This window comes from Micromonospora sp. NPDC048905, assembly GCF_040649655.1.
Lineage (GTDB): Bacteria > Actinomycetota > Actinomycetes > Mycobacteriales > Micromonosporaceae > Micromonospora.
The window spans coordinates 1-227,213 of sequence record NZ_JBEZFV010000007.1; the positions used below are offsets into that span (position 1 = coordinate 1).

Consider the following 227,213-nt stretch of genomic DNA (forward strand, 5'->3'; position numbering starts at 1 on the left):
CGTGGCCCGGCCCCCCGCCCCGGGCCCCGGCCTCCCCCCCCCCCCCGGGGAGCCGGTCGGGCTGCCCGGAACCCCCACGGCCGCACTCACGAGGACACCCGCAAAGACGCCGTGCCGAGCTTCTCCACGACGGCGCGGACGTGGGCGCCGGGACGCAGCGGCACGGCAGCGGTCGCGGCACCGGCCAGGAACACCCACCCGGACTCCAGCCGCACACCGTGCCGGCCGGCAAGCCGGATGCCCTCGTCGAGCGCCCGGCGCGGATCGCCGAGGATCGCCGCCGTCGAACCGACCTGCGCCACCCGCCCGTCGATCTCCAGCAGCACGCCCAGGTTGTCCAGACCCGCCGGCACCGGCGACCAAGGCCCGATCACGAACGCGGCGGCCGAGGTGTTGTCGGCGATCACGTCCGGGAGTGCGAAGCGGAAGTCCGCGTACCGGGAGTCGATCAGCTCGATGGCCGGCGCGACCGCGCGGACGGCAGTGGCGAAGTCGCCGACCGGCTCGCCCGGCTCGGGCAGCCGGTCCAGCAGGAACGCCACCTCCGGCTCGACCCGGGGATGGATGTACGCGGACGGGTCCACGGCACCGCCGTCGGGCACCCGCATCGCGTTGGTGAGCCGTCCCCAGATCACCTCGTCCACGCCGACCTGAGCCATCTTCGCCCTGCTGGTCAGCCCCATCTTCAGCCCGACCAGCCGCTCACCGGCGTCCAGCCGGCGTTGGAGCAGCGCGGCCTGCACGCCGTACGCGGTGTCCACGTCGAGGCCGGTCTCGGCGGCGAGCTGCGGGATCGCGGTGGCCGTGGCCGCTGCCACGCCCAGCTTCTCGGCGATCCCCGTGATGTCTACGCCGATCATGCTGCGCCACCTTCCGTGCCGGCCAGGTCGAGTGCGACGTCGACGATCATGTCCTCCTGGCCGCCGACCATCCGACGCCGGCCCAGCTCGACCAGGATCGAGCGGACGTCCACGCCGTACTTGGCGGAGGCCCGTTCGGCGTGCCGCAGGAAGCTGGAATACACCCCCGCGTACCCCAGGGAGAGCGTCTCGCGGTCCACCTGGACCGGCCGGTCCTGGAGCGGGCGCACGATGTCGTCGGCGGCGTCCATCAGCGCGAACACGTCGCAGCCGTGCTTCCAGCCGTGCAGTTCGGCGACCGCCACGAACACCTCCAGCGGCGCGTTGCCGGCACCCGCGCCCATGCCGGCCAGGGAGGCGTCGACGCGGACGGTCCGGCCGTGCGGCGCGTCCGGGCCGGCCGGCCCGGAGCCGGTGACCCGGCCGTGCTCGACGGCGAGCACGCTGTTGGCCACTCCGAGCGAGAGATTGTGGTGCGCGTGGATGCCGATCTGCGTCTCCGGTGCCAGGACCTGCCGGTACGCGTCGACGCGTTGCGCCACGTCGGACATCAGCAGCCGACCGCCGGAGTCGGTGACGTAGACGCAGTGCGCCCCGTACGACTCCATGAGCTTGGCCTGCCCGGCGAGCCCGGCCGCATCGAACATGTGCGACATCATCAGGAACCCGGCGACGTCCATGCCGTTCTCCCGGGCCCAGGAGATGTGCTGGGCGGAGATGTCCGCCTCGGTGCAGTGGGTGGCGATCCGGACGCTTGTCACCCCGAGCGCCTTCGCGGCCTTCAGGTCGGCGATCGTGCCGATGCCCGGCAGCAGCAGGGTGGTCAGCTTCGCCGTGGTCAGCACCTCGGCGGCCGCGGAGATCCACTCGGCGTCGCTGGCCGCGCCGTGGCCGTAGTTGACGCTGGAGCCGGCGAGCCCGTCACCGTGTGCCACCTCGATGGCGTCCACCCCGGCGGCGTCCAGCGCGGCGGCGATGGTGCGTACCTGATCGACGGTGTACTGGTGGGCGATGGCGTGCATGCCGTCGCGCAGCGTCACGTCCTGGATGTACAGGTCGGTCATCGCGCGGCCACCTCCGACGATCGCAGGGCGACCAGCCGTTCCGCGGTACGCAGCGCGGCGGAGGTCATGATGTCCAGGTTGCCGGCGTACGCCGGTAGGTAGTGCCCGGCTCCGGAGACCTCCAGGAAGACCGACACCTGCAACGCGGTCAGCTGCCGCCCGAGCGTCGGCACGTACGCCCGCACCCGGTCGAACTGCACGTCCTGCTTGAGCCGGTAGCCGGGAACGTACTCCTGCACGGCCGTCACCATGTCCGCGACCGAGGCGGCGATGGCGGCGGTGTCGGCGTCAGCGTCCGGGCAGAGGCAGTAGACGGTGTCGCGCATCAGCAACGGCGGGTCCGCCGGGTTCAGCACGATGATCGCCTTGCCCCGCTCGGCCCCGCCCACCACCTCGATGGCCCGGGCCGTGGTCTCGGTGAACTCGTCGATGTTGGCCCGGGTGCCCGGACCGGCCGACTTCGACGCGATCGAGGCGACGATCTCCCCGTACGCCACCGGGGTGACCCGGCGCACCGCGGCGACGATCGGCACTGTCGCCTGCCCGCCGCAGGTCACCATGTTGACGTTCGACTCGTGCAGGTGCTCGTCGAGGTTGACCGGCGGCACCACGTACGGGCCGAGCGCGGCCGGGGTCAGGTCCACCACGGTGCGGCCGTGTGCGCGCAGCACCTCGTCGTGGCGTCGGTGCGCGCCGGCCGAGGTGGCGTCGAACACCAGCTCGACGTCGGCGAACTCGGGCATCGCCACGAGCCCGTCCACACCGTCGGCGGTGGTGGCCACGCCGAGCCGGCGGGCGCGCGCCAGCCCGTCGGAGGCCGGGTCGATGCCGGCCATCGCCACCATCCGCAGGCTGTCACTCAGCCGGAGAACCTTGATCATCAGGTCGGTGCCGATGTTGCCGGAACCGAGCACCGCCACACCGACGCTCACGCTGACTCCCCTCGGCTGAAACAGGTCCGCACCGAGCCGAGCCCGGAGATCCGCGCCTCGTACGCGGCTCCCGGGGTGACCGGCACCATGGGGCCGAGCGCCCCGGAGAGCACCACGTCCCCGGCGCGCAGCGGGTCACCGGCGCGAGCGAGCGTGCTGGCCAACCAGTGCAGGGCGTGCAGTGGGTTGCCCAGGCAGGCCGCGCCGGCGCCGACCGAGACCGGCTCGCCGGCGTGTTCCAGCACCATTCCGCACAGCCGCAGGTCGACGTCGGCGAGTCGGCGGGGCGTGGTGCCGAGCACGAACAGCCCGCTGGAAGCGTTGTCCGCGACGGTGTCCACGATGGAGATGTCCCAGCCGGCGATCCGCGAGTCGACGATCTCGATGGCCGGCAGCACGTGGTCCACCGCGCGGATCAGGTCGACGGTGGTGATCTGCGGGTCGGCGAGATCCTTGTCGAGCACAAACGCGATCTCCGCCTCGACCCGGGGCTGGAGCAGCCGGTCGATCGGCACCTCGACGCCGTCGCCGACCGCCATCGCGTCGGTCAGCAGGCCGAAGTCCGGCTGGAACACCCCGAAGGTCTCCTGCACCGCCCGGGAGGTCAGCCCGATCTTGGCGCCGACCCGGCGTTCGCCACGGCCCTGCCAGGCCCGCGTGTGGAGCTGCTGCACCCGGTACGCGGACTCGACGTCGCCCTCCGGCAGCAGCCGCCCGCGCAGCGGTGGGCAGGGCTTGCCGGTGCTGCGCGCCTCGGCCAGCTCCCGGTTGGCGGCCTCGATGTCAGCTTCCATGCCCGCTCCCTCGCCTTGGCTCACGACAGGTCCACGCAGACGTTCGTCAGTTCGGAGTAGAAGTTCAACGAGTGCACGCCACCCTCCCGGCCGATGCCGGAGGCCTTCACCCCGCCGAACGGGGTTCGCAGATCACGCAGGAACCAGGTGTTGACCCAGACGATGCCGGCGTCCAGCCGGGCGCCGGCCCGGTGCGCGACGCCCACGTCCCGGGTCCACACGGTCGCCGCCAGGCCGTACTCGGTGCCGTTGGCGAGCGCATACGCCTCGTCCTCGGTGTCGAACGGCGCGACGTGCACCACCGGCCCGAAGATCTCCTCCCGGTTGGTGCGGGCGTCCGGGCCGAGGCCGGCGAGCACCGTCGGTTGCACGTACGACCCGCCGTCACGGGCGTCACCGAAGGTGGGCGTACCGCCACCGGTGAGCACCTCGGCGCCCTCGGAGCGGGCCAGCTCGTACGCGCCGAGCACCTTCGCCCGGTGCTGGTGGGAGATCAGCGGCATGGTGGCGGTGGCCTCGTCGGTCGGCCACCCGTACGCCAGCTCGCCGGCCCGCTTCGCCAGCCGCGCGGTGAACTCCTCGAAGACCGGGCGCTGCACGTAGATGCGTTCGGTGCAGAGGCACACCTGCCCGCCGTTGGTGAAGCTGGACCGCACCGAGCCGGCCACGGCGGCGTCCAGGTCGGCGTCCGCGAAGACCAGGCCGGCGTTCTTGCCGCCCAGCTCGAAGCTGACCGCCTTCACGCCGTCGGCGGCGGCCCGCATGATCGCGCCGCCGGTGGCCGACTCGCCGGTGAAGGTGATGGCGTCGACGCCCGGATGCCGGGTGAGGAACTCGCCGGCCGAGTCCGGTCCGAAGCCGTGCACCAGGTTGAACACCCCGGCCGGTACGCCCGCGGCGGCCATCACCTCGGCGAGCACCGTCGCCGAGGCGGGCGTCTCCTCGCTGGGCTTGACCACCACGGCGTTGCCACAGGCCAGCGCCGGGGCGACCTTCCAGGTGAGCAGCAGCAGCGGCAGGTTCCACGGCACGATGACCGCGACCACGCCGACCGGCTTGCGCAGCGCGTAGTTGAGCGCCCGGCCACCGGTCGGGGTGACCGTGGTGAACGACTCGGTGGGCGCGGTCGCCACGATCTCCGCGAACGCCCGGAAGTTCGCCGCGCCGCGCGGAATGTCCAGCGTGCGGGCCTGGGCGATGGACTTGCCGGTGTCGGCGACCTCGGCGGTGACCAGATCGTCGAAGCGGCGCTCCAACTCGTCGGCGACCCGGCGAAGCACCTCGGCGCGTTCCCGTTCGCCCATCCGACCCCACGGCCCGCGCAGCGCCGCGCGGGCGGCGGCCACCGCGTCGTCCACCGTGGACCGCGACGCCTCGTCCACCTCGAAGACCGGCTCCCCGGTCACCGGGCTGGCCTTGGCGAACGTCGACCCGCCGTCGACGAACTCGCCGCCGACGAAGTTACGCAACCGCTGCGGCCCGGCCGGCGGGTGGCCGGCCATCAGTCGTGCATCCCAGTTGGCGGTCATCCGCGCCTCCCTCGACCGAGTGTCGCGCCGAGCAGCAGCAACGCGGCCCCGCCGACGACCGCGCCGAGCACCCGATGCTGCCGGCGCACCCGGCGGCGCACCTCCGCGTACGGGGTGGTGGAGAAGGACACCAGCTCGTACTGGGAAACGTACCGGCCGGGCAGGGCCCGTTCCAGGGCGTGCTCGATCCTGCGGCGGAGCTGGAAGACCGGGGAGGCAACCCGGTCCCGCATCTCCACGAAGTTGGTGAGCGCCATCGTGGCGATGGCCTCGGCGTTCTCCTGGCGGCGTCGCTGGAACAGCGGCAGCGCCGCCAACCAGTCGTCGGCGCACTCGTCCAGGCAGCGGTCCAACTCGACCACGTCCTCGAACGCGCAGTTGGCGCCCTGACCGTAGAACGGCACGATCGCGTGCGCCGCGTCACCGAGCAGTCCCACCTTGCCGAAGACCTGCCACGGGGCGCAGCGGACCGTGCCGAGCACGCCCACCGGGTTGTGCTGGTAGTCGTCGATGAGGTTCGGCGCCAACGGGATGACATCCGGGTAGTGCGTGGCGAAGTGCTCCTCGATCGACGCCGGACTGTCCAGCGCCGCGAAGCTCCCGTCGCCCTCGTTGGGCCAGAACAGCGTGCAGGTGAAGGAGCGGTCCGGGTTGGGCAGCGCGATCATCATCGAGGTGCCGCGCGGCCAGATGTGCAGCGCGTCCGGATCGAGCGCGAAGTCCCCGCCCAGCGGCGGGATCGTCAGCTCCTTGTAGCCGTAGTCGAGGAAGTCCACGCTCTCGTCCAGCAGCCCGTGGCTGAGCAGTTGCCCGCGTACCGCGGAGCCGGCGCCGTCGGCGCCCAGCACGACCGACGCCTTCGCGGCGACCGTGCCCTGCGGGGTGTCGAAGCTCAGGGTTCCGTCGATCGGGTCGAGCGCGACCAGCCGGTGGTCGAAGACGACCCGCACCCCGGGCAGCGCGGCGGCCTCGTCCAGCAGAGCGTTGTTCAGCGCACCCCGGCTGATCGAGTTGATCGCCCGGTCCCCGGCCGCGCTGTACGACTGGAACTGCTGCTCACCCTCGACCGGGTGGATCATCCGGCCGCGCATCGGCAGCGCGTCGGTCAGCACCTGCTCGGCCAGCCCGATCCGGCGCAACGCGTCCAGCCCACGCTCGGAGAGCGCCAGGTTGATCGAGCGACCGCGCTCGGCCGTACCGGCCCGCGGGTCGGAGCGGCGCTCGTAGAGAGCCACCGGGTAGCCGCGCCGGGCCAGGAAGCAGGCGGCCAGGCAGCCGGCCAGCCCGGCACCGATGACCGCGATCTCGTCCCGTCGTGCGGTCATGGGTTGACCTCCCCCACCGTCGCCGCCAGCGCGGCGGCGGCCCGCCAGCAGTCGTGGTACGTCGAGTAGAGCGGCACCGGGGCGAACCGGACGACGTCCGGCTCCCGGGCGTCGGCGATGACGCCGTGCTCGTACCGCAGGCGTTTGGTCAGCTCGGCGGCGCTGCCGGCGCCGATGCGGACCGAGAGTTGGCTACCTCGCCGGGCCGGGTCGCGCGGGGTGATCACGCGCAGCGGCCGGTCGGCGACGACCTCGTCCAGCAGGGTCTCCAGCCAGCCGGTGAGGCGAAGGCTGCGGGCGCGCAGCGCGGTCATCCCGACCGCGTCGAACAGCTCCAGCGAGGTGCGCACCGGACCCATCGCGAAGATCGGCGGGTTGGAGATCTGCCAGGCCTCCACAGTGGCCGGCGGCCGGGACACCGGGGTCATCTCGAACCGGGTGGCCGCCGCGGTGCTCCACCAGCCCTCGAAGCGGGGCAGGCTCTCGTCGCCGAGGTGCCGCTCGTGCACGAAGACGCCGGCCAGGGCACCCGGGCCGGAGTTCAGGTACTTGTAGGAGCACCAGGCCGCGAAGTCGACGTCCCAGTCGTGCAGGGCCAGCGGCACGTTGCCGACCGCGTGGGCCAGGTCCCAGCCGACCACCGCGCCGGCGGCCCGGCCGGCGGCCGTGATCGCCGGGATGTCCAACAACTCGCCGGTCAGGTAGTTGACGCCGCCGAGCAGCACCAGCGCCACCCGGTCGCCCTCGGCGGCCAGGTAGGCGGTCACGTCCTCGGTGCGCAGCGCGTCCTCGCCGGGGCGCGGGCGTAACCGGACCACTGCGTCGTCCGGGTCGAGGCCGTGGAAGCGGGCCTGGCTGCGCACCGCGTAGCTGTCCGAGGGGAACGCGGCGTCCTCGATGACGATGCGGGTGCGGGCGCCGGCCGGGCGGTAGAAACTCACCATCAGCAGGTGCAGGTTGACCGTGAGCGAGTTCATCACCACGGTCTCCGCGGGCCGGCCGCCGACCAGTCGGGCGGCCGGTGCGGTCAACAGCTCGTGGTACGGCAGCCAGGCGCGCTCCGCCTCCAGGTGCCCCTCCACGCCGAGCCGGCCCCAGGCGTCCAGATCGGCCAGCAGTTCGTCGCGGGTGGCCCGGGGTTGCAGGCCGAGCGAGTTGCCGGCCAGGTACGCCGACTCGGGGTGGTCGCCGCCGTCGGCCGGCGGCACGTGGAACAGGTGCCGGTGGCCCGGGTCGGCCTCGTCGAGGCGGTGCGCTTCTTGTTCAGGGGTGTGCATGTCTCGCTCTCCGGTCACATCGCGGTACGGGCCGACCACAGCTCCGGGAAGACCACCCGGGACATGCTGCGCTGCAACCACGCCAGACCGGCGGAGCCGCCGCTGCCGACCTTGGCGCCCATCGTCCGCTGCACCGCCTTGACGTGGTTCCAGCGCCAGTCGCCGAACTCCTCGGCGACGCCGCTGAGCGCCTCGCCGAGCAGGCGCAGATGGTTGTCCGGGCCGGTGTCGCCGTAGATCCGTACCCAGGCCGCCTCGACCGACGACTGCGGATCGTGCTCCACCGCCACATCGCGGTCGAGCAGGTCGGCGGGGAGGTCGAAGCCACGCCGGGCGAGCAGCGCGACCACGTCGTCCCAGAGGCTCGGGGTGGTCAGCGCGGCGCTCAGGGCGCCGTGCACCTCGGTCTGCCGACGGAAGGGCCTGATCAGCGCCGGGTCGCGCAGGCCGAGCAAAAATTCCAGGTGGCGGTACATCGCCGACTGGAAGCCGGAGCCCTCGCCGAGCAGGTTGCGGAACCTGTTGAAGTCGGCAGGCGTCATCCAGCGCAGGCCCTGCCAGGCGGCGTTGAGCCCCTCCAGGTGCAGGGTGGCGCGGCGCAGCGGGGCCAGCGCATCCCAGACCCGGTCGGCGCGCAGCAGGCGCTGGGTCTCCCGTAGCTCGTGGCAGGTCAGCCCGAAGTACAGCTCCATGATCTGGCTGACCATCAGGAAGGACATCTCGCCGGGGTCGTCGCTGAGGGGCTGCTGCAACTGGTGCAGGGCGCTGGCCCGCACGTACGCGTCGTAGGGCACCAGGTCGGCGAACTCCAGGGTCGGCTCCCCGCCGTTGCGTGCGGCACGGGCGGCCCGCTGTCGCGGGGTCACCGGCCGCACCGAGGCGGGGCGGTTCGGCGCCCGCCGCTCCGTCTGATCCACCAGTCGTCTCCCTCCCCCGGACCTGTCGACGTCATGATCTCGCGGTCGGATCGGCCTGCGGAATGCCGGATCAACGGCTCTCGCCGTGTTGTCTTGACGAACCGAAGGCAAGTAGGCGAATTCGGTTCACGAAAGTAAGGTCTGAGCGTGGACGACATGGACTGGGCGCTGCTGCGCGAGTTGCAGGCCGACGCGCGGCTCTCCTTCAGCGAGCTGTCCCGGCGGGTGCACCTGTCTCCACCGGCCGTCGCGGAGCGGGTTCGCCGGCTGGAGGAGGCCGGGGTCGTCACCGGCTACCACGCCCATGTCGACCTGACCCGGGCCGGCCGTACCGTGGTCGCGCTGATCCGGATGTCCTGCTACGGCGCGCGCTGCATCCTGCACGACCCGGCGGTGGCCGGCTGGCCGGAGATCCTGGAGATCCACCGGATCACCGGTGACGCGTGCAGCATGCTCAAGGTGGCCGCCGGCTCGATCGGCGACTTCGAGGCGGTCATCGACCGGCTCGCCCCGTACGGCCAACCGTCGAGCACGATGGTGCTTTCCTCCCCGCTCGACTGGCGACCGATCACCGCCCTCCCCTCCCCCCGCCGCGGCTGACCTGGGTTTGGCCCCGAGCCAGCGGGAAAGCAGCGCCGTGCCCAGGGGACGCCCTTCCTCCGTCCGGAGTGCCGCCTTCGGCGCGGAGGCGGAATGAGGGGCGGAGGTTCCGGCGGTCGTCGCCGGTTGGGGGGAAATCATGCAGGGAATCCGCACGATCAACCGCGCGCTCTCGTCCGCACTGACACTGGTAGCGCTGGTCGGTGCGTTCGTCCTGATGTCGGCCGTACCGGCGCGCGCCGGCGAGAACGTCTTCGTCGAGGTCATGCCGAACAGCGCCCAGGCCGGTAGCCGGGTCAACATCAAGGCGGGCTGCGACAACGCCAACAACAACCGCCAGTCCAGCGTGCACTCCGACGCGTTCGGGCACGTGACCCTCAAACCGGACAAGGGCTTCCTGACCGCGCAGGCCACCATCATCCGCGACAAGCCGGCCGGTGACTACCCGGTCGACCTGCGCTGCGAGAACGGCCAGACGGCCTCGACCACGCTCACCGTGCTGAACATGGCCTCCCCCAGCAAGGGACCGGCGACCGGTGGCGGCGGGACAGCCGGCGGCCGCGGCACCGGCTCGTTGCTGGTGCTCGGCGGCGTGGCGCTTGTCGCCACCGCGGTCGCGCTCGGGATGGCGGGCGGCCGACGTCGGACCGGAGCCGGCTCCTGAGCCGGGTGACCCATGACCCGCAGATCCGCGCGCGCGCGGCCGGACCGCCGCGCCCGCTTCCAGGCCGGGCCGCTGCTGCGCGCCTCCGGCCGGCTGGTGGCCCGCGCCTCCGGCCGGCTGGGTCGGGTCGCCGGGCAGGCCGGGTCGGCCAGTCTCGCCACCCCGGATCCGACCGTCGCTCCGCTGCCGCCGCGCGGCCCGGCCGGATCGCGGTCGTTCCGGCCCCGTTTCGGTACGGGACCGGGGCTGCCGGTGCTGGCCATCGCCGCGGTGATGGTGCTGATCGTCGCGATGCTCGGCGTCGAACAGGTGACCGGGATGAGCCTGCTACCGGACCGGCTCAGCGCTGGATTCCGGCCGCCGCCGAAGAAGTTCCCGGTGCTGACGGCCAGCCGTCCGACCAGCCTCGCCATCGAGAAGATCGACCTGCGGGCGCCCGTGCACGACGTGGGTATCGCTTCGGACGGCACCATCGCGGTGCCGGACGCGGCCCGCGCCCAGGAGGCCGGCTGGTACGACCAGGGGCCGACCCCCGGCCAGTACGGTCCGGCGGTGATCGTCGGGCACGTCGACACCACGAGCGGGCCGGCGGTCTTCCACCAACTCCGTGAACTGCGCGACGGCGACCAGATCGAGGTCACCCGCACCGACCGCAGGGTGGCGGTCTTCGAGGTGAACTCGGTGGAGAAGTTCGACAAGGGCCAACTGCCGGTGGACGAGGTGTACGGCGACTTCAGCCGCCCGAGCCTCAGATTGATCACCTGCGGTGGCCAGTGGGTCGGCGGCGAGACCGGCTATTCCGACAACGTGGTGGTATTCGCCTCGTTGGTCAAGGCGCGTTGAGGACGGGCGAATCGAAATTACCGGTCAGTTCTGGCCTGGGCTTGCCACAGGTAACCCGGCGGCCTTGGCGCAGTCGAGCAGCCGCCGGTCGTAGCTGACGAATGCGATGAGCGCGGTTCCGGACTCGTTCGTCAGGACCTGAGCCGTGGCAAGGTGTATGGCGTCGAGACTGCGTAGCGTCGGCTCCGCAAAGGCGGCGGCGGTGGCGCGGATAGTGCCATCGATCTCCAGCCGAAAGAGCCGTCCGACAGCTACCGGCACTCCGATCAACGCTTGCGGTGCTGACCGGCGCAACGCCCTGGGCACCTCAACCTCGACGAGAGCGGAGGAGACCAGCGGGACGTCGCCCTGCGCGTTGAGCCAGGAGACGAGGTCAGCGCTGCACGCCTCCTGGCGAACCAACTTCACGACGGCGGCGGAGTCGAGATAGATCACCAGCGCTCCTCGTCGCGCATCTCGGCGAGAGCGGCAGCCACGTCCACGTCCTCGGCGCCGAGCTTTGGCGGAAGCGGGACAGGGCCGCTCCCGGTTGGCGCGACGGCCCGTCCGGCCACTACCAGCTTGGCCAGCACAGATCTGTCGTCACCGACCGGGATCAGTCGGGCGATCGGATGCCCGCGATCGGTGATCTCCACCGTCTCGCCGCCACTCACCCGAGCGAGCACCTGACTCGTGTTCTGGTTCAGCTCCCGGACCCCGATACGCTCCATGGACCCAGTGTAGAACCAAATGTTCTACAGCTGCGCGAACCTGCCCGTCACGTATGGAAAGTGGCGGCCAGTGTTTCGACGGTGGCCACCTCACCGGTCTCAGGTACAGTTTTCTGTACTTACGTGGAGGTGACCATGCGCACCGTGAACTTCACCCAGCTTCGACAGAACCTGGCCGCCGAACTCGACAGCGTCATCAACGATGCGGAGGAGGTGGTGGTGACCCGATCAGGCCACGACCCGGTGGTCATCGTGCCGCTCGCAGAGTACGAGGCGATGAAGGAGACCGAGTATCTCCTGCGCAACCCGAGTAACGCCGCAGCCCTGCGCCGCTCGGTCGCCGAACTGGAGGCCGGTGACACGGCCGAGCGCGACCTGGTCGACCCGAGCACCGTCCGGGACGTCGCGTGAGGCTGGTCTTCACCGCGACGGCATGGAACCAGTACCTCAGCCACACCGACCGCAAGTTGGTCAAGCGCATCAATGACCTCATCGCCGACGTAATGCGCAACGAATACGAGGGTATCGGCAAGCCAGAGCCCCTCCGGGGCGAGCTGTCCGGCTTCTGGTCCCGCCGGATCGACCGCGAACATCGGTTGGTGTACCGGGTCAGCAAGGGCGACGTCGAGATCATCGCCTGTCGGTACCACTACGGCGACAGGTAGCTGGACCAGCGTCGAGGTAGTCGGCCAGCCGGGCGGCCCCGGTGAGCATGGCCCGGCCGCGCTCGGTGAGCCGTTCGCGCCACCGGCCCAGCGACGCGGCGAGCGGTTCGGTGCCGCCCGCGCCGCGCACCTGATCCAGCACTGCGGCGATGTGGTCGAGCCGGTATCCACCACGGCGCAACAGGTGCGCCAACTCGGCGTCGCGGACGTCGTCCGGGAGGTAGACCCGGTAGTGGGTCACCGGATCGCGCACCGGCCGCAGGACTCCGGCCCGCTCCCACTTGCGCAGCGTGGCCGGCTGTAGACCGAGCCGATGGGCCAGCACGCTGATCGGCACGGCTGTCTGGCTCCGCGGTTGCGGTCTCGTTCCGGTGAGAGCCGCCACCGCCGACTCGACCGCGTCCAGGGTCTCCCGGTCGCGTTGGAGCAGGGCATGCCCCTCGTCGACGGTGCGCAACGCCTCGTCGACCTCACCCCGGTTGACGGCCCGCATGATCTCGCCGCTGGCCGCGTAGCCGTGGCCCACGATCAGCGCGAGGTAGGCACTCAACGCCCTCGCGTGCGTCTCGGTGAACCGGCGGTAGCCGTTCGGCGTGCGCTGGGCCGGCGGCAGGACGCCGTCCCGTTCGTAGTTGCGCACGGCCTGCGCGGAGAGACCGTGGGCGCGCGCGAGGTCCACCGGGCGTACTCCGGGGTTTGAGGGTTTTGTGGGTGTCACCCGTGCTCCATCGCTCCTGAGTCTCAACCGCAGGTTCAACGATACGGTTTATGGAATGCCATCTCTTCTCGACCTGCTCGCGGTGTCCCCGGACCTGCTCGCGCTCGGTGAGCCGACGCACGGCGAGTCCGCCTTCCTCCAACTCCGCAATGACGCCTTCCTGTCGCTGGCGGAGCACGGCTACCTGTCGATCGCGGTGGAGAGCGACCGGGCGGCCGGGCTGATCGCCGACGAGTTCGTGCAGGGCGCTGCCGTACCGCTCGAACGGGCGCTCTCCGAAGGGTTCAGCCACGGGTTCGGCACCGCCCCGGCCAACCGCGACCTCCTGCTGCGGATGCGCGAGTGGAACGCGGGACGCCCGGTCGCCGAACGCCTGACGTTCTACGGCTTCGACGCCCCCCTGGAACTCGCGAACGCACCGAGCCCGCGACGCCACCTCATCCGGGTCTGTGACTTCCTGGGCCTCGACCGATCCGCCGAGATCGACGACCTGGTCGGCGACGAGGCGCGGTGGAGTGACCCGGCCGCGATCTGGGAGCCGGGCCGGTCGGTGGGGCGCTCGACCGACGCCGAAAGACTGCGGGTGCTCGCCGACGACCTCCTGACCGAGTTGTACCTGCGGGCACCCGGGAAGGCCGCGGGCTGGCCGGCGGCGTTCGTGCAGGCGACGTCCGCGGTCGCGGTGCTGCGCTACCACGCCGCGGCCGCCGCCCCACTGGCGCAGGAGGAACGCTTCGCCCGCCTGGCCGCGGTGCGGGACGCGCTGATGGCCGAGAACCTGCTCGCGATCCGATCCGCCGAGGCCCACCGCGGGCCCACGCTCGTCTTCGCGCACAACACGCACCTCCAGCGTCAGGCGGGCACGATGACGCTTGCCGGCGCGGAGGTGTCGTGGGCCGGTGCCGGCGCGATCGTCGCGTCGCTGCTGGGCGACCGCTACGCGGTGATCGTCGGCAGTCTGGGGGCGAGCCCGGCGCTCGGCATCGAGGCACCGGCCGCGTCGACCTACGAGGGCAGGCTCCAGCAGGAGACCGACATTCCCCGGTACGTGCCGGCGGCCGACATCGGGCCGGCCGAGCAGCGGACGCACGACTACCGGTACGTCCCGCTGGACCGGGCCACCATCGAACACGCCGACGCGGTCCTGCACATCCCGACCGGTGTCAACGCGGCCGTGCTGGCCGATCGGATCGTCGCGCTGCCCGGCGTCGAGCAGGTCGTGGCGAGCGAGGACAACGGATCACCCGAGGCAGCCTGGGGTGACCGGTTCTTCTTCGTCGGCCCGGACCGCCGGCAGCCGTTCGCCACAGTCGTCGAGCACGACGTGCCCGGCTTCGACGAGGCCGGACAGCTCGACCGCCCCGGTGTCTTCCGCCTCAACCTGGACCTGGGCCGGAGCGAATTCGAGCGACGCTTCGGCTTCCCGCCCAAGGCGTTCGAGGACCACCGGGACGAGTTCGACTTCGCCCGACTGGACACCCTCACACCGCACCCGGGCTACGCGCTGCACGGGTTCGCCAGCATCGTCATGCCCGGCCCGCACCTGCTACCCGAGATCGACCGGCTGTTGACGGTCGCGCACGGTCGAGCAGTCGACCGCAACGAGCGAGCCGCGCGCCGGGCAGCGGACCAGCAACCCGGAGCCTGACGGCACCGTTCGGAGTCAGGCGGCGGCTTCCGGCTCCCGCAGGTCCAGCCAGTCGGCCCAGCGGGGGTCGGGGGCGCGATGCCCGAGCACCCGCCAGGCGGTGCCCTTCGGTGCCGCGGGCAGCGCATGCAACCGCCACCCCATCTCCGCCGGCGTCTTGTCGCCCTTGGTGTGGTTGCACCGGGCACACGCGGCGACCACGTTCTCCCAGGCGTGCCGGCCACCCCGGCTGCGGGGAAAGACATGGTCGATGGTCTCGGCCGGACCCCGACAGTAGGCGCACCGCCACCCGTCCCGGGCGAAGATCGCCCGCCGGGACAACCCGACGTGCGTCCGGTACGGCACCCGGACGAAGCGGGTCAGCCGGACCACGGACGGCACCGGGAGCGCGTCGCGGGCGCTGTGCAGAATGCCATCGCCGTCGGCGACGCAGACGGCCTTGGCAGAGAGAACGAGGATCGCGGCACGGCGCACCGACACGACACACAGCGGCTCGTAGGTGGCGTTGAGGACCAACGCGCCGGAGCCCACCGTGGGTCGTATGTCAGGCATCGCGATCACCCTCCCGGTTCAGCGGCTGCTGCGTACCGCCGTCGACCGAGGTCCGGGCATGACCACCCACACGGTCGACGCCGGCCGATCACCGACGTCCGTTGCGCCAATAGTCCCTGATCGGACCCCGGATTGCACGTACTAATCCGGGGCCGGGTACGAAGCTCTCTCCCGCACCTGTCACGATGGCCGGTTCGCCCCGATCCGGCCCTGCCCTCGGCGGCAGGTCACCCGGCCGGTGGGTCGGCGGTGGCCGCGCGGGCTCCTTGCGGTACGAAGACAGGGTGAGTGCCGCAAGCGTGATGCCCCTTGCCCTGTCCACCGCCGGGTCGGTGAACTGCCAGGGCAGTTCCTCCTGCCAATTCCTGTACGAGCTGACCAGGTCGGCCTGGTTCGCCGAGGGCAGTTACTGGATCCTGCTCAAGCCGCTGCGGGTGCTGCTGATCCTGGCGCTGGCGATGGTGGCCCGCTGGGCGGTGCACCGCACGATCAACCGGTTGGTCCGTACGACGACCGACGGCGCGGTGCCGACGATGCTGCGGCCGCTGCGCGAGCGGGTGCCCAGCGCGGCGGTCGACCCGACCGAGTTCGTACCCGAGCGGCGACGGCAGCGGGCCGAGGCGATCGGCTCGGTGTTGCGCAGCCTGACCACCGCGTTCGTCTTCGGCATCGCGCTGCTGATGATCCTGCGTGAGTTCAGCTTCGACCTGGCGCCGCTGCTGGCCAGCGCGGGGATCGCCGGCGTGGCGCTGGGCTTCGGCGCACAGAGCCTGGTCAAAGACCTGATCGCCGGCCTGTTCATGCTGATCGAGGATCAGTACGGCGTGGGCGACAACGTCGACCTGGGCGAGGCGATGGGCGTGGTCGAGGCGGTCGGGCTCCGGGTGACCACTGTGCGCGACGGTCGCGGCGTGCTCTGGTACATCCGCAACGGCGAGATCATCCGGGTGGGCAACAAGAGCCAGGGCTGGGCGCTCGTGGTGGTGGACCTGCCGATCGGGTTCAACAGCACCGAGGAGGCCACCGCCGTCCTGCGGACCGCGGCCGCCTCGGTGGCGGTGGACCCGGAGCTGTCACCGGAGATCGTCGAGGCGCCGGAGGTGTTGGGTGTCGAGCAGGTGACGGTGGACGGTGCGGTCATCCGGACGGTGGTGAAGACGACAGCGGACGGGCAGTTCGCGGTGGGCCGGGAGCTGCGTCGGCGGCTGGCGGAGGCGCTGGAGAACTCGGGCATCACCGCGCAGATCGCGGCGGCCCGCATCTTTCCCGGGCTGCCCCCCCGCCCACTGCCCGACGGTGAAACAGGCCAGGGTGGTGCCACCTGACCCACCCGCCATTGTCCTCGAATTCAGGGGTCGCGAGCCGCCCGGCCCCTCAGGTATCGTCCGTTCGTTCAGTCGGGGAAGCGACGAACGATCCGTTCGACCTAGATAGTTGTCAGACGATCGGGCAGAATCCGGAGCACGCGTTCCCGCCAAAGCGTGATCACAACCTCGCTGATCCGTGATCTGACGAGCGCCTCCGGCCGGGCTGCCACGAGCGGCCGACCCGGAGGCCGATGGAGGCGACGGTGCCCGACGAGCGACCTTCCGCGGAAGGCCCAGCCACTTTTCGCGAAGTGTTCGCCCAGCACGAGTTCCGCGCCGTGTTCATGGCAAGCGCTCTCTCCTGGGTCGGCGATTACGTAGCGAAGGCCGCCGTCACCCTGCTCGTCTATCAGAAGACCGACTCGGTAGGGCTCTCCGCGGCTGCCTTCGCGGTCAGTTTCCTGCCCTGGCTGCTCGGTGGTCCGGTGCTCGCCGCACTGGCGGAGCGGTACCCGTACCGGCGGGTGATGGTGGCGTGTGACCTCATCCGGATGGCGTTGATGCTGCTCATCGCCATCCCGCAACTGCCGTACCAGGCGGTGCTGGTACTCATCTTCGCCGCGACGCTGGCCAACCCACCGAGCCAGGCGGCGAAGTCCGCGCTGATGCCGCAGATGCTCGCCGGGGACCGGCTGGTGCTGGGGCTGTCGCTGAACGCCAGCGTGGGCCAGGCGGCGCAGATCGTCGGGTACGTGATCGGCTCCGCCGCCGCGGCCTCGGTCAACCCGCAGGTCGCGTTGCTGTTCAACGCGGCCACGTTCGGCGCCTCGGCGCTGCTGGTCCGCCTCGGCGTGCGAGACCGATCGGCGGTGCCGAACCCGGCGCAGCGCAGCCACCTGCTACAGGAGACCCGCCAGGGCTTCACCATCGTGTTCGGCACACCGGTGCTGCGGGCGATCGCGCTGCTGGTGTTCAGCGCGATGCTCTTCTCGATCCTCCCCGAGGGGCTGGCCGTCGGCTGGGCCAACGAGGAGGGCGGTGGCGACCTGAACGCGAGCACGGCCCAAGCGGTGATCATGGTGGCCAGCCCGGTCGGTTTCATCCTCGGCGGGTTGCTGGTGAGCCGCCTCTTCGGGCCGGCACGCCGGCTGAAGCTGATGCGGCCGCTCGCGGTGCTCGCCCCACTGGCGTTGGTGCCGACGTTGTTCGATCCGCCCGCGCTGACGGTGGCTCTGCTCGCCGCTCTCTGCGGTTTCGCGGTCGCCGGCATGCTGCCGATGGCCAACGGGCTCTTCGTCCAGGCACTGCCCAACGGCTTCCGGGCCCGCGCCTTCGGAGTGATGGCGACCGGCGTCCAGGTCATCCAGGGCTTCGCCGTGCTGGTCACCGGTTTGATCGCGGACCGCTTCGACAACATCCCCCTTGTGGTGGGGCTGTGGAGCACGGCCGGCGTGGTGCTGATGGCGGTGGCCGCGCTGCGCTGGCCGGATCGGCAGGCGTTCAGCGACGCGATCACGGCAGCCACGGCGGCCAACGCCGAGCCGCCCGACCCGGACGACCCCGCCACCGGCGACACGGCGGCCGGCCCTGCCGAGCCGCGTGCCGGCGACGGCCACCGCCGGCACGCGGTCACCTGACCCGTCCCGCCCGCCCGGACCCGGAGCGGGCCGGACGCGGGGCATCGGCCCGGCGTGATCCGACGCACGGTGCGCGGGTCCGTCCGGCACTCGGTGCACCTGGCAGGATGGAACGGTGAACCCCGCAGGTGAATCCGAGCGTCCCGGTGCTTCGACGACCCTCTTCGAAGCGGTCGGCGGCGAGCCCACCTTCCGCAAGCTGGTCGACGAGTTCTATGCCGGCATCGCCAACGATCCGCTGCTGCGGCCCATGTACCCGGAGGGGGACCTGGGGCCGGCCGCGGATCGGATGACCCTGTTCCTGATGCAGTACTGGGGTGGACCGAACACGTACTCCGCCCAGCGTGGTCACCCGCGGCTGCGGATGCGGCACGCGCCGTTCCGGATCGGCGCGGCCGAACGGGACGCCTGGCTACGGAACATGCGCCGGGCCGTGGACCGGCTCGACCTCGAACCGGAGATCGCCACCACGCTCTGGGACTACCTGGAGCGGGCCGCGTACTTCATGGTCAACGCCGAGGAGGACCCGGCCGTCGGCGGCTGACCGCCGGGCCGAGGCAGCGTCAGAGCAGCGCGCCCTCGTCGTGGAGCCAGTCCACGAAGCTGGTGGCGACCGCCGCGCCGCAGTCGAGCATCTCGACCAGCAGCGCGTCGTGGGTCCCAGCGCCGAGCGGCACCTGAAGCTCGGCGTAGATCGGCAGCTGCCCGCGCTCCGTCGGGTCGCCGATGTACGCCTTGCAGAACCGACGGGTGTGGTTCCACTCGTTGACCACCCGATAGGCCCGGTCGGCCCAGTCCGGCGGGACCGTGGCGTGCGGGCGTGCCCGCATGACCAGGATCTCGTCCTCTGGCCCTTCGAGGGTCACCAGCACGGCGTGCCGCTCCCACATGGCCAGCAGGTTGCCGTCGCCGTCGGCCAGGTAGCGCACGTCGAGCAGGTCGAGTGCGTCGCAGACGCGGCGCAGACTCACCGGCTCGACGGTGGCCAGCATCTCCGTCAGCACTGGCCGCTCGCTGGCCGGGCAGTCGTCTCCCGGTTGGCGAGGATTGGGCGGTCCGACCCGGACCGCGCTCTCCACTGTGATCCCGCTTCGGGTTTCCGGATCGCCGCCGTCGGCGGGACCGGGGCGCCATGACCACCACGGCATCGCTCGCGCACCTCACTCCCCAGCGGATCCAGTCGCCTACGGTGCGTTGGATCCGAGGATGGACGGTACCCGGACAGCCGAGTTGAAGCACCCCCCCAACGACCGCCCCGGCCCAGAAGAATGAGCAGGGGTCATCCGTTCGGAGGAGCACCGAGGGGTTTCACCGCAAGATCCGTGGCCGTCTGCAACCATGCCGCTCCGTATGGTCCCGCCAGACCAACCCACCGTCCCGCCACCCGGACCTGAACGGCCGCCTCGTCGTGGCCCGTGGCCGGACCGTCGGCGGCACCGAGGAAGCCCATCCGGACCACCCCCTGCACCAGGCGCTGCGACACCTCGACCGGCGCGGCGGGCGGCCCGTCCGGCGTGACCAGCACCGCCACGTGGTCGAGCAGCGCGTCCCGCAGCGCCCGCTGGCCCACCGCGCGGCCGGCCACGCCCTGCTCGCTCGCCGTGCGCAGCGTGCCCGCCGCGGCGTCCGCGATCCGCCGCAGCTCGGCGACGGGCAGCGCCTCCACCGTCCGGCTGCGCGCCGGGGGCAGCGGCCACCGCCACTGCGCGTCCCGGCGGACCGGCCGGGACGTACCACCGCGTTCCAGCTCGGCGAGCAGCTCCGCGCCAGCCACCGTGACGTCCTCGACGCTGCCGTCGGCCGGCTCAGCAGCCACCGTCCGGACCACCAGAACCTGCCACGGCAGACGGGCCCAGAGGGCGACCCGACCGGGCACACCGGCCGGCCGCAACCGGACCGGCGCGGCCCGATCCAGCCGCACCAGCCGGGCCAGGAAGGCACCCGCGTCGGCCACCCCGGCCACACCGTGTGTCGGGGTGGCCGCCGCCCGGCCCGTGCCCGACCCGTTCACACCAGGCCGCCCTGCGGTGCGTAGGTGAGCAGGAAGTCCCGCTCCTCGGTGGTGATCCGGCGGGGCACCTGGCGGGTCAGGTCGAACGGCACCAGCACCGAGCGCGCCCGGCTGGCCAGCACCTCACCGTCGTACAGCTCGTAGGCGACGGTGAACCGGGAGGCCCGGATCTCCTCCACCCACAGCTCGATGCGGACGGTGGGCGCGGCCTCCGCGGTGGCCCGACCCAGCGAGTAGTCGACCGGGCGCAGGTAGTCGACCTCGTGCCGACGGATCACCACCCCGTCGGCGAACGAGCCAACCCCCCAGGCCCGGCCGCCGGCGAACATCAACGCCACCCGCGCCTCCTCGTACAGGGTGAGGAAGCGCGAGTTGTTGATGTGGCCGTACGCGTCCAGGTCGGACCAGCGCAGCGTGCAGTGGTAGACGAACCGGTCAGACACCTTCTCGGCCGGTCAGTCGCGGGTCAGCTTGCGGTAGGTCACCCGGTGTGGCCGGGCAGCCTCCGCGCCGAGGCGGTCGATCTTGTTCTTCTCGTACGCCTCGAAGTTGCCCTCGAACCAGAACCACCGCGACGGGTCCTGGTCGTCGCCCTCCCAGGCCAGGATGTGCGTGGCCACCCGGTCCAGGAACATCCGGTCGTGCGAGATGACCACGGCGCAGCCGGGGAACTCCAACAGCGCGTTCTCCAGGCTGGACAGCGTCTCCACGTCCAGGTCGTTCGTCGGCTCGTCGAGCAGGATGACGTTGCCGCCGATCTTCAGGGTCAGCGCCAGGTTGAGCCGGTTGCGCTCACCGCCGGAGAGCACCTTCGTCGGCTTCTGCTGGTCCGGTCCCTTGAAGCCGAACGCGGCGATGTACGCCCGCGACGGCATCTCGACCTTGCCCACCATCAGGTAGTCCAGCCCGTCGGAGACGACCTCCCAGACGGTCTTGTCACCGTTGAGGCCCTCGCGGTTCTGGTCGACGTACGACAGCGAGACGGTGGGGCCGACCCGGACCTGGCCGCCGGTCGGCTCCTCCAGCCCGACGATGGTCTTGAACAGCGTGGTCTTGCCGACGCCGTTGGGGCCGATGATGCCGACGATGCCGTTGCGCGGCAGCGAGAACGACAGGTTGTCGATCAACAGCCGGTCGCCGAAGCCCTTGCTGAGGTCGACCGCCTCGATCACCGTGCTGCCCAGACGCGGGCCCGGCGGGATCTGGATCTCCTCGAAGTCCAGCTTGCGGGTCTTCTCCGCCTCGTTGGCCATCTCGTCGTACCGGTCCAGGCGGGCCTTGGACTTGGTCTGCCGGGCCTTGGCGTTGGAGCGGACCCACTCCAGCTCCTCGGTGAGGCGCTTCTTCATCTTGGCGTCGCGGCGACCCTCGACGGCCAGCCGGGCGGCCTTCTTCTCCAGGTAGGTGGAGTAGTTGCCCTCGTAGCCGATGGCCCGGCCACGGTCCAGCTCCAGGATCCAGCCGGCCACGTTGTCGAGGAAGTACCGGTCGTGGGTGATCGCCATGACGGTGCCGGCGTACTTGGCCAGGTGCTGCTCCAGCCAGGAGACGCTCTCCGCGTCCAGGTGGTTGGTGGGCTCGTCGAGCAGCAGCAGGTCGGGCGCCTCCAGCAGCAGCTTGCAGAGCGCGACCCGGCGGCGCTCACCACCGGAGAGCTGGGTCACGTCGGCGTCCGGCGGCGGGCAGCGCAGGGCGTCCATGGCCAGTTCGAGCTTGGAGTCGATGTCCCAGGCGTCGAGGTGGTCCAGCTCCTCCTGGAGCTTGCCCATCTCCTCCATCAGCTCGTCGGAGTAGTCGGTCGCCATCTGCTCGGCGATCTTGTTGAATCGCTCCAGCTTGGCCTTGGTCTCGGCAACCGCCTCCTCGACGTTGCCGAGCACGGTCTTGGCGTCGTTGAGTGGAGGCTCCTGGGCGAGCATGCCGACGGTGTAGCCGGGCATGAGCCGGGCCTCGCCGTTGCTCGGCTTGTCCAGTCCTGCCATGATCTTGAGGAGGCTGGACTTACCGGCGCCGTTCGGACCGAGGACACCGATCTTGGCTCCCGGCAGGAAGCTCAACGTCACGTTGTCGAGCACGACCTTGTCGCCGTGCGCCTTGCGGGCCTTTTCCAGGACGTAGATGTACTGGGCCACGGTGCGGGCTACCTCCGTCGGTTGCTGTCGCTGATCGGCGGCGCGGCGCGGGCCGAGAGATCCGCCCGCCGCCGCCGGCCGGGAGCCGGCCACGCGCACGCCATCGTCAATCCTGACAGGTACGCCGCGCTTCGCCCACATCACCCCGCCCCAGGAGTACGCCGAGAGCCCCGCCAGCCCATGATCCACTCGACTTTATGAAAATCGGGCCGTCCCCCGCGCCTGGATACCCCGAATTCACGAAACCGGAGTCGATCACCCCCCGCCGATCATCGACCTCTGATCGACGGGCTGTCGACAAGATCACCCTGGGGATTTCGGCGCGTACGGGGCGGGTAGGAGACTCCGGCACGGGGCACAAGTAGCCGCAGCTACGCTCAGTACGCTCATCGCGGTGGACCCGTCAGTACCCGGAGGTGGCCGATCGTGACCGTCCGTAGCTCCTTTGTCGTAGTGGCGAACCGTCTGCCGGTCGACGAGGTGAGCACTCCCGAGGGCCGACAGTGGCGACGCAGCCCTGGCGGGCTGGTCACCGCGCTGCACCCCGTGCTCGCCGAACACCAGGGCACCTGGGTCGGCTGGGCCGGTGGCACCGGTGCCGCCCCCGAACCGTTCGACCTGGAGGGGATCCGGCTGCACCCGGTCCCGCTCAGCGCCGAGGAGCTGGAGCGCTACTACGAGGGCCAGTCCAACGCGACGATCTGGCCGCTCTACCACGACGCGGTCGAGACACCGGCCTACAAGCGCCGCTGGCGGGAGGCGTACCGCCTGGTCAACGCCCGGTTCGCGGAGGCCGCCGCGGAGGTGGCGGCCGAGGGCGCGACGGTCTGGGTGCAGGACTACCAGCTTCAGTTGGTCCCGGCGATGCTCCGTGAGCTGCGCCCGGACCTGCGGATCGGGTTCTTCCTGCACATCCCGTTCCCGCCGATCGAGCTGTTCATGCAGATGCCGTTCCGCACCGAGATCCTGCGCGGCCTGCTCGGCGCCGACCTGGTCGGCTTCCAGCAGCGGCTGGCCGCGCAGAACTTCGTCCGGCTGGCCCGGCACCTGCTCGGGCTGCGCTACGAGGGGCAGATGATCCAGGTCGACGGTCGGCAGGTGAAGGCGGGTGCCTTCCCCATCTCGATCGACACCCAGGAGATGGAGCGGATGGCCGCCGACCCGGCGATCCAGGCTCGGGCCAAGCAGATCCGCGCCGAGTTGGGCGATCCGAAGACGATAATCCTGGGCGTGGACCGGCTGGATTACACCAAGGGCATCGAGTTGCGACTCAAGGCCTTCCGCGAGCTACTTGCTGACGGAAAGTTGACAGTTCCCGACGCGGTTATGGTGCAGGTGGCCACGCCCAGCCGCGAGCGCGTCGAGCACTACCAGGCACTTCGGGTCAAGGTCGAGCGCGAGGTTGGCCGGATTAATGGTGAATTCGGCCGAGTCGGCGTGCCGGCCGTGCATTACCTGCATCAGTCGTACAGTCGCAGTGAACTCGCCGCGATGTACGTTGCCGCCGACGTGATGATGGTGACACCGCTACGCGACGGCATGAACCTGGTGGCCAAGGAGTACGTGGCGTCGCGCGCCGACCAGGGTGGCGCGCTCGTGCTCAGTGAGTTCGCCGGCGCCGCAACGGAGCTGCGTCAGGCATTCCTGTGTAACCCGCACGACCCGGACGCGGTCAAGGACGCCCTGCTCCGGGCAGTGCACGTGGAGAAAACCGAGGCACGCCGCCGGATGCGGACAATGCAACGTCACCTGCGTACCCACGACGTGGGCCACTGGGCCAAGTCTTTCCTCTCCGAGCTCGGAGTTCCCGAGGCGGAGGCCGAGTGAACACGACCGTCAACGATGGAGCGGCCACGGCCACCGGGGTGATGGACCCCGAGCTGCGCTCCGCCATCGGCCGGATCGCCCGGGTCCCCCAACTCCTGGTCGCCTGCGACTACGACGGCACACTGGCGCCGATCGTGGAGGACCCCAGCACCGCCGTACCACTGCCCGAGTCGGTGGCCGCGGTCCGCGCGCTCGCCGCGCTGCCGCAGACGACCGTGGCGGTCGTCTCCGGCCGGGCGCTGCGCGACCTGGCCGCGCTGTCCCGGCTGCCCAGCGAGGTGCACCTCGTCGGCAGCCACGGCTCCGAGTTCGACATCGGCTTCGTCGAGCGGCTCTCCCCCGAGCTGGTCGCGGTGCGCCAGCAGGTACGCAACGCGCTGCGCGACATCGCCTCCGCGCACCCGGGCATCCGGCTGGAGCGCAAGCCGGCAAGCGTCGCCGTGCACACCCGGGGGGTCGACCCGGAGGTCGCCGCCGCCGCCATCGAGGCGGTCCGCAACGGCCCGGCGACCTTCGACGGCGTCACCGTGACCCAGGGCAAGGAGGTCATCGAGCTCTCCGTCGTGGCCACCCACAAGGGCACCGCACTCGACCAACTGCGGACCCAGCTCGCCTCCAGCGCGGTGCTGTTCATCGGCGACGACATCACCGACGAGAACGCGTTCGGCCACCTGCACGGTCCGGACCTCGGCATCAAGATCGGCTCCGGGGACACCAAGGCCAGCTACCGGGTCGCCGACCCGCTGGAGGCCGCCCGCGCGCTGGCGCTGCTGCTGGAGACCCGTCGACACTGGCTGTTCGGCGAGCGGGCCGTGCCGATCGAGCGGCACTCCATGCTGGCCAACGGTCGTACCGTCGCTCTGCTCACCCCCGAAGCCAAGGTCAGCTGGCTCTGCCACCCCAAGCCGGACTCGGCGGCGATCTTCGCCGACCTGGTCGGTGGCAGCCCGGCCGGTCACTTCAGCGTCGCCCCGGAACGCGGCGGCATCCCGCTGGGTCAGCGCTACCGCTCCGGCACGATGACCGTGGAGACCCGCTGGTCCGGGCTCACCGTCACCGACTGGCTGGACAAGCCGGCCCGGGAGACCACTCCGAACGACAGCCCCGCGGTCATCACCGGCGACTCGACCCTGATCCGGGTGCTCACCGGCAGTGGCAAGGCCCGGGTGGAGTTCGCGCCGAGGCCGGAGTTCGGTCAGGTCGCCGTGCAGTTGCAGCCGCTCGGCGACGGCCTGCTGGTGCTCGGCTCCAACGAACCTGTCGCGCTCTACGCCCCCGGCGTGGAGTGGGAGGTCGGCAACGACGGCGGGTACGAGACCGCCAAGGCGATCGTCGACCTCTCCGCCGCCGGTGGGCAGGTCGTGCTGGAGTTGCGCTTCGGCACGCACAGCCTGGAACACCACCGGGTGCCGATCCACGAGCGGCAGGCTGCGGCCGAGCAGCCGTGGAAGGACTGGGTGGCCTCACTTCGGCTGCCGTCCACCGCCCGTGACCTGGTCGCGCGCAGCGCCCTCACCCTGCGCGGGCTCTGCCACGAGGCCACCGGCTCGATCCTGGCCGCGGCGACCACCTCGCTCCCCGAGGAGCTGGGCGGCGTCCGCAACTGGGACTACCGCTACTGCTGGCTGCGCGACGCCGCGCTGACCGCCCGCGCACTCGTCGACCTGGGCTCCGTCGAGGAGGCCGAGGCGCTGCTGCGCTGGGTGGACGGCTGCATCGAGCGCACCGGCGGCCACCCGGAGCGACTGCACCCGCTCTACACCATCGACGGGTACGAGCTGGGTGCCGAAGCGGTCATCGACACGCTGCCCGGGTACGCCGGCTCCCGGCCGGTCCGGGTCGGCAACCTCGCCAACCACCAGCTCCAACTCGACGTCTTCGGCCCGATCGCCGACCTGATCGCGGCCGTCGCCGACGCTCGCGGCTCGGTCCGCGAGGACGAGTGGCGGGTCCTGGAGAACATGGTCGAGGCGGTCCGTCGCCGTTGGCACGAGCCCGACCACGGCATCTGGGAGGCGCGGCTGCCACCACGGCACCACGTGTTCTCCAAGGTGATGTGCTGGATGACCGTCGACCGGGCGCTGCACGTGATGCGCGAGCACGGCGGCGAGGACCGGCCGGAGTGGAAGGACCTGCGCGACCGGATCGGCGCCAACGTCCTGGAGCAGGGTTGGCACTCCGACGTCGAGGCGTACAGCGTCGCGTACGGGGACGAGGACATGGACGCCTCGTCGCTCTGGATCGGGCTCTCCGGCCTGCTCCCGGGTGACGACCCGCGCTTCCTGTCCACCGTCCTGCGCATCGAGGCGGACCTGCGCAGCGGCCCGGTCGTCTACCGCTACCACTGGGACGACGGCCTGCCCGGCCGGGAGGGCGGCTTCCACATCTGCACGGCGTGGCTGATCGAGGCGTACCTGCGCACCGGCCGCCGCACCGACGCCGAGGAGCTGTTCGCACAGATGGTGCTCACCGCCGGCCCGACCGGGCTGCTCCCGGAGCAGTACGACCCGCTCGCCGAGCGTGGGCTGGGCAACCACCCGCAGGCGTACAGCCACCTCGGACTGATCCGCTGTGCCCTGCTGCTGGACAACATGCTCAAGCAGTAGTTCGACCGCACGCACGACGACGGGGCCGGAGCGCATGCTCCGGCCCCGTCGGTCACTGCGGGTACGGCAGGGCCGGTTGCCACCCGTACAGGCGGACGCCGAGGTCGGTGGGCACCGTCCAGTGCGCGTACGGCAGCACCGCGCTGCTGCCCGTGTGAATCAGGCACAGCAGTGGGGCGTCGCCGGTGTGGTCGAGCGCGAGCTTCGGTTTACGAGCCGCGCCGACGCCACCGAGGCCGAACAGGACAACCGGATCCCGCACCGGCAGCCCCAGTGCCTGCCGGCCGTCACGCCACCCTCGGTACGCCGCGTCCAGCCGCCACGGCGCGAGGTCGGCGAGACCGCGGTAGAGGTTCGCCACCCAGGTCGGGGTGAGTTCGGCGTCGGAGAGCCGGTACGGCACCCCGGCCAGCAACGAGTCGAGCTCCGGATCGGTCTCCACCCCGGCCGTGGTCAGCGCCTCGGGCAACGCGCCACGACGGACCGCCGCGACCGCGGGGGCGGCCTGCTCGACCCGATCGACCTGCCAGCGAAGCCCCACCGGGGTGGTCGCCTGTCGGCGGTCCCACAGCCAGCGGGCGCTGTCCCAGCGGTGCCGCTGGTTGGCCGGGATCAGCTCGTCGACGCCGACGACCAACTCCTCGCCCTCGACCCGTGCGGTGAGCCACCGACCCCGCAGGTGCGGCCGCTGCTCGCCGTAACCGGCCAGTGCGACCACCGCGGACCGCAGGTAGGCACCTGTGTTCCCGCGCGGGAAGTGCCAGCACAACGCGGACCTGTCGAGGGCGTCGAGGTCGGCGGCGGCCTCGTCCGACACCACACCGATCCGGACCTGCGGCGATGCCGCACCGGCTTGGCGGTTGTCGAACTGTCGACGGTCCCGGCGCTGCCGCGTCTCGGCCGGCTCGACCGACGGGCTGACCGAGTACGCCGCCTTCCTCCCGGCCCACCGCAGCACCTCCGCCCCGGCCGCCTGCGGGTCGCCGAAGAGCCGGAAGGCCAGCAGGTCGTGCTCGTCGGACCCGTCGTCCTCGGTCACCTGCAGCTCGTACACCAGGTCTCCGGGCGAGTCCAGGTCGTAGCCGGTGTGCGGGTCCCGGCCGAACTCGTTGCCGACGAGCGAGTCGCCCGGCTGTTGGCGGTAGCCACGGACCACCGTGACCAGGACGGCCCAGGAGCCGTCGGCGGCCGCGCACCGCAGCGTCCGGACCGGAGCAGCGCGCCATCGTGAGGGGAGGTCCTCGAAGGTGGTGGTCAGGCCCGGACCCGCGCACCGCAGCGCGACGGAGTTGAGCAGGTCCGTACGCCACGTCTCGTGCGGGTCCTTCACGGTGAGCATGAGCGACATTGTGTCCACCGCCACCGACAGCCCCGCCCCCGCGTCGGATCAACCAACAGCGACAACGGTCAGGGCCGCGCCGACCGCCAGATCGACCACCGCAGAACACCTTTGCTCTGCTTCAGTCCACGCACCAGAGTTGGCTTCGAAGTGTTGCGCGGGTTGAAGCAGAGCAAAGGGCGCAGAGGGACCACATGGTCCTCTGCCGTGGCACCTCACCCAGGCCCAACCCACCGTGTGCGCCTCCTCAGGCGTCGAGGGCCCCCACCACATCACCCAGCACGACGACGGCCGGCGGCCGCACATCGGCGGCGAGCGCGTCGGTGGCCACCTCGCCGAGCGTGGATCGCAGCACCCGCTGGGCACCCGTCGTGCCTTCCTGCACCACGGCGGCCGGCGTCTGCGGCAGTCGACCGTGGGCGATCAGGGTCTCGCTGATGGCCGCCAGGTTCTTCAGCCCCATCAGGATCACCAGGGTGCCGCGCAGCCCGGCCAGGGCGTCCCAGCGCACCAGCGAGGCCGGTGAGTCGGGCGCCACGTGCCCGGAGACCACTGTGAACTCGTGCGCCACCCCTCGATGGGTCACCGGAATCCCGGCCGCGGAGGGAGCGGCGATCGAGCTGGTCACCCCGGGCACCACGGTCACCGGCACGCCGGCGGCCGCGCAGGCCAGCAACTCCTCGCCGCCGCGCCCGAAGACGTACGGGTCACCGCCCTTGAGCCGCACCACGATCGCACCAGCCAGCGCGCGGTCGACCAGGATCTGGTTGATCTCCTCCTGGGCCCGGGACGGTCCGTAGGGGATCTTCGAGGCGTCCACCAGCTCGACGTCCGGGCGCAACTCGTCGAGGAGCAGCCCGGGCACCAACCGGTCGGCGACCACCACGTCGGCCTCGGTGAGCAGTCGCCAACCCTTCACGGTGATCAGCTCCGGGTCCCCCGGCCCCGCCCCGACCAGCGCCACCCGCCCGACTGGCCGCCCGTCGGCCGCTCCGGCGGCACCGGCTGCACCGGCCGCACGGGTCGCACCGGTCGCAGCGCTCGCACCGTCGGGCCGGCTCTGCGTCGGAGCGATTCCGTCCGGTGCCAGGCGGACGGCGAGGAGGTCGCGGATGGCGTCGCGGACGGTCATCGCCCGGCGCGGGTCACCGCCGCCGAGCACCGCCACGGTGACCGGGCCGTGCCGGGTCACCGCCGGGGTCCAGGCGGTGGCGGCCGTCCGGTCGTCAGCCCGGACGCAGAAGATCCGCCGCTCGGCGGCGACGGCGCTCACCGAGGCCGCCGCCATCGGGTCGTCGATCGCCACCTGGACCAGCCAGGCGCCGTCCAGGTCCTCGGGCAGGAACCGGCGCGGCACCCAGTGCAGCCGCCCCGCGTCGACGCGGGCGCGCAACGCCGGGGTCAGCTCCGGGGCCACCAGCAGGACGTCCGCACCGGCGTCCAGCAGCGCGGGCACCCGCCGGGTGGCGACCGCGCCGCCACCCACCACGACCACCCGCCGCCCGTCGAGCCGCAAACCAAGGGGGTACGGATTGGAGGTCACGCCGCACCTCCGAGGCGGACGGCTCGCTCGCTGCGCGTTGTCACTTCTCCGCCACCCCGGCGGAGTCGAAGGTGGCCACCTCGTGCAGCACCCGAACCGCGCCGGTGACCACCGGCAGCGCCAGCAACGCGCCGGTGCCCTCACCGAGGCGCAACCCCAGGTCGATCAGCGGGTCGAGGCCGAGGTGCCGCAGCGCCGCGGTCGCACCCGGCTCGGCCGAGCGGTGCCCGGCGACCATGGCGCAGACCGCGTCCGGGGCGAACGCGGCGGCAGCCAGTGCGGCCGAGACCGCGATCACGCCGTCCAGCAGCACCGGCGTACGGCGGGCGGCGGCACCCAGGATCAGCCCGGCCAGCGCGGCGTGCTCCAGGCCACCGACGGCGGCCAGCACACCCAGCGGGTCGGCCGGGTCGGGCGCGTGCCGGGCCAGCGCGGCGCGCACCACGGCAACCTTGTGCGCGTAGGTCGGGTCGTCGATGCCGGTGCCCCGCCCGGTGGCGTCGAGCGGGTCGGCGCCGGTGAACGCGGCGATCAGCGTGGCGGCCGGGGTGGTGTTGCCGATGCCCATGTCGCCGGTGAGCAGGATGTCGGCTCCGGCGTCGATCAGCTCGTCGGCGATCCGGATGCCGGTCCGCACCGCCGCCAGCGCCTCGTCCCGGGTGAGTGCGGCGGTCACCGTGAAATCGCGGGTGCCCCGGCGGACCGACGCGACAACCAGCCGAGGCACCGCCGGGTCGAGCACGGAAGCGTCGGCGGGCGGTCCGGCGGGCAGCGGGGTGGCCACCCCGACGTCGACCACGGTGACCGACGCGCCGGCCTGCCGGGCGAACGCGTTGACCACCGCCCCGCCGGCCAGGAAGTTGCCGATCATCTGGCCGGTGACCTCCTGCGGCCAGGGGCTCACCCCCTGGGCGTGCACTCCGTGGTCGCCCGCGAAGATCGCTACCGCGGCCCGCTCGGGCAGCGGTGGCGGGCAGGCCCCGGCCAGGCCGGCGAGGCGTACCGACAGCTCTTCCAGGGCGCCCAGCGAGCCCGCCGGCTTGGTCAGCCGGCCGTGCAGCTCGCGGGCGGCGGCCATGGCCGCGTCGTCCGCCGGGCGGATCGCCGCGATCGTGGTTTCCAGCATCATGCCTCCATGGTCTCGCGCAGCACGTCGACGAACGCGTCGCTGGTGTTCCGGTCCCGTACCGCCACCCGCAGCCAGTCTGGGCCGAGGCCGGGGAAGGTGTCGCCCCGGCGCACCGCCCAGCCGCGCTCACGAAGGGCGGCCCGGATCGCTGTCGCGCCCGGCAGGTGCAGCAGGACGAACGCGCTGGCCGGGCGGCCGACGACGCGTACACCGGGCAGGTCGGCGAGGCGGGCGACCAGGTGGTCGCGGTCGGCGGCGAGATCGGCGGCGATCGCGCGCTCGGCCTGAACCGCGACGTCGGTGGCGCAGGCCGCGGCGGCGGCCAGCGCGGGGGTGGAGACGGCCCAGAGCGGCTGGACGGCGGCCAGCCGGGCCAGCAGGTCCGGTGCCCCGAGCAGGTAGCCGATCCGGAGGCCGGCCAGGCCCCACGTCTTGGTGAGGCTACGCAGGACGAGTAGGCCGGGCAGGTCCCGCCGCTCGGCCAGCGACTCCGGTTCGCCGGGGTGCCCGGGGGCGGTGGTGGTGTCGGCGAACGCCTCGTCGACCACCAGCACCCGGCCGGGGCGGGCCAGCGCGGCCACCGTCCGCGCGGGGTGCAGCACCGACGTCGGGTTCGTGGGGTTGCCGATCATCACCAGGTCGGCGTCGGCGGGCACCCGGGACGGGTCGAGCCGGAAGTCGTCGGCGGCGTCCAGCAGCACCCGCTCGACCGGGTGTCCGGCGGCCCGCAGCGCCGCCTCCGGCTCGGTGAACTGGGGGTGCACCACCACCGGCCGGCGCACCCCGCGCAACGCCTGGGCGATCAGCACGAAGCCCTCGGCGGCGCCGGCGGTGAGCAGCACCTCGTTCGGGTGACGGCGGTGTCGGGCCGCGACCGCCGCCCGGGCCGGCAGCGGATCCGGATAGTGGGCCAACTCGGTCAGGGTCGCGGCGATCGGCCCGGCCAACCAGGCGGGAGCCGGTGCCTGCCGGACGTTGACGGCGAGGTCGATCAGCCCGTCGCCGACCTCCGCGTCGCCGTGGTGCGCGAGGTCCGGCTCGACCCCGGCGGTGGCGGCCACCCCGCTCGGCTGATCAGACATGCCCGCGATCCTGCCGGGAAGGTGGCCGGTGGGACAGTAAGCCGCGTCACCACTCGCCGGTTTAAGAGTTCTTCTCAGGTACGAATCGGAAATGTCATAACTTGGCCATGTGAGTAACCGACCCCTTGCTGCCGCTGGTCGACTCGTTCCTCTTCTCCGCGCCGGACTGATCGCCGGAATCGTGATCGCCGCCGCCGCGTACCCACTCGTCGCCCTCACCGGGCTCGGCGCGAAGGCCACCGCGCACGCCGTGGAGCAGAAGACCAGAGTGCTGACCACCGCCCTGCCCGCCGAGACCTCCTACGTCTACGCCCCGGACGGCAAGACCGTGCTGACCATGTTCTACGAGGAGTACCGGCAGTACACCAAGCTGTCGGACATGTCGCCGAACATCCAGCAGGCGATCATCGCCGCCGAGGACTCGCGCTTCTACCAGCACCACGGTGTCGACCCGAAGGGCGTGGCCCGCGCCTTCGTGTCCAATGCGCGCTCCGGCGGCTCCCAGGGTGCGTCGACCCTGACCATGCAGTACGTCCGGATGGCACTGCGGGACAGCGCGACCACGCCCAAGGAGGTCCAGGAAGCCACCCAGCAGACCAGCCTGCGCAAGGTCAAGGAAATGCGGATGGCGATGGACCTGGAGAAGGAGCTGAGCAAGGAACAGATCATGGAGCGCTACCTCAACTCGGCGTACTTCGGGCACCGGGCGTACGGCATCTACGCGGCCAGCGAGATCTTCTTCTCCAAGACCCCGAAGGACCTCACCCCGGTGGAGGCCGCCACCCTCGCCGGGCTGGTCAAGTCCCCGTCCGAGTACGACCCGGCCGACTCCGACCAGAAGGAGGCCACCGGGCGGCGGGACTACGTGCTGGACCGGATGAGCCAGCTCGGTTACCTCTCCCCCGACTCGGCCGCCGCCGCGAAGGCCGAGCCGATCCGGCTGAAGCTGACCACCCCGCCGCACGACTGCGCGGCGGTGGCGGAGAAGTACAACAGCTGGGGCTTCGCCTGCGACTACCTGAAGAACTGGTGGAGCGCGCAGCCCGCCTTCGGCGCCAACCCGCTGGAACGAATGGACAAGTTGCGCCGGGGCGGCTACCGGATCGTGCTCAGCCTCGACCCGAAGGTCCAGGCGGCGGCGGAGAAGAACGTCGGCAGCAAGGAGGCCACCGGTAGCCCGTTCGCCAACGGGATCGTGGTGTCCGAGCCAGGCACCGGCCGGGTGAAGGCGATGGCGGTGAACCGGACGTACTCGCTGGATCTCAGCGAGAACCCGCAGAGTTCCAACCCCGAGGCCGGGCCGAAGGTGAAGGCCAACTACCCGAACACGGTGGCGCCGCTGCTGGGCGGCGGTGACCTGGCGGGCTACCAGGCCGGGTCGACGTTCAAGATGTTCCCGATGCTGGCCGCGCTGGACTCGGGGATGACGCTCTCCACCTCGTTCAACGCCCCGCACCGCTACCGGTCGCCCGTCTACGACGGCTGGGCGCCCTCCAACGCCAGCGGCGCCATGACCGGCCAGCAGACCATGTGGTCCGGCTTCGGCAAATCGGTGAACACGTACTTCGTGTGGCTGGAGGAGAAGGTCGGCGCGGACCGGGCGGTCCGGTTGGCCGAGCAGCTCGGGCTGCGGTGGCGCACCGACGTCGACCGGGACCACGCGTCCCCGGAGAAGGCGAAGAAGTGGGGCGCGTTCACCCTGGGCGTCTCCGACGCCACCCCGCTGGAGATGGCGAACGCCTACGCCGCCATCGCCGCCGACGGCCGCTACTGCGAGGCGATCCCGGTTCAGGCGATCATGAACCGGGACGGCACACCCGCCACCTACGCCACGCCGGGTGGCCTCCACCGGGAGGTGGCCAAGCCACGCTGCCGGCAGGTGGTGAGTGCGGACGCCGCCCGGGCGGCCACCGACGCCGCCCGCTGCCCGACCGGAGACACCCCGGCGCGCGGTAGCTGCGGCGGCTGGTCCACCGCCGACAGCGTGCGAGGCACGGTCGGACGCCCGGTGGCCGGCAAGACCGGTACGACCGACAGCACCCGGTCCGCCTGGTTCGTCGGCTACACCCCGGAGCTGGCCGCGGCGAGCTTCATCTCCGACCCGGACAATCCGTTCAACGCCGTGGGTGACGGGCAGTCCCAGATCCCGATCAAGGCGGTCTCGGAAACCCTCCGCGACGGCCTGAAGGGCACACCGACCCGCCAGTTCACCCCACCGTCGGACGCGATCGTCGGCTGACCCGACGGCGGCGGCGCACCGCCACCCGAGGAGTCAAGCCGGCACCCCGCCGGACTCCACGGGCACCACCTCGGCCGTCGGGTCGGCCGCCGCGGCGGCGACCAACCGGGCGGCCGTGGCCGGATGACCGGCCCAGTGCAGGGTGAGCTGCGAGGCGTGCACGTTGCGCCAGACGAAGCCCTCCGGCGTGCCGCCCTCCCAGCTCCACGCCGGGCGCTGACCAGCACGGGGGGTGAGCACCGCCCGGTGCGCCTTGTGGCCGACAAGCACCGTGCCGTGGGCGGCGACCACGCTGTCGGTCTGGGCGGTCGCCTCCCGGTAGCCGGCCACCAGGCCGTCCCGACTGACACCGACCGCGTCGAGGACCCCACACATCGGCAGCCCGTCCAGCTCGCGGGCCAGCCAGAGCAGTCCGGCGCCCTCGGCGATCACCGGACGGCCGGTCCGCGCCAACTCGGCCACCGCGATGCAGAGCCGCCGGTTGGCCGACAACTGCTCGGCGTACGCCTCGGGCAACGCGCCGCCGACGACAAGCGCGCGGGTGCCGACCGGCAGCGCCTCGTCGCGCAGCGGGTCGACGACGACGACCTCCGCGCCGGCAGCCCGCAGCAGTTCGGTGGTCTCCGGGTGGCTGAAGCTGCCGCCCGGCCCACCGGCAACCGCCACCAGCGGCCGGTTCGCCGGGGGCGGGAACGCCCCGAGGGCCTCCTCGGGAGACCAGGCCGGTGCCGGCAGCGGCGGGGCCGAGCGGGCCAGCCCGAGAAGCCGTTCCAGATCCACCGTGGCGGCGACGGCCTCGCCCAGCCGGCTGACCGCACGGACGGCGTCGGCCGACCCGTCGACCACCGGCGCCACCCCGTGCCGCCGCGACGGCAGCACCGCCGGCAGGTCCTGGCGACGCAGCGCGCCGTAGACCGGCACCCCCACGTCGTCCAGCGCCTCGCGCAGCATTCCCTCGTGCCGCGACGACGCCACCCGGTTGAGGATCACCCCACCGAGCCACAACTGCTCGTCGTACGAACGGAAACCGTGCACCAGGGCCGCCACCGACTGACCCATCGCGGCCACATCGACAACGAGCACCACCGGGCTGCGCAGCGCGGCTGCCGCGGCGGCGGTGGACTCCTGTTCGGGGCGGCCACCGACCGAGTCGTACAGCCCCATGCTGCCCTGCACCACGGCGAGCCCGGCACCGGCCGCGCCGTGCGCCACCAGCGGTGCGAGCCGGTCGGTGCCGACCAGCCGGGGATCGATCACCCGACCTGGCCGACCGGCGGCCAGACCGAGGTACGCGGCGTCGACGTGGTCCGGCCCGAGCTTGAACCCGGCGACGTCGACCCCACGCTCAGCCAGGGCGGCGAGCAGCCCGATCGCCAGCGCGTTCTTACCGTGCCCGGAGGACGGCGCGCTGAGCACCAGGCGCGGCACGACGGTCATCATCGACTCCTCGCGAGCGGCGGCGGGTACGCGACGGGGACGACCGCGGCCGATCCGTCGGCGTGACGATACCCGCCCCGTTGTCGAGGCGAGCACCGCCAACCGGGGCCGGCGGCGCGGTCGCGGCCCGGTCCAGGTCAGTGGTGCCGGTCATACGGGTAGCCTCGTGCTGTGTACCGGTTCCTGCTGAGCCCACGCTGGCTGGGCGCTCTCGCGCTGACCCTGGTCGCCGCCGCCGTGATGGTGTTCCTCGGCAACTGGCAGCTGGACCGCTACCGGGGGCGTACCGAGGTCAACGAGCGGATCGACGCGGGTCAGCGGATGACCCCGACGCCGCTGTCCGTCGCCCTGCGTGCCCCCACCGGCGGCGCGGGGACGGTCGGCCCCGCGCCGGCCGAGGACAGGGTCTGGAGCCGGGTCACCGTCACCGGCCGTTACGACCCGACGAACACCGTGCTGGTCCGTGGCCGGACGGTGGACAGCCGGGTCGGCTTCGAGGTGCTCACCCCACTGGTGCTCGCGGACGGCACGGCGCTGCTCGTGGATCGGGGTTGGATCCCGCCGGCGCCGGGTGGGGCGACCGCCCAGCCGTCGGTACCCGCCGTGCCGACCGGCGATGTGACGGTGGTCGGTCGGGTGCACGAGACCGAGAGCGGCGCCGGCGCGGTGGCGCGGCGCGACGGGCGACTGGAGATCCGCCGGATCGGTGTGTCACGACTCGCTGGCGAGCTGCCCTACCCCGTCTACGGCGCGTACCTGCTGCTCGACGAGCAGACCCCGGCGGCCGATCCGGTGTTCAAGGCGGTGCCCGTCGGGCACGCCAACAACTGGCAGAACTTCGGCTACGTCGTGCAGTGGTGGCTCTTCGCGGTGATGTCCCTGTTCGGCTACGGCTGGGTGGCGCGCCGGGAGGCCCGCCGCGCCGCCGGGATCGGTGTCACCGCGGCCCCGGTGGACCGCGCCGCCGAGCCGACGCCGAGCGCGACCGCCTGACCGAGGCCCGAGGTCGGCGCGTCGGCGTCGGCGTCGGCGTCCCAAACAGACACTCGGGGGCATGCGGGACGACAGGGCAGCCGGTAGCCTGCGCCACGTGACGATCCCGTGTTGGAGGTCTCGGTGAGTTCGGATCCCACGGCCGCGCAGCCGGAGCCGGTGACCCAACCGCAACCGCCGATCGATCCGTGGACCGCCGCGTCGTCGACCGAGCCGCTGCCGACCACCCCGCCGACGACACCCTTCCCGAGCGTGCCGCCGCAGGCCACACCGCCGTTTTCGGCGCCGCCGTATCCGGCGCAGCCGTCATCGTTCTCGTCGCCGCCCGCGACGCCGTTCTCCGGCCCGCCCGCGCAGCACGCGACGCCGCCCGGCGGGGCGTGGCCGGCGGCCGGGCCGTACCCTCCGTCGCCGGTGTCGGCGCACCCGGCGGCGCTCGCGTTCGGCGGGCCGGAGGTGGTCGCGGTGCAGATCGCCGAGATCGCGGTCTGCCCGCCGGTCATCCGCACGCCCACCGGAGTGCTGCCGTTGGCCGGTGCCACCTGGCACGTGGCCGACTACTGGCAGCGCGAGGAGAAGGTGGCGACCTGGGCGCTGGTCTGCGCCATCGTCGGGTTCTTCTGCCTGTTCGTCTTGAGTCTGCTGTTCCTGCTGGTCAAGGAGACCCGGCACCACGGCACGGTGCAGGTGACGGTCACCAACGGCCCGCAGCAGTACGTGGCCCGGATTCCGGTCGCCGATCAGGCTCAGGTGGCGCACATCAACAACCAGGTGAACTACGCGAGGTCGTTGTCCGGAAGGTGACCCGGGCCGGTCAGCCGACGGGACGGCCGGTGTGGATGGCGCGGACCGCGTCGATGGTGTCCGCCTCGGCGGCGGACTTGTCGTCGCGGTACCGCACGACCCGGGCGAACCGCAGCGCCATCCCCCCGGGATAGCGCGAGCTGGTCTGCACCCCGTCGAAGGCGATCTCCACCACCTGCTCGGGGCGGACCCGCACCACCCAGTCGCCGCGCTCCACGGCGAGGTCGAGGAAACGCTCGGTCTGCCAGCGCAGCAACTCGTCGGTGAGCCCCTTGAACGTCTTGCCGAGCATGACGAAGCCACCCGTCTGCGGGTCGCGCGCACCCAGATGCAGGTTGGACAGCCAGCCCTTGCGCCGCCCGCTGCCCCACTCGACGGCGAGCACCACCAGGTCGAGGGTGTGCCGGGGCTTGACCTTGACCCAGGCGGCACCGCGCCGGCCGGCGTCGTAGGGGGCATCCGGCGCCTTGACCACCACGCCCTCCTGCCCGGCGTCGAGCGCGGCGGCGAACGCGGCGGCGGCCTGCTCCGGGCCGTCGACCTCCATCCGCCCGACCAGCAGCGACGAATCCACCGCACCGGCGAGGGCGGCCCACCGTTCGCGGCCGGGCAGGTCGATCAGATCTTGACCGTCGAGGTGCAGCAGGTCGAAGAAGTACGGAGTGAGCACCGTCGCGCCCGTGCTGGCGGCGGCCGCGAGCACCGCCGGGGCGACAGGTGTGCGCCCGGTGGTGCTCGGGGTGGTGCGGCGGGCGGCCCGGCTCGATGTCTGCTGGAACGGCAGTGGTCGCCCGGTCTCGTCGAGACCGATCGCCTCCCCGTCGAGCACCAACTCCCGCCCCGGCAGGGACCGGACCGCGGCGACCACCTCGGGCACCCGGGCGGTGATCTCGTCGAGGCTGCGGGTGAAGACGGCGATGTCCGCGCCGGAGCGGTGCACCTGGATGCGGATGCCGTCGAGCTTCACGTCGACCACCGCCGGCGTGCCCGTCGCGGCGAGCGCCTCGTCGACCGAGGGGGCGCTCTGCGCGAGCATCGGCGCCAACGGTCGGCCGACCCGCAGGCCGAAGCCGGCCAGCTCGGCAGCTCCTCCGGCCAGCGCGGCCACCGCCACGGCGCGCAGGTCACCGGCGAGCAGCAGCGCCCGACGGACCGCGGCCACCGGCACGTCGGCGGCCCGCGCCACCGCGTCGGCGAGAAGACCGGCCTGGGCGCCCTGCCGCAGCTCGCCACTGAACAGACCGGTGAGCAGACGCTGCTCGTCGGCCGTCGCCGCCGCGTAGAGGGCACCGAGCAGCGCCCGACGCCGAGTCTGTGAACCGGTGCCGTGCACCGCGGCGATCTGCGCGATGGCCGCGTCGACGGCGGCCACGGTCAGCGTCGGCTCGGCGGCCGGTGGCGGCAGGTCACGAAGGCTCGCATAGCCCACCCCGGTCTGCCGTTGGCGCAGCTCACCCGCGAGGTAGCCGGCACCGGGCTCGACCTCGGCCGGGTCGAGCCGGCGCAACGCGTCAGCGAGCAGCTCCACCTTGGCCCGTCGGCCGCTGGTGGCGCCGACGGCCGCGGACGTCGCTGCCAGATCGAGGAACCGCACGCCGCCCATCCTGCCAGTCACCTCCGACACCGCCCGGGCATTGCCGTGCCCGGGCGGTGTCGGCGGGGTGCCGCCCACCTGCGCGGACGACGGTTCGGGGCCTGCGGCAGGCCGTCCAGGCCTCAGGAAACAGGCGGCTAGGCGGAGACGGGCTCCTCGATGCGCAACCCCCGCGCACGGACCTCGCCAGCGACCCGGGAGAGCACCGAGTCGAGGGCGACCAGAGCGGCGGAGAGCTCACCGAGCTGTTCGTTGAGCGTGTCCTCGGACCACGCGGAGACGTCGACATCTCCCAGTGCGCTGACGGCGGCCCCCAACCGGGCCATCACCTCGTTCGTACTCATGTACGAAAGGCTATAACAGCCAGCCATCCGACACGCCGTAAAATCCCAGATCAGACCGGAAGTTGCCGTTCCGACACCTACCTCCCCGCTGCGGCCACCTTGCCCAGCAGCAGCGCCTCGGCGAGGCAGACCCGGGCGAACTCCCCCAGGTGCAGACTCTCGTTCGGGCCGTGCGCGCGGGCGTGCGGATCCTCCACACCGGTCACCAGGATCGCCGCGTTCGGGAACATCTCCTGGAACGTGGCGATGAACGGGATCGAACCGCCGATGCCGATGTCCACCGGCTCGGTGCCGTCCCAGGCGGCCCGGAACGCCGCGCGGGCGGCGTCGAACATCGGCCCGGACGCGTCGATCACACACGGGTTGCCGTCGTGCTCCAGGCTGACGGTCACCTGGGCGCCCCACGGGGCGTGCTTCTCCAGGTGGGCGCGCACCGCCGCGTACGCCCGCTTCGGGTCGTCCCCCGGCGCGAGGCGGACGTTGAGCTTCGCCTTGGCGGCCGGCACCAGGGCGTTCGGCGCCTCGCCGGTGGCCGGCGCGTCGATGCCGAGCACCGCCACGGCGGGTTTGGTCCAGAGCCGGTCGGTGAGCTGTCCGGTGCCGACGAACTGCACGCCCTCGGCCAGGCCGGCCTCGGCGCGGAACCGGTCCTCCGGGTAGTCGACGGTGGCCCCCTCCCGGCCGACCAGCCCGTCCACCACCACGTCACCGGCGTCGTCGTGCAGGCTCGCCAGCAGCCGGACCAGCGCGGTGAGCGCGTCCGGGACGGCGCCGCCGAACATGCCGCTGTGCACCGCGTGGTCCAGCGTGCGCACCTCGACGAAACAGTTGACGACGCCGCGCAGCGAGGTGGTCAACGCCGGTACGCCCACGTCCCAGTTGCTGGAGTCGGCGATCACGATGACATCCGAGGTGATCTGGTCGCGGTGCTCGGCGAGCAGCCGCTCCAGCGAGTCGGAGCCGTACTCCTCCTCACCCTCGATGAAGAGCACCACGCCGACCGGCAGCGCGTCCCCGTACGCCCGCAGTGCCGCCACGTGCGCCATGACACCGGCCTTGTCGTCGGCCGCGCCCCGGGCGTAGAGCCGGCCGTCCCGTTCCACCGGCTCGAACGGGTCGGACTCCCACAGCGACCGGTCGCCGACCGGCTGCACGTCGTGGTGGGCGTAGAGCAGAACGGTCGGCGCGCCGGGCGGGGCGGCTCGACGACCGATCACCGCCGGCTGGCCACCGGAACGCACGATGTCGACGTCCAGGCCGCAGCCGCGCAGCAACTCGGCGACCGCCTCGGCGGAGCGTTCCACGTGGGAATGGTCGAAACCCTCGAAGGCGATGCCGGGGATGCGGACGAGGCGTTCCAGGTCGGCACGGACGCCGGGCATCTCCCGCTCGACGGCGGCCCGCACCTCGGACTCGGACATGATCGGTGAGGTCATGACCGGAATCGTATGCCGGCCTTACCGGGTCGTGCCGGCGGAGCCCGTACCGTCGCCGCCGTCCGCCGGGCCGGCGCCCGGGGCGGCCCGACCGGTGCGCTGCGCGCGGCCCGCCGCCTCGGTGGCGGCATCCACCCAGGAGCGGGCCCGACCGGCGGTGCCGCCGACCCACTCGCCGACGTCGCTCGCGCCGTCGCCGAACCGGCGCAGCAGCCCGACCAGCGGGTCGGTGGAGCGGCTGAACTCCTCCCGGTACGAGTCGGCAGCCGCCTTGATCTCCTCGGAGACGCTCGTCGAGCTGTCCTCGTCGCGGCGCGGATAGTCCCCGCCCAGCACCCGCCCGTACGCCCCGGAGTCGATCCACTGGCGCAGTTGCGCCGCCCGTGCCACCGGCGCGGGATGGGTGCTCCACGCTGTCATCCGGATCTTGTGCAGGCTGTCGCGCAGGTCCCCGCCCCCGGCGTACTCGGCGGCCTGCTCCAGGAACGCGGTCGTGTCGATCTGGGACAGGTCACCGCCGCCGGCGAGCTTCATCAGCAGCCGCAGGGCGGCGGCCGGGTCCTGCCCGGCGAGCAGACCGGCTCGGTCGGCGGACAGTTCCGCCTTGCGCCACCACTCCAGCATCGCGGCGATGATCGCCCGCAGCGCGATCGCGCCCACCGGCAACCAGCTCAGGTTGGCCGCCCACCGGGTGAGGATCATGAGCATGGTCTTGTAGACCGCGTGCCCGCTGCCCACGTGCCCCAACTCGTGGCCGAGCAGGCAGCGCAGCTCGTCCTCGTCGAGTTGCTGCACGCACGCGGAGTTCAGCACGATGAACGGCCGCTCCAGCCCGACCGCCTCGGCGCCCAACCAGGGCGACTGGGTCACGTACAGCTCGGGCAGCTCGGCCACGTCGAGCGCCGCCGCGGCCTCGGTGTAGCGCTGCCACACCGCCGGGTACTGCCGGTGGTCGACCCGGATGCCGGAGGCCAGCACGGACAGCCGGAACCCGCGCTCGTTCCACATGCCGAAGAACGACCGCACCACGTCGTCGAAACCGCGCAGCTCCCGCAACGCGACAAGGGCGCCCCGGTCGGCCGGATGCTCCCAGGCCCGCGAGCTGATCCCGGTGAGCGTGATCCGGCGCCGCGCGGGCGGCTCCGTTGCCGACATGATGAGTCCCCCGTTCGCCGCGCGCCCTGAGCGCTCTCGCGTGGTGCTTCTGGCGTCGTCGTGCTCGCGTCGTGCTGCTCGCGTCGTCCTTGTTGCATCGTGCCGCTCGCGTCGTCCTTCTCGCATCGTGCCGGAGCCGGTGCCGCTCGTCCACTGCCCGCTCAACGGATGCGCGCGTAGTAGCGGTCCGCGTCGGACGGCAGCGTCGGCGCGCCGTCGACGAGCAGGTCGGCGCGGGCGGCCGTGCCGTCGGCGGCGAAGTGCGCCCGCTCCCCGGCGTGCCAGCGACGCAGCTCGGGCAGGATCTCCGACCCGTCCCGAGCGACCGCGCGGGCCAGCCGCACCGACGCGGGCGCGGTGACGAACACCGACAGGGTCGCCTCCGGCCGGACCACCGCGCGGGCAGCGGTGACCCCCTCCACCACCAGCACCGGCGCCACCGGCACCGGCACCGGCCGGGCCAGGAAGCGCTGCCGCACCCAGCTGTAGCGCCGGTAGGCACCCGGTTTCCCTTCGCGCAGCGGGGCGAGCACCTCCTCGTCGAGCCGTGGCCAGAAGGTGACCTGGTCGTCCCAACCGTCGAGCAGGTCGTCGGTGTGCACGACGGGCGGGCGAGCACCGCCCAGCCGCACCGCCAGGGCATCCGCGAGGTGCGCGGCGAACCGGCTCTTACCCGCGCCGCTCGGCCCGTCGACCGCGACGAGCCGGGTCCGCCCCAACCGCGCCGGGCCCGCGAGCGCCCGACGAGCCAGTTCGGCGTACGCCTCGACAACCACCACGCCCGGCCGGTCCCCGGCCTTGCCGGCGTCCCCCAGCTCGTCGGCGTCCCCGGCCCCGCCGGCGGCCACCCACTCGTCGGCAGGCCCGGCCTTGCCGGCGTCCCCCGGCTCGTCGGCGTCCCCAGCCCTGCCGGTCGCGGGTCCTGCCGTGTTCAGGGCTTCGCGGCCTGACACCGGCCGGCCGGTGTCGGGGCTCAGCACAGCCTCGCCTGCTGCATGACCGAAGTATGCCGCCGCAACCACGGATGATCGACTCCAGATCACGGATGTCGCGGTATCCCCGACAGCGGGACACCGCGATATCCCTGAGGTCGAGTGGATCATGCTGCAACAGCGGTCGACGTTGGCCATTCCGACTCGTCCGGCTGACCACCCTGGCCGAGTGCCGTCACGTCCGGGGGAATTGGGGCGGCGACGGGTGACGGGCGACCCGTTCGCCGTCCGGGGCGCTACCAAATCGGCATGATCGGGTGGTGCTCCGAGACGTGATGAGCCCCGGCATCGACGCCCTGCTCGAACAGGCCCGCGCCGGGCTGCACCGACTGACCCCGCAGCAGACCGTCGAGGCGGTCCGCGGCGGCGCGCTGCTGGTCGACACCCGCACCGACCTGCAACGCCGCGAACAGGGCGACTTGCCGGGTGCGGTCGTCATCGACCGGACCGTGCTGGAATGGCGGCTCGATCCGGCCAGCGCCTGGCGGATCCCCGAAGCCACCGGCTACGACCGGGAGATCGTGCTGGTGTGCCGGCAGGGCTACAGTTCCAGCCTCGCCGCCGCCAGCCTGCAGACCCTCGGTCTACGCCGGGCGACCGACATGATCGGCGGTGTGGACGCCTGGCTCGCCGCCGGTCTCCCCACGACCGACCGGCCAGCCGACATCCGCCCCTGAATCCCACCGCCTCGCCGGCCCGCTGCCGACGCCCAGATCAAGATCGTGCTCGATCCCGGAACCAGGCCCCTCCCGTCGCCCGCGAGGCCACTACAACCAGGATCGTGCACGATCATGCGGAGGCGGTGACCCGCGAGGGCACCCCACTCGCGAGGGCACCCCACTCGCGAGGGCGCCGCGAACACCCCGGGCGCGGCCCGGTCCCCCAACACTCCGCATTGGACAGGGTCAGGACGGTGGCGGGCCGGGTGGAATGAAGGGTAGGCCGGCGGGTGGGCCGGCTTCGATGAGACGCCAGAGGGCAGCGGTGTCCAGGTGCTCCTCGACCAGGTCACCGAGCAGGTCGAGTGAACGCTCCCGGGCGGCGGCGAAGCTGGTCGTCGGCGCGACCCGGAATCCACTGCGCCCGGCCAGGCGAGCCGCCTCGGTGAGGAACCACCTGCGGAACCCGTCGGACTCGAACGCCCCGTGCCAGTGCGTGCCGTGCACCGCGCCGAGCACGGCTCCCTCGCCGACACCGTCGTCGCCGGTCAGCAACGGGGCCAGGGTGGGGTCGGTGTGCGAGACGTACCCGTGGTGGATCTCGTAACCGCGCACCGCGAGGTCGCCGTGGGCGGTGCCCACCGACTGTCGGACGGTCTTGCGGGGATCGAAGGTGATCTCGATGGGCAGCAGGCCGAGCCCCGGTACGCTGCCCCGCCGGCTCTCCACCGTGTCGTGGATGGCGCGGCCGAGCATCTGAAAGCCGCCGCAGAGGCCGAGCAGTGGCTTACCGGCCGCCACGTGGGTGACCACCGCGTCGGCGAGACCCGTCTCGCGCAGCCAGGCCAGGTCGGCGACGGTGGACTTGGAGCCGGGCAGGACGACCAGGTCGGCGGCGGCCAACTCGGCCGGCTCGATGGTGAGACGTACGCGAACGCCCGGTTCGGTGGCCAGGGCCTCCACGTCGGTCGCGTTGCTGATCCGGGGTAGGCGAACGACCGCCACGTCCAACCACTCGGTGCCGTGCGGGGCCGCGGGGCGGCCGAGCACCCGGCCGTAGGCGAGGGAGTCTTCCGCGTCGAGCCACAGGTCCAGTGCCCAGGGCAGCACTCCGTACGTGGGCCGACCCGTGACGTGACGCAGCATGTCCAGCCCCGGCTGGAGCAGCCCCCGGTCACCCCGGAACTTGTTGATCACGAAGCCGGCGATCAGTGCCTGGTCCGCCGGGTCCAGGAGGGCGACGGTGCCGAACATCGAGGCGAAGACGCCGCCACGGTCGATGTCGCCCACCACGATGGTGGGCAGGTTGGCGTGCCGGGCCAGCCCCATGTTGACGTAGTCACCGGCCCGCAGGTTGATCTCCGCGGGGCTGCCGGCGCCCTCGCAGATCACCACGTCGTACGCGTCGCGCAGCTCAGCGAGTGCGGCGTACGCGGTCTCGGCGAGCCGGGGACGCAGGTGCCGGAACGTGCCGGCGGTGATCGTGTCGACCGCCTCGCCGAGCAGGACCACCTGACTGGCCAGGTCGCTGCCCGGCTTGAGCAGGACCGGGTTGAACCGCAGGTCGGGGGCGAGCCCACAGGCAGCGGCCTGCATGGCCTGGGCCCGTCCGATCTCGCCGCCGCGCCCGTCCGGCCCGACGACCACCGCCGAGTTGTTCGACATGTTCTGTGCCTTGTACGGCGCCACCTTCACGCCCTGCCGGTGCAGCCAACGACAGATACCGGCGGTGAGCACGCTCTTGCCGGCGTCGGAGGTCGTGCCGGCGACCAGCAGCCCGCCGCTCACCGCCCCCTCCCCGCTCCGACAGCTCGCAGCCCGCGCCCTCCGGTCACCGCAGAAAACCCGCGCCCTCCAGTCACGGCGGACAACCCGTGCCGACTCACGAAGCCGACCAGACGGCCGAAGGTAACCGGGTACACGGCGGCCAGCCCGACCGCGGCCAGCCCGACCGAGCCGGAGATCCGGGCGGCCCGCTTGAGGTGGCGCGCCTCCGGGCGGGGGCCGTCGCCGAGGAACGGCCGCACCTCGGAGCGCCCGAAGTAGACGTTGCGGCCACCGAGGCGGACGCCGAGCGCGCCGGCCATCGCCGCCTCGCACTGGCCGGCGTTGGGGCTCGGGTGGTCGTTGCGGTCACGCCGCCATACCCGCCAGGCCCGTTGCCGATCCCCGTGGGCGACCGGCGCGACAGCGATGGTGAGCAGCCCGGTCAGCCTCGACGGCACCAGGTTGAGGACATCGTCCAACCGCGCGGCCGGTGTGCCGAATCGGGCGTAGCGCGCCGACCGGTGCCCGACCATCGCGTCGAGGGTGTTTGCCGCCCGGTAGCCCAGCAGGCCGGGCAGGCCGGCGACCGCACCCCAGACCAGAGGGGCGACAACCGCGTCGGAGGTGTTCTCGGCGACCGACTCGACGGTGGCGCGGGCCAACTCCGACTCGCCCAACGTCGACGGGTCCCGCCCACAGAGGTGGCCGAGGCGTCGCCGGGCGGCGGGCAGATCACCGTCACGCAGCGTCCGACCCATGGTGGTGGCTTCGTGGCGAAGCGTGCGACCACCCAGCACGGTCCAGGTGCCGGCGGCCACCAGCGCCGCCCGGGTCACCGGCCGGTGGCGGGTAGCCGCGGCGGCGACCGCCCCGAGCAGCACCGGCCCGCCCACGGCCAGCGCGGTGAACGCGGTGCCCGCCGTCCGATCCGGGCGGTAGAGGCGGCGCTCCAACGCACCCGCGGCCTGCCCGAAACCGGCCACCGGGTGCCACCGGCGCGGATCACCGAGCAGCCTGTCCAGCGCGTACCCGGCCAGCAACCCCACCGCGTTCGCCACCGGCGCGGTCCGTCGCACGTGCACCACCTCCCAGGCCGGCCAGCCTAGACGAGCGTCCCGGAAACCGGCCCGACCCAGGGCGCTCCCAGGCGGCCAGCGCCTGCTGGCGGACCGCAGCCGACGATCCTCCGCTGACCCCGCCGATGCCGTCACGCGGGGTGACGACGCTGGTCGCGCCGCCACCCCGCCCCCGTCGTGCCAGGCCAGTCCTCGAACCGGTCGGTCAGGCCGGCTGCGGGATCCTTCCCCGACCACGCCGCCCGCGGCCGGCCGGCGGCGGCTCCGGCTGCCCCTCGTCCGGCACCGGCCCCAACTCGTCGTCCGGGTCATGGCCGCCGCCGTTGTCCGCCTCGGATGGGAGCCCCAACTCGCCGTCGAGACCCGCCGGGACGTTGCCCGGCCCGATCTGCCCGCTGGTCGGGGTAACACCGCCGGGCGAGGAGAAATCGTCGGTCGGAGGACCATCGGCGTCCATCGGGTCGTCGAGGTACGGACTGGTTCGCAGCGCGGCGTAGTCGGGCAGCTCGAAGTCGTCATCCAGCGGGCGGTCGTCGGGGAGCACGGGCTCGTGCCCGGCCGGCACCGGCTCGGTGGGCTCGCCGTGCACCCGGCTCTCGGCCTCGGAGTCCTCCACGGTGCTGGTGGTCATGCTCGGTCGGTTGCGCAGGAACCGGGCTCGACCGCGGGACAGGTCGTGGCCGACGGCAACCGCCTCCAACTCGTAGACGGCGCGGTGGTTGCCGGCGTCGTCGGTCCAGTCGCGGGTGTAGAGCCGCCCGCAGACCACCACCGGATCGCCGACCATCACGGACGCCGCCACGCCTTCGGCGAGCTTGCGCCAGCAGTTGACGCGTACGCGCAGCGAATTGCCGTCGACCCACCTGCCGCTGTCCCGGTCGAGTCGGCGGGCGGTGGAGGCGACCTTGAAGTTGGCCACCAGCGTGTTGCTCTGGCTGGTACGTCGCCATTCGGGAGCAGTCAGCACATTGCCGACAATTGTGACGTAGGTGTCGAACATCGTCCCTCCAGGGGGATCGGGGCCTGCGAACGCGAGTCGACTCGACACCGAGCCTGGGCGCTGCGGGCGAGCCTCACCAGCGCGCAGGCCGAACCTGTGGACGACGAACCCACCTGTGGACAAAGCCCTGATCACGCGCTGATGTGGTACGGCCGACCCGGCCACCCCGGCGTCGGCGGTTTCCGAGACCAACCACTTTGGGTAAGCACTTGATCAACGCACCACCGACAGCTCCACGTCGACGAGAGGTCAGCTTCATGATGATCACCAGAATCGGCTCCGCGATCGCTTCCGAGGCACGGCGATGAGCGCCGCGGCGAACCCGGCCACCGTCGCCGAGTGCCTGCGGGTGGGCACCGGGTTCTCGCAGGGCGACCGCAACTGGATCGCCGAGCAGTTCGCCACGCTCGACGCTCGGCTGGCCAGCTTCCACGCCGACGCCACCGAGCTGGAGGTGTCGGTGAAGGACCGGGAGGCACGTGGTCAGAAGGTCACCCTGGAGTGCTGGATCGCTGGCCGACAGAAGATCGTCACCACCTCCGCCGAAGAGGACCTGCACGCCGCGCTCAACGACGTCCGCGACGACCTGCGCCGCCGGCTCAACGACGCCAAGACCCGTCAGGAGCCCCGGCACAACAAGCACCTGCGCGACATCCCGCAGCCCCAGGGCGAGCTGGACCCCACCGACGAGCAGGACCCCGAGCGCGCCGACACGGAGACTGCCTGACCTCACCCGCTCCGCTCCGCGATCTTGCACTGTCGTATCCCCAGTCAGTGCAAGATCGCGGGAGCACGGGGCAGCCAGGCGAGGGCTACCGTTCGGTAGGTTGGCGGCGTAGCGTCGCGTTCGTGGAACCGGACGTGTTGGGGCCGCCGTACGAACGGCAGACGATCGACCTGGGCACCGACGACGAAGGACCTGTCGTCGCGACCCTGGTCCGGCGCCGGGCCGAGCGCCCCAGCGGGCGGGCCGTCCTCTACGTGCACGGGTTCGTCGACTACTTCTTCCAGACCCACCTCGCCGACTTCTTCGCCGAGCGCGGCTGGGACTTCTACGCGCTCGACCTACGCAAATACGGGCGCAGCCTGCTCCCGGGCCAGACCCCGAACTTCTGCCGCGACATCAGCGACTACTTCCCCGAGCTGGACGCCGCCGCCGAGATCATCCGCTCCGACGACGGGCACGACACCCTGCTGGCGATGGGCCACTCCACCGGTGGTCTGATCCTTCCGCTCTGGGCAGACGCCCGCCGCGACACCGGCACCGTCGACGGCCTGGTCCTGAACAGCCCCTTCTTCGACCTGAACGCCCCCTGGGCGGTGCGCCGACCCCTCGCGGCCGCCGTCTCCCGACTGGGCCGCAGGGCGCCGCACCGCATCCTGCCGCTCGGGCTGGGCACCGTGTACGGCGAGAGCCTGCACTCCGACCACCGCGGCGAGTGGACCTATGACCTGGCCTGGAAGCCGCTGGCCGGCTTTCCGGTCCGGGCCGGCTGGGTGAACGCGATCCGCACGGGCCAGCGCCGGCTGCGCGCCGGTCTGGACATCCCGGTTCCGGTGCTGCTGGCCTGCTCAACCCGCTCCTTCCGGGGCACCCGGTGGCACGACAACGCGACCCTCGCCGACGCCGTTCTGGACGTCGAGCACATGGTCCGGTATGCGCCACGCCTCGGCCGCCACGTCACAGTGGCCCGCTTCGACGGCGGGCTGCACGACCTGACGCTCTCCGGCCCGGCCGTCCGCAAGAAGGTCTTCGACGAGGTCGGCCGCTGGGCCGACGCGTTCCTCGCCGCCGGCCCCACCGCCCCCGAAGCGGCAGGCGCGGCGACAGCCGGCTGACCGGTCCGGAGGACGGCGCGGCTGGCAGCTCAGACGTCGCCGGGCGTCGCCGGGAGGACCGCACGGATCCGGTCGAAGGTCGCCACCGGATGCTCGCCGACGCCAGGCAACACCAGACCCAGGCAGTACGGCGACAGCTCCCCCGACGCGTCGGGCTGGACGACGAAGACCGGGGCGCCCACGTACCCCTCCGGTAGTTCGGTGGTGATCCGCACGGCGTCCCCGTCGCGGACCACCCGCTCGATCGCGACCTCCAGCGGACGCGACCCGTCCTCGCGTACACCGTGGGCCAGCACGAAAGCGGAACCGGCGTCGGCGGTGAGGCGGGCGACCACCTCGGGCCCGGCGGCGATCCCCGCGGGCACCGGCTGGACGCGCCAGCGCCAGCCGCCGTCCCCGGCGTACCGGTGCAGACCCGCGGTCGGCAGCACCGCGACGCCGTCGCCCGGGAAGCGGGACCAGCCGGGCACGATCTCAACCGCGGCAACGGCGGCCGGGGCGACCCCGGCCGGCTCGGTGACGCTCGCCCGCAGCCCCAGCTCCCCACCCGGCCCGCCGACCAGGTCGGCCGCCGTCAGCAGCGACTCCCCCACCGGGTCGTCGCCATCCTGGAAGAAGAACGCGGTGCCGACATCCTCGCCCGACCGGTACGGCAGGATGGCCCGGCCGACGATCTGGCACAGCTCGTAGGCGACGTCGCTCTCAACGTCGGGTTCCAGCAGCACCAGCCAAAGGTACGGTCCGGGGCCACGTCGGTCCGCGGGAACCCGGATGCCCGACACGCGATCGACGTGAGACCCTGCTCGGCAACGTGGACGCGGGCACCCTTTTCGCCACTGGGCAGGAGGGCGGCGGTACCCTCTGGGCGCGACATCCACGCCACACGCGCCCGTAGCTCAGCGGATAGAGCAGGGGACTTCTAATCCCAAGGCCGCAGGTTCGAATCCTGCCGGGCGCACCCTTTTCCGCCGCAGGTCAACGGGCCGCCGTGCCCGATCCCGTCGATCACCTCGCCCCCCGTACAGCCATTCGTACAGCCAAGTCAGCCGAGAGGTGCTTCGCGGCCTCGTCCACGGCGGTCCGTTCGATCTCCGGCAGGACGTGCGCGTAGGTGTTCATGGTCAGCCCGATCTGGCTGTGACCGAGCACCTTCATCACGGTCCGGGGCGAGGCACCGGAGACGAGCAGGAATGTGGCGCACGCGTGCCGCAGGTCGTGCAGCCGCTTGGCCTCATCCACGCCCAGGGCGCGACGCTCGATCTGCCTCATGGCCGGCGGACGGACCGACTTGGCGGCGTTGCGGTGCACCAACTCCTCCCGCTCCGCGTCACCGAGTGAGTTCCGGATCAGCCCGTGGATGTGCCGAACCGTCGTTGCCGACAGACCTACGTCTGTCTTCTCGGCCAGCAGCCGGCGGATGACGGTCGGCGTCAGCTTGTCGAGTGCCAGCCGGCCAAGCGCCGGGCGGACGTGGTTCTCAATGAGCTTCCGGTAGCCCTGCAACGTCGACGGCCGTTTCCCGTCACGCTCCTTCATCCACAACCACTCGTCCAGCCACTCCCCGACCGTCCGAGGAGCGGCGGCGAGGTTCTGCCCCTGCTCCTGGCGGCGGCGCAGGTCGGCCAGCTTGCCGAGCACTTCCCGTTCCGTCTTGCCGTAGACCCACTTCCGCGACTGCTTGCCCTCACCCCAGCCCACGTCGAGCACCGCAGTAGGACTTCAGGGCTGGTCTGGTTGGGCTACGGGGGTCTTGGCCTCATCGGGCTAGTGCCGACCGTAGTCGGCGTCGCCAGGGCGCGGAGCGGCGGTAGCGGTGACTCACCTAGTGAGTGAACGTCCGCTTCTGCCGCCGAGCGGGCGCCCCGTTCCGTGACGTCGGGGGGTGGGGCGGACGCCCGGCCGATGAGCGTATGTTGGGAGCAGCGAAGGGCGGATCGCCGTGATCCCGACACTGATCTTGTTCGGCCTTGTATTCGGACGCTGGTGGCGGTTGTCGCTCATCGCCGCCGCTCTGGGGTGGCCAGTCCTGCTCGCCGCCGACGACGCGATGAGTGTCGGGCCGGGGTTGCTCGGCGCGTCTGGGCTCGCCATAGCCAACACCGGCGTCGGCGTGTTGATTCATCAGGGCATCCTGCGAATGATGCGCGTGCTGAGAACCGAGCAGGACCGTTAATCTGCCGCGATCCGCTCGGATGTCGCAGATCAGTTGGCGGACGACCGTCGCGCATCAGTCGACGGAGGACAGGTCCGCGACGTTCGAGACTGCCGAATTCCGCTCTATTAGATCAAGGCACCGCGCGAAGCGCGGCGCGACCGCGCCGGCACGGCGCCGCGCTCTGGACCTCCGGCCCGCCGCGCACGCCGGCCGGCCGCACCGTCGGGTTGTCCGCGCCATTGACGCATGTGACACTCCCGCGGTGTCCACCTTGCTGACCGCGCTGTCCGCCATCGTGATCCTGGCCGTGGCCAGCGGCGTCTACGGCTCTTTCACGAGCAGGCGACGGATGCACGCACTACGACGCGGAACTGACTACCAGCCGCCGTGGATTGCCAACGTCCTGCTTGCCGTCGTATCGGGCCTGGCATGCGCGTGGGTCTCAATATCATGGTCGAAGCCAGAGCACCCGTGGCTGACCCTGCTGCTCTGGCTCGTGATCTGGACACCCCTGTTCTACTGGTTCGGGTTGAGGCGGATCACGGCCCGACGCGAGTAGCGAGCGGCAAGGAACGCGGCAAGAACAGCAGTTCCCGGGGCTCCGCCCCGCACCTCGGCCCTCCTCAGAGATCCGCTCTTAGCCAGGAAGCCAAACTGATCGATTCGTGGCACCCTACCGGCATGGCGAGAGCGAGTAGATCGGCGTGGTTCCGTATGACTCGGACGCAGCGAGGGATCTGCGTCGTCGCACTGTGCGTGGGGTTGGCAGGGATCGCACTGGGCTTGGCCCTGAACCCTGCACTCGGGGGAATCATCGCGTCGGTATCCATGCTCGTCGGGATCTTTACGTCGATATTCGCCCCGCCGGATCCCCCAGCTCCAAGGTGACTGGAGCAGCAGCGGCGCTGGCTGTACAGCCATCCATACAGCCAAGCGCGCCCGCTAAAGCGGACGCCACCCGACAACCACGGACGGTCTGACCAGGGACACGGCCACCCGACCAGCCATCCCTGATCTTCTTCTAGTCCCAAGGCCGCAGGTTCGAATCCTGCCGGGCGCACCCTTTTCCGCCGAAGGTCATGGGCTTTTCGGTCTCTGTCGATCGTCGCCGGCTTCGGGTTCATCCAGCCTCCGGGCGATCTGTTCGATGGCGATGAGGTCTGCTGGGACGAGCCGGTCGATGAAGTGGCGTCGTACCGACTCGACGTGGGCCGGTGCGGCGTTTTCGAGTGCGTCCAGACCTTGCGCGGTGAGGACGAGGAAGCAGCCTCTGCCGTCGGTCGGGTCAGGTGTGCGCCTCAGGAGACCGCGCGCCTCCATCCGGGTGGCGTGCCGGGACAGCCGGCTGCGTGACCAGCCCATCTTGTCGGCCTGTTCCCCCAGGGTGCTGGTGTGGCCGGGCCGCTCCGACAGGGTGCTCAGTACCTCGTAGTCGGGTTCGGAGAGCCCGATCGCGGCCAGATCGCGCGCCGTGCCGGTCTGGACGGCGACCACTACGCGCAGGAACGCCCGCCACGCCCGCTCCTCGTCAGGATTCAACCAACGCACGGTCTTGGTCGGCGGCTTCGTTGACATGTAATCAACCTAGCATCTACACTTCGTTTCCATGTCAACGAAAACGGTACGTGTCCTTGCGCTGGTGTGCAGCACCCGCCCAGGCGCCCTCGGCCCCCTGGTAGGACGGTGGCTGATCGAAACGATCACCTCTCGTGCCGCGGAACTCGGCGTCGAGCTTGTGCCGGTGACCCTCGGCGATCTGAACCTGCCGTTCCTCGACGAAGAGGAACATCCGTCGTCGGGTGTCTACCAGCATGAGCACACACGTCGGTGGAGCGCGATCGTCGACGCGGCGGACGGGTTCATCGTGGTCACGCCGGAGTACAACTACGGAATGCCAGCGACCCTGAAGAACGCGCTGGACTACCTCAGTCGTGAATGGGCCTGGAAGCCGATCGGTTTCGTCAGCTACGGCAACACGTCGGCGGGCACCCGGGCGGTTCAGCACGCCAAGCAGGTGGTGACCACGCTGCGCCTTGTTCCGCTGGGCGCCACGGTCGCGATCCGTATCGGAGACGCGACGGACAATGGGCGACTGCGGCCCGACGCAGCCCGCGACACGGCGGGTATCGGCCTGCTGGACGAACTGGTCCGGGTCGCCCACGCCCTACGTCCACTGCGCGAACGCGCACAGGCCGGGGCGCTGCCCGGCCCGCTGCCAGGGTCCTATGCGAGACGGCTGACCCCTGACGACGCGCCCCAGGTCACCGTGCTGCAGCGGTGCTGCTGGGTGGACGAGGCCGTCGTCAACGACACCATGGCCATACCGGCCCTGCACGAGTCGCTGGAGGAGGTGCGCGAGTGGCTGGCGACCTGGCACACCACGGGCATCTGGCTGGACGGCCGACTACTGGGCATGGTGCGGACCCGTCGCATCGACACCGACTGGCACGTGGGTCGCCTCGCTGTCGTGCCCGACCTGCGAGGCCAGGGGCTGGGCCGATGGCTGCTGCACACCGCCGAGGCCGCCGCCGAACCCGCCTGCCGTCGCATCCTGCTGGTCACCGGCACCAAGAGCCTGCGGAACATCGACCTCTACCACAGCGAGGGATACCAGTCGGTGCCACTCGCCAGCCCGGACGGAACCACCTGCCTTACCAAGGACATATTCCTCAGGTCACGCTGACACTCAAGGCGCTGGCCTTGGTCCGTGGTTCCCGTCGTAGTCACCCAGATTCACCGACGACAACCGTTCGTCCCAGCTGTCCCAGTACGCCTGCTTCTTCGAGCCCCAGTAGTAGTTGTGGTATCCCAACAGATCGCCGTAAGCCTCATGGTTTTCGACGCGGTCGGGTGTCCCGAACTCGTTGAGGAACTCCTCGTAGGACCGCAGCGAGCTGAAGTGGGCCAGGGGGCCGCGCTCCGCAGCGTAGAACGCGAAGCCGACCACTGTTCCGCCCGCGATCTTGTAGCTCATGTTGCCGGCGATGTGCAGCATGCCCCCAGCGTTACAGCCAAGACTGCCCGCAGCCCCCACGGTTACTGCGAAGTGAGGACTCAGTCAGGGCCGACGTCTACGTAGAGAATGAGCACATCTCGGGAGCGTTCCGGAGGCTTTGATCACCGTTCAGCAAAGGCAAGACTTGGTTGACCTGTAGATGGACCTGTCGCCTCTGCAACTTCCACGTCGTTGGACGGGCCTGGAGGAGCCGCAGGACGCGTTGGTCACAGCCTCGGACAGGAACGGCCCCTTGTTACCGCAGGGGGCCGTTCGTACGGGCATGAGGGATCAGCAGGTTCAGCGTCGCGCGTGGAGCCCGGCAGGATGCCGGGAAGCGGACGGCCTACACGCGCCCGACGATGCCGACCGGGGCAGGTGCGGCCTCTTCAGCCGTCGCACACCGTCTTGGCGTAGCGGGCAAAGCCCTCGAGCGTATGGAACGTGGCGACGTAGCCGCCGTGCTCCTCGCCCTCCCACCGCTTGGTGAGGATCACGGCGGAGCCGGTCCGGCCGCGCATCTCGCTGATCCGGAACGGGAAGTCTTCCACTGGCCCACCGCCCTCGTTCCACGAGCGCAGGTCGTAGATCTGGTCGTCGTCCAACGTGGGTGGTGCCAGCTTCGTCTGCCAGCCGGCCATCGGGTCGAGCAGCACAACTTCCTCTGCGGTACGGGCGCCGCGGCCGGGATCCCGATCGAGCTGAATCACCTTGTCGGTGACCCCGCCGTCTTCTTTGCCGAGATAGAGGGTGATCCGGTCAGTCCCCTTGCCTCGGCACCAGTCGAACACCCCAACCAGCCGTCCGTCGGCGTCCAGCCGTACCCCGACCGCGCCCTCGATGACCGGGCTGCAGCCGCTCAGCCCTGCCAGCACCAACGCGCAGATCAGTCCCAGCATCCCCGTCCGTCGCATCCCTTCAGCGTGAGCACCGACGGTCACCAGGTGGTCACGACGAGAGGACGGCTTGACGGCATCGAGGATCGGCTTCCACCGGGCGGCCCAGCACGCTGCTAGCGTCGTCGCGTGTCGATGTTCCGCACCCCTCAGGTGGTTCTCTTCAGTGCGGACGTTGCTCGCGCCGCCGGGTTCTACGCCGGACTTGGCTTCACCGAGACCTTCCGGGTGCCGACCGAAGGTGAGCCGATCCACATCGATCTCGTGCTCGACGGCTACCGGATCGGCATCGCCTCGGTGGCCTCCACCCGGGACGATCACGGGCTCGACCCCGTGTCCCACGGTCAGCGTGCGGCGGTGATCCTGTGGACCGACGACACCGCCGGGGCGTACGCCGAACTGACGGCGAACGGCGCCCCCGCGCTGGCCGCGCCGCACCGCTGGCTCGATAACCTGCTGATCGCCTGGACGGCCGACCCGGACGGCAATCCGATCCAGATCGTCCAACGGCTCTGACAGCCTCGTACGCACCCGATCGCTCTGGACGAATGGTTCTCCTACGCCGAACGCCTGCCGGGAATTCGGGAGCCTCGCCGAGGACTTTCAGGCACACCTTCAGGGCGACGACGGCGAGCGGTACACCACGAGTGGCGTCCTTCCCCGCAGTGCTTAGCGGTGCGGGCGGATCCTCTTGATGCCAACGAGGTCCAGTCCCGTGGACGACGAACGGCCCCTGCCCTGGCGGGAGGGACCGTGTGGCGCTCGGCGTCGCCTGTGCGGGAGACCGCGGCGTGGGGTGTGTTCAGCCCTGCTGGTAGCGCTCGTTGCGTCGAAGGGCCTCTTCGAGTTGGTCCTCGAGAATGATGATCCGGCAGGCCGAGGCGATGTCGGTGCCCTGGTCGCACATCTCCCGGGCTCGCGCGGCAAGGCGCAGCTGATAGCGGGAGTAGCGGCGGTGCCCGCCGCCGGAGCGCTGCGGGGCGATCAGTTTGGCGTCACCGAGCCGACGGAGGAAGTCCTGCGAGCAGCCGATGATCTCGGCGGCTCGGCCCATGGTGTAAGCGGGGTAGTCCTCGTCGTCGAGCATGTCGTCCGATTGGGTCAATGAAACCTCCATCACGAGGGCCCCGGTGCTCGAAAGCACCGGGGCCCAAGGGTTGTGGGTCAGGAACACCATCTGCCGACAGAGCGTCGGCTTGTCTTGTCCGCACCGGCCGTCAACGACGGCATCGGGTGCGAGGATCGCATATGCGTGACCGGAGACCACCTCTCGTTCGATGGAAACTGCGGTGTCCGCGCCCAGCCCACGACTGCGGCTGGCTGCGGGCGATCCAACGGTGTAGTGCCCTCCCTTGCCTCTGATTTCCTCTGCCATTCCTCGTGCTGTCCGTCGGTGTCCGAGCCCCACGCGACTTCTTGGCCCTGACACGTACGACGAACCTTGCTCACCTCGGGTGAAGCCCTGAACGAGCGTCAGCCTCACCCGCAACTTCTCGTGCGTCATACCAACTGCGACAGAACCGAGCGGACCTCAAGTTCCTGGCCCAGCTCCTTCGCCCTCGGGTGGGGCGGCACGTCAGCGTCTTTACTTGCTCCGTCTTCGACTTCAGGAACGTTAGCGCATGGCAGCAAGAATATCTAGCGCTTCGCACAGAGATTTTCTCTGCCGACGTGCGCAACCCCGTCGGCCGTGCGGCGGAGGGCGACGCCGGCGGGCCGGGCCGACGCCGCGCGGGCGACCAGAAACACCCGGCGGGTGTCTACGGGCCGGCCGGCCCACGACGTTAATAGGGCGTGACGTTCGAGGAGTACGCGTTCGCTCGCACTTCGGCGCTGATCCGGCTCGCCCGGCTGCTGACCGATGACGAGCACCGAGCCGAGGACCTCGTTCAGGAGGTCCTCGCCATGGCGTACGCCCGGTGGGGGCGCATCTCCCGGACGGACCGACCGGACGCCTACGTCCGTCGGATGCTCGTCAACGCCCACCACTCGTGGTGGCGTCGGCGCAGCAGCCGGGAGGTAGCGGTCGCCGCCGTGACGGACCGGGCGGGCACCGCCGACGAGGCCGCCGCGCTCGCCGAACGCGACGCGTTGTGGCGGCTCGTCCGCGAACTGCCGACCCGTCAGCGCACCGTGATCGTTCTGCGCTACTACGAGGATCTGGACGACGCGATGATCGCCGAGATCATGGCCTGTTCGGCAGGCACCGTCCGCACCCACGCGAAGCGTGCCCTGGCCACGCTGCGGAAGCGGCAGGAATCCACGATCCCCGCCCGGACAGGAGGGTTCTGATGTTCAGCGACCTCGATCAGCAGCTCGCCGCGACGCTCAAGCAGCGTGCGGGTGGCGACATCGACCCGACACCGATCGTGGAACAGGCCCGTCAGCGGGGTCGACGGCTCCGACGCCGTCACCGCGGGTTCGTCGCCGGGGGTGTGGCAGCGGCGTGTCTCGCTCTCACCGCGGTGGTGGCGCTGCCGATCGGCGGGGGCACCGATGACCCGATCATGCCGGCCGCAACGCTCCTGCCGCCGGAAATGCCGGGGCAGGCCGGCGCCACCGCACGCCCGGAGGACGTCGGCGCGGATCCGGACGTGGTGCACTTCTCGGTCGACTCCCTGGTCGACGGCGCCGAGTACGCGACCTGGCGCGCCGGGCGCGGCATCGAGAGCGTCGAGTTTCGGGGGCCGACAGGTCAGGCCCGGTTCGCGCTGGCGCGCACCGTGACGTCGTTGGACGAGCTACCGCAGACGTTGTCCTCCGCTGGACGGCCGCAGGCCCGCACCGACGTGCGGGTCGGCGACCGCCCGGGCGTGGCCTGGTTCGATCCGTCCGGTGATCAGAAGCTCTGGTTCGTACGCTGGCAACCCGCCGACGGGCTCTGGGCCCAACTGGACTCGTACGCCACCGGCCGCGACGAGGCGACGGCCACGGCGAGCCGGGTCCGGTTCGACGCGGCCCACCGCTGCGTCGTGCCGTTCCGCCTGGAGTCGCTGCCCCCCGGCGGACGGCTGCTCGAATGCTCGGTCACGCTCGGCCAATCGGAGCACGGCGACTTCGTCGACGGCTCACTCGTGGTCGGCGACGAAGCCGGTCGCTGGCTGACCGTCCGGGCGCAACTCGCCCCCGCTGGCGACAAGGCCCGTTCCGGGGATCTCGTCGCGGGACCGTACCGGGCGCGTCGGCAGGGCAGCGACGTCCTGGAGATGACCGTGCAGCCCTGTGCCGTCGAGGCGTTCCGCAAGGGTTGGGGCAATGGCTACACCGAATCGGAAGGCTTGGCGATCCTCGGCGGATACCGGCCGGCCCGCGACCTCGACCGCCCAGAGACCTGGTGACGCGCCTGCGGTCACGAAAATCGTGGGCTACCGGTCGTGCGGACCGGATCCAACAGGGCGCGCCCGGGCCTCGTGACGTCGGCCCGGGCGCGACGTGCGTCAGGAGGCGTACGCCTCGAGTTCCACCACCCGCGAGTAGCCGGCGGTCTCGTTGCTGGTCAGCGTGACGACCCGGAACGCGCTCGCGATCAGCGGTGTGAAGGTCGAGCTGACCTGACCGGCGACGTTGCCGCGCACCTGGGCGACGGTCTGCCAGGTCTCGCCGACCCGCACCTGGACGTCCCAGTCGCGCAGCCCGTACTTCGCGGCCGGGTACTTGGTGGAGTCGAGCGTGTAGAGGTCGACCCGGCCGACGGTCTGCGGACGGTCGAACGTCACCTGGAGCCAGTCGGGAAAGGCGCCCTTGTTCGCGTCGTTCCAGCCGGTGGTGGTTGCCCAGTGGTTCGAGTCGCGGTCGCCGTCCACCGCGCCGCAGGCCGGGTAGTTGGGCAGGTTCTCCGAGGAGGCGGTCACCGGCACGTACCTGGCGAGGTTGCCGGTGGTGTCGACCGGCCCCGGGGTCACCTCCACCGGCACCGAGAGCCGACGCTCACCGGACCGGACGTTGATCGTGTACCGGCTGCCGGGCACGGTGTCCCGGGGTGCGGTGACCGTGATCGGCACCTTGAGCGTGTAGCCGGCGGGCAGGTAGCTGGAGACGAGGGTCCTGGACAGCTGAAGCGGCGCGGTCACCTCAAGGAACGCGTCGGCGTACACGGCCGCGCGGCCGGTGTTGCCGAACTGGAGCTGGAAACCCTGGTTCGCGCAGGGTATCGGGTTGACCTGCACCAGGCTGACGTCGGAGGCGAGGCTCAGCCGGGTCGGGTCGGGTCGGCCGGCGACCGCGGGGGCCGTGCCGCCGATCGCCACCAGGGCGATGACGGCACCGGCGACGGCTGCCTTCCGGCCACGGGACAGGCCGGCGAGCCGGCGCCAGAGGGTACGTGTCATGGCTTTACCTCTCATGCCGGGTGCAGGCCGGGGTTGCCGGCCTCGACGGCGAAGGAACTGATGGTCTCGACGGGCGCGTCGTTCCGGTCGACGTACGGCACCGCCCGGTAGTCGGCCCGCAGCTCCCGCTCGGTGAGCCGGACCCGGAGATAGCCACGCCGCTCGTTGACGAGCTTCAGGTGCGGGTTGCTGTCCAGGAACTTCTGCCCGGCGGCGGAGATCTCGCTGCCGTTGCCGCCGCTGCTGATCGACGTTCCCACCAGCTCCACCCCGTACGTCTGCGAGTCGGGGTTGGTGAAGTCACGCTTCATGTCGAACGCGTAGGCGGCGTGTACGTCGCCGGTGAGGACGACCGGGTTGCGTCCCCGCAGCATGGCGAGGCCGTCGAGGGTGAGCTTCTGCTCGGCGGCATAGCCGTCCCAGGCATCCATGTTGTACAGGTCGCCGGCCGTCGGGTCCTGGTCCATCCGGCTCATGATCACCTGGTTGGCGAGCAGGTTCCAGGTCGCGTGCGAGGTGCGCACACCGTCTAACAGCCAGCGCTGCTGCTGTGCGCCGGCCAGGGCGCGCGCCGGATCGCGGCGCTGCTCCGAGTCGACCTTCCAGCCGTCCCCCGATGCCTGGTCGGCGCGGTACTGGCGGGTGTCGAGCACGTTCAGCTCGGCCAGTCGCCCGAAGGTGAACCGGCGGTAGAGCATGTAGTTCGGTCCCTGCGGGGCCGGTGAGCGCAGCGGCATGTGCTCCCAGTACGCCCGGTAGGCGCTGGCCCGCCGGACCAGGAAGTCCTCGACCGGGGCGTTGGTCTTGGAGGTGAGGCCCGCGTAGTTGTCCTGCACCTCGTGGTCGTCCCAGGTGGGGATCCAGGGCGCGGCCTGGTGCGCGGCGCGCAGGTCGGGGTCGGATTTGTAGAGCGCGTACTGGAGGCGGTAGCGGTCGAGCGTGTCGGCCTCGGTGCGGAACTGGCTCGGCACCGGCTCGGCGAGGTTACGCAGTCCCCCGGAGGCGGAGACGCCGTACTCGTAGATGTAGTCGCCGAGGAACACCACGGCGTCGACGTCCTCGGCGGCGATGTGCCGGTGAGCCGTGTAGTAGCCGTCCGGGAAGGACTGACACGAGGCGACCGCGAAGGTGAGGTGGTCGACCCGCTGCCCGGGTGCCGGGGTGGTCCGGGTACGACCGACCGGGCTGAGGTGCCGGCCGACCTTGAAGCGGTACCAGTAGCGACGGCTCGGCTGTAGGCCGCGCACGTCCACATGCACGCTGTAGCTGTACTCGGGTCGCGCGGTCGCGCGTCCGGACCGGACGATTCGCCGGAACCGCTCGTCGGTCGCCACCTGCCACTCCACCTCGACCGCGTGGTACGGCATACCGCCCAGCGGCTCGTACGGTCGCGGTGCCAACCGGGTCCAGATCACCACCGCTTCGGGTAGCGGGTCACCGGAGGCGACGCCGAGGGTGAACGGGTCGTCGCCCAGGGTGCTGGTGGCGGCGGCACTCGACTGGCCCGGCAGGTTCGTCGCGAAGGCGAGCGCCGTCGCGGCGCCGGTGACGGTCAGGAACCGCCGGCGCGCCAGACGGGCGGCCGGTCTGGGGTCTTCCACTGGGATCACTCGCAGGACTCCTCTCGAAGGGGGCACGACTTGTCCCGCAGTCGTTGATCATTAAGTGGGAGCCAGTTGGCCGCCGGGTGGCGAACTGGTGATCATGGCGTGGACCGGGTCCGACATCCGCTCGTCAGGGACGAGGCGCTGGCAGGTCAGAACGCCGCCGGGTGATTGTGGTCGCCGCCGGACAGCGGCACGGCGCCGAGACCCGGGCGGTGACAACGAGAAGCCCCGGACCTCTGCACAGGGTCCGGGGCTTTCCGAGAACTACCTACACCGCACCCTCATTCGGGGCCGAGGAGCAGGGGTGCCACCCCGGTGATCCGGAGCACCCGCAGAGTGACTCCGCTGGCATGTCGGATCGAGAAACGGGAACCGACCCGATCCGCCCGCTCATGCGCCAGCAGGAGTACGTGCACACCCGCGGCGCTGAAGAAACTGACGCCGGTCAGGTCGCAACAGACTTCCGGATGGCTGTCGACCGCGTTGAACAATGCCGTCGCCAGGCGCGGCGCGGTGTCCATGTCGACATACCCGACCGGGGCGACGACCATCCGGTCGGCGGAGATGGCCGCGGACAGGTCGAGGGGCTCGACGAAGCGGGTCCCCTGGAACGACAGCTCACTGGAATCCGCTTCCGCGGAGCCAACTGCCGGACGGATGCCGAGTGTCGCTGGTGTGGCCTGCCCGGGGCTGATTGCCGCAGGGGGACGAGCGAAATGGGTCTGCAAAAGTGAGTGACGTTCAATCATAGGCTCGCGCCTCCTGTCATGATCCGTAACAGGACGGGCGCGTGGCTTGACCCGAACTCAACGGTAATCGGAAGGACCGCCGACCGCCAGTCGACTCGTACGCCGGAGCCAAATTCAGCCGGAGCGACGACTGCCGGGCCGCCACCCCAGGCGACACCAGCAGCCGCTCACGGCAGGGAGCCCGCGTCACCGCGATCACGCTTGGGGCTCGCCGGTCGGGCGGCCCTCTCGACGAGCGCGGCGGCCACGTCGCGCAGTTTGCGGTTGGAGTCCTGGGACACCTTCGCGAGTACGGCGAACGCCTCGTCCGGGGTGCAGCGGCGTTCGCCCATGATGATGCCCTTCGCCTGCTCGATGACCGCGCGGCTCTGCATGGCCGACTGCATCTGCGCCGCCAGGGTGACGGTGGTGTCGTACAGGTGGGCGTTGGCGAGGGCGACGGCGGCGTACCCGGCGAACGTCTGCGCGAGGGTGACCGCGTCGTCGTCGAAGGCGCCCGGTGCGATGCCGTAGATGTTCAGCGCGCCGAGCACTGTCTCCTGGATGGGGAACCCGATCGACAGTGAGCTGAGCGCTCCGTCCTGCACGGCTCGGGCCGCCCACTCCGGCCAGCGAACCTCCTGGGCCATCTCCGGAACGGACACGACGGTGGCCTTTCGGGCCGCCTCCAGACACGGGCCATGGTCGAACTCGTACTGCAGCTCGTCGAGCCGGAGCGCCATCTCGCCGCTGAACGCGGCGGTGTGCGCCCCCTCCTGCTTCAACAACGTCACCGACACCTCCTCCGCGCCGGGGATCGTTCGCCGTGCGAGTTCGGAGACCTGGGTCAACACTCCGGACAGGTCGGTCTCGCCGAATTTGATCTGGCCGAGTTCGATGATCGCCGCATTGGGATCAATGCGCTGCTGTGCCATGACTTCAAAGTCCTCGTGCCCGGGGCGCGTACCGGTTGCAGGAAGGCGACGGCAGCGCGCGTGGTGATGGCGCACCGCGAGCACGGAGCGCCGCACGGGCTCGCCAACCGAGCCCGGCGCCCGCTGCTGGACGCTGGCTGGCCGACGCTGGAGCGTCGGCTGCGGCAACAACTATACGACGCCGACCGGAGCGGCTCCCAAGGTGCGGCCCGGTCGTGCCCAGCGCGGGTGCCGGGACGCCGAGTCGCGTGGACGGCGTGCGGCGTGCCGATCGGCCGACAGGCGAACGGCAGTCGTTTGACCTCTGTGGCGACTGGGCATGGTGGCACGAAAAGCGTGAGCGCGACGCCCCGGTCTGGGATGTCTCGATCGCACCAGGGCGTGCGAGCCGGGTCTCGTCCTCACCCGACAGCGGCTGCGGGAGGCACCGATGCCAGCAGGATCAAGCCCCAAGAGGGAGCGGCAGTACGAGCACATCAAGGACAGCGCGCAGGAGCGGGGCTCGTCGGCCGGTCGGGCCAAGGAGATCGCCGCCCGCACGGTGAACAAGGAACGGGCCCGCTCCGGTGAGGCGCGTACGTCGAGCCGGTCGTCCCGCAACGACGTGTCGTCCGGGCATCGTGGCGGTAAGCGCTCCCACAGCGGCGCGCAGGGTCGCACCAAGGAGCAGCTGTACAACGAGGCGAAGCAGCGTGGCGTCAAGGGGCGCTCCTCGATGTCGAAGGCGGAGCTGGAGCGCGCCCTGTCGAAGTAGTGAACCTTCCGGGTGGGCGCTGCCGGCGTACCTCGGGTGCCGGCACCCCACCGCGGTCGAGGTACGTCAGACCCCGGACGTGCCGGCCGCCCGGTCGACCAGGGCCTGGGCGACGTCGCGGACCTTGCGGTTGGAGTCCTGGGAGACCTTCGACAGGATCGCGAACGCCTCGGCCGGGCCACAGCGCCGCTCGCCCATGATGATGCCCTTGGCCTGCTCGATGACCGCCCGGTTGGCCATCGCCTCGCGCATCTGGCGGGCGAGGTTCGCGGTGCTGTCGTAGAGCTGGGCGTTGGACAGGGCAACCGCGGCGTACGCGGCGAACGTCTCCAGCACCTCCACGGTCTCCTCGTCGAAGGCCTCGGGTGTGTGCGCGTAGACGTTGAGCGCTCCGACGACAGCTTCCTGGATCGGCAGGCCGATCGACAGGGAGCTGCCCAGGCCCCGCTGTCGCGCACGGTCGGCCCACTCGGGCCACCGCTCCTCGTGGGCGAGATCGGGGACGGACAGGACGTCGCCGCTGGCCGCCGCGTCCAGGCAGGGACCCCGCCCTTGGGCGTACTGCCGCTCGTCCATCTCGCGGGCCACCTCGTTGGTGAACGCCGCCGTGTGACCGACCCCGCCGCGGATCAGGGTGACCGACGCCTCCACCGGCATGGGCAGGACGCGTTTCGCGAGCTCGGCGACCCGCTGGAGGACCTCGTCGAGATCCACCTCGGCGAGCTTGATGCTCCCGAGTTCGGCGAACGCGCTGGCAGGGTCGGACGGCAGGCGGGGCATGTGCACCAGATCCTCGGGGCCGGCGCGCCTCTGGGCAGCGGAGCCGAGGGGCGTGCGGATGGCAGCACGTCGAGCGGGCTGCTGCACAGATCCTCGGACAGACCTGGGACCAACGCCAATTTCTTGACGCCGGCTCGCCTCGCCCCATCCGGGAGCAAGGGCTACAGAATTTTCACCCTACTCCCCCGGCCGCGAGGTGGCCCGCGACAACGACCGAGGGCGGCCGGCGGGCCTACTCAGACGGGCCGCAGCAGGGCGGCCAGCGCCTCGTCGCCCTGGCCGAGCTGCCCGCCACCGGTCGACCCCACGACCAGGAAACGCCGACAGCCGTCGAGTTCCACGTACCGGTCGGGGCCGGCGGTGCCGTTCAGTGGACGCAGCACCGCGAAGCGGGACGCCGGGGTGGCGCAGTCGGCCACCGCCCGGCGGTTGGCCAGCGCCCGCAGCACAGCCGCCTGGCGCTCGGCCGGCAGCGGTCCGCCGTACACGAAATCGCCTGCCGGTTTGCCGCTGCCCCGCTCTGCCGGGGGGACCTGGTAGACGCAGAGGCGCAGCGGCCCGGCGGCCGGCGAGGTGGCCACCGCGGGTGGCCCGGGCCGACCGTTGCTGGTCTCCACCCACACCAGGTCCGTCCACCGCTGCTCGCATCCGGCGGCCTCGGCCGCCCGGCCTTCGACCTGCTGGACGACACGGCTGTCCACGGTGGTCGTCGACAGTTCGGCGAGTGCCGTCCGCACCTCCGCGCGTGGCTTGCCACAGGTGTCCGTCGGTAGGTGCGGCCGCAGCCAGCGGCCCCGGTCGTCGAGCAGGGCCAACCACGGTGGGACGATCATTTCCAGGGTGCAGTTGGTGTCCCGGTCGGATTCCTGGTCGGGCAGACGCAGTGCGGTGAGCAGCGGCGTGATCTGCGTGGCGCGCCGCTCGGTGGCGACCTGGTCCCGCCCCCCGTCCCGTCCCGGACGCAACTCCCGGCCGCAGAGCACGGCCGCGACCGGGGTGAACGCGGGGTCGATCCGCCCGATCCTCGGTTCGACCCCGGCCGGTGTGGGCGCCCCCGTGTCCGGCACGCCCATGATCGCGCCAGCCTGTGGTGCCGTTTCGGCGCAGGAGGTCCACGCTTCGAGGATCTGCGCCGGGCCGGGCTCGTCGGCCCCGCCCGGACCGATGGTCGTGCCACCGCAGCCACCCAGGGCCACGCCGAGCAGTGCCACCGCCAGTGCCGTTCGACCAGAGCGCATCCGGCTCACCACCTCTCCACCCGAGGATGGGACGGACGACGACCACACTCGGTTCCGGCAGGACTGGAACCGGCATCATCCGTCGGGCGTCACAGTGGGATGGACAGACTGCGTGCCGCGATCCTCAGCACGACCACGTTGCTCGCCCTGGTGGGGTGCTCCGGCCCGGCGCCGAGCTCCCCGATCGCAAGCCGGACCGCGCCACCAAGCCGGACCGCGCCGCTGAGTCCAGCGGCGCCCACCGTGCGTGTCGTCGAGGAGGACCGTGCCGACCTGCACCTCTGGGTGACCAACCAGTCGTTCCGGGACGACCCGGTCGCTCTCACGGTCAGCATCGACGGCATCGAGATCGTCGATCGGCACTTCGCCGTCGAGAATCAACACAACTTTGTCCTGTTTCCGGTGCAGGTCCCACCGGGCCGCCATGTGCTGCGCGTCGTCTCGGGCACGGGGGTCGAGATCCAGGAGACCTTCACGATGCCCGAGGCCGGACGCCAGTACGCGGCCATCGACTACGAGAACGCCGTGGACGATGCTGGTCGGCGGGTCAACTGGTTCATCCGGTCCACCCCGATCGCGTTCGCCTGATCGAGCGACGGCGTGACGCGGGTGACCGGCGGGGACGCCGCCGGCTGACCCCGGTGCGCCCGCCGGCATGATGACCGAATGGCACATCTGGGACTTGTCGCGCTGCTGGTCAGGGACTACGACGAGGCGATCGACTTCTACGTCGGCGACCTCGGTTTCGAGCTGGTGGAGGACACCGCCCGACCGGACGGTTCCCGCTGGGTGGTGGTCCGCCCGGCGGGCGCCCGCGAGACGGCGTTGCTGCTGGCCCGGCCGAGCACCGCCGAGCAGCGGGCGCGGGTCGGTGACCAGACCGGCGGCCGGGTCGGGCTGTTTCTCTACACCGAGGACTTCGCGCGTGACCACGCCCGGATGGTGGCAGCCGGGGTGCGTTTCCTGGAGGAGCCACGGCACGAGGCGTACGGTTCGGTGGCGGTCTTCGTCGATCTCTACGGCAATCGGTGGGACCTGCTGCAGCCGCGCAGCACGCCGTGACACATTAGCGACACCGCGCGCACATTAGGTTACGCTCGGCACCGCCCATGCTATTCTCCGATGTCGATCTCTGCCGCGCGGACCCCTACCGGGTCGTTGTCGGAAGGACACCTCCCGATGCCGGCCGTTGCCGCTCCCACCGTGCCCCCCACGCTGGACAATCCCGCCGGTGGTGCGCTCGTCCTCATCTTCACCACGATCCCGGCGATACTGCGTCTGACCTGCGGTGTGATCGGTGGGGCGGTGGCCCTGTCGGTGCCGGCCCCGTCGGTTGAGCCCGCCGTGCTGCTGCCCGGCGTGGCAGCGCTCACCGGCTGGTCGATCTGGTACGCGTACCGCGCGATGCGCCAGGGAATCACCCCGAGCCTGGTCGCCGCTGATGTCACGATCACCGCGCTGGTCTGTCTCCTCATCCCCGTGCTGGTCGCACCCGGGGTGTTGCCCGGCGAGGGCAGTTGGATCGCCGTGCTGGCCAGCACCACGGTGATCAACGCACAGGCCACCGCCCCGGCGCGCTGGTCGATTCCGGCCGGGCTGCTCGTCACCGTCACCTACGCGACGGGCGCGCAGGCCGCCGGCAACGCCACCGAGGCACGGGCACACGCGACCACCCTGCTGGTGCAGACCGCCTGCACGGCGATGATGGCGGCGGTGATGCGCCGACGCATCGGTCGCGCCGACCGCGCGTTCGTCGAGCATCAACGGCTGACCCGGCAGGCACTTGTCGCGCGGGCCGCCCGCGACGCCGAACGCCAGCAGAACCGCGACCTGCACGACACGGTGCTCGGCACCCTCACCATGGTGGGACTCGGTGCGGTGACCGGGTCCTCGGCCACGTTCCGCGACCGGTGCGACGCCGACCTGCGTACCCTCGTCGCGCTCACCGACGTCGGCCCGGTGGCCGGCGACGGCCCGGTGCCGCTCGACGGTCGGATGCGGGCGGTGGCGGGCCGACTGCCCGAGCTGTCGACGCAGCTGGACCTGACGCCGTGCGCGGTGCCCGCCGGGGTGGCCGACGCGATCGGCGAGAGCGCCTACGCGGCGCTGTCCAACGTGGTCCGTCACGCGCCGGGCGCGCGGGTCACGCTGCGGCTGAGCCGGCACGCGGTCGGCGTCGTGGTCGAGGTCGCCGACGACGGCCCCGGCTTCGACCCGGCCACCGTCCCACCCCACCGGTACGGGCTGCGCGAGTCGATCCACGGTCGGATGGCAACGGTCGGGGGGCGGGCCGACGTGCGATCGGCACCCGGGGCCGGCACCCGAATCCGACTGGAGTGGCCCGGTGTCGGCTGATCTCGGCGCCGCGGCGCCCCACACCGCCGCGACGGAGACACCGGATCGGATCGGCGTGCCCCTCCCCCCGGAGCCGGCGACCACGGCAGGGCTCGCCGCGCCGGCCGCGGTGGCGCACGCGTCCGACCGGGGCGCCCGGATCGTCGCCGTGGCCATCGCACTGGCCTGGCACGTCGCGATCGGGCTGCCGGCGGTGTTGGCCGCCCGCACGGAGTTCACCGCGCCGACGGTGGTGCTCGGCGGCTGGGCGCTGGTCGCGGTGGCCGGCGCGGTGGCCGGGGTCCAACTGCTGCGCGGCTCGCCGCTGCCGCCGGGGCTGCTGGCCGGACTGCTGCTGGCCGTCGACGTGGCCGTCTTCGCCGCGGTCGGCGAGGAGCAGTTGTTCACCGCCGCCAACTGGGTGTGGGGCACCCTCGGCTGGTTCTTCGTGCTGGCGGTGTGGGGTCGGCGGGTGGTGGGGCTGGTCGCGCTGCTGAGCACACACGCGATCATCGCGCTGCTCGCGGTGCTCGGGCACGGCCCCGACCCGACCGACGTGGCCCGCTACGTGATGTACGTCTACGGCACGTTCTCCCTCCCGGTGGCGGTGTTCGTGGGCAGCGCGACAATCGTGAGCCTGGCTCGCGAGCGGGCGGCCGTCTCCGCTGCCGCCCACGCGATGGCGGCGGAACGCGATGCCGCCGAGCGGGGCCTTCGGGAACGCCGGGACCGGCTCGCCCTGGTCAGCTCGGCAGCCGGGCGCGTGCTCGGGGAGTTGGCCGCCGGCCAGGCCGACCCGGACGACCCGGAGGTGCAGCGGCGCTGCGTACTGGCCGCCGCCCGGCTGCGCCGACTGATCGCCGAGTCCGACGACGTGCCCGACCCGCTGCTGCACGAGTTGCGAGCGGCCGCCGACCTCGCCGAACGCAACGGCCTGCCGATCGACCTGGTCACCATCGGCACCCCACCGCCGCTGCCGGTGGAGATCCGCCGTCGGCTGGCGGACCCACTCACCGGCGTCCTCGCCGACGCCCGGGGCTGGGCCCGGCTGACAGTGGTCTCCGGCCCGGACGAGGTGGTGGTCAGCCTGGTCACACCGGACCGGGAAGGTCCCGACGCCACCGGCCCACCCCCGGGGGAGCACGACGACGGGCAGGTGGAGCACCTCTACGAACGGGACGGAAGCATCAGATGGGCGCAGACCCAGTGGCGACGGTGACCGGTGACCGGCCGATCGGGGTGGCGATCGTCGACGACCACCCGGTCGTGGTCGAGGGGGTCCGTGCCTGGCTCGCCACCGAGCCGCGGCTGACCGTACTGGCCACCGGGGACGACCCGGACGAGGTGCTGCGGACGGCACCGGACGCCGACGTCGTCCTGCTCGACCTGCGGCTACACGGGCGGATGGCGCTGGACAAGCTAGCCGAGCTAAGCGCCGCCGGGAGGCGGGTGGTGGTCTACTCGGAGCACACCGACCCGTCGACCATGCTCGCCGCGCTGGACGCCGGGGCGGTGGCGTTCCTGGCCAAGCACGAGGGCCGGGAACACTGTGTGGCGACCGTGCTGGCCGCCGCGAGTGACCGCCCGTACGTGCCGCCCGCGCTGGCCGGGGCGATGGTCGGCGACCCACGACCGGACCGGCCGATGCTGTCCGACAAGGAGCGTGAGGCGCTGCTGCTCTGGTTCCAGTCGATGTCGAAGGCGTCGGTGGCCCGCCGGATGCAGATCAGCGAGCACACCGTGAAGCAGTACGTCGACCGAGCGCGCATCAAGTACACCCGGGCGGGGCGGCCAGCCGCCACAAAGGCGGCATTACTCGCCCGCGCGATCGAGGACGGCCTCGTTCGCCCGGAGGAGATCGGCATCTACCGGTCACACGCGACGCACGACCGGACGACCCCCTAACAGGCGTCATGACAGCGGCCCTCCGATCCGACAGGCTTCATTCACAAGCCAGCTGACCGGAAGGTCGTGACGATGCACGCCGACACGTCCCCCTTCTTCATCGGTCCCCACCGGTTCGACGCTCTGGACGACGACGTGGGGCCGGCCCTGGATCGCCGCTACAACCTGCGTCCCGCGCCCGGTGAACGGGTGCTCGGGCGGCACCAACTGCTGGTTGCGGGCTACCTGCTCGGGCCGAGCGAGGCACGGCGTCGCTGGCAACTACCCGCGGCGGTCTCGGTGACCGTCACCGACCAGCGGATCTGCTGGGTGGGCAGCGGCGCGCAGCTGGCGCTTGTCGTCGACGACACGCCCCGGGCACGGCCACCCGCCCGGCTCAACGGCCTGATGAGCGGGCAGATCCGCTGGCAGTGGCCGTCCCGGTTGGAGGTGCTGGCCGCCGATCGGGACGCGCCGACGCAGTTGCTGGTCGTCTGCGACGCGCTGCGCACCATTCAGCAACCGGCCCTGGCCCTGGGCGGGCCGTCCGCCGCGGTGGCGGCGCTGGCCCAGCAGGTCCGCCGGGCGGTGGCCGAGTTCCGGCTCACCCGCCCCCAACTGGTCGACCTCTCGGCCCAGGAACGCGACGTGCTGCTGCTGCGCGCCGGCCCCAGCCTGCTCGCCGGGGACACCCGGATCACGCTTCCCGGTTCGCTGCCGGTGGAGTTCCACTCCCGAGACGACTACTACCGCTCGGGGCCGGAGCCGGCGCCGTGGGGCGGGCTCGCGGGCGGGGCGGCATCCGGGCTTCGGTGACGCCGACGGCCCACGCGGCGGCTGCCCACGATGACCGGACGGCGTCCGCACCGGCAGACCTCGGCACGCCCGGGTGCGGAACGCCCCGGCCACCGTGACGTCAGACGCTCGACGCCCGTTGCTGCTCCTCGGCCGCGTCCAGGGCGGCGGCCTCCTCCGGCGTGGGGGCGCTGCCGCCCAGGTGCGCGGGCAGCCACCAGGTGTCGTCCGGGCCGGCCGGCGCGTCCGGGTATTCGCGCTGGGCCCGCTCGACGAGCGCGCTGAGCCTGGTGTTCAGCTCGGTGGCCAGCAGGTTCGGGTCCGGGAAGTCGGCCGGGTTGATCGGCTCGCCGATCAGGATGGTGATCGGCGTGTGCCGACGGGTGAGGGTGCGCGGGCGGCCCTTGGTCCAGAGCCGCTGGGTCCCCCACAGGGCGACCGGCAACACCGGGACCTTCGCCGAGCGGGCCATCCGGACCGTGCCGCTCTTCAACTCCTTGACGGTGAACGACTGGCTGATCGTCGCCTCCGGGAAGACGCCGACGATCTCGCCGCGCTTGAGGGCGGCGACGGCGGTGCGGAACGAGGCCGCGCCGGCCTCCCGGTCCACCGAGATGTGCCGCATCCCGCGCATCAACGGGCCGGAGATCCGGTGCGAGAAGACCGACTTCTTGGCCATGAACCGCACCAGCCGGCCCGACGCGTTCGCGCCCAGACCGGCGAAGATGAAGTCGAGGTAGCTGATGTGGTTGCCGGCCAGCACCGCCCCGCCGGTACGGGGCACGTGGTGGGCGCCCTCGATGGTGATCTTCAGATCGAGAAGACGGAACATCGTCTTGGCAGCGGCGATAACGGGCGGGTACACGAGCTCCGGCATCCGCAGAATCTACCCTGCCAGCCTGGGTGACGGACCGGCGGCGGCGCGGGTCGCGCGCCGCCGCCGGCTCGACGGGTTGGTCGATCAGTCGGCGAGCTTGTCCAGGTCCAGTCGGCCCCGGGCGAACGCGTCCACCCGTCCCCAGCGACCCGGGATGTCCAGCACCTCGATCCGGCCCATGCCCACGGGCAGTCGTGGCTCGACGGACAGGTGACCGTCGTGCGGCTCCAGGCCGAGCATGGTCCGCAGCAGCAGCAACGGGGTGCCGGTCGACCAGGCCTGCGGGCTGCACGCTGTCGGGTACTCCACCGGGAACTTGGTGAGGTCCCGGGGGTAGCCGCCGAACGCCTCCGGCAACCGGCCGTCGAAGTACGTGGCCGCGTCCAGGATCCCGTTGGCGATGGTGGCGGCCTCCTCGGCGAAGCCGTACCGGCGCAGGCCCCAGGCGATGAACGAGTTGTCGAACGGCCAGATCGTGCCGTTGTGGTAGCCGATGGGGTTGTACCGGGCCTCCCCCTCGGCGAGCGTCCGGACACCCCAACCGGAGAAGAGCCGCGGCCCCACCAAATGGTGGGCGATCTTCTCCGCCCGCTCGGGTTCGACGATCCCGCTCCACAGCAGGTGGCCGATGTTGGAGCTGAGGACGTCGCACTGGCGGCCGTCCGGGTCCAGGGCCAGGGCGTAGAACTCGCCGTCGGCCACCCACCAGTCCCGGTTGAACCGCTCCTTCAGCGCTGCCGCCTCCCGCTCCAACTGGTCGGCGAACTCCGGGTCATCCCAGAACTGGCGAGCCATCCGGGCCGCGCGGATCTTCGCGTCGTACGCGTACCCCTGCACCTCGCAGGTGGCCCGCGGGAACGGCGGCAGCGTGCCGTCGGAGTAGGAGATGGAGTCCCAGGAGTCCTTCCAGCACTGGTTCTCCAGGCCGGTGTCGGTGTTGCGCCGTTCGTACCAGATGTAACCGTTGCCCACCAGGTCGGCGTAGTTGTCGATCCACCGCAGCGCCGCCCGGGCCTCCTGCTCCAACTCCTTGACCAGCGCGACGTCCCCGGTCCACCGCTCGTACTCGTCGAGCAGCACGACGAACAGCGGCGTCGCGTCCACCGAGCCGTAGTACGGCGAGTGCGGCTGCTCCTCGAAGGCCGCTGTCTCGCCGTACCGCATCTCGTGCAGGATGCGCCCCGGGTCCTCGTCGCGGAAGTCGTCGAACCGGCTGCCCTGCAACGAGGCGAGGATGCGCAGCGTCGTCTTCGACAACTGCGGGGTGAACGGCAGCGTCTGCAGGCAGGTGAAGATGCTGTCCCGACCGAACATGGTCATGAACCAGGGCAGGCCGGCGGCCGGCAGGACGGCGCCGCCCAACGACAGGGGCGAGAAGCGCAGCGCGGCCAGGTCGATCAGACTGCGCCGGTAGGTGCTGGCCACCCGACCGTGCTGACTGTTGACCTTCGGAGCGTCGGCGATCCACTGCTCCAGGTCGTGCTGGAGGGCGAGCCGCTCGTTGCCGTGCACGCGCAGCCCGAACCGCAGGTCTCGACCACCAGGACCGACCGCGTGCGTCTGGACGTCGATCGAGGTTTCCCACTGCTCGTTGGGTTCCAGGTGAACCGTGTACACGAAACCCTCGCTGTCGTACCGGGCCGACATGGACGAGGAGACCACCGTCTCCCGCCGGAAGTTGCCCCGGCGATAGCCCAGCCGGAGCCGGTCGGACTCGACCTCGGTGTAGATCTCGCCCTTCTTGTTGAGGATCTCGTCCTTGACCTGGAACAGGTCGGCGAAGTCCGACGCCGCGTCCATCCGGACTTCGAGATCGACAGGCTTCTCGTCGTGGTTGAGGATGGTGAGTTGCTCGCAGAAACTGCCGCCCACCGTGCGCTCACGGATGATCGACAGCTTCGCGTCGATGTAGTGCGTGGCCATCCCCGGGACGAGGAAGAACCGGGACTCGAAGTACTGGAGATCGTCGTAGGAGAGCGAGTTGAGCCGCTCACCGTTGACGGTCAGCACCCAGGTGGACAGAAACCGGGTGTCGATGGAGAAGAGCCCGGTCGGCTCGCTCGGAGTCGCCTCGATGTCGCCGGTGTCCTGGCAGACGACGAACGTGTTGCCGTCCAGGATCCGGACCGTGTTGGACTGCCCCATCAGTACCCCTCCCCCGCGAAGCGTCGACGGGGTCCCCGGGCGTCCGGCGAACTCGGGAAGATCCGCTCCACCTGCACCACCAGCCGGGCGTCACCGGTCACCGTCATGTCCCCGCGCAACAGCGCGGCGAGGCCGTGCTCGCGGCCCGCGGCGATGTCGTCGAAGAGGATGGGGCTCGCACCGATGACGGTGTCGGCTTCCCGGTCCTCCTGGCTCACGTTGACCCGGCCGTGGTCGATTCTCAGCAGCCAGTGCCGGCTCTGCGCCCCCTCGTGCAGGTCGATACGCAGTGTCCCGGAGGTCTTCGCCAGCAGGGGTTCGTACCCCCGCCGGTCCAGGTCCTCGAAGAACCTCGTGGTCGCGTCCACCATCGAGTCCACTCCTCCCAGTTGCCCGGGCTCCCGCGCCGCGCTTGCGTCGCGCGGCCGGCCGGCGTCGCACGTCCCGGCACGGGTCCCCGAAGACCCTCCGGTCAATCTCGCCCGAATCGGGTGAGCGGCGGCGTCCCGACAGCGCAGCGCCGGCCCTCCCACGGGGGGAGAGCCGGCGCACGTCCGCGGCGGACGGTCAGTTGTTCGGGTCGTCGGCGCTGATGTCCGCGAGCACCGACTGCGGTTCGCGCTCCACCGCGAGGTCACCCATCGAGATCAGGCCGACCAGGCGCCCGTCCTCGATCACCGGAAGCCGGCGTACGGCGTACGTGCGCATCAGGTCCGCGGCGGCCACCACGTCGTCGTACTGACTCACGGTGATCACATCGCGGGTGGTGATCTGGCTCAGTTGGGTCGAGCCCGGATCCATGTTCTCCGCGACACCACGTACCGTGATGTCCCGGTCCGTGACGATGCCGACCACGTTGCCGCCGTCGGTCACCACCACGTCACCAATCGCACTGTCACGCATCTCCTGCGCGGCAGCGATGAGTGTCTCGTTGCCGTCCATCGTCACCAACCGGGTCGTCATGAACTCTCCGACCGTTGTCATGGTGCTCCCCTCTCGGTGTCGGCACGGCCCGTCTACCCGCCGCCCGGGAGGGGGTAACGCCCACCGCCGGTGGCTATCTGCGCGAGTGCGGGTGCCGCGGGTGCGAGTGCCGCAGTCGCCGGAGGCGCCGCAACTCGTACAGGCCGCTGCTGGTCAGCGAGAAGAAGATCGGTAGCAGCAGGAAGATCCCCAGTGCGAACAGCGGGTTGACCAGGTATCCGACGAGAATCGCCAGCGAGTACCCCAGCACGCCGGCCGCGGCCCGCGCCCGTTCGCTCGGGAAGAAGAAATCCGCCACGGCCTCGTCCAACAGATCACGATGTCGGGCCAGGTAGTGGTACAGCCCCAGCCAGGTCAGCGAGAGAAACGCGCCGGCCAGGCCGTAGAGGACCACGGCGGCCCGCTGGTCCGCCCGGTCCCCCTCCCGCAGGGCCTGCGAGAGCACCGAGGTGGCGAACGGCAGCAGCGCGGTGCTGAACAGCACCCCGAGGTTGTACCACTGGAGGCCCTTGCCGCTGCTGGTCACCCGGTTGAAGGTGGCCCGGTGGTTTATCCAACTGACCGCGACGATCACGTACGACGTGACGTACGCGAGGTACGCCGGCCACTGCTCGAAGAGCGCGTCCAGCAGCTGACCGCGTCCGACCCGGGGTGGCTGGAGGTCGAGCACCAGCAGCGTGATGATGATGGCGAAGACACCGTCGCTGAACGACAGCAGACGGGAGGTTTCCCGGCGCAGGGACGGGCCGCCGGGGCGAGCCTCGTCGCCTGTCGTGTCGGCGCCCATCCCACTCCCCCCGCGTTGCCTGCCGTTCCGCGTTGTCGGCACGGCAGCGCGTTATACCCGCCGGCGGGCGGCACACCCACCCGTGGGCGACAGCAGTCCTCGGGTCCGCTGCCTATCGTGGGCAGATGATGCCGGGCGAGGGGGAGCTGCGGGACCTGGTCGTCGGCAGCCGTTGGCTGACCCGGGCGCTGTGCGTGGTGCGTGACTCCGGGCTGCCAAACGCCTGGATCGGGGCGGGCGCTCTGCGCGACCTGGTCTGGGGCGACCGCTACGGCGACGGGTTCGACCCGACGACGGTCCGGGACGTGGACGTGGTCTTCTTCGACCCGACGAGGCTGACCCGCGACGACGACCACGGGGCCACCGCCCTTCTCACGCGGGCGTGGCCGCAGCCGCCATGGGAGGCACGGAACCAGGCGGCGGTGCACACCTGGTACGCGGCGAAGTTCGGCGGTGACCCGATCACCCCGTACGGCAGCGTGGCCGAGGCGATCGCCACCTGGCCGGAGTACGCGACCGCGGTGGCCGTCCGCCTGGACTCGACCGATCGGCTGGAGGTCTGCGCTCCGTACGGTCTGGCGGATCTGCTGGGCGGGATCTGGCGGCACAACCCGGCGCGGGTGGACGTGGCCGCGTCTCGGCAGCGGTTGGCCCGGCACCGCCCGGCGCAGCGCTGGCCCGGGGTGACCGTGATCGAACCAGGCTGACCAGCAGCTACGGGCGCAACAGCCCAGAACGACGGGCGTGCGTCAGCCCCGGGGCGGCATCCCGTAGACGCGCTCCACGTGCAGCCGCAACACCAGCCGCCCGTCGTCGACCATGGCCTGGCGGTACTCGTCCCAGTCCGGGTGTTCGCCGCTCAGCGCCCGGTAGAGCGCCACCAACTCCTCGACCGTCTCGTCTCCGGGCGCCGCGGCCGGCGCGGTCAGCTCGGCGCGACCCTCGACCACCGCGTACGCCCAGCCGTCCTCGCTGCCGACGTGGAAGCTGGCGCGCGGATCCCGACGCAGGTTCGCGGTCTTGGCCCGGCCGTCGGTGACCGAGACCCGGATCAGGCCGGCGTCCCGGTCGAAGGAGTAGACCACTGTGGACATCTGCGGCCGCCCGTCCCGCTTGATGGTCGCCAGCACGCCCATCGAACGGCTGGAGATCAGGTCGGTCAAGGCCTGCTGGCTGCGGTCATCCGGCACGGTTTCCTCCAGGGATCGGCTTCGTCCCATCCAAGCACGCCTGGCCCGGTGCCGCGTCGCCCGGACGCGACCGAGCCCCCGCCGGTCGTCGGCGAGGGCTCGGGGTGAGCGCGGCGGTCAGCGACGCTCGGCGGCGACCAGCTCGGCGAGCTGCACCGCGTTGAGCGCCGCGCCCTTGCGCAGGTTGTCGTTGGAGCAGAACAGGGCCAGCCCGTACTCGACGGTCTCGTCGGCGCGGATCCGGCCCACGTACGTCGGATCCTGGCCGGCGGCCTGCAACGGCGTCGGGACGTCGGTCAGCGCCACCCCGGGCGCGTCGGCCAGCAGCTCGTGGGCGCGCTGCGGGGTGAGCGGCCGGGCGAACCGGGCGTTGATCTGGAGCGAGTGCCCGGTGAAGACCGGCACCCGGACGCAGGTGCCGGACACCTTCAGGTCGGGGATCTCCAGGATCTTGCGGCTCTCGTTGCGGAGCTTCTGCTCCTCGTCGGTCTCGAACGAGCCGTCGTCGACGATCGAACCGGCCAGCGGGAGGACGTTGAAGGCGATCGGCTGGCTGAACGAGCGCGGCGCGGGGAACTCCACGGCCGACCCGTCGAAGGCCAACCCGGCGGCGTGCTCGGCCACCTTGCGGACCTGCTCGTCCAGCTCGGCGACGCCGGCCAGTCCGGCGCCGGAGACCGCCTGGTACGTGGAGACGACCAGCCCGATCAGACCAGCCTCGGCGTGCAGCGGCCGCAGGACCGGCATCGCGGCCATCGTGGTGCAGTTGGGGTTGGCGATGATGCCCTTCGGGCGGTCGAGGGCCGCGTGCGGGTTGACCTCGGCGACCACCAGCGGCACCTGCGGGTCCATCCGGAACGCCGACGAGTTGTCGATCACCACGGCGCCGGCCTCGGCGACCCGGGGTGCCAGCTCCCGTGCCGTGCCCTTACCGGCGGAGAAGAGCACGATGTCCAGTCCGGAGTAGTCCGCGGTCGCGGCGTCCTCGACGGTCACCTCGCCGTCCCGCCACGGCAGCGTCCGCCCGGCCGACCGCGCCGAGGCGAACAACCGCACCTGCTCCGCCGGGAACTTCCGTTCCGCCAGCACCTGCCGCATCACGCCACCGACCTGGCCGGTGGACCCCACAATGCCGATCCTCATGCCCGCGAGGCTACCCAGGCCACCCCCGCAACCGGGAGCCCTTTCCCACCCCCCGGGTCCCGCATCACACGAACCCACCCACCCACCACCCACCCACCCACCCCCGCCCCACCCCCACCCCGCGTGATCAAGAGATTTGCGTCAGAAATCGCTCTCGGGTTGACGCAAACCTCTTGATCAACCCCAAGGACCGGGGGGTGGGTTGGTTAGGGGAGCAGGTCGCCCAGGGATGCTGCGGTCAGGTCGTCGCGGATGACCGCCGCGTCGCCCTCGATGACCAGGGTCAGCGCGTCCGGGTGCAGGTGGGTGGCCGCCGCCGCGGAGACCTGGTCCACGTCCGCGGCGAGCAGCGCCTCACGCAGCCGGGCGTGGTAGTCGTCCGGCAGGTCGTGCACCACGAGCGTGGTCAGCGCCGACGCGATCGCCCGCGGGCTCTGCAACTCGACCGAGAGCTGCCCGGCCCGCCAGGACCGGGCCACCTCCAGCTCGTCCTCGGTCACCCCACCGGCCTGGGTACGGCTGATCTCACCCACCGCCTCGATCAGGGCCGGCACGGTGACCGCGGTCTGCACACCGGAGCTGACCCCGAACCGACCGAAGCGGCGGGACGAGGCGAAGTCACCCCGAACGCCGTAGGTGTAGCCGTGCACCTCGCGCAGCAGGTGGTTGAGGCGGGAGGTGAACGCCCCACCGAGGACCGTGCCGGCGAGGGTCATCGGCACGTGGTCGGGGTGCGCCCGCTGCGGCGACGGGTGGCCCAGCCGCAGCGTGGACTGCACCGAGCCGGGCCGGTCCACCAGGATGATCCGCCGCCCGGCGTGCAGCGGCACCTCGATCGGGCCACCCCGCTCGGCCGGGCCGCCACCGGTGCCGGCGAACGCCGCGGCGGCCAGCGCGTCCAGGTCGATCCGGTCCAGGTCGCCGGCGACGATCAGGGTGCCGGGACGCAGGAACCACTCGGAGTGGAAGACGGTGACGTCCTCCACGTCCAGGCCGGCGACCGACTCCGGGTCGCCGTACATCGGCCGGCCCCACCGGTTCTGGGCGCCGAACAGGTCACCGCGCAGCGCGGCGTCGGCGCGGGGGCCGGGGTTGGCCCAGTCCATCCGCAGCGCGGTCGCCTCGTCGTCCCGGACCCGGCGCACGTCGGCGGGGTCCAGCCTCGGCGTCCGGACCGCTTCGGCGAGCAACTCCACGGCGGCGCTGAGCCGGTCCACCGGGATCACCACGCTGGCCTGGAACGAGTCCCAGTCCAGCCCGGTCGACAACGAGGTGCCCAGCCCTTCGACGGCGAGCGCGTACGCGGCGGCGTCCCGCTGCGCCGTCCCCTCCTCCAACGCCTTGGCCAGCACACCGGACAGGCCCTCCTTGCCAACCGGCTCCTGGCCCGCGCCCACGTCGAGCAACAGCAGGGCCACGGCGAGGTTCTGCCCCGGCAGGTGCGCGGCGACGACCTGACCACCGGCCACGGTACGGCGAACCACCTGCGGAAACCGGTACGGACGGGCGGCACCCGGGCCGGGACGGTCGGCGATCAGCGTCATGAGGTCTCCTCGGGCAGGTAGGTCAGCAGCACCCGGTCGGTGGCGAGCACCTCGGCGGCGGCCTCGGCGATCTGCTCGGCGGTGACCGCGAGCAGACCCGGCAGCTGGTCGGCGACGCGGGCCGGGTCACCGAACTGCGTGGCGTACCGGCCGAGCAGGTCCGCGCGGCCGTCCACCGTGGACAGTTGACGCCACCACCCGGTGCTGAGCATCGCCTTGGCCCGATCCAGCTCGGAGGCGGTGACCGGCACGGTGGCCAACTCGTCGACGACCTCAGCCAACCCCTCGGCCAGTCGCTCGGCGCTCACCCCGGGGCGGGCGGTGGCGGTGGCGATCAGGGGTGCCGGGGCGTGCGCGAGATCCACCCCGTACGCCCCGACCAGGTCCGGCTGAGCGATCCGCTCACCGTCGGCGAGTCGCTGGTAGAGCCGGCTGCCCCGCCCGCTGCCGAGGACGGTGGCGAGCACGGTGACCACGTGGTACTCCGGGCTGCCGAACGGGTAGGTGCGGTGGGCGAGGTAGACCCGCGGCGCCGGTACGTCGGCGCGGACCGACTCGATTGCCGCCTGTCCGGTCGCCGGGACGTTGCGGCCGTCCGGGGCGGCCGGGATGTCGTCGCGTGCCGGCAGCGCCCCGAAGTACTTGTCGGCGAGCGCGAACACGTCGGACGCGGTGGCGTCGCCGACCACGGTGAGCACCGCGTTGTTGGGGGCGTAGTAGGTCTGGTGGAACGCCTGGAAGGTGGCCAGGTCGGCGGCGTTCAGGTCGGCCATCGAGCCGATCGTCGCGTGGTGGTACGGGTGCCCCGCCGGGTAGAGCAGCGGCAGCAACCGCAGCCAGGCGTCGCCGTACGGCACGTTCTCGTACCGCTGCCGGCGCTCGTTCTTGACCACGTCCCGCTGGTTGTCCAGCGTCTCCTGGGTGAGCGCGGGGACCAGGCCGCCCATCCGGTCGGCCTCCAGCCAGAGCGCCAACTCCAGGTGCTCGGCCGGGACGGTCTCGAAGTAGTTGGTCCGGTCCGGGTTGGTGGTGGCGTTGAGCGAGCCACCGGAGCCCTGGATCAGCTTCATGTGCTCGGTCTTCGCCACGTTCACCGAGCCCTCGAACATCAGGTGTTCGAAGAGGTGGGCGAAGCCGGTCTGCCCGCTCGGCTCGTGTCGGGAACCGACGTCGTACCAGAGGTTGACGGCCACGGCGGGCGCGGTGCGGTCCTCGCTCACCACCACGCGTAGGCCGTTGTCCAGTCGGGACGTCTCGATGGGCCAGGGGTAACCGCTGTCGGGCATACCCCGACGCTATCCGATCTCGCGGGCGGAAAGGTGACGTGCGGTGGGTCGGCGAGCCGGCCCCGGGCATCGAGACGGCCCTCCGGGGTACCGGAGGGCCATGACCGTCACCCCGCCCCCGTCCCGGTCCGCCGCCGTCGTCGAACGTGCCAGCGCCGCGCTCGGCCGGCTGCGCCACGGCCGGCTGCTGCATCCGGCCGGTCGCTCGTTCGCCGGCGAGGTGGTGATCTGGGGTACGCCCGGACCACCCACCGGGGTCGCCCTGCTGGACGAGCCCAACCGGTATCGGGCCACCGTCCGGCTCTCCAAGGGAACCCCCACGCCCGGCGGCTGGCCGGACGTGCTGGGCGTCGCGCTGCGCCTGCACCACGACCGCGGTCGACCGTTCGACCTGCTGGTCAGCTCCAGCGGCGCGGCCCCGCTACTGCGGAACCTGCCGCTGCCCCGACGGCGCTTCACCGGGACGTACAGCACGATCGTGGGTTACCGCGTGGGACCGCGCCGGATCTGGCTGGCCACGCTGGCCGACCCCGACTCCGTGGACCTCGGGAGCAGCCTGCGCACGGTGGCCGCCGCGACCCGGACGGACACACCGCGCCTGGTGCTCGCGGTCGCGTCCGCCGTCGGGTCGTGGCGGCCGGTGGGGCAGGTCGGGATCGGTGCCCCGCTCAGCGCCGAGGAGGACGCCGCGCTCGCGTTCGACCCGGTGCGGAACCTGCCACCCGAACTGCGGGCGGCAGGTCCGCTGGCCTGGCTGCGGGAGCACACCTACCGGGGATCCCGCCGGGCGCGTGGGGCCACCGCTCAGTCGGGCGGCTCGACCGCGACCACTGTCTGATCCGAGGTACGACGTTCCAGCACCGTGTCGGGCGCCGCGTTCTGGTCCGCCTCCCGGAGGTCCGACTCGGCGAGGATGGCCTCGGCCTGCGCCTCCGGATCGTCGCTGCCCGCGGCGATCTCCTCGGGCAGGAGGTGGTGGGCACGGGACTCCACCCGCTCCTGATCACTCTGCTCGTCAGTCATGGCTCCCCTGTTACCCCGACCCCGCTCCTGGCACGCGGTCTCCGCCCCGCATCTTGGGACGACGGGCCGGAGGTTCCCGTGCGGTCGGGTACGCTTGCCCCCGTGACGCGTTCCTATCGATGGTTTAGGCAGCCGGCTGGCACGCCGGTGACTTCACCATGAACTGACGTCACCACGGACCGAGCCGGCTGGGCAGGAGCTGTCGTTCCTGCCCTTTTGCGTACGAGCAGCCGGCTCGGCTCGGGCACCGGCCCCGGGCACGGTCGGCGGAAGGATGCCCACCGTGACGACCCCGGAGACCGATCGGGTCAGCGATCAGCGGATCGACCGTGTCGTGCCGCTGACCACGCCCGCCCTGCTGCACCACGAGTTGCCCCTGGACGCCTCGCTCGCGTCGGCCGTGCTGACCGGTCGCCGCGCGGTGGGTCGCGTGCTGGATCGCGAGGACGACCGCCTGCTGGTGGTGGTCGGCCCCTGCTCGGTGCATGACCCGGCCGCCGCCCTCGAGTACGCGGGGCGTCTGCGTGCGGTAGCCGACCGGCTCGCCGACGACCTGCTGATCGTCATGCGGGTCTACTTCGAGAAGCCGCGCTCGACCGTCGGTTGGAAGGGCCTGATCAACGACCCGGGCCTGGACGGCAGCGGCGACGTCAACACCGGCCTACGGCTGGCCCGAGCGCTGCTGCTCGACGTACTGCGGGTCGGTCTGCCGGTGGGCTGCGAGTTCCTCGACCCGATCACGCCGCAGTACATCGCGGACACGGTGGGCTGGGGCGCGATCGGCGCCCGCACCGTGGAGAGTCAGGTGCACCGCCAACTCGCCTCGGGTCTGTCCATGCCGATCGGCATGAAGAACCGCCCGGACGGCAGCATCGGCACCGCTGTGGACGCGATCCGCGCCGCCGGCGTGCCGCACGTCTTCCCCGGTATCGACTTCTCCGGCACTCCGGCGATCATGCACACCCGGGGCAACTCCGACGGTCATCTGGTGCTGCGCGGTGGGGGCGGGCGACCCAACTACGACGCGGACTCGGTCGCCGGGGCGCTCGACCTGCTCCGCGCCGCGGAACTGCCGGAGCGGCTGGTGATCGACGCCAGTCACGCCAACAGCGGCAAGGACCACCGCAACCAGCCGCGGGTCGCCTTCGACGTGGCCGCCCAGCTGGCCGCCGGCCAGCGCGGGATCACCGGCGTGATGCTGGAGTCGTTCCTGCTGCCCGGCCGGCAGGACCTCGACCCGACCCGGACGCTTGAGTACGGCCGGTCGGTCACCGACGCCTGCCTCGGCTGGGACGACACCGTCGAGGTGCTCGACCACCTGGCCTCCGCGGTGCAGGCCCGCCGGGCCACCCTGCCGGCGACGGTGTGACCGCCGACACTGCGGCGCGCGGAACACTGGTGGGGGCCGGCTCGTTGACTGGGGTGTCGGTGTGTCATGTGTCCCCGGGCCTCACCTAAATAGCCTTCGCGGAATACCGTCCGGCTGGAGCCGCGTAGTGCCACTCGCCGAGAGGCGACCTGCACACCGACACCAGCGCCGCCCCCGGCCAAACGGCCGGGGGCGGCGCTGTATGTGTGCCTGGGGCGGGGCCCGCCAGGGGACGTGGGGTCGGGCCACCGGCGTGACGTTTGACCGATTCCGCCCCGGGTAGCTGATCGACGTGACCGACGACGCATTCGTGCCCGACGAGCCGGACACCCGGGCCCTCGACGACCTGCTGAACGACGTCTACCGGGCGCAGGAGCGGGTCACCCAGGCGGAGATCTACCGCCAGGCGGTGGCCGCCGAGCTTCCGCCGGATCTGCTCGCGCGCATCGACGCGCTGCCCGAGGGCGAGTACTCGGTGGACGAGGCCAGCGACCTGCTGGGCGGTTCCATCGGCTGAGCGACCTGGCGATTTCATCGGCTGAGCGACCTGGGCGGTTCCACCGCTGGGGCCACCGCAGAAGGGACACCGACATGACGCACCACGAGGACCACGACGAGAAGGTGCCGGCGCTGGGTCAACCGCCGAAGGGCAGGGACACCACGCCCGAGCCGGACTTCGCCAACGAACACGACCGCACCGCCGTGGACCGGGACATCGTCACCGGGGCGGACGAGGACGAACGCGAGCCGGAGTCGCCGCACGGCTGGTCCGGCATGGAGCGCTGAGACAGGTACGAACAAAACGGGGGCCGGCGTCCGCCGGCCCCCCTTTTTTGCGCGTGCGTTCGGTCAGTCGTCGTCGTGGTGCCCACCCTCGGCGGCCTGCTGCGCCGTCGCGTACGCCATCTGGAGGAAGTCCGACGCGGCGACCGCCGTCAGCGCGGTGGCCACCAGCCGGGTCAGCCGGGGTGCGAGCACCAGACCCCCGGTCAGCCCGGTGGCCACCCAGACCGCCAGACAGAACGGGCAGCTCAGCAGCTCGCCGATGGCATGCCGGGTCGGGCTGCCCGAGTCGCGGACCTGCTCCATCACCTCGCCGCTGCCGATCGGACGGTCGTATTGGGTGAACGGCGCCCGCAGAGGGCTGGTCACCGCGTCCTTGGACAGCAGCCGGCTCAGCTTGTGCGTGGCGATGGAGAGCAACACCACGTCGGACGCGGCGGGGCGCTCCGGTACCGGCCGGCCGGTGGCCTTGACCAGGCCGGCGAGCGCTCCGGTCACCCCGGCGTAGGCACCCATGGCCACCAGGTAGCCGCCGAGCGGCCGGTGTTCGTGCGGCGCGTACGCCCGGCGCAGCCGCGCCGCCTTCTGTCGCAGGCCAGTGTCGCTCACCCGGTCTCCTCACTATCTCGTGGTGGTGCGGGAGCGGCGTCCCGCGGGGCCGCCTCAGCCGGCCTGGAGGTTGTCGGCGACCTCGCGTGCCAGGTTGGTGAGCGCCTCGTCGGCCAACTGGTCTGGACCCGAGCCGTCCGTACCGTCGGCCAGATCGAGCTGGATCCGGGCGCCACCGGAGTCGGCCGACTCCACCCGGATCTCGGCGGACCAGTCGGCGTCGCCACCCCACCGGGCGCGCAACTCCGCGCCGCTGATCTCCGCGGTGGGGTTACCGCCGCCGCGCAGCGGTTCCGGCAGCCACGCGGAGGCGCGGTTGGGGTCGGTGGCGGTGTTGAAGACCACCTCGGGTGGCGCGGACATCCCGCGCACGGCGCGCGCCGCCATCAGGAGTCCCGCAGACGGTTGGGGTCGACCTCCCGGCCCGGGTGACGCGCCAGGTATTCGGTCTCCAGCTCCGCGGTGCGACGCAGATGGTTGGCGAGCGCGGAGTCCGCCGCGTGCCGCAGGGTGTCCAGGCGGGTGCGGTGCAGGCTGTGCATCTCGCGGATCAGATCCTCGTCGCTCAGCTCCGTCGGGTCGACGCCGGGCAGGTCGCCGTCGAGAGCGCCCGCCGGGTCGGCGAGGTCATCGCCACTCCACTCGGGCACCCGCTGCTCCGGGCTCATGTCCGTGCTGCCGCTGGACGCAAAGCCGTCCTCACGTACCGATCCGGTCATCATCGCCCCCCTTGATCTCGTTTGGGCTGGCGTCTAGACGATTGCCCAGGCGCGGTGTCGCCAAACCATCCCGGCCACGCGACAACTACGACACCGTGTCGGAGACCGGCGGCGCCCCCGGTACTCTCGATGCCATGAGGCGGCTCTGGACCCCGGCGTGGATCGCACGTCACGTGGCCATGGTCGTGCTGGTCGTGGGCTTCCTCGGGCTGGGCTGGTGGCAGATCAGCCGGGCCGCCGCCGGCAACAGCCTGAGCTGGGGGTACGCGGTCGAATGGCCGATCTTCGCCGGCTTCGTGGTCTACGTCTGGTGGCGTGAGGTGAAGTTGGCCCGTCGCCGGGCGACCGACAGCGACGCGCCTTCGGCGGAGCCGGCCACCGAGCCCGCGCCGACGGTCGCCACCGGGTCCCGACCGGTGGTACGCCGACCGGTGCGGGTGTCCCGGGGGCCGTCCGGCGACGACGCCGTCGAGGACACGGACCTGGCCGCCTACAACCACTACCTGTCATGGTTGAGCGCCAATCCGGGCGCCCGACCCGGTGACTATCCCGGCTGAGCCGGGCTCGGAAGGACGGACGAAGGTGGGCGCTGCCCTTACCCGTTACCGCGCGATCGCCTGGATCGTGGGTGTCGTGCTGATCCTGCTGGTCGTGATCGGCATGCCGCTGAAGTACGTGTTCGACAACGCGGTCGTGGTGGAGACGGTGGGGCCCGCGCACGGGTTCCTCTACATGATCTACCTGGTGGCGGCGTTCGACCTGAGCCGTCGGGCCGACTGGCCGCTGAAGCGGATGCTGCTGGTGATGTTGGCCGGCACCGTGCCGTTCGTCTCCTTCTACGCCGAGCGCCGGGTCAGCGCCTGGGTGGCCGCACCGCAGGAGACCCGTACCCCGGAGCCGGTCGCCCGCTGAGCGGCCGGTGGGGCCGACGCGCGCTCGGCGTCCGTCGGCTCAACGGCTGGGCCGCCACGGCTCGGCCGAGGCGAGCGGGTCGACCCAGCCGCCGAGTCGGTTCATTTCCCGTGCGCGCAGCAGCGCCCGGGTGACCTGGCCGAACTGCCGCTCGTCGTCGGCGCTGAAGAGCAGCATCTCCGCTCCCCCGTACCACCCCCACAGCTCGTGCGGTGGTGGGCGCCAGCGGTCGCCGACCACGGCCAGCGCGGCCGGCAGCAGGAACACCGCACCGAGGATGAGGTACGCACCGGCGGTCAGGCGGTGCAGCCCGCCGGTGAAGCCGAGCAGTAGCCCGACGCCGCCGAGCATGCTGGCGGTGATGACGACGGCCCGGACGGCGATCCGGTCGTGCGGACCCCGGGTGGTACGCAGATGCGTCAGGTCGGCGACCCGGTAACTGGTCCGGCCGACCGTGAACCGGTCGGCGGTCACGATGATGCCGGGCCGCGCGTAGAGCAGGGTCGACCGGCCGCCTGGCACCGATCGCGGCGGTCGCACACGTGCGCCTTCACGATTCACGGTTCCTCCCGTGGGGACGGTTGACCGAGATGACCGGCGGTGACGGCTGCGGCTGTCTGCCGACGGGATTCCCGGCGTCAGCCCCATTGTGTTGGTGCGTCGCCAGCCGACCTGCGCATTTGCCGGTTGTCGACAGCCACCCCGCGAGGGACATCACCAAGAAACAGCATCCATTTCAGCTTTTGTCGGTTATGGCGACCAGTGATCCGACGGGATACGCCCGGAACGACGAAAGTCGCATATCTGTCAGCCGGTGACGAAAAGGCCTTTTCACGCCCCCACAGGTCTCAGCAGCTCCACCCCACGCAGGAACATGAGCCGCCACTCGCCCAACTTTCGCCCCTGCTTCAACTGCGAGCGACATCCGTCCCGGGTTAGGTTGGTTGCGCCGGTCCGGCCCAGTGCCGTCCGCCCGGATGGCCCCGGCCGGTGTCGCCGAGGGCGTCAGCAGCCCCGGCGGCCGTGGGAGAGGGGCCTTCCGCTCTTGTCATCCCTGAGAAACCTGCTGCGTACCGTGGCGCTCGCCGGCATGTCGGCCGCGCTGATCGCCCCGACGGCGGTGGCGCACGCCGAGCCGTCCCCCGCCGAACTGACCCGCCGGATCGAGACGTCCTCGGCCGAGTTGGAACGGGTCGTGGAGTCGTACAACAAGCTGCGTGAGGAGATCAAGACCAACGAGGCCACGGTGGGCCGATTACAGACCCGAATCGGCCCGCTGGAGCAGCAGGTCGAGCAGAGCAGGGCCGACGTGGCCGAGCTTGCCTCCACGGCGTACAAGAGCGGCGGCCTGCGGACCGCGGACGCCCTGCTGCGTCCCGGCGGCTCCGCCGCGCTGCTGGACCGGCTGGGCACGCTCGACCAGCTGACCCGCCAACGGCAGGAGCGCATCTCCGGCTTCACCGCCGACCAGCGACGGCTGCTGGACGAGAAGGCCAGCCTGGACGCCACCCTGACCCGGCAGGCAGCGCAGGCCCGTCAGCTCGCGACGGGCAGGAAGCAGATCGAGCAGGACCTGGCCAAGCTGTACGAGCTGCGTCGGCAGGCGTACGGGGCGGCCACCGAGCGTCCCGCGCCGAAGGCGGCGGCGGCCGAGGCCAAGAACGTGCCCGCGGTGGCCGGTGACGCCGGGGCCGCCGTGCGATACGCGTTCGGCGCGGTCGGCAAGCCCTACGTCTGGGCAGCCGACGGACCGAACGGCTACGACTGTTCCGGGCTGACCTCGGCGGCCTGGCGGGCGGCCGGAAAGTCCCTGCCGCACAACACCCGGATGCAGTGGAGTGCCGTCGCGCACATCGGGCGGGGCGACCTACGCCCGGGTGACCTGGTCTTCTACAGCGGGCTCGGGCACGTCGCCCTCTACGTGGGCGACGGCCAGGTGATCGACGCGCCAAGCGCCGGCCGCAACGTGCTCAAACGGGGCATGAACATGATGTCCATCCAGGGCTACGGCCGGGTCCGCTAGCTGACCCGACAACGGCGAACGGCCGGCGTCCCCCTATCGGACGCCGGCCGTTCGCCGTTGTTACTACCAGGTCAGGCTGCCTGCAGCCCCTCCGCCCGGGCCAGCTCACGCAGCCGGCCGAGGGCCTGGATCTCCAACTGCCGGATCCGCTCGCGGGACAGCGAGAACCGGGACGCGACCTCGGTGAGCGAGTGCTCCCGGCCGTCCTCCAGCCCGTAGCGGGCGCGCATGATGCCGGCGGACCGGTCGTCGAGGTGGTTGAGCAGCCCCTCGATGCGCTGCCGCTCCAGGCCGCTGAGGACGATGTCCTCCGGCGACGGCGCGTCGCTGTCGGCGACCAGGTCGCCGAGGCTCGTGTCGCCGTCGTCGCCGACCGGGGTGTCCAGCGAGACGGTGTCCTGCGACCAGCGGCGCAGCTCGTTGACCCGCTCGACGGTGACGCCGAGGGAGGCAGCGATCTGCTCCGGCTCCGGGTCGGAGCCCAGCTCACGGGTCAACTGCCGGGCCACGTTGCGCATCCGGTTGACGTCCTCCACGAGGTGCACCGGCAGACGGACGGTGCGCTCCTGCTGAGCGATCGCCCGGCTGATCGCCTGACGGATCCACCAGGTGGCGTAGGTGGAGAACTTGTAGCCGCGCTCGTAGTCGAACTTCTCGACCGCCCGGACCAGGCCGGTGTTGCCCTCCTGGATCAGGTCCAGCATGGGCATGCCCGACCGCACGTAACGGCGGGCGATCGACACGACCAGTCGGAGGTTGGCGCGGATGAAGAGATCCTTCGCCCGCTCCCCCTCGACGACCAGCCACTCCAGGTCGGCCCGGTCCACACCGGCGGGGACGGCTTCCTCACCGAGCAGGTGCTCGGCGTAGAGGCCAGCCTCGATCGCCTTGGATAGGTCGACCTCCCGGGCGGCGTCCAGCAGTGGCGTCCGGGAGATCTCGTGCAGGTAGACGCCGACCAGGTCGCGCTCCTCGGCTACCTGATCGGTGCGCATGCCGATGTTCTTGTCCACGTTGCCCACGGTCCCCTCGCTCGCGCCGGTTGCCCGGTTCCTAGCCATTCCCCACGTCCGTCAACCCCTGGTAACTTCTGCTGTGCCCATCGGTGCTGACACCTACACAACAGATGAGAAGTGCCGGGGATTCCGTGTGGTGAGTCGAAAGTGTCACGAATGCCTGAGTAGTAGCTGAGAGCACGGTCCACGTTTGCTGTCAGCATCCCGTCGGATGGCTCGCCGCTGGGCACCACGCACGGGTTACGCACCATGGCAACACCGCCCGCCGTGGGGGCACAGCGACCCGGGTCACCACCACGCTGCGATCCTGGTCACTGCCAGATACGCGTCGAAGGACCGGTCGGTTCATCCTCGGGGGTGTTATTACCCCCCGGCCAAGTGAACAATCCGAAGCCCCGTTCGCTTCCCGGGGGCGTACGGCTACGGGGCGAGCAGTGCGAGGGCTCCGCGTACCTGGTCGGCGGAGCGGGCCAGCGCGGCCCGGGCGGCGTCCACCTCGGCACCGGAGACCAGGGAGACCAGCGCCGTCTTCAGGTCACCGTCGGCCTCGGCGAGCGCCTGCCGGCAAACCTCCTCCGAGCAGCCGGTGGCCTCGACCAGAATCGAGATCATTCGGCCGCGGAGCTTCGCGTTGGTGGCCACCATATCGATCATGAGGTTCGAGTAGACCCGCCCCAGGCGCACCATGACGGCGGTCGAGAACGTGTTGAGCACCAACTTCTGCGCCGTGCCCGCCTTCATCCGGGTCGACCCGGTGACCACCTCGGGTCCGGTGTCCACCCCGATGAACACGTCCACCGACCGGCCGGCCTCCGCCTCCGGATTGGCGCAGAGCAACACCGTCGAGGCGCCCTTGGCACGGGCCGCGGCGAGCGCCCCGAGCACGTACGGGGTGCGTCCGCTCGCCGCCAGACCCACCACCAGGTCGCCGGTGCGTACACAACTGGCCGCCTCGACCGCGCCGCCCCGGTCGTCGTCCTCGGCGTCCTCCACGGCCCGCCACATGGCGTCCGGACCGCCGGCGAGGTGGGCGCAGAACCAGTGCCGGGGCGAGTTGAAGGTGGGGGCCAGCTCGGCCGCGTCGAGGACGCCGAGCCGACCGGAGGTGCCGGCGCCGAAGTAGTGCACCCGGTGGCCGCCGCGTAGCGCCTCGACCGCCAGGTCGACGGTGATGGCGATCTCGTCGAGCACCCCGGCGACCGCCGCCGGCACCCGCCGGTCCGCCTCGTTGATCACGGTGAGCACGTCCCGGGTCGACATCAGGTCGAGGTCGACGCTCAGCGGGTTACGCCGTTCGGTGGGTGCGCCCACCCGGACTGTCGGGCGGGCGGGTGGTGCGGGCAGGTCTGCGTCCGGTTCCACCGCACCGGCCGTCACGGCCGCCTCCGGTTGGCACCCACCCGGTGCGACTGGACCGCCTCGGCGGTCGACTCCAGGGCCTTGCGGGCCCGAGCCCGGTTGCGGGCGGCCACCCCGACGAAGAGGCAGTCGACGACGGTGAGCTGGGCAAGCCGGCTGGCCGTCGCGCCGGAGCGGTAGGTGGTCTCCCTGGCGGCAGTGGTCAACACGAAGTCCGCCACGTCGGTGATCGGCGAGCGCGGGAAGTTGGTGAGCGCCACGGTGACGGCACCTCGCGTACGGGCCTGCTCCAGCACCTCGATCACGTCGGAGGTCGTGCCGCTGTGCGAGATGCCGATCGCCACGTCACCCCGACCGAGGAGCGCGGCCGAGGTCAGCGCGGTGTGCACGTCCGGGAAGTAGAAGGCGATCCGGCCGATGCGGTGCAGCTTCTGCTGGAAGTCCGATGCGACGAACCCGCTGGCGCCAGCGCCGTAGATGTCGATCCGACCGGCGCTGTTGATCGCCTCGACCACCTGCTCACAGACGGCGGGGTCGAGCTGCTCGGCAGTCTCCTCGACCGCACGGGCGTCGTTGAACGCGATGGTGGCGATGATCTGGGCGAGGTCGGCACCGGGCGGGATGTCGCCGCCGACCACCCGGGCGTCCGGTGGCTCGATCCGGCGGGCGGCCTCGGCGGCGAGCCGGATCCGCAGTTGGGGGTAACCGTCCATGCCGACCGAACGGCAGAACCGGATGACTGTCGCCTCCGAGGTCTCCGCCGCGGTGGCGAGGTCGGTGATGGTCCGCCTGGCCGCAGCGGCCGGGTCGGAGACGACCAGCCGGGCAACCCGCTGCTCGGCGGGCGACAGCGACGGCAGCAGCCCACTGATGTGGACGATCAGCCCACCGGGCTCCTGACTCGCAGAAATCTTCGGACTCTTCGCCACGGATGAAACTTACTTTCACCTGGCGTGAGCGTCAACCATGACTGGCCGTTACGACGGAAACGGCCGACGGCTGAATCACCGGTCCCGCACAGCCTGCCACTCCCGCAGCACCGCCGCCTCATCCGCCGGGTCCAGTCCCCCCTGCCGGACGGCCGCGGGGTCCGCTCTCATCCAGTTGGCGGTCGCCCGAACAGTGTCGGACAGTGGACGGACCGCCAGCCCGGCGCCCAGAGCCGGACGCGCGTCCCGGTCCATCAGGCCGGCGTTCTCCGGCAGCCGCACCCACAGCGGCAGGGCCCGCTCCCCCGACCACTCACGGACTTCGTGGGCCAGCAGGAACTCCTGCTCCACCCAGGTGAGGACCGGTTCGGCGACACCCAGCCCGGCGGCGACCCCGTGCAGCAGGTCGGCGCGGGACATGGCCGGCCCGGTGCCGTCGTACGTGCCGGTGAGGCCGGTGTCGGCGGCATGCAGCAGCCAGGCCGCCAGATCGGCGACGTCCACGAACTGCACCCGGTCGGTCGGCCGACCGGGCGCGAGCACCTCTCCACCTGCCGCCAGCCGCCGCACCCAGTACGGGAAGCGGTCGCTCGGGTCCTCCGCGCCGACGATCAACCCCGCCCGGCAGATGAACGAACGGTCCACACCCATCCGCTCCCGGACCAGCCGCTCGATGCTCACCTTGCACTCGCCGTACCAGCGGTGGTCCGGACCGACCGGGCCGTCAACCTCGGGTGGGGCCGGTGCCAGCACTGGCGCGTCCGACGCGGTCTGACCCGGGGTGGTGTTGTCCGCGTACACCGAGATCGTCGACACGAAGGACCAGTGGTCGACCCGCTCGGCAAGCGCGGCCAGCGCGTACCGGGCGTGACTGATCTGGCGGGTCACGTCGACCACGGCGTCGAAACCCGCGTCGGCGAGCGGTGCCAGCGCCTCGGGGTCGTCCCGGTCCACGGGCACGAAACGGACCCCGGCCGGTACGGCGCCAGACACGCCCCGGGCCGCACAGGTCACCTCGTGCCCCTGCTCGACGGCGAGCTGGGCCGTTGCCCGGCCGAGGAATCGAGTGCCACCGAGAATGAGGATCCGCATCCGCCGATCCTGCACCCCCACGCTCCAAACAACCCCACCAATCTGCCCACCGCAGACAGCGATCATGAGGTTGTAGCCATTCACCTCGGCGTGTCGCAGCAATAACCTCATGATCGACGGGGGCAGGGGCCGGGGGGTGTGGGGGCGCGGCGGGGGGTGTGGGGGTACTAGCGTGGGTTCTATGGCGGGGCGGAGCGTTTTGGTTACTGGGGGGTTCGGGGGGCTTGGCGGGGCCGTGGTGGCCTCGTTCGTCGAGGCGGGTTGGCGGGTGGTCGTACCGGAGCGGACCGCCCGGCCCGGCTCGGGCCCGGCGGCGGACCAGGTGGTCCGGCTGGTCGCGGACCTGGCCGAACCGGAGGGGGCCGCGCGGGCGGTCGAGGCCGCCGCCGACGCGCCGGCCGCGCCGCTGCGGGCGGTGGTCAACCTGGCCGGCGGGTACGCGAGTGGCGGCCTGGTGCACGAGACGCCGGTGACGGATTTCGAGCGGATGCTCACCGTCAACCTGCGGCCCACCTACCTGGTCACCCAGGCCGCGTTGCCCCACCTGGTGGCGGCCGGCGGTGGCGCGGTGGTCTGCGTCGCGGCCCGCGCGGCGATCACGCCGTTCCCCGGCGCAGCCGGCTACGTGACGGCCAAGGCGGCGGTGCTCGCCCTCGCCAACGCGGTCGCCGTGGAGTACCGGTCCCACAACGTGCGCTGCAACACCGTGCTGCCAAGCGTCATCGACACCCCGGCCAACCGGGCCGCCCAGCCCGACGCCGACCACTCCCGCTGGGTGGCCCCGGCCGAGATCGCGTCGGTGATCCGGTTCCTCGCGTCGGCCGACTCCGCGCCGACCAGCGGCGCCACCGTGCCGGTCTACGGGCGGGCCTGAGCCACCAACGGGTCGCCATCTCCCTCCGCCGGCCCGGGGGCCGTCGGCAGCCAGGTCTCCAGGTGCGCCTGGATCTGCTCGGTCACCTCCTCGGTCGGGCGGCCCGCGTCCACCAGGACGAAGCTCGGGTACTCCGGGAGCGCCCGGTAGGCGGTGTCCGCAGCGGTCAGCCAGCCCATCGTCTCGTGGTCGGTGCCGCGCTCCTCGATGCGCCGGTACGCCTCCGCCGGGTCGACCGCGAGCAGGAAGGTCACCTGCGGGGTCGGGAACAGTCGGTAACCGGCGCGGGCCAGCCGCTCCCACCGGTGCCCACCATGCGCGCGGATGCTCGCGTACTGGCAGGCCGAGTAGCGGTCCATCACCGCCGTCCGGCCGGTGAGCAGGCAGGTGATCAGTGCTACGGCGATGGCGAGCCAGCGCAGCACGGACTCCACCGCCAGCACGCCGTCGCGCCCGACGAGCCGCTGGGCGTCCGGCCGTCCGAGCCGATGGGCCAGCCGGCCGAGCCAACGGCGTCCGCTGGCGTTGCGTCGGTAGGTGGCGGGGCGCCCGGCGGCCGTCAGTGCGTCGGCCAACCGGTGCGCCTGGGTGGTCTTGCCCGAGCCGTCGATGCCGATCAGGGCGACGGTGCGCAACCGGTCCCCGCCGCGTCGCATCCTCGATGATCTGGCCACCCTCCACAGATTATCCGACCCGCGCATCGGCTCCGCGAGGTTTGTGATGTTTCATCCCTGTTGCCACCCGACCGCGTCTCATGGAGGTGTGGCCGACCGGAATGCCGGGTACGGGAGTCTGAAACCCAAACCGCCGGTCCACCAACACGACGGGAGATCCAGATGGCTGAGCGCGGGGACGAGAGTCTGGTGCACACCCTCAAGAAGGTCGCCGCCGTGCTCAAGCAGTCCGAGATCCCGTTCGCCCTGGGCGGCAGCTTCGCCGTCTACGCCCACGGGGGCCACTCCAGCGAGCACGACGTCGACTTCCTGATCCGGGAGGCCGACGTGGAACAGGCCCTGGAGGTCCTGGTGGCCGCCGGCTTCGTCGCTCAGCGACCACCGGAGGACTGGCTGGTCAAGGTCTTCGACGACGGCCGGATGGTGGACCTCATCCACCGGCCGATCGAGACGCCGGTGACCGAGGAGACGTTCGCCGACACGGTCATCCGGCCGGTGGACGCGATCCAGATGCCGGTGCTGTCCGCCACCCAGCTGATGGTGCACAAACTGCTCAGCTTCTCCCAGCACTACTGCGACTTCGCCCGCGGCCTGCCACTGGCCCGGTCGCTGCGGGAGCAGATCGACTGGGATCGGGTACGCAAGGAGACGCAGCACTCGCCGTACGCCGAGGCGTTCCTGGTGCTGCTGGACCGGCTGGAGGTGGTGCCGGCGGTCGGCACCCAGCCAGGAGAGGGGACATCGTGACCCATCATCGCGACATCGGCGCCGGGCCACCACCCGACGAGTACGTCGAAGCGGAGATCCAGCGGCTGCTCGCCGAGGACCCCGCCGTCGCCGAACAGGGGATCACCGTGGTCCGACGGGAACGCGCCCTCGTCCTCTACGGCGAGGTGGAGAGTCCGCACCGGCGGGCGGAGATCCTGCGCCGGGTGTCCGAACGCTTTCCTGACGTACCGATCGCCAGCGACATCGGGGTGATCCGCGCCCAGGCGCCCACGGAGATCGAGCAACTGCCCTGAGGGAGGGTTCCATGGTGATCCGGATCGCCGCGGTGGGTGACGTGCATCTGGACGAGGACGTGGTCGGACGGTTCCGGCCGGCGTTGGAAGAGCTGCCGGAGTGCGCCGACGTGCTGCTGCTGGCCGGGGACCTGACCCGGCACGGCACCGAGGCCGAGGCGCGCTGCGTGGCGGAGGAGTTCGGTGGGTTGGCCGTGCCGGTGGTGACCGTGCTGGGCAACCACGACCACCAGTGTGACCAGGTGCCCCAGGTGGTCAAGGTGCTCGAGGACGCGGGCATCACCGTGCTGGAGGGCAACGGCGTGGTGTTGGACTGCGCCGGCGGCCGGCTCGGCATCGCCGGGGTCAAGGGCTTCGGCGGCGGGTTCGCCGGGCGGTGCGCGAGTGACTTCGGCGAGCCGGAGATGAAGTCCTTCGTGCGGACCACCACCGACAGCGCGGACCGCCTCGGCGCCGCGCTGCGCTCGCTGGACTGCGACATGCTTGTCGCGCTCACCCACTACGCACCGGTGCCGGACACGCTCGTCGGCGAACCGCTGGAGATCTACCCGTTCCTCGGGTCGTACCAGCTGGGTCAGGCGATCGACTCGGCACCCACGGCGCTGGCCCTGCACGGGCACGCACACGCCGGCACCGAGCGCGGCACGACCCCCGGTGGGGTACGCGTACGCAACGTCGCGCACCCGGTGATCAAGCAGGCGTACAGCGTGTTCCACGTGGGCGATCAACTTGACACCGACCAGGTTTCCACGATCAGTCAGTCGGGTATTCAGAGGTCATGGAGCTGATTCTTTGGATTCTCGCAGTCGTACTCGTGGTCGCCGGCATCCTCGCGCTGTTCCGCCGGCAGATCCTGTGGGGCATCGTCCTCATCGTTGTCGGGCTGTTGGTCGGCCCGGGTGGTGTCAGCATCTTCAATTAGCGTTCGCACGCCGTCATAACCGGGACCCGTCGGGGTCGCCGCGACCGGAGCTCCGTCCTCCCGACAGGAGCACCGGCCGGGGCGATCCCGGCGCTTTTTTGTGGGCGATCGTGCCGCCGTCGGCGGTTTGGGCGGACGCTGCTGGGAAATTATCTCGACCATGGAGATAACTCAGAGCGCCTCGAGGACCTCCGGACGGCGACGGTGGTGGGCCCTCGTCGGCTTCGCCGCGGCCGTCTTCGTCGCGGCCGCGATCGGCGGGCTGGGGGTGCAGGGCACCACCGACGAGTACGCGAGTCTGCGGCAGCCCGACTGGGCGCCGCCCTCCTGGCTGTTCGGCCCGGTCTGGTCGCTGCTCTACGCGCTGATCGCCGTGGCCGGCTGGCTGGTGTGGCGCCGGGTTGGCTTCTCCACCGCCCTCTGGGCGTGGACCGCGCAACTGGTGCTCAACGCCATCTGGACCCCGCTGTTCTTCGGCGCGGGACAGTACGGGCTGGCGTTCGCCGAGATCGTGGTGATGTGGCTGGCGATCGGGCTCACCGTGGTGCTGTTCGCCCGGGTGTCCCGGGTGGCGGCCGCGCTGCTGCTGCCCTACTGGGCCTGGGTCACCTTCGCCGCCGCGTTGAACCTGTCGATCTGGCAGCTGAACTCCTGACCGACAGGTCCCGGCGGTGCCGACCGCCGGGACCGTGGCCGTTCCCGGGTCAGCAGCGGGGCACGCCGGGGATGTAACCGTCCGAGCCGGTGTAGACGTACGCGTCGGCGATGTACCTACCGGAGCCGATGCGGTCCCAGATCGAGCTGGTGCCGTACGTGCCGGTGACCGTGGTGCCGCTGGTCTGGCAGGCGATGGTCACCCGGGCGCCGTCGGCGACGGTGCCCACCGAGGCGTACCCGGTGCCGGGGCCGGAGCGGACGGTCAGCGGGGTGCCGCTGGTGTCGACCGTGCCGTTGCCACTGCCCGAGGAGCACCCGTTGTCGCTGGTGTAGGTCTTGGTGCCCCAGTAGAGGCCGAGGCCGCCGTTGAAGCGGACCTGGATGTCGCTGCCGTTGAGGCGCTGCTCGTAGTGCAGGTGGGGGCCGGTCGAGCCGCCGGTGCTGCCGACCCAACCGAGCACCTTGCCGTAGGCGACGGTCTGCCCGACGGAGACGTTGAAGCCGGTGAGGTGGGCGTAGTAGGTGCTGTAACCGCCACCGTGGTTGATCCGGACATATTTGCCGTAGCTGGTGCCGCCGAGGTCGGTCACCCGGTCGACGGTGCCCGGGGCGCTGGCCACCACCGGGTCGCCGACGTCGTCGGTGCGGTTGAAGTCGACGGCGTACGCCGGACTGTGATCCGACCTGGTCTGGCCGGACCAGGACTGGCCGCACGGGAAAGGCACCTTGAAGGTCGGCGCGGCCAGCGCCGGGCTCGCCGGCACCAGTGCTCCCCCGACGAGCAGACCCGTCACCAGCAGGCTCATCCACCGCTTGCGCATGCAGCTCCTCCTATGTCGAAAACCTTCGATCCGGTGCGCCCAGCCTGACAGATATCGTCAATCTTCGAAAGAGTCCAGGATTCGGGATGGCAGCGCGCCCACCAGGCAGCCCGCAGGTTTCCGGATTGTTACTCGCTCGTGTCTGACAGGGGGTGGACCGGAGCGAATGCAAGCGCTTACATGTGTGCACGCCCAATCGGACCGGCGACGGGTCACCAGCACGACCGCGCCGGCTAGGAAGGAGGACGGCATGGCGGTCTTTACCAGACCACGCCAGGCCTTCGTGATCGCCGGCGTACTCGGGCTGGCGCTCAGCGCCACCGCCTGCGGTACCGGCGACGACAAGAAGAGCAACAACGCGGGCTCCGCGGAGTGCGCCGCATACGACAAGTACGAGGGCCACGACGGCAAGAAGGTCTCGATCTACGCGTCCATCCGTGACGCCGAGGCCGACCTGCTGGAGCGCTCGTGGTCGGACTTCACCAAGTGCACCGGCATCGAGATCGACTACGAGGGCAGCGGCGAGTTCGAGGCGCAGCTTCCCGTCCGGGTCGACGGCGGCAACGCCCCCGACATCGCCTTCGTGCCCCAGCCGGGCCTGGTGAAGCGCTTCGCGGACGCCGGCAAGCTGAAGAACCTGAGCGCCGACACCAAGGCCCTCGCCGAGCAGAACATGCCGGCCGACTGGCTGAAGTACGGCACCGTCAACGGGACGCTCTACGGCGTGCCGCTCGGCGCCAACGTGAAGTCCTTCGTCTGGTACTCGCCGAAGACGTTCAAGGAGAAGGGCTGGGAGGTCCCGACCACCTGGGACCAGCTCATCACCCTGAGCGACAAGATCGCCGCCAGCGGCATGAAGCCGTGGTGCGCGGGCGTCGAGTCCGGTGACGCCACCGGCTGGCCGGCCACCGACTGGATCGAGGACGTGCTGCTGCGGACGGGCGGCCCCGAGGTCTACGACCAGTGGACCACCCACGCCATCCCGTTCAACGACCCGAAGGTCGTCGACGCGGTCGACCGCGCCGGCAGCATCCTCAAGAACGACAAGTACATGAACGGCGGCTTCGGCGGCGTCAAGAGCATCACCACCACCGCCTTCCAGGAGGCGGGCCTGCCGGTGACCACCGGCAAGTGCGCGATGCACCGACAGGCGTCGTTCTACGCCAACCAGTTCCCCGAGGGCACCAAGGTGGCCGAGGACGGCGACGCGTTCGCCTTCTACCTCCCGGCCATCGACCCGGCCAAGGGCAAGCCGGTGCTGGGCGCGGGCGAGTTCGTCGTCGGCTACGCCGACCGTCCCGAGGTCCAGGCGGTGCAGACCTACCTGGTCTCCGCCGAGTACGTGAACAGCCGCGCGAAGCTCGGCAACTGGGTCACGGCGAACAACAAGCTGGACATCGCCAACGTGGCCAGCCCGATCGACAAGCTCTCCGTCCAGATCCTCCAGGACAAGACGGGCACCTTCCGCTTCGACGGATCCGACCTGATGCCGGCCGCCGTCGGCGCGGGAACGTTCTGGAAGGGCATGGTCGAGTGGCTGAACGGCAAGCCGACCGCCCCGGTGCTCCAGGGCATCGAGAGCAGCTGGCCTAAGTGATCCCGGCGGTGGCCCGGTCCGCGCTCGCGGGCCGGGCCACCGGCCGAGGTGGACCCGGAAGGGAGGGTTGATGAAGTTCGACTTCGCCGATCAGCAGCCGAAGTTCCTCATGCTGATGTACGGGCTGGTCGCCTTCGTGGTGGTCGTTGGTGGTCTGCTCCTGCTGCTCGACGTGGTGCCGGCCTGGTTCGCCCGTCGGCGGGAGGCCCAGCTCGTCGCCGCCTCCGTGGGCGGGGGTCCGCTGCCTCGCCGACGCAAGCAGCGGGAGGGGCTCTTCGCGTTCTTCTTCCTGCTGCCGACGCTGCTGCTGCTCGTCATCGGCCTGGTCGTGCCGGCCATTCGCACCACGCTGCTCTCCCTGATGGACGGAAGCAGCACCAACTGGGTGGGTCTGCGCAACTACGGCTGGATGTTCTCCGACGACTCGATCGTCCGAGTCCTGATCAACACCCTGGTCTGGGTGCTCCTGGTCCCGTTGGTGGCGACCGGGTTCGGCCTGCTCTACGCCGTACTCGTAGACAAGGCCCGGTTCGAGGCGGTGGCCAAGTCACTGATCTTCCTGCCGATGGCCATCTCCTTCGTCGGCGCCAGCATCATCTGGAAGTTCGTCTACGCCTACCGGGGTGACGGCGACCAGATCGGTCTGCTCAACCAGATCGTGGTCAGCCTCGGCGGTGGGCCGAAGCAGTGGCTGCTGGAATCACCACTGAACACGCTGCTGCTGATCGTCATCATGGTCTGGATCCAGGCCGGTTTCGCCATGGTGGTGCTCTCCGCCGCGATCAAGGCCATCCCCGGCGACATCGTGGAAGCCGCCCGGCTCGACGGCGTCAGCCCCTGGCAGATGTTCTGGCAGATCACCATGCCGAGCATCCGGCCGGCGCTGATCGTCGTGGTCGTCACGCTCACGATCGCCACGCTCAAGGTCTTCGACATCGTCCGGACCTCGACGAACGGCAACTACGACACCAGCGTGATCGCCAGCGAGATGTACAACCAGGCGTTCCGGTACGGCCAGAACGGGCAGGGCTCGGCGCTCGCCGTCTTCCTCTTCATCCTGGTCATCCCGGTCGTGATCTACCAGATCCGCAACCTCCGTCAGCAGCGGGAGGGCTGAGATGACCACCGCAACGCCCACCGTCGCCGCCGGCGCCCAGCAGACCGACGGCACCCCGACCACCACGGCCGGACGGGTCCGCAAGCGGTTGAACAGCCGCACCGCGACCCTCGTCTCGGTCATCATCGCGGTGGTCTGGACCATCCCGACCTTCGGCCTGCTCGTCTCCTCCCTCCGACCGGAGGACGAGATCAAGACCACCGGCTGGTGGACGGCCTTCACCAACCCGCAGTTCACGTTCGAGAACTACCAGCAGGTCCTGTTCGGGCGGTCGTCGTCCTCCGGACAGCTCGCCGGTTCCTTCATCAACTCGCTGGCGATCACCATCCCGTCGGTGCTCTTCCCCCTCGCCTTCGCGTGCCTGGCCGCGTACGCGCTGGCCTGGATCAACTTCCGCGGCCGGGACTGGGTCTACATCGCGATCTTCGCGTTGCAGATCGTGCCGTTGCAGATGGCCCTGGTGCCACTGCTGAAGTTCTTCTCCACCGGCGTCACCCTCGGTGGCGTCACCCTGATGCCGGCCTGGGACCTGGTCGACGAACAGAAGTTCGCCCAGGTGTGGTTCGCCCACACCTGCTTCGCGCTCCCGTTCGCCGTCTTCCTGCTGCACAACTTCATCTCGCAGCTGCCCGGAGACCTGATGGAGGCGGCCCGGGTCGACGGGGCCACCCACCCGAAGATCTTCCGCAGCATCGTGCTGCCGTTGATCACCCCGGCGCTGGCGGCGTTCGGCATCTTCCAGTTCCTCTGGGTCTGGAACGACCTGCTGGTCGCGCTGATCTTCGCTGGTGGCGGCAACGAGACCGCCCCGCTCACCGTCCGCCTCGCCGAGATGGCCGGGACCCGGGGCAACGAGTGGCAGCGGCTCACCGCCGGCGCGTTCGTCTCCATCGTCGTACCGCTCATTGTCTTCCTGTCCCTGCAGCGCTTCTTCGTGCGAGGTCTGCTCGCCGGCAGCGTCAAGGGCTGACCCGATGCGCCCGCCGCCGCCGGACCCCTCGGGCGGCGGCGGGCGCATCGGGCACCGAGCGGGGGAACCGTGACGAGGATCGATGATGTGGCCCGGCTGGCCGGTGTGTCCACGGCCACCGTCTCGCGGGCCCTGCGGGGGCTACCGACGGTCTCCGCCGCCACCCGGCACCGGGTGCTCGCCGCCGCCGAGCAACTCGACTACGCGGTCTCACCGAGCGCGTCCCGGCTCGCCGGTGGCCGGACCGGCACGGTCGCGGTGGTGGTCCCCCGGATCACCCGCTGGTTCTTCAGCACCGTCGTCGAGGCGGTCGAGGAGTACCTCCACCAGTCCGGTTACGACCTGCTGCTCTACAACCTGGGTGGACGGGAGCAGGTCCGCCAGCGGGTCCTGCGCACGGCCAACCTGCACAAGCGGGTGGACGCCATGATGCTCGTCGCCACGCCACTGCGGCCGGCCGACCTGACCGCGCTGGCCACTCTGGAACTGCCCGGGGTCACCATCAGTTCGGGCAGCCGGGTGCCCAACTGGCCCTGCGTACGGATCGACGACGTCGCGGCCGCGCGGGCCGCGACCCGGCACCTGATCGACCTCGGCCATCACCGGATCGCGCACATCTCCGGCGACCCGGACGACGAGTTGGCCTTCACCACCCACCTCGACCGACGCCGTGGCTACCGGGCGGAGCTGCGCTCCGCCGGCCTGCGGCCCGACCCGAGCCTGGACGTCGAGTCCACCTTCACCATCGACGGCGGCAACCGGGCCACCGCCGAGTTGCTGGCCAGTGGCGAACCGCCGACCGCGATCGTCGCCGCCTGCGACGAGATGGCGATGGGAGCGATGACCGCGGTACGCGACGCCGGACTGCGGGTGCCGCAGGACGTCAGCGTGATCGGCATCGACGATCACGACCTGGCCGGTGTGCTGGGACTCAGCACCATCGCCCAGCCCGCCGCCGAACAGGGACGGCTCGCCGCCCGAATGCTGCTCGACCCGCTCGGGGCGCGCCCTCCGGGCGCCATCGTGAGTCAACGGAACGCCGGCCGCGACACACCGGTGATCCTGCCCACTCGGTTGGTCGTCCGGGACTCGACCGCACCACCCCGGGCACACTGAAATCCACACACCGCGACACGGGAGAAGACCCTGAACACCGATCCGACGCAGCAGAACTCCTCCGGTCACCCGGTCACCGGCTGGTGGACCGAGGCGACCATCTACCAGATCTACCCCCGCTCGTTCGCCGACTCGGACGGCGACGGGATCGGCGACCTGCCCGGCATCACCGCCCGCCTCGATCACCTCGTCGAGCTGGGCGTGGACGCGGTGTGGCTCTCCCCCTTCTACCCGTCGCCGCAGGCCGACGCCGGCTACGACGTGGCCGACTACCGCGACATCGACCCGCTGTTCGGCACCCTCGCCGACGCCGACAAGCTGATCGCCGAGGCCCGGTCCCGCAGCCTGCGGGTGATCGTCGACCTGGTTCCCAACCACACCTCGTCCGCGCACCGCTGGTTCCAGGAGGCGCTGCCCGCCGCGCCCGGCAGCCCGGAACGATCCCGGTACATCTTCCGGGACGGCCGCGGACCGGCCGGTGACCAGCCGCCGAACGACTGGCAGAGCGTCTTCGGTGGCCCGGCCTGGACCCGGACGGTGGACGCCGACGGACAGCCCGGCCAGTGGTACCTGCACCTGTTCGACACGGGCCAGCCGGACCTCAACTGGGACAACCCGGAGGTGCACGCGGAGTTCCTGGACGTGCTGCGGTTCTGGCTGGACCGCGGCGTGGACGGCTTCCGGGTGGACGTGGCGCACGGCCTGATCAAGCGGGCCGACCTGGCCGACTGGCAGGAGCCCCAGGAGATCCTCTCCGGCAACGAGATCGACAAGCCGCGCCCGCCGATGTGGGACCAGGAGGGCGTACACGAGATCTACCGGCAGTGGCGCCAGGTTCTGGACAGCTACCCCGGTGAGCGGGTGCTGGTCGCCGAGGCGTGGGTGGAGCCGGCCGAGCGGCTGGCCCGCTACGTCCGCCCGGACGAGATGCACCAGGCGTTCAACTTCGAGTACCTGCTCGCCGCGTGGACCGCACCCGCCCAGTACGCGGTGATCACCCGCTCACTGGAGGCGACCGACTCGGTCGGCGCGCCGACCACCTGGGTGCTGTCCAACCACGACGTGGTGCGGCACGCCTCCCGGCTCGGCCTGCCGATCGGCACCGTACGGCCCAACGGCATCGGCATCGGCGACCCGCAGCCGGACGCCGCGCTCGGCCTGCGCCGGGCCCGGGCGGCCACCCTGCTGATGCTCGCCCTGCCCGGCTCGGCGTACCTGTACCAGGGCGAGGAACTGGGGCTGCCCGAGCACACCACGCTGCCCGACGAGGCCCGGCAGGACCCGACCTGGGCGCGCAGTGGGCACACCCAGCGCGGCCGGGACGGTTGCCGGGTGCCGATCCCGTGGGAGGCCGACGCCCCGTCGTACGGCTTCGGCCCCACCGACGCGAGCTGGCTGCCGCAGCCGCCGCTCTGGGCGGAGTACGCGCTGGACCGCCAGCGCGACGTGCCCGGCTCGACGTACGAGCTGTACCGCACGGCGCTGCGGCTGCGCCGCGAGCACGGGCTGGGTCGCGGCACCCTGGATTGGGTGTCCTCCGGCGACGAGGCGCTGACCTTCCGCAACGGTGAGCTGACCGTGCTGACCAACTTCGGTGCGGCGTCGGTGCCGGTGCCGGCCGGTGCCGAGGTGCTCGCCGCCAGCGCACCCCTGGACGACGACAACGCGGTCCCGACCGACGTGACGGTCTGGCTGCGCGGCTGATCTCGCGACGACCGGCCCGTCCCGCCGAGCGGTGCTCGCGGGCGGGCCGGTCAGGGTGGATCGCCGCGCGGTGGAGCTGATGTCGTAAACGATTCACGGCCGCGCCGCCCGCCCACGCCGCGCCCGCCCACGCCGCGCCCGCCCGCCCGCGCCCAGCACCCTCAAGATCGCACTACGTCCAGGATGCAGTGGCCTCGGCCCGCCGGAAGGCAACTAGAACTAAGAAGTAGCGCGATCTTGAGTACCGCGGGACGTGCGGGGACGCCTGGGCCCTCGGAACCGCACACCGAACGTGCCCCCACGCCGCCGCCGCGCCGATCTGCAGTTTCGATCGCCGATATGGGTTCAATGCCCGCCTTTGCCGAGACAGTAAGCGCAAGATCGCGCGGCCGGGGCGGTCGGCCCGTCGATCATGGAGTTGTGGTGCCTGCTTCGGTGCCTCACAGGTCATTTGTCACCCACCACAACTCCATGATCGACGGGGCGGGGGCGGGGCGGGGTGGGGGCGGGGCGGGGTGGGGTGGGGTGGGTTAGAGGCGGTTGGCGCGGGTGTGTAGCAGGTCGTGGACGTTGTCGATGTCCGCTGGCGACGTCCGCGAGGCGAGCCAGTACATGACGCCGGTGGGGATGAAGAAGAGCTGGAACGCGGCCAGCCCGACGGCGAAGTTCAACGGCGGCGGGAAGGCCACCCGCAGCCCCTGGAAGGCCACCCCGACCAACCCGTTACCGGCCGCGCGACCGACCCCGTTGACCAGGTTGCCCAGGCTGTAGACCGTGCCCCGGTGCTCCGGCGGGTTGACGTCGGCGATCAACGCGAACCAGTTCGGTGAGTTGGCCGAGGTCAACGCGAGCGCCACGATCGCGGTGAGCAGGCTCAGCCCGACCGACGGCTCGGTGAACACACTGGTCAGTACCGCGCCCACGACCGCGCCGCCGCTGGCGCCGTCCGGCACGTCGATGGTCACCGGGACGAAGAACAGCACCAGGTAGAACGGCAGCGCGGCGAGGATGCCGACCGCGGCGACCAACGCCCGACCCCGAGGGGTACGCCGCTGCACCGCGTCGCCGATCAGGCCACCCACGATGGAGAACACCCCGCCGAGCTGGAACAGCGTGGCGAAGACGCTGCCCACCACCACGGCTGTCGACGTCGAGTAGCCCTGGGCCTCGGCCCGTTCGGCGAAGAGCACCGGCAGCCAGACCAGCGAGCCGAACGCGGCCTGCGCCGTCAGCCCCTGGAGGATCAGCCACCGGTTGGTCCGTCGGGCCAGGATGCGCGGCAGGTCGGCGCGACTGATCCGGTAGTCGTACTCGGCGCCGGCGTCCAGCCGGTCGGCCAGCTCCGGCTCGCTCTGGCCGCGCCGGACGTCGTACGTGAAGAGGTAGGCCAAAGTGGCGACCAGGCCGACGCCGGTCAGGATCAGGAAGGGTCGTCGCCAGTCGGTTGCCCCGAGCAGGCCGCCGACGAGCGTGCCCGCGAGGGTGCCGATCCCCTGGGAGAGGCCCCAGAAGCTCATCACCAGCCCTCGCCGGGACGGTGAGATCAGGTCGGTGACCACGGAGAAGCCGACCGAGCCGACCGCGCCGAGGCCGACGGCCGCGACCAGCTGCGCGGCCAGGAAGGTCAGGTACCCGCCGGCGAGCGCGCTGCCGCCGGTGCCGGCCGCCCAGAGCAGCGTGCCCACCATCAGCAGCCGCTTGCGGTTGGCCCGGTCACCGACGTACGCCCAGCCGACCGCGGCCACCGCGCTGACCAGGAAGCTGACCGCGGTGACCAGACCCAGTAGCCGCCCCGACACGCCGAACGCGTCGGAGATCGGGCCGTAGAGCGGCGGTACCAGCCCGATCGCGACGTTGTCCAGGGAGGCGAGCAGCACGAACACCACGACGCTGTACAACCGGTGGGCCGGGCCGCCGCCCCGACCGGGCGGGCGTGAGCCGGGCTGCGCCCGTCCCCGCTCGGGTCCGCCACTGGTCACCGTCATGCCGGCAGCCAACCAGACTCCGCGGAGAGGGCCGTCACGCGGGTGGGTGCCGGTCGACGTGACCCGGCACCCACCTCGTCGATCCGGACGGTCAGCGCCGGTCGAGGACCAGTCCGCGAGCCGCCGCGTACTGGTCCCGCACGGCGGGGACCGGCTCGGCCGCGTACTCCTCGGTGCCCTCGACCGCCCACTGCGGTGGCGTCGGGCCGCCCAGGGCGACCCAGGCGGCCTGGCGGGCGGCGCCGTCGGCGACGTACTCCCCGGCCGGCGGGACGACGACCGGGCAGCCGAAGACCTGCGGGGCGATCCGACGGACCGCGGCTGACCGGGCTCCGCCGCCGACCAGGATGACCCGGCGGACGGTGGCACCCTGCGCGGTCAACGCGTCCAGGCCGTCGGCGAGCGCGCAGAGCATGCCCTCGACGGCAGCCCGCGCCAGGTGCGCGGGGGTCGACGTGCGCAGGGTCAGCCCGTGCACGGCGCCGGTGGCGAGCGGTCGGTTCGGCGTCCGCTCGCCCTCCAGGTAGGGCACCATGACCAGCCCGTCCGCGCCGGCCGGCGCGGAGAGTGCCAGATCGGCCAGCTCGTCCAGGCTGACGCCGAGCATCGCGGCGGCGGCGTCCAGCACCCGGGCCGCGTTGAGCGTGCAGACCAGCGGCAGGAACCGACCGGACGCGTCGGCGAAGCCGGCGACGGCACCGCTCTCGTCGGCGGCCGGCACGTCGGCGACGCTGAACACGGTGCCGGAGGTGCCGATCGAGACGACCACGTCACCGGGGCCGGCACCGACGCCGAACGCGGCGGCGGCGTTGTCCCCGGTGCCCGCGCCGAGCAGCGCGCCGCCCGACCCACCCAGCTCGTCGGCCAACTTGCCGGCCGACTCCGCCGGACCGAGCACCTCGGGCAGCACCAACTGCCGGCCGAAGCCCCGTTCCAACAGGTCCGGTCGGTAGTCGCCGGTCGCCGGCGACCAGTAGCCGGTGCCGCTGGCGTCACCGCGGTCGGTGCGCAGCGCGCCCAACCCCGGGGCGCCGGCCAGCCGCCACGTCAGCCAGTCGTGCGGCAGGCAGACGGCCGCCACGCGGGCCGCCGCCTCCGGCTCGTGGGTGGCCAGCCACCGCAGTTTGGTGATGGTGAAGCTGGCCACCGGGACACTGCCGGCGGCTTCGGCCCAGAACCGACGCCCGGCCGCGCCGCCGCCGGCCTCCTCGACGAGGTCGGCGGCGGCGTCGGCGGATCGGGTGTCGTTCCACAACAGTGCCGGGCGGACCACCCGGCCGTCCTCGTCGAGACACACCATGCCGTGCTGCTGGCCGGCGACGGAGATCGCCGCCACGTCGGCCAACCCGCCGGCCTGGTCGACGGCGCTACGCAGCGCCTGCCACCAGGCTTCCGGGTCGACCTCGGTGCCGTCCGGGTGCGGTGCGCGGCCCTGCCGAAGCAGAGCCCCGGTCTCCGCGTCCCGGATGACCACCTTGCAGGACTGGGTGGACGAGTCGACGCCTGCGACCAACGGCATGGCGGGGCCTCAGCGGGCGCCGAGCAGGTGCTCGACGGCGAGCTGGTTCAGCCGGACGAAGGCGAAGCCCCGCTCGGCGACCGCGTCGACGTCGACGTCCTCGAACGCGGACCGGTCGGCCAGGAACTCCTCGTAGCCCTCGCCGTCGTTGAGCGTCGGCGTGTTCAGGTCGCCGACCTTGCTGGCGGCGAGCGCCTCGACCACCTCGGGGTCGGCGCGGAACGCCGCGGCCCGCTCCTTGAGCAGCAGGTACGTGCTCATGTTGGCCGCCGCCGAGGCCCAGACACCGTCCATGTCCTCGGTGCGGGAGGGCTTGTAGTCGAAGTGGCGCGGCCCGTCGTAGGCCGGCCCGCCGTTGGGGCCGCCGTTCTCCAGGAGGTCCACCAGGGCGAACGCGTTCATCAGGTCACCGTGGCCGAAGACCAGGTCCTGGTCGTACTTGATGCCGCGCTGGCCGTTGAGGTCCAGGTGGAACAGCTTGCCCTGCCAGAGCGCCTGGGCGATGCCGTGGGCGTAGTTGAGCCCGGCCATCTGCTCGTGGCCGACCTCGGGGTTGAGGCCGACCAGCTCCGGGTGGGCCAGCTGGGAGATGAAGCCGAGCGCGTGCCCGATGGTCGGCAGCAGGATGTCGCCGCGCGGCTCGTTGGGCTTGGGCTCCAGGGCGAACCGCAGGTTGTAGCCCTTGTCGATGGAGTACTGGGTGAGCAGGTCCACCGCCTCGCGGTAGCGGTCCAGGGCGGCGCGGACGTCCTTGGCGAGGTCGTACTCGGAGCCCTCGCGGCCGCCCCACATGACGAACGTGCTGGCACCCAGCTCGGCGGCCAGGTCGACCTGACGCAGCACCTTGCGCAGCGCGTACCGGCGGACGTCGCGGTCGTTGCTGGTGAAGCCGCCGTCCTTGAAGATCGGGTGGGTGAAGAGGTTGGTGGTGACCATGGGCACCACGAGGCCGGTCTCGTCGAGGGCCTTGCGGAACCGGGCGATGTGCTGGTCCCGGGTGGCGGCGTCGACGCCGAACGGGATCAGGTCGTCGTCGTGGAAGGTGATGCCGTACGCGCCCAGCTCGGCGAGCCGGTGCACCGCCTCGACCGCGTCGAGCTCGGGACGGGTCGCGTCACCGAACGGGTCGCGGGCCTGCCAGCCCACGGTCCAGAGCCCGAAGGAGAACTTGTCGGCGGGGGTGGGACGGGGTGCCATGAGCGACCTCCGGGGTGGTGTTGTCCGCTATTTGTTCAGCGATTGAATTATTTGCTCAGCCTATGGCACTGTCAAGGGGTGAGCCTCACCCACGCCCCGGCCGGCGCAGTCCGTCAGGGCAGTCTGCGCGAGCTCAACCTCGCCCTGGTCCTGGGCCGGATCGCCGCGGCCGACCGACCGCCGTCCCGCGCCGACCTGGCGACCGCGACCGGCCTGACCCGAGCCACGGTGTCCGCGGTGGTCGAGGACCTGCTCGCCGGGCAGTTGGTCAGCGAGTCCGAGCCGGCCCCCCGCGCCGGCGCCGGCCGCCCGGCCCGCGGTCTCGTCCTGGCCGACCAGGGGCCGGCGGGGCTCGGCCTGGAGGTCAACGTCGACTACCTGGCGGTCTGCGTGGTGGACCTCGCCGGACAGGTCCGGCACCGCACCGTGCACCGGGCCGACCTGCGCCCGGTGGCCCCCGCGGACGCCCTCGCCCAGCTTGTCGAGATCGCCGGGACGGCCCGCGACGTCGCCGCCAGCGAGGGCCTCACCCTGGTCGGGGCCGCACTCGCGGTGCCCGGCCTGGTGGACGACGACGGGCTGGTCCGGCTCGCACCGAACCTGGGCTGGCGCGACGTGCCGGTACCCGCGCTGCTCGCCGCGCACCCGCCGCTTGTCGAGCAGGTGCCCGGCGTCCCGGCGCTGGTCGTCGACAACGAGGCCAACCTCGCCGCGCTCGGCGAGCTGCACTCCCGGCCACCCGGCCCGGCCAGCTTCCTGCACATCTCCGGAGAGGTGGGCATCGGCGCCGGCATCGTGCTCGACGGCGCCCTGTTCCGGGGCGTCCGCGGCTGGAGCGGTGAGATCGGGCATCTCCCGGTGCACCCCGAGGGCCGTCCGTGCCGCTGCGGCGGACAGGGCTGCCTGGAGCAGTACGCCGGCCAGGAGGCGATTGTGACCGCCGCCGGGCTGGCCCGGACGGAACTCCCCGCCGACACCGCGACAGCGCGGCTGGCCGAGCTGGCCGAGGCCGGTGACCCGGACGCGCTGCGGGCGCTGCACGACGCCGGGACGGCGCTCGGTGTCGCGGTGGCCGGTGTCGTCAACCTGCTCGACCTGGACACCGTGGTGCTCGGTGGCGGGTACGCGGCGCTGGCACCCTGGCTGTGCCCGCCGGTGCTCGCCGAGATCGCCAGTCGGGTGCTCACGGCCGCCTGGTCGCCGGTCACGGTCCGGCCGTCGCGGCTCGGCGCGGAGGCCGCCGCCGTGGGCGCCGCCGGCTCGGTGGCCCGCCGGATCGTCGCCCAGCCCGCCGGCTGGCTGGGCCGCTCCGGCTGATCGACGCCCCGCGCTCGGTGGTCGGGTGCCCGTCTGGCTCGGTAGCCTTTCCCCAGCCAGCGATCCGCGGCGAGGAGGCGAGAAGCAGGATGCGCACAGGTCGTCAGACGCGCGGTGGCGTCGGACGGTGACCTCGACCCGGCAACCCAGCGGCAGCACCCTGCCAGCGGACGCGAGACGCGCCCGCGAGCTGCTCGACGGGCTCGCCGAGGCCGTGCTGACCACGGACGGGACCGGTCGGGTCACCCTGGCCAACGCCAGGGCCACACACCTGCTCCCGGAGATCACCGTCGGCAGCGACCTGGCCGGCTGCCCGGTGGCCGCCCTGGCCCGAGCGTTCGCCGAGGACGCCGCCCAGTTCGACACCGAGCACCACGGCCGGCGACTACAGGGCACCCGGCGGCAGCTGGCCGACTCCCGGTACGCCTGGTACGTCCGCGACGTCACCGAGGAGCACGCCCACGCCGCCGCGCTGGAGGCCGAGCGCGCCCGCACCGCCTTCCTCGCCCAGGCCGGCGGTCGGCTCGGGCTCGCCCTGCACCGGGACCAGGTGCTCCTGGCCACCACCACCCTCGCCGTGCCGTACCTGGCCGACGTCGCCGTGGCCCTGCCGCGACCGGCCACCCCGACCGAGCCGCACGCCCGTTGGGTCCGGTACGCCGACGGGGAGCCGACCCCGGTCACCGGGCTGACCCCCGCGACCCGGACCGGCAGCGTGCCCGGCCTCGCCGAGGCGCTGAGCGGCGAGTTCGCCGAGCCGAGGCCAGGGCTGGACGCCGAGTTCGCCGAGCCGAGGGCCGAGCCGGACGCCGAGTTCGCCGACCTGGCCACCATGCTTCCGCCCGGATTCGGCCGCCCGGGCGCCGTGCTGGTCAGCCCGCTGACCAGCGGCGACGGATCGGCCGGCGCCCTGCTGCTGATCCGCCGAGTTGGGCGGGCCGGTTTCGACGAGCGTGACCGCGAACTGGCCCGCGAGTTCGCCGCCCGGGCCGGCGCCGCACTGACCAGCGCCGACCTTCATGGCGAGCAGATCCACCTGGCCCAGGTGCTGCAAACAAGCCTGCTCCCGCCCGAGCTGCCCACCGTTACCGGTGTGACCATGGCCGGCGGATACCGGGCCGCCGGGGACACCCTGCGCATCGGTGGCGACTTCTACGAGGTGTTCCCCCACTCACGCGGTGCCCTCTTCGCCCTCGGCGACGTGTGCGGCAAGGGAGTGGGCGCGGCCGTGTTGACCGGCCGGGTCCGCCAGTCGTTGCGGACGCTGCGGCTTGTCGAGCAGCGACCACTGGAGCTGATCCAGCTACTCGACCGGGCGTTGTCCGACGCCCCGGACGCGGCGCGGCGCAACCAGTTGACCACCCTGCTGCTCGGCTCGATCGAGCGCGGGTCCGCCGGGCTGGACATCCGGATCGCCGGCGGGGGCCACCCGGCGCCACTGCTGGTCACCGCCGCCGGCAGGGTCAGCACGGTCCCGGTCGGCGGGATGCCGGTCGGCGCGCTGACCGCCGCACGATTCGCCGAGACCCGGGTGCACCTCGACCCGGGTGACCTGCTGTTCGCGTACACCGATGGGGTGACCTCGGCGCGCGGGCCGGGTGACCTGACGACGTTCGGTGTGGCCCGGCTGCGCGCGGCGCTCGCCTCGGCGGCCGGGCGGACGCCGGCGGCGCTCGTCGAACGGGTGCGGCAGGCGGTCGACGACTGGCTGGCCGGGGAGTCCCACGACGACATCGCGATGCTGGCCGTGGGTGCCCCGACGCCGCAGTGATCGACGGCCCTCCCGGAGGCCGGTGGAATCGAGGTGATCAGGCGGTCCGCGCCACCGGCGGTCCGCCGGCCGACCGGTCCCGGTTGCCGCCGATCGACCGTTCCGGGTCACCCGACGGGTCCGCCCAGACCGTGCGGGTCTGCCGGTCCTGGTCGATCGACACGTCTCCCGAGCGCCCAGCGGGCCGGTCCGGGTCGTGCGGCCAGTCCCCCGGATCCGTCGGGTCACCCGGCGAATCGGTGATCTGCGGCTGCTGCTGGCGAGCGACGTTGTCGAACTCCCGCATGCCGTCGAGCAGCGCGTCGCGGCCCGCGGGGCTCATCCCGGCCAGTACGGCGGCGAGCTGCGCCTGACGGTCGGCCCGCAGTTCGGCGAGGAGCCGACGGCCCTCCGGAGTGAGGTGCAGCGAGATCTCCCGCCGGTCGAAGCGGCCCGGCTCACGCTCCAGCATGCCGGCGGCGACCAGCCGGTCGCAGAGGCGGCTGGCGGAGCTGAGCAGCATGTCGAGCCGGGTGGCCAACCGGCGCAGGTTGATCCCGTCGTGCTGCTCCACCACCATCACCGCGCGTAGCTGGGCGCCGGACACCCGGCCGGCGGTCCCCTCCCGGGCGGATTCCCAGATGCCGAGCAGGGCTGCGGCCGCCACGTCCAGCGCGGCAGCCATACTCGTCTCGGGGTCCGTCGGACGGTGCAGTTCAGCCATGGTGGCCCGAGAGTACTCCGAACCCACTGGTGGTCGAGCTTTCAGCGAGGGAGTGACGATGAGCGAACCGGTCAGTCAGGCACGACGTGCCCTGAATGAGACACCGGCGGACCGGCTCGTCGGCGGTGTCGGGGAGGTGCTCGCCCGGTCGTACGGAATCACCGACGTCGAGCTGTACCAGGTCGACTACCGACTCGCGGAGCTACTGCCACTCACCGAGGGTGACCCGATCACGAATCCCGGGCATCCCGCCTGGCGTGCCTTCGACCACCAGTCGCCGATACTGACCGACGGCACCGCCTGGTTCCCGGTGACGATGCGTGGCGAGCGTCGCGGGGTACTGTGCCTGGCGCCCGTCCCGGACGACCGGAAGGTCCTCGTCGAGCTGGCCGACATCGCCACCGCACTCGCCCACGAGGTGGCGGCGGTCTCCGCCGGCACCGACGTCTACCAGGCGGCGCGGCGGACCCAGCGCCTCACCCTGGCCGCCGAGATGCAGTGGGATTTGCTTCCCGGCCGCAGCCGGATCCGTCCCTCGTTCAGCCTGGCCGGGCAGTTGGAGCCGGCGTACGCGGTGCGCGGCGACAGCTTCGACTGGTCCGACGACGGGGAACGACTCTGGTTGTCCACGATCAACGGCACCGGTGAGGGTGTCGCCGCCTCCCTGCTCACCTCGCTGGCCACCCACGCGCTGCGCAACGCGCGTCGGGCCGGGCTGAGCCTGGCCGACCAGGCCGCCCTCGCCGACCGGGCCCTCTACGACCTGTACCGGGGCGAGCAGCACCTCTCCGCGTTGCTGATGGAGCTGGACCTGCGGTCCGGGATGATGACGGTGGTCGACGCCGGATCACCCCGGCTGGTCCTGCTGCGCGACGGGGAGGTCACCGAGCAGCCCCTGGAGGCGCAGTTCCCCCTCGGCATGTTCGAGGAGACCGACTACCACGAGCAGAAGTTCCCGCTGGAACGCGGCGACCGGCTCTTCGTGGTCAGCGACGGGGTGGTGGAGGCCACCGGGCAGCACGTGCGCTACGGCGAGACGGCACTGGACCGGTTCCTGCGGCGGACCGGGCCGATGGAGCCACTGGAAGCCGTCCGGTCCCTGATCGGTGACCTGCGCGCCTTCGTGGCCGGTGACCTGGTCGACGACGCGGTGGTCGTCTGCCTGGACTGGACCGGCCCGCAACCGTGACCGGCGGTCGTCAGTACGCTCCGCGGCCGTTCAGGACCGCACCGAAGGTCTTCCAGAGGATGGTGAGGTCGGCGGCGAGGGACCAGTTCTCCACGTAGTAGAGATCGAGCCGGATGCCGTCCTCCCAGCTCAGGTCGGAGCGACCGCTGACCTGCCACAGCCCGGTCATGCCGGGCTTGACCAGCAGCCGCCGGGCCACGTCGCCGTCGTAGCGGGCCACCTCCGAGGGCAGCGGTGGCCGGGGGCCGACCATGCTCATCTGACCCAACAACACGTTCACCAGTTGCGGCAGCTCGTCCAGCGACCACTTGCGCAGCAACCGGCCCACGCGGGTGACCCGGGGGTCCTGGCGCATCTTGAACATCAGGCCGTCGGTCTCGTTGCGCGCGGTCAGCTCGGCGAGCAGCGTGTCGGCGTTCACCACCATGGTGCGGAACTTGAACACGCCGAACTCCTGCCCGCCCCGACCGACGCGGACCTGCCGGAAGAGCACCGGGCCCCGGCTGTCCAGTTTGATGGCCAGGGCGATGACCGCGATCAGCGGCATCAGCAGCGCCAACGCCAGCGACGAGGCCGAGCGGTCGACGAGGCCCTTCACCAACTTGCGCGCACCGCGAAACTCCGGTGCCTCGACGTGGATCAGCGGCAGGCCGGCAACCGGGCGGGTGTGGATCCGCGGGCCGGCGACGTCGGTCAGCGCGGGCGCCACGACCAGGTCGATGCCGGTGCCCTCCAACTGCCAGCCGAGGCGGCGCAGCCGGGTCGCGGTCAGCTCTCCGGAGGCGGTGACCGCGACCGTGTCCGCGCCGATGGCCGTGGCGGCCTCCGGGATGCCTCGGAACGACCCCACCACCGGTACGTCGCCCAGTCGCTGTGCCACCGGCGCGAGCAGCGCGTCCGGAATGCACGCGCCGACCACCTGGTAGCCGGCGTACGGCTCGCGACGCAGCGTGTGCACCAACTCCAACACGTGGGCGGTGTCGCCGACCACCAGCACCCGGCGAGACCAGCCGGCACCCATCGAGCGGGCGCGGTGCAGGCGCTTACGGGCGGCGAACCGCGCCACCTCCAGCCCGACGGTGCCCACCCCGAAGGAGATGCCGAGGAAGCCCCGCGACACGCCGAGATCGGTGATGTAGCCGATGATGGCTATCGCGCCGGCCAGGCGCAGGCTCGCGGAGCTGACCCGCCGGTACTCGTCCGCCCCGTAGCCGATCACCCGGTCGTCGTAGCAGCCGAGCGCCTTGAGCGAGATCAGCCAGGCCAGCACCAACCCGGGGGCCACCAGTACGTACGGGACCTCGGAGCCGGTCGGCCGGCCGTCACCGAATCGGGTGACGTAACCGATGAACAGCGCGACGATGAGCACGGTGGTGTCCAGGACCACCATGACCCGGACGTAGGACCGCTCGTCGGCGCGCGCCACCAGCCCGGCGCGATTGTCGTTCGGCTCCGCCGACGTGGCGGGGGTCAACAGTGTCGCCGCGGTCACCGGCCCTCCCACTCTGCTCAGGATGGCCCCGGCCAATGGGTCGGACCGGAGGCGGACCGACCATGCCGGAACAGTCGACATCCTGCCTCGATAACTATGACTACCGATTGCTTCGGACGTATTGCCGTCACTTTTCTTCAACCTGGAAGCCAAAAAAGGCCTGCCTACCGGGGATCCGGTAGGCAGGCCTTCGACCTCGGTGCGTCAGCTCACCGCGGTGCCGGCGGACGACGCGCGATGGCGCTGAGGAAGATGCTGCCGATCTCACTCGGATCCTTGGTGACGAAGACGTCGCCACCGGTCACCTTGGTGATCGACTCGAGCTCGGCCTTGCTGACGCCCTCGCCGATGCCGATCATGATGACCTGGACCGGCCGGTCCGGATCGGCGACCTGCTTGAGCTTGGCGAGCAACTGCTGCTGGTTGAGGCCGTTGTCGTCGTCGTTCTTGCCGTCGGTGAACAGCACGATCGAGTTGACCCGGCCGGGTTGCCAGTTTTCCTGCACCGCCTGGTACGCGGCCAACATGGTGTCGTAGAGGCCGGTGTCGCCGTCGGAGGGTTTGATGCCGCCGAGCGCGCCCTCCAACTGGGCACGTTGGCCGGAGAGCGGCCCGATGCCGACCAACTCCCGGTAGTCCCGGTTGCCGACCAGCTTGGTGGAGAAGGTCCACAGGCCGATCGACCAGGAGTCGTCGAAGAGGCCGAGTCCGCGACGGGCCGCGTCGACGGTGACCTCCTCCCGGCTCCGGTTGTTGGCGGACGGCACCGGGTCCTTCATCGAGCCGGAGACGTCGATGACGGCAAGCATCCGGCCGGGCTGGGTGGCGATCGACCAGCTGGACACGACCCGCTGGATCGCGGCCGGGTCCAGACCACCCGCGGCGGTGCCGCCGTTCGCCGGCGCGGTCGGCGCGCCGCCGGACGGGCTCGGGGCACCCTGCGGGGCCTTGAAGCCGTCACCCCAGTTGCCGTCCGGCGAGCGCAGCGACTGCGCCGCGAGCCGGTTACGGAAGGAGGGGCTGGTGAGCAGCTCGAACAGCACCCGGGCCGCCGAGGCCTTGCTCGGCTCGATGCCGGGCAGCACCGCGTACGGGTAGTCCAGCGGCATCGGCGCCGGCTCCATGTAGAGCGCGGCGAGCGGCACCGGTGGCTTCTTGCTGTTGAAGGCGATCACGTCCTCTTCGGACAACGCCGCCGCGCCCAGACCGCTCGCGATGGTCGTCGCGTCGTTCGAGGTCGGGAACCGGGCCAGCAGGTCGTTGCGCAGCGAGGATCGACCGGTGGCCAGTGCGCGAAGCGCGCCGACGGTGCTGCGTTGGGCGTCCTCGCCCGCGCCGTTGGCGGCGGCGGTCAGCGAGAGCAGGCCGGACAGGCCGGCCGCGTCGCGGGTCGGCTCGACGATCCCGGTGTGCAGCGGTGTGCTGGTGTTGTTCATCTGCTTGAGCAGGTCGGTCCAGTTGAACTTCTTGTCCGGCCAGCCCAGCCGGAGGGCGATCGGCTCGGGCATCGCGACGACGATGGGGCTGCGCGCGATGGACGCGCCGTTGGTCGGAGCGAACGCGGTCGCGTCCTTCTTCAACCGCAACAGCCAGGTCGAGGAGTCCGGCACCCAGACGTCCGGGCTGACGGCGGTGCCGCTGGCCTGCCCCACACCGGCGAGGACCGCACCGTGCTTGGCCGCCACCACGGCCGCCACGTCGACCGGGTCGGACGCGGAGACGTCGACCCGGATGCAGGTGGGACCCACCGCGGCGCCGTCCTTGACCCACTGGGACGCGGCGGCGTCCACCGCGGGTGCGAGCTCGGAGGCGACCGCCACCGCGAGTCGGATCTCACCCGAGCAGTTGGACTGGATCAACTCCCGATAGCCGAACCACGCGCCGGTCGTGACGACGAGCACCGCCGCCATCGCGGCGGCGGCTGCTAGGTGGAGTTTCGAACGCATGCGATGGCGGCCTGCTGACACGGTGACCATCTTGCGTACAAGGTGCCGTCTCTGCCACATCCGTTCGGCCTAAAGTTACGGAGGAGAAACAGTTGATCACCGTTTAGCGACAGAGCGTGACGTAGCGGCCCCGAGGTGTTGCCGAATCAGCGCCGGCTTCACGTCCCTGCGTCGGGCCTCACGGCAGCACACACGTCGGGCTCGGCACCGGCACCGGCTCTCCGATCGCCTCCGGAACGCCGGTCTCGACGTCGCGCCGGAAGACCCGCACCATGTCGGCCCGTTCGTCGGCGACGTAGAGGTGCTCACCGATCAGCGCGAAGTGCCGGGGCCACTCACCACCGGTGTCCACTTCGGCCACCAGTTCGGGCAATTCCCCAGCCAGGGCGAACGCCGACAGGGTCCCCACCCCCCGGTTGGCGACGTAGAGAAACCGTCCGTCCGGGCTGACCGCGACCTCCGAGGGCTGCACGTGACCGGGCCGCTCGCTCGCCTCGACCCAACCCCGCTTGTGCAACGCGCCGTCGTCGGTCAGCTCGTACGCGGTGACGGAGGCGTCCAGCTCACCGACGACGTAGCAACGCCGTCCGTCCGGGTGGCGGGCCAGGTGCCGGGGTCCGGTGCCCGGCGTCGTGCGGGTGCGTGGCGCACGGGGCACCAGCCGCCCGCTCGCCGCGTCCAGGTCGTACCGGTAGACCGAGTCGGTGCCGAGATCCACCGCGAGCAGTGGCCCCTGGCCCGGCCCCGGCGAGACCATGTGGGCGTGCGCGTGGTCCTGCCGCTCCGGGTCGGGGCCGTGCCCCTCGTGCACCACCAGGTCGGTGCGCTCGCCGGGCACCCCCTGCGGGTCGAGGGCGAAGACCGCCACGCTGCCGCTGCCGTAGTTGGCCGCCACCAGGTGGCCGCCGTCGGGCACCACCGCCAGGTGGCAGGGCTCGGCCCCGCCTGTCGACCGGCTGCCCAGCGGATCCAGCGCGCCGTCCGGCCCGACCCGCCAGGCGCTGATCTCCCCGGCCGTCAACTCGTTCACCGCGTACAGCACCGGCTGGGTGGGGTGCCGCGCCAGGAAGGAGGGGGACGGGGTGACCGCCACCGTGCCGAGCGGGGTCAGCGCCCCGGTCGTCGGGTCGCGGCGCGCGGCGACGATGCCACTGCCCCGCCCACCGCTCTGCGCGGTGTAGCCCCCGATGTGGACGACCTCACCCTGAGCACTCACGTTCCACTCCTCCGCCGGCATCCTCCGCTGATCCAACCAGAGGCTGCCCGCATCGCCCGCCGGTTAACCGGCTTTGCCGGCCGGATCTCAGGCCGCCGGCACCGGCTCCCCGCGCTGCCGGGCGACATGTTCGACCAGAGAGATCAACACCATCTTTCCGGACTGCCGGTCGCGGGCGTCGCAGAGCACCATCGGCACGTCCGGGTCCAGGTCGAGTGCCCGACGTACGGTCTCCAGGTTGAACCGGCGGGAGTCGTCGAAGCAGTTCACGCCGACCACGAACGGGATGCCACGCTGCTCGAAGTAGTCGATCGACGGGAAACAGTCGGCCAGCCGACGGGTGTCGGCGAGCACCACCGCGCCGAGCGCGCCGAAGGCCAACTCGTCCCACAGGAACCAGAACCGATCCTGGCCCGGGGTGCCGAACAGGTAGACCTGGAGGTCGTCGTTGATGGTGATCCGGCCGAAGTCCATCGCCACCGTGGTGGTCGACTTGCCCTCCACCCCGGAGACGTCGTCGGTGCCGATCCCGGCGCCGGTCAACACCTCCTCGGTCTGCAACGGGCGCACCTCGCTCAGGGCACTGACCAGTGTCGTCTTGCCAGCTCCGAAGCCGCCCGCGATGAGGATCTTCAGTGCCAGCGGGATGGTGGTGCTGGTGCCCGTATGGTCATAGCGCACGGAGTCCACTGACCACCGCCTTGAGGATGTCGTCGTCGGGAAGTTTTCCGGCGGCCGGCGGCTCGTGCACCGCAACCAGCCCCTCGGCCAGGAGATCACCGAGTAGTACCCGGACCACACCGACCGCGAGGTCCAGTTCGGCTGCCAACTCGGCCACCGACACCGGCCGGAGGGCCAACGCGATCAGCCGTCGATGCTCCGGGAGCAGGTGTGGATGGCCGGCGTCGTCGACGTCCGATTCCGCAAGCACGATCGCGACCAGGTCGAAGCCGTCGCCGGCGGAACGGACCCGGCCTTTGGTGAGGGTGTACGGGCGCACCACCGGGCCGGCCTCGCCGTCCAGCCACTCGTGTTGCGGCCCGGGCGGCTCAGCCCGCATCACCGTCTCCCGCCGACGATCGGGCCGGCGCGGCGAGGCTCTCCCCCACCCGGATGACAAGCATCGCCATCTCGTACGCGACCAACCCGATGTCCGCGGCGGCGTCGCTCACCACCGCCAGGCACGCGCCCTGCCCGGCGGCCGTGACGAAGAGGTACGCCGACTCCATCTCCACCACCGTCTGCCGGACCGGGCCGCCGTCCACGTGCCGGCTGGCGCCCCGCGCCAGGCTGGAGAAGCCCGCGGCGAGCGCACACAGGTGCTCCGCGTCGGAGCGCTCCAACTCGGCCGAGCAGCCGAGCAGGAGACCGTCGGCGGACAGCACCACCGCCTCCCGGGCCGCCGGCACCCGTTGCACCAGCTCGTCGAGCAACCAGTCCAGGCCGGCGCTCTGCTTCGTCGAATGCCGCACTAGGCGTCCCTCTCAGTCGCGGTCGGGGGTTCGGGGGGCGTCGCCGGGCTGGCCGGGGCCGCCGGTCCGGGTGGCACTGCCGGAGCAGCCGGGGAGGTGACGGTGGCGCGTCCGCGCGCCGTGCCGGCCTGCAGGGCCGCCATCACCCGGCGCACCTCCTCGGGAGACCGGGGCGCCGGGGTGTCGGCGACTGTCGACCGGGGTTGGGCGGCCGCGGGAGTACGACGTCGCACCCGGCGGGGCAGACCGTCCAGCTCGTCGTCCGCGGCCGACCCCCCGTCGACCGGCCCGCCGCCCGAGGTCGGTACGCCGGTGGGTGGGGCGGACGGTGCGGCGACGGCGCGCGGCCCGGTGGGTGGGCGGGTGCGGGGCACGGCACCCCGACGAGCCGTCCGGGCCAGCCGCCGGGCCGGGTCGGCCGACGCGGCGGGAAGCGTCGCGGGGTCGGGGCCGGCCGGCGGCTCGGCGGTCACCAGGCCGGCGGGGATCAGCACCACCGCGGTCACCCCGCCCTGCTCGGAGGAACGCAACCGCACCCGTACGCCGTGCCGGGCCGCCAGCCGGGCCACGACGAACAGGCCGAGCCGGGCGCTCTGCGCCGGGTCGAACTCGGGCGAGCTGGCCAGCCGGGTGTTGGCGGTCTCCAGGGCCGCGGCGGACATGCCCAGCCCCTGGTCGGTGATCTCCAGGGCGTACCCGTTGGCCACCCGTTCCCCGGTGACGGTGACCCGGGTGTCCGGCGGGGAGAAGGCGGTGGCGTTCTCGACCAGCTCGGCGAGCAGGTGGATGACGTCGCCGACCGCCCGGCCGAGCACGCCGGCGGGCTGCGCGGCGGCGATGTCCACCCGGTCGTACGCCTCGACCTCGGAGATCGCGCCGCGGATCAGGTCGACCATCGCGACCGGGTTTCGCCAGCCCCGGCCGGGCGCGGAGCCGGCGAGGATGACCAGGTCCTCGGCGTGCCGGCGGAGCCGGGTCGCCAGGTGGTCGACCTGGAAGAGCTCGGCCAGCTCGTCCGGGTCCTCGGCACGGCGCTCCATGCGGTCCAGCAGGTGCAACTGACGGTGCACCAGGCTCTGGCTCCGGCGGGCGATGTTGAGGAAGACCTCGTTGAGCCCACGGCGCAGGGCGACCTCGTCCACGGCGGCCTGGACGGCGGTGCGCTGCACCTCGGTGAAGGCGCGGCCGACCTCGCCGATCTCGTCGTGGCCGTACTCCAGTGGCGGCGCCTCCCGGGCGACGTCGACCTGCTCGCCGCGCCGCAACCGGGCCACCACGTCCGGGAGACGGTGCTCGGCCAATTCCAGCGCGGCGGTGCGGACGCCGGTGAGGCGCTGGGCCAGCGTGCGGCCGAGCCGCAGCGCCACCAGCACCGAGACCACCACGGCGACGAGCCCGAGCACACCGGCGGCGGCGAGCCGTGCCAGGATGCGTACCGCCATCGGCACCGAGCGGTCGGTGAGACCGTCGGCCTCGGCCAGCTCGAAGTCGCGCAACTGCTGCTGCACCGCGTCATGGCTGGTCTGCCAGGCCGCCGCGTCGACCGGCGGCCGGCCCGACCGGTTGGCCACGACCAGCGCGTCCTGCATCGTGCGCAACCGGGTGAACGCCTCGCCCTCGGCCAACCGCTGGTACGCGGCCCGATCGGCCGCGGGCAGGTCGGCCACGGCGCTGTCGGTGAGCCACCGTTGGTTGCCGATGGCCTGCACGAGTTGGGTGTGCTCCCCCTCGGCGAACCGTCCGGCGCTCAGCGCGCCGGCCAGCAGCGCGTCGCCCTGGCCGAGCAGCTCCCGGGAGCGGCCCAACGCGGTGAGTGCCAGTGCCTGCCGGTTGAGGTCCGGGTCGTTGAGGGTCGCCATCGCGGAGAACGCCTGGAAGGCCGCGGTGACCATGCCGCTGTAGAGGCCGACCGCGCCGCTGCGGTCCAGACTGCGGTCGTCGATGAATGTCCGACCGGCCGGCAGCGCCGCCAGTGCGGTGACCAGATGGTCGATCCGGGCCTCCAGCGCGTCGTTCGCGGCGTCGCGCAGGGCTTCACCGTCGACGCGGCGGCGCAGCTCGGCGATGGCCCGGTCGGTGCGCTCCCGTTGCTCGGCCAGGACGGGCAGCCGGGTGGTGCCCGCGAGCTGCACGACCGAGAGTCGGCGTTCCCGTTGCAGCTCGGTGACCACGACCTCGCCGGGGCGACCCAGGTCGTACAGCAGGGTGCGAGCGGAGAGCAGATCCAGGGCGGGACCGAAGGTCAGCGTGGTGGCGAAGATCCACAGCGCCAGGAGCGCGGTCACCGGCACGACGACCAACGCGGTCAGCTTCGAGCGGATCGGCCAGTCGCGGGTTCTCATCAGACCTCGCCCGTGCAGGGGTGGCAGGAGGGGTGCCGGCACCGCCGGGCAAAGCGTCGGCCGGCTGCGCGCCCGGCGTGACGCCGGGCACCGGCGCGGGCGCCTTGGGCAGGATACGTAATCGGGGGCCGTTGCACTACTGCCCGTCGCGCCGACATCGACGCTCCGAGATGCCTTGCGGGCGACCGCGGATCCGCACCCGGTCGACCTGAGCAGGCGCGTTTTCTGGACCTGGTCAGGTCTGGGCCGGTCGGCGGGGCGGCAGCGCCGGACAGCGCTTCTCCCGTCCCGGAGGCAAGCCGGCCAGAAAGTACCCCGGATCGGGATTGGCGATCAGTGCGCGGAGGGAATACCAGGTGACGAAGGAGGAGCCCATGTCGCCCACGCAGGTAATCGTCATCGTGCTCGTCGTGCTCGTGGTCGTCGCGGTGCTGGCCGTGGCCGTCCGGTCGCTCGGCCGCCGTCGCGCGCTGCGCGACCGGTTCGGGCCGGAGTACGACCGGGTGGTGGAGGAGCAGGACAGCCGATCCGCCGCCGAGCGCGAACTGCGCGACCGGGAACGCCGGCACGCCGAGCTCACGCTCACCCCGCTCAGCCCGGAGTCCCGGGCCCGCTACAGCGCCGCCTGGGAGGAACTCCAGGTGCGCTTCATCGACTCGCCCGGCGATACCGTGGACGACGCTGACGAACTGGTCACCCGGCTCATCGAGGAGCGGGGCTACCCCACCGGGGACTTCTCCGACCAGATCGCCCACCTCTCCGTCGACCACGCGCGCACGCTGACCAACTATCGGGACGCGCACAACATCAACCTGCGCAACTCCGAGGGCGAGGCCAGTACCGAGGAGCTGCGGCAGGCGATCGTGCACTACCGGGCACTCTTCGCCGACCTGCTCGGCGAGGAGCCGGTCGGCCACCGTACGCCCGAACAGCGCCACCACCCGGACCACGACTCCACGAGCCGCTGAGGAGGCCACCGATGCGCCAGGAAGAGCAGCAGGTGAGCAACGACCACCCGGAGGCCGTCCGGTCCGCGCCCGTCCCGGTACCGCCCACCGGCGACCGGGCCGGCCGCTCGGACGTCCCCGAGGACGCCCTGGACGACCGGGGCACCTTCGACGACCAGACCGGCCCGAACGAGCGGAACGCCTCGAACGAGTGGACCGCCCCCGGCGAGCGAGCCGGCGACACCGACCGGGACGCCGCGTACGACCCGGTCGACGACGAACAGGCCGACGACTCCGACCCGCGCCACCGGCGGGACGACCGCTCCGCCGACGAGGGCGGTTTCCACGAGCCGGGGCCACTGCCCACGGCGTTCGGCGCCACCACGGTGGCCGACGCGGTGGCGGCCTCGGCACTCGCGAGCCCCAACCCGCAGGATCAGCCGGACGCTCGGGCCGAGCGGACGGCCCAGCCGGGCGACGGCGCCGAGGACGGCGAGCGTGAGGGCCTGCGGGCCGACCCCACGGCCGAGTTGCACCGCCGCGACGCCGCCCCGGGGACCGACCCTGACGCGGTGGCCGCCGGCTACGGCAGCGCCGCGCCGGAGATGGTCGATCCGGACGCGGACGGCGAGCCGGTCGACACCGAGGGCGACGGCACCTCGTTGGGGGCTGCCGGGACGTCCCGGCCCGCCGGGTCGACCGTCGCGGCCGAGCCGGCGACACTCCTGGACACCGACACCGCGCAGGGCTTCCGGGACCGCTGGCGCGACGTGCAGTTGCGTTTCGTCGATGATCCGCACGCGGCGGCCGGCGAGGCGCAGTCGCTGGTGGAAGAGGCCATTCAGGCTCTCTCGTCGGCGCTGGCCGCCCAGAAGAACACGTTGGGCGGGTGGCAGGACGCCGGCTCGGCCGACACCGAGCAACTGCGGATGGCGGTGCGCAACTATCGGGACTTCCTGGACCGCGTACTGGGTCGCTGAACGACGCATCACCGAGGGGCGCTCCGGCCGGTCGGCCGGGGCGCCCCTCGCCCTGTGCGGCGGGTACGCCTCGCCGTCGACGAGCCGGTCGGCAGGCGCGTGACATCCCCCAATCCGCCCGAACCTCACCCAACCAGCGTCGAGGCGTGAAAACGTCCGGACGGGGTAATAGGGCGCGCGCGCACCAACCAGCGCAGACGTCGGGACGAGGGGTGACGGGATGGACGGCGACGGTCTTCGGCTCAACATGAACGGCCTGGACTATCTGATCCTGGCGCTGTACTTCGTCACCGTCCTCGGGGTCGGCATCGCCGCGCGCCGGGCGATCCGGACCAGCGTCGACTTCTTCCTCTCCGGCCGGTCCCTGCCGGCCTGGGTGACCGGGCTCGCCTTCGTCTCGGCGAACCTGGGCGCGCTGGAGATCATCGGTATGGCCGCGAACGGCGCCCAGTACGGCGTCATGACGGTCCACTACTACTGGATCGGCGCGGTGCCGGCGATGGTCTTCCTCGGCATCGTGATGATGCCCTTCTACTACGGCTCCAAGGTCCGCAGCGTGCCCGAGTACCTGCGGCTGCGGTTCAACCGCCCCACCCACCTGCTCAACGCGCTCAGCTTCGCCGTCGCCCAGGTGCTCATCGCCGGCGTGAACCTCTACGCGCTGGCCCTGGTGATGCAGGCACTGCTCGGCTGGCCGCTCTGGACCGCGATCGTGGTCGGCGCGGCGATCGTCCTGGCGTACATCACCATCGGTGGTCTGACCGGCGCGATCTACAACGAGGTGCTTCAGTTCTTCGTCATCCTGGCGGGCCTCATCCCGGTCACCGTGATCGGCCTGGTCAAGGTCGGCGGGGTGAACGGCCTGATGGACGCGGTACGCGACTCCAAGCTCGGCGAGGCGGGCCTGCACGCCTGGCAGGACACGGGCAGCACCGCCAACCCGCTGGGCGCGCAGTGGATCGGCATCGTCTTCGGCCTCGGTTTCGTGTTGTCCTTCGGCTACTGGACGACGAACTTCGCCGAGGTGCAGCGGGCGCTGTCCGCGAAGAACATGAGCGCCGCCCGGCGTACGCCGATCATCGCCGCGTACCCAAAGCTGTTCATTCCCCTGGTCACGGTGATCCCCGGCCTGGTGGCCCTGGTGACGGTCAAGGGCCTGGGGGCGGAGACCGGCGACCTGCAGTACAACAACGCGATCCCGCTGCTGATGCGCGACCTGCTCCCCAACGGCGTCCTCGGCGTCGCGGTCACCGGCCTGCTGGCGTCGTTCATGGCCGGCATGGCGGCCAACGTGAGCGGTTTCAACACCGTCTTCACCTACGACATCTGGCAGGCGTACATCCGTCGCGACCGGCCGGACGACTACTACGTGCGGGTCGGTCGGTGGGCGACGGTCGCCGCCGTGGTGGTCGGCATCGGCACGGCGTTCATCGCGGCCGGGTTCAGCAACATCATGAACTACATCCAGGCGCTCTTCTCCGTCTTCAACGCGCCACTGTTCGCCACCTTCATCATCGGCATGTTCTGGAAGCGGATGACCGCCCTCGCCGGCTTCTGGTCGCTGCTGCTGGGCACCCTGGTGTCGCTGAGCCTCTACCTGCTCTACAAGGGCGGCGTGATCGACTTCAACTCCGACCTGGAGGAGAGCTTCTGGGGCGCCGGTCTCGCCTTCGTCACGGCGGTGGTGGTCGCCGCGATCATCACCCCGCTCACCGCGCCCAAGCGCGACGAGGAGTTGCGCGGGCTGGTCTACGGCATGGGCGGCGTCGACCTCAAGGGGGACGTGCTCGCCGGGGACGCCGTCTGGTACCGCTCCCCGATGCTGCTCGGTCTGATCGCGGTCGCGCTGGCCGCCCTCTTCTACATCCCGGTCTTCTAGGAAAGGAGTCGGCAGATGAGCAACGACGGCCAGCCGGCACAGGACCCGCTGATCGACGAGTCGCAGGAGGAGCAGCGCCGATCCGCCGCCGCCCGACTGTTCGACGTCCGCCGGGTGATCGGTGGCCTCTTCGTGGCGTACGGGGTGATCGTGACGTTGATCGGCGTCTTCGACAGCGCCGCCGAGATCGACAAGGCCCAGGGTGTCCGGATCAACCTGTGGGCCGGGTTGGTGATGCTCGTCTTCGGCCTGCTCATGCTGTTCTGGCAGTGGCGGCGCCCGGCGGAGCCGCCGGCCGCCAACGAGAAGCAACCCGGCACCTGACGGCTGCTCCTTCGGCCTGAGCGAGACCCGTCGGCCTGAGCCCGACCCGTTGGCCTGAGCCCGACCCTTCGGCCGGTGCCCGGCCCTTCGGCATGAGCCCGGCACGAGGGGGTACGCCAGGGGCAGCAGGCAACGTGTCGGACACAGGAGGCACCACCATGACCGATCGCGATCGGCAACCGCCGTTGGAGGACAGCCCGGAGGTCGCCTCGGCGGTGGACGACGACGCCACCGTCCCGCAGTTTCGGACCGGCGGCGGCCCCGACCGGGACACTCCCGGGTTCGCCGAGCCTCGCAGCCGGCCGGACGACCTCGCGCCGGACACCGACGAGCTGATCGGCGACCCGTACGGTGCCGGCACCGGGGCGACCGGGACGGGCACCGGGGCCGGCGGCGACAACATCCGCACCGGCGCGGAACAACCCTGGGAGCCGGAGGACCTGGTGATGGCCCGCGGGCAGGACCTCACCCCGGAGAACCTGGACAAGGCCCGCCGCGATCTGGCTGAGCAGGGTCGGGCGGCCATCGAGCGCACCGTGCCCTGATCGGACACGAAGGGGGGTCCCCGACCCGACCTTGACGGTCGGGCCGGGGACCCGGGGGACCTGCCGCCGGCAGTGCCTCACCTACTGCCGGCGGCGGGTGGTTACGGTCGCGATCCGGTCAGAGCGCCGGGTACGCGTTGCGCATGAGCTCCTGGAACTGCGCGGAGAACCACGCACCGGAGATCGGCGCGTCGCCCAGTGCCCCGGACGGGTTGTTGCCGTTGCGGGCGTTACCGCCGTACGTCGGGTCGCACATCCGGTCGAAGCCCTTGCCCTCGTTGTTCGGGATCTCCTTGCTGGAGCCGTCCGACTCACCCGGCGGCTTCACCCAGACGTACGCGTCGATGCCCGCCGCCGGGGTCGCCCGGGGCCGCTCACCGAGACCGGCGCCGGCCTGGTTGCACCAGTTGCCGAGGTGGGCCCGGCGGTCGATGCGACCACCGTTGACGTAGGCGTCCACGCTGGTCATCGGACCCGGCCCGGTGGGCCGCGCGGAGCCGCCCCAACCGTTGCGGGACGTGTCGATCAGCATGCCGATGTTCGAGTTGAAGCCGACCGAGACCAGCTGGTTGCGGAACGCCTGGGCGAACGACAGCTCGTCGACGTAGAAGTTCCAGTCAACCCACTTGGACTGCCGCACCGTCTGACCGTTGACGTTGTCGGTGACCTTGAAGTGCGGCTCCTGCAGCGCCGAGTAGTTCGCGGTGTTGGTGATGAACCCGTGCACGTTGTTGACAGTGCTGCCGGAGGCGACCGCGGCGGTCTTCAGGATGTTGGAGGTCGGGACGAAGTTGGAGTCCCAGCCGAGCCAGCCGTGGTGGCCGGCGTCGATGTAGTTGTAGACGTTGCCGAGCGAACCCAGCTTGGCCAGCGCGTAGCCGACACCGTTGACGTAGGCGCCGTTGGCCTTGACCGTGTCGCACATGACCGTGCCGCCGGGCTGACCCGAGGTGTTGGTCACGATGTTCGGCAGCGAGTCGATCTCGATGATGTTGATGATCCGCAGGTTGCGGTACTTCGACTCACCCTGGATCGCGGCGATCGGGTCGATGTACTCGGCCTTGTACTTGGGCAGCTCGTCCGGACCCAGCTCACCGTTGGAGGAGAGCGCGGAGCAGTCCCGGCCGGGCAGGTTGTAGATGACGAACTGAATGTAGCCAGCGCCCTGGCGCAGCGCCTCGTCCAGGTGGTCACGCACCCCGAAGGCACCGTTCGAGCTGCTGTCCGGGGTGCCGTTGATCGCGGCGATCCGGTCCAGCCAGACGGCGGTGGGGTTGTTGGAGACCCGGCTTCCGCCCGGCTCGGCGTCCGCCTTGGCCTTCCACTCCGGGTTCACGTAACCCGGCACCCCGACGTACGGGTTGTCCACCTTCTGCCCCGGCGGCGTGCTGGTCGGGGGCGCGCTGGTCGGCGGTGCGCTGGTCGGAGGCGCGCTGGTGGGCGGCGCGGACGTCGGCGGCACGCTGGTCGGCGGCGCGGAGGTCGGGGTGACACCGCCGTTGCAGACCACGCCGTTGAGGGTGAACGAGGTCGGCTTCGGGTTGCTGCCGCTCCAGGCGCCGTTGAAGCCGATGTTCGCCGACGCGCCGGCGGCCAGGGTGCCGTTGTAGGACATGCTCCGGGCGGTCACCTGGCTGCCGGACTGACTGAACTCGGCCGACCAACCCTGCTGCACCCGCTGGCTGGAGTTGGGGAAGGTCCAACCCAGCGTCCAGCCGTTGACCGGGTCGCCGAGGTTCTTGATGGTGATGCTCGCGGTGAAGCCGCCGGACCAGTCGTTCGTCGTGTAGCCGATCTCGCACTGCGTCGCGGCCTGCGCCGCCGTAACCGGAATCGTTACCAACCCACCGGCGACCAGGGCACCCGCGCCGGCGAGCGCGAGGGCCCGGCGTTGGCCGGACAGCCTTCTCCACATATTCATGCCACTGATCTCCTTGGGCGAGACCGGGCCCACGTACGGCCCGGCGAGACGGCCCGGTGGGCGTCCTGCACGGACGGCCGCCGGCGCCAACGGGATTCTTTCGGGGACGCCCGACCCGGACGGGCGATGGTGGTGGTGGTGGTGCACGACCGGCACGGTGGCCGGTCGATCGACGGCGGGATGTCGCCCCGGTGACACCGGGTGCCCTCGACTGCCTGCCTGCGCGGTGTGGCTCCCCCGAACCGCGTGCGCCGATTCTTGCATGGGAGCGCTTCCATGGCAATGGCTCGATGCGTCGCGGGCCGGCGGGGCTCGCCTGCGGAGCCGTTTCGGACGATACCCCCGAGTTCGCCCGAGCGGCACGTCCGAGACGCGGGCGGCACTACCGGATGGCCGGAGCGGGTCCGACACGACGAATACCGAACGCCGTGGGCCAACCGCAAGGCGGCGCGGTGCCAGAGATGACGCGGCGCGCACTGAAAGCCGCGTAGCACCCCTTCACCTCTTACCGGGCCAAAGGTCAAAACGCGAATCTTTCACTTCATAAGTCATGAAACGGTCTAACGTCGGTCTTAGCTCGGTTGTCGCCGGGCTCAGGACAACAGGGATGGAGTGACGCAGGTCATGGCTAAGAAGATGCTCGGGAAGGTCGTTGCGGGCGCCGCGCTCGGCGGCGCGTCGCTCCTGGTGTTCGCACCGGGGATCGCCTACGCCAACGGCCACGACGACGGCAGGGACCAGGACGGCAAGGTCTACGCCAAGCCGCACGTCGTCAAGGCCGGCGAAGAGATCAAGCTCCTCGAGATCTGCCCGGATCGGCAGGAGCACGCGTTCGTGTGGTCCAAGGTCACCGGCAAGGTCAAGCTCGAGCCGGCCAAGGAAGACCGGGGCGAGGACCGCGAGTGGGGCGAGGAGGAGGACTCCTACGACCACGAGAACGGCAAGGACGACGAGGGCAAGGACGAGAACGGCAAGGACGACAAGGGCAAGGACGACAAGGGCAAGGACCACGAGGGCAAGGACGAGAACGGCAAGGACGAGCACGGCAAGGACGACAAGGGCAAGGACCACGAGGGCAAGGACGAGAACGGCAAGGACGAGCACGGCAAGGACGACAAGGGCAAGGACGACAAGGGCAAGGACGAGAACGGCGGCCAGGGTGGCGGCGCTGCCGCCGACGCCTACGAGGACGAGGACAGCAAGGACTGGAAGGGCGAAGAGCACGGCCAGGACGCGGACGACAGCCGCGAGGAGAAGGACTGGAGCTCCAAGGACGAAGACAAGAAGGACTGGGACTCCAAGGACGAGCACGGCTCGGACAAGGGCTGGGAGTCCAAGGACGAGCACGGCTCGGACAAGGGCTGGGAGTCCAAGGACGAGCACGGCTCCGACAAGGGCTACGACTCGAAGGACGAGGACGAGTACAGCTCCGACAAGAGCTGGGAGTCCAAGGACGAGCACGGCTCCGACAAGGGCTACGACTCCAAGGACGAGGACGAGTACAGCTCCGACAAGAGCTGGGAGTCCAAGGACGAGCACGGCTCCGAGTACGGCTCCGACAAGGGCTGGGAGAACAAGGACGAGCACGGCTCGGACGAGCGCGGCGGCTACGGCAAGGACGAGCACGGCTCGGACGAGCGCGGCGGCTACGGCAAGGACGAGCACGGCTCGGACGAGCGCGGCGGCTACGGCAAGGACGAGCACGGCTCGGACGAGGACAGCTGGGAGAAGGAGCGCGAGTTCGTCTACTACGGCGACGCCAAGGTCGACAAGGATGCCAAGCCGGGTCGCTACGAGCTCAAGGGCTCGTGCGGCGAGGGCGAGCTCGTCGTGCTGCCGCACGGCGGTGTCGACGGTGGTGACGGTGGCGCCAGCACCGGTACCGACCGTGGCCTGGCCACCGGCGGGGCGGGCCTGCTCGGCGCTGCCGCGCTCGGCGGGATCGTGCTGATGCGTCGTCGGCGGACCAATGGTTCGCTCGTCTGACGTGACGACGACACGGGCCGGCGGCCGTCACGGGAGACCGTGGCGTGCCGCCGGCGCGGCCGTCGTCGTCACTATGGCCATGCTCGGCGCTGGCATGATCGGCTTCGCTCTGAAGACCACCCCGCAGACCCGACCGCCGCAGCCGCTGGCCCAGGCCGGTCCCGAGGTGAGCGGGCCGGCCGACACCGCCACCGCCGTGCCCCCGGTCGACGGGCAGCCGGTCGGCCAGGGGGACGTGCCGGCCGGGTTGTCGCGCTCCGCGCCGACCAGCATCGAGATCCCCCGGATCGGTGTCAACGCGACGATCCTGTCCCTCGGCACCAACCCGGACGGGACCGTCCAGGTTCCCCCGTTGGAGCAGGCCGACCAGGCTGGCTGGTACGAGCCGGGAGCGAGCCCCGGCGAGACCGGTAACGCGGTCATCGTCGGGCACGTGGACTCGGCGAAGCTCGGCCCGGCCGTCTTCTTCGACCTCGGCTCTCTCGTGCCCGGTGACACCATCACGGTGCGGCGGGCGGACGGCCAGCCGGCCGCGTTCCAGGTCGACTCGGTGAAGTCGTACCCGAAGACGGCCTTCCCCACCGAGTTGGTGTACGGACCGAGCGACCGGCCCGGTCTGCGGGTGGTCACCTGCGGTGGTCAGTTCGACGAGGCCGCCAAGAGCTACCCGGACAACATCGTCGTCTTCGCCACCCTGGTGGCCTGATCGGGGACGAAACGAAGCGCGGTCCGGCCGGTCGGGTCACCCCGACCGGCCGGACCGCGTCCGGCGTACCGACTCAGGCGGCCGCGGAGGTCCGCACCAGGGTGCGGATCTGGCGCAGCAGCACCGACAGGGCGGCGAGATCCGCCCGCGACTCGTCGAACTCCCCCATCGCCCGCCGGGCGCGGTGGATCGAGGTCGCGTTCGACTGCTCCCACTGCTGCACCCGCTCGTGCGGCGGTAGGTCCTCCGGGGTGGAGTCGAACACCTCCGCGGTGAGCGCGGCCAGCGCGGCGTACAGGTCGTAGCGCAGCGCCATCCGAGCCAACGTCTGCCAGCGGTCCTCGCGAGGCAGCAGGGAGATCTTCGACAGCAGCGAGTCCACCCGGAACAGGTCGGACAGCACGAAGTAGACCGAGGCCACCTCGCTGACGTCCCGCCCGCTGGCGTTCGCCGTCTCCACCACGTCCATCAGACCGAAGCTGTACATCAGCCGGGTCGCGCGTTCCGCCAGCTCGCGGGGCAGCCCACGCTCGGTCATCGAGTCCATGTGCGCGGCGATGCCCTGCCGCTCGTTGCCGTAGAACAGTTCCTCCAGCCCCGGCAGCAGCCGGGTGACGCCGTCGCGCAGCCGGGCGATCTCGGCCGGCACGTCGATCGGTGAACGCCGGTTGGACACCAGCCACCGCACGGCCCGGTCGAGCAGCCGACGGGTGTCCAGGTAGACACTCGTCTGCAACTCCGGCGCGACCTTGTTGTCCAGCGCCTCGACCGCGTCCCACAGGTCGCGGAGGCCGAACACCTCGCTGACCACCACGTAGGCCCGGATCACGTCCGCCGCGCTGGCCGCCGTCTCCTCGACCACCCGGAAAATGAACGAGATGCCACCCCGGTTGATCGCCTCGTTGACCAGCACGGTGGTGACGATGTCGCGGCGCAGTCGGTGCTGGCCCATCCGGTCGGCGAAGCGCTCACGCATCGGCGTCGGGAAGTAGTTGACCAGGACCTCGGTCGTCCACTCCTCGTCCGCCAGACCCTCGGTGAGGATCTCCCGCTCCAGGACGATCTTCACGTACGCGAGCAGCACCGCGAACTCCGGCGCGGTCAGCCCGGACTCGCTGCGGACCGCCAACTCCTCATCCGGCGGCAGCGCCTCCAGCGCCCGGTCCAACCCACCCGACCGCTCCAACTCGTTGATCATCCGGCGGTGCACCGGAAGCAGCGAGGCGGCCTGGGCCTGGGCGTTGTTGATCGCCCGCGCCTGGTCGTAGTTGTCCCGCAGCACCAGCTCCGCGACCTCGTCGGTCATCCCGGCCAGCAGCTCGTCGCGCTCGGCCGTGGTCAACTCGCCGTCGGCCACCGCCGTGTTCAGCAGGATCTTGATGTTCACCTCGTGGTCGGAGGTGTCCACGCCGGCCGCGTTGTCGATGAAGTCGGAGAAGATCCGGCCGCCGGTCAACGCGTACTCGATCCGGCCGAGCTGGGTCCAGCCCAGGTTGCCGCCCTCGCCCGCGACCCGGCACCGCAGGTTGCGCCCGTCCACCCGGATCGCGTCGTTGGACTTGTCGCCCACCTCGGCGTTGGTCTGGGTGGACGCCTTGACGTAGGTGCCGATGCCGCCATTCCAGAACAGGTCCACCGGAGCGGTGACGATCGCCTTCATCAGCTCCTGCGGCGACAGGTGCGTGACGTCGTCGTCCAGGCCGATCGCCGCCCGGACCTGCGGCGTGATCGGGATGGACTTCGCGGTACGCGGGAAGATGCCGCCGCCGGCCGAGATCAGCTCCGGGTTGTAGTCCTCCCACGAGGACCGGGGCAGGTCGAACAGCCGCCGCCGCTCCGCGTACGAGGTGGCCGCGTCCGGCTCCGGGTCCAGGAAGATGTGCCGGTGGTCGAAGGCGGCCACCAACCGAATGTGCTCGGACAGCAGCATCCCGTTGCCGAACACGTCGCCGGACATGTCGCCGACGCCGACCACCGTGAAGTCCTGGGTCTGGGTGTCCAGGCCCAACTCCCGGAAGTGCCGCTTCACCGACTCCCAGGCGCCCCGGGCGGTGATGCCCATCTTCTTGTGGTCGTAGCCGGCGGAGCCGCCGGAGGCGAAGGCGTCGCCCAGCCAGAAGTTGTGTGCCGTGGAGATCTCGTTGGCGATGTCGGAGAACGTCGCCGTGCCCTTGTCCGCCGCGACCACCAGGTACGGGTCGTCGGCATCGTGCCGGACCACGTCCTCGGGCGGCACGATCTGCCCGCTGACGATGTTGTCGGTGACGTCGAGCATCGCGCCGACGAACTCCTGGTAGCAGGCGACCGCCTCGTCCCGGTCACCCGGCTTCTGCTTCAGCACGAAGCCGCCCTTGGCGCCCACCGGCACGATCACGGTGTTCTTCACCATCTGCGCCTTGACCAGGCCGAGCACCTCGGTCCGGAAGTCCTCCCGACGGTCGGACCAGCGCAGCCCGCCCCGGGCCACCGGCCCGAACCGCAGGTGTACGCCCTCGAAGCGGGGCGAGTAGACGAAGATCTCGAACTTCGGTCGGGGCGCGGGCAGGTCCGGGATGGCCTGCGGGTCGAGCTTGAACGCCACGTACGCCTTCGGTCGCCCGTCGGCGCGCTTCTGGTAGAAGCTGGTCCGCAGGGTCGCCTCGATCAGCGTCAGGTACGACCGCAGGATCCGGTCCTGGTCGAGGCTGGCCACGTCGTCCAGCCCGGCCCGGATCGTCTCGACCAGCTCACCGCTGCGCTGCTGCCGCTGCTCGGTGGTCTGCTCGCCCGGCGCGAACCGGGTCTCGAACAGCTCCACCAGCAACGCGGCGAGCTTCGGGTACGCGATGAACGTCTGCTCCATGTAGTCCTGGGAGAAGACCGTGCCGGCCTGCCGCAGGTACTTCGCGTACGCCCGCAGCACCACCACCTGCCGCCAGGTGAGCCCGCCGCGCAGCACCAGCTCGTTGAACCGGTCCACCTCGGCCTCACCGCGCCAGGCCGCCGCGAAGGCGTTCTCCACGTGCGGGCGCACCTCGGACAGCTCGTGGTGCCCCTCGGGCAGCATCAGGCCGAAGTCGTACAGGTAGACGCGCCCGTCGATCCGGTCCACCTCGTACGGGTGCTCGTCGACCACCCGCACACCGAGGGAGTGCAGCACCGGCAGCACGGCGGAGAGCATCATCGGTTCGCCGTACCGGTAGACCTTGAACCGGACGTCCATCGCCTCGGCCAAATCCGCGCCGGGGACCCGGGTGCCCGGCCGGGGCGCCAACTGCTTACGGAAGAGGTGCATCTCCAGCTGGCCGGGCTCCTCCAGCAGCTCCAGCTTCGCCAGGTCCTTCATCGCCTCGTACGGCGTGTGCCCGTCCTTGTAGCCCTCCGGGAACGCGTCGGCGTACCTGGTGAACAGGTGCTTGGCCTGCTCGTCGCCGAGCTTGCGCTCCAGCACCAGCCGGTAGTCGTCGTCCCAGAGTCGGGTCGCGTCGGCCAACTCCTCGGCCAACAGGTCGGCGTCGATGTCGCCGGGCGGTCGCGTCGGGTCGGTACGCACGATGAAGTGCACCCGGGCCAGCATCGACTCGGTGACACGGGTGGTGTAGTCCACCCCGACACCGTTCAGCTCCCGCAGCAGGATGTCCTGCATGCGCAGCCGGTTCTGCGTGGTGAACCGGTCCCGGGGCAGGTAGATCAGGCAGGAGATGAACCGCCCGTACGCGTCCCGGCGCAGGAAGACCCGCAGCTGCCGACGACCGGCCATCCGCAGTACGCCGATCACCGCGTGGTAGAGGTCGTCGGTCTTGATCTGGAACAGCTCGTCGCGGGGGTAGGTCTCCAGGATCTGGATCAGATCCTTGCCCGAGTGGCTGCGCCGGCTCAGGCCGGAGCGGTCCAGCACCTCGGCCACCTTGCGGCGCACCACCGGCAACTCCCGGACGCTGGTCCGGTACGCGGCGGTGGAGAACAGGCCGAGGAAGCGCCGTTCGCCGATCACCTCGCCGGCCTCGTTGAAGATCTTGAAGCCGATGTAGTCCAGGTACGCCGAGCGGTGCACGGTGGCCCGCGAGTTGGCCTTGGTGATGATGAGCAGGCGCTTCTCCAGCACCTTGTCGTGCGCCTCCGGCGTCATCGACGCCAGCGGCCGAGCCTCCGGCGCGTCGGAGCGCAGGATGCCCAGACCCGTGCCGAGCACCGCCTCCAACGCCTTGCCGTCGACCTCGTCGCCGGCATCGCCGCTCGCGACGTCGACCAGCCGGTACTCCCGGTAGCCGAGGAAGGTGAAGTGGTCGTGGGCCAGCCACCGCAGCAGCTCCACCGAGTCGGTGATGTCCTTCTCCGGCACCGGCGGCCGGTTCTCGGCGGTACGCGCGGAGGCCAACTCGTCGGCGAGCGCGAGCGAGCGCTGACGCATCTTCGGCCAGTCCTCCACCGCCTCCCGCACGTCGGTGAGCACCCGCTGCAGCTCGCGGCGCAGCCGGTCCCGCTCGGCCGCGTCCCGGACCGGGTCGATCTCGATCCGCATCCAGCTCTCGATGATGTCGCCGGCGATCGCGTCGTCCGGCTCCACGTCCGCCGAGACCTCGGTGAGGCGGCCCAACGGCTCCCGCCGCACCACCACCAGCGGGTGCACCAGCAGATGCACGTCCAGGTGGTACGAGTTGAGCAGCGCGGTCACCGAGTCGACCAGGAACGGCATGTCGTCGGTGACGATCTCGACGACCGTGTGGTGCTGGTCGGCGTGCGGCTCGTGGATCCGCAGCTTCAACTCGCCCGGCACCCGCTGTTGGGCGAGGTCCCGGTGCGCCCGGGCCGCGTCGAGCATCTCTTCCGCCGTGAAGCCGACCAGCTCCTCGTCCGGTGCGAACCGCCAGAAACGGCCGACGAGTGTCGCCGCGTCGTGGTCGTCCCCCGCGAGCGCGACAGCCTGAGCCACCAGCCGCTCCGCGTTGGGAACTGGTTCGTCGAGCTCGGCGTCCTCCACGTCGTCGGCCAACGCCTCGGTGGGCAGGCCCAGATCGTAGATGGTGTCGATGCTCGACCCGGTCAGCCCCGTGACTCCCGTGTCGAGCCGGCCGTAGCCGTCCCCGTCGGTCGCCGAATCGAAGCTGTCGTCGTCCCGGCCGGAGTCATCCTGCCGGAGGTCGGGTTCCGGTTTGATCGCCGGACGCCGGTCCATCGGTGCCACTCCCCTCGACCCACCGCGTTGTGGGTCACTCTGCCGCTCAGCCTAGGCCCTGCCGTTGTGCGCCTTCGTCGGCGGACCACTGGCCAGACGTCCGGATCGGGACTTTGTCCTTTCACCCGTTGCGGGTCCGAGGTTGGCCGGCTGCGGGATACCCCGCCACGCGATGTTCATCACACCGGCCCGGCCCGTCTTTGAGCGCGCCCGCCATGCTGGGGGACGTTGGGGACGGCGTCGGCGTACTACCGTGCGAAGGCGCTCCGAGATCGGAAGGACCAGCTTCATGCCCTCGTCGTACCCCCGGCCCCTCCGGCCGAACCCCGTCCGCCGTGTGGCCGCCGCCCTCACCGCGGCGCTGCTCATGGCCGGCGTTCTGGTTGGCTGCTCGGCTGACGACGGGCCGGAGGGCAGTCTCGACGCCTTCCTCGCCGGTTGGCGCAGCGGCGATCTCCAGGCGGTCGGTCTGATCGACCCGACCGGCAGCAAGTTGCCCTCGACCGAGGTGAGTCGCCAGATCAAGGAGCTCTCCGGTGAGCTGGCGGCGACCCCGCCCACGCTGACGCGTCGTGGCGAGCCGAAGGTGAAGGCGGACATCGCCACCACAACCGTCCAGGTGGAGTGGAAGCTGCCCGGTCAGACCCCCTGGACGTACGACCGGGAGGTGCGTCTCGCCAAGGGCGACGACGACCAGTGGCAGGTGATCTGGGAGCCGAAGGTGGTGCACGAGCAGCTCACCGAGGGTGACCGGTTGGCGTTGCGCCGCGACGCCAGCACCCGCGCCGGGGTGCTGGACGCCGCCGGCCAACCGATCGTGACCCCCCGGCCGGTGGTGCGGGTCGGCGTGCAGCCCGACGGGGTCACCGATCTCGGCAAGCTCGTCAAGGACCTCGACGCGGCGTTCAAGGCCATCCGCCCGGCGCTGGTCCCCGGCGTCGACCTGGCCGACCTGCCCGACCGGGTGACCAAGGCCGAGCCGGGCGCCTTCGTCGAGGTGGTGTCGCTCCGCGAGGAGGCGTACCGGCAGATCAAGCCCCGGATCTACGACCTGCCCGGCACCAAGTTCGTCTCCGACAAGATCGACCTGGCGCCCACCCGCGAGTTCGCCCGTGCGGTGCTCGGCTCGGTCGACCCGGCGCAGGCCGACGACCTCGCCGCACACCCCGACCGGTACGTCGTCGGCGACCTGGTCGGGCACGGCGGGCTGCAGGGCCGCTACGACGAGCGACTGCGCGGTGGCCCCGGGCTGACCGTGGTGGTCGAGCGTCCCGTCGAGGGCGGCAAACTGGAACCGACCGGCACCGAGTTGTTCCGCCGGGAGCCGCAGCCCGGTCAGGCGCTGAAGACCACGCTTGACGTCGCCGTCCAGAACGCGGCCGACGGGGCCCTGCGCGCCGAGCCACGGCGGTCCTCGATGGTGGCGCTCCGGATCAGCGATGGTGCCGTGCTCGCCGCGGCGAACGGCCCTGGCCCGGCCGGGGAGAATCTGGCCTTCGACGCTCAGGTGCCTCCGGGGTCCACGTTCAAGATGGTCAGCGCGCTCGGCCTGCTGGACCGGGGTGCGGTCACTCTGGACGGGCCGGTGGCCTGCCCGAAGACCTTCACCGTGGACGGTCGCTCCTTCAAGAACTCCGACAACTTCGAACTCGGCTCGGTGCCGTTCCGCACCGACTTCGCCAAGTCCTGCAACACGGCGTTCGCCTCGCTCGCGCCGAAGCTCGGCGGTGACGGGCTGGCCGCCGCCGGCCGCTCGTTGGGCCTGGAGGGTCAGTGGGACCTCGGCACGGACGCCTTCACCGGCAAGGTGTCCGCGGGTGGCAGCCCGGCCGAGCAGGCTGCGGCATCGTTCGGGCAGGGCACCACGCTGGTCAGCCCGCTGGCCATGGCCGGTGCCACCGCGGCGGTCGCCCGAGGCCGCTTCGAGCAGCCGAAACTGCTCATCGACCCGGCGCCGGCCAAGCCGGCCCCGCCGGGCGAGCAACTCAAGCCGGAATCGGTCGCGGCACTGCGCGCGATGATGCGCGAGGTGGTCACCACGGGCACCGGCAGCGCGCTGAAGGACGTGCCGGGCGAGGTCTACGGCAAGACCGGCACCGCCGAGTACGACGACAACCCGGCCCACACCCACGCCTGGTTCGTCGGTTGGCGGGGCGACGTGGCGTTCGCCGTCTTCGTGGAGAAGGGTGGCGCCAGCACGGCGTCGGCCGTCCCGATCGCCGAGCGCTTCCTCCGCGCCCTCCCCCCGTCCTGACACCAACGCCGCTCAGGAACGCCCAGCCCCGACCCGCCGCCCAACCCCGACCGCACGCCCAGCCGGCAACCCCCGCCCAGCCCGAACCGCACGCCCGGCCGGCACCCCCGCGCACCGCTCCGGCGTTGATCCACTCGGTTTTGCTGAAACCGCGCTATCCGAGCCACTCGGACGCCGCGACATCATGAAAGCCGAGTCGATCATGACCCGGCGGGGCGGCGTTCGGGTCAGGCGGTGTCGGCTTTGCGATGGTCCGGGGCATTCTCGGCCGGTGGGGAGGGTCGGCGGAGCAGACCCGGGCCGGCCGACGCGGGTGGGCCGACCGGCTCCCGCTCGGTCGTGGCCGGGAGGTGGGCCGCACCCTCGGCGGAGTCACCACCGAATCGGCCGGAAGCAGCCACCGCACCATCGGGGCGGTCGATGCCGGCCCGGTCATCGGCGACGGCTCCCGGGTCGGCCGACCCCGCCTCCGGGAGCGGCGTGGCATCGACGGCCGGAGACCACGAGGGGGCATCGGCGAAGGACGCCGCGCCGCCGATCACACCAGCCACCCCACCAAGCCGCTCCGCGCGGTCCAGTCCACCGATCCGCTCCGCGCGGTCCAACCCACCAAGCCGCTCCGCGCGGTCCACCCCACCAACCCGCTCCGCGCGGTCCAACCCACCTGCACCTTCGTCGTGGCCGGGTCGCTCGGTGGGAGCCGGGGTCCGGCCGTTGCCGCGGCGGGGGCCGGGGGTCGGCCGGGACGACAGCAGCCGGGGCGGCACCGCCTCCGGGGCGGTGACCGGGGCCAGGCCGGCGACGACGGTGTTGACGATCTCGGCCGCGTACGAGCCGTCGGGGTCGTAGTCGGGGTCGAACACGGTCAGCTCCACGCCGAGGCAGTGTGGGGTGTCGACCAGGCCGGCGAGCAGGATCTCCAGCTCGGCGAAGGCGATCCCACCGGGGTCGGGGGCATCGACGGCGGGCATCACCGCGGGGTCGAGCACGTCCACGTCGATGTGCACCCAGTAGCCCGCGCAGTCGGCGAGCTGCTCGTGCGCCCACTGCGCGGTCCGGGCGGCGCCCTCGGCGCGCAGCGCCGGCACCGGCCGGGTGGTGATCCCGGCGGCCTGGAGGTCGAGCCGGTACTCGTCCTGGGCTCGGATGCCCAACACCACCACGTCGATGTCGCGGAAGTAGGGCCGGCGGCCCTCGATCGCGGCCAGGTCGGCCTGGCCGCGCCCGGTGACGAGGGCCAGGTCCTCCCCGGCGGCCGCCCCGACGTAGGAGGCGTTGCCGGGGTGCCGGAAGTCGGAGTGCCCGTCGACGAAGACCAGCCCGATCCGCCCGCCGACGGCTTCACCGAGGCGGTGCATGGCCAGCGCCGAGCCGAGCAGCACGGAGCAGTCGCCGCCCAGCACCACCGGGAACTCGCCCCGGTCGATGATCGAGCCGATCCGCTCGGCGAGGGCCAGCGAGTAGTCGGCGATCTCCCGGGCGTGGCACACCCCGTCGCCGGGCCGCCAGTCGCCCGGGTCGTACCGTGCCGGGGTGACGCAGCCGGCGTCGCGGGCGCGGAGCCGGGCCAGCAGTTCGTGGTCGCGCAGTGCGCCGGGCGCCTTGGCGCACCCGGGGACCGACGTGGACGTCGGCGGCCGCAGACCGAGATTTGTCGGCGCGTCGAGGACGGCGATCCGGCGCATCATGAGCTCCCGTCCTCGTTGGTCGGGCGGGCCGGCCGGAACGCCGGCCCGCGCTGGCGTGCTGTGAACTCAGAACAGGGCGCTGGCCAACGCCCGGCGCGCCGAGGCGACGGCCGGATCGTCCGGGCCGGCGATGGAGAAGAGCGAGACCAGGTGCTGGCGGGCGGTCTCCCGGTCTTCTCCGGCGGTGCGCCGGACCAGACCGACGAGCCGGGCGTACGCCTGCTCGGCCAGACCGCTGAGCACCTCGATGTCGGCGGCCAGCAGCTGCGCGGCCACGTCGTCGGGGGCGCTCTCGGCGGCGGCCAGCGCGGCGGCCGGGTCCGCGCCGGCGACCCGGCGGGCCACCCCGACCTGGGCCAGCCCGGCGGTGGCCGCGGCGTCCGCCGGGGCGTCGGCCAGAATCTTCCGGTACGCCTGCTCGGCGGCGTCCAGGTCGCCGCTCATCAGCGCGTCGTCGGCCTCGTCGAGGCGGGGGTCCTCCGGCTCGGCGACTGTCACGCCGCCGGCCTTGAGTACGGCCTGGATCCACTGCCGCAACTGGGCCTCGGGCACCACGCCGGAGAAGGCGTCGACCGGCTGGCCGCCGACGACCGCGTAGACCATGGGGATGCCCTGGACTCGGAACATCTGTGCGATTCGCGGATTTTCCTGCACGTCGACCCGGGCCAGCACCCAGGTGCCGCCGCCCTCGGCGTTCAACTGCTCCAGGACCGGGGCGAACTCGTCGCTCTCCGGGAAGCCGGCCGCGCCGAAGAACACGACGACGGGCACGGCCATCGACCGTTCGAGCACCTCGGACTGGATTGTCGCCTCGGTGACGTCGACGATGGCGGTGCTCCCGCCGGCGGTGGGCGCGCCGGGGGTGCCGTTGGACGGGCCGCCCTGTGGGGGCGTGCCGGGGCGGGTACTTGCTGGTGCGGGGCCACGCAGCGTGCTGAGGTCGACCGCGCCGCGGGTGAAGATCGACGAGGTGATCCGTGGGTCGCTCATGGTTACCTAGTCTCGCACGTGAGCCCCCGATCTCAGGTCACCCACAACCCCGACGTTGCAACTCTCACGCCCCACCCCCACCCCCGGCGATCGGGCATTTCTGCCGCCAGGAAGTGGGCGGCGGGTGCGTGATCGACGGGGGTGGTGGTATGGGTCAGAAGCGGGCGGGTTCGCGGTGGGTGCCCCACTCGGCGCGGAGGGCGTCGCAGATCTCACCGAGGGTCGCTTCGGCGCGGACGGCGTCGAGCATCGCGGGGATCATGTTCTCGTCGGTGCGGCTGACGTCGACCATCCGGGCCACCGCCGCGCGGACCGCCGACTCGTCCCGCGCACCCTTGCGCTCGGCCAGCACCCGGCGCTGCTCCAGCTCCACCTCGTGCGAGATGCGCAGGATCTCCAGCTCCTTGGCGACCGTACCGGTGTGGCAGTTGACCCCGACGATCTTCTTGTCACCCTTCTCCAGGGCCTGCTGGTAGACGAAGGCCGACTCGGCGATGTGCCCGGTGAACCACCCGTCCTCGATGCCGCGCAGGATGCCCGAGGTCATCGGGCCGATCTGGTGCGGCCCGTCCCCGCCGAGCTGCCGGATCCGGGCGAAGATCTCCTCCGCCTCGGCCTCGATCTTGTCGGTCAGCGCCTCGACGTACCAGGAGCCGCCGAGCGGGTCGGCCACGTTGACCACGCCGATCTCCTCCATCAGCACCTGCTGGGTACGCAGGGCGATCTCGGCTGACTCGTCGGTGGGCAGCGCCAGGGTCTCGTCGAGCGCGTTGGTGTGCAGCGAGTTCGTGCCGCCCAGCACCGCCGCGAGCGCCTCGACAGCGGTCCGTACGACGTTGTTGACCGGCTGCTGCGCGGTCAGCGACACCCCGGCGGTCTGCGTGTGGAAACGCAGCCACAGGGCCTTCTCGCTTGTCGCGCCGTAGACGTCGCGCAGCCAGCGGGCCCAGATTCGGCGGGCGGCGCGGAACTTGGCGATCTCCTCGAAGAAGTCGAGGTGCGAGTCGAAGAAGAAGCTCAGCCCCGGCGCGAACACGTTCACGTCCAGGCCGCGCGAGAGGCCCAGCTCGACGTACCCGAAACCGTCGGCCAGGGTGTACGCCAACTCCTGCGCGGCGGTCGAGCCGGCCTCGCGGATGTGGTAGCCGGAGACCGACAGCGGCTTGTAGCGCGGGATCTCGGCGGCGCAGTATTCCATCAGGTCGCCGATCAGGCGCAGGTGCGGCTCCGGGTCGAAGAGCCACTCCTTCTGCGCGATGTACTCCTTGAAGATGTCGGTCTGCAGCGTGCCGTCCAGCTTGGACAGGTCGGCGCCCTGCCGCTCGGCGGCGACCAGGTACATGCAGAACACCGGCACGGCCGGACCGGAGATCGTCATCGAGGTGGTGACGTCGGCCAGGTCGATGCCGTCGAAGAGCGCCTGCATGTCGGTGGCGGTGTCGATGGCGACGCCACAGTGGCCGACCTCGCCGAGCGCCTGCGGGTCGTCCGAGTCGCGGCCCATCAGCGTCGGCATGTCGAACGCGACCGAGAGGCCGCCACCGCCGGCGCCGAGGATCATCTTGTAGCGCTCGTTCGTCTGCTGGGCGTTACCGAAGCCGGCGAACTGCCGGATCGTCCAGGTCCGCCCGCGGTAGCCGGTCGGATAGAGACCCCGGGTGTACGGGTACTCGCCCGGCCAGCCGATCCGCTCGAAGCCCGGGTACGCGCTGCCCTCGGGCGGCCCGTAGACCGGTTCGACCGGCATCCCGGAGAGCGTGGTGAAGTCAGCGTCGCGCTTGCGTGCGGCGTCGTACCGGGCCTGCCAACGCGCCCGTCCGGCGTCGATCTCGTCGGCGTCCATGAGCAGGGCTCCTCCTCGGGTCCTCGACTGCACGTCGAGTGTAGGGCCCACACCTGAACGATCGCTAAGTCCCGTCGTACCGACCGGTAACGTGCGAGCTGGGCCTTAGACGGCCGGCCCGCCCATCGCCACGTCGTCGACCCGGATGTTGACCTCGTCGACCCGCAGCCCGTACGCCTCGACCGCCTCGGTCACCCGAGCCCGCACCTGCCCGGTGATCTCCGGGACCGGCTGGCCGGCGTGAATCACCAGCACCAGGTTGACCACCGCGGCATCGCCGGTCACGTGGGCCGAGCAGCCCCGTCGGGCATCGCCCACCTGATCCAGCCCGACCCGGTCCAGCACCGAGTTGAAGAATCGGGCCACGTCCCCGCCCAACTCGGCCACTCCGGGAACAGCGCGGGCCGCCGCGACGGCGATCTTCTCGATCACCTCGTCGGACACCTGCGTCGTTCCGCCGGCCCCCGCCGACGCCGTGGTCAGCTCCCGCGTCACCTCGTGGTCCATCGCCACTCCCCCTGCTCCTCGCGCCACCGCGCCGGCACACCGCCCGGCCCCCACCGCCGTGGGGCGCTGCGAGCCTACAAGGAGGGAATGCCACCAGGGTGTCCCCGGTGGACGGTCAGCGGGCGAGCTGGGCGAGCAGTTCGTCCGCCGCCCGGTAGGGGTCGATCGCGCCCTCGGCCACCTTGGCGGCGAGCGTGGCCAACTCCGTACCGTCGCGCAGTGAGCCGATCCGGGCGCGCAGGGTGCCGAGCGCGATCGCCTCGACCTCGGCGGCGGCCCGCGCCTCCTGGCGGCGGCGCAGCTCGCCGTGCTCGACGAGCCAGCCCCGGTGCTTGTCGATCGCCGCCGCGATCTCGTCGATACCCTCGCCGCGCGCGGCGACCGAGCGGACCACCTGCGGTCTCCACTGCCCCGGGCCACGCTCACCGAGGGCGATCATGCCCTGGATGTCGCGGACGGTGGCGTCGACGCCGTCCCGGTCGGCCTTGTTGACCACGAACACGTCGGCGATCTCCAGGATGCCGGCCTTGACCGCCTGGATCGCGTCGCCCATGCCGGGCGCGAGCAGCACCAGCGTGGTGTCGGCCAGCGAGGCCACCTCCACCTCGGCCTGTCCGACCCCGACGGTCTCCACCAGCACCACGTCACAGCCGGCGCCCTCCAGCACCCGGACCGCCTGCGGCGTCGCCGCGGCCAACCCGCCGAGGTGACCCCGGCTGGACATGGACCGGATGTAGACGCCCGGATCGGTGGCGTGGTCCTGCATCCTTACCCGGTCGCCGAGGATCGCTCCACCGGTGAACGGGCTGGACGGGTCGACCGCCAGCACGCCGACCCGGTGCCCCTTCGCCCGCAGCGCGCGGACCAGCTCGTTCGTGGTGGTCGACTTACCCACCCCGGGCGAACCGGTCAGCCCGACGACCTGTGCCTGCCCGGCGTACGGCGCCAACGCGGCGGCGATCGCCGGCAGCAGCTCGTCGCCGTTCTCCACGAGGGTGATCAGCCGGGCCACCGCGCGGGGGTCACCCGCGCGGGCGCGTTCGACAAGCATCGGTACGTCCCGGGTGCGGCGCACCGACGTGGCACCCGCGGACGGGACGCGCTCCGCCGCGTCGCTCACCGCACCACCCTTGTTCGCGACCGCGGCGCTCGCAGAACCGGCTCACGTCCCGCGGTCACTGGTCCACCGCAGCCTTGCCCGGCACGTGGATGATCAGCGCGTCGCCCTGACCACCGCCACCGCAGAGCGCCGCCGCGCCGGTACCGCCGCCGCGCCGCTTCAGCTCCAGAGCGAGGGTGAGGACGAGACGAGCGCCGGACATGCCGATCGGGTGCCCCAGCGCGATGGCGCCGCCGTTGACGTTGACCCTGTCCGGGCTGATGCCGAGGTCCCGGGTGGACTGCACACCGACCTGCGCGAACGCCTCGTTGATCTCGATCAGGTCCAGGTCGGCGACGCTCAGGCCGCCCTTCTTCAACGCGTGGTTGATCGCGTTGGACGGCTGCGAGTGCAGGGAGTTGTCCGGGCCGGCCACGTTGCCGTGCGCACCGATCTCGGCCAGCCAGGTCAGCCCCAGCTCGATGGCCTTGGCCTTGCTCATCACGAGCACGGCGGCGGCGCCGTCGGAGATCGGCGACGAACTGCCGGCGGTGATGGTGCCGTCCTTGGCGAAGGCGGGGCGCAACTTGGCCAACGACCCGACGGTGGTATCCGGGCGGATGCCCTCGTCCTCGCTGATCACCAGCGGGTCACCCTTGCGCTGCGGGATCACCACCGGGGCGATCTCGTCGGCGAAGTGACCGTTCTTCTGCGCGGCGGCGGCCCGCTGGTGGCTGGCGGCGGCGAACGCGTCCTGCTCCTCGCGGGTGATGCCGTGCCGGGCACCGAGGCGCTCGGTCGACTCGCCCATCGAGCAGCAGTCAAAGGCGTCGCTGAGCCCGTCGTGCGCCATGTGGTCCTTGACCACCACGTCGCCGTACTTGTGGCCGGTGCGCTGACCCATCAGCAGGTGCGGGGCGTTGGTCATCGACTCCATGCCGCCGGCCACCACGATGTCGAACTCGCCGGCACGGATCAGCTGGTCGGCCAGGGCGATCGCGTCCAGGCCGGAGAGGCAGACCTTGTTGATGGTCAGCGCCGGCACCGACATCGGCACGCCGGCCTCGACCGCGGCCTGCCGCGCCGGAATCTGACCGGCGCCGGCCTGCAGCACCTGCCCCATGATCACGTACTGGACCTGGTCCGGGCTGACCCCGGCCCGCTCCAGCGCGGCCTTGATGGCGATCCCGCCCAGCTTCGTGGCCGGAAGGTCCTTGAGGTTGCCCAGCAGCCGGCCCATCGGGGTCCGCGCGCCGCTGACGATCACCGAAGCCATGCCTGCCTCCGAGGGGGGTGCCGAGCTGTACGCCTTAACGATTGTTCGGTCAGACTAGCGCCATGACTGAGAACTCCTCCGCCGAGCCTGGTGCCGACTCCGTCACAGACATCGGGCTTCGCAAAATCGACCACGTCGGGATCGCCGTGGCCGACCTGGACGCCGCCATCGACTTCTACCAGCGGACGTTCGGGATGCGCTGTGTGCACGTCGAGACCAACGCCGAGCAGGGCGTGCGGGAGGCGATGCTGGCCGTCGGGCCGACCACCGAGGGTGGCTGCGTGCAACTGCTCGCCCCGCTCTCCCCGGAGTCGACGATCGCCAAGTTCCTGGACCGCAACGGTCCGGGTGTGCAGCAGGTCGCGTACACGGTGGTGGACATCGACGCGGCGTGCGCGGCGCTGCGCGCCCGGGGGATGCGGCTGCTCTACGACACACCGCGGCGCGGCACCGCGGACAGCCGGATCAACTTCGTCCACCCGAAGGACGCCGGTGGCGTCCTCGTCGAACTGGTCCAACCCGCCCCCACCGCCCACTGACCCCCGCACGTGGCGCACCGTCCCGCGCCACGTGCGCGCACGTCAGTGCGCGGTTGGTGGGGCGGCCGGACACCTTCACGCATCGGCGGATGCAGTTTTTCACAGAGGACTTCCCGGCCTAGCTACCGTTCAGTAACGTCCGGCCCCACCGGAGCGCGACCGGGGTCGGATGTGTCGAATGCCGACATGGCGGTCGTGACCCACCGGCGCCGACGATGGCAGCACCCGGGCCCGTGCGGGTGCGGACGAACCGGAGGTCACCGTGCAGGACATCCTCGAAGCGATCATGGCGGCGGAGGAATCGAACGATCCGGACCGCGAACTCGCCGGCGTCGCCGGGCTGCCCGTACCGGAGAGTTACCGAGGCGTCGTGGTCCGCGCCGAGGAGGCCCGGATGTTCGACGGCATGCCCACCCGGGACAAGGACCCGCGCAAGGCGTTGCACGTCCAGGAGGTGCCGACGCCGGAGCTGGCGCCGGGCGAGGCGTTGGTCGCGGTGATGGCCAGCGCGATCAACTACAACACGGTGTGGACCAGCATCTTCGAGCCGCTGCCCACCTTCAGGTTCCTCCAGCGCTACGGCCGGGTCTCCGAGCTGACCCGCCGGCACGACCTGCCGTACCACGTCGTCGGCTCGGACGCGGCGGGCGTGGTGCTGCGCACCGGTCCCGGGGTGACCCGCTGGGCACCCGGCGACGAGGTGGTCGCGCACTGCCTCTCCGTCGAGCTGGAGGACGCCGCCGGGCACGACGACACCATGCTGGACCCGCAGCAGCGGATCTGGGGCTTCGAGACCAACTTCGGTGGGCTGGCCGAGCTGGCGGTGGTCAAGGCCAACCAACTGATGCCCAAGCCACGGCACCTGAGCTGGGAGGAGGCGGCCAGCCCCGGGCTGGTCAACTCCACCGCGTACCGGCAGCTCGTCTCGCATCACGGGGCCAACATGAAGCAGGGCGACGTGGTGTTGATCTGGGGCGCCTCCGGCGGCCTCGGCGGATACGCCACCCAGATGGCAATCAACGGTGGCGCGATCCCCGTCTGCGTCGTCTCCTCGCCGGAGAAGGCGGAGCTGTGCCGCCGGATGGGTGCGGACCTGGTCATCGACCGGGCGGCGGAGGGTTTCCGCTTCTGGAAGGACGAGGAGACCCAGGACCCGGACGAGTGGAAGCGCTTCGGCGAGCGGATCCGCGAGCTGACCGCCGGCGAGGACCCGGACATCGTCTTCGAGCACCCGGGTCGGGAGACCTTCGGCGCCAGCGTCTACGTGGCCCGGCGCGGTGGGACGATCGTCACCTGCGCCTCCACGAGCGGCTTCCAGCACCAGTACGACAACCGTTACCTCTGGATGCACCTCAAGCGGATCGTCGGCAGCCACTTCGCCAACTACCACGAGGCGTGGCAGGCCAACCGTCTGGTCGCGCTCGGCAAGGTGCACCCGACGGTGTCCCGCACCTACTCCCTGGAGCAGACCGGTCAGGCCGCGTACGAGGTGCACCGCAACGCCCACCAGGGCAAGGTCGGGGTGCGTTGCCTCGCACCGACGGACGGCCTGGGCGTACGCGACGGGGAGCTGCGGGCCCGGCACGAGGAGGCGATCAACCGCTTCCGGGGGCACTGACCGGCACCGCCGGTCCGGGGCACTGGCCGGCACCGCCGGCCCGGGGCACTGACCGGCACCGCCGGCCGGACGGATGAACGCTCGATGGCCAATGCGCTGATCGGACATTGTTCTTCCGCTCCCATTAGCGGAAAACCCGCCCGGATCGAACAAAGGGCCTCGGGGTAACCCCGGGGCCCTTTTCCGCGTCACGCTCCGTGGCGTCCGACCCGCCCGGGACCTGCCAAGATCGGCGATTGGTCCCCCTCCGCCGATGGCGGGAGTTGACCATGTAAAGAGGCCACGAAAGCTGCGCACCGCTCTTGCGAAGCACCCTGGGGCGTCTGCCAGTATGTCCCAATGCCCCAGCAGCAGTCCTCCCCTCTCGCGTTCTTCGATAACGCGAACTCGCAGCCAGACTTCACCGTCGGCCTGCGCGGTTACAACACTCACCAGGTCGATGACTTCCTCGGCCGGATGACCGCCGCGCTGACCCAGTCCGAGCAGGCCCGTGCCGAGGCCGAGCAGCGGATGAACGACGCCCAGCGTCGGCTCCGCCAAGCCGAACAGCGCATGAGTGCGCTGGAGCAGAAGCTCACCGACACGAACAAGCAGCTCGAAGAGAACAGCCGGCCCACCCTCTCCGGCCTCGGCACCCGCGTCGAGCAGATCCTCCGGCTCGCCGAGGAGCAGGCGAACGACCACCGCAACGAGGCGAAGCGCGAGTCCGAGGGCATCCTCTCCGCCGCCCGCCTCGAGGCCCGCGAGATCACCGACAAGGCGCGTGCCGAGGCCGCGGCCATGAAGGCCAGCGCCGAGCGAGAGGCGGGCAACCTGCGCACGGCCGCCGAGCGCGAGGCCGCCGAGGTCCGGGTGCAGGCCCGCCGTGAGGCTGACACGCTGCGCGCGGACGCCGACCGCGAGACCAAGCAGCTGCGTACCGTGACGGCGCACGAGGTCGCCGAACTGAAGTCGACAGTCGAGCGGGAGGTGGCCACCCTTCGGGCCACCGCCGAGCGGGAGATCACCCAGCAGCGGGCCAAGGCCGCCCGCGAGGCTGAGGAGAAGCGCGCCGAGGCGACCAAGCTGCTGACCGACGCGCGGGACAAGCGCGACAAGGACCTTCAGGCTCTGGAGCTCCAGCTGGCCGAGCGGCGGGAGAAGTCCGAGCGCGAGGAGTCCGAGCGGCACGCTGCACAGGTCTCGCAGACCCAGAAGATGGTCAGCGAGGCCGAGCAGCGTGCTCGGGCCGCGCAGGAGCGGGCGAAGGAGATCGAGCAGCGCGCCGAGGCCCGCCGGGTCGAGTCGGAGCGCAACGCCGCCGAGACGGTGGACAAGGCCAAGGCGCACTCCGAGAAGACCCTCAACGAGGCAAAGGCCGAGTCGCAGCGTCTGCTCTCCGAGGCCCGTACCGAGGCGGAACTGACCACGCAGGCCGCCCGCCGCGAGGTCGAGGACCTCACCCGGCAGAAGGACGCGGTCACCTCGCAGCTGGGCCAGATGCTCTCCGGGCTCGCCGGCATCGTTCCGGGGATGCCCGCTGCCGCCCCGGCGGCCAAGCCGGAAGCCAAGAAGACCGACGGCGGTCAGGAGCGGGTGCCGGCGGAGACCACCGGCTGACGCGAGGCGTCAGGTCGGGGCATCGAACGGCGCGAGGTGACACCGGGTAACCGGTGCAACCTCGCGCCGTATGCGTTTCCCAGCCGGTGGTATCCCTTGCCCGCAACGGAGTGAAGTAGCTCGCACAAGGCGCGTCCGTATCGCCCCAGCAGGCCCTGTTGCGTGTGAGGATGGGGGCATGTCGCACGGCGAGGAACTGTTCGCTCTCGGCGGGGACGTGACGACGGAGCCCAGCTTCGAGTCCGCTCTGCGGGGGTACGAGAAGAAACAGGTTGATCGGTATGTCGCTCGTGCCGAGCACGAGATCGCGACCCTCGCCTCCGAACGGGAACAGGCGTATACACAGATCCACAAGCTCGCCGGCCAGGTCGAGGTGCTCCAGCGTGACCTGACGCAGGTCCGCAAGCAGATGAACGTGGTCGACCGGGCCTCGTTCCGCCACCTCGGCCCACGGGTCGAGTCGATCCTCACGCTCGCGGAGGAGCAGGCCGAGCAGATCGTGTCCGACGCGAACGTGGAGATCGAGGCCCGTCGCGCCGCAGCCGAGCACATCATCGAGGAGGCCCGCCAGCAGGCCGCGCGGGCCCTGAAGGACTTCGAGATCGCCCTCGCCGCGCGCCGCTCGGAGGAGGAGCGGCACAGCGCCGCCCGACGGGCCGAGGCCGAGGCCACTCTGCGGTCCGCCAAGGACGAGTCGGCGCAGTTGCGCAAGGCGGCGCAGGACGCGCTGGCGAAGGCCCAGCAGGAGGCCACCCAGCTGCGGGACACCGCCAAGGAGATCCACGCCCGCGCGCAACAGGAGTCGACCAAGCTGCGCGAGACGGCCCGGGAGACACTGGCCAACGCCCAGCAGGAGGCCAGCGACCTGCGCGGGGCCGCCAAGGAGGTGCACGCCAAGGCCCTCCAGGAGGCCAAGCGGCTCACCGACACCGCGACCGAGGCGGGCCGGGCCAGCCACGCCAAGGCCCAGCAGGAGGCAAAGCAGATCATCGACGACGCGTCGATGGCCGGACGCTCCACCCGCGCCAAGGCGCTGCAGGAGGCGGAGCGGCTGACCACGCAGGCCGCCGAGGCGGGCAAGCGCAGCCGTGCCGAGACCGAGGCGTACGTGCAGCGGATGCGCACCGAGACCGAGGCGTACGTGCAGCACACCCGGGCGCAGACCCAGCAGGAGCTGGGCGCCTGGCGGGCCGGGGTGGAGCAGGAGGTCAACTCGCGTCGCGAGGCGGCCGACCGGGAGTTGGCGCAGCGTCGGTCCACTGCCGAACAGGAGTTCGCCAAGCGCCGCGACGAGCTGGACAAGCAGCACACGTCCCGCCAGCAGGAGCTGGAGACCGGGTTCGCCAGCCGTCAGCAGGAGTTGGAGGCGGGTTTCACCAGCCGCCGCGACGAGTTGGAAACCGAGTACACGGGACGCAAGAACGAGCTGGAGACCGAGTACACGAGCCGGCGGGATCAGCTGGAAACCGAATACTCCACGCGCAAGAACGAGATCGAGCAGGGCGCGGCCGGGATTCGGCAGGCGGCCGAGCAGGACGCGGCGGCTCTTCGCCAGCGGTCCGAGGCGGAGGCCGCCGAGCTGCTGAGCCGGGCCGAGACCGAGGCCGGCGGCAAGCGCCGCGAGGCCGACGAGCACGTGGCGGCCTCCCGTCGGCAGTTCGAGGAGTACGCGGCCACCACCCAACAGCACCTGGCCACCACTCAGCAGCACCTGGCGGCCACACAGCAGGAGTCCGCGGCGGGCCGACAGCAGCTCGCCCAGGTGATGCTGGAGATCGCCCAGGCTCAGCAGCAGCTCGCCGACCTGCGCCAGGAGACCTGGAAGGCTCGGCAGGAGTCGGACGAGCTGCAGCGGCAGATGACCGAGGCGCGGTTGCAGAGCGTCGCTGGTCCGATCGATGGCCCAACCACGCCGGCCGCCGGTAATGGTGCGAGCCGGAACGCGGCCGACGAGAAGGCCGCGACCGTCTCCGGCACGGCGACCACCGACGCGGGCGCGTCGTCGGGGTTGGGAGCGGCCAACGGTCTCAAGACCGAGTCCGCCGACACCCGGCAGCCGGCGAACGCCGGGGCCGAGAGTGCCGGGCAGTCCACGTCCCGGCCGGTGGCCGAGCCGGTGACCACCGTCGACGGGGGCGCGGCCAGCGCCGGGGTGGACGGGGAGCCGACCGTGGCCGCCGTTCCGGGCGAGGGTGGCCGGGGCGCCAAGCCGACCAAGATCACCAGCACCGGTGAGAACGGCAAGCGACCCAGCAAGCCGACCACCGACGAACGCAGCGCCAAGCCCAGCAAGGTCACCATCGAGAAGGACTGACGGGTACGCCCCCAGCGCTGACTCGGGTGCGCGCCGAGATCTTGGACAGTTCCCGTCCCGCGTTGACGGAAACTGTCCAAGATTCAGATGTGCGTCGGATGGCGTTGGGATGGGGTGGGGCTCCAGCCGGCCGCGACGAGGGCACGCCGGACGGCGCCGGCGACCTCGTCGGGACGGGCGCGGACCAGCCAGGCCGGAAAGCGCAGGATCCGGTCGCCGCTGGTCCAGACGTCGTTCTGCCGACGCATGTCGTCTGCCCATTGCCGGGCGTCCATGTGGTGCGCGCCGTCGACTTCGACATGCACCCGCCACTGCCGCCAGTACGCGTCCAGCCAGCGGTTGCGGCCAGCCGCGTCCACCCGATGCTCCTGAAGATCAGGTACGGGCAGCCGGTGCCGGCGACAGAGGCGCAGGAAGTCGATCTCCGAGAGCGCCTGCGCGCCGCCGGCGATGTCACCGACGGTCTGTTGGATCAGGTGCCGGCGGGGCGCTCGCGGGAGGACGTCGAGCACGGTCTGCAACTCCTCGGGAAGCACCCGCCGCTGCTGACAACCGGCTGCCAGCACCCCCTGCGCCTCCTCCACTCCGACTGCCCAGCCCGCCGCGTCGACGAGTGCTCTGGCCGTCGTGGTGCGCGGTGGACGGGCGAGTTGCCGGTGCGAGTCCGGCAGCACCGACGTGCGATGCACCACTACCGCGGGCATGTCGATGGGGAGGCGACGCAGCGAGGTCCGTGCGGCACGGCGGGCGGCCGGCACCTGCACGTGCAGAGGCTCACGGCGCAGCCCGCGTACCCCGGCTTCGGTGGCGGCGGTTACCCCGGCCAGCATCGCGCCTGGTCCGGCGGCCAGCACCGCGACCCAGAGCTGCTGGTCGCGGCTCAGGCGACCGTTGCCGGTCAACAGGATCCCACGGCAGATCGACCGCCAGCGGCCGGAGCGGATTCGCCCACGGACTGCCCCCTCGCTGAGCAGGCTGGAGACCTGCGCGGTCGTCAGCACGCCCGCCTGCTCGAAGGCGAGCCAGTCGAGTGCGTCGGCGTCATCGGCAGGCAGCATCCGAACAGCGTTCACCGCCGCGAGCCCGCCACACCACCAGATCTTGGACAGTTTCCGTCAACGCGTAACGGGAACTGTCCAAGATCTGCGCGTGGGCTGGGTCTGGAGGGTGCCGACGGTGGTTGGGTGGGGCACCTGGAGCGCCGGATTGACGGTCTCGTGGTCGATGGTGACCATGGGGTGGCTACGCTGCTGGCGCGCTGGGAGATGATCACAAACGTCCGCCGCCAGTCGATCGAACTGGTGCGGGACGTTCCGCGTGGCGGTCGTTCGTGACCACCACCCGTCATCCCACCGCCTGAGTCGGGAGGTCTCTGGTGCCGCAGCACGACCCGTCCGGCGACGACCCGGGCGTGACCCCGGGGCCACCGCCAGCGGAAAACCCACCGGCGGAGACGCCACCGTCTGCGAAGACGCGACCACAGGCGGAGACGCCACCGCCTGCGGAGACGCCGCCACCGGTGCCGGTTCCCGCTCCGGGAATCGACCCGGACGAGCCACCGGCGGTTCCGTCCGGGAAGTTCGGCACACCGGGGCGTCCGCTGCGGCGCAGCAGCTTCCTGATCGGGTTCACCGGGGCGTTGGGTGTGCTGCTGGCGTACACCCTCTATCTGGGGATTCGCAATGCCGGCGGCATCCTGGTGCTGGTGGTGATCGCGCTCTTCCTGGCGGTCGGCCTCAACCCGGCGGTGGTCCGGCTTCGCCGCTGGGGCGTGCCGCACGGCCTGGCGGTGGCGGCCGTCGCGTTGACCGTGGTGCTGCTGCTCTGCGGCGGCGTGGTCGCACTGGTTCCGCCGATCGTGACGCAGTCGGGACAGTTCGTCGACCAGATCCCGAACCTGCTCGACGAGTTGCGCCGCAATCCGACGGTCAATGACCTGGTGGAGCGGTACGACGTGGTGGAGCGCGTGCAGGGCGCGGCCAACGCGCAGACCGTCGGCCGGGCGCTCGGCGGGGTGCTGGGCGGCGCACAACTGATCTTCGGCACGGTGTTCCGGACGCTGACGGTGCTGGTGCTGACGATCTATTTCCTGGCCTACTTCAACAAGCTTCGCGCCCTGGGCTACTCGTTGGTGCCCCGGTCGCGGCGCGAGCGGGTGCAGCTGATCGGCGACGAGATCCTGGCCAAGGTCGGGGCCTACATGGTCGGCGCGCTGAGCATCGCGGTGCTGGCCGGCGCGACCACCTTCGTCTTCGCGCTGATCGTCGGGCTGCCGTACCCGTTCGCGCTGGCCGTGGTGGTGGCGGTGACCGACCTGATCCCGCAGATCGGCGCCACCCTGGGCGCGGTGATCGTGAGCCTGGTCGGCTTCGCCGCCGACCTGCCCACCGGCATCGCCTGCGCGGTCTTCTTCCTCGTCTACCAGCAGGTGGAGAACTACCTGATCTACCCGAAGGTGATGCGGCGCTCGGTGGAGGTCAACGAGGTGGCCGCCCTGCTGGCCGCCCTGCTGGGCGTGGCGCTGCTGGGCGTGGTGGGCGCGCTGATCGCCATCCCCACGGTGGCCGCGCTGCAACTGATCCTGCGCGAGGTGGTGCTGCCCCGCCAGGAGACCCGCTGACCCACGGCGAAGGGGGTCAGCCGGCCTGACCGGCGGCCGGCCCGGGGACGGGCGTGTCGGCGAACGAGGCGACCGTCCGGTCGGCGTACGCGCTGACGTCGCCGGCCTCCATCGGGCCGTCCCAGGTCGTCGGGAGCGGCACCTCGACGGCCGGGTTGACCCGCCGGACGATCTCGTCGAGCACCGTCTCCGCGTCGCCCACCCAGAGGTGCTTGGCGCCCGGCACGCCGACGACCTCGGCCTGCGGCACGGCGGCGAACCGCTCCCGCGCCTCGGTCGGGCGCAGGTAGTCGTCGAACTCGGGCACCAGCGCCGTCAGCGGCCGACCCGAGGCGGCCCAGGTGGTCAGGTCCTCGGGTGTCGAGAAGCGTAGCGGCGGGGAGAGCAGGATCGCCCCGGCGACAGCCGGGTCGCAGCCGTACTTCAGGGCCAGGTCGGTGCCGAACGACCAGCCGACGAGCCAGATGTTGGGCAGCTCGGCGAACTCCGCGTACTCGATGGCGGCGGCCACGTCGTACCGCTCCCCCACCGCGCCGTCGAAGGTGCCCTCGCTGGTGCCGCGCAGGCTGCTGGTGCCCCGGGTGTTGAACCGCAGCACGGCCAGGTCGGCCAGGGCCGGCAACCGCCAGGCCGCCTTACGGAAGACGTGGCTGTCCATCATCCCGCCGTGGGTGGGCAGCGGGTGCAGGCAGACCAGGGTGGCCACCGGCGGCCGGTCGGCCGGCAGGGCCAGCTCGCCGACCAGCCGCAGACCGTCGGCGGTGTGCAGCTCGATGTCCTCCCGGCGGCCGGGCAGGATCGACGACGCGCGGATCGCTGTGCTCACCGCCCAAGTGTGTCGTGAAGTCACCGCCGCCGCCCACCCAGGCACGAACAGCGTGATCCAGGTCGCTGAGCCGCTGCGCGGACACGGCGCGCGCGGCCCCCGGCCGGGTTGGTCAGTAGCGCGGGGTGCCGCGGCCGCGCTGCACCGCCGGGCCACGCCGATCCCGGGCTCGCCAGCAGCCGCTGTGCCAGTGTCGCCGGTCGGTCAGGTCACCCAGGCCGTCGGCCGGCCAGGCCACCAGGTGCGCCACCCCCGGCCGGATCTCCTGGTCACAGCCGGGGCAGCGGTACGTCTTGACGGACGCCCCCGCGCCGATTCCGCGTACCTGCCAGGCGCCGTCGGTCCACTGCTGCACCGAGGCGACACCCTGCCGGACCCGATCGGCGTCCAGGTTGGCGTTGTCGTCCCGGCGAGGGCGATTGCGACGGGGGCTCACAGTCACCAAGGTTACGGTCACTTCCAGCTGGCCGGCTCGCCAAGGTCGTCGGCGACCCGGAGCCCGCCGATAACCGTGCTGACCTCGGCGTCCGTGGGCGGGCGCTCCCAGCGGTTCTCGTGCCCCATGGACAGCAGGGTGTGCGGAATGCCGAGCACGTGCCAGAAGTCACCCATGTCGAACACCGGCCTGCCGGCGATCTCGCGGTTGGCCTTGGACCGGTCGGGCGAGGATGGGCGGGGTGAGTAGTAGAGCCGCACCGGCAGGGTGCCCGCGCCCTGGAGAGCGACCGTGAGCGCCGCTTCGGTCTGATCCGAAGCCGCGACGGGCCTCTGGGTCGGCGTGGTGGTTCCCGCCACGTTCACGATGCTGGGCCAGGCCAGCTGACGCACCGCCACCTCGCACGCGCTGATCCGGGCACCTGGCGGCAGAGCGGTCAGTCGGACCGGGGCGACACAGCGGCGGGCTTCGTCGAACCGAAGCGCCGCGGCCGCTCGTTGGACCTCGGCACTGGTCTCGCCGAGGGTCGCGACCCGGACATACAGGCCCGGGACGGGCTGCCAGCGCAGCACCCACCCCTTCGCGACCCGGTCGAGCTGACGGATCACCCCGTTGTACCGAGATGCGGAGTCGACGTCCGGGCCGGGCGAGGGAAGATCCTTCTCGCTGTCGGCGGCGTTCACTCTGTCGGGGCCGATGTCCCGAAGCTGGCTCGGGTCACCGGTCTCGGCCGTCCGTGGGTCGGCAGCAACGATCACCAGAGCCTGCACACCGCCACCCAGGTCCAGTCGCATGCTCTCGACCTGAGCTGCGGAGCGCCAGGCGACCGGCTTCGCTGCTGACGGATCGACCCCGAAGTGCAGCAGCTGGGGGTCGGAGCCGATCAGGGCGGGGCTCGCCGCTGCCCCCGGAATCCCCGGTGCTCGGGGCGGCGTGACCACGACCAGGCTGGGCGTGACTGCCGGCTGTGGCGGCGCGGCCGACGGCGTACGGAGGGCCACACCGGCCCCGAGCAGCACCGCGACGCCGAGCGCTGTCCCGATGACGGCGCGCCGTCGCCGCCGACGGGTTCGTCCCCCGTGCACCGCCGCCGTCAGCAGGCTGTCGGTGTCCACGGGTCCGTCGGCCTGCTCCCGGAGTACCCGTGCGATCCGCTCGTCGAGGTTGGTCACGGCCGGCTCCCGTTCGTCGTGGGAACGCCGTGGCGCTCCCGCAGCTGGCTGAGCGCACGCATCGCATGGGTGCGGACGGTGACCGGGGAACAGCCGAGAATCTGGGCGATTGTCGCGTCGTCGAGGTCCTCGTAGTAGCGCAGCACGAGCACCGCGCGCTGCCGGTCGGGCAGGCCGAGGATCAGCCGCCACATCTCGTCCCGGTCGGCCGCGTCGCCGCCCAGGTCCCCGCGCCCCGGCCGGTCGGCGAACTCGGCAGTGGCCAACTCCCGGCTGGATCGGCGGCGCCACCAGGAGGTGTTGGCGTTGACGAGCATCCGGCGCACGTAGACGTCCGGATGGTCGGCACGGGCGATCTTCCGCCAGTGCACGTACGCGCGCGCCAACACGTCCTGGGTGAGGTCCTCGGCCCGGTGCTCGTCACCGGTCAGCAGCCGGGCCAGCCGGACGAGCGCCGGCCCGCGACTGCTGACGTATTCCTCGAAGGTCACACCACTGAGACGCCGTCACCGGCGCCCGCTGTTGACACCGGTCAGCGGTGCGAGTGGTCGCGGAAGCCGCGTCGGGTCTTGCGACCCAGGTAGCCGGCGGTGACCAGGTGCTCCAGCAGCGGCGCGGGCGCGAAGCCCGGCTCGCGCAGCTCCAGGTACAGCTCGCGCTGGATCGCCAGCGCGACGTCCAGCCCGACCACGTCGAGCAGCTCGAAGGGACCCATCGGGTAGCCGCAGCCCAGCTTCATGGCGTGGTCGATGTCGTCGGCCGTCGAGTAGCTGGCCTCCAGCATCTTCACCGCGTCGTTCAGGTACGGGAAGAGCAGCGCGTTGACGATGAACCCGGACCGGTCGCCGCAGACCACACCGGTCTTGCCGAGCGCGGCGCAGACGGCACGGGCGGTGGCGGTGGCCTCCGGTGAGGTGCGGATGGTCCGCACGACCTCCACCAGCGGCATGACCGGCGCCGGGTTGAAGAAGTGCAGTCCCACCACGTCGGCCGGTCGGTGGGTGGCCATCGCCACGTCGATCACCGGCAGGGACGAGGTGGTGGTCGCCAGCACGACGCCCGGCTTGCAGATCTCGTCGAGGCTCGCGAAGAGGGCCTTCTTGACGCTCAACTCCTCGACCACCGCCTCGACCACCAGGTCGACGTCGGCGAGGTGGTCGAGGGTGGCCGACCAGCTGATCCGGCCGAGCGCGGCGTCCCGGTCGGCCTCGGTGAGCTTGCCGCGCACCACGCCCTTGTTCAGCGAGGTCTTCACCGCCTCGCAGACCGCCGCGGACTTCTCCGCGCCGCGGGTCACCGACACGACCTCGTAGCCGGCCGTCGCGAACACCTCGATGATGCCGGTGGCCATCGTCCCGGAGCCCACGATGCCGACCTTTGCGATGGCGCGCGCGCCGTCGGCCAGCCCGGCCTCCGTGGCCGGCGGCGTCGCCTCGTCCGGTACGACCACCGGCGAGCCGGGCCGCTCGTAGGTGTAGAAGCCCCGGCCGGACTTCCGGCCGAGCAGTCCCGCCGTCACCATCTGCTTGAGCAGCGGCACGGGGGCGTGTCGGCGGTCCCGCCCGCCGCGCCGGTACATGGTGTCCAGAATCTCGTACGCGGTGTCCAGGCCGATCAGGTCCATCAGCGCCAGCGGGCCCATCGGCAGACCGCAGCCGAGCTTCATCGCGGCGTCGATGTCCTCCCGGGCGGCGTAGTGCGACTCGACCATGGCGACCGCGTGGTTGAGGTAGCCGAAGAGCAGCGCGTTGGCGATGAAGCCGGCCCGGTCGTTGATGGTGACGTCGACCTTGCCGAGCCGGGCGCAGAGCGCCTCGACGTCGGCGACCACCTCGGGCGAGGTGACGACGGTGCGGACCACCTCGACCAGCTTCATCACCGGCGCCGGGTTGAAGAAGTGGATGCCGATCACCTGGTTGGGCCGGGTGGTGGCCACCGAGATCTCGGTGACGCTCAGCGACGAGGTGTTGGTGGCGAGAATGGCCTCCGGCCGGCAGACCCGGTCCAGTTCGGCGAAGATCCGCTGCTTGAGGTCGAGGTGCTCGGGCACCGCCTCGATGACCAGGTCGACGGAGTGCAGCGCGGGCAGCCCGACCGCGAAGTGCACCCGCTCGTGCAGGGCGTCGCGGTCCGCCGCGGCGAGCTTGCCCTTCGCGACCGCGCGGTCGGTGGAGGCGGTGAGGGTGGCCCGGCCCCGTTCCAGCGCCGGCTCGGAGATCTCGACCGCGACCACGTCGATGCCGTTGCGGGCGAAGACCTCCACGATGCCGGCACCCATGGTGCCCAGCCCCACCACACCCACGGTGCTGAACTCGCGCGCCACGACCGGCCTCCCCAGACACTCCGCACGGCCCCTGAACGGCCGCTAAGGTTATGCGCGCGAGTCTGCCACGTGGCGCTTGGTTGTCGAGACGCCGTGGCATATTTCACCGCCGACGACGTGGGGCCGCTAGGCGGCCGGCGCGCTGGTCAGGGCCAGCAGTTCCGCGACGAACTCCGCCGGCCGCTCCAGGTGCGGGCTGTGTCCGCAGCCGGGCAGCACCACCTCGTGGTACGCGCCGCCGGCCGCCGCGTACCGCTCCAGCACCGACCGGGTCTGGCCCACCATCGGCTGCGGCGGGCAGGCCTCCTCGCCGGGCCAGTCGGGTACGAGACCCAGCGAGCCCAGGTACGCCAGGTCGAACAGCGAGGTGTCCGAGACGATGACGTCGGCGTCGCCGCGTACCCAGGTGATCGGGGGCTTGTCGGCGACGGCCACCAGCTCGTCGGCGAGCCGGAACCAGGTCGGCGCGAGCGCGTTGAGCACACCACGTCTCCCCGGCGCGGTGCCCGGCCAGTTCGTCGAGGGCGCCGCCGTGCCCGGGTAGTTGTCGTCCCCGGTGGCGGTGGAGAGCACCGTGTCCAGGAGCAGGTCCTCGTCCGCGCCCAGTGCCGCCGGATCGGCCACATAGGTGGCGCGCAGGACCGCGCGCGGGCTGGCCGGGGCGTCCGCGCTCCGATCGCCGGCGGCGAGCCGGGCGACGAAGTCCGGATTCGCCGTGCCCGCGCCGGTGCCGGCGAAGTCGGGAGTGGTGGGTGTGCCGGTCAGATCGCGGGTGCCGCCGAAGCCGTACGGGGAGACCGGTGCCGCGAGCAGCAGCGCGCCCACCCGGTCTGGATGGTCGACGAGGAGACGCATCGCCACCCCGCCCCCGAGGGAGTGCCCGACGACCACCGGGCGGGTGTCGTTGGCACCGAAGAGCGTCGGGTCGTCCAGGAGGGCGGCCACGTCGTCGGCGAAGTCCCGCAGGCCCCGGGTGGCGTCCACCGGGGCGGTCGCGGAGTCGCCGTACCCGCGCAGGTCGGGGGCGACCACCCGCAGCGTCGGCGGCAGCCGCCGGACCAGCGGCTCCCAGAACAGCGCGGAGGAGCAGTTGCCGTGGATCAGCAGCACCGGGATGCAGTCCGGCGGGCCGGCCACCCGGACCGCCTGGGTGATGCCGTTCGCCGTGACGCTCCGCTGCTCGGTTTCCATCCGCGGGATGGTGCCACGCCCGCCGGCGCGGGTCCAGGTGCCGGACAGCCACCCCGGGTGCGGCCCAGGTGTGGGCCACACCCGGGTCGGCGGGCGCTGGTCAGCGGCGGACGCTGGGCGGCGCGGCCAACGGCAGCGGCAGTGTCGGTCGGACGTCCCGCCGGGACGGGCCGAAGCTGAGCCCCACCGGATCGGTGTGTGCCACCCCCGGGTCGAACAGGCGCAGTTCGGTACGGCCGAGTCGGATCACGTCACCGTCGGAGAGAAGCTCGACCTCGGTGATCCGGCGGTCGTTGAGCCAGGTGCCGTTTGTCGAGCCGAGATCCCGCAGCGACGGACCCTCCGGGGCCAGCCATACCTCGGCGTGGCGGCGGCTCAGGTGCGGGTCGCTGATGACGACGTGACCGGTCGGTGCTCGACCGACCACCTGTGGTTCGATCCGAAGTCGGAAACTCGCTCCGCGCATCGGCCCACCCGCCACCGTCAGCAGCGGTCTAAGTTCCGGATGTTCCTCCATGGACAGTCAGCCCTCCACCCCACACCGTTACTCCGCGCGTCAGCCTGCCATCAGACGGTAGTCATCGATACCGCCCAGCCGGTCAGCTCCTCGCCACCTCCCGGCTACCCGCCGTTCGACGATTCGGGCGGATCGCGTTCACCATCAGCGCCTTGGCCTGCACTGATCAACGATCAGGCGCAGCCGCACGACGCCGGGCCGGTCGGCCACGATCTGGACCTACCGGTGAGTAATCCTCGGGTCTAGACTTCCGCCATGACGGCTGTGCAGGTCCCCGGTCTTCCGGTCATCGAGGCGGGTCGGCTGGTCTCCACCAGCCCGGCCACCGGCGCCGAGGCCGGCCGCTTCGCGGTCGCGACCGACGCCGACGTGCGGCGGGCCGTCGAGGACGCCCGCGCCGCCGGCGGGTGGTGGGCCGGGCTCGGCTTCACCGACCGCCGCGAACGGATGCTGCGCTGGCGCGCCCTGCTCGCCAAACGCATCGAGGAGCTGGCCGAGCTGGTGCACGTCGAGGGTGGCAAGCCGACCGCCGACGCCATCGTCGAGATCGTCACCGCGATCGAGCACATCGACTGGGCCGCCCGCAACGCCAGCCGTGTGCTCGGCCCGCGCCGGGTGCGGTCCCGGCTCATCCTCGCCGAGTTCTCCGGTCACCTCGAATACCAGCCGCACGGCGTGGTGGGCGTGATCGGGCCGTGGAATTATCCGGTCTTCACGCCGATCGGTTCCGCCGCGTACGCGTTGGCCGCGGGTAACGCCGTGGTGCTCAAGCCGAGCGAATACACCCCGGCCGCCGGCCAGTGGCTGGTGGACAGCTTCGCCGAGGTGGTGCCCGAGCACCGGGTGTTCAGCGCCGTCCACGGGCTGGGCGACGTGGGCGCCGCGCTGTGCCGCTCCGGGGTCGACAAGCTCGCCTTCACCGGCTCGACCGCCACCGCCCGCAAGGTGATGGCCGCCTGCGCCGAGACGCTGACCCCGGTACTGATCGAGGGCGGCGGCAAGGACGCCATGATCGTCGACAGCGACGCCGACCTGGACGCCGCGGCCGAGGCGTGCGTCTGGGGCGGCATGACCAACGCGGGCCAGACCTGCATCGGCATCGAGCGGGTGTACGCGGTCGACTCGGTCTTCGACGCCTTCGTCGACAAGGTGGTCGCCCGCGCCGGTCGGTTGACAGTGGGGCCGGAGGGCACCGACATCGGGCCGATCACCATGCCCCGGCAGATCGACGTGATCCGCCGGCACATCGACGCGGCGATCGACTCCGGTGGGCGCGCCGTGCTCGGTGGTCCGAGCGCCGTGCAGCCGCCGTACGTGCACCCGACCGTGCTCGTGGACGTCCCGGAGGAGTCGGCCGCCGTCCAGGAGGAGACGTTCGGCCCCACGCTGACCATCAGCCGGGTCCGCGACGCCGACGAGGCCGTCACCCGCGCCAACGCCCTGCCGTACGGCCTCGGGGGTTCGGTCTTCGGCCGGCGGCGGGCGGTGTCCATCGCGCGGCGGCTGCGCTCCGGCATGGCCTCGATCAACTCCAGCCTGACCTTCGCCGGCATGTCCACCCTGCCGTTCGGCGGGGTCGGCGACTCCGGCTTCGGGCGGATCCACGGGGAGGACGGGCTGCGCGAGTTCGGCCGAGCCAAGGCGATCACCCGCCGTCGGGCCCGGTCGCTGTTGCCGTCGATGACCTTCGAGCGCACCCCGACCGACGTGGCCCGACTCGTCAAGGCCATCAAGGTGATGTACGGCAGATGAGTGTCGGATAACCGATCTCGACGAAGATCGGCGTATCCACATGTTTATACGTGGTGTCGGCGGCGGTACATTGCGTTAAATGGGCCCCAATCGATTGCGCTACCGCCTTGTCGACAGCGACCAGTCGTGGAGTGCGCGGCGGCGCCGGCATCGCTCGGACTGGTTGGCACGCACCTTCCCCGAGATCGGCGACATGCACGTGGTCGATCTCGGCGGCCGGCTCGGCACCTGGCACCGCGCGACCGTCCGGCCGGCCCGGGTCACCGTCATCAACCTGGAGCAGCCGCCCGCCGTCGTGCCGGACTGGGCCCACGTCGAGCAGGCCGACGCCTGCGACCTGCCCGCACGACTCGCCAGGACCGAGTACGACCTGGTCTTCTCCAACTCCGTCCTGGAGCACGTGGGCGGGCACGAACGCCGGCTACGCTTCGCCGCCGCCGCCCGCGCGATGGCCGACCGGCACTGGGTGCAGACGCCCTACCGCTACTTTCCCATCGAGCCACACTGGATCGCGCCCGGGATGCAGTTCCTGCCGGTACGACTGCGCACCGCGCTCGCCCGCCGTTGGCCGCTGGGCCACAAGCCGACCCGCAGCCACGACGCCGCCATCCACCAGGTGCTCTGGACCGAGTTGCTGGACCGCTCGCAGATGCGCCACTACTTCCCCGACTCGCACATGCTCGTCGAGCGGGCGTTCGGCCTGCCCAAGTCGCTGATCGCGGTGCGTACCGGCGGGTGAGCCGCTCAGAAGAGCGTCAGTTCGTCCTTCTCGATGCCCCGCAGCCGGTCGTAGTTCACGACCACGCACCGGATGCCCCGGTCCGCGGCGAGCACCCGGGCCTGCGGCTTGATCTCCTGGGCCGCGAAGACCCCGGCCACCGGGCTGAGCAGCGGGTCACGGTTCATCAACTCGAGGTATCGAGTCAGCTGCTCCACACCGTCGATGTCACCGCGCCGCTTGACCTCGACGGCGACCGCGCCGGAGTTGGCGTCCCGGCACAGCAGGTCGACCGGGCCGATCGCCGTCATGTACTCGCGGCGGACCAGCGTGAATCCCTCGCCCAACGCCCCGGGGTTGGCGGCCAACAACTCCTGGAGGTGCGCCTCCACCCCGTCCTTGCGCAGGCCCGGGTCCACCCCCAGCTCGTACGAGGTGTCCTGGAAGATCTCCTCCAGGGTGATACGCAGCTCCTCGCCGGCCTTGTTGACCACCCGCCACACGCCGGGGGCCTCCTCCAGCCGACAGGGCGGGCTCATCCAGTTCAAGGGTTTGTACGCCCGGTCGTCGGCATGGATCGACACCGACCCGTCCGCCTTCACCATCAGCAACCGGGTGGCCGGCGGCAGGTGAGCCGAGAGCCGTCCGACATAGTCCACCGAGCACTTCGCAATGACCAACCGCACCCGACGAGGGTAGCCGAGGACCCACCGGTCGCCGCCGAGCGGCACTGGCGCGTCGGTGCCATGCTGAGACCGTGTTCGAAGTCCTCACCGGCACCGGCCTCGCCGCCTCAGCGGGGCTGAACGCCTACATACCCCTGCTCGCCCTCGGCCTCCTCGGCCGCTACACCGACCTGATCGACCTTCCGAGCGGCTGGACCTGGCTCGGCAACGGCTGGGTCATCGTCATCCTGGCCGTGCTGCTCGCCGTGGAGATGGTGGCGGACAAGGTGCCCGTGGTCGACCACATCAACGACGTGGTGCAGACCGTGGTCCGACCCACAGCCGGTGGCCTGGCCTTCGGCGCCGGATCCTCGTCGGAGACGGTGACGGTCAGCGACCCGGGGAGTTTCTTCTCCTCGCACCAGTGGGTGCCTGTCGTCACCGGCGTACTGCTGGCGTTGGGCGTGCACCTGCTCAAGTCCGCGGCACGGCCGGTCATCAACGCGACCACTGCCGGGTTCGGCGCCCCGGTGGCCAGCACCGCCGAGGACGCCACGAGCGTGGTGGTCTCCCTGGTGGCGATCATCCTGCCCGTGCTGGTGCTGGCTTTCCTGCTGGGTCTGGTGGTCTTCGTCTTCTGGTTCCTCCGGCGGCGCTCGGAACGCCGCCGGGAACGCGAGGCGGCCCGCGCCGCCGGCTTTCGCGTCTGACCTGGTCGGCGGCGGATCGGCGGGCCGCCATACCCGGGTTGCGCGGGCCGACAAAAGCCTAGGATCGGGGCAAGACCTAGAGGAGGTTGGCATGACTGCAGCTTTGGAGATGCCCCGAGTCCAGGAATGCGTAGTCGCCGCGTGCGCGTACAACCAGGCGGGTGACTGCCACGCCTTCGCGATCACGATCGGCAGCATGGATCACGCGCACTGCCACACCTTCGTCGAATCGCCCATCCGGGGCGGCGTGGACGGAATGACCGCCCAGGTCGGCGCCTGCCAGCGTGCCGACTGTCGGCACAACGAGCAGTTGGAGTGCCACGCCTCGTCGATCAAGGTCGGCCCGGACAACGACCTGGCCGACTGCATGACGTACGCCGGCCGCTGACCCACCGACGGCGGGTCAGGGCAGGTCGTTGGCGCGTCGGATGACCGTCACCAGGTCGTCGATGATGTCGGTGAGGGCGAAGTCCTTCGGGGTGAAGACCCGGGCCACCCCGGCTGCCCGCAGCGTGTCGGCGTCACCGGCGGGGATGATGCCGCCCACGACCACCGGCAGGTCCGCCCGCCCGGCGGCGCGCAGCCCGTCCAGCACCGCGGGCACGGCGGCCAGATGCGACCCGGAGAGCACGGACAGCCCGACCAGGTCGACGTCCTCCTCCACGGCGGCGGCGACGATCTGCCCCGCGGTGAGCCGGATGCCCTGGTAGACGACCTCGAAACCGGCGTCGCGGGCACGTACCGCGATCTGCTCCGCGCCGTTGGAGTGCCCGTCCAGGCCGGGCTTGCCGACCAGCAGCCGCAGCCGGCCGCTGCCCAGCTCGCGGGCGGTGGCGGTGACGCGCTCCCGCACCGCGGCGAGACCCGGATCCCCGCCGCTGCCGGTGCCGCCGGCCAGACCGGTCGGCGCCCGGTACTCGCCGAAGACCTGCCGCAGCGCTCCGGCCCACTCGCCGGTGGTCACCCCGACCCGCACGCACTCCACGGTGGCCGGCATCAGGTTGGTGGTGGTCGCGGCGTCCGCACGGAGCCGGGAGAGGGCCGCGTCGACGGCGTCCGCGTCCCGATCGGCCCGCCACCGGTGTACGCCCTCCGTGGCGGCCGCCTCGACCGCCGGATCGACCTGCTCGACGGCTTCGGCGCCGGCGGCGGTCAGCGGGGAGGGTTCGGTCTCGGCGTACCGGTTGACCCCGACCACCACGTCGGCACCGGACTCCATCCGTCGCCGGCGTTCGGCCAGCGAGGCGACAAGCGCGCTCTTGAGGTAGCCGGTCTCCACGGCGGCGACGACACCGCCCAGCTCCAGCACCCTGTCCAGCTCGACCCGCGCCCCGCTGACGACCTCGTCGACGAGCGCCGTCATCACGTGCGAGCCGGCGAAGAGATCGGGATATTCGAGCAGATCCGACTCGTACGCCAGGACCTGCTGCATCCGCAGTGACCACTGCTGGTCCCAGGGGCGGGGCAGGCCGAGCGCCTCGTTCCAGGCGGGTAGCTGCACCGCGCGGGCCCGGGCGTCGCGGGACATCGTCACGCCGAGCATCTCCAGCACGATGCGTTGGATGTTGTTCTCCGGCTGTGCCTCGGTGAGGCCGAGCGAGTTGACCTGCACGCCGTAGCGGAACCGCCGTTGCCGGGCGTCGGTGACTCCGTACCGCTCCCGGGTGATCTCGTCCCACAGCACCCCGAACGCGCGCATCTTGGCGATCTCCTCGACGAAACGCACCCCGGCGTTGACGAAGAACGAGATCCGCTGCACCACGTCGCCCATCCGCTCGGGCGGCACCTGACCGGAGTCCCGGACCGCGTCGAGCACGGCGACCGCGGTGGCCAGCGCGAAACCGACCTCCTGTACGGGCGTGGCACCGGCCTCCTGGAGGTGGTACGAGCAGATGTTCACCGGGTTCCACCGGGGCATCGCCGTCAGCGTGTGGGCGATGACGTCGGCGGTCAGTCGCAGTGAGGCGGCCGGCGGGAAGATGTAGGTCCCCCGGGACAGGTACTCCTTGATGATGTCGTTCTGGGTGGTGCCGGCGCAGCGGGCCAGGTCGGCGCCCTGTTCCAGCCCCACGGTTCCGTACAGGGCGAGCAGCCACATCGCCGGGGCGTTGATGGTCATCGAGGTGTTCGTCTCGGCGAGCGGTATGCCCTCGAAGAGCGCCCGCATGTCGCCGAGGTGGGCCACCGGCACGCCGACCCGGCCGACCTCACCGGTGGCCAACTCGTGGTCCGGGTCGTACCCGGTCTGGGTGGGCAGGTCGAAGGCGACTGAGAGGCCGGTCTGCCCCTTCGCCAGGTTGCGCCGGAAGAGGGCGTTGGTCGCGGTGGCCGACGAGTGTCCGGCGTAGGTACGCATCACCCACGGGCGGTCCCGCTCGGGCAGCCGTCCCGTAGATGCCGTCTCATCCATGGCTGGAGCTTAAGTTACCGTTCAGTAAAACGGACTGTGGAAAACCACACAGGTCCATGTCGGGGACGTCTGGACGCGAAGCGCGCGCAGTGGTGCGCACCGCTATACCCCGGACACCACCCCGGCCGGGTCAGGACGCACACTGGACGGCATGGATGACGAGCTGGCCATCTCCGTCCGCGGGCTGCGCAAGGCGTACGGCGACAACGTCGCGGTGGCGGGCGTGGACCTCGACGTGCGCCGGGGCGAGGTGTTCGCGTTGCTCGGCCCGAACGGCGCCGGCAAGACCACCACCGTGGAGATCCTGGAGGGTTACCGACGCCGGGATGCCGGCGAGGTCTCCGTGCTCGGCACGGACCCGGCGCAGCAGCACGCCGACTGGCGCGCCCGCGTCGGCATCGTGCTCCAGGGCACCGGCGAGTTCGACGAGCTGACCGTGGCCGAGGTGATCCGGCACTTCTCCGGCTTCTACCCCGACGCCGACGACCCGGACAAGGTGATCGAGCGGGTCGGGCTGGCCGACAAGGCGAAGGCCCGGACACACACCCTCTCCGGCGGGCAGAAGCGCCGCCTGGACGTGGCGCTGGGCATCGTCGGTCGTCCCGAGCTGCTCTTCCTCGACGAGCCGACCACCGGCTTCGACCCGGAGGCCCGCCGCGAGTTCTGGGAGCTGATCCGCGACCTCGCCGCGGCCGGCACCACGATCGTGCTGACCACGCACTACCTGGACGAGGCGGAGGCGCTCGCCGACCGGGTCGGGGTGATCGCCGGCGGCCGACTGGTCGAGGTGGCCGCCCCGAACCAACTGGGCAACCGACAGGAGGCCCTCGCGACGGTCTCCTGGCGTACCCCGGACGGGACGCCGGAGAGCGCGCAGAGCGCGACGCCGACGGCCCTGGTGGCCGACCTGGCCGCGCGCTACGGCGGCGAGGTCCCTGGCCTCACGGTGACCCGGCCGACCCTGGAGGACGTCTACCTCACCATGATCGGACACGCGCGATGACGACCACGACGAAGCCGGCGACGCCGGTCACCGCGACCCGCGGCCGTCGGCCGGGTGCCGGCGCGCTCGCCCTGCGCCAGGGCCGACTGGAGATCACCCAGTTCCTGCGCAGCCGGGAGTCCGTGGTCTTCACCATGGGCTTCCCGATCATCATGATCCTGATCTTCGCCTCGATCTTCGACGGCACGATCGGTGGCGGGGTCAAGTTCACCCAGTACTTCATCACCGGCATGATCGCGACCGGCCTGATGACGGTGAGCTTCCAGAACCTGGGCATCTGGATCCCGATCGAGCGGGACCGCGGGGTGCTCAAGCGCTATCGGGGCACGCCGATGCCGAAGTGGGTCTGGTTCGCCGGCAAGGTGATCATGGTGGTGGCGATCGGCATCGCCGAGACGGTCCTGCTGCTGGCCGTCGCGGTGGCGCTGTTCGACCTCGACCTGCCGGGCACCGCCGCGAAGTGGTTCACCTTCGGCTGGGTCGCCGTGCTCGGGGTGACCGCGTGCACCCTGTGCGGCATCGCCATCTCGTCGCTGGCCCGCACCGCCCGCAGCGGCTCGGCGGTGGTCACCCCGGTCGCCCTGGTGCTCCAGTTCATCTCCGGGGTGTTCTTCGTCTTCACCGACCTGCCCACCTGGATGCAGCAGGTGGCGGCGCTGTTCCCACTGAAGTGGATGTGCCAGGGGCTGCGGTCGGTCTTCCTGCCGGAGAGCTTCGGCGCCCAGGAGCCGGGCGGCTCGTTCGAGCTGGGCCGGGTCGCGCTGGTGCTGACCCTGTGGTGCGTGATCGGTGTGGTGCTCTGCCTGACCACCTTCCGCTGGACCACCAAGCGCGACGGCTGACCCGTTCCGGGGTCCCGAACCGCCCCGGGGCCTGCCAGACTCTGTCGATGACCGCTCGACCGACCCGGCGTGGTCTCCTGCTTGCGGGTGCGGGAGCGACGGCACTGGCGGTCGGGGTCGGCTGGGCCGCCCGCGACCTGATCCGTCCCTCGCCGGCACGGCCGACACCCCCGGACGCGCCCGCCGGTGACGAGCGGCTGACCAGCCGGCCGTCCGCCGCACGTGGCCGCTCGGTCGACTTCTACACGGCCGTCCCGGACGGGCACGGCGACGGCCGGGGGTTGCCGGTCTGCCTGGTGCTGCACGGCGCGTCCACCACCGCGCGCGACTTCCCCGGGCTCGGCCTGGGGCGCTTCCTGACCGACGCGGTACGCCGGGGCGCGCCGCCGTTCGTGCTCGCCGGAGCGACAGGCGACCGCCTCTCCTGGCGCCCCGCCGGTCGGGACGACCCGCAACGGATGGTGCGCGAGGAGTTGCCGGCCTGGTGTGCCGAGCGGGGCTTCGACGCCACCCGGCTGGCGGCCTGGGGCTGGTCGATGGGGGGCTTCGGCTCGCTGTTGCTCGCCGAGACCTGGCCGGGGCTGCTCCGCGCCGTGGCGGCCTTCTCCCCCGCCGTCGCGCCCGGCGATGACGTCTTCGCCGGTGTCGACCGGCTGCGCGGCACCCCGCTGGGTCTGTGGTGCGGCCGGCAGGACGACTTCCTCGACGACGTGCAGGCGCTGGAGCGGGCCCTGCCGGAGCCGGCGGCCCACGCGGAGTACGCCGACGGCCGGCACGACTTCCGCTACTGGGGACGGGTCATACCCAGCGCCCTCGACTTCGTCGCGGCAGCGCTGGCCGCGCCGCCCCGGCCGACCTGACCCCGGAGACCGCGAACGGACCCCGGGGCTGGACGTCTCAGTAGGTGTAGAAGCCCTTGCCGGTCTTGCGGCCGAGGTCGCCGGCGGTGACCATCCGCTGGAGCAGCTCCGGCGGAAAGAACTTCTCGTCGGCCGTGTCGGTGTAGATGTTCTTCGAGGCGTGCAGCAGCACGTCCACGCCGGTCAGGTCGGTGGTGGCCAGGGGTCCCATCGCGTGCCCGAAGCCCAGCCGGCAGGCCGTGTCCAGGTCCTCGGCGGACACCACACCGGACTCGACGAGCTTGACCGCCTCCATGACCAGGGCGGAGATCAGCCGGGTGGTGACGAAGCCGGCGATGTCCCGGTTGACCACCACCACCGTCTTGCCGATCTCCTCGGCGAAGGCCCGCGCGGTGTCCAGCGTCGCGTCGCTGGTCTTGTAACCGCGTACCAGTTCGCAGAGCTGCATCATCGGCACCGGGGAGAAGAAGTGGGTGCCGACGACCGCCTCGGGCCGCTCGGTCACCGCGGCGATCTGGGTGACCGGGATGGCCGAGGTGTTGGTGGCGAGCACCGCGTCCGACTTGCAGATCTTGTCCAGGGCGCGGAACACCTCGTGCTTGATCTCCAGCCGCTCGAAGACCGCCTCGACCACGATGTCCGCGTCGGCCGCCGCCTCCAGCTCGGTGGTCGGGGTGATCCGGGCCAGCGTCGCCTCGACCTCGGACGCCTCGATCTTGCCCTTCTCGGCGAACTTCTCCAGTGACTTCCGGATGCCGGCAAGCCCTCGGGTGGTGGCCGCGTCGTCCAGGTCGCGCAGTGTCACCTGCCAGCCCGCCTGCGCCGCCACCTGGGCGATGCCGGAACCCATCAACCCAGCCCCGACGACCGCGAGTCGACCCGCCATCTGCTTCTCCCTCGCTGCGAATGAGTGCCTCACTGCACCCTAGTCGGCGAGCCTGAACGATGACTAAGCGCGCTCCACCCCGGAAGGATGTTGGGCACTTCCGGTGACCTTGGGCGGGGTAGGGACCGGTGACGGATTCATGACCCCGCTCGGCGAACAAACTCCCCTGCGGGTGCATCGAACCCTGCGACAACAACCCAACGGCCATCAGCCAGGAGTTCATCATGCGTGCCACGCCCTTGGTCGGAACCCTCACCTGCCTCCTGCTCGTCGCCGCGTGCACGTCACCGGCACACCAGAGCGGCAACGCCGCGCCGGCCGGCTCACCGGACCCCGCGACCAGCGCGGCGACCACCACGCCGCCCGCGTCGTCCCCGTCGTCCACGCCGTCCACGCCGTCCGTGTCGTCTTCGCCCTCGGCGCGGCCGTCGAGCACCACCGATCAGCTCGTCCTGGGACCGAACGGCATCGGCTCACTGAAGCTCGGAATGACCCGTCAGCAGGCCACCGCGACCGGGATGCTGCGGATCCCCTTCGACGCCACCGGCGGCTGCGGCACGTCATTCCTGCGCGCCGCCCCGACCGAGGAGGGGACCATCACCCTCTCGCCGACCGTGGGAATCGCCGCCATCAGCGTGTGGCCCGGCATCAAGACGCGCGAGGGTTTGGGCATCGGCATGTCAAGCGCCGAGGTGCTTCGGATCTACCCGGCATACCGGGAGGGGGTCAACGCTGGCTACGCGACGCCCCCCGGCAACGACAAGGCCGTGTACCGCATCGCAACGAGGAACGGCAAGGTCACCGCGCTGAGTCTGCAGCACGTGGACCAGGACTGCTTCGACTGAACCGACCCGACCCGGCCGGCCTGGGGCGCCAGTGAGCTGGACAGCCGCAGGTCGGCCAGGATCTCGTCGGTCAGGTCGGCGTCACCGACCTGCTTGATCTGCAGGTAGACGCCGTAGCCGCGCTGCGGCACGGTGAGCACCACCTCGCTGAACGAGACCGCGGCGCCACACGAGGTCCACCGCCGTATCCGCGCCTGGTTACCGCCCACGTCCACGGTCCGGTCGGGCTGCGGGACGCAGGAGGTGTGGCTGGGCAGGGCGGGTGCCGCGCCGCCGGCGAGCAGTGCCTTGCTCACGCCGACGAACACGCCGGGTATCCGACTCGCGGGATCGGACCAGACGTCGAGATCCGGAGCGACCGCGAGGCCCGGCGCCTGACCCGCGGGAAGTCGCAGCACCGAAGGATCCCAACCGGCGTCCTTCACCTGGCCGGCCCAGCTCGACGGCACCGCGATCGACAGGGCACCGGAGACGTCGTGGACGCGTACCCAGCCCGACCGTGCCGGCAGGGCGGCGCTGGAACCCGCCGTCGCCAGCAGCGCGGTCAGTGCGACCCCGACGCCGACGACCCGTCCCAACTGCCGCACCAACCGGCCGCGGCCCGTGTCCCGCTCCATCGCGGCGATGACCCGGCACAGCTCGTCGAGCAGGACCGCGGCGGACGCCCACCGTTGCCGAGGGTCGTGATGCAGCGCGCGGCGCACCAGGTCGTCCACCGCGGACGGAACCCCGGGGCGTACCTGGGACGGCCTGGGCAACGACCGCCCACCCCTGCCCGCGCGACTGGCCTGCTCGGGAGGGTTCCCGGTCAGCATGTGGTACAGGGTCGCGCCGATCGCGTAGACGTCGGCGCGGATGTCCAGGCCCCCGCCCGGGGTGGCCTGCTCGGGAGGCATGTAACCGGGTGTGCCGGCGGCGATGGTGAAGCCGGACGCGTTCGCGAGCGCCTTGGCCAGGCCGAGGTCGGCGACGAGCACCCGATCCCGATCCGCGGCCGGCTCGAACAACACATTGGACGGCTTGAGGTCGCGGTGCAGCACACCAGCCTCGTGCAGCACGGTGACGGCACTGGCGATGTCGGCCGCGACGAGCAGGGCCTCCCGTACCGGCATCGGCCCCGAGACGAGCCGATCCGCGAGGGTGCCACCGGCCACGTACGGCATCACCAGGTACGGCCGGCCGTCCGGCAGCTCACCGACGTCGAGGACCCGCACGAGCAGGCTGGAATCCGTCCGCCGCATGATCCGCGCCTCCTGCTCGAAGCGCTCCCGCAGATCGGCGTGGTACGACCAGTTGTCCGCCAGCACCTTGATCGCCACCGACGCGTCCAGGGCGTCGTCCGCGCCGAGCCACACGGTGGCGAACGCTCCGGAACCGATACGTCGCAGAATGCGATATCGGCCGATCCTGTCGGGTACTGACACGCCCGTATTATGGCCCTCAGGACGTGGGGGAACGGGGCCTGAGCATGTCAGACGATCTTGGAATCGAGGAGCTCGCCGGCCGCGCCGCCACGGGTGACGCCGCCGCTCTCGACGCGCTGCTGAGCAGGATCGGCCCGCAGGTCCTGCGGCAGTGTCTGCGCCTCCTCCCGTGCCGGCAGGACGCCGAAGAGGCGTGCCAGGACGCCCTTCTCCAGGTCGCTCGCAAGATAGACGGCTTCGCGGGGCGGTCGAAGTTCTCCACCTGGCTGTATGTCGTCACGGCCAACTGCGCCCGGCAGACGTACCGGAGCCTCAAGCGCCGGGCCGGCGAGCAGCCCACGCCACTGCTTCCCCTTGATGCCGCCGACCCGCGTACGACGAGCGTGATCGCGGGCTCCCGGCTCGACCTGCTGGACGCGCTGGAACGGCTGGAGGCACACCGACCCGAACTTGTCGCCCCGCTGGTGATGCGTGATCTGTGCCAGTTGACCTACGAGGAGATCGCCGACCACCTCGCCATTCCGATCGGCACCCTGAAGTCCCGCATCCACGACGCGCGACGACACGTACGGGCCTCGCTGGGGGCCGCCTGACGCGGTGCGGCCCCACGCACGGAGCCGGCCTCAGATCTCCAGTGACGGTTCGTCCGGGGTGGTGCCCCGCTCGACCGCCACCCCGAGAGCGCGGAGATCGGCCACGAAGTCCGGGTAACCCCGGTCGACGTGGTGCACGTGGGAAACCTCGGTGACCCCCTGCGCGCACAACCCGGCGATGATCAGCCCCGCGCCGGCGCGGATGTCGGTCGCCTGGACCGGGGCACCGGAGAGCCGACCTCGCCCACGGACCACCGCGTGGTGCCCGTCGGTCTTGATGTCCGCGCCGAGCCGCATCATCTCGTTGGCGAACATGAACCGGCCGTCGAAGATGTTCTCGGTGATCAGGGAGGCGCCGTCACTGACGGCGGCCAGCCCGATCGCCATCGGCAGCAGGTCGGTGGCGAAGCCGGGGTACGGCAACGTCACCACGTCCACCGCCCGGGGCCGGTCGTCCATCCGTACGCGGAAGCCGTCTCCCCGGGTCTCCACCAGGCCACCGGCGGCCACGACCTTGTCCAGCGCGACCTCCAGGTACGCCGGGTCCAGCCCGGTCACCGTCACGTCGCCCCGGGTCATCGCCGCCCCGAACGCCCACGTGCCGGCGACGATCCGGTCCCCCACCGTGGCGTGCCGCACCGGGTGCAGACCCGGCACCCCGGTGATCCGCAACGTGGAGGTGCCCGCACCGGAGATCCGCGCCCCCATCTGGTTGAGCATCGTGCAGATGTCGACGATCTCCGGCTCCCGGGCGGCGTTGTCGATCATCGTGACGCCCTGGGCCAGCACCGCCGCCATCACCAGGTTCTCGGTCGCTCCCACGCTGGGGAAGTCCAGCACGATGTCCGCGCCGCGCAGCCCGTGCGGGGCGGACGCGATGACGAAGCCGTGCTCACCGGAGATCTCCGCGCCCATCCGGGTCAGCCCGGAGACGTGCATGTCCAGCCCGCGTGACCCGATGGCGTCGCCACCAGGATGGGCCACCCGCACGTACCCCCGGCGGGCCAGCAGCGGGCCGAGCACACAGATCGACGCGCGCAACCGCCGGACCAGGTCGTAGTCCGCCTCGGCGCCCGGTTGCTCGGGCACGTCGATGGTCACCGACCGGGACCGGGCCACCCCGCCGCGGGCCACCATCGGGTCGACCGGGTCGTCCGCGTCGAACCGGACGCCGCAGCCCAGCCGACGCAGCACCTCGCCCATGATCGCGATGTCGGTGATCCGCGGGACGTTCGTGATCACGCTGCGGCCCGGGGCGAGCAGCGCGGCGGCCATCAGCTTCAACGCCGAGTTCTTGGCCCCCACCACGTGTACGGTGCCGGTGAGCCGGGCGTCCCCGTACACCCGGATGACGTCGACGTCGTTGACCGCCGGGTCGCCCGCGTCGCCGGGGCCCGCCACCACCGGCCAACTGGTCGCGCTGTCCGGCCGCGCCGGGATCGTCAGGTCGGGAATCCGTAGGCTGTGCGTCATGGCCGTCCACCTCACGCGCATCTACACCAAGGCCGGCGATGCCGGCATGACCAGGCTGAGCAACAACGAGCAGGTGCCGAAGACCGATCCACGGATCGCCGCGTACGCGGATGTCGACGAATGCAACGCCGCGATCGGCGTCGCGCTCGCCCTGGGTGGGCTCGACGAGGAACTGCGGGGCGTGCTGGGGTCGGTGCAGAACGACCTGTTCGACGTCGGCGCCGACCTGTCCACCCCCGTCGAGCCGGAGCCGAAGTACCCGCCGCTGCGGGTCACCGAGGCGTACGTCGAGCGCCTTGAGGGCTGGTGCGACGAGTACAACGCACGCCTGAGCAAGCTCGACTCCTTCATCCTCCCCGGCGGCACCCCGGGCGCGGCGCTGCTCCACGTGGCGCGGACGACCGCCCGGCGTGCCGAACGCGCGGCATGGGCGCTGGTCAGCCACGATTCGGAACGGACCAGCACTCTCCCGGCAAAGTATCTCAACCGGCTCTCCGATCTGCTCTTTATCCTGTCAAGAACGGCAAATCCGGCGGGAGATGTGCTATGGGTGCCGGGCGGCAAGCGCTGACCGTGGGCGCGCTGCACCACGTGGAGGTGTGGGTTCCCGATCTGGCCGCTGCCACGCGTAGTTGGGGCTGGCTCCTCGGCGAGTTGGGCTGACCAGCGCCTAGATCAACTCGGGTTCCTTGATGTCGGGCCACCGAGAAGGCGAGACTCAACCAACCCGGTAACGGCAGAAGGCAAGAAGCGCGCCAGAGCGGCGCACAGCGCCAACGACGGGTTTCCGGGGGAGCCCGCCCGGCGCAGGGATCAAGCCTGACCGCCCGGAGCCGGGTGGGCTCCCCCGGAAACCCCAAGCGCAACCAACAGAAGAGCCGATCAGGCAGCCGGCCAGTCCTGGGAGGCCATACGCGGCGAGACCGCCCCCGGAGGGGCGGCCTCGAGCCAGGAGAGGAAACCGGTGACGGTCGACCGCGCCATGGCGATCTCCACCGGTGCGTGGTGACTCGTACAGCGGAGGATCACCCAGTCGGCCGGCATGGAGAGCCGTTCCTGGCCCTCCGGCAGCCGGCGGCGCTCCACCGCCAGCCCTTTGCGGGAGAGCACCCGCTTGGGTCGGATCGCGAAGCTGAACATCCGGTACCACCGCAGCTCGTCACCGGCGAACCGGCCGAAGCCGGGCGACCAGCCACGGCCGTCGAGCATGGTGGTGACTCGGACGCTGAGCCGGATGATGCCACCGCTACGGGTGACCAGCGCTCGCCGGACGAAGAGGGTGAGAAGCGCGCCGAGGATGACGACAACGCCGATCCCGATTCCTTCGACGATGTCCATCCCCGGTGTGGCTCAGCGGCTCTGCGCGGAGACCGGGGTTGCGCTCTCGGCCAGCACGATGACGCCGTCGGCGCTCACCGAGAGGAAGCCGCCGGCGACCTCGTAGGAGACCTGCTCACCGCCGGCGAGCTTGATGCGGACCTGACCGGGCTCGGCGAGTTGGCCGAGCAGCGGCGCGTGTCCCGGCAGGACACCGAGCTCGCCTTCGGTCGTCCGGGCGACCACCATTTCGGCGTCACCGGACCAGACCTTCTCCTCGACGGCGACGAGCTCGACGTGAAGCTGCTTTGCCACGCTGTCTCCTTGCTGCGGCGACGGATTGCCGAAAGTCTAGCCTGACGCGCACGCGCTCCCAACGCGGGTGGGAGAACCCGCGCCGCGACTACTTGGTCTTGTTCACGAAGTCCGGATGCTCCAGCAGGAAGGCATCGAGCTGCTCGTTGTGCAGGGCGGTGAAGAAGTCCGGGACATCCGCCTGGAACTGCTCACCGAGGTAGACGCCCCTGCTGTTCTTGAGCTCGCCACCGGCGAGCTTGATCATCTGGATGGTGTTCGGGCGGATGTCCTTCAGGGCGAGCCCGAAGTCGACGACGCTGCTGCCCCGACCGTTGAAGATCAGCGACTGGCCGGCGGCGCGGAGCACCTTGTCCAACTTGAGGGGGTTGGCCACCACGTCGGCGCTGAACGCCTGGCCCACCATGGCCTTGACGAACTGCTGCTGGTGGCGCTGCCGGCCGTAGTCGGAGTCCGGAACACCGTTCTTCGGGTAGCGCTGCCGGACGTAGTCCAGCGCCTGCCACCCGCTGAGGTGTTGGTTGCCCTTCTTGTAGACCGCCTGCGGGCCGACGTAACCCTCGCCGTACGTCTTGCCCGGCCGCGGCTTGCCGTCCGGCTGCTTGTGCTCGGACTTGACGTCGCGCTCGATGTACATGTCGACGCCGCCCATCGCGTCGACGATCTTCTGGAAGCCGGTGAAGTTGATGATGGCGCCAGCGTCGAACCGCTTGATGCCCGTCACGTTCTGCACGGTGGTGGCCAGCAGCTCGAAGCCACGCGCCGCGTCGGGGTTGGCCCCCGGCACCTTGCTGCCGAACGACATCGCAGCGTTGATCTTCGTGGTCTCGCCGGGGAAGTCGGCCTTCTTGAACTCCGGGATCGGCACGTAGAGGTCGCGCGGCAGGGAGAAGAGGTAGGCCCGGTCCATCGACGCCGGCACGTGCAACACCATGATCGAGTCGGCCAGCGGCGCGGCTGTCGGCGTACGCGGGTCGATGCCGACGAGCAGGATGTTGAGTGGGCCCTTGATGTCGCTCTTCTTCGCCTGGGCGCCCGCCGCCTGGTCACCGAACAGGTCCGCCTTGCCGACCGCACCCTCGTAGCGGGCCATCAGGGCCTCCGTGCCGACCAGCACCGCGCCGCTGAGCACGACCAGCACGGTGCCGAACACCGTGCAGATCCTGGCCCAGCGCGGCACGCCGCGCCAGACGGATGACTTGCGGCCACGCTTACCGGCCTTACCCACGAGCAGCTCCGTTCGTTACGCCCACACGAAGGAAGACGGGCGCACGTCGTCGAAAGGTTGCGAAGATCAACGCTCGTCAGGGGTGAGCGCGCGAATTAGAACGTATCTCGGGTTCTTGGGAACGGACGACCCCGAGTAACGGACCGCGACGATGGTAGGACGCGAAGATGAACAAAAGACTGCCCCGGCATGGCCGGGGCAGTCTTTTGGTCGCGGGACGAATCGGGCTTGTCAGGCCTTCATCAGCTCCTCAGCCTTGCGCTCCAGGTCCTCAAGACCGCCGCACATGAAGAACGCCTGCTCGGGGAAGTGATCGTACTCACCCTCGCTGATCTTGCGGAACGCCTCGATGGTCTCCTTGATCGGGACCGTCGAGCCCGGTACGCCGGTGAACTGCTCCGCCGCGTAGGTGTTCTGCGAGAGGAAGCGCTCGATCCGCCGGGCCCGAGCCACGGTGATCTTGTCTTCCTCGGAGAGCTCCTCGATACCGAGGATGGCGATGATGTCCTGCAGGTCGCGGTAACGCTGCAGGATCCGCTTCACCTCGGTGGCCACCTGGAAGTGCTCGGCGCCGACGAACTCCGGGGCGAGGATCCGGGACGAGGACGCCAGCGGGTCCACGGCCGGGTAGATGCCCTTGTCGGAGATCGACCGCTCCAGGTTGGTGGTCGCGTCCAGGTGGGCGAACGTGGTGGCCGGGGCGGGGTCGGTGTAGTCGTCCGCCGGCACGTAGATCGCCTGCATGGAGGTGATGGCCTGGCCCCGGACGGAGGTGATCCGCTCCTGGAGCTCGCCCATCTCGTCGGCCAGGGTCGGCTGGTAACCCACGGCGCTCGGCATACGGCCGAGCAGGGTGGACACCTCCGAACCGGCCTGCGTGAAGCGGAAGATGTTGTCGATGAAGAGCAGCACCTCCTGCTTCTTCACGTCCCGGAAGTACTCCGCCATGGTCAGCGCGGAGAGGGCCACCCGCAGCCGGGTGCCCGGCGGCTCGTCCATCTGGCCGTAGACCAGCGCGGTCTTGTCGATGACGCCGGACTCGGTCATCTCGGCGATGAGGTCGTTGCCCTCACGGGTGCGCTCACCCACGCCGGCGAACACCGAGGTACCACCGAAGTTACGGGCCACCCGGGTGATCATCTCCTGGATGAGCACCGTCTTGCCCACGCCCGCGCCACCGAACAGGCCGATCTTGCCGCCCTTGACGTACGGGGCGAGCAGGTCGATGACCTTGATGCCGGTCTCCAGCATCTCGGTCTTCGGCTCCAGGTCCGCGAAGGCCGGGGCCTTGCGGTGGATGCCCCACCGGTCGTCGGCCTCGAACGTCTCGCCCTCTTTGAGGTTGAGCACCTCGCCGATCGCGTTGAACACCTTGCCCTTGACCGCGTCGCCCACCGGTACGGTGATCGGCTCGCCGCGGTCGCGCACCTCGGCGCCACGAACCAGGCCGTCGGTCGGCTGCATCGAGATGGCACGGACCAGGTTGTCACCCAGGTGCTGGGCGACCTCCAGGGTCAGCGTCTTCTCACCGCCGGACAGGTTCACGGTGACGTTGAGGGCGTTGAACAGGGCCGGCATGGCGTCGCGCGGGAACTCGGCGTCGACGACCGGGCCGATGACCCGGACCACGCGACCCGTGGCCGTCTTGGTCTCTACTGGTGCAGTCATCACACTTCACTTCCCGACGCGGCCAGCGCGTTGGCGCCGCCGACGATCTCGCTGATCTCCTGGGTGATCCCGGCCTGGCGAGCCGAGTTCATCTCGCGCGTGTACTTCTCGATCATCTCTTCGGCGTTGTCGGTGGCGCTCTTCATCGCCCGCCGCCGTGCCGCCGACTCACTCGCCGCCGACTCGATCAACGCCGCGTAGATCCGCGTGTTGATGTACCTCGGCAGGAGCGCGTCGAGCAGCGCCTCCGCCTCCGGCTCGAACTCGTACGCCGGCAGCAGCCCCTCGGAGCGCGGCCGGTCCTCCACCTGCATCGGACCGATCACCTTGGTGACCGGGTTCTGCGTCATCAGCGAGTGGAACTCGGTGTAGACGATGTGCAACTCGTCGACGCCGAGCACGCCGTCCGCTCCGGCCCCGCCGTCGGCGTCGTCCGCACCGGCGGTGAACGCCTTGATCAGCGTCTCACCGACGGTACGGGCGTCCTCGAACGACGGCTGCTCACTGAAGCCGGTCCAGTTCGCCTCGATCGGCCGGTTGCGGAACCGGTAGAACCCGACGCCCTTACGTCCGATGACGTAGAGCACCGGCTCCTTGCCGTCCGCCTTGAGCCGCGCGATCAGCGACTCCGCCATCCTGATCGCGTTGGAGCTGTAACCGCCGGCCAGGCCACGGTCGCTGGTGACCAACAGGACGCCCGCCCGCCGCACCCGCTCGCGCGGGGTGAGCAGCGGGTGGTCGATCCGCGCGTTGGACGCCAGCGCCGTGAGCACGCCGGTGATGGCCTGGGCGTACGGCAGGGACGCCTGCACCCTGGCCTGAGCCTTGGCGATCCGGCTCGTCGCCACGAGCTCCATCGCCTTGGTGATCTTCTTCATCGACTTCGCCGAGCGGATCCGTTGACGAAGAACGCGTACCTGGGCCGCCACGGGATCAGCTCTCGGCCGGGCGGTCGGTCGCGCTGTCGCGGAAGCGGGTCACCGTCTCGCGGTTCTCGTCACCCTCGAGCGGAGCGGCCGGCGCGTCGTTGACCTTGCGCTCGTCGTCCTTGTTGAGGAAGACCTGCTTGAACTCGGCGATCGCCGCGTCCAGCGAACCGACGATGTCGTCGCCCCACTGGTTGTCGGCGATGCCGGCCAGCACACCCTCGTGCTTGTGCCGCAGGTACTGGAGGAACTCCGCCTCGAAACGCCGGACGTCGCTCACCGGGATGTCGTCCAGCTTGCCCTCGACACCGGCCCAGACCGAGACGACCTCCTGCTCGACCGGGAACGGCGAGTAGTTCGGCTGCTTGAGCAGCTCGACGAGGCGTACACCGCGGTCGAGCTGGGCGCGCGAGGCCCGGTCCAGGTCGGAGGCGAAGGCGGCGAACGCCTCCAGCTCGCGGTACTGGGCGAGGTTGAGCCGCAGCGAACCGGCGACCTTCCGCATCGGCTTCACCTGGGCGGCGCCGCCGACCCGGGAGACCGAGGTGCCGACGTTGATCGCCGGGCGGACGCCCTGGTTGAACAGGTCCGTCTCCAGGAAGATCTGGCCGTCGGTGATCGAGATGACGTTGGTCGGGATGAAGGCCGAGATGTCGTTGGCCTTCGTCTCGATGATCGGCAGACCGGTCATCGAGCCGCCACCCAGCTCGTCGGAGAGCTTCGCGCAGCGCTCCAGCAGGCGGGAGTGCAGATAGAAGACGTCACCCGGGTACGCCTCACGGCCCGGCGGGCGACGCAGCAGCAGCGACACGGCCCGGTACGCCTCGGCCTGCTTGCTCAGGTCGTCGAAGACGATCAGGACGTGCTTGCCGCCGTACATCCAGTGCTGCCCGATGGACGAGCCGGTGTACGGGGCCAGGTACTTGAAGCCGGCCGGGTCGGACGCCGGGGAGGCCACGATGGTCGTGTACTCCATCGCGCCGGCCTCTTCCAGCTGGCCCTTGATCGAGGCGATCGTGGAGGCCTTCTGGCCGATGGCGACGTAGATGCAGCGGACCTGCTTCTTCGGGTCGCCGGTGCGCCAGTTGTCCCGCTGGTTGAGGATCGCGTCCAGGGCGACGGTGGTCTTACCGGTCTTGCGGTCACCGATGATCAGCTGCCGCTGGCCCCGACCGATCGGGGTCATCGCGTCGATGGCCTTGATGCCGGTCTGCAGCGGCTCGAACACCGACTGGCGGGACATCACGTTCGGAGCCTGCAGCTCCAGCTCGCGGAAGCCCTCGTTGGCGATGTCACCGAGCCCGTCGATCGGCTTGCCGAGGGCGTCGACCACGCGGCCGAGGAAGGCGTCGCCAACCGGAACGGAGAGAACCCGCTCGGTGCGCTTGACGCGCTGCCCCTCCTCCAGCTTGGCGGAGTCACCGAGAACGACGACACCGATCTCCCGGACGTCGAGGTTCAACGCCACGCCGAGCGTGCCGTCCTCGAACTCCAGGAGTTCGTTGGTCATGGTCGAGGGCAGGCCCTCGACGTGGGCGATGCCGTCGCCGGTGTCGGCGACGGTGCCGACCTCCTCGCGGGAGACGTCGGACGAGTAGGAAGAGACGTAGCGCTCCAGGGCGCCGCGGATCTCCTCCGTCGAGATGGTCAGCTCGGCCATCCTCTGCTTCCTTAAAATTCAGGGGCCCGGGATACCTAGTACCGACCGGTCCGAATGGCGTCTGTCATTCCGGGCGCTGCGGCGGCGGAGCCGCCCCGACGCTGAGCGGCGGAGGCCACTCAGCCGCTGGGCGGCTGAGCCGTTCAGCGCTTCGCGAGCGCGTTGCGGGTCTCGTTGAGGCGGCGCAGGATGGTGCCGTCGTACAGGTCGGAACCGACCCGCACGCTCACGCCACCCAGGACGTGCGGGTCGACCGTCTGCTTGACGGAGACCTCCCGACCGTATATCGCGGTGAGGCTCGCACCCAGCCGGCGTTCGTCGTCGTCACTCAACGGAGCCGCGACGGTCACGTACGCCACCTGCCGGTCGCGTCGCTCGGCGGCGAGTTCCACCAGCCGGGTCAGCGCGCCGGTGAAGGAGCGCCCCCCGAACCCGCCGAGCGCCACCTCGACGAGGCGGACGGTGACCGGGCGGGCCTTGTCGGCGAGCAGCTCCCGGGCCAGGGTGGCCCGCTGCTCGACCGGGGCGACCGGGTCGGCCAGCGTGTTGCTCAGCGCCGACTGACCGGCCACGACCTGGCCGAAGCGGAACAGCTCGTCCTCGACCTCGCCCAGCTCGCCGGCCTTGTCGGCGCTGGCGAGCAGCGCCTCCACGCCGAGGCGCTCGGTGCCGTCGAGCAACTCCGACGGTGCCGACCAGCGGCCGGAGACCAACGCCACGAGCAGGTCGAGCGCGTCGGCGCCGATCCGCCCGCCCAGCATGTCGCCGAGCAGGGCACCGCGGTCGTCACCGGAACGAGCCGGCTCGGACAGTGCCCGACGCAGCCGCGGCTCACGCCGCAGCAGGGTCGCCACGGAGAGGATGGCGTCGGCGGTGGAGGCCACCGCCGACGGCTCCGCGCCGCGGACGTACGCGTCGAGGCGCTCGGCCGCGACCTTGTACGACTCCCGGCTGGCGGCCTGCATCAGCGGGCCCCCGTGCTCTCGAGGCCGCTCAGGAACCGGTCGACGGTGCCCTTGCGTCGCGCCTCGTCGGCCAGCGACTCGCCAACGATCTTGCTGGCCAGGTCCACCGCGATCGTGCCGACCTCCGCGCGCAGCTCGCGCACGATGGTGGCCCGCTCGGCGGCGAGTGCGTCCTTGCCCGCCTGGATGACCCGGTCGGACTCTTCCCGCGCCTTGGCGAGGATGTCCTGTCGGATCCCCTCGGCGTCGGCCCGCGCGTCGTCACGGATCTTGGCGGCGTCGGTGCGGGCCTCAGCGAGCTGGGCGCGGTACTGCTCGAGCAGCTGGTTCGCCTCGGCCTGAGCGGCCTCGGCGCGCTTGATGCCGCCCTCGATCGCGTCGACCCGGGCCTGGAACGTCTGCTCCATACGGGGGAAGACGAACTTGATCAGTACGAAGCAGAGCACGGCGAAGGCGACAATCCCGACCACGATCTCCTCGGGAATGGGGATGATCGGGTTGTGGTCTGACTCACCACCCTCAGCGGCGAGGAAGTACATGGGTGACCTCCCGGTCGACGAGCGGATTAGAGCTCTCCCTGCCAGATGAAGCCGAAGGCGATGCCGAACAGCGCGAGCGCCTCGATGACGGCGAAGCCGATCCAGACGTACGGCAGGGTCATCCGCGACGACTCGGGCTGGCGGGCGGTCGACTGGATGTAGGCGGCGAAGACCAGACCAACGCCGATGCCCGGGCCGATGGCCGCGAGGCCGTAGCCGATGGCTGCGGTGCTGCCAACGACACCTTCTGCGGCGGCGACGTAATCCATTAGTGGTTCCTCCTGGTTATCACGCGTGTCTCTCACGCGGGACGACAACGGGTGGTGCGTGGATCAGTGCTCTTCGGCGAGCGCGCCCTGGATGTAGCTGGCGCTCAGCACCGTGAAGACGTAGGCCTGTAGGACGATGACCAGCGCTTCGAGAAGGGTCAGCGCCACGGTCATCACCCAGGACACCACCGAGATCGGTGCCAGCCAGGCGTTGGCGTTGATCATCGCGAAGCCGCCGAGCGTGAAGACCAGCAGGAGCATGTGGCCGGCGAACATGTTCGCGAAGAGACGAACGGCCAGCGAGAAAGGCCGGATGATGAAGGTCGAGAACGCCTCGATCGGGATCAGCAGCGGCAGGATGTACCACGGTGCCGGCGGGATCAGGGCGTGCTTGAAGTATTTGGCGAAGCCGTGGTGCCGGATGCCGATGTAGTTGAACAGCACGTAGCTGATCACCGCGAGGATCGCCGGGAAGGCGATGTGCGAGTTCGGCGAGATCTGGAAGAACGGGATGATCGCGAACGCGTTGGTCACCAGCACGAAGCAGAACAGCGTCGTGAAGTACGGAGCGAACCGCACGCCCTGGTGACCGATCATGTCGACCGAGATGTTGTTGCGCACGAAGCCGTAGATCGACTCGGCGAACCACTGCTTCTTGGTCGGCACCAGCTTCGGGTTCCGGTAGGTCGCCAGGAAGAAGATGATCAGAACGCCGACGGCGATCCAGACCATCAACGTGAACTTGGTGAACCAGTAGGAGTCGTGCGCACCCCAGGGCAGGATGCTGGGCAGGTAGAAGTCCTCCTTGCTAGGTGGGAATTCTGCCTGGCCCGCTGCCAGGACGTTCGCCTGTCCGAACACCGCGTCCCTTCCTAAGTAGGCGTGCCGAGTCGGCGGATGACCAGGATGACTCCCCCGGCCATGCCGAGCACGAAGCCGATCCCGGTGGCGACGCCACCGGTGTCGAGCCACTGGTCGACCAGCCAGCCGATGAAACCCCACACGAGCATGCCTCCGATGAGGTAACTCAGTGCGGTCCAGCCCTGACCGGCACCGGACGGATAGTCGTCCGGTTGCCCGGGGGGACGGGGGGTTTGGTCATCAGCCATGACGGGGCGAACGATATCAGCCGGGAAGACGAGGCTGTGCCTCACCCCCCGCACAACCATCGTTGTGTGGGCTTCTCGTGGGCGCCGTCGTCTGTGGGCACGCTACTCCCCTTCCGCCCGTCGGAAAATGACCGGAGGCCGACACATTGCGGCGCGTCCGCTGGTTGGGACGCGACCGCCAGGTCAGCCGTGCGGCCGACGAGCGTGCACCGTGGTCAGCCACCAGAGGTGCACCGCTGTCCACACTGCCACCCCGGCGACGATGCCAAGGCACAGAGGGATCAAACCGGCCCAACCGGTCGACGCCACCGCCACCAGCACCGCACCCAATAGGCTGAACTTCACCACGTAAAGGCCCAGGCCGAGCGGCAACAGCAACTGCGGGTTGACCTGGTCGGCCCGCGCCAACACCACTGTGGTGAGGGTGTAGCTGAGCACCGTGACACCCACGCCGGCCGCCGCGCCGAGCGCGGCCGTCCCACCGCCGGTCACCCCGCCCACCACCGCGGCGAGCACGGCCAGCGCCGCCGACGCGGCCAACAGGACGGGCAGGTGCCGCAGCCGCCACCGCCGGTCGCTGTCCGGCGCGACCACCCCGGGCTCAGCCACGGGGGTACGCCGGAAACGCCGCGACCAACTCGGCCACCTCGGCACCGATCCGGGTCAACTCGTCGGCCCCGCCCGGGGCGCCGGGATCGGTGCGCACCGCTCGGGCGATCAGGGTGGCCACCTGCCGCAGGTCACCCTCCCGCATGCCCTGGGTGGTGACGCTCGGGGTGCCCACCCGCAGACCGGAGGCCACCATCGGCGGCTGCGGGTCGTACGGGATGGCGTTCTTGTTCAGGGTGATCGACGCGGCGTCGCAGCGTCGCTCGGCCTCGGCGCCGGTCACCCCCACCTCGCGCAGGTCGATCAGGGCGAGGTGGGTGTCGGTGCCGCCGGACACCGGACGCATCCCCTCGTCGGCCAGCCCGGCCGCGAGCGCCTGGGCGTTGCTGACCACCTGCCGGGCGTACGTCTGGAACTCCGGCTGGGCGGCCTCGCGCAGCGCGACCGCCTTGGCCGCGACCGCGTGCATCAGCGGACCGCCCTGGGTGAACGGGAAGACCGCCTTGTCGATCCGCTGCGACAGCGACTCACGGCAGAGGATCAGGCCGCCGCGCGGGCCGCGCAGCACCTTGTGGGTGGTGGCGCAGACGACGTCCGCGTACGGCACCGGGGACGGGATCGCCCGACCGGCGACCAGGCCGATGAAGTGCGCGGCGTCCACCATCAGGTACGCGCCGACCTCGTCGGCGATCTCCCGGAACCGGGCGAAGTCGATCAGCCGGGGGTACGCGGTGGCACCACAGATGATCAGCTTGGGTCGGTGCGCACGGGCCAGGTCCCGTACCTCGTCGTAGTCGATCAGCTCGGTGTCCGGCCGGACCGGGTAGCCGACCGGGTGGAACCACTTGCCGGAGAAGTTCACCCGGCTGCCGTGGGTGAGGTGCCCACCGTGCGGCAGGTCCATCGCCAGCACGGTGTCCCCCGGCTGGACCAGCGCGGCGTACGCGGCCAGGTTGGCGCTCGCCCCGGAGTGTGGCTGAAGGTTGGCGTGCTCGGCCCCGAAGAGCTCCTTGGCCCGGGCGATGCCGATCTCCTCGGCCCGGTCCACCTCGGCGCAGCCCCCGTAGTAGCGCCGGCCCGGGTAGCCCTCGGCGTACTTGTTGGTGAGCGTCGAGCCGAGCGCGGCCAGCACCGCCGGCGAGGTCAGGTTTTCGCTGGCGATGAGCTGCAGGCCACCCCGCAGCCGGTCCAGCTCGCCGAGGACCACCCCGGCGATCTCCGGGTCGGTGGCCCTGAGCTGGGCGAAATCCGGTCCCCAGAAGGTGCTCGTCTCGGTCTCCACAGCGAACGAGTCTAGGGGGCCGCAGACTGGACCTCGTGAGATGCCTCGTCACCGGAGCGACCGGATACATCGGCGGGCGGCTGACGCCACTGCTGCTCACCGAGGGACACACCGTGCGGTGCCTGGCCCGCAAGGCGGTCCGACTGCGCGACGTGCCCTGGGCCTCGGCGGCCGAGATCGTCGAAGGGGACCTGAGCCGGCCGGACACGTTGCCCGCCGCCTTCGCCGACGTGGACGTCGCCTACTTCCTGGTGCACTCCCTCGGCCGGCCCGACTTCGAGGCCGTCGACCGGACGGCGGCGACGAACTTCGCGGCGGCGGCCCGGGCGGCCGGCGTACGCCGGATCGTCTATCTGGGCGGTCCGCTGCCGGAGACCGGTGCGGTCCCCTCGCCGCACCTGCGCTCCCGGGCCGAGGTGGGCCGGATCCTGCTGGCCAGCGGGGTGCCCACGGCGGTGCTCCGGGCCGCGGTGATCATCGGATCCGGCTCGGCGTCGTTCGAGATGCTGCGCTACCTGACCGAGCGACTGCCCGCCATGATCACCCCGCGTTGGGTGCGTAACCGGATCCAGCCGATCGCCGTCCGCGACGTGCTGAACTACCTGGTGGGCTCCAGCGCGCTACCGCCGGAGGTCAACCGGGGCTTCGACATCGGCGGACCGGACGTGCTCACGTTCCGCGAGATGATGCAGCGCTACGCGCGGGTGGCCGGGCTGCGCCGGCGGATCATCGTGCCGGTCCGGGCGCTCACCCCGGCGCTCTCCTCGCACTGGGTCGGCCTGATCACCCCGGTGCCGAATGCCATCGCCCGCCCGCTGGTGGAGAGCCTGATCCAGGAGGCGGTCGCGGACGAACACGACATCGCCCGCTACGTTCCCGACCCGCCGGGCGGGTTGACCGGCTTCGACGACGCGGTGGCGCTGGCGCTGGCCAAGGTGCGCGACGCCCAGGTGGAGACCCGCTGGTCGAACGCGAGCGGCCCGGACGCGCCCGCCGAGCCACTGCCCACCGACCCGGTGTGGTCCGGTGGCACCGCCTACACCGACGTCCGGGAGCGGACGGTGGACGCGCCACCAGCGGCGCTCTGGCGGGTGGTCGAGGGCGTCGGCGGCGAACACGGCTGGTACTCGTTCCCGCTCGCCTGGTCGGTGCGCGGCTGGTTGGACCGCCTGGTCGGCGGGGTCGGCCTCCGTCGGGGCCGACGCGACCCACACCGCCTCCAGGTCGGTGAGGCGTTGGACTTCTGGCGGGTCGAGGAGATCGTCCCGGGCGAGTTGCTGCGACTGCGCGCGGAGATGCGGCTGCCCGGCCGGGCCTGGCTGGAGATGCGGGTGCTCCCCACCGACGGCGGCCGCAGCCGCTACCAGCAACGTGCCGTCTTCCTGCCGCGCGGCCTGCCGGGGCACGCCTACTGGAAGTCGGTGGCCCCGTTCCACGCGGTGGTCTTCGGCGGCATGGCCCGCAACATCGCCCGCAACGCCGAACAGACCCCCTGATCCCCGCAGGTCTCAGTTGCCGGTGCGGGCTCCGGTGAGCTGGAAGGCGGTTCGTTCGCTCGGCGGGACGAAGTCGCGGACCGGTTGACCGCGCAGGGCGGTGGAGAGCACCTCGCCGACCGCGTCGACCATCCGGGCCTGCACGGCCTGACCGACCGCGTCCCGGGGATCGTCCGGGTTCGCCGCCATCGAGGCGACCGCGATCTGCGGGGTGAACGCGACGACCGTCTCCGTCTCGTAATGCTCTGAGCTGCCGGTCTTGCCCGCGACCGGCCGGCCGAGCCGCGCCCGCAGGCCGGCTGCGGTGGCACCGTCGCAGCGCCCGTACATCGACTGGTCGCCGACCGGGCAGCGAGCCGCGTCGGTGGCCGCCCGCGCAACGTCGACGTCGAGCACCTGCCGGCAGTCCGGCTTGGCGGCGTCGACCGGGCGGCCACCCGCGTCGGTGATCGACACCACCGGCAGCGGCGCGCACCAGGTCCCCTCGGCCGCCACCGTGGCGTACGCGGTGGCCAGGTCCAGCGGCGTGGTCGCGGCGACGCCCAGGGTGAACGCACCCCAGTCCTTCGCGTCGTAGCGGGCCAGTCGGGCGTCGGCGTCGGCCCGCAGCACGATGCCGAGTCGCTCGGCCATCTCCACCACCCGGTCGGCGCCGACCTTCTCGGTCAGCCAGGCGAAGTACGTGTTCACCGACCGACCGAACCCGGTCCACATGGTGCGGGGGCCATCCATCGAGGATGGGCTGGCGTTCGAAGGACACCAGCGGCCGGCACAGCTCGCCTCCCCGGTCGCCGGGAAGCGGGTGAGCAACTGGGTGGGCGCCACGAAGTCGGTCGACAGCGGCAGGCCCGCCTCCAGCGCGGCAAGCATCGTGAAGAGTTTGAACGTCGACCCGCCCTGGTACCCCTCGATCGCACCGCCGCCGCCGATCAACTGGTTGACCGTGTTCGGGCGGTTCTTCTGCCCGACGGGGTTGTCCCGCACGCTGTAGGTGCGGTTCACCGACATCGCCAGCACCCGTCCCGTGCCCGGTTGCACTACCGCGGTCGGCACCGCCTCGGCCGCCGACGGCTGATAGATCTTCAGCACCTGCTCGGTGGTGGCCCGCTGCACCCCCGGGTCCAGCGACGACACGATCGAGAACCCACCCCGGCGCAGCGCGCGTTGCCGCTCGTCGGCGGACGCGCCGAACGCGGACTGGCTGCTCCACCAGCGGGTGAACCAGTCGCAGAAGAAGCCCCAGTCGTTGTGCGCCTCGGGCACCCCGGTGCAGTCGTTGGGCGTCTCGCTCGGCCGTAGCTGCAAGGGCTCGGCCCGCGCCGCCGCCGCCGCGTCCGCCGGCACCTGCCCCGACTCCACCAGCCGCTCCAACACGTACGACCGCCGCGCCATCGCGCTGTCGGCGTCGCCGTTGATCGGATCGTCGCTGTCCGGCGACCGGACCAGGCCGGCCAGCAGCGCCGCCTGGGCCAGGGTCAACTCGGCCGGGGACCGGGAGAAGTAGCGCTTGCTGGCCGCCGCGACGCCGTACGCCCCGGCGCCGAAGTAGGCGATGTTGAGGTAGCGGGTGAGGATCTCCTCCTTGTCGAGCTCGCGTTCCAGCGCGAGCGCGTAACGCATCTCCTGGAGCTTGCGGGCGGTGCTGACCTCGGTGGCGGCCACCCGCTGCGCCTCGGTCAGCCGGGGATCGCTGCTGAGCACGTTGCGGACGTACTGCATGGTCAACGTGGAGGCGCCCTGCCGGGTCTGCCCGTCCCGCTTGTTGACGGTGAAGGCGCGCACCACGCCCCGCAGGTCCACTCCGCTGTGCTGGTAGAACCGGACGTCCTCGGCGGCCACGATCGCCTGGCGCATCACCGGGGCCACCTCACGCAGCGGCACGTCCACCCGGTCCTCCTGGTAAAAGGAGGTGATCAGGGTGGTGCCGTCGTTGGCGTAGAGGTTGGAGCGCTGGGCGGTGGGCGGCGTACGAAGTGTGTTCGGTAGCTCCGAGTACGGCGTGGACAGGGCGCTGAAGCCGATCCCGAACACCAGGGCCACCGGCAGGGCGGCTGCGGCCAGCACCAACCCGGCCAGCACTCCAGCGATCACCACGGTCAGCAGTTTGTCGAGATGGGCCCGGATCATCAGCTCTCCCCGCAGGAGCCGGTCACGCTAGGACCCGTTCAGAATGACCCGGAACGCCGCTTTCGCCCCGGGTTTTCCCCAAACCCGGAGGAAACTCGCACCGCGCCCAATCAGGGCAGCAGCGCGCCGGCCAGCGGGTGAACCGTCTCCTCGATCTCGTCGGCGACCCGGCTGAAGCACTGGTCACCACGGCCCCACGGGTCGTCCAGATCGTCCGTCGTCAACGCCGAGGCGCCCAACCGGGCGTCGTGGGCCGCTGCCACCAGGGCCACCCCCCGGGCGTACACGGCCTCCGGGGTCGCGTCACCCGGCGGCAACGCGGCGGCGTCCACCGCGGCCAGCAGCCGACCGAACTCACCCAGCACGAACGTGCGGGCCGCCGCGTCCGGCCGCAACGCCACCACGTACTCCTGCTGGTCGGCGGTGGCGGTCAGCACCAGGTCGGCGGCGTCGATGTGGTCCGACCGCAGCTTGCGCGCGGCGAACCCCTCGACGTCCCCACCACGGCCGGTGACCTGCCGGGCCGCCGGCGGATTCATCTCCTCGCCCGCGTGCCAACCACCCGTGCCGGCGCTGTGGCTGTGCAGCAAATTATCGGCCTGGGCCGGGTCCTGCGCACGCCGCGTCAACCGCTCCCGCACCGCCAGAGCGAGCAGCCGCTCCGCCATCGGGGAGCGGCAGATGTTGCCCATGCAGACGTGCAGGACCGTGAACGGGGGCACTCAGACCCCCCGACCGTCGACGAGGTCCGGAACGACGTCGCGCAGCTTCTCCAACGGGATCGCCCCGGCCCGCAGCAGTTGCGGCACCTCACCGGTCAGATCCACGATCGTGCTGGGCACCGGATCCGGGCACGGCCCGGCCTCCAGGTAGGCCCGCACCGAGTAGCTGAGCTGGTCCCGTGCCTCCTCGGCGGTCACCGCGGCGGGCTGGCCGGTCTTGTTGGCCGACGAGACCGCCATCGGGCCGGTCTCCCGCAGCACCTCGAGCGCCACCGGGTGCAGCGGCATCCGCACCGCCACCGTGCCGGTCTTGTCGCCCAGGTCCCACTGGAGGCTCGGCGAGTGCTCGACCACGATCGTCAGCGCACCCGGCCAGAACGCCTCCACCAGGTCCCGGGCTGCGGTGGGCAGCGAGAAGACCAACCCGTCCAGGGTGTGCCGCGAGCCGATCAGCACCGGCGGCGGCATCTGCCGACCCCGGCCCTTGGCATCCAGCAGGGCCTTGACCGCGTACGGGGTGAACGCGTCCGCGCCGATCCCGTAGACGGTGTCCGTCGGGAGGACGACAAGCTCGCCGTTCTTGACCGCCTCGATGGCCGCAGCGATGCCGCGGTCCCGATCGGCGGGCGATCGGCAGTCGTAAAGCATCACGAGGAGTCAGTCTGCCACGCCGCCCCGATCGGGGCGTGCTGGCCGTCCGCCCGTCGGGACGCGGTGGCGTAACGGGGACGTCCGGTGAGGTCCAGATGCGCCGTGACAGCGGTGAAGCCACCGTCGCCGGCAAGCAGCGCGGGAACCGCCGCGCCGTGGGTGTCGTCGTGCTCCACCCCGAGCACGCCGCCCGCGCGCAGCAGCACCGCCGCACGGCTGACGACCGGCCGGATCACCGCCAGGCCGTCCGCGCCGCCGAAGACCGCCTCCGCGGGGTCGTGCCCGGCCACCTCCGGCGGGACCACCACGTCGTCCGGCACGTACGGCGGGTTGCAGAGCAGCACGTCCACCGAGCCCACCAGGGACGCCAGCAGGTCCGGCGCGGTCACGTCCGCCTCGACCACCTCGATCGGCCGGTCTCCCGACGCGGCCCGCTCCGCCGCGTTGCGCCGCAACCAGGCCAGCGCCCGCGGGGACCGCTCCACCGCGATCACCCGCGCACCCGGCACCTCCTGCGCCACCGCCAGCGCGATCGCCCCCGAGCCGCTGCAGAGGTCGACCACCACCGGGTCGGTACGGCCCCGGGCCTGCTCGACACCCCAGCCGGCCAGCAGCTCGGTCTCCGGCCGGGGCACGAACACACCCGGCCCGACCGACAGGTCGAGGTGCCGGAACCCGGCCCGGCCGGTCAGATGCTGCAACGGCACCCGCGCGGCCCGACGGCGCGTCAGCTCGTCGAGCCGCGCCAACTGCTCCTCGTTCAGGTCGTCGGCGAGAGCCAGCCGGCCTCGGGAGACCCCCAGCACGTACGCGGCCAGCACCTCCGCCTCCGCCCGGGCCGAGCCGACCCCGGCGGCGGCGAGCGCGCGGGCCACCCGAGCCACCGCGGCGGACGGGCGGGTGGGGCCTGTCCCTTCGGGGGGGTGTTGCGGCAGAGTGGTCACGCGACAATCATGATGCGTCGCGGGCAGCGCGACCAACGGGTGCGCGGGCGGCGCACACGACAGGAGGTCGGCGGGTGGGGTGGCTCGACCGGGTCGATGACCAGGTTGACTTCCTCACGCGCGCCCGGGCGCTGCAGGAGGCCAGTCGCTCCGCGGAGTCGTACGTCCTGCTCGAACGTGTGATCCGCACCACCACCGATCCGGCGGCGCGTGCGGACGCGATGGTGCAGCGCCTCTCCGCCCTGATCAATCTCGGTCGGACGGCGGAGTTCACCCGGGCCATCGAGGAGGCGTCGGCGGCCGTCCGCGATCTCGCCGAGCCCTACCTGCACGGGCACCTCAACGCGCTCGCCGCCCTCGCCGCACACCACCAGGGCGCACTGGACCGTTCGGTCACGCACCTCGTCCGAGCCGCCCGCGCGCTGGGCGCCGTCGAAGACCCGGACCGGGACACCGCCTGGGGCTGGCACGACCTGGCCATGGCGTACAGCTACCTCAGCTTCCACGGATACGCCCTGGGGGCCATCGAACGAGCCCGGCAACTCGGTCTCACCGCCGGGATCCCCGAGGAGACGTTCGCCGCGCCGGGCATCCGGCTGCGCAACGCCGTGGCACTGGACCACAACGGCGACAGCGACGGCTGCCTGCGGGTGCTCCGGGACGTGGCCGCCGACCTGGCCCGCTTCATCGACTCCGGGCGGGCCGGGCGGCTGCGCCCGAGCAGCCTCGCCGCGTACGGCTACGCGTCGGCCCGGCAGGCCGCGCTCGGCGACCAGGTGGAGACCGACGGGAAAGCCGAACCGGCCCGCCTGATCAGCCACGGTGGGGACAGCTCCCGCGCTCGCGACCTGCGTCAGCTCGGGCAGGTGTGCCTCGCCGTCGCCGACGGCCGGCCGATCGAGGCGGTCGCCCGACTGGACACCGTCCAGGTCTCCAACGAGACGCTCGGGGCGGCCGAGCCGGCCCGACTGCGCAGCATCGCGCTGGCCCGTGCCGGCGACCACGCGGCGGCGCACCGGGCCGACCGGCTGGCGTTCCGGCTCGCCGCCCAACGCAACGATCGGCTGCGCGACGTCTACATCGACGGCATCGCCGCCCGGATCGACCACGAGGAGATGCGCCGCGAGGCGGCACGGTTCGAGGGCGAGGCGTTGACCGACCCGCTCACCGGGCTGCCCAACCGCCGCCGGTTGGAGCGCTACATCACCGCCGTGGTCACCCGAGGCGACCGGGTGGTGATCGGTGTCTGCGACCTGGACGGCTTCAAGGCGGTCAACACCCGCCACGGGCACCACTCCGGTGACCTGGTGCTGCAACGCATCGCCGGAGTGATCAACCGGGTGATGCGCCGGGGTGACTTCGTGGCCCGCTACGGCGGCGACGAGTTCGTGGTGGTGCTGCCGGACACCGGCATGCGCGAGGCCGCCGAGGTGGCCCGCCGGATCGAGGCCGCCGTCCGACTCGAAGACTGGGAGTCGCTGGTGCCGGGGACCCCGGTCGGGGTGAGCATCGGCTTCGCGGAGGTCTCCGGCGGCGGTGGGCTGCGGGACGCCCTCGGCGTCGCCTTCGAGCAGGCCGACCGGGCCATGCTCCGCGCCAAGTCGCGTCCCCGCGCGAGCTGATCGCCCGGCGGACAGCGGCGGGGCGCGGCGGCGGTCAGCGGCGGGTCAGCTCGGTGTCGCCGGCGAGCCGGGCGGCGCGGTCGGCCTCGGCGAGCGCGTCCAGCACCCCGTCCAGGTCGCCGGCGAGCGCCAGGTCCAGGTTGTACGCCGTGTAGCCGATCCGGTGGTCGCTGATCCGGTTCTGCGGGTAGTTGTAGGTGCGGATCCGCTCCGAGCGGTCGACCGTGCGCACCTGCGCCTTGCGGGCGTCCGAGGCGGCGGCGTCGGCCTGCTCCTGCGCGGCGGCGAGCAGCCGGGCGCGCAGGATCCGCATGGCCTGCTCCCGGTTCTGCAACTGGGACTTCTCGTTCTGGCAGGAGACGACGATGCCGGTCGGCAGGTGGGTGATCCGCACCGCGGAGTCGGTGGTGTTCACCGACTGACCACCCGGGCCGGACGAACGGAACACGTCGATGCGCAGCTCGTTCTGGTCGAGGGTGACGTCGACGTCCTCGGCCTCGGGCAGCACCAGCACTCCGGCGGCGCTGGTGTGGATGCGGCCCTGCGACTCGGTGACCGGGACCCGCTGCACCCGGTGCACACCGCCCTCCCACTTGAGTCGCGACCAGACGCCGTTGCCGCCCTCCGGCACACCCTTCGTCTTGATCGCCAGCGAGACGTCCTTGACCCCGCCGAGGTCGGAATCCTGGGCGTCGATCACCTCGGTGATCCAGCCGTGCCGCTCGGCGTAGCGGGTGTACATCCGCAGCAGGTCAGCGGCGAAGAGAGCCGACTCCTCGCCACCCTCACCGGCCTTGATCTCGACGATCACGTCCTTGGCGTCGTGGGGGTCACGCGGAATGAGCAGCTCGGCGAGGCGCTCCTCCAGCATCGGCACGGATCCGGCGATGGACTCCGCCTCGCCCGCGAAGGACGGGTCCTCGGCAGCCAACTCACGAGCCGCGGACAGGTCGGCGCGGGTCTGCTCCAGCTCGGCAGCGGCCTTGTGCAGGGGCACCAGCTCCGCGTAGCGGCGACCCACCCTGCGCGCGGTGGCCTGGTCGGCGTGGATGGCCGGATCGGCCAACCGCTTCTCCAGCGTCGCGTACTCGTCGAGGAGGGCGGCCAGACGCTCGCTGCTCATGCTGCGGATGCTCCTTCGACGGTGCGAAGCCGGCCGGGCCGAAGGCCGCCGGCTGCGTAACAGGGCACAACGCGGACGGCGCCCGCGCCCGGTGGAAAACCGGACGCGGGCGCCGAACGAGGAGTTACTTGGCCTTCTTGGCCTGAACCTTGGCGTACTTCTGCTGGAACTTCGCGACCCGGCCGGCGGTGTCGAGAACGCGCTGCTTACCGGTGTAGAACGGGTGGCAGGCGCTGCAGGTCTCGGCGTGGATCGTGCCGCCCTTGGCGGTGCTGCGGGTCGTGAACGTGTTGCCACAGGAGCAGCTGACCTCGGTGGTCACGTACTCCGGGTGGATGTTTGCCTTCATCGCCTCGGTCCTCTCGTTGGTGGTCGCCGGGTCGCCGTCATCACTCGTCGCGCCGTACACGACGGGCTCGGGCGTGAACCGGAACCGGTGGCCGATTGACCAGTGTGCCATGGGCCTGAGCCGACCCGGTAATCGGGCCGCACACCTCGTCCGGCATCGTCAACACGTGCTACCCCACCCGCATTCCCGCCGCCCGGCGGGGCATTCGCCCACCCGGCGGTCCGCCGCCGCGTACCCCGCCGGGGGTACGTCCCACGAGCCGGAGGGATACCGGTGACCCGCCTGATCGCCACCCGCGGACTACCCGCCTCGGGTAAGACGACCTTCGCCCGAACGCTCCAACCGTCCGTGGCCCGGGTGAACCGGGACGACCTGCGCCGGATGCTGCACGGCGAGCGGCTCTTCACCCAGTGGGCCGAGGCCCAGGTGACCGTCGCACAGCGGTCCCAGGTCGAGGCGTTGCTGCGCGCCCGGGTGGACGTCTGCGTGGACGACACCAACCTGCGCTCGCGGGCCCTGCGGGGCTGGGCCGACCTGGCCGCCCGGCACGGCGCTGATTTCGAGGTGCACGACTTCACCGACGTGCCACTTGACGAGTGCCTGCGCCGCGACGCCGCGCGCCCACCTGCCGACCAGGTCGGCGCGGACGCGATCCGTCAGCTGCACGAGCGGTACCTGGAGGGGCGGACCCTGCCGTTGCCGGTGCCGCAGGCCCGCACCGGACGCCCCGCCGTGGTGCACCCGCCGTCGACCGAGCCACCGGAGATCGTCCTGGTGGACATCGACGGCACCGTCGCGCTGGCCGTGTCCCGCAGCCCGTACGACATGACCCGGGTGGGCGAAGACGCGCCGAACACGGCGGTGATCGCGGCGGTCCGGGCGATGCACGCCGCCGGATACGGGGTGGTCTTCTGCTCCGGGCGGGACGCCTCCGCCCGAGCGGCCACCGAGGCCTGGCTGGACCAGCACGTCCAGGTGCCGTACCTCGGCCTGCACCTGCGCGCCGTCGGCGACTCGCGGAAGGACTCGGCCGTGAAGCGGGAGATCTACGACCGGGAGATCCGGGACCGTTACCGGGTGGCCGGTGTCTTCGACGACCGTGCCCAGGTGGTCCAGATGTGGCGAGCCCTCGGCCTCACCGTCTTCCAGGTGGCCGACGGCGACTTCTGAGCCGCGAAGGGGCACGGCCAGGACGGCCGTGCCCCTTCGTCGTCGATCACCCGGGACTGGTTACTCCCCCGGCGTCGACTTCGCGATCTGCATCAGGAACTCGATGTTGGTACGGGACTGCTTGAGCCGGTCCAGCAGGAGATCCATCGCCGCCTGCGAGTCCAGCGAGTGCAGCACCTTCCGGAGCTTGTGGATGATGGCCAGCTCCTCGGGTGCGAGCAGGACCTCTTCCTTCCGGGTGCCGGACGGGTTGATGTCGATGGCCGGGAAGGTCCGCTTGTCGGCGATCTTCCGGTCCAGCTTCAGCTCCGCGTTGCCGGTGCCCTTGAACTCCTCGAAGATGACCGTGTCCGCCATGGAACCGGTCTCCACCAGCGCCGTGGCGATGATGGTCAACGACCCGCCGTTCTCGATGTTGCGCGCCGCGCCGAGGAAGCGCTTCGGCGGGTAGAGCGCCGTGGAGTCGATACCACCCGACATGATCCGGCCGCTGGCCGGAGCCGCCAGGTTGTACGACCGACCGAGCCGGGTCACCGAGTCGAGCAGCACGACCACGTCGTGTCCAAGCTCGACCAGGCGCTTGGCCCGCTCGATGGCCAGCTCGGCCACCGTGGTGTGGTCCTGCGGCGGACGGTCGAACGTGGCCGCGATGACCTCGCCCTTGATCGACCGCTGCATGTCGGTGACCTCTTCAGGCCGCTCGTCGACCAGCACCACCATCAGGTGGCACTCCGGGTTGTTGCGGGTGATCGCGTTCGCGATCGCCTGCAGCACCATCGTCTTACCCGCCTTCGGCGGCGACTGGATGAGTGCCCGCTGGCCCTTGCCGATCGGCATGACCAGGTCGATGACCCGGGTGGTCAGGATGTGCGGCTCGGTCTCCAGGCGCAGGCGCTCCTGCGGGTAGAGCGGAGTGAGCTTGTAGAACTCCGGACGACGCCGGGCCTCCTCCGGCTCCATCCCGTTGATCGTGTCCAGCCGCATCAGCGGGTTGTACTTGTCGCGCCGCTGGTCGCCGCTGTTACCGCCCTCGCGGGCCGCCCGCACCGCACCGGTGATCGCGTCACCGCGGCGCAGGCCGTACTTCTTGATCTGGGACATCGAGACGTACACGTCGTTCGGGCCGGCCAGGTAGCCGGTGGTCCGCACGAAGGCGTAGTTGTCGAGCACGTCGATGATGCCGGCCACCGGGACGAGCACGTCGTCCTCGCTGACCTGCGGCTCACGCCCACCGGTGTCGGTGCCGGTCTCGGTGCGCTCACCGCGCCCGCGACGACGGTCCCGGAAACGGCTGCGCCGGCCACGCCGGCCGCCGCCCTCGCCGTCATCGTCGTCGTTGTCCCGCTCGACACGCTCGACACGCTGACCACGGTCGTTGCGGTCGCCCCGGTCGCCCCGGTCGTTGCGGTCGTTGCGCTCGCCCCGGTCGGAGCGCTCCGTGCGCTCGTTCCGCTCGCCGCGCTCGGCCCGCTCGCCCCGGTCGTTGCGCTCGGCACGATCCGCCCGCTCGCCCCGGTCGGAGCGCTCGGTGCGGTCCACGCGCTCGGTGCGCTCGGCACGTTCCGGACGCTCGGCCCGCTCGGCCCGCTCGGCCCGCTCGGCCCGCTCCGGACGCTCGGCCCGCTCGGTGCGCTCGGCCCGCTCGGTGCGCTCGGCCCGCTCCGGACGCTCGGCCCGCTCGGTGCGCTCCGGACGCTCGGCCCGCTCGCGGCGGTTCTCGCCACGGTCGGCCCGGTCGCCGGCTTCCGCCTCGTCGGTACGCGTCTCGGCCGGACGTGCCGTCTCGGTCGAACGCGCCTCAGCCGGACGGGTCTCCGCCGCTGCGGCCCGGCTCCGCCGGGTGCGACCACGGCCCTCGGTTTCGGGGGCTGGCTCAGCCGCTGCCGGCTCGGCGCCACGTCCTTCGGCGGCCGGCCGGTCGGCGGTCTCCCGCACCTCGGCGCGCACCCCCTCACGGGTCGGGGCTGCTGCGGCCGCGACCTCGGCCCGCGGTCGAGGGGTCCCGGCGGCGTTGCCGCCCTGCCGCTCGGAAATCGCGGCGATCAGCTCGCCCTTGCGCATGCGAGCCGTGCCGGAGATGCCGAGCGACGCAGCCAGGCTCTGCAGCTCTGGCAGCAGCATCGCCGACAGACCGGTGCCGCTACGCCGACGACGGGCGGGAGCGGCGGCGGTGGCATCGCCAGCGACGTTGGAAACATCCGACGTCACGTCGGTGGTGTCGCTCAATGGATTCCTTCCCTCGATAAAGGCCGGGACTGCCCGGAGTCGGAACTAAGGTGGCCGGGCGGCCTCGGTGCACCCGCCTCGCAAGGACGCGTCGCGGGAGTCTGTGACACAGCAGCCGGTCGGTATCCCGACTCACCAACGTCGGTGAGCAGGTCTCGCCGTCTGCGGCGACCTGTGGAATCTGCGGTGCGGCGTGGGCCTTTGGCAGGGGTGTGACGGGCTGACCGCCGAGAGCTTCGGGGTGCGCCGCCTCGCAGGAGATCGCGTGCTTCGCGGCTGTGCTAGGTCTAGAGCGTAATCAACTCTTCCGACCTGCGGCAACAGGGCCCCGCTCGGCGTGTCCAAGTCTACCCCGAGCAACCCGCGCACCGCTGACGTCTATCGGTAACTGCCAGATTTCCCAGTCTGTTCCCACCGGGAAGCCCTCCGGGGGCTCGCTGAACGCCAGCACGGTGGGGCCGGCCCCACTGACCACGGCTGCCACACCAGCCGCTCGCAACGCTCTGACCAGCGCCGATGTGCCTGGCATCCCGGATGCGCGGTAGTCCTGGTGGAGTCGGTCGACGGTCGCCGGCAGCAGCAGCCCCGGGTCGGCGGTGAGCGCGTGCACCAGCAGAGCCGCCCGCCCCGCGGTCAACGCGGCGTCGCCGTGCGGCACGGTGGCCGGCAACGCGGCCCGCGCGGCAGCGGTCAACCCGCGCTCCGCCGGGACGAAGACGGTGGGCAGCACCCCGTCCGCGACCGGCAGGGACACCGCCCGCGCGCCCGTCGGCTCGGACCAGGCCACCGTGAAGCCGCCGAGCAGGCACGGTGCGACGTTGTCGGGATGGCCCTCGATCTCGGCGGCCAGCCGGAGCGCGGCCCCGTCGTCCAGCCGGTGCTCCCCGTCGGTGACCAGGGCACGGGCCAGCAGCACCCCGGCGACGATCGCGGCGGACGAGGAGCCCAGCCCGCGCGCCTGCGGGATCCGGTTGACGCACTCCACGCTCAGGCCCTCGGGGTGGGCGTCGAGCACGTCGAACACGGCCCGCATGGCCCGCACCACCAGGTGCCGGTCGTCGTCCGGCAGCTCACCGGCACCCTGCCCGGTCACCGTCACCCGGACCCCGCCCGGCGCGACCTCGGCGGACACGTCGTCGTAGAGCCCGAGGGCGAGACCCAACGCGTCGAAGCCCGGACCCAGGTTGGCGCTGGTCGCGGGGACCCGGACACGGACCGGCCCGGCGGTGAAGTTCGTCGGCACGCGCTCATGCTAGGCGTCGGCACCGACGAACCGGCCCGTTGCCCGCTGCCTGGGACCGCCGAGTTCAGCCGGCCGGGTTCGGGACCGGTTCCGCAACCGGATCGCTGAGCGTGAGCCGGCGGGTGGCGATCCGCCAGCCGACCGCGTACACGAGGGTGATCAGCCCGCAGCCGGCGAGCACGACCCGTTCGTCCACCACGTCCACGACCAGGGCCACGGCCAGCTGACTCACCGAGATCGCCAGCGTCGCGAGCATCATGTCGGTGGCGAAGACACGCCCACGCAACCGGTCCGGAACCTCGCCCTGCAGGGCGAAGTTCGACATCACCCAGTTGCTGCCGCCGGCGAAGTGCGCCACGAAGACCAGCAGCAGCACCAACGGGAACCAACGCACCACCGACGTGCCCAGATAGGACAGCCCGTAGAGCGACATCGACAGCGCGAGCCCGGGCAGCAACCACGCCCGGTTGGTGAGCACCCGACGCATCAGGATCGGCCCCACCAACGCACCGGCCCCACGCACCGCGAAGAGCAGGCCGGCGCCGAGCGGGCCGACGCCGTACACGCCGGCCAGCAACGGGAACACGGTCAGCACGCCGTTGCCCAGGCCCACCGCCGACTTGACCGTGACCAGCGCGAGCACCCGGGGGCGGTGACCGATGTAGCCGAGCGCCTCGCGGACGGCGGCCCAGGTCCGCTGGGCCGGCAGGTCGGCGTCCCGTGGCGCCTGCAACGGCCGGCGGATCCGGGTGGCGAGGGCCGCGGCCAGCGCCAGGCCGACCGCCGCCACCCAGAAGCAGACGTACGGGCCGGCAGCGGTGCTGAGGACGCCACCGAGCGAGGCACCGACGACGGTCATGGTGCCCCAGGCCGAGCCGGCGACCGCGTTACCGGCGGCCAGCTCGTGCGGCTCCAGCACGTTGGGCAGCGCGGCCTGCGCGGCCGGCGAATAGAACGCCTTGGCCACCGCGACCACCCCGATCGCGACGAGCGCCAGCCACGCCGTGGCGGCGCCGCGCACGCCGAGCAGCAGCAACACGCCGGCCAGCGCGGCCACGTTGGCCGCGATCATGATCTTCCGGCGGTCGAAGCGGTCGGCGATCGTCCCGGTGTACGGCAGCAGCAGCGCCACGATGCCGGTGTCCACCGCCAACACCAGCGCGCCCCAGACCCCGCTGCCGGTCAGCTGCGGTAACAGCACCAGCAGCGGCACCATGACGAACCAGTCGGCGCCGAAGACCACCAGTTCGGCCAGGAAGAGGTTGCGGAAGCTCCGGTTGCCGGTCAGGACCGAGAGGGTGGACGCCACGGAGCGGCACCTTACCTGGTCGGGGTCGGGGCCACGCTCGCTGTCAGCAGCGCCGAAACCGTGACGAAGGTGTAACCAAGCGACCGCAGTCCATTGATCATGTCGGTCAGGCCGCGGAGCGCGACCAGTCGCCGATGGGCCCCCACATCGTGGCCGAGCACGATCGTTCCCGGTCGGACCTCAGCCACGATCCGCCGGGCGTGGCCGGCCGGGTCGTCGGGAAACTCGCGCTCCACCATCTGCAGCGACCAGAGCACCAGCCGGTAGTCCAGCCGCGCCGCCGCGTGCAGCACCGCCCCGCCCAGGTGACCGTACGGTGGGCGAAGCAGCCGGGGCTGAGTCCCGGTCACGTCCGCGATCGCGTCGTGGCTCCGGCGCAGGTCGTCGTACGCCTCGACGGCGTCCAACTCGGCCAGGTCCCGGTGGTCCCAGCTGTGGTTGCCCACCTCGTGCCCCGCGAGCCGGTCGCGGACGACGTCGGCGTGCCGGCGGACCTGCGCGCCCACCATGAAGAACGTGGCCGGAACCTGGTGCCGGGCCAGGGTGTCGAGCACCATCGGAGTCCACTGTGGTGCCGGGCCGTCGTCGAAGGTGAGGGCCACCAGACGCTGACTGGTCCTTCCCGACCAGAAGACCTCAAGCGCGCCGGCGCCGACATCCTGCTGGCCGTTTCCGAGTGTGGCGCTGGCGGGGCCGCCGGCGATCGGCAGCCGACGATGGGTGCCCTGCCACGCCTCGGACGCCCCGGCGCCGATGGCAACCCCGCCGACCACCAGCAGGCCACGGCGCAACAGATCGCGCCGCCCCCACCCTCGCGTGCCGTCGGCCATCCGCCCACCCTTGCGTCACCCGCACCCATCTATCTACGAAGAGTACGCAAGAAGTTACACAAGGTGCGGCTCCGGTCGGATCGGAGTGTTTCGGTCGACAGACGCAGGAACGCCCCCGGCAGAACCCTGCCGGGGGCGTTCCGAGTCGCGGTCCGACCTACTCGGTCGACTCCGACGGAGGCAGCGGCGAGGTACGGCTACGGGGCAGCCGCAGCACCTCGAACTGGTCCGTACCCTCGACCAGCGCGGCCGACGGCGCGGCTCGCCCGGCCGGCTGCGCACCCTCGGCCGCGGCCGCGGCAGGTGCGCCGCTCGGCACCGCCACCTGGTTCGGGGCCGACACCTCGTCGGTCTCCGCCGCGGTCACCTCCGACCTGCCGGCGCGCCGCCGGTCGCGTCGGTCCCGCAGCGACTCCTTGGTGTGCTCCACCATCGTGTAGAGCGTCGGCACCAGGATCAGGGTGAGCAGCGTGGAGCTGAGCAGACCGCCGATCACCACCACCGCCAGCGGCTGCGAGATGAACCCGCCCTCACCGGTCAGCCCGAACGCCATCGGCAGCAGCGCGAAGATGGTCGCCACCGCGGTCATCAGAATCGGACGCAGTCGACGCCGGCCGCCCTCGACCACCGCCTCCCGGACGCCCATGCCCTGCGCCCGGTACTGGTTGATCAGGTCGAGCAGCACGATCGCGTTGGTCACCACGATGCCGACGAGCATCAGCACGCCGATCAGCGCCGGCACGCCGAGTGGCGTCCCGGTGACCAGCAGCAGACCGATCGCGCCGGTCGACGCGAACGGGATGGAGATCAGCAGGATCAGCGCCTGGGTGAGGCTGCGGAACGTCGCCACCATGATCAGGAAGACGATCGCGATCGCCACCAGCACCGCCAGGCCCAGGTCACCGAACGCATCCGCCTGATCCGCGCTGACGCCACCGATCGTGAAGCTCGCGCCCGGCACGTCGAGGGCGTCCAGCCGCTTCTGCAGCTCCTTGCTCGTCGCGCCCAGGTTCGAGCCGGTCGCCGCACCGGTCACCGACACGCTGCGCTCGCCGTCGATCCGGGTGACCTGCTGCGGCCCCTCGCCCTGGGTGACGTCCGCGATGTCGTCCAACTTGACCGACCCCACCGGCAGCGCCCGCAGCTCCTCCACCGACATCGGCGGCCGCGTGCCCAGCCGCAGCACCACGTTCTGCTGCTGGCCGTCGAGCGAGACCTGACCCAGGGGCGCTCCCCGGAACGCCTGGGACACGAGCTGCCCCACGGCGGCCTCGGTGAGTCCGGCCCGGCCGGCGGCGACCCGGTCGACGGTCACGTCGACCCGCGGCACGCGCTCGGCCAGGCTGGTGGAGACATCCTCGACGTCCGGGACGCCGGCCATCGCCGACCGGGCCTCCTCGGCGGCCCGGGTCAGCACCTCCGGGTCGCTGGCCTGGACGACCACCTCCAGCTGGCTGGTCGACGCCTCCTGCCCGCCACCGAAGCTGATCTCACCCACACCGGCGCCGAGCTTGTCGAACTCCTTGCGCAACACCTCACGCATCTGCTTCGCGTCGGTGTCACCGTCGAGCGCCAACGACCAGCTGGCGACGTTGTTGCCGCCGCCACCCGCCCACGGGTTGTCGCCACCGCCGGCGGTCACCTGGTACGTCTCGACGCCCCTGGTGGCCGACAGCACCGACTCGACCTGCCTGGCCGCCGCGTCGGTGGCCGCCAGGCCACTTCCGGCCGGCAGCTCCTGGCTCATGTTGAGGGTGTCCTGGCCGGAGTCGTCCAGGAAGTTGGTCTCCAGCTTCTGGGCCAGACCGAAGGTGCCGAAGAGCACCAGCAGGCCGAGCCCGACGGTGATCCACCGAGTCGACCGCTTGCGGGTGGCGAACCCGACCACCGGCAGGTACGCCCGCTGCAACGGGCTGCGCAGCTCCTTCTCCTCCGCGCCACGCCGCACCGCCTCGTCGTCCGCGGTGCCGCCACGCGGCTTCAGGAACCAGTACGCGAGCACCGGGATCACGGTCAGCGACACCAGCAGCGAGGCGAGCAGCGCCACCGTCACGGTGATCGCGAACGGTGCGAAGAGCTGACCCACGAACCCGCCGACCAACGCGATCGGCGCGAACACCGCCACCGTGGTGAGGGTGGACGCGGTCACCGCACCCGCGACCTCACGGACGCCGGTGACGATGGCGTGGCGCTTCTCCTCGCCGTACTCCAGGTGTCGTTTGATGTTCTCCAACACCACGATCGAGTCGTCCACCACCCGGCCGACCGCGATGGTCAACGCGCCGAGGGTGAGCAGGTTGAGCGAGTAGTCACCGATCCACAGGGCGATCAACGCCACCAGCACGGAGAGCGGGATGGAGACCGCGGTGACCACCGTCGAGCGCACCGACAGCAGGAAGACCAGGATGACGATGACCGCCATCACCAGGCCGAGCAGACCCTCGGTGGTCAACGACTCGATCGACTTCTCGACGAACGGCGCCTGGTCGAAGACGACCGTCAGCTCCGCACCGGAGGCGTCCTTCAGGTCGGCGAGCCGGTCCCGGATCTCGTGCGAGATCTGCACGGCGTTGCCGTCCGGGGCGGCGGTGACCGCGATGCCGAGGCTGTCCTTGCCGTTGGTCCGGGTGATCGCCGTGGCCGGTGCGAGCTGCTGCTCGACCGTCGCCACATCACCGAGACGAACCGGCGTCGCGCCGGGGGTGACGACGATGCCGCGGAGGTCCTCCAGGTTGGCGATCGGCGCACCGACCTGCACCGGAAGGGCCAACCCGCCGTCGGTCACCGCGCCGGCCGGAACGGCCACGCCGTTGGTCTTCAGCGCCGCGCCGATCGCCGTCGGCTGCACCTGCGCCGCGGCCAGCTTCGCCGGGTCCGGGGTGACCACCACGACGTCGTCGCGGGTGCCGGTCACCTCGACCGTGCGTACCCCCTCGATGCCCTCCAGCTCCGGCACCACCGTCGCCTGGAGCTTCTCGGCGAGCGCCCGCTCGTCCGCCGCGCCGGCCGCGGCCAGCACCACCGCCGGCAGGTCGTCGGTGCTACCGGCGATGACCTGGGGGTCGACGCTCTCCGGCAGCTGGGCGTCGATCCGGCTCAGCGCGGTCTGCATCTTGTTGACCACGTCGTCCAGGTCGGTGCCGAACTCGTACGTCACCTGGACGGTGGCCGACCCCTCGCGGGACGTGGAGGTGACCTTGTCCAACCCCGGAATGCCCTGGAGGGCGTTCTCGATCGGCTCGGTCACCTGCGACTCGACGATCTCGGGGCCGGCACCGGGGTAGGGGGCCACGATGAACGCGGCCGGGAATTCGAGCGACGGCAGCAGTTGCTGCTTCAGCGACGGCACGGCGAACACTCCGAACACCGTGGTCACCACCGCGATGAGGGCGATCAGCCCTCGGTTGGCGAGGCTGAATCTGGCAAGCAGCGACATCGGCCTGGTTCACTCCTGAACGAGAATGCGGGCGGGGATACGTGAAAGTGTGCCGGATTCGATCACCGGAACCCCCGCCGCCCCCGACGCAGTCTCACCACCCGACCGCCGGCCTGCCCGCAGCGGGCGGCCGGCGGCGCGCTCAGGCCAGGTCGAGGGCGCGAGCGGCGGCCATCGGGTCGTTCGCGATGGTCAGCGGCGCCGGCGCCGTGGAGATCGCCCACTCCGGGTCCTTGAGGCCGTGGCCGGTCACCGTGCAGACCACCGTCGACCCGGGCGGCACCGCGCCCGCCTCAGCCTGCTGGAGCAGGCCGGCCACGCTGGCCGCGCTGCCCAACTCGACGAAGACCCCCACCTCGCGGGCGAGCAGCCGGTACGCGGAAAGGATCTCCCGGTCGGTCACCGCGGCGATCAGGCCACCGGAGGTGTCCCGGGCGTCCAGTGCCTTGGTCCAGCTCGCCGGGTTGCCGATCCGGATCGCCGTGGCGATCGTCGACGGCTCCGGCACCACCTGGCCGGTCACGATCGGGGCGGCACCGGACGCCTGGAAGCCGTACATCTTCGGCGTGCGGGTGGTGGCGCCGGCGGCCCGATCCTCCGCGTAGCCCATCCAGTAGGCGGAGATGTTGCCGGCGTTGCCGACCGGCAGGCAGTGGATGTCGGGCGCGTCACCGAGCGCCTCGACGACCTCGAAGGCGGCGGTCTTCTGGCCGTGCAACCGGTCGATGTTCACCGAGTTGACGAGCGCGACCGGGTGGTCCTGGGCCAGCTTCGCGGCGAGCGACAGGCAGTCGTCGAAGTTGCCACTGACCTGGAGCAGCTTCGCGCCGTGCACCAGCGCCTGGGCCAGCTTGCCCAACGCGATCTTGCCCTGCGGCACCAGGACCGCGCAGGTGAGCCCGGCCCGCGCCGCGTACGCCGCCGCGGAGGCGCTGGTGTTGCCGGTGGAGGCGCAGATGATGGCCTTGTTGCCGGCCTCGACCGCCTTCGACACCGCGAGGGTCATCCCCCGGTCCTTGAACGAGCCGGTCGGGTTGGCGCCCTCCACCTTGAGGTGCACGTCGCAACCGATCCGGGCGGACAGCACCGGCGCCGGCAACAGCGGCGTGTTGCCCTCGTGCAGCGTGACGACCGGCGTGGCCGCGGTGACCGGCAGCCGATCCCGGTACGCCTCGATCAAACCCCGCCACATGTCGATCTCCTCGCCTCTACCGCCGCACCGACCCGAGCATCAGGGCCACCTTGGACCAGCCTGCCGGAGTGGTCGATGGCACACCCCGGCTTACCCACCTGTCGGGACGCACGAGCCCACCCATCGATGGTGTCAACGAATCAGGCGCCACCCTCGACCCGCAACACACTGGTCACGGACCGGACAATGTCCAGACCGCGCAACTCGCCGACGGTCGCGGCGAGCGCGGCGTCCGGCGCCACGTGGGTGACGATGACCAACTCGGCGTCGCCGTCACGGCCGGGCGACCCACCCGCCGAGCCCTGCCGCACCGTCGCGATCGACACGTCGTGCCGGGCGAACACGCCCGCCACGGCGGCCAGCACACCCGGACGGTCGGCCACGTCCAGGCTGACGTGGTAGCGGGTCAACGCCTCACCCATCGGCCGGACCGCCAGGGCCGCGTACGCGCTCTCGCTGGCCGCGCGCACCCCGGCGAGCCGGTTGCGGGACACCGCGACCACGTCGCCGAGCACCGCGCTGGCGGTCGGCGCACCCCCGGCGCCCCGACCGTAGAACATCAACTGCCCGGCCGCGTCCGCCTCCACGAAGACCGCGTTGAACGCGTCGCCGACGCTGGCCAGCGGGTGGCTGCGCGGGATCATCGCCGGGTGCACCCGGACGCTCACGGTCTCCCGGCCGGTGGGGTCGACGCCCCGGGCCGCGATGCAGAGCAGCTTGATCGTGCAGCCCATCGCCTGGGCGCTGGCCATGTCCGCGGCGGTCACCTCGGTGATGCCCTCGCGGTGCACGTCGGCCGCGCCGACCCGGGTGTGGAACGCCAGCGAGGCGAGGATCGCCGCCTTCGCCGCCGCGTCGAAGCCCTCCACGTCGGCGGTCGGGTCGGCCTCCGCGTACCCCAGGGCGGTGGCCTCTTCGAGGGCCTCGGCGAAGCCGGCGCCGGTCGCGTCCATTGCGGAGAGGATGAAGTTGGTGGTGCCGTTGACGATGCCGGTGACCCGGTTGATCCGGTCCCCGTGCAGCGACTCGCGCAGCGGGCGCAGCAGCGGGATCGCACCGGCCACGGACGCCTCGTAGTAGAGGTCGCCGCCGCCCTCGGCCGCCGCCTCGTGCAGGGCCACCCCGTCCTCGGCGAGCAGCGCCTTGTTGGCGGTGACCACGCTCTTGCCGGCCCGCAGCGCCTCGACCAGCCAGCCCCGGGCCGGCTCGATACCGCCGACCACCTCGATCACCACGTCCACGTCGTCGCGTTTGATCAGGCCGAGCGCGTCGGTGGTGAACAGGGCCTCGTCGACGGGCAGGTCACCGCGGTCGCGGCCGAGCCGGCGGACGGCGATGCCGGCGATCTCCAGTGGAGCGCCGATCCGGGCCGTCAGGTCGGCCGACTGCTCGTGCAGCAGCCGGACCACCTCCTGGCCGACCGTGCCACAGCCGAGCAGCGCCAAGCGCACAGGTGACGTCATCCAACATCCAATGCCAGCAGGTCCTCTTCGGTTTCCCGGCGGACGATCAGGCGCGCCTGGCCGTCACGTACCGCCACGACCGGGGGCCGGGGCACGTGGTTGTAGTTGCTGGCCATGCTCCGGCAGTAGGCACCGGTGCCGGGCACTGCGACAAGATCTCCGGGCTGCACGTCGGCGGGCAGGAATTCATCCTTCACCACGATGTCCCCTGACTCACAGTGCTTTCCCACCACGCGGGCGAGCAACGGCTGCGCGGTCGAGGCCCGGGAGGCCAACGTCGCCGAGTAGGACGCGTCGTAGAGCGCCGTGCGGATGTTGTCGCTCATCCCGCCGTCGACGCTGACGAACGTGCGGATGCCGTCGAGCTCCTTGACCGTGCCGACCTCGTAGAGGGTGAACACGGCCGGGCCGACGATGGCCCGCCCCGGCTCGATCGACAGGTACGGCACGGCCAGGTTCTCCGCCGCGCACTCCAGGTCGACGATCTTGCGCAGGCGCTTGGCCAGGTCCTGCGGAGTGGCCGGGTCGTCCTGGGTGGTGTACGCGATGCCGAAGCCGCCGCCCAGGTCCAGCTCGGGCAGCTCCACCCCGCGTGCGTCGCGGATCTGCGCCTGGAGGGCGAGCACCCGGCGGGCCGAGACCTCGAAGCCGCTGGCGTCGAAGATCTGGGAGCCGATGTGCGAGTGCAGACCCCGCAACTCCAGGACACCCTCGTCGAGGATCTTGAAGGCGGCGGTCGCGGCGGCACCGCCGGCCAGCGAGAAGCCGAACTTCTGGTCCTCGTGGGCGGTGGCGATGAACTCGTGGGTGTGCGCCTCCACGCCGACCGTGACCCGGACCAGCACCCGGGGCCGGACCCCGCGCTCGCGGGCGAGCGCGGTGAGCCGGTCGATCTCGGTGAACGAGTCGACGATGATCCGTCCCACTCCGGCGTCCAACGCCCGGGACAGCTCGGCGACCGACTTGTTGTTGCCGTGGAAGCCGATCCGCTCCGGCGGCATCCCGGCCGAGAGCGCGGTGGCCAGCTCACCCCCGGTGCAGACGTCCAGGTGCAGGCCCTCCTCGGCGATCATCCGGACCACCGCCCGGCAGAGGAACGCCTTGCCCGCGTAGTAGACGTCCTCGGTGGGGAAGGCCGCCCGGAAGTCGCGGCAGCGCGAGCGCAGGTCGGCCTCGTCGAGGACGTACACCGGGGTGCCGAACTCGGCCGCGATGTCGCGGACGCTGAGGCCCGCGACGGCGACCGCGCCGTCCGCGCCGCGCGTCACCGACCGCGGCCACAGCGCCGGCACGAGGGCGTTGACATCCGCCGGGGTACGCAGCCAGGCCGGCCCCCGGTCGCTGATGTCCGCGTGCAGCGCTCCGGCCTCATGAGCCCTCATGTCACATCCTCTCGGGCGCGGAGACGCCGAGCAGGTAGAGGCCGTTGGCGACGACCGTGCGGGTGGCGTTGTTGAGCCAGAGCCGGGCGCGGTGCAGGTCGGTGATCTCCTCGTCGCCGCGCGGCAGCACCCGACAGTCGTCGTAGAACCGGTGGTAGGACGGCGCGACGTCCTCCTCCAGGTAGCGGGCCACCCGGTGCGGCTCGCGCAGTTCGGCGGCGGTGGCGACCACCGCTGGGAACTGGGCGAGCGCCTTGAGCAGCTTGTTCTCCTTCTCGTGACTGAGCAGTTCGGGGCGGAACGCGTCGGCGTCACCCGCGAGCAGCCCCACCTCGGCGGCGTTGCGGGCCACGCCGGCCGTCCGGGCAGCCACGTACTGCACCTTGTAGACCGGGTTGTCGTTCTTGGCCTTGGTCCACAACTCGATGTCGATGTCGATCGGGGAGTCGCTGGAGTAGCGGGCCAGCGCGTACCGGGAGGCGTCCACGCCGATGGCCTCGACCAGGTCCTCCAGGGTGATCACCGTGCCGGCCCGCTTGCTCATCCGCATCGGCGCGCCGTCGCGCAGCAGGTTGACCAGCTGCCCGATGAGGATCTCCAGGTTGCGGTCCGGGTCGTCACCGAAGCAGGCGGACATCGCCTTCATCCGGCCGATGTAGCCGTGGTGGTCGGCGCCCAGCATGATCACGACGCGCTCGAAGCCGCGCTCGCGCTTGTCCAGGTAGTAGGCGCAGTCCGCGGCGAAGTACGTCCACTCGCCGTTGGACTTGCGCAGCACCCGGTCCTTGTCGTCACCGAAGTCGGTGGTGCGCAGCCAGGTGGCGCCCTCGGACTCGTAGAGGTGTCCCTGCTCGCGCAGCCGGTTCAGCGCCAGGTCGAGCTCACCCCGGTCGTGCAGGTCCTTCTCGTTGAAGTAGGTGTCGAACTCCACTCCGAAGTCGCGCAGCGAGGTGCGAATCTCGTCGAACATCAGCGCGACGCCCTCGACCCGGAAGATCTCCTGGGCGGCGTCGTCGTCGAGCGAGCGCACCTCCGGCCGGCGGGCCTGCACCTCGGCGGCGATCTCGGCGATGTACGCCCCGCCGTAGCCGTCCTCCGGGGCCGGCTCACCCTTGGCGGCGGCCAGCAGTGAGCGGGCGAACCTGTCGATCTGCGAGCCCGCGTCGTTGAAGTAGTACTCCGTGCCGACCTCGGCGCCGGTGGCCCGCAGCAGCCGGCTCAACGCGTCGCCGACGGCCGCCCAGCGGACCCCGCCGATGTGCACCGGCCCGGTCGGGTTGGCCGAGACGAACTCCAGGTTGATCTTCTCCCCGGCGAGTCGCTCGCTGCGGCCGTACTCCGCGCCGGCCTCGACGATCACCCGGGCGAGCTGACCGGCGGCGGCCGCGTCGAGCCGGATGTTCAGGAAGCCCGGCCCGGCGATTTCCACCGATTTGACACCGGCCGTCCGGCCCAGTTCGTCGGCCAGCGCGGTCGCCAGTTCCCGGGGCGGGACCCCCACCTTCTTGCTCAACTGCAGCGCGAGCGTCGACGCGTAGTCGCCGTGCTCGGGGTTGCGCGGTCGCTCCACCACCGTGCTCGCCGGCAGCGCGGCGTGGTCGAGCCCACGCTGCGCGAAGACGGCGTGGGCGGCGGCAAGGACGACCGAGGCTAGTTCTGCAGGAGTCACCCAGCCATGTTATCGGGGGTAGACTCGGGCACTCGGCGGCTCCCCTGCGCGTCTACCGGCCCGCCACTCCCCTGACCGACCGACTTGACGAGGCACGATGAGCATCAGCACCCCGGGTGGCCCTGAGCGCCGCCCGACCGTGGTCAGCACCGGCAAGAAGCCGGCCGCGGGCCGGCCGGCGCCCGGCGCCAAGGCCGGTTCCGGTAAGCCGGCCGGCTCCCCCCGGGCCGGCGGCAAGGGCCCGCGCAAACCGGTCACCCCGGTCAAGGTGAGCCAGGGCCGCGCCTGGGGGCCGATCGCGCTCTTCGTCGCGGTGGGCGTGCTCGCGGCCGGCATCATCGGCTACGGCGCCTACGCGGCGTTCCAGGGCTCCAAGCCGTGGGACAAGCGGGCCAACGCCATCGACGGCATCGTCAACATCCGCAAGACCGACGGCGAGAGCCTGAAGTACGAGTCGCACAAGTCGGGTCCACTGACCTGGAAATACTCGCCGCCGGTGGGTGGCGTGCACAACGCCGCCTGGCAGAACTGCATGGGCGACGTCTACGACGCGCCGATCGCCAACGAGCACGCGGTGCACAGCCTGGAGCACGGCGCGGTGTGGGTCACCTACCGCCCCGACCTGCCCAAGGACCAGGTCGACAAGCTCGCCGGCAAGGTGCGCGGCGTCGAGAAGATGCTGATGAGCCCGTACGAGGGCCTGGACAAGCCGATCTCGTTGCAGGCCTGGGGCTACCAGCTCAAGCTCGACAACGCCGACGACTCGCGGATCGACGAGTTCATCAAGGACCTGCGGGTGAACGCCTCCGCCGAGGGCCCGACGGCGCTCTGCAACACGGGCATCACCGCCACCGGCACCACGCCGCGTGAGCTTCCGCAGCAGCAGCAACCCCAGCAGTAAGGACGCCGATGACCGCCCCCGCCACCACCGACAGCGAGTACGACGACACCCCGGCCGTCCCGGACGAGGACGGCCGGGCCCCGGCGTCGCGTTACGGCGTGCTGGCGCTCGCCGTCATGGTGGTGGTGGGGCTGCTCCTCGGTTATGCGGGTGGCCTGCTCACCCCCCGGTTGACCCGCCCCGGTGACGCGTCGGTCGAGGCGGGCTTCGCCCGGGACATGACGACCCACCACGCGCAGGCGGTGGAGATGAGCCTGATCGCGTACCGGTCGGCGACCCTCCCCGAGGTGCGGCAGATCGCCGTCGACATCGCCACCGGGCAGCAGGGCGAGATCGGCGCCATGCAGACCTGGCTGCGCGAGTGGGGCCTCAGCCCGACCGGTTCGAAGCCGCCGATGTCGTGGATGTCCGACGGAGCCGCCGTCAAGAACGGCCTGATGCCGGGGATGGCCACCCCGCAGCAGATGACCGCCCTGCGGGACGCCAGGGGCATCGAGGTCGACAGGCAGTTCCTGACCCTGATGTACGACCATCACCTGGGCGGCATCCACATGATCGACGCGGCGCTCGACGAGACCGGCAACGACGAGGTCGTCCGGGTGGCACAGACGATGAAGAACACCCAGCAGACCGAGCTGAACAACCTCCGGCAGCTCCAGGCGCAGGCCGCCAAGGGCTGACCGACCGGTTCGGGCGTACCCGGCCCGCGTTCCCGCCGATCGGTGCGGTGACGCGGGCCGCGCCATGTCGAGGCCACCTCCCCCGGCACCGCCTTGATCGACTCGCCTTTCCGGAAGTCGGGCTGTCCTCGCAACCAGGACGCCCCGACCTGCAGGAACCCGAGTCGATCACAGCGGGCAGACCACCACCTCTGACCCTTGATGCACCCCTAAGTACCTTGTGGGTGATTTGACCGGGACAGGCGATTACGTTGCTTCGAGACTTTTCTCCCCACATATCGTGACCAGTTGCGATTCGTGCTCGTTGCCCAAGACGTGGGGGTTGCACTCAGAGACGCACGGCGTTCGGTCACCAGTTGGTGCCGACGTCACACCATCGGCGGTGACGGGGCGGTGGCAGCCGTCCGTCGCGGACAGCGGCAGAGCGAGCCGGGAATGCTCAGCCGCGAACAGGAACTCGAACTGATCGACACACTGCGGGGCGTCCACCCCGACGAGTTCGGCCTGGACGACGAGCTGTGGACGAGGCAGAGCCTCACCACGCTCATCCAGCGCCGATTCGACCTGCCGTTGGACGCCGGGGCGGTCGGGGCGTACCTGCGGGCCTGGGGGTTGGGTCCGCGCGAGCCGCGCGAGCGGGCCTGTGGGCTCTGCGTCAGCGCGGTCGAGCGCTGGGTCCGCAGTGAGTACCCGGCGATCACCAGGGCCGCCCAGGAGCACCTCGCCGAGGTCTACTGGATCGGTCGGATCCGGCTGCGCGGCACCATGCCGGCGGCGGACGTGATCTCCGCCGTCTCGTCCCGCGGCCGGGTGCGCTTCATGATCACCACACCGACGGTGGACCCGCCGCTCCCCCGCGACTTCGTGCTGCGGCTCAGCGGCGAGGAGCAGCGCACCGTGCACCTGATCGTGGACGGCTCCTGGCCGCGCAACGAGTGGCCACGCCGGCTCCCCCGGCGAATCGTCCTGCACCCGCTGCCCAGCTGTGGGCGGGCCGTCGCGGCCGCCTGAGCACCGGGTGAGCCGGTCGTCGACACGATCGGCTCACCCGATACCGATTCGGCGTACGCGGAGGAGGTTTGCTAGTCTTCTCCAGTCGCTGAGCCCCCGTAGCTCAGGGGATAGAGCACCGCCCTCCGGAGGCGGGGGCGCAGGTTCGAATCCTGCCGGGGGCACCTTGGACCATGAATGCCCCGGCCGTTTCGCCGGGGCATTCTTGCGTTGGGTCAACATGCGGGCGACGACCGAGCCCGGGCACCGGTTTGTTGGTGGCGCTCACGCGCCCGGCGGGCCGGCCACCATGCTCGCGCGCAGGAGTTGGTCGCGGACCGGTATCGCGTGCCGCAGGTGAGTCATCCGGGCAGCCAGGCCAGCCATGCGAGCCAACCTCTGGGTGGCTGGCCGACGCCGGCGATCGTATTCGTGCAGAGCCTGCTCGACCGCGCGCGTCGCGCCCAGGTGGGAGGCCAGCGCTACCGCGTCGATGATCGCCTCGCACGCGCCGCGCCCCAGGTCGGGTGTCATGGCGTGCGCGGCGTCGCCAAGGAAGGCAACCGTGCCGTGCGTGAAGGACGGCAGCGGCGGCGTCACGTACACGTCGTGGCGCAGCACCGCGGACTCGTCGATCGCGTCCAGGACGGTCTGGACCGGGGGCGCCCACCAGCCGAACATCCTCCGCAGTTCGACGAGTTCCTCGCCCGGGCGGAACCGGCCCTCCGGTGCCGCCGCGGACGCGTACCAGTTGGTGCGACCACCCTCCTGCGGTGTCACGCCGAACTTGAGGCCCCGGCCCCACATCTCCACGAACGTGTCGGTGGGCATGTCCTGCACCACTCCGCGCCACGCCGTGCTGCCGGAGAATCGTGCCCGGTACGCCGGGCCGAACACCTTTTCGCGAGCCTTGCTGAACACGCCGTCGGCCACCACGACCAGATCGACGTCGCCCACCTCGGTAACGTCGTCCACCGGATCGCCGGCCCGCAGCTCCACCCCGGCCTCCATCGTCGCGTCGTGCAGGATGGCGAGCAGTCCCGGCCGGGACAACAGGTAGACGTGGTCGCCGGTGCGCCGGTGCAGCCGTTCGACGTCGATCGTCGCGATGCGGGAACCGTCCGGACGAAGGAAGACCCCGGCCTGCTGTCGTCGGCCGTCCCGGCGGACCAGGTCGCCGACGCCGATCGCGTCCAGCGCCCGCAGCGCAACGGGCCACATGCCGAGCGCCGTGCCAGTGCTCGGCAGCCCCTCGTCCCGCTCCCGGACGGTGACCGTCCAGCCTGCGCGTCGCAGCGCGATCGCCGCCGTCAGCCCACCGATGCCCCCGCCAATGACCAACGCACGTCTCTCCATTCTCACCACGCTACAACACCTGTTGTTTTGAAACTACGGATGTGGTGGACCGAATAAGGTGGAGGCGTGCCCTCCCGCGAAGAAAACCTGCTCGACGCCGCCATCGGCATCCTCGGAAGTCACGGCGTACGGGCGTTGACGCATCGCGCGGTCGACGCGGCCGCCGCCGTGCCGACCGGCTCCACGGCGAACTACTTCAAGACCCGGGACATGCTGATCAATGCCGTTGCCGACCGATTCGCCGATCGCGACCGCGCCACCTGGCAGGCGATCGCGGGCTTCGTCCGCCCCACCACCGCGGTCGAGCTGGCGGCTGCGCTCGCCGCCTACGTGCACCGTGCCCTCGGCCCGGAGCGCGCCCTGACCATCGCCCGATACGGCCTTTTCATCGAGGCCGCACTGCGCCCGGAACTGCAGGGGCGACTCGCGGAGGCGGCCCTCTCGATCCGGACGTGGGGCACGCAGTGGCTGCGCGCGATGGGCTCCACCGACCCGGAGAGCGAATGCGCGGCGATCCTCGACTACCTGGACGGCCTCATCTTCCACCAGCTCACGTTTCCCGGCCCGGCCGAGCAGGTGGAGGCGGCGATCACGCAGACGGTGAGCCGACTGTGCACCACCGCGGTTTGACCACCGAACGGCCCAGACAACGCCTCACCGGTGATCGGCGGGGTCGGCGGCTGAGGTGCAGCGCAGTGCGCGGTCGACGAAGTTGATGAGCCATTCGAAGCTCTCGTCGATGTCGGTGGACCACTGGAATCCGTTGGTGGCCTGCAGGGTGGCGAAGCCGTGGAACATGCTGCGCAGCGCGCGCAGGGCGTGGGTAATGTCCTGCGGGGCGATGTCGTACCCCCGGAGGACCGCCTCGAAGGGTCCGAGCGCCCGCCTCTCCGCGATCACGATGGGGTCGTCCGGACCGGTCGGAGTGATGCCGAGGGTGGCCGCGTACCGGCCGGGGTGAGCAACCACGAAGTCACGCAGCGCGCGGGCCGCGGCGGCCAGCGCGTCCCGCCCGGAGCGGCCCTGGGTGGCCGCGCCGATCGCGTCGGCGGCCTCGGCGATGGCGAGGGCGGCGATGCGTCGGTTGAGGTCGTCCTGGCTGGCGATGTGCTTGTACAGCGACGGGGTGCGCACCCCGACCCGCTCGGCCAGCCGGGCCATGGTCAACTCGGCGAAGCCGACCTCGTCGGCGAGCGCGGCGCCGGCCGCGACGACCGCACCCGGGTCCAGGCCCGCCCTAGGCACGGACACCGGCCAGGAAGGGCAGGACCACGGCGAGGGTCTGCTGGGGGTACTGGACGTGCGGGTAGTGCCCGGCACCGTCGATCATCGCCAGCCGGCCCAGTCCGGTCGGCAGGTCGGCGACGATCGCCTCGCCCTCGGCCTGTGGTGAGACCCAGTCGGGGTCGAGGGCGCCCTGCACGATCAGCGTCGGGCAGCTGACGTTGCCGAGTTGCTCACCGGCGTCGACGGGAGAGATGGTGCCCATCTTCTGCAGGACCTTCATCCGGCCCGGCTGCCGCAGCATCGCGGTGATCTGTCGCAGGCGGGCGTCCCAGTCGACGGGCTTGGTGCCGGGGTAGGCGAGGTCGAGGTACTTGGCCCACTGCTTGGTGCTGCCGAGGATGGTCGTGCCCATCAGGGCGGTCGCGCCGCGCCGGTAGGCGGCCACGCGCATGTCACCGAGATTGACCTGCTGCTTGCGGGTGAAGGGCGCGAGTTCGACGAGTGCGGTGATCAGCTCCGGGGCCTTCGCCGCGGCGATCGTGGCCGCGCCGCCGGCGATGGAGTGGCCGACCAGGATGGCCGGCCCGCCGAGGTGCTCGACCAGGGCGATCAGGTCGCCGGCGAGAGCGGTACGGGTGTAGGAGGCCCACCCGACGCTGGACTCCCCGTGGCCGCGCAGATCCATCGCGGCGACCCGGTAGCCGGCCTGCACCAGGGCGGGAGTGAGGAACCGGTAGGCCTCGCGGCTGTCGCCCATGCCGTGGGCAAGCACCACCAGCGGTCCGGTGGCACCGGTCACCTCGTAGGCGATGGTCCCGCCGTCGACGTTCAAGAACTCAGTCATGACTACCTCCAGGTGGCCGTTGGCGCGTTGGCTAACCGCGTTAGCCAAAAGCTATCACCATTAGCTTGAGAATGCCAGTCCCCGGGCGCACCGCCGGAGAGCCGCCGCCACCCGCACCCGGCGACGCCCCTACGTGCGTAGGTGATCAAGAATGGCGTCATGCTGTTTCTCGGGTTGCTGCTCGCCGCGTTGGGCGGGGCCGCCCTCGCGACGGTTCTCACCGTTCGCGGGCTCACCGCGGCGTTCCGGGCCGGCGAAGGATCGGGTCGGCTGCGGGCGGCGGCGCTCCTCGCCGGTGCCGCCACGGTCGGCGTGTACGCCTGGGGCCTGCTCCACCTCGGCTACGCGGTGCTGCGGGCCGAGGATGGTGGAGCCGGCTCGTTCCCGATCGCACCGTGCCGAGAGGCCGGGCCGCAGCGGGCAAGCCAGGTCGACGGGTACGACGTCAGCTACCTACCGCTGCGCTTCGAGTGCCGCCTGAGCGGTGGCGGCGGGTACGTCACCTCGACCGTGCCCGGATACGTCAACCCGGGCACGGTCGTCCTCGGCCTGCTCACCGCCACCTGCGGCGTCCTCGCCAGCACGACGGCCCAGCGCGCCCGACCGCCGGTCGCCTGAACGACGGACCGGCGGGCGGGCCACGCTCAGCTCCCGACGTACGCGGCGAGGTGCTCCCCGGTGAGGGTGGCGCGGCCGGCGACGAGGTCGGCCGGGGTGCCCTCGAAGACGATCCGACCCCCGTCGTGGCCGGCCCCGGGGCCGAGGTCGATGATCCAGTCGGCGTGCGCCATGACCGCCTGGTGGTGCTCGATGACGATCACCGACTTGCCGGCGTCGACGAGGCGGTCGAGCAGGCCGAGCAGTTGCTCGACGTCGGCCAGGTGCAGGCCGGTGGTCGGCTCGTCGAGGACGTAGACGCCACCCTTCTCGGCCATGTGGGTGGCCAGCTTGAGGCGCTGCCGCTCCCCGCCGGACAGGGTGGTGAGCGGTTGACCCAGGCTGAGGTAGCCGAGCCCGACGTCGGCGAGCCGGTCGAGGATGGCGTGCGCGGCAGGCGTACGTGCCTCGCCGGTGCCGAAGAACTTCTCGGCCTCGGTCACCGACATCGCGAGCACCTCGCTGATGTCGCGACCGCCGAAGCGGTATTCCAGCACCGAGGCCTGGAACCGCTTGCCCTCGCAGTCCTCGCAGGGGGCGGCGACGCCGGCCATCATCCCCAGGTCGGTGTAGATCACGCCGGCGCCGTTGCAGCTCGGGCAGGCGCCCTCGGAGTTGGCGCTGAACAGTGCCGGCTTCACACCGTTGGCCTTCGCGAACGCCTTGCGGATCGGGTCGAGCAACCCGGTGTAGGTGGCCGGGTTGCTCCGCCGCGAGCCACGGATCGCACCCTGGTCGATCGAGACCACACCGGCACCTGCGGGAATCGAGGAGCGCACGAGCGAGCTCTTACCCGAGCCGGCGACACCGGTGACGACGACGAGCACCCCGAGCGGTACGTCGACGTTCACGTCCTGGAGGTTGTTGGCCGTCGCGCCACGGATCTCCAGCTTGCCGGTGGGCGTGCGTACCGTCTCCTTGAGGGCGGCCCGGTCGTCGAGGTGGCGGCCGGTGCTGGTGCCGCTGGCGCGCAGGCCGTCCAGGCTGCCCGCGTAGCAGATGGTGCCGCCGTCCGTGCCGGCGCCGGGGCCGAGGTCGACGACGTGGTCGGCGATGGCGATGGCCTCCGGCTTGTGCTCCACGACCAGGACCGTGTTGCCCTTGTCGCGCAGTTGGAGCAGCAGCTTGTTCATCCGCTGGATGTCGTGCGGGTGCAGCCCGATCGTCGGCTCGTCGAAGACGTACGTGACGTCGGTGAGCGAGGAGCCGAGGTGACGGATCATCTTGGTGCGCTGGGCCTCGCCGCCGGACAGGGTGCCCGAGGGCCGGTCGAGCGAGAGGTAACCCAGGCCGATCTCCTCGAACGAGTCGAGGAGGTGTTGCAGCCCCGCCAGCAACGGAGTCACCGACGGCTCCTTGATCCCGCGGACCCAGGCGGCGAGATCACTGATCTGCATCGCGCAGGCGTCGGCGATGTTCTTTCCCTTGATCTTCGACGACCGGGCCTCCTTGCTGAGCCGGGTGCCGGCGCACTCGGGACAGGTCGTGAAGGTCACCGCCCGCTCCACGAAGGCGCGGATGTGTGGTTGCAACGCGTCGATGTCCTTGGCGAGGAAGGACTTCTGGATCGACGGGATCAGGCCCGCGTACGTCAGGTTGATCCCGTCGATCTTGATCTTGGTGGGCTCCCGGTGGAGCAGGTCGTGCTGCTCGCGCTTGGTGTACTTGCCGATCGGCTTGTCCGGGTCGAAGTAGCCGCAGCCACGGAAGATCCGGCCGTACCAGCCCTCCATGCTGTAGCCCGGGATCGTGATCGCGCCCTCGTTGAGCGAGAGGCTGTCGTCGTACAGCGCCGACAGGTCGATGTCGTTGATCGAACCCATGCCCTCGCAACGCGGGCACATTCCGCCGAGCCGGGTGAAGGTCGCCTTCTCGGTCTTCGTCTTGCCCACGCCCCGATCGACGGTGATCGCGCCGGTGGCCTTCACCGAGGGGACGTTGAAGGAGTACGCGTTGGGCGAGCCGATGTGCGGCTGCCCGAGGCGGCTGAACAGGATGCGCAGCATCGCGTTGGCGTCGGTGGCGGTGCCGACGGTGGATCGGGAGTTGGCGCCCATCCGCTCCTGGTCCACGATGATCGCCGTGGTCAGGCCGTCCAGCAGGTCGACCTCGGGCCGCGCCAACGTCGGCATGAAGCCCTGCAGGAACGCGCTGTACGTCTCGTTGATCATCCGCTGGGACTCGGCGGCGATGGTGCCGAACACCAACGAGCTCTTGCCGGAGCCGGAGACACCCGTGAACACCGTCAGCCTGCGCTTCGGGATCTCGACGCTGACGTCCCGGAGGTTGTTGACGCGCGCGCCCTGCACACGGATCAGGTCGTGGCTGTCCGCGACGTGCGGGGTGGACGGCGGGGTGGCCGTGCTCATCAGGTCTCCATCTGTCCGGGGTCGGACGGTCAGCGCACTTCCTGGATGCGGATCAGATTGCCGGCGGGATCGCGGAAGGCGCAGTCCCGGACGCCGTACGGTTGCTCGGTCGGCTCCTGGACGACCTCGGCGTCGGTGGCCTCCAGCTTGGCGAAGGTGGCGTCGAGGTCGGTGGTGGCCAGGTTGACGCCGAAGTAGCTGCCCTTGGCCACCAGCTCAAGGATGGTCTGCCGCTCGTCGTCGGTGATGCCCGGGTTGGCGGCCGGCGGGTGCAGGACGATGGCGGTGCTGGGCTGGCCGGGCGGCCCGACGGTGATCCAGCGCATCCCCCCGTAGCCGACGTCGAGGCGGACCTCGAAGCCGAGGACGTCGCGGTAGAAGGCCAGCGAGGCGTCCGGGTCGGTGTGCGGAAGGAAGCTCGAGTGAATGGTGATGTCCATGGCCGTCACGCTAGTTGTGGCTCCGCGACCTGCGCTTCTCGATTCCTGATCGGTCTGGTCACCTGCTTCGCCACGCACGACGGCAGCCCCGCCGCCGCCTGCGCCGCCTGCCGCCGGTAGACGCTGGGCGGCATGCCGACCAGCTCGGTGAAGCGGGTGCTGAAGGTGCCCAGGGACGAACAACCGACCGCGAAACAGACGTCGGTGACGCTCAGGTCGCCCCGGCGCAACAACGCCATCGCACGCTCGATCCGCCGCGTCATCAGGTAGCTGTACGGAGATTCGCCGTAGGCGAGCCGGAACTCGCGGCTCAGGTGCCCGGCCGACATGTGCGCGCCCCGCGCGAGCGCCTCGACGTCCAGCGGTTGCGCGTACTCCCGGTCGATCCGGTCGCGGACCCGGCGCAGCCGCGCGAGGTCGCCCAGTCGCTGGGTCGCGTCGGGTTTGCTGCTCACCTGGGAAATCGTGCCACAACCCACCGACAATCCGCCGTTCGCCAGTCGCGCGCGGCGACCGGCGATCCCGGTCAGCCCACCTCGCGACGCGCGCGGGCCCGCCGCTTTCCCTCGTGCATGGCCTGCACCCGGGCCACCGGGATGGTCCGGCCCTCGGCGACCAGGTCGGCCGGGAGCGGCTGCGGGGCCGGCATCAGCGCGGCCCACGGATCGCCGTCGCCGAGCAGCTCCGGCGCGGTCCGGATGGTGAAGTCGGCCGGGGCCACCTCGGTCAGGTCGGCCCAGTCGACCGGGAAGGACACCGGCAGGCCGGGGCGCAGCCGAGGGCTGTACGTCGCCACCACCGTCGCGCCGCCCGCCCGGGTGGCGTCCACGAAGACCCGGCCACCCCGGTCCTCCTTGATGTAGGCGGTGGTGGCCAGCGCCGGGTCGAGCCGCTCGGCGCGGACGGCGAGCGCCCGGGTGGCGGCGGCCAACTCCTCCGCCGTGGGATCGCCGGCCACCGGGACGAACACGTGCACGCCCTTGGCGCCGCTGGTCTTGACCGCACCGGCCAGGCCGGCGTCGGCGAGTGCCTGCCGGACCAGCAGGGCCGCCGCGACGGCCGCCCGGAAGCCGTCACCCTCCGGCGGGTCCAGGTCGAGCACCAGGTGGGTCGGCCGGTGCGGATCGGCGGTGGTGGCCAGCGTCGGGTGGTACTCCACCGCCCGCTGGTTGGCGAACCAGAGCAGGGTGCGCCTGTCGTCGCAGAGGGCGTACGAGATCTCCCGGTGCGACGCCTCCGCCCAGACCGGCACCCGGCGGACCCAGTCCGGGGTGTAGCGGGGCAGGTTCTTCTGCATGAAGGGCGGCTGACCGGGGCGGACCCGGATCACCGACAGCGGGCGGTCCCGCAACTGCGGCAGGATCCGCCCACTGACGGCGTCGAGGTAGTCGACCAGGTCTCGCTTGGTCGCGTCGTCGCGGTCGGACAGCGGCTGGTCCAGGTTGGTCAGGGCCACGCCGTCCCGGGTCTCGTCAGCCTTGCTCACCCGACCACCTTCGCGGTCCCGGTGCCGTCGGTCAACCGGACGCGGCGCTCGGGTCCGGACCGATTCCGGCGCCCACCGTGGCCGACCCCGACGGGTCGGCGTCCGGTCCGAGCTGGGCTGGGCGTCGGGGCAGTGTCGTCATCGCTACCAGCAACGCGGCGACCACCAGGGCGGCGGCCACGGCGAACGCGGTCCGGTAGCCGGCGGCCAGGGCGGCCGTCTCGGCCCAGCCGGCGGCCCGCAGTCCGTCGGTGCGGGCGGCGGCCAGGGTGGCCAGCGCGGCCAGACCGACCGCGCCGCCGACCTGCTGGGTGGTGTTGACCAGGCCGGACGCGAGCCCGGCGTCCGCGTCGGTCGCGCCCGCCATGGCCAGGGTGGTGACGGCCGGCAGGGTCAGACCGCCGGCCACCCCGAAGGTCAACATCGCCGGGAGTACGTCGGCGAGGTAGGCGCCGTCCGCGGGCAGCCGGGCGAGCAGCAGGAAGCCGACGGTGGCCAGGCCCAGCCCGACCAGCAGCACGGTCCGGGCACCGCAGCGGGCGATCAGCCGACCGGCCAGGCCGAGTGACACCACCGCGATCACCACCGGGGTGGGCAGGAAGGCCCAGCCGGTCGCGGCGGCGTCCAGCCCGAGCACCAGTTGCAGCTCCACGGCGAGCAGGAACTGGAAACCGAAGTACGCGGACACCATGAGGAACTGCACGGCGTTCGCCGCCACCAGACCCGGGACGCGCAGCACCCGACCCGGCAGCAGCGGGGTCGCCGCCGTCCGTTGGCGGAGCACGAACCCGCCGAGCAGCAGCGCCGCGAGGGCCACCGCGCCGAGGGTGCGCGGGCTGGTCCAGCCGTGCTCAGCGGTCCCCACGATGCCCAGCACGGCGGCCATCAGACCGGCGGTGACGAGCAGCGCGCCGGGCAGGTCCAGGCCGGCCCGCAGGCCGATACCCCGTTCGGCGGGGAGCCGGCGGACGGCCGCGAGCAGGATGGCCGCCCCGATCGGCAGGTTGACCAGGAAGATCGCCCGCCACCCGGCCGCGTCGGTGAGCACCCCACCGGCGACGGTGCCGACCGACGCGCCGGCCGCTCCGGTGAAGCTGAAGACGGCGATCGCGCGGGCGCGCTCGGCCGGTTCGGGATAGAGCCGGACGATCATGCCGAGGCTGACCGCCATGGCCAGCGCCCCACCGACGCCCTGGCCGAACCGGGCGGTCACCAGCAGGGCCGGCCCGGTGGCGACCGCGCAGGCCAGCGAGGCCACTGTGAACAGCGCGACGCCGGCCAGGAAGACCCCCCGCCGGCCGAGCAGGTCGCCGAGTCGGCCGGCGAGCAACAGCAGCCCGCCGAACGCGACCAGGTACGCGTTGACCACCCACGCCAGGCCGGCGGCGGCGAAGCCCAGATCGCGTTGCACGGCGGGCAGCGCCACCGCCACGACGGTGCCATCCAGGATGATCATCAGGCTGCCGGCACAGAGCACGAGCAGTGCTGGCCAGCGGGACGGAACGACGCGGTCCATGAAACCCCTCCTTGGTGCACGGTTTGTTACCGAGGTCATCGTCTGTGACCATGAACCGGAGCGGAAGGAGGCACTGTGATGTCCCAGAGGAACAGCGATGTGTCCGCGCAGGTCGAGGCCGAGGTGACCTGCGCGGCCGAGAACGTGCCGTTCACCCCGGGTCAGGCTCGGGCCTGCACCGTCCGCGAGGTGCTCGACCGGGTCGGCGGCAAGTGGAGCATCAGCATCCTGGTGTCCGCCTCACACGGCCCGGTGCGCTTCACCGAGTTGGAGCGGAGCGTCGAGGGGATCAGCCGCCGGATGCTCACCCTGACGCTGCGCAACCTGGAACGGGACGGCCTGCTGCACCGCCGGGTCTATCCGACCGTTCCGCCGAAGGTCGAGTACACCGCCACCCCGATGGCGCTGGAGCTGTACGAGTCGCTGGTGGCGCTGACCGCCTGGGCCGAGCGACACCGCCGCGCCATCGCCGAGGCGCGGACCAGGTACGACGCCCAGCACGCCGGATAAACCCGGCCGAGGTGTGGTGAACGCCACCGCTTTCCTCTGACCGATCGGTCAGGGTCTGACCGATCGGTCAGGCATGCTGGTTTGCGGGAGGTGGACCAACCATGGTCAGAGCGGTGTCCGACACGCACGGTGAGATTCTCGCCGCGGCGGCCCGGCAGTTCACGGTGAGCGGCTACCGGGGCACCTCCCTGCAGGACATCGCCCGTGAGGTCGGCTGCTCCAAGGCCACCGTGCTCTACCACTTCGCCAACAAGGAAGCCCTGCTCGCCGAACTGATGGCCCCGGCGATCGGCGTGCTGCGGGACCTCGACGACCGGCTCACGGGCCAGACCGGTTCGGCCGCGCAGGAGGTCGCCGCGCAGGGCTTCGTCGACCTCGCGGTCCGGTTCCGGCGGGAGATCGCGGTGCTGCGCGGCGAGTTCCCGGAACTGCTGTGCCAGCCGGCCTTCGCGCACATCCAACAGATCTCCGACCGGCTGCGTGACGCGCTGGCCGGCCACTCCGACCGGCCGGGCGCCCGGATCGCCGCGCTGGTGCTGCTCGCCGGGATCTCCGAGGCCTGCGGCGAGTTCACCGACATCCCCGACGACGAACTGCGCTCCGCCCTGCTCACTCTCGTCCGGCGGGCCGTCGAACCCGTCGACGCACCCCTGCCCCAACCACCCACGACCGAGGACAAGGACTCCTGATGGCCACCCTGCTCTACCGGCTCGGCCGGGGCGCGCTGCGCCGGCGACGGCTCGTCGTCGCGCTCTGGCTCGTCGTACTCGTCGTCGCCGGCCTGGCCGCCGCGACCCTGCGCGGCCCGACGGCGAGCAACTTCACGATGCCCGGCACCGAGAGCCAGCGCGCGCTCGACCTGCTCGCCGAGCAGTTCCCCGCGGCCAGCGGCGCCACCGGCACCATCGCGGTCAAGGCGCCGGCCGACGGCCAACTGGCCACCCCCGAGGGCCAGGCCGTGGTGCAGCAGCTGGTCCAGGAGGCCTCGGCCCTGCCCGGCGTGGTCGGCGCGGTGAACCCGCTCCAGGTCGGCGCGGTCTCGCCCAACGGTCGCTACGCCCTGGTCCAGGTCCAGTTCTCCAGCGGCGGCGACGAGGTGACCGACGCGCAGCGCACCGCGTACGAGGAGGTCGGCGCCGCCGCCGAGGCCAAGGGTTGGCAGGTGGCCCCGGGTGGCGAGGTGCTCGGTGGTGAGCCGGAGATCGGCTCCACCGAGGCGCTCGGCGTACTGGTCGCCGCGATCGTCCTGATCATCACGTTCGGCTCCCTGGTCGCCGCCGGGATGACCATGCTCAACGCGCTGATCGGCGTGGGCGTCGGCATGGCCGGCCTGTTCGCGCTCAGCGGCGTCATCGAGTTGACCAGCACCGCGCCGATCCTGGCGCTGATGCTCGGCCTCGCCGTCGGCATCGACTACTCGTTGTTCATCACCTCCCGGCACCGGCAGAACCTGCTCGAAGGCCTGTCCCCGGAGGAGGCGGTCGGCCGAGCGGTCGGCACCGCCGGCTCCGCGGTGGTCTTCGCGGGCGCCACAGTGGTCATCGCGCTGGCCGGGCTCGCCGTGGTGAACATCCCCTTCCTCACCGTGATGGGTCTCGCCGCCGCCGGTACGGTCACCGTCGCGGTGCTCGTCGCGATCACCCTCCAACCGGCCCTGCTCGGCTTCGCCGGTCGCCGGGTGCTCCCCCGCCGGCTGCGAACCACCGTCACCGACGGCACCACCACCGACACCAGCGCTGTCGCCGACCACTCCGGCGACACCGACCGGCCGGCCGCCGAGGACGAGTCCCGGTTCGGGTTCCGCTGGGCTCGGTTCGTCACCCGCTTCCGCGTACCCGTCATCCTGGTCGGCCTGCTCGGCCTGGGGCTGCTCGCGCTGCCCACGCCGGACATGCGGCTGGCCCTGCCAGGCGCCGCGACGGCCGCCGTCGGCTCACCCGCCCGGGTGGCCAACGACCTGACCGTCGAGGGCTTCGGGGCGGGCTTCACCGGCCGGCTCGCGGTGGTGGTCGCCGGTGACACCCCGCAGGCCACCTCGGCCGCCGTGCCGCAGGTGACCGCGCTGCTCCAGC

At 71.4% G+C, this 227,213-nt stretch carries 214 protein-coding genes, 2 tRNA genes and 2 pseudogenes (1 of these 218 running past the window's edge); 89 read left to right on the top strand and 129 right to left on the bottom strand.

Annotated elements, in window-relative coordinates:
- Positions 1-86: 86 nt before the first annotated feature.
- Genes AB0C01_RS19210 through AB0C01_RS19245 form a run of 8 tightly spaced genes read right to left on the bottom strand, consistent with a single transcriptional unit; the run spans position 87 to position 8,698 of the window.
- On the bottom strand, positions 87-860 hold the full coding sequence (locus tag AB0C01_RS19210; RefSeq protein WP_357571756.1) for a fumarylacetoacetate hydrolase family protein: 774 nt from the start codon (positions 858-860) through the stop codon (positions 87-89).
- Positions 857-1,924, bottom strand: coding sequence for a 4-hydroxy-2-oxovalerate aldolase (gene dmpG, locus AB0C01_RS19215; RefSeq protein ID WP_357254590.1), 1,068 nt, complete (start codon positions 1,922-1,924; stop codon positions 857-859). Before dmpG ends, AB0C01_RS19210 begins: the two co-directional genes overlap by 4 nt.
- Complete coding sequence (locus AB0C01_RS19220; protein ID WP_357254592.1) at positions 1,921-2,856, bottom strand: acetaldehyde dehydrogenase (acetylating); 936 nt, start codon at positions 2,854-2,856, stop codon at positions 1,921-1,923. The genes dmpG and AB0C01_RS19220 overlap by 4 nt, the downstream gene beginning before the upstream one ends.
- Complete coding sequence (locus tag AB0C01_RS19225; protein WP_357254594.1) at positions 2,853-3,650, bottom strand: fumarylacetoacetate hydrolase family protein; 798 nt, start codon at positions 3,648-3,650, stop codon at positions 2,853-2,855. The genes AB0C01_RS19220 and AB0C01_RS19225 overlap by 4 nt, the downstream gene beginning before the upstream one ends.
- A 20-nt stretch (positions 3,651-3,670) precedes the next feature.
- Positions 3,671-5,152: a 2-hydroxymuconic semialdehyde dehydrogenase gene (locus tag AB0C01_RS19230; RefSeq protein ID WP_357254765.1), complete on the bottom strand. Its 1,482-nt coding sequence runs from the start codon at positions 5,150-5,152 to the stop codon at positions 3,671-3,673.
- 23 nt (positions 5,153-5,175) lie between these two features.
- The gene (locus AB0C01_RS19235) at positions 5,176-6,504 is read right to left on the bottom strand and encodes an NAD(P)/FAD-dependent oxidoreductase (RefSeq protein WP_357254596.1); all 1,329 of its coding nucleotides are present in this window, start codon (positions 6,502-6,504) and stop codon (positions 5,176-5,178) included.
- Positions 6,501-7,781 (bottom strand): kynureninase, encoded by a 1,281-nt coding sequence (gene kynU, locus AB0C01_RS19240; RefSeq protein WP_357254598.1) that lies wholly within the window; start codon positions 7,779-7,781, stop codon positions 6,501-6,503. Before kynU ends, AB0C01_RS19235 begins: the two co-directional genes overlap by 4 nt.
- A gap of 14 nt (positions 7,782-7,795) precedes the next feature.
- Complete coding sequence (locus tag AB0C01_RS19245; protein WP_357254600.1) at positions 7,796-8,698, bottom strand: tryptophan 2,3-dioxygenase family protein; 903 nt, start codon at positions 8,696-8,698, stop codon at positions 7,796-7,798.
- A 147-nt stretch (positions 8,699-8,845) separates the two neighbouring features.
- On the opposite strand from AB0C01_RS19245, the gene AB0C01_RS19250 reads away from it, so the two are divergent.
- From AB0C01_RS19250 to AB0C01_RS19260, 3 genes are all read left to right on the top strand, one after another.
- The gene (locus AB0C01_RS19250; RefSeq protein ID WP_357373455.1) at positions 8,846-9,298 is read left to right on the top strand and encodes an Lrp/AsnC family transcriptional regulator; all 453 of its coding nucleotides are present in this window, start codon (positions 8,846-8,848) and stop codon (positions 9,296-9,298) included.
- 139 nt (positions 9,299-9,437) lie between these two features.
- A complete protein-coding gene (locus AB0C01_RS19255; protein ID WP_357254604.1) occupies positions 9,438-9,962 on the top strand; it encodes a hypothetical protein in 525 nt (174 codons plus the stop codon).
- A 75-nt stretch (positions 9,963-10,037) separates the two neighbouring features.
- On the top strand, positions 10,038-10,805 hold the full coding sequence (locus tag AB0C01_RS19260; protein ID WP_357571883.1) for a class F sortase: 768 nt from the start codon (positions 10,038-10,040) through the stop codon (positions 10,803-10,805).
- Positions 10,806-10,829: 24 nt separating this feature from the next.
- Here AB0C01_RS19260 and AB0C01_RS19265 read toward each other — a convergent pair whose 3' ends face one another.
- Positions 10,830-11,240 (bottom strand): type II toxin-antitoxin system VapC family toxin, encoded by a 411-nt coding sequence (locus AB0C01_RS19265; protein ID WP_357254606.1) that lies wholly within the window; start codon positions 11,238-11,240, stop codon positions 10,830-10,832.
- Positions 11,237-11,515, bottom strand: a complete 279-nt coding sequence (locus AB0C01_RS19270; protein ID WP_357254608.1) for a type II toxin-antitoxin system prevent-host-death family antitoxin — start codon at positions 11,513-11,515, stop codon at positions 11,237-11,239. Before AB0C01_RS19270 ends, AB0C01_RS19265 begins: the two co-directional genes overlap by 4 nt.
- Before the next feature lie 135 nt (positions 11,516-11,650).
- Between AB0C01_RS19270 and AB0C01_RS19275 the strand changes: the two genes are divergently transcribed.
- On the top strand, positions 11,651-11,926 hold the full coding sequence (locus AB0C01_RS19275; RefSeq protein WP_357571757.1) for a type II toxin-antitoxin system prevent-host-death family antitoxin: 276 nt from the start codon (positions 11,651-11,653) through the stop codon (positions 11,924-11,926).
- Positions 11,923-12,180 (top strand): Txe/YoeB family addiction module toxin, encoded by a 258-nt coding sequence (locus AB0C01_RS19280; protein WP_357254612.1) that lies wholly within the window; start codon positions 11,923-11,925, stop codon positions 12,178-12,180. Before AB0C01_RS19275 ends, AB0C01_RS19280 begins: the two co-directional genes overlap by 4 nt.
- Here AB0C01_RS19280 and AB0C01_RS19285 read toward each other — a convergent pair.
- Positions 12,146-12,859 (bottom strand): TioE family transcriptional regulator, encoded by a 714-nt coding sequence (locus AB0C01_RS19285; protein ID WP_357254614.1) that lies wholly within the window; start codon positions 12,857-12,859, stop codon positions 12,146-12,148. The two genes, AB0C01_RS19280 and AB0C01_RS19285, sit on opposite strands and share 35 nt — an antisense overlap.
- Before the next feature lie 94 nt (positions 12,860-12,953).
- Between AB0C01_RS19285 and AB0C01_RS19290 the strand changes: the two genes are divergently transcribed.
- Positions 12,954-14,546, top strand: coding sequence for a DUF6194 family protein (locus tag AB0C01_RS19290; protein WP_357254616.1), 1,593 nt, complete (start codon positions 12,954-12,956; stop codon positions 14,544-14,546).
- Positions 14,547-14,561: 15 nt separating this feature from the next.
- Here the strand turns inward: AB0C01_RS19290 and AB0C01_RS19295 are convergent, their stop codons facing one another.
- Positions 14,562-15,098, bottom strand: coding sequence for an HNH endonuclease (locus AB0C01_RS19295; RefSeq protein WP_030333470.1), 537 nt, complete (start codon positions 15,096-15,098; stop codon positions 14,562-14,564).
- A gap of 302 nt (positions 15,099-15,400) precedes the next feature.
- Here AB0C01_RS19295 and AB0C01_RS19300 point away from each other — a divergent pair, with 302 nt between their 5' ends.
- The 3 genes from AB0C01_RS19300 to AB0C01_RS19310 all read left to right on the top strand — a co-directional run bounded on the left by AB0C01_RS19300 (position 15,401) and on the right by AB0C01_RS19310 (position 18,586).
- Entirely contained in the window at positions 15,401-16,423 is a 1,023-nt protein-coding gene (locus AB0C01_RS19300) for a mechanosensitive ion channel family protein (protein WP_357254769.1), read from the top strand.
- Between the two features lie 233 nt (positions 16,424-16,656).
- Positions 16,657-18,042 carry an MFS transporter gene (locus tag AB0C01_RS19305; protein WP_357571758.1) on the top strand — a complete coding sequence of 462 codons (1,386 nt, stop codon included), beginning with the start codon at positions 16,657-16,659 and terminating at the stop codon, positions 18,040-18,042.
- Between the two features lie 115 nt (positions 18,043-18,157).
- Positions 18,158-18,586 carry a globin gene (locus tag AB0C01_RS19310; protein WP_357254620.1) on the top strand — a complete coding sequence of 143 codons (429 nt, stop codon included), beginning with the start codon at positions 18,158-18,160 and terminating at the stop codon, positions 18,584-18,586.
- Positions 18,587-18,605: 19 nt separating this feature from the next.
- Here AB0C01_RS19310 and AB0C01_RS19315 read toward each other — a convergent pair whose 3' ends face one another.
- The 4 genes from AB0C01_RS19315 to ettA all read right to left on the bottom strand — a co-directional run bounded on the left by AB0C01_RS19315 (position 18,606) and on the right by ettA (position 22,185).
- Positions 18,606-19,190 (bottom strand): YbjN domain-containing protein, encoded by a 585-nt coding sequence (locus tag AB0C01_RS19315; protein ID WP_357254622.1) that lies wholly within the window; start codon positions 19,188-19,190, stop codon positions 18,606-18,608.
- A 131-nt stretch (positions 19,191-19,321) separates the two neighbouring features.
- Positions 19,322-20,053: a hypothetical protein gene (locus tag AB0C01_RS19320; protein ID WP_357254624.1), complete on the bottom strand. Its 732-nt coding sequence runs from the start codon at positions 20,051-20,053 to the stop codon at positions 19,322-19,324.
- Positions 20,050-20,496: a thioesterase family protein gene (locus AB0C01_RS19325; protein ID WP_357254626.1), complete on the bottom strand. Its 447-nt coding sequence runs from the start codon at positions 20,494-20,496 to the stop codon at positions 20,050-20,052. The genes AB0C01_RS19320 and AB0C01_RS19325 overlap by 4 nt, the downstream gene beginning before the upstream one ends.
- A gap of 12 nt (positions 20,497-20,508) precedes the next feature.
- Positions 20,509-22,185: an energy-dependent translational throttle protein EttA gene (gene ettA / locus AB0C01_RS19330; protein WP_357254771.1), complete on the bottom strand. Its 1,677-nt coding sequence runs from the start codon at positions 22,183-22,185 to the stop codon at positions 20,509-20,511.
- Between the two features lie 426 nt (positions 22,186-22,611).
- On the opposite strand from ettA, the gene AB0C01_RS19335 reads away from it, so the two are divergent.
- Together AB0C01_RS19335 and otsB are read left to right on the top strand one after the other, a co-directional pair.
- Positions 22,612-24,012 (top strand): trehalose-6-phosphate synthase, encoded by a 1,401-nt coding sequence (locus AB0C01_RS19335; RefSeq protein WP_357571759.1) that lies wholly within the window; start codon positions 22,612-22,614, stop codon positions 24,010-24,012.
- A gap of 41 nt (positions 24,013-24,053) precedes the next feature.
- A complete protein-coding gene (gene otsB, locus AB0C01_RS19340; RefSeq protein WP_357571885.1) occupies positions 24,054-26,618 on the top strand; it encodes a trehalose-phosphatase in 2,565 nt (854 codons plus the stop codon).
- Between the two features lie 52 nt (positions 26,619-26,670).
- Here the strand turns inward: otsB and AB0C01_RS19345 are convergent, their stop codons facing one another.
- The 4 genes from AB0C01_RS19345 to cobC all read right to left on the bottom strand — a co-directional run bounded on the left by AB0C01_RS19345 (position 26,671) and on the right by cobC (position 31,711).
- Entirely contained in the window at positions 26,671-27,957 is a 1,287-nt protein-coding gene (locus AB0C01_RS19345; protein WP_357571760.1) for a hypothetical protein, read from the bottom strand.
- A gap of 247 nt (positions 27,958-28,204) precedes the next feature.
- Positions 28,205-29,500, bottom strand: a complete 1,296-nt coding sequence (gene cobA, locus AB0C01_RS19350) for a uroporphyrinogen-III C-methyltransferase (RefSeq protein WP_357571761.1) — start codon at positions 29,498-29,500, stop codon at positions 28,205-28,207.
- 40 nt (positions 29,501-29,540) lie between these two features.
- The gene (cobT, locus tag AB0C01_RS19355; RefSeq protein ID WP_357571886.1) at positions 29,541-30,626 is read right to left on the bottom strand and encodes a nicotinate-nucleotide--dimethylbenzimidazole phosphoribosyltransferase; all 1,086 of its coding nucleotides are present in this window, start codon (positions 30,624-30,626) and stop codon (positions 29,541-29,543) included.
- Entirely contained in the window at positions 30,626-31,711 is a 1,086-nt protein-coding gene (cobC, locus tag AB0C01_RS19360) for an Rv2231c family pyridoxal phosphate-dependent protein CobC (protein WP_357254631.1), read from the bottom strand. Before cobC ends, cobT begins: the two co-directional genes overlap by 1 nt.
- Before the next feature lie 109 nt (positions 31,712-31,820).
- Here cobC and AB0C01_RS19365 point away from each other — a divergent pair, with 109 nt between their 5' ends.
- Positions 31,821-33,950 (top strand): transglycosylase domain-containing protein, encoded by a 2,130-nt coding sequence (locus AB0C01_RS19365; RefSeq protein WP_357254633.1) that lies wholly within the window; start codon positions 31,821-31,823, stop codon positions 33,948-33,950.
- A 33-nt stretch (positions 33,951-33,983) separates the two neighbouring features.
- Here AB0C01_RS19365 and AB0C01_RS19370 read toward each other — a convergent pair whose 3' ends face one another.
- Positions 33,984-35,387, bottom strand: a complete 1,404-nt coding sequence (locus AB0C01_RS19370; RefSeq protein WP_357254634.1) for a cobyrinate a,c-diamide synthase — start codon at positions 35,385-35,387, stop codon at positions 33,984-33,986.
- Between the two features lie 171 nt (positions 35,388-35,558).
- Between AB0C01_RS19370 and AB0C01_RS19375 the strand changes: the two genes are divergently transcribed.
- Both AB0C01_RS19375 and AB0C01_RS19380 read left to right on the top strand, forming a co-directional pair.
- Positions 35,559-36,380, top strand: a complete 822-nt coding sequence (locus AB0C01_RS19375) for an SURF1 family protein (RefSeq protein ID WP_357254636.1) — start codon at positions 35,559-35,561, stop codon at positions 36,378-36,380.
- 123 nt (positions 36,381-36,503) lie between these two features.
- Positions 36,504-37,184, top strand: coding sequence for a hypothetical protein (locus tag AB0C01_RS19380; RefSeq protein WP_357254638.1), 681 nt, complete (start codon positions 36,504-36,506; stop codon positions 37,182-37,184).
- 10 nt (positions 37,185-37,194) lie between these two features.
- On the opposite strand, the gene AB0C01_RS19385 is transcribed toward AB0C01_RS19380, so the two are convergent.
- From AB0C01_RS19385 to AB0C01_RS19405, 5 genes are all read right to left on the bottom strand, one after another.
- Positions 37,195-38,787 carry an ATP-dependent DNA ligase gene (locus AB0C01_RS19385; protein ID WP_357254776.1) on the bottom strand — a complete coding sequence of 531 codons (1,593 nt, stop codon included), beginning with the start codon at positions 38,785-38,787 and terminating at the stop codon, positions 37,195-37,197.
- A gap of 128 nt (positions 38,788-38,915) precedes the next feature.
- Entirely contained in the window at positions 38,916-39,122 is a 207-nt protein-coding gene (locus tag AB0C01_RS19390; protein ID WP_030333429.1) for a hypothetical protein, read from the bottom strand.
- Positions 39,123-39,199: 77 nt separating this feature from the next.
- The gene (locus AB0C01_RS19395) at positions 39,200-40,543 is read right to left on the bottom strand and encodes a dipeptidase (RefSeq protein WP_357254778.1); all 1,344 of its coding nucleotides are present in this window, start codon (positions 40,541-40,543) and stop codon (positions 39,200-39,202) included.
- A 36-nt stretch (positions 40,544-40,579) separates the two neighbouring features.
- Positions 40,580-41,713 carry a M48 family metallopeptidase gene (locus AB0C01_RS19400; RefSeq protein WP_357571762.1) on the bottom strand — a complete coding sequence of 378 codons (1,134 nt, stop codon included), beginning with the start codon at positions 41,711-41,713 and terminating at the stop codon, positions 40,580-40,582.
- Positions 41,714-41,874: 161 nt separating this feature from the next.
- Positions 41,875-42,492 carry a hypothetical protein gene (locus AB0C01_RS19405; protein WP_357254780.1) on the bottom strand — a complete coding sequence of 206 codons (618 nt, stop codon included), beginning with the start codon at positions 42,490-42,492 and terminating at the stop codon, positions 41,875-41,877.
- Between the two features lie 488 nt (positions 42,493-42,980).
- Here AB0C01_RS19405 and AB0C01_RS19410 point away from each other — a divergent pair, with 488 nt between their 5' ends.
- The gene (locus AB0C01_RS19410; protein ID WP_088949799.1) at positions 42,981-43,382 is read left to right on the top strand and encodes a rhodanese-like domain-containing protein; all 402 of its coding nucleotides are present in this window, start codon (positions 42,981-42,983) and stop codon (positions 43,380-43,382) included.
- A gap of 228 nt (positions 43,383-43,610) precedes the next feature.
- Here the strand turns inward: AB0C01_RS19410 and AB0C01_RS19415 are convergent, their stop codons facing one another.
- The 3 genes from AB0C01_RS19415 to AB0C01_RS19425 all read right to left on the bottom strand — a co-directional run bounded on the left by AB0C01_RS19415 (position 43,611) and on the right by AB0C01_RS19425 (position 47,207).
- Positions 43,611-45,152 carry a cobyric acid synthase gene (locus tag AB0C01_RS19415; RefSeq protein ID WP_357571763.1) on the bottom strand — a complete coding sequence of 514 codons (1,542 nt, stop codon included), beginning with the start codon at positions 45,150-45,152 and terminating at the stop codon, positions 43,611-43,613.
- Complete coding sequence (locus AB0C01_RS19420) at positions 45,149-46,207, bottom strand: cobalamin biosynthesis protein (RefSeq protein WP_357571764.1); 1,059 nt, start codon at positions 46,205-46,207, stop codon at positions 45,149-45,151. The genes AB0C01_RS19415 and AB0C01_RS19420 overlap by 4 nt, the downstream gene beginning before the upstream one ends.
- Before the next feature lie 205 nt (positions 46,208-46,412).
- A complete protein-coding gene (locus AB0C01_RS19425; protein WP_357254645.1) occupies positions 46,413-47,207 on the bottom strand; it encodes a single-stranded DNA-binding protein in 795 nt (264 codons plus the stop codon).
- A gap of 304 nt (positions 47,208-47,511) precedes the next feature.
- Between AB0C01_RS19425 and AB0C01_RS19430 the strand changes: the two genes are divergently transcribed.
- On the top strand, positions 47,512-47,934 hold the full coding sequence (locus AB0C01_RS19430) for an HPF/RaiA family ribosome-associated protein (protein ID WP_357254647.1): 423 nt from the start codon (positions 47,512-47,514) through the stop codon (positions 47,932-47,934).
- A gap of 122 nt (positions 47,935-48,056) precedes the next feature.
- Positions 48,057-49,046 carry an alpha/beta hydrolase gene (locus tag AB0C01_RS19435; RefSeq protein ID WP_357254649.1) on the top strand — a complete coding sequence of 330 codons (990 nt, stop codon included), beginning with the start codon at positions 48,057-48,059 and terminating at the stop codon, positions 49,044-49,046.
- A 29-nt stretch (positions 49,047-49,075) separates the two neighbouring features.
- Here the strand turns inward: AB0C01_RS19435 and AB0C01_RS19440 are convergent, their stop codons facing one another.
- Positions 49,076-49,771, bottom strand: coding sequence for a hypothetical protein (locus AB0C01_RS19440; protein WP_357254651.1), 696 nt, complete (start codon positions 49,769-49,771; stop codon positions 49,076-49,078).
- Between the two features lie 160 nt (positions 49,772-49,931).
- On the opposite strand from AB0C01_RS19440, the gene AB0C01_RS19445 reads away from it, so the two are divergent.
- Positions 49,932-50,004 (top strand) — tRNA-Arg (locus tag AB0C01_RS19445).
- A 47-nt stretch (positions 50,005-50,051) separates the two neighbouring features.
- Here the strand turns inward: AB0C01_RS19445 and AB0C01_RS19450 are convergent.
- Positions 50,052-50,744, bottom strand: a complete 693-nt coding sequence (locus AB0C01_RS19450; RefSeq protein WP_357571765.1) for a site-specific integrase — start codon at positions 50,742-50,744, stop codon at positions 50,052-50,054.
- A gap of 241 nt (positions 50,745-50,985) precedes the next feature.
- On the opposite strand from AB0C01_RS19450, the gene AB0C01_RS19455 reads away from it, so the two are divergent.
- The gene (locus AB0C01_RS19455; protein ID WP_357254654.1) at positions 50,986-51,219 is read left to right on the top strand and encodes a hypothetical protein; all 234 of its coding nucleotides are present in this window, start codon (positions 50,986-50,988) and stop codon (positions 51,217-51,219) included.
- Between the two features lie 244 nt (positions 51,220-51,463).
- A complete protein-coding gene (locus tag AB0C01_RS19460) occupies positions 51,464-51,760 on the top strand; it encodes a hypothetical protein (RefSeq protein WP_357571766.1) in 297 nt (98 codons plus the stop codon).
- A 518-nt stretch (positions 51,761-52,278) separates the two neighbouring features.
- Here AB0C01_RS19460 and AB0C01_RS19465 read toward each other — a convergent pair.
- Entirely contained in the window at positions 52,279-52,776 is a 498-nt protein-coding gene (locus AB0C01_RS19465) for a MarR family winged helix-turn-helix transcriptional regulator (protein WP_357254656.1), read from the bottom strand.
- Positions 52,777-52,807: 31 nt separating this feature from the next.
- Between AB0C01_RS19465 and AB0C01_RS19470 the strand changes: the two genes are divergently transcribed.
- Positions 52,808-53,884, top strand: coding sequence for a bifunctional NAD(P)H-dependent oxidoreductase/GNAT family N-acetyltransferase (locus tag AB0C01_RS19470; RefSeq protein WP_357571767.1), 1,077 nt, complete (start codon positions 52,808-52,810; stop codon positions 53,882-53,884).
- A 3-nt stretch (positions 53,885-53,887) separates the two neighbouring features.
- Here the strand turns inward: AB0C01_RS19470 and AB0C01_RS19475 are convergent, their stop codons facing one another.
- Both AB0C01_RS19475 and AB0C01_RS19480 read right to left on the bottom strand, forming a co-directional pair.
- Complete coding sequence (locus tag AB0C01_RS19475; protein WP_357254660.1) at positions 53,888-54,196, bottom strand: hypothetical protein; 309 nt, start codon at positions 54,194-54,196, stop codon at positions 53,888-53,890.
- Between the two features lie 389 nt (positions 54,197-54,585).
- Complete coding sequence (locus AB0C01_RS19480; RefSeq protein WP_357571887.1) at positions 54,586-55,095, bottom strand: hypothetical protein; 510 nt, start codon at positions 55,093-55,095, stop codon at positions 54,586-54,588.
- Between the two features lie 132 nt (positions 55,096-55,227).
- Here AB0C01_RS19480 and AB0C01_RS19485 point away from each other — a divergent pair, with 132 nt between their 5' ends.
- Positions 55,228-55,608: a VOC family protein gene (locus AB0C01_RS19485; RefSeq protein ID WP_357571888.1), complete on the top strand. Its 381-nt coding sequence runs from the start codon at positions 55,228-55,230 to the stop codon at positions 55,606-55,608.
- Between the two features lie 286 nt (positions 55,609-55,894).
- Here the strand turns inward: AB0C01_RS19485 and AB0C01_RS19490 are convergent, their stop codons facing one another.
- Positions 55,895-56,179 carry a MerR family transcriptional regulator gene (locus AB0C01_RS19490; RefSeq protein WP_357254784.1) on the bottom strand — a complete coding sequence of 95 codons (285 nt, stop codon included), beginning with the start codon at positions 56,177-56,179 and terminating at the stop codon, positions 55,895-55,897.
- Positions 56,180-56,886: 707 nt separating this feature from the next.
- Here AB0C01_RS19490 and AB0C01_RS19495 point away from each other — a divergent pair.
- Both AB0C01_RS19495 and AB0C01_RS19500 read left to right on the top strand, forming a co-directional pair.
- Complete coding sequence (locus AB0C01_RS19495; protein ID WP_357254664.1) at positions 56,887-57,384, top strand: SigE family RNA polymerase sigma factor; 498 nt, start codon at positions 56,887-56,889, stop codon at positions 57,382-57,384.
- On the top strand, positions 57,384-58,430 hold the full coding sequence (locus AB0C01_RS19500) for a hypothetical protein (protein ID WP_357254666.1): 1,047 nt from the start codon (positions 57,384-57,386) through the stop codon (positions 58,428-58,430). The genes AB0C01_RS19495 and AB0C01_RS19500 overlap by 1 nt, the downstream gene beginning before the upstream one ends.
- A gap of 99 nt (positions 58,431-58,529) precedes the next feature.
- Here the strand turns inward: AB0C01_RS19500 and AB0C01_RS19505 are convergent, their stop codons facing one another.
- The 4 genes from AB0C01_RS19505 to AB0C01_RS19520 form a co-directional block, all read right to left on the bottom strand.
- Complete coding sequence (locus tag AB0C01_RS19505; protein ID WP_357254669.1) at positions 58,530-59,420, bottom strand: discoidin domain-containing protein; 891 nt, start codon at positions 59,418-59,420, stop codon at positions 58,530-58,532.
- Positions 59,421-59,431: 11 nt separating this feature from the next.
- Positions 59,432-61,030 (bottom strand): alkaline phosphatase D family protein, encoded by a 1,599-nt coding sequence (locus AB0C01_RS19510; protein ID WP_357254671.1) that lies wholly within the window; start codon positions 61,028-61,030, stop codon positions 59,432-59,434.
- Between the two features lie 278 nt (positions 61,031-61,308).
- Positions 61,309-61,776 (bottom strand): STAS domain-containing protein, encoded by a 468-nt coding sequence (locus tag AB0C01_RS19515; RefSeq protein WP_357571768.1) that lies wholly within the window; start codon positions 61,774-61,776, stop codon positions 61,309-61,311.
- A gap of 167 nt (positions 61,777-61,943) precedes the next feature.
- A complete protein-coding gene (locus AB0C01_RS19520) occupies positions 61,944-62,690 on the bottom strand; it encodes a GAF and ANTAR domain-containing protein (RefSeq protein ID WP_357571769.1) in 747 nt (248 codons plus the stop codon).
- Positions 62,691-63,120: 430 nt separating this feature from the next.
- Between AB0C01_RS19520 and AB0C01_RS19525 the strand changes: the two genes are divergently transcribed.
- On the top strand, positions 63,121-63,444 hold the full coding sequence (locus tag AB0C01_RS19525; protein WP_357254677.1) for a plasmid stabilization protein: 324 nt from the start codon (positions 63,121-63,123) through the stop codon (positions 63,442-63,444).
- 66 nt (positions 63,445-63,510) lie between these two features.
- Here AB0C01_RS19525 and AB0C01_RS19530 read toward each other — a convergent pair whose 3' ends face one another.
- Together AB0C01_RS19530 and AB0C01_RS19535 are read right to left on the bottom strand one after the other, a co-directional pair.
- Entirely contained in the window at positions 63,511-64,224 is a 714-nt protein-coding gene (locus AB0C01_RS19530; protein ID WP_357254679.1) for a GAF and ANTAR domain-containing protein, read from the bottom strand.
- A 236-nt stretch (positions 64,225-64,460) separates the two neighbouring features.
- Positions 64,461-65,462 (bottom strand): hypothetical protein, encoded by a 1,002-nt coding sequence (locus AB0C01_RS19535; RefSeq protein ID WP_357254681.1) that lies wholly within the window; start codon positions 65,460-65,462, stop codon positions 64,461-64,463.
- Positions 65,463-65,561: 99 nt separating this feature from the next.
- Here AB0C01_RS19535 and AB0C01_RS19540 point away from each other — a divergent pair, with 99 nt between their 5' ends.
- From AB0C01_RS19540 to AB0C01_RS19565, 6 genes are all read left to right on the top strand, one after another.
- Positions 65,562-66,050: a hypothetical protein gene (locus AB0C01_RS19540; RefSeq protein WP_357254683.1), complete on the top strand. Its 489-nt coding sequence runs from the start codon at positions 65,562-65,564 to the stop codon at positions 66,048-66,050.
- 78 nt (positions 66,051-66,128) lie between these two features.
- Positions 66,129-66,524, top strand: a complete 396-nt coding sequence (locus AB0C01_RS19545) for a VOC family protein (protein WP_357254685.1) — start codon at positions 66,129-66,131, stop codon at positions 66,522-66,524.
- A 117-nt stretch (positions 66,525-66,641) separates the two neighbouring features.
- Positions 66,642-67,817 (top strand): ATP-binding protein, encoded by a 1,176-nt coding sequence (locus AB0C01_RS19550; RefSeq protein ID WP_357571770.1) that lies wholly within the window; start codon positions 66,642-66,644, stop codon positions 67,815-67,817.
- Positions 67,818-67,866: 49 nt separating this feature from the next.
- Positions 67,867-69,015, top strand: coding sequence for a hypothetical protein (locus AB0C01_RS19555; RefSeq protein ID WP_357571889.1), 1,149 nt, complete (start codon positions 67,867-67,869; stop codon positions 69,013-69,015).
- Positions 68,988-69,701 carry a response regulator transcription factor gene (locus AB0C01_RS19560; RefSeq protein WP_357254689.1) on the top strand — a complete coding sequence of 238 codons (714 nt, stop codon included), beginning with the start codon at positions 68,988-68,990 and terminating at the stop codon, positions 69,699-69,701. The genes AB0C01_RS19555 and AB0C01_RS19560 overlap by 28 nt, the downstream gene beginning before the upstream one ends.
- A 72-nt stretch (positions 69,702-69,773) precedes the next feature.
- Complete coding sequence (locus AB0C01_RS19565) at positions 69,774-70,496, top strand: hypothetical protein (RefSeq protein WP_357571771.1); 723 nt, start codon at positions 69,774-69,776, stop codon at positions 70,494-70,496.
- Positions 70,497-70,596: 100 nt separating this feature from the next.
- Here the strand turns inward: AB0C01_RS19565 and AB0C01_RS19570 are convergent, their stop codons facing one another.
- From AB0C01_RS19570 to AB0C01_RS19590, 5 genes are all read right to left on the bottom strand, one after another.
- The gene (locus AB0C01_RS19570; protein ID WP_357254693.1) at positions 70,597-71,352 is read right to left on the bottom strand and encodes a lysophospholipid acyltransferase family protein; all 756 of its coding nucleotides are present in this window, start codon (positions 71,350-71,352) and stop codon (positions 70,597-70,599) included.
- Between the two features lie 84 nt (positions 71,353-71,436).
- On the bottom strand, positions 71,437-73,497 hold the full coding sequence (locus AB0C01_RS19575; protein WP_357571772.1) for a glycogen debranching N-terminal domain-containing protein: 2,061 nt from the start codon (positions 73,495-73,497) through the stop codon (positions 71,437-71,439).
- The gene (locus AB0C01_RS19580) at positions 73,497-73,868 is read right to left on the bottom strand and encodes an SCP2 sterol-binding domain-containing protein (protein ID WP_357571773.1); all 372 of its coding nucleotides are present in this window, start codon (positions 73,866-73,868) and stop codon (positions 73,497-73,499) included. The genes AB0C01_RS19575 and AB0C01_RS19580 overlap by 1 nt, the downstream gene beginning before the upstream one ends.
- Positions 73,869-74,064: 196 nt before the next feature.
- A complete protein-coding gene (locus AB0C01_RS19585) occupies positions 74,065-74,481 on the bottom strand; it encodes a CBS domain-containing protein (RefSeq protein ID WP_357254699.1) in 417 nt (138 codons plus the stop codon).
- Between the two features lie 73 nt (positions 74,482-74,554).
- Entirely contained in the window at positions 74,555-75,268 is a 714-nt protein-coding gene (locus tag AB0C01_RS19590) for a TMEM175 family protein (protein WP_357254701.1), read from the bottom strand.
- A gap of 125 nt (positions 75,269-75,393) precedes the next feature.
- Between AB0C01_RS19590 and AB0C01_RS19595 the strand changes: the two genes are divergently transcribed.
- Positions 75,394-75,975 (top strand): nucleotidyltransferase family protein, encoded by a 582-nt coding sequence (locus AB0C01_RS19595; protein ID WP_357254703.1) that lies wholly within the window; start codon positions 75,394-75,396, stop codon positions 75,973-75,975.
- 42 nt (positions 75,976-76,017) lie between these two features.
- Here AB0C01_RS19595 and AB0C01_RS19600 read toward each other — a convergent pair whose 3' ends face one another.
- The 4 genes from AB0C01_RS19600 to AB0C01_RS19615 form a co-directional block, all read right to left on the bottom strand.
- The gene (locus AB0C01_RS19600; RefSeq protein WP_357254705.1) at positions 76,018-76,488 is read right to left on the bottom strand and encodes a PPOX class F420-dependent oxidoreductase; all 471 of its coding nucleotides are present in this window, start codon (positions 76,486-76,488) and stop codon (positions 76,018-76,020) included.
- Between the two features lie 87 nt (positions 76,489-76,575).
- Positions 76,576-77,601, bottom strand: a complete 1,026-nt coding sequence (locus AB0C01_RS19605) for an aspartate-semialdehyde dehydrogenase (protein ID WP_357571774.1) — start codon at positions 77,599-77,601, stop codon at positions 76,576-76,578.
- 206 nt (positions 77,602-77,807) lie between these two features.
- A complete protein-coding gene (locus AB0C01_RS19610; protein WP_357254709.1) occupies positions 77,808-79,145 on the bottom strand; it encodes a pitrilysin family protein in 1,338 nt (445 codons plus the stop codon).
- A complete protein-coding gene (locus AB0C01_RS19615; RefSeq protein WP_357254711.1) occupies positions 79,142-80,431 on the bottom strand; it encodes a pitrilysin family protein in 1,290 nt (429 codons plus the stop codon). The genes AB0C01_RS19610 and AB0C01_RS19615 overlap by 4 nt, the downstream gene beginning before the upstream one ends.
- 100 nt (positions 80,432-80,531) lie before the next feature.
- On the opposite strand from AB0C01_RS19615, the gene AB0C01_RS19620 reads away from it, so the two are divergent.
- Complete coding sequence (locus AB0C01_RS19620) at positions 80,532-81,269, top strand: phosphodiesterase (RefSeq protein WP_357254713.1); 738 nt, start codon at positions 80,532-80,534, stop codon at positions 81,267-81,269.
- On the opposite strand, the gene AB0C01_RS19625 is transcribed toward AB0C01_RS19620, so the two are convergent.
- Positions 81,236-81,454, bottom strand: coding sequence for a hypothetical protein (locus AB0C01_RS19625; RefSeq protein WP_357254715.1), 219 nt, complete (start codon positions 81,452-81,454; stop codon positions 81,236-81,238). The two genes, AB0C01_RS19620 and AB0C01_RS19625, sit on opposite strands and share 34 nt — an antisense overlap.
- A gap of 274 nt (positions 81,455-81,728) precedes the next feature.
- Here AB0C01_RS19625 and AB0C01_RS19630 point away from each other — a divergent pair, with 274 nt between their 5' ends.
- From AB0C01_RS19630 to AB0C01_RS19640, 3 genes are all read left to right on the top strand, one after another.
- Positions 81,729-82,823, top strand: a complete 1,095-nt coding sequence (locus AB0C01_RS19630; protein ID WP_357254717.1) for a 3-deoxy-7-phosphoheptulonate synthase — start codon at positions 81,729-81,731, stop codon at positions 82,821-82,823.
- 292 nt (positions 82,824-83,115) lie between these two features.
- On the top strand, positions 83,116-83,340 hold the full coding sequence (locus tag AB0C01_RS19635) for a hypothetical protein (protein ID WP_357254719.1): 225 nt from the start codon (positions 83,116-83,118) through the stop codon (positions 83,338-83,340).
- Between the two features lie 74 nt (positions 83,341-83,414).
- The gene (locus tag AB0C01_RS19640) at positions 83,415-83,609 is read left to right on the top strand and encodes a hypothetical protein (RefSeq protein WP_357254720.1); all 195 of its coding nucleotides are present in this window, start codon (positions 83,415-83,417) and stop codon (positions 83,607-83,609) included.
- A gap of 63 nt (positions 83,610-83,672) precedes the next feature.
- On the opposite strand, the gene AB0C01_RS19645 is transcribed toward AB0C01_RS19640, so the two are convergent.
- The 3 genes from AB0C01_RS19645 to AB0C01_RS19655 are packed head-to-tail and all read right to left on the bottom strand — an operon-like array spanning position 83,673 to position 84,937.
- Positions 83,673-84,215 carry a DUF1360 domain-containing protein gene (locus AB0C01_RS19645; protein ID WP_357254722.1) on the bottom strand — a complete coding sequence of 181 codons (543 nt, stop codon included), beginning with the start codon at positions 84,213-84,215 and terminating at the stop codon, positions 83,673-83,675.
- A gap of 54 nt (positions 84,216-84,269) precedes the next feature.
- Positions 84,270-84,602: a hypothetical protein gene (locus AB0C01_RS19650; protein WP_357254724.1), complete on the bottom strand. Its 333-nt coding sequence runs from the start codon at positions 84,600-84,602 to the stop codon at positions 84,270-84,272.
- The gene (locus tag AB0C01_RS19655) at positions 84,602-84,937 is read right to left on the bottom strand and encodes a DUF6158 family protein (RefSeq protein WP_357254726.1); all 336 of its coding nucleotides are present in this window, start codon (positions 84,935-84,937) and stop codon (positions 84,602-84,604) included. Before AB0C01_RS19655 ends, AB0C01_RS19650 begins: the two co-directional genes overlap by 1 nt.
- Before the next feature lie 131 nt (positions 84,938-85,068).
- Between AB0C01_RS19655 and AB0C01_RS19660 the strand changes: the two genes are divergently transcribed.
- Both AB0C01_RS19660 and AB0C01_RS19665 read left to right on the top strand, forming a co-directional pair.
- On the top strand, positions 85,069-85,491 hold the full coding sequence (locus tag AB0C01_RS19660; RefSeq protein WP_357254728.1) for a hypothetical protein: 423 nt from the start codon (positions 85,069-85,071) through the stop codon (positions 85,489-85,491).
- Positions 85,492-85,516: 25 nt separating this feature from the next.
- Complete coding sequence (locus AB0C01_RS19665; RefSeq protein ID WP_357254729.1) at positions 85,517-85,846, top strand: DUF3817 domain-containing protein; 330 nt, start codon at positions 85,517-85,519, stop codon at positions 85,844-85,846.
- A 39-nt stretch (positions 85,847-85,885) separates the two neighbouring features.
- Here AB0C01_RS19665 and AB0C01_RS19670 read toward each other — a convergent pair whose 3' ends face one another.
- Positions 85,886-86,386 (bottom strand): DUF6232 family protein, encoded by a 501-nt coding sequence (locus tag AB0C01_RS19670; protein ID WP_357254731.1) that lies wholly within the window; start codon positions 86,384-86,386, stop codon positions 85,886-85,888.
- Positions 86,387-86,891: 505 nt separating this feature from the next.
- Between AB0C01_RS19670 and AB0C01_RS19675 the strand changes: the two genes are divergently transcribed.
- The gene (locus AB0C01_RS19675) at positions 86,892-87,869 is read left to right on the top strand and encodes an NlpC/P60 family protein (RefSeq protein WP_357254733.1); all 978 of its coding nucleotides are present in this window, start codon (positions 86,892-86,894) and stop codon (positions 87,867-87,869) included.
- 71 nt (positions 87,870-87,940) lie between these two features.
- Here AB0C01_RS19675 and AB0C01_RS19680 read toward each other — a convergent pair whose 3' ends face one another.
- The 4 genes from AB0C01_RS19680 to AB0C01_RS19695 all read right to left on the bottom strand — a co-directional run bounded on the left by AB0C01_RS19680 (position 87,941) and on the right by AB0C01_RS19695 (position 92,265).
- Positions 87,941-88,930 carry a sigma-70 family RNA polymerase sigma factor gene (locus tag AB0C01_RS19680; RefSeq protein ID WP_357254735.1) on the bottom strand — a complete coding sequence of 330 codons (990 nt, stop codon included), beginning with the start codon at positions 88,928-88,930 and terminating at the stop codon, positions 87,941-87,943.
- Positions 88,931-89,305: 375 nt separating this feature from the next.
- Complete coding sequence (murQ, locus tag AB0C01_RS19685) at positions 89,306-90,262, bottom strand: N-acetylmuramic acid 6-phosphate etherase (RefSeq protein WP_357254737.1); 957 nt, start codon at positions 90,260-90,262, stop codon at positions 89,306-89,308.
- Entirely contained in the window at positions 90,259-91,173 is a 915-nt protein-coding gene (locus AB0C01_RS19690; protein ID WP_357254739.1) for a MurR/RpiR family transcriptional regulator, read from the bottom strand. The genes murQ and AB0C01_RS19690 overlap by 4 nt, the downstream gene beginning before the upstream one ends.
- A 75-nt stretch (positions 91,174-91,248) precedes the next feature.
- Entirely contained in the window at positions 91,249-92,265 is a 1,017-nt protein-coding gene (locus AB0C01_RS19695; protein WP_357254740.1) for an NAD-dependent epimerase/dehydratase family protein, read from the bottom strand.
- Between the two features lie 181 nt (positions 92,266-92,446).
- Here AB0C01_RS19695 and AB0C01_RS19700 point away from each other — a divergent pair, with 181 nt between their 5' ends.
- The gene (locus AB0C01_RS19700; protein WP_357254742.1) at positions 92,447-93,139 is read left to right on the top strand and encodes an SDR family NAD(P)-dependent oxidoreductase; all 693 of its coding nucleotides are present in this window, start codon (positions 92,447-92,449) and stop codon (positions 93,137-93,139) included.
- On the opposite strand, the gene AB0C01_RS19705 is transcribed toward AB0C01_RS19700, so the two are convergent.
- Positions 93,124-93,795: a thymidylate kinase gene (locus AB0C01_RS19705; protein WP_357254744.1), complete on the bottom strand. Its 672-nt coding sequence runs from the start codon at positions 93,793-93,795 to the stop codon at positions 93,124-93,126. The genes AB0C01_RS19700 and AB0C01_RS19705 overlap by 16 nt on opposite strands.
- 180 nt (positions 93,796-93,975) lie before the next feature.
- Between AB0C01_RS19705 and AB0C01_RS19710 the strand changes: the two genes are divergently transcribed.
- The 5 genes from AB0C01_RS19710 to AB0C01_RS19730 all read left to right on the top strand — a co-directional run bounded on the left by AB0C01_RS19710 (position 93,976) and on the right by AB0C01_RS19730 (position 96,412).
- Complete coding sequence (locus tag AB0C01_RS19710; RefSeq protein WP_357254746.1) at positions 93,976-94,560, top strand: nucleotidyltransferase; 585 nt, start codon at positions 93,976-93,978, stop codon at positions 94,558-94,560.
- Positions 94,557-94,835 carry a hypothetical protein gene (locus AB0C01_RS19715; RefSeq protein ID WP_357254748.1) on the top strand — a complete coding sequence of 93 codons (279 nt, stop codon included), beginning with the start codon at positions 94,557-94,559 and terminating at the stop codon, positions 94,833-94,835. Before AB0C01_RS19710 ends, AB0C01_RS19715 begins: the two co-directional genes overlap by 4 nt.
- 11 nt (positions 94,836-94,846) lie before the next feature.
- On the top strand, positions 94,847-95,623 hold the full coding sequence (locus AB0C01_RS19720) for a metallophosphoesterase (protein WP_357254750.1): 777 nt from the start codon (positions 94,847-94,849) through the stop codon (positions 95,621-95,623).
- Positions 95,614-95,757 carry a GPGG-motif small membrane protein gene (locus tag AB0C01_RS19725; protein WP_007464364.1) on the top strand — a complete coding sequence of 48 codons (144 nt, stop codon included), beginning with the start codon at positions 95,614-95,616 and terminating at the stop codon, positions 95,755-95,757. The genes AB0C01_RS19720 and AB0C01_RS19725 overlap by 10 nt, the downstream gene beginning before the upstream one ends.
- Positions 95,758-95,917: 160 nt before the next feature.
- Complete coding sequence (locus tag AB0C01_RS19730) at positions 95,918-96,412, top strand: TspO/MBR family protein (protein ID WP_357254753.1); 495 nt, start codon at positions 95,918-95,920, stop codon at positions 96,410-96,412.
- Positions 96,413-96,461: 49 nt separating this feature from the next.
- Here the strand turns inward: AB0C01_RS19730 and AB0C01_RS19735 are convergent, their stop codons facing one another.
- Positions 96,462-97,235: a peptidoglycan DD-metalloendopeptidase family protein gene (locus tag AB0C01_RS19735; protein ID WP_357571775.1), complete on the bottom strand. Its 774-nt coding sequence runs from the start codon at positions 97,233-97,235 to the stop codon at positions 96,462-96,464.
- Positions 97,236-97,485: 250 nt separating this feature from the next.
- On the opposite strand from AB0C01_RS19735, the gene AB0C01_RS19740 reads away from it, so the two are divergent.
- The 5 genes from AB0C01_RS19740 (at position 97,486) to AB0C01_RS19760 (ending at position 103,739) form a co-directional block, all read left to right on the top strand.
- On the top strand, positions 97,486-98,832 hold the full coding sequence (locus tag AB0C01_RS19740; RefSeq protein ID WP_357254757.1) for an ABC transporter substrate-binding protein: 1,347 nt from the start codon (positions 97,486-97,488) through the stop codon (positions 98,830-98,832).
- A 70-nt stretch (positions 98,833-98,902) separates the two neighbouring features.
- Positions 98,903-99,949 (top strand): sugar ABC transporter permease, encoded by a 1,047-nt coding sequence (locus AB0C01_RS19745; protein WP_357571776.1) that lies wholly within the window; start codon positions 98,903-98,905, stop codon positions 99,947-99,949.
- 1 nt (position 99,950) lies between these two features.
- Entirely contained in the window at positions 99,951-100,919 is a 969-nt protein-coding gene (locus tag AB0C01_RS19750; protein WP_357571777.1) for a carbohydrate ABC transporter permease, read from the top strand.
- A 69-nt stretch (positions 100,920-100,988) separates the two neighbouring features.
- Entirely contained in the window at positions 100,989-102,035 is a 1,047-nt protein-coding gene (locus AB0C01_RS19755; RefSeq protein WP_357254763.1) for a LacI family DNA-binding transcriptional regulator, read from the top strand.
- A gap of 30 nt (positions 102,036-102,065) precedes the next feature.
- On the top strand, positions 102,066-103,739 hold the full coding sequence (locus AB0C01_RS19760) for a glycoside hydrolase family 13 protein (protein ID WP_357571890.1): 1,674 nt from the start codon (positions 102,066-102,068) through the stop codon (positions 103,737-103,739).
- Positions 103,740-104,269: 530 nt separating this feature from the next.
- On the opposite strand, the gene AB0C01_RS19765 is transcribed toward AB0C01_RS19760, so the two are convergent.
- From AB0C01_RS19765 to xylA, 3 genes are all read right to left on the bottom strand, one after another.
- On the bottom strand, positions 104,270-105,724 hold the full coding sequence (locus AB0C01_RS19765) for an MFS transporter (protein ID WP_357246199.1): 1,455 nt from the start codon (positions 105,722-105,724) through the stop codon (positions 104,270-104,272).
- Positions 105,725-105,815: 91 nt separating this feature from the next.
- A complete protein-coding gene (xylB, locus tag AB0C01_RS19770) occupies positions 105,816-107,243 on the bottom strand; it encodes a xylulokinase (protein WP_357246202.1) in 1,428 nt (475 codons plus the stop codon).
- A gap of 9 nt (positions 107,244-107,252) precedes the next feature.
- Positions 107,253-108,440: a xylose isomerase gene (gene xylA, locus AB0C01_RS19775; protein WP_357246204.1), complete on the bottom strand. Its 1,188-nt coding sequence runs from the start codon at positions 108,438-108,440 to the stop codon at positions 107,253-107,255.
- A gap of 78 nt (positions 108,441-108,518) precedes the next feature.
- On the opposite strand from xylA, the gene AB0C01_RS19780 reads away from it, so the two are divergent.
- Positions 108,519-109,757 (top strand): ROK family transcriptional regulator, encoded by a 1,239-nt coding sequence (locus AB0C01_RS19780; protein ID WP_357571778.1) that lies wholly within the window; start codon positions 108,519-108,521, stop codon positions 109,755-109,757.
- A gap of 127 nt (positions 109,758-109,884) precedes the next feature.
- Positions 109,885-111,528 carry a SpoIIE family protein phosphatase gene (locus AB0C01_RS19785; RefSeq protein WP_357571779.1) on the top strand — a complete coding sequence of 548 codons (1,644 nt, stop codon included), beginning with the start codon at positions 109,885-109,887 and terminating at the stop codon, positions 111,526-111,528.
- Positions 111,529-111,565: 37 nt separating this feature from the next.
- Here AB0C01_RS19785 and AB0C01_RS19790 read toward each other — a convergent pair whose 3' ends face one another.
- A complete protein-coding gene (locus tag AB0C01_RS19790; protein WP_357246213.1) occupies positions 111,566-112,231 on the bottom strand; it encodes a MarR family transcriptional regulator in 666 nt (221 codons plus the stop codon).
- A 58-nt stretch (positions 112,232-112,289) separates the two neighbouring features.
- On the opposite strand from AB0C01_RS19790, the gene AB0C01_RS19795 reads away from it, so the two are divergent.
- Positions 112,290-113,420, top strand: a complete 1,131-nt coding sequence (locus AB0C01_RS19795; RefSeq protein ID WP_357246216.1) for a PP2C family protein-serine/threonine phosphatase — start codon at positions 112,290-112,292, stop codon at positions 113,418-113,420.
- A gap of 10 nt (positions 113,421-113,430) precedes the next feature.
- Here AB0C01_RS19795 and AB0C01_RS19800 read toward each other — a convergent pair whose 3' ends face one another.
- The 7 genes from AB0C01_RS19800 to AB0C01_RS19830 all read right to left on the bottom strand — a co-directional run bounded on the left by AB0C01_RS19800 (position 113,431) and on the right by AB0C01_RS19830 (position 121,888).
- Positions 113,431-114,897 carry a sugar transferase gene (locus AB0C01_RS19800; protein WP_357247132.1) on the bottom strand — a complete coding sequence of 489 codons (1,467 nt, stop codon included), beginning with the start codon at positions 114,895-114,897 and terminating at the stop codon, positions 113,431-113,433.
- A 224-nt stretch (positions 114,898-115,121) separates the two neighbouring features.
- Positions 115,122-116,879 carry a substrate-binding domain-containing protein gene (locus tag AB0C01_RS19805; protein ID WP_357246219.1) on the bottom strand — a complete coding sequence of 586 codons (1,758 nt, stop codon included), beginning with the start codon at positions 116,877-116,879 and terminating at the stop codon, positions 115,122-115,124.
- A 157-nt stretch (positions 116,880-117,036) separates the two neighbouring features.
- Positions 117,037-118,074 carry a lactonase family protein gene (locus tag AB0C01_RS19810; RefSeq protein ID WP_357571780.1) on the bottom strand — a complete coding sequence of 346 codons (1,038 nt, stop codon included), beginning with the start codon at positions 118,072-118,074 and terminating at the stop codon, positions 117,037-117,039.
- An 87-nt stretch (positions 118,075-118,161) separates the two neighbouring features.
- Positions 118,162-118,764, bottom strand: a complete 603-nt coding sequence (locus AB0C01_RS19815; RefSeq protein ID WP_357246223.1) for an ATP/GTP-binding protein — start codon at positions 118,762-118,764, stop codon at positions 118,162-118,164.
- Positions 118,745-119,134, bottom strand: coding sequence for a DUF742 domain-containing protein (locus tag AB0C01_RS19820; RefSeq protein ID WP_357246225.1), 390 nt, complete (start codon positions 119,132-119,134; stop codon positions 118,745-118,747). Before AB0C01_RS19820 ends, AB0C01_RS19815 begins: the two co-directional genes overlap by 20 nt.
- Entirely contained in the window at positions 119,124-119,546 is a 423-nt protein-coding gene (locus tag AB0C01_RS19825; RefSeq protein ID WP_357246228.1) for a roadblock/LC7 domain-containing protein, read from the bottom strand. Before AB0C01_RS19825 ends, AB0C01_RS19820 begins: the two co-directional genes overlap by 11 nt.
- Positions 119,546-121,888, bottom strand: coding sequence for a nitrate- and nitrite sensing domain-containing protein (locus tag AB0C01_RS19830; protein ID WP_357571781.1), 2,343 nt, complete (start codon positions 121,886-121,888; stop codon positions 119,546-119,548). Before AB0C01_RS19830 ends, AB0C01_RS19825 begins: the two co-directional genes overlap by 1 nt.
- Before the next feature lie 374 nt (positions 121,889-122,262).
- Here AB0C01_RS19830 and AB0C01_RS19835 point away from each other — a divergent pair, with 374 nt between their 5' ends.
- The 5 genes and pseudogenes from AB0C01_RS19835 (at position 122,263) to AB0C01_RS19855 (ending at position 126,563) form a co-directional block, all read left to right on the top strand.
- The gene (locus AB0C01_RS19835; protein ID WP_357246234.1) at positions 122,263-122,856 is read left to right on the top strand and encodes a hypothetical protein; all 594 of its coding nucleotides are present in this window, start codon (positions 122,263-122,265) and stop codon (positions 122,854-122,856) included.
- A 320-nt stretch (positions 122,857-123,176) separates the two neighbouring features.
- Positions 123,177-123,365: pseudogene (locus AB0C01_RS19840) on the top strand (hypothetical protein); the annotation flags it as partial.
- 670 nt (positions 123,366-124,035) lie between these two features.
- Complete coding sequence (locus AB0C01_RS19845; RefSeq protein WP_357571782.1) at positions 124,036-125,694, top strand: sodium:solute symporter family protein; 1,659 nt, start codon at positions 124,036-124,038, stop codon at positions 125,692-125,694.
- Between the two features lie 15 nt (positions 125,695-125,709).
- Positions 125,710-126,018: a hypothetical protein gene (locus tag AB0C01_RS19850; RefSeq protein ID WP_357246239.1), complete on the top strand. Its 309-nt coding sequence runs from the start codon at positions 125,710-125,712 to the stop codon at positions 126,016-126,018.
- Positions 126,019-126,176: 158 nt separating this feature from the next.
- On the top strand, positions 126,177-126,563 hold the full coding sequence (locus AB0C01_RS19855; protein ID WP_357246242.1) for a hypothetical protein: 387 nt from the start codon (positions 126,177-126,179) through the stop codon (positions 126,561-126,563).
- A gap of 118 nt (positions 126,564-126,681) precedes the next feature.
- Here the strand turns inward: AB0C01_RS19855 and AB0C01_RS19860 are convergent, their stop codons facing one another.
- Positions 126,682-128,484: a glycoside hydrolase family 6 protein gene (locus AB0C01_RS19860; protein ID WP_357246245.1), complete on the bottom strand. Its 1,803-nt coding sequence runs from the start codon at positions 128,482-128,484 to the stop codon at positions 126,682-126,684.
- Positions 128,485-129,108: 624 nt separating this feature from the next.
- Here AB0C01_RS19860 and AB0C01_RS19865 point away from each other — a divergent pair.
- Together AB0C01_RS19865 and AB0C01_RS19870 are read left to right on the top strand one after the other, a co-directional pair.
- A complete protein-coding gene (locus AB0C01_RS19865) occupies positions 129,109-130,470 on the top strand; it encodes a hypothetical protein (protein ID WP_357571783.1) in 1,362 nt (453 codons plus the stop codon).
- 1 nt (position 130,471) lies between these two features.
- Positions 130,472-131,176 carry a class F sortase gene (locus AB0C01_RS19870; protein WP_357571784.1) on the top strand — a complete coding sequence of 235 codons (705 nt, stop codon included), beginning with the start codon at positions 130,472-130,474 and terminating at the stop codon, positions 131,174-131,176.
- 73 nt (positions 131,177-131,249) lie between these two features.
- On the opposite strand, the gene AB0C01_RS19875 is transcribed toward AB0C01_RS19870, so the two are convergent.
- Positions 131,250-136,331: an NAD-glutamate dehydrogenase gene (locus tag AB0C01_RS19875; RefSeq protein ID WP_357246250.1), complete on the bottom strand. Its 5,082-nt coding sequence runs from the start codon at positions 136,329-136,331 to the stop codon at positions 131,250-131,252.
- Positions 136,332-136,620: 289 nt separating this feature from the next.
- Between AB0C01_RS19875 and AB0C01_RS19880 the strand changes: the two genes are divergently transcribed.
- Positions 136,621-138,585, top strand: coding sequence for a penicillin-binding transpeptidase domain-containing protein (locus AB0C01_RS19880; RefSeq protein WP_357246253.1), 1,965 nt, complete (start codon positions 136,621-136,623; stop codon positions 138,583-138,585).
- A 731-nt stretch (positions 138,586-139,316) separates the two neighbouring features.
- Here the strand turns inward: AB0C01_RS19880 and AB0C01_RS19885 are convergent.
- From AB0C01_RS19885 to AB0C01_RS19910, 6 genes and pseudogenes are all read right to left on the bottom strand, one after another.
- A pseudogene (locus tag AB0C01_RS19885) lies at positions 139,317-140,273 on the bottom strand (arginase family protein); the annotation flags it as partial.
- Positions 140,274-140,339: 66 nt separating this feature from the next.
- Positions 140,340-141,263 (bottom strand): tetratricopeptide repeat protein, encoded by a 924-nt coding sequence (locus AB0C01_RS19890; RefSeq protein ID WP_357246255.1) that lies wholly within the window; start codon positions 141,261-141,263, stop codon positions 140,340-140,342.
- 154 nt (positions 141,264-141,417) lie between these two features.
- On the bottom strand, positions 141,418-143,106 hold the full coding sequence (locus AB0C01_RS19895) for a methylmalonyl-CoA mutase family protein (protein ID WP_357246258.1): 1,689 nt from the start codon (positions 143,104-143,106) through the stop codon (positions 141,418-141,420).
- Between the two features lie 105 nt (positions 143,107-143,211).
- Positions 143,212-143,613: an Asp23/Gls24 family envelope stress response protein gene (locus AB0C01_RS19900; RefSeq protein ID WP_357246261.1), complete on the bottom strand. Its 402-nt coding sequence runs from the start codon at positions 143,611-143,613 to the stop codon at positions 143,212-143,214.
- 115 nt (positions 143,614-143,728) lie between these two features.
- Complete coding sequence (gene meaB, locus AB0C01_RS19905; RefSeq protein ID WP_357246264.1) at positions 143,729-144,733, bottom strand: methylmalonyl Co-A mutase-associated GTPase MeaB; 1,005 nt, start codon at positions 144,731-144,733, stop codon at positions 143,729-143,731.
- A 55-nt stretch (positions 144,734-144,788) separates the two neighbouring features.
- Positions 144,789-145,988 (bottom strand): acetyl-CoA C-acetyltransferase, encoded by a 1,200-nt coding sequence (locus AB0C01_RS19910; RefSeq protein WP_357246267.1) that lies wholly within the window; start codon positions 145,986-145,988, stop codon positions 144,789-144,791.
- A gap of 62 nt (positions 145,989-146,050) precedes the next feature.
- Between AB0C01_RS19910 and mce the strand changes: the two genes are divergently transcribed.
- From mce to AB0C01_RS19930, 4 genes are all read left to right on the top strand, one after another.
- Positions 146,051-146,527, top strand: a complete 477-nt coding sequence (gene mce / locus AB0C01_RS19915) for a methylmalonyl-CoA epimerase (protein WP_357571785.1) — start codon at positions 146,051-146,053, stop codon at positions 146,525-146,527.
- 262 nt (positions 146,528-146,789) lie between these two features.
- Positions 146,790-148,145 (top strand): crotonyl-CoA carboxylase/reductase, encoded by a 1,356-nt coding sequence (gene ccrA / locus AB0C01_RS19920; protein WP_357571786.1) that lies wholly within the window; start codon positions 146,790-146,792, stop codon positions 148,143-148,145.
- Between the two features lie 339 nt (positions 148,146-148,484).
- Entirely contained in the window at positions 148,485-149,744 is a 1,260-nt protein-coding gene (locus AB0C01_RS19925) for a DivIVA domain-containing protein (protein ID WP_357246276.1), read from the top strand.
- A 178-nt stretch (positions 149,745-149,922) separates the two neighbouring features.
- Complete coding sequence (locus AB0C01_RS19930) at positions 149,923-152,058, top strand: hypothetical protein (protein WP_357571787.1); 2,136 nt, start codon at positions 149,923-149,925, stop codon at positions 152,056-152,058.
- 83 nt (positions 152,059-152,141) lie between these two features.
- On the opposite strand, the gene AB0C01_RS19935 is transcribed toward AB0C01_RS19930, so the two are convergent.
- Positions 152,142-153,116, bottom strand: a complete 975-nt coding sequence (locus tag AB0C01_RS19935) for a hypothetical protein (RefSeq protein WP_357246282.1) — start codon at positions 153,114-153,116, stop codon at positions 152,142-152,144.
- Between the two features lie 126 nt (positions 153,117-153,242).
- Here AB0C01_RS19935 and AB0C01_RS19940 point away from each other — a divergent pair, with 126 nt between their 5' ends.
- The gene (locus AB0C01_RS19940; RefSeq protein ID WP_357246286.1) at positions 153,243-153,392 is read left to right on the top strand and encodes a hypothetical protein; all 150 of its coding nucleotides are present in this window, start codon (positions 153,243-153,245) and stop codon (positions 153,390-153,392) included.
- 185 nt (positions 153,393-153,577) lie between these two features.
- On the top strand, positions 153,578-154,678 hold the full coding sequence (locus AB0C01_RS19945; protein ID WP_357571788.1) for an AI-2E family transporter: 1,101 nt from the start codon (positions 153,578-153,580) through the stop codon (positions 154,676-154,678).
- 16 nt (positions 154,679-154,694) lie between these two features.
- Here AB0C01_RS19945 and AB0C01_RS19950 read toward each other — a convergent pair whose 3' ends face one another.
- From AB0C01_RS19950 to AB0C01_RS19980, 7 genes are all read right to left on the bottom strand, one after another.
- Positions 154,695-155,504: an alpha/beta hydrolase gene (locus AB0C01_RS19950; protein WP_357246287.1), complete on the bottom strand. Its 810-nt coding sequence runs from the start codon at positions 155,502-155,504 to the stop codon at positions 154,695-154,697.
- A 112-nt stretch (positions 155,505-155,616) separates the two neighbouring features.
- Entirely contained in the window at positions 155,617-155,946 is a 330-nt protein-coding gene (locus tag AB0C01_RS19955; RefSeq protein WP_130404050.1) for an ATP/GTP-binding protein, read from the bottom strand.
- An 11-nt stretch (positions 155,947-155,957) separates the two neighbouring features.
- Entirely contained in the window at positions 155,958-157,112 is a 1,155-nt protein-coding gene (locus AB0C01_RS19960; RefSeq protein WP_357246291.1) for a hypothetical protein, read from the bottom strand.
- On the bottom strand, positions 157,109-157,603 hold the full coding sequence (locus tag AB0C01_RS19965; RefSeq protein WP_357246294.1) for a SigE family RNA polymerase sigma factor: 495 nt from the start codon (positions 157,601-157,603) through the stop codon (positions 157,109-157,111). Before AB0C01_RS19965 ends, AB0C01_RS19960 begins: the two co-directional genes overlap by 4 nt.
- A gap of 41 nt (positions 157,604-157,644) precedes the next feature.
- Entirely contained in the window at positions 157,645-159,435 is a 1,791-nt protein-coding gene (locus tag AB0C01_RS19970) for a 3-hydroxybutyryl-CoA dehydrogenase (protein ID WP_357246297.1), read from the bottom strand.
- A gap of 126 nt (positions 159,436-159,561) precedes the next feature.
- Positions 159,562-160,626 (bottom strand): alpha/beta hydrolase, encoded by a 1,065-nt coding sequence (locus AB0C01_RS19975; protein ID WP_357571789.1) that lies wholly within the window; start codon positions 160,624-160,626, stop codon positions 159,562-159,564.
- A 100-nt stretch (positions 160,627-160,726) separates the two neighbouring features.
- Complete coding sequence (locus AB0C01_RS19980) at positions 160,727-161,092, bottom strand: FHA domain-containing protein (RefSeq protein WP_357246303.1); 366 nt, start codon at positions 161,090-161,092, stop codon at positions 160,727-160,729.
- 306 nt (positions 161,093-161,398) lie between these two features.
- Here AB0C01_RS19980 and AB0C01_RS19985 point away from each other — a divergent pair, with 306 nt between their 5' ends.
- On the top strand, positions 161,399-162,895 hold the full coding sequence (locus AB0C01_RS19985; protein WP_357571790.1) for an aldehyde dehydrogenase family protein: 1,497 nt from the start codon (positions 161,399-161,401) through the stop codon (positions 162,893-162,895).
- A 79-nt stretch (positions 162,896-162,974) separates the two neighbouring features.
- Complete coding sequence (locus AB0C01_RS19990; protein ID WP_357246309.1) at positions 162,975-163,634, top strand: class I SAM-dependent methyltransferase; 660 nt, start codon at positions 162,975-162,977, stop codon at positions 163,632-163,634.
- 5 nt (positions 163,635-163,639) lie between these two features.
- On the opposite strand, the gene nucS is transcribed toward AB0C01_RS19990, so the two are convergent.
- Complete coding sequence (gene nucS / locus AB0C01_RS19995; protein ID WP_357246312.1) at positions 163,640-164,299, bottom strand: endonuclease NucS; 660 nt, start codon at positions 164,297-164,299, stop codon at positions 163,640-163,642.
- Between the two features lie 71 nt (positions 164,300-164,370).
- Between nucS and AB0C01_RS20000 the strand changes: the two genes are divergently transcribed.
- Positions 164,371-164,988 (top strand): DUF4126 domain-containing protein, encoded by a 618-nt coding sequence (locus tag AB0C01_RS20000; protein ID WP_357246315.1) that lies wholly within the window; start codon positions 164,371-164,373, stop codon positions 164,986-164,988.
- A gap of 91 nt (positions 164,989-165,079) precedes the next feature.
- Positions 165,080-165,376, top strand: a complete 297-nt coding sequence (locus AB0C01_RS20005; protein ID WP_357246318.1) for a DUF1540 domain-containing protein — start codon at positions 165,080-165,082, stop codon at positions 165,374-165,376.
- A 15-nt stretch (positions 165,377-165,391) separates the two neighbouring features.
- On the opposite strand, the gene AB0C01_RS20010 is transcribed toward AB0C01_RS20005, so the two are convergent.
- Positions 165,392-167,398, bottom strand: a complete 2,007-nt coding sequence (locus AB0C01_RS20010; RefSeq protein WP_357571791.1) for a protein meaA — start codon at positions 167,396-167,398, stop codon at positions 165,392-165,394.
- Between the two features lie 151 nt (positions 167,399-167,549).
- Here AB0C01_RS20010 and AB0C01_RS20015 point away from each other — a divergent pair, with 151 nt between their 5' ends.
- From AB0C01_RS20015 to AB0C01_RS20025, 3 genes are read left to right on the top strand one after another with little or no spacing between them, the layout of a single operon-like run.
- Positions 167,550-168,401 carry an ABC transporter ATP-binding protein gene (locus AB0C01_RS20015; RefSeq protein WP_357246325.1) on the top strand — a complete coding sequence of 284 codons (852 nt, stop codon included), beginning with the start codon at positions 167,550-167,552 and terminating at the stop codon, positions 168,399-168,401.
- The gene (locus tag AB0C01_RS20020) at positions 168,398-169,243 is read left to right on the top strand and encodes an ABC transporter permease (protein ID WP_357246328.1); all 846 of its coding nucleotides are present in this window, start codon (positions 168,398-168,400) and stop codon (positions 169,241-169,243) included. Before AB0C01_RS20015 ends, AB0C01_RS20020 begins: the two co-directional genes overlap by 4 nt.
- 47 nt (positions 169,244-169,290) lie before the next feature.
- Positions 169,291-170,103: an alpha/beta hydrolase-fold protein gene (locus AB0C01_RS20025; RefSeq protein WP_357246331.1), complete on the top strand. Its 813-nt coding sequence runs from the start codon at positions 169,291-169,293 to the stop codon at positions 170,101-170,103.
- Positions 170,104-170,140: 37 nt separating this feature from the next.
- On the opposite strand, the gene AB0C01_RS20030 is transcribed toward AB0C01_RS20025, so the two are convergent.
- Entirely contained in the window at positions 170,141-170,989 is an 849-nt protein-coding gene (locus AB0C01_RS20030; protein ID WP_357246334.1) for a 3-hydroxyacyl-CoA dehydrogenase family protein, read from the bottom strand.
- A 224-nt stretch (positions 170,990-171,213) separates the two neighbouring features.
- Here AB0C01_RS20030 and AB0C01_RS20035 point away from each other — a divergent pair, with 224 nt between their 5' ends.
- Positions 171,214-171,834 carry a hypothetical protein gene (locus AB0C01_RS20035; protein ID WP_357571792.1) on the top strand — a complete coding sequence of 207 codons (621 nt, stop codon included), beginning with the start codon at positions 171,214-171,216 and terminating at the stop codon, positions 171,832-171,834.
- Here the strand turns inward: AB0C01_RS20035 and AB0C01_RS20040 are convergent.
- Positions 171,726-173,258: a serine/threonine-protein kinase gene (locus AB0C01_RS20040; RefSeq protein ID WP_357246339.1), complete on the bottom strand. Its 1,533-nt coding sequence runs from the start codon at positions 173,256-173,258 to the stop codon at positions 171,726-171,728. The genes AB0C01_RS20035 and AB0C01_RS20040 overlap by 109 nt on opposite strands.
- A gap of 44 nt (positions 173,259-173,302) precedes the next feature.
- On the opposite strand from AB0C01_RS20040, the gene AB0C01_RS20045 reads away from it, so the two are divergent.
- Entirely contained in the window at positions 173,303-173,851 is a 549-nt protein-coding gene (locus AB0C01_RS20045) for an RNA polymerase sigma factor (protein WP_357571793.1), read from the top strand.
- 30 nt (positions 173,852-173,881) lie between these two features.
- Here AB0C01_RS20045 and murA read toward each other — a convergent pair whose 3' ends face one another.
- Complete coding sequence (gene murA, locus AB0C01_RS20050; protein WP_357246344.1) at positions 173,882-175,324, bottom strand: UDP-N-acetylglucosamine 1-carboxyvinyltransferase; 1,443 nt, start codon at positions 175,322-175,324, stop codon at positions 173,882-173,884.
- Between murA and AB0C01_RS20055 the strand changes: the two genes are divergently transcribed.
- Positions 175,323-175,895 carry a cob(I)yrinic acid a,c-diamide adenosyltransferase gene (locus AB0C01_RS20055; protein WP_357246347.1) on the top strand — a complete coding sequence of 191 codons (573 nt, stop codon included), beginning with the start codon at positions 175,323-175,325 and terminating at the stop codon, positions 175,893-175,895. The two genes, murA and AB0C01_RS20055, sit on opposite strands and share 2 nt — an antisense overlap.
- A gap of 311 nt (positions 175,896-176,206) precedes the next feature.
- Here the strand turns inward: AB0C01_RS20055 and AB0C01_RS20060 are convergent, their stop codons facing one another.
- The 13 genes from AB0C01_RS20060 to glyA form a co-directional block, all read right to left on the bottom strand.
- Positions 176,207-176,662 (bottom strand): DUF2550 domain-containing protein, encoded by a 456-nt coding sequence (locus AB0C01_RS20060; RefSeq protein ID WP_357246350.1) that lies wholly within the window; start codon positions 176,660-176,662, stop codon positions 176,207-176,209.
- Between the two features lie 12 nt (positions 176,663-176,674).
- Entirely contained in the window at positions 176,675-176,956 is a 282-nt protein-coding gene (locus tag AB0C01_RS20065) for a F0F1 ATP synthase subunit epsilon (protein WP_357246353.1), read from the bottom strand.
- Between the two features lie 88 nt (positions 176,957-177,044).
- A complete protein-coding gene (locus AB0C01_RS20070; protein WP_357247138.1) occupies positions 177,045-178,190 on the bottom strand; it encodes an LCP family protein in 1,146 nt (381 codons plus the stop codon).
- A 225-nt stretch (positions 178,191-178,415) separates the two neighbouring features.
- A complete protein-coding gene (gene atpD, locus AB0C01_RS20075) occupies positions 178,416-179,852 on the bottom strand; it encodes a F0F1 ATP synthase subunit beta (protein WP_357246357.1) in 1,437 nt (478 codons plus the stop codon).
- Positions 179,852-180,781, bottom strand: coding sequence for a F0F1 ATP synthase subunit gamma (locus tag AB0C01_RS20080; RefSeq protein WP_357246359.1), 930 nt, complete (start codon positions 180,779-180,781; stop codon positions 179,852-179,854). Before AB0C01_RS20080 ends, atpD begins: the two co-directional genes overlap by 1 nt.
- 4 nt (positions 180,782-180,785) lie before the next feature.
- Positions 180,786-182,438 carry a F0F1 ATP synthase subunit alpha gene (atpA, locus tag AB0C01_RS20085; RefSeq protein ID WP_357246362.1) on the bottom strand — a complete coding sequence of 551 codons (1,653 nt, stop codon included), beginning with the start codon at positions 182,436-182,438 and terminating at the stop codon, positions 180,786-180,788.
- Between the two features lie 143 nt (positions 182,439-182,581).
- Positions 182,582-183,403 carry a F0F1 ATP synthase subunit delta gene (locus tag AB0C01_RS20090; RefSeq protein WP_357571794.1) on the bottom strand — a complete coding sequence of 274 codons (822 nt, stop codon included), beginning with the start codon at positions 183,401-183,403 and terminating at the stop codon, positions 182,582-182,584.
- The gene (locus AB0C01_RS20095) at positions 183,403-183,942 is read right to left on the bottom strand and encodes a F0F1 ATP synthase subunit B (protein WP_357246368.1); all 540 of its coding nucleotides are present in this window, start codon (positions 183,940-183,942) and stop codon (positions 183,403-183,405) included. Before AB0C01_RS20095 ends, AB0C01_RS20090 begins: the two co-directional genes overlap by 1 nt.
- A gap of 26 nt (positions 183,943-183,968) precedes the next feature.
- Positions 183,969-184,211, bottom strand: a complete 243-nt coding sequence (locus AB0C01_RS20100) for an ATP synthase F0 subunit C (RefSeq protein WP_357246371.1) — start codon at positions 184,209-184,211, stop codon at positions 183,969-183,971.
- 63 nt (positions 184,212-184,274) lie between these two features.
- Complete coding sequence (gene atpB / locus AB0C01_RS20105; protein ID WP_357571795.1) at positions 184,275-185,072, bottom strand: F0F1 ATP synthase subunit A; 798 nt, start codon at positions 185,070-185,072, stop codon at positions 184,275-184,277.
- Between the two features lie 11 nt (positions 185,073-185,083).
- The gene (locus AB0C01_RS20110) at positions 185,084-185,320 is read right to left on the bottom strand and encodes a hypothetical protein (RefSeq protein ID WP_357246376.1); all 237 of its coding nucleotides are present in this window, start codon (positions 185,318-185,320) and stop codon (positions 185,084-185,086) included.
- Between the two features lie 183 nt (positions 185,321-185,503).
- Complete coding sequence (locus tag AB0C01_RS20115) at positions 185,504-185,929, bottom strand: hypothetical protein (RefSeq protein ID WP_357246379.1); 426 nt, start codon at positions 185,927-185,929, stop codon at positions 185,504-185,506.
- Entirely contained in the window at positions 185,922-187,211 is a 1,290-nt protein-coding gene (gene glyA, locus AB0C01_RS20120; protein ID WP_357246382.1) for a serine hydroxymethyltransferase, read from the bottom strand. Before glyA ends, AB0C01_RS20115 begins: the two co-directional genes overlap by 8 nt.
- A 35-nt stretch (positions 187,212-187,246) precedes the next feature.
- Here glyA and AB0C01_RS20125 point away from each other — a divergent pair, with 35 nt between their 5' ends.
- Positions 187,247-188,707: an SDR family oxidoreductase gene (locus AB0C01_RS20125; protein ID WP_357571796.1), complete on the top strand. Its 1,461-nt coding sequence runs from the start codon at positions 187,247-187,249 to the stop codon at positions 188,705-188,707.
- A 12-nt stretch (positions 188,708-188,719) separates the two neighbouring features.
- Here the strand turns inward: AB0C01_RS20125 and AB0C01_RS20130 are convergent, their stop codons facing one another.
- The 4 genes from AB0C01_RS20130 to prmC all read right to left on the bottom strand — a co-directional run bounded on the left by AB0C01_RS20130 (position 188,720) and on the right by prmC (position 193,151).
- Positions 188,720-190,834 (bottom strand): transglycosylase domain-containing protein, encoded by a 2,115-nt coding sequence (locus tag AB0C01_RS20130; RefSeq protein ID WP_357246388.1) that lies wholly within the window; start codon positions 190,832-190,834, stop codon positions 188,720-188,722.
- 110 nt (positions 190,835-190,944) lie between these two features.
- Positions 190,945-191,556, bottom strand: coding sequence for a phosphotyrosine protein phosphatase (locus tag AB0C01_RS20135; protein WP_357571797.1), 612 nt, complete (start codon positions 191,554-191,556; stop codon positions 190,945-190,947).
- A complete protein-coding gene (locus AB0C01_RS20140; protein ID WP_204945979.1) occupies positions 191,557-192,204 on the bottom strand; it encodes an L-threonylcarbamoyladenylate synthase in 648 nt (215 codons plus the stop codon).
- Entirely contained in the window at positions 192,204-193,151 is a 948-nt protein-coding gene (gene prmC, locus AB0C01_RS20145) for a peptide chain release factor N(5)-glutamine methyltransferase (RefSeq protein WP_357246394.1), read from the bottom strand. The genes AB0C01_RS20140 and prmC overlap by 1 nt, the downstream gene beginning before the upstream one ends.
- A gap of 74 nt (positions 193,152-193,225) precedes the next feature.
- Between prmC and AB0C01_RS20150 the strand changes: the two genes are divergently transcribed.
- Positions 193,226-194,773 carry a GGDEF domain-containing protein gene (locus tag AB0C01_RS20150; protein WP_357246397.1) on the top strand — a complete coding sequence of 516 codons (1,548 nt, stop codon included), beginning with the start codon at positions 193,226-193,228 and terminating at the stop codon, positions 194,771-194,773.
- 34 nt (positions 194,774-194,807) lie between these two features.
- On the opposite strand, the gene prfA is transcribed toward AB0C01_RS20150, so the two are convergent.
- Together prfA and rpmE are read right to left on the bottom strand one after the other, a co-directional pair.
- Complete coding sequence (gene prfA / locus AB0C01_RS20155; RefSeq protein ID WP_357246399.1) at positions 194,808-195,896, bottom strand: peptide chain release factor 1; 1,089 nt, start codon at positions 195,894-195,896, stop codon at positions 194,808-194,810.
- Between the two features lie 124 nt (positions 195,897-196,020).
- Complete coding sequence (rpmE, locus tag AB0C01_RS20160; RefSeq protein ID WP_355008073.1) at positions 196,021-196,245, bottom strand: 50S ribosomal protein L31; 225 nt, start codon at positions 196,243-196,245, stop codon at positions 196,021-196,023.
- A gap of 273 nt (positions 196,246-196,518) precedes the next feature.
- Between rpmE and AB0C01_RS20165 the strand changes: the two genes are divergently transcribed.
- Positions 196,519-197,415: an AAA family ATPase gene (locus AB0C01_RS20165; protein WP_357571798.1), complete on the top strand. Its 897-nt coding sequence runs from the start codon at positions 196,519-196,521 to the stop codon at positions 197,413-197,415.
- Positions 197,416-197,475: 60 nt separating this feature from the next.
- On the opposite strand, the gene rho is transcribed toward AB0C01_RS20165, so the two are convergent.
- From rho to argS, 9 genes are all read right to left on the bottom strand, one after another.
- Complete coding sequence (rho, locus tag AB0C01_RS20170; RefSeq protein WP_357571799.1) at positions 197,476-199,641, bottom strand: transcription termination factor Rho; 2,166 nt, start codon at positions 199,639-199,641, stop codon at positions 197,476-197,478.
- Positions 199,642-199,939: 298 nt separating this feature from the next.
- The gene (gene thrB, locus AB0C01_RS20175) at positions 199,940-200,884 is read right to left on the bottom strand and encodes a homoserine kinase (protein ID WP_357571800.1); all 945 of its coding nucleotides are present in this window, start codon (positions 200,882-200,884) and stop codon (positions 199,940-199,942) included.
- Positions 200,885-200,948: 64 nt separating this feature from the next.
- Positions 200,949-202,193 carry an MFS transporter gene (locus AB0C01_RS20180; protein WP_357571801.1) on the bottom strand — a complete coding sequence of 415 codons (1,245 nt, stop codon included), beginning with the start codon at positions 202,191-202,193 and terminating at the stop codon, positions 200,949-200,951.
- A gap of 11 nt (positions 202,194-202,204) precedes the next feature.
- Positions 202,205-203,023 carry a polysaccharide deacetylase family protein gene (locus AB0C01_RS20185; RefSeq protein WP_357571802.1) on the bottom strand — a complete coding sequence of 273 codons (819 nt, stop codon included), beginning with the start codon at positions 203,021-203,023 and terminating at the stop codon, positions 202,205-202,207.
- A gap of 157 nt (positions 203,024-203,180) precedes the next feature.
- Entirely contained in the window at positions 203,181-206,459 is a 3,279-nt protein-coding gene (locus tag AB0C01_RS20190) for an efflux RND transporter permease subunit (RefSeq protein ID WP_357571803.1), read from the bottom strand.
- Positions 206,460-206,601: 142 nt separating this feature from the next.
- Positions 206,602-207,651 carry a threonine synthase gene (gene thrC, locus AB0C01_RS20195; RefSeq protein WP_357246418.1) on the bottom strand — a complete coding sequence of 350 codons (1,050 nt, stop codon included), beginning with the start codon at positions 207,649-207,651 and terminating at the stop codon, positions 206,602-206,604.
- Positions 207,652-207,791: 140 nt separating this feature from the next.
- Positions 207,792-209,102: a homoserine dehydrogenase gene (locus AB0C01_RS20200; RefSeq protein WP_357247143.1), complete on the bottom strand. Its 1,311-nt coding sequence runs from the start codon at positions 209,100-209,102 to the stop codon at positions 207,792-207,794.
- Positions 209,103-209,110: 8 nt separating this feature from the next.
- The gene (lysA, locus tag AB0C01_RS20205) at positions 209,111-210,496 is read right to left on the bottom strand and encodes a diaminopimelate decarboxylase (RefSeq protein ID WP_357571804.1); all 1,386 of its coding nucleotides are present in this window, start codon (positions 210,494-210,496) and stop codon (positions 209,111-209,113) included.
- 1 nt (position 210,497) lies between these two features.
- A complete protein-coding gene (gene argS / locus AB0C01_RS20210) occupies positions 210,498-212,165 on the bottom strand; it encodes an arginine--tRNA ligase (RefSeq protein WP_357571805.1) in 1,668 nt (555 codons plus the stop codon).
- 97 nt (positions 212,166-212,262) lie between these two features.
- On the opposite strand from argS, the gene AB0C01_RS20215 reads away from it, so the two are divergent.
- The 4 genes from AB0C01_RS20215 (at position 212,263) to AB0C01_RS20230 (ending at position 214,921) form a co-directional block, all read left to right on the top strand.
- A complete protein-coding gene (locus AB0C01_RS20215; protein ID WP_357246427.1) occupies positions 212,263-213,066 on the top strand; it encodes a DUF3105 domain-containing protein in 804 nt (267 codons plus the stop codon).
- 8 nt (positions 213,067-213,074) lie between these two features.
- Positions 213,075-213,746 (top strand): DUF305 domain-containing protein, encoded by a 672-nt coding sequence (locus tag AB0C01_RS20220; protein ID WP_357246430.1) that lies wholly within the window; start codon positions 213,075-213,077, stop codon positions 213,744-213,746.
- Positions 213,747-214,061: 315 nt separating this feature from the next.
- Positions 214,062-214,757 (top strand): winged helix-turn-helix domain-containing protein, encoded by a 696-nt coding sequence (locus tag AB0C01_RS20225; protein ID WP_357247146.1) that lies wholly within the window; start codon positions 214,062-214,064, stop codon positions 214,755-214,757.
- Between the two features lie 92 nt (positions 214,758-214,849).
- Positions 214,850-214,921: transfer RNA gene (locus AB0C01_RS20230), tRNA-Arg, on the top strand.
- 100 nt (positions 214,922-215,021) lie between these two features.
- Here AB0C01_RS20230 and AB0C01_RS20235 read toward each other — a convergent pair.
- Positions 215,022-216,092, bottom strand: a complete 1,071-nt coding sequence (locus AB0C01_RS20235) for an FAD-dependent oxidoreductase (protein ID WP_357571806.1) — start codon at positions 216,090-216,092, stop codon at positions 215,022-215,024.
- A gap of 66 nt (positions 216,093-216,158) precedes the next feature.
- Here AB0C01_RS20235 and AB0C01_RS20240 point away from each other — a divergent pair, with 66 nt between their 5' ends.
- Complete coding sequence (locus AB0C01_RS20240; RefSeq protein ID WP_357246436.1) at positions 216,159-216,722, top strand: TetR/AcrR family transcriptional regulator; 564 nt, start codon at positions 216,159-216,161, stop codon at positions 216,720-216,722.
- A gap of 24 nt (positions 216,723-216,746) precedes the next feature.
- On the opposite strand, the gene AB0C01_RS20245 is transcribed toward AB0C01_RS20240, so the two are convergent.
- Together AB0C01_RS20245 and AB0C01_RS20250 are read right to left on the bottom strand one after the other, a co-directional pair.
- On the bottom strand, positions 216,747-217,343 hold the full coding sequence (locus AB0C01_RS20245) for a WHG domain-containing protein (protein ID WP_357246439.1): 597 nt from the start codon (positions 217,341-217,343) through the stop codon (positions 216,747-216,749).
- Entirely contained in the window at positions 217,330-218,163 is an 834-nt protein-coding gene (locus AB0C01_RS20250) for an alpha/beta hydrolase (protein ID WP_357571807.1), read from the bottom strand. The genes AB0C01_RS20245 and AB0C01_RS20250 overlap by 14 nt, the downstream gene beginning before the upstream one ends.
- 159 nt (positions 218,164-218,322) lie before the next feature.
- On the opposite strand from AB0C01_RS20250, the gene AB0C01_RS20255 reads away from it, so the two are divergent.
- Positions 218,323-218,781: a hypothetical protein gene (locus tag AB0C01_RS20255; RefSeq protein ID WP_357571808.1), complete on the top strand. Its 459-nt coding sequence runs from the start codon at positions 218,323-218,325 to the stop codon at positions 218,779-218,781.
- 26 nt (positions 218,782-218,807) lie between these two features.
- Here the strand turns inward: AB0C01_RS20255 and AB0C01_RS20260 are convergent, their stop codons facing one another.
- The 5 genes from AB0C01_RS20260 to AB0C01_RS20280 all read right to left on the bottom strand — a co-directional run bounded on the left by AB0C01_RS20260 (position 218,808) and on the right by AB0C01_RS20280 (position 224,631).
- On the bottom strand, positions 218,808-221,189 hold the full coding sequence (locus AB0C01_RS20260) for an excinuclease ABC subunit UvrA (RefSeq protein ID WP_357246448.1): 2,382 nt from the start codon (positions 221,187-221,189) through the stop codon (positions 218,808-218,810).
- 29 nt (positions 221,190-221,218) lie between these two features.
- Positions 221,219-221,629 (bottom strand): VOC family protein, encoded by a 411-nt coding sequence (locus AB0C01_RS20265; RefSeq protein ID WP_357246451.1) that lies wholly within the window; start codon positions 221,627-221,629, stop codon positions 221,219-221,221.
- Between the two features lie 5 nt (positions 221,630-221,634).
- Entirely contained in the window at positions 221,635-222,084 is a 450-nt protein-coding gene (locus tag AB0C01_RS20270; RefSeq protein ID WP_357246453.1) for a helix-turn-helix transcriptional regulator, read from the bottom strand.
- A 71-nt stretch (positions 222,085-222,155) separates the two neighbouring features.
- Entirely contained in the window at positions 222,156-223,115 is a 960-nt protein-coding gene (locus tag AB0C01_RS20275; RefSeq protein ID WP_357571809.1) for an ATP-dependent DNA ligase, read from the bottom strand.
- A 31-nt stretch (positions 223,116-223,146) separates the two neighbouring features.
- Complete coding sequence (locus tag AB0C01_RS20280) at positions 223,147-224,631, bottom strand: MFS transporter (RefSeq protein WP_357571810.1); 1,485 nt, start codon at positions 224,629-224,631, stop codon at positions 223,147-223,149.
- Between the two features lie 75 nt (positions 224,632-224,706).
- Here AB0C01_RS20280 and AB0C01_RS20285 point away from each other — a divergent pair, with 75 nt between their 5' ends.
- The 3 genes from AB0C01_RS20285 to AB0C01_RS20295 form a co-directional block, all read left to right on the top strand.
- Positions 224,707-225,141, top strand: coding sequence for a helix-turn-helix domain-containing protein (locus AB0C01_RS20285; RefSeq protein ID WP_357571811.1), 435 nt, complete (start codon positions 224,707-224,709; stop codon positions 225,139-225,141).
- A gap of 101 nt (positions 225,142-225,242) precedes the next feature.
- Positions 225,243-225,830 (top strand): TetR/AcrR family transcriptional regulator, encoded by a 588-nt coding sequence (locus tag AB0C01_RS20290; protein WP_357246464.1) that lies wholly within the window; start codon positions 225,243-225,245, stop codon positions 225,828-225,830.
- Positions 225,830-227,213 carry the 5' portion of an MMPL family transporter gene (locus AB0C01_RS20295; protein ID WP_357246467.1) on the top strand. 839 nt of this gene lie beyond the right edge of the window, so 1,384 of the gene's 2,223 nt are visible here — the first part of the coding sequence; its start codon is at positions 225,830-225,832; its stop codon lies beyond the right edge, outside the window. Before AB0C01_RS20290 ends, AB0C01_RS20295 begins: the two co-directional genes overlap by 1 nt.

Bases quoted from the DNA above. Each gene is read 5' to 3' on its own strand.
- AB0C01_RS19210 (WP_357571756.1), bottom strand. From the start codon at position 860: ATGATCGGCGTAGACATCACGGGGATCGCCGAGAAGCTGGGCGTGGCA.
- dmpG (WP_357254590.1), bottom strand. From the start codon at position 1,924: ATGACCGACCTGTACATCCAGGACGTGACGCTGCGCGACGGCATGCAC.
- AB0C01_RS19225 (WP_357254594.1), bottom strand. From the start codon at position 3,650: ATGGAAGCTGACATCGAGGCCGCCAACCGGGAGCTGGCCGAGGCGCGC.
- AB0C01_RS19230 (WP_357254765.1), bottom strand. From the start codon at position 5,152: ATGGCCGGCCACCCGCCGGCCGGGCCGCAGCGGTTGCGTAACTTCGTC.
- AB0C01_RS19235 (WP_357254596.1), bottom strand. From the start codon at position 6,504: ATGACCGCACGACGGGACGAGATCGCGGTCATCGGTGCCGGGCTGGCC.
- kynU (WP_357254598.1), bottom strand. From the start codon at position 7,781: ATGCACACCCCTGAACAAGAAGCGCACCGCCTCGACGAGGCCGACCCG.
- AB0C01_RS19255 (WP_357254604.1), top strand. From the start codon at position 9,438: ATGCAGGGAATCCGCACGATCAACCGCGCGCTCTCGTCCGCACTGACA.
- AB0C01_RS19270 (WP_357254608.1), bottom strand. From the start codon at position 11,515: ATGGAGCGTATCGGGGTCCGGGAGCTGAACCAGAACACGAGTCAGGTG.
- AB0C01_RS19275 (WP_357571757.1), top strand. From the start codon at position 11,651: ATGCGCACCGTGAACTTCACCCAGCTTCGACAGAACCTGGCCGCCGAA.
- AB0C01_RS19290 (WP_357254616.1), top strand. From the start codon at position 12,954: ATGCCATCTCTTCTCGACCTGCTCGCGGTGTCCCCGGACCTGCTCGCG.
- AB0C01_RS19295 (WP_030333470.1), bottom strand. From the start codon at position 15,098: ATGCCTGACATACGACCCACGGTGGGCTCCGGCGCGTTGGTCCTCAAC.
- AB0C01_RS19300 (WP_357254769.1), top strand. From the start codon at position 15,401: ATGCCCCTTGCCCTGTCCACCGCCGGGTCGGTGAACTGCCAGGGCAGT.
- AB0C01_RS19305 (WP_357571758.1), top strand. From the start codon at position 16,657: ATGGAGGCGACGGTGCCCGACGAGCGACCTTCCGCGGAAGGCCCAGCC.
- AB0C01_RS19315 (WP_357254622.1), bottom strand. From the start codon at position 19,190: ATGCCGTGGTGGTCATGGCGCCCCGGTCCCGCCGACGGCGGCGATCCG.
- otsB (WP_357571885.1), top strand. From the start codon at position 24,054: ATGGACCCCGAGCTGCGCTCCGCCATCGGCCGGATCGCCCGGGTCCCC.
- AB0C01_RS19345 (WP_357571760.1), bottom strand. From the start codon at position 27,957: ATGCTCACCGTGAAGGACCCGCACGAGACGTGGCGTACGGACCTGCTC.
- cobT (WP_357571886.1), bottom strand. From the start codon at position 30,626: ATGCTGGAAACCACGATCGCGGCGATCCGCCCGGCGGACGACGCGGCC.
- cobC (WP_357254631.1), bottom strand. From the start codon at position 31,711: ATGTCTGATCAGCCGAGCGGGGTGGCCGCCACCGCCGGGGTCGAGCCG.
- AB0C01_RS19370 (WP_357254634.1), bottom strand. From the start codon at position 35,387: ATGACCGTCGTGCCGCGCCTGGTGCTCAGCGCGCCGTCCTCCGGGCAC.
- AB0C01_RS19385 (WP_357254776.1), bottom strand. From the start codon at position 38,787: ATGGGCGGCGTGCGGTTCCTCGATCTGGCAGCGACGTCCGCGGCCGTC.
- AB0C01_RS19390 (WP_030333429.1), bottom strand. From the start codon at position 39,122: ATGAGTACGAACGAGGTGATGGCCCGGTTGGGGGCCGCCGTCAGCGCA.
- AB0C01_RS19395 (WP_357254778.1), bottom strand. From the start codon at position 40,543: ATGTCCGAGTCCGAGGTGCGGGCCGCCGTCGAGCGGGAGATGCCCGGC.
- AB0C01_RS19400 (WP_357571762.1), bottom strand. From the start codon at position 41,713: ATGTCGGCAACGGAGCCGCCCGCGCGGCGCCGGATCACGCTCACCGGG.
- AB0C01_RS19410 (WP_088949799.1), top strand. From the start codon at position 42,981: ATGAGCCCCGGCATCGACGCCCTGCTCGAACAGGCCCGCGCCGGGCTG.
- AB0C01_RS19425 (WP_357254645.1), bottom strand. From the start codon at position 47,207: ATGTTCGACACCTACGTCACAATTGTCGGCAATGTGCTGACTGCTCCC.
- AB0C01_RS19430 (WP_357254647.1), top strand. From the start codon at position 47,512: ATGAGCGCCGCGGCGAACCCGGCCACCGTCGCCGAGTGCCTGCGGGTG.
- AB0C01_RS19465 (WP_357254656.1), bottom strand. From the start codon at position 52,776: ATGTCAACGAAGCCGCCGACCAAGACCGTGCGTTGGTTGAATCCTGAC.
- AB0C01_RS19470 (WP_357571767.1), top strand. From the start codon at position 52,808: ATGTCAACGAAAACGGTACGTGTCCTTGCGCTGGTGTGCAGCACCCGC.
- AB0C01_RS19475 (WP_357254660.1), bottom strand. From the start codon at position 54,196: ATGCTGCACATCGCCGGCAACATGAGCTACAAGATCGCGGGCGGAACA.
- AB0C01_RS19480 (WP_357571887.1), bottom strand. From the start codon at position 55,095: ATGCTGGGACTGATCTGCGCGTTGGTGCTGGCAGGGCTGAGCGGCTGC.
- AB0C01_RS19485 (WP_357571888.1), top strand. From the start codon at position 55,228: ATGTTCCGCACCCCTCAGGTGGTTCTCTTCAGTGCGGACGTTGCTCGC.
- AB0C01_RS19490 (WP_357254784.1), bottom strand. From the start codon at position 56,179: ATGCTCGACGACGAGGACTACCCCGCTTACACCATGGGCCGAGCCGCC.
- AB0C01_RS19500 (WP_357254666.1), top strand. From the start codon at position 57,384: ATGTTCAGCGACCTCGATCAGCAGCTCGCCGCGACGCTCAAGCAGCGT.
- AB0C01_RS19505 (WP_357254669.1), bottom strand. From the start codon at position 59,420: ATGACACGTACCCTCTGGCGCCGGCTCGCCGGCCTGTCCCGTGGCCGG.
- AB0C01_RS19515 (WP_357571768.1), bottom strand. From the start codon at position 61,776: ATGATTGAACGTCACTCACTTTTGCAGACCCATTTCGCTCGTCCCCCT.
- AB0C01_RS19520 (WP_357571769.1), bottom strand. From the start codon at position 62,690: ATGGCACAGCAGCGCATTGATCCCAATGCGGCGATCATCGAACTCGGC.
- AB0C01_RS19525 (WP_357254677.1), top strand. From the start codon at position 63,121: ATGCCAGCAGGATCAAGCCCCAAGAGGGAGCGGCAGTACGAGCACATC.
- AB0C01_RS19530 (WP_357254679.1), bottom strand. From the start codon at position 64,224: ATGCCCCGCCTGCCGTCCGACCCTGCCAGCGCGTTCGCCGAACTCGGG.
- AB0C01_RS19535 (WP_357254681.1), bottom strand. From the start codon at position 65,462: ATGCGCTCTGGTCGAACGGCACTGGCGGTGGCACTGCTCGGCGTGGCC.
- AB0C01_RS19540 (WP_357254683.1), top strand. From the start codon at position 65,562: ATGGACAGACTGCGTGCCGCGATCCTCAGCACGACCACGTTGCTCGCC.
- AB0C01_RS19545 (WP_357254685.1), top strand. From the start codon at position 66,129: ATGGCACATCTGGGACTTGTCGCGCTGCTGGTCAGGGACTACGACGAG.
- AB0C01_RS19550 (WP_357571770.1), top strand. From the start codon at position 66,642: ATGCCGGCCGTTGCCGCTCCCACCGTGCCCCCCACGCTGGACAATCCC.
- AB0C01_RS19560 (WP_357254689.1), top strand. From the start codon at position 68,988: ATGGGCGCAGACCCAGTGGCGACGGTGACCGGTGACCGGCCGATCGGG.
- AB0C01_RS19565 (WP_357571771.1), top strand. From the start codon at position 69,774: ATGCACGCCGACACGTCCCCCTTCTTCATCGGTCCCCACCGGTTCGAC.
- AB0C01_RS19570 (WP_357254693.1), bottom strand. From the start codon at position 71,352: ATGCCGGAGCTCGTGTACCCGCCCGTTATCGCCGCTGCCAAGACGATG.
- AB0C01_RS19575 (WP_357571772.1), bottom strand. From the start codon at position 73,497: ATGGGGCAGTCCAACACGGTCCGGATCCTGGACGGCAACACGTTCGTC.
- AB0C01_RS19580 (WP_357571773.1), bottom strand. From the start codon at position 73,868: ATGGTGGACGCGACCACGAGGTTCTTCGAGGACCTGGACCGGCGGGGG.
- AB0C01_RS19585 (WP_357254699.1), bottom strand. From the start codon at position 74,481: ATGACAACGGTCGGAGAGTTCATGACGACCCGGTTGGTGACGATGGAC.
- AB0C01_RS19590 (WP_357254701.1), bottom strand. From the start codon at position 75,268: ATGGGCGCCGACACGACAGGCGACGAGGCTCGCCCCGGCGGCCCGTCC.
- AB0C01_RS19595 (WP_357254703.1), top strand. From the start codon at position 75,394: ATGATGCCGGGCGAGGGGGAGCTGCGGGACCTGGTCGTCGGCAGCCGT.
- AB0C01_RS19600 (WP_357254705.1), bottom strand. From the start codon at position 76,488: ATGGGACGAAGCCGATCCCTGGAGGAAACCGTGCCGGATGACCGCAGC.
- AB0C01_RS19605 (WP_357571774.1), bottom strand. From the start codon at position 77,601: ATGAGGATCGGCATTGTGGGGTCCACCGGCCAGGTCGGTGGCGTGATG.
- AB0C01_RS19610 (WP_357254709.1), bottom strand. From the start codon at position 79,145: ATGACGCTGATCGCCGACCGTCCCGGCCCGGGTGCCGCCCGTCCGTAC.
- AB0C01_RS19615 (WP_357254711.1), bottom strand. From the start codon at position 80,431: ATGCCCGACAGCGGTTACCCCTGGCCCATCGAGACGTCCCGACTGGAC.
- AB0C01_RS19620 (WP_357254713.1), top strand. From the start codon at position 80,532: ATGACCGTCACCCCGCCCCCGTCCCGGTCCGCCGCCGTCGTCGAACGT.
- AB0C01_RS19625 (WP_357254715.1), bottom strand. From the start codon at position 81,454: ATGACTGACGAGCAGAGTGATCAGGAGCGGGTGGAGTCCCGTGCCCAC.
- AB0C01_RS19630 (WP_357254717.1), top strand. From the start codon at position 81,729: ATGCCCACCGTGACGACCCCGGAGACCGATCGGGTCAGCGATCAGCGG.
- AB0C01_RS19640 (WP_357254720.1), top strand. From the start codon at position 83,415: ATGACGCACCACGAGGACCACGACGAGAAGGTGCCGGCGCTGGGTCAA.
- AB0C01_RS19650 (WP_357254724.1), bottom strand. From the start codon at position 84,602: ATGGCGGCGCGCGCCGTGCGCGGGATGTCCGCGCCACCCGAGGTGGTC.
- AB0C01_RS19655 (WP_357254726.1), bottom strand. From the start codon at position 84,937: ATGATGACCGGATCGGTACGTGAGGACGGCTTTGCGTCCAGCGGCAGC.
- AB0C01_RS19660 (WP_357254728.1), top strand. From the start codon at position 85,069: ATGAGGCGGCTCTGGACCCCGGCGTGGATCGCACGTCACGTGGCCATG.
- AB0C01_RS19680 (WP_357254735.1), bottom strand. From the start codon at position 88,930: ATGGCTAGGAACCGGGCAACCGGCGCGAGCGAGGGGACCGTGGGCAAC.
- AB0C01_RS19695 (WP_357254740.1), bottom strand. From the start codon at position 92,265: ATGCGGATCCTCATTCTCGGTGGCACTCGATTCCTCGGCCGGGCAACG.
- AB0C01_RS19700 (WP_357254742.1), top strand. From the start codon at position 92,447: ATGGCGGGGCGGAGCGTTTTGGTTACTGGGGGGTTCGGGGGGCTTGGC.
- AB0C01_RS19705 (WP_357254744.1), bottom strand. From the start codon at position 93,795: ATGCGACGCGGCGGGGACCGGTTGCGCACCGTCGCCCTGATCGGCATC.
- AB0C01_RS19710 (WP_357254746.1), top strand. From the start codon at position 93,976: ATGGCTGAGCGCGGGGACGAGAGTCTGGTGCACACCCTCAAGAAGGTC.
- AB0C01_RS19720 (WP_357254750.1), top strand. From the start codon at position 94,847: ATGGTGATCCGGATCGCCGCGGTGGGTGACGTGCATCTGGACGAGGAC.
- AB0C01_RS19725 (WP_007464364.1), top strand. From the start codon at position 95,614: ATGGAGCTGATTCTTTGGATTCTCGCAGTCGTACTCGTGGTCGCCGGC.
- AB0C01_RS19730 (WP_357254753.1), top strand. From the start codon at position 95,918: ATGGAGATAACTCAGAGCGCCTCGAGGACCTCCGGACGGCGACGGTGG.
- AB0C01_RS19735 (WP_357571775.1), bottom strand. From the start codon at position 97,235: ATGCGCAAGCGGTGGATGAGCCTGCTGGTGACGGGTCTGCTCGTCGGG.
- AB0C01_RS19740 (WP_357254757.1), top strand. From the start codon at position 97,486: ATGGCGGTCTTTACCAGACCACGCCAGGCCTTCGTGATCGCCGGCGTA.
- AB0C01_RS19745 (WP_357571776.1), top strand. From the start codon at position 98,903: ATGAAGTTCGACTTCGCCGATCAGCAGCCGAAGTTCCTCATGCTGATG.
- AB0C01_RS19750 (WP_357571777.1), top strand. From the start codon at position 99,951: ATGACCACCGCAACGCCCACCGTCGCCGCCGGCGCCCAGCAGACCGAC.
- AB0C01_RS19765 (WP_357246199.1), bottom strand. From the start codon at position 105,724: ATGACGGTGACCAGTGGCGGACCCGAGCGGGGACGGGCGCAGCCCGGC.
- xylB (WP_357246202.1), bottom strand. From the start codon at position 107,243: ATGCCGTTGGTCGCAGGCGTCGACTCGTCCACCCAGTCCTGCAAGGTG.
- xylA (WP_357246204.1), bottom strand. From the start codon at position 108,440: ATGGCACCCCGTCCCACCCCCGCCGACAAGTTCTCCTTCGGGCTCTGG.
- AB0C01_RS19790 (WP_357246213.1), bottom strand. From the start codon at position 112,231: ATGGCTGAACTGCACCGTCCGACGGACCCCGAGACGAGTATGGCTGCC.
- AB0C01_RS19795 (WP_357246216.1), top strand. From the start codon at position 112,290: ATGAGCGAACCGGTCAGTCAGGCACGACGTGCCCTGAATGAGACACCG.
- AB0C01_RS19820 (WP_357246225.1), bottom strand. From the start codon at position 119,134: ATGCGGGCTGAGCCGCCCGGGCCGCAACACGAGTGGCTGGACGGCGAG.
- AB0C01_RS19830 (WP_357571781.1), bottom strand. From the start codon at position 121,888: ATGAGAACCCGCGACTGGCCGATCCGCTCGAAGCTGACCGCGTTGGTC.
- AB0C01_RS19835 (WP_357246234.1), top strand. From the start codon at position 122,263: ATGTCGCCCACGCAGGTAATCGTCATCGTGCTCGTCGTGCTCGTGGTC.
- AB0C01_RS19845 (WP_357571782.1), top strand. From the start codon at position 124,036: ATGGACGGCGACGGTCTTCGGCTCAACATGAACGGCCTGGACTATCTG.
- AB0C01_RS19850 (WP_357246239.1), top strand. From the start codon at position 125,710: ATGAGCAACGACGGCCAGCCGGCACAGGACCCGCTGATCGACGAGTCG.
- AB0C01_RS19855 (WP_357246242.1), top strand. From the start codon at position 126,177: ATGACCGATCGCGATCGGCAACCGCCGTTGGAGGACAGCCCGGAGGTC.
- AB0C01_RS19860 (WP_357246245.1), bottom strand. From the start codon at position 128,484: ATGAATATGTGGAGAAGGCTGTCCGGCCAACGCCGGGCCCTCGCGCTC.
- AB0C01_RS19865 (WP_357571783.1), top strand. From the start codon at position 129,109: ATGGCTAAGAAGATGCTCGGGAAGGTCGTTGCGGGCGCCGCGCTCGGC.
- AB0C01_RS19875 (WP_357246250.1), bottom strand. From the start codon at position 136,331: ATGGACCGGCGTCCGGCGATCAAACCGGAACCCGACCTCCGGCAGGAT.
- AB0C01_RS19880 (WP_357246253.1), top strand. From the start codon at position 136,621: ATGCCCTCGTCGTACCCCCGGCCCCTCCGGCCGAACCCCGTCCGCCGT.
- AB0C01_RS19890 (WP_357246255.1), bottom strand. From the start codon at position 141,263: ATGAGCGACCCACGGATCACCTCGTCGATCTTCACCCGCGGCGCGGTC.
- AB0C01_RS19895 (WP_357246258.1), bottom strand. From the start codon at position 143,106: ATGGACGCCGACGAGATCGACGCCGGACGGGCGCGTTGGCAGGCCCGG.
- AB0C01_RS19900 (WP_357246261.1), bottom strand. From the start codon at position 143,613: ATGGACCACGAGGTGACGCGGGAGCTGACCACGGCGTCGGCGGGGGCC.
- AB0C01_RS19910 (WP_357246267.1), bottom strand. From the start codon at position 145,988: ATGGCTTCGGTGATCGTCAGCGGCGCGCGGACCCCGATGGGCCGGCTG.
- mce (WP_357571785.1), top strand. From the start codon at position 146,051: ATGACTGAGAACTCCTCCGCCGAGCCTGGTGCCGACTCCGTCACAGAC.
- AB0C01_RS19925 (WP_357246276.1), top strand. From the start codon at position 148,485: ATGCCCCAGCAGCAGTCCTCCCCTCTCGCGTTCTTCGATAACGCGAAC.
- AB0C01_RS19930 (WP_357571787.1), top strand. From the start codon at position 149,923: ATGTCGCACGGCGAGGAACTGTTCGCTCTCGGCGGGGACGTGACGACG.
- AB0C01_RS19935 (WP_357246282.1), bottom strand. From the start codon at position 153,116: ATGCTGCCTGCCGATGACGCCGACGCACTCGACTGGCTCGCCTTCGAG.
- AB0C01_RS19975 (WP_357571789.1), bottom strand. From the start codon at position 160,626: ATGGAAACCGAGCAGCGGAGCGTCACGGCGAACGGCATCACCCAGGCG.
- AB0C01_RS19980 (WP_357246303.1), bottom strand. From the start codon at position 161,092: ATGCGCGGAGCGAGTTTCCGACTTCGGATCGAACCACAGGTGGTCGGT.
- AB0C01_RS19985 (WP_357571790.1), top strand. From the start codon at position 161,399: ATGACGGCTGTGCAGGTCCCCGGTCTTCCGGTCATCGAGGCGGGTCGG.
- AB0C01_RS19990 (WP_357246309.1), top strand. From the start codon at position 162,975: ATGGGCCCCAATCGATTGCGCTACCGCCTTGTCGACAGCGACCAGTCG.
- AB0C01_RS20005 (WP_357246318.1), top strand. From the start codon at position 165,080: ATGACTGCAGCTTTGGAGATGCCCCGAGTCCAGGAATGCGTAGTCGCC.
- AB0C01_RS20010 (WP_357571791.1), bottom strand. From the start codon at position 167,398: ATGGATGAGACGGCATCTACGGGACGGCTGCCCGAGCGGGACCGCCCG.
- AB0C01_RS20015 (WP_357246325.1), top strand. From the start codon at position 167,550: ATGGATGACGAGCTGGCCATCTCCGTCCGCGGGCTGCGCAAGGCGTAC.
- AB0C01_RS20020 (WP_357246328.1), top strand. From the start codon at position 168,398: ATGACGACCACGACGAAGCCGGCGACGCCGGTCACCGCGACCCGCGGC.
- AB0C01_RS20025 (WP_357246331.1), top strand. From the start codon at position 169,291: ATGACCGCTCGACCGACCCGGCGTGGTCTCCTGCTTGCGGGTGCGGGA.
- AB0C01_RS20030 (WP_357246334.1), bottom strand. From the start codon at position 170,989: ATGGCGGGTCGACTCGCGGTCGTCGGGGCTGGGTTGATGGGTTCCGGC.
- AB0C01_RS20035 (WP_357571792.1), top strand. From the start codon at position 171,214: ATGCGTGCCACGCCCTTGGTCGGAACCCTCACCTGCCTCCTGCTCGTC.
- AB0C01_RS20045 (WP_357571793.1), top strand. From the start codon at position 173,303: ATGTCAGACGATCTTGGAATCGAGGAGCTCGCCGGCCGCGCCGCCACG.
- AB0C01_RS20055 (WP_357246347.1), top strand. From the start codon at position 175,323: ATGGCCGTCCACCTCACGCGCATCTACACCAAGGCCGGCGATGCCGGC.
- murA (WP_357246344.1), bottom strand. From the start codon at position 175,324: ATGACGCACAGCCTACGGATTCCCGACCTGACGATCCCGGCGCGGCCG.
- AB0C01_RS20060 (WP_357246350.1), bottom strand. From the start codon at position 176,662: ATGGACATCGTCGAAGGAATCGGGATCGGCGTTGTCGTCATCCTCGGC.
- atpD (WP_357246357.1), bottom strand. From the start codon at position 179,852: ATGACTGCACCAGTAGAGACCAAGACGGCCACGGGTCGCGTGGTCCGG.
- atpA (WP_357246362.1), bottom strand. From the start codon at position 182,438: ATGGCCGAGCTGACCATCTCGACGGAGGAGATCCGCGGCGCCCTGGAG.
- AB0C01_RS20090 (WP_357571794.1), bottom strand. From the start codon at position 183,403: ATGCAGGCCGCCAGCCGGGAGTCGTACAAGGTCGCGGCCGAGCGCCTC.
- AB0C01_RS20095 (WP_357246368.1), bottom strand. From the start codon at position 183,942: ATGTACTTCCTCGCCGCTGAGGGTGGTGAGTCAGACCACAACCCGATC.
- AB0C01_RS20100 (WP_357246371.1), bottom strand. From the start codon at position 184,211: ATGGATTACGTCGCCGCCGCAGAAGGTGTCGTTGGCAGCACCGCAGCC.
- AB0C01_RS20110 (WP_357246376.1), bottom strand. From the start codon at position 185,320: ATGGCTGATGACCAAACCCCCCGTCCCCCCGGGCAACCGGACGACTAT.
- AB0C01_RS20130 (WP_357246388.1), bottom strand. From the start codon at position 190,834: ATGATCCGGGCCCATCTCGACAAACTGCTGACCGTGGTGATCGCTGGA.
- AB0C01_RS20140 (WP_204945979.1), bottom strand. From the start codon at position 192,204: ATGCTTTACGACTGCCGATCGCCCGCCGATCGGGACCGCGGCATCGCT.
- prfA (WP_357246399.1), bottom strand. From the start codon at position 195,896: ATGAGCAGCGAGCGTCTGGCCGCCCTCCTCGACGAGTACGCGACGCTG.
- rpmE (WP_355008073.1), bottom strand. From the start codon at position 196,245: ATGAAGGCAAACATCCACCCGGAGTACGTGACCACCGAGGTCAGCTGC.
- AB0C01_RS20185 (WP_357571802.1), bottom strand. From the start codon at position 203,023: ATGGCCGACGGCACGCGAGGGTGGGGGCGGCGCGATCTGTTGCGCCGT.
- AB0C01_RS20190 (WP_357571803.1), bottom strand. From the start codon at position 206,459: ATGTCGCTGCTTGCCAGATTCAGCCTCGCCAACCGAGGGCTGATCGCC.
- thrC (WP_357246418.1), bottom strand. From the start codon at position 207,651: ATGTGGCGGGGTTTGATCGAGGCGTACCGGGATCGGCTGCCGGTCACC.
- lysA (WP_357571804.1), bottom strand. From the start codon at position 210,496: ATGAGGGCTCATGAGGCCGGAGCGCTGCACGCGGACATCAGCGACCGG.
- AB0C01_RS20215 (WP_357246427.1), top strand. From the start codon at position 212,263: ATGAGCATCAGCACCCCGGGTGGCCCTGAGCGCCGCCCGACCGTGGTC.
- AB0C01_RS20220 (WP_357246430.1), top strand. From the start codon at position 213,075: ATGACCGCCCCCGCCACCACCGACAGCGAGTACGACGACACCCCGGCC.
- AB0C01_RS20235 (WP_357571806.1), bottom strand. From the start codon at position 216,092: ATGGAGAGACGTGCGTTGGTCATTGGCGGGGGCATCGGTGGGCTGACG.
- AB0C01_RS20250 (WP_357571807.1), bottom strand. From the start codon at position 218,163: ATGACTGAGTTCTTGAACGTCGACGGCGGGACCATCGCCTACGAGGTG.
- AB0C01_RS20255 (WP_357571808.1), top strand. From the start codon at position 218,323: ATGCTGTTTCTCGGGTTGCTGCTCGCCGCGTTGGGCGGGGCCGCCCTC.
- AB0C01_RS20260 (WP_357246448.1), bottom strand. From the start codon at position 221,189: ATGAGCACGGCCACCCCGCCGTCCACCCCGCACGTCGCGGACAGCCAC.
- AB0C01_RS20265 (WP_357246451.1), bottom strand. From the start codon at position 221,629: ATGGACATCACCATTCACTCGAGCTTCCTTCCGCACACCGACCCGGAC.
- AB0C01_RS20280 (WP_357571810.1), bottom strand. From the start codon at position 224,631: ATGGACCGCGTCGTTCCGTCCCGCTGGCCAGCACTGCTCGTGCTCTGT.
- AB0C01_RS20290 (WP_357246464.1), top strand. From the start codon at position 225,243: ATGGTCAGAGCGGTGTCCGACACGCACGGTGAGATTCTCGCCGCGGCG.